Here is a 229,183-nt window from a genome sequence, read left to right on the forward strand (position 1 = left end):
ACAGTGCAAGTATTTGGCTTGGCCAGACACTTACACCTATCGGTTATTCGTTTTGTTAAAGAGCAGTGCTGCGTCGCGTTTCGTTTGCGGCGTCAGCTGAGGAGACGAACTATAGCGAAGCCGGCTACCGGCGTCAACATCCCGCCACGCACTTTATCGCACAAAATCGGCAAGTCGTTGATTTCACAACCAGTACACCGCCAAGAAAAATGAAAAAGGTTGGCCGCAACGATTCTTTGGTGTGGTGCAGCACGCGACTGGCGATTCTGCTAATCTTGCTTTTTTGTTTCAGCGCGTGCTTTCACCACGGTTTCAGAGCGATTCGACAATGACAACACTGAAGTTTGATGTCCTGATTATTGGTAGCGGCCTGGCCGGCATGACCCTGGCGCTGCATCTGGCCGAGCATTACGAGGTCGGCCTCATCACCAAGCGGGATTTGCTGGAGGGCAGTTCTTCTTATGCACAAGGTGGTATAGCCGCAGTGCTGGATACCGGCGATTCGGTCGCCAAGCATATCGATGACACGCTGATCGCCGGCGCCGGGCTATGCAACGAAGAAACCACCCGCTTCATCGTCGAGAATTCGAAGGATGCCATTGACTGGCTGGTGGACCTCGGCGTACCGTTCACCCGGGATGCCAGTCACCAGACCGGCTTTCACCTGACCCGTGAGGGTGGCCACAGTCATCGCCGCATCATCCACGCCGCCGATGCCACCGGCGCGGCGGTGACGTCCACCCTTGGCCAAAAGATCAAGGCTCACCCGCGTATCCGCGTGCTGGAAAACCATATTGCGGTCGACCTGATTACCGGCAAGAAGCTGGGGCGCAGCGAGAACCGCTGCTATGGTGCCTACGCACTGGACAAGGATCTGGACGAGGTGGTGACCATTGCGGCCAACCATACCATCCTCGCCTCCGGCGGCGCCGGCAAGGTCTACCTCTATACCACCAATCCGGACACCGCCACCGGCGACGGCATCGCCATGGGCTGGCGTGCCGGCTGCCGGGTCGGCAATATGGAGTTCATCCAGTTCCACCCGACCTGCCTGTATCACCCGCACACCAAGTCGTTCCTGGTCTCGGAGGCGGTACGCGGCGAAGGCGGCATCCTGCGCCTGCCGGACGGCACCCGCTTCATGCCGCAGCACGACGAGCGCGCCGAGCTGGCGCCGCGCGACGTGGTAGCGCGCGCCATCGACTTCGAGATGAAGAAGCACGGCCTCGACTGCGTGTATCTGGACATTTCCTACAAGCCGGCCAGCTTCATCCAGGAGCACTTCCCCAATATCTACGCCCACTGCCTGGAGCTGGGCATCGACATCACCCAGCAGCCGATTCCGGTGGTACCGGCGGCGCACTATACCTGCGGCGGCCTGGTCACCGACCTGGAAGGTCGCACCGATGTGGAGGGCCTGTACGCGGTCGGCGAGGTCGCCTGCACCGGCTTGCACGGCGCCAACCGTCTGGCCAGCAACTCGCTGCTGGAGTGCATGGTGATCGGCAAGGCGGCCGCGGCCAACATCCTGGCGTCGAAGACGGTGCCGCTGCCGGCGATTCCGGACTGGGACGACAGCCGCGTCACCGACCCGGACGAAGAGGTGGTGATCTCGCACAACTGGGACGAGCTGCGCCGCGCGATGTGGGACTACGTCGGCATCGTTCGCACCAACAAGCGGCTGGAGCGGGCGCTGCACCGCATCAACCTGCTGTCGGAAGAGATCAACGAGTACTACAGCCACTTCCACGTCAGCAACGACCTGATCGAGCTGCGCAACCTGGTGCAGACCGCCGAACTGATCGTGCGCTCTGCCCTGCTGCGCAAGGAGAGCCGCGGCCTGCACTTCAGCCGCGACTATCCGCAGACCGACGCCACCTGCCACGACACCGTGCTGACGCCGGCAGGCTGAGCGACACAAGGTTGGCCGCAGCCATTGCGGCCAACCTTTGCCCTCGTCCGGCTACTGCGCGCCGTTGTGGCCGGACAGCGGCAGCGTGAACCAGAACACGCAGCCACCGGCCAGCGTGTCGCTGACGCCGAATTCGCCGTGGTGGAATTCGACGATGGAGCGGCAGATGTTGAGGCCGATGCCCATTCCGTCCGGCTTGGTGGAATAGAACGGCGTAAACAGGTTGTCCTTCACTTCCTGCGCCAGCCCCGGCCCGCTGTCGCTGACCTCCACCCGCCAGAAGCGCTCGCCGGCCTCGGTGCGGATCGCCACCAGCGGCCGCCGCACGTCGGCCTCACGCATCGCCTCCACCGCGTTCTTGATCAGGTTGAGCAACACCTGCTCGATCAGCACCGGATCCATCTGCACCGTCACCGGCTTGTTGCCCGGCTCCCACAACAACTGGGCGCCGTACTTTTCCGCCAGCGGCAGCGCCAGCGCATGGGCGCGCGACACCGACAGGTCGGGATCGGCACTCTCCAGCTGCGGCGCGTGTTTCTTGACGAAGGCGCGGATGCTGTTGACGATCTGCCCGGCGCGGCGCGCCTGCTGCACGATGGCCTGGATTGCCTCCAGCACGCCATACTGCTGCTGTACCGCCTCCGGCAGCCGCCGCGACACCCCGGCGGCGTAGGTGGAGATGGCGGTCAGCGGCTGGTTCAACTCGTGCGCGAGACTGGACGCCATCTCGCCCATCGCGATCAGGCGCGAGGTGGTCTGGAAGCGCTCGTCCTGCGTTCGCGCCCGTTCGTCGCGCTGACGCTGCTCGGTAACGTCGACCAGCATCGCCAGCCACGCCTCCTCCTCGTTGACCCAGCTGATCTTGCGGTACTGCAGCTGGAACCAGTGCTCGTCGTGATCCGGCGAGAACTCCAGCGACATGCGTTCCGCCGGCGTCGTACTGGCCAGCCCCGGCAGCATCGGGCAGTACGCCCCCGTCGGCTCGAACTGAGCCCACATCTCGGCAAAGGCCGGATTGGCGTACAACAGCTGCAAGCTGGCACCATCGACCACGCACAGGCCGACGTCGAGACCGTTGAGCACCGTCAGGAAGCGCTGGTGCGAATAGTTGAGCGCCAACCGCTTCTTCTTCAGCTCGGTGATGTCGTACAGCGACGCCACCCAGCCGCTATGACGCCCGTCATTGCCGCGCAGCGGCGTGGCGTAAAAGCGCACCTCGAAGCGCTCGCCGTCGCGATGGCAGAACGGCAGCTCGAAGCCGTGCTCTGGCAATTCGCCACTTAGCACCGCCTGCATTGCCGCCTGCAACAACGCCTCCTCTTCCTGTGGCCAGAAGGAATACGGCGGCGACTGGCCGACCAGCTCGGCCGCCTCCAGCCCAGTCAGCTCGCAGAAGGCGCGGTTGACGTGCACGATCCGGCCACGCAAATCCAGCGCCAGCAGCCCGCTCTTCATGCTGCTCTCGATCGCCTGGCGCAGCATCATCTCGTGCTGCAACGCCTTTTCTGCCTGCGCCCGCTCGCGCACATGGCCACGGATGCGCCACAGCGAATACAGCAACGCCAGCGTCAGCAGTCCGATGAAACTGGACAGCACCGGCAGCGCCAGCCCGACACCGGCGCGGTAGCTGACCGCGCGCAGGCTGAGACCGTAGCCCGGCGGATCGAAACTGATCTGGTGGAACAGCGTGTTGCGCGGCGGCGTCTGCTCGAACTTGCTGGCCAGCGCCTTGCCCTCCAGATCCACCACGCTGATGTGGTATTGCGAGGCGATCCACCACGGCACCTGGTGGTTCAGCAGCCCCGCCATGTCGTAGACGATGCGCACCCCGCCCTGATAGCGGCCGTGCACCAGCACCGGCACCGCCAGATCAAAACGGTATTTGCCGTCCGCGGCACGGTACGGCGCGCCGAACACCGGCCGTTTCAGACGCTCGGCGCGCCACAGCGCGTCGTAGCTGCCGCCATCCAGCTGCTGGCCACCGTTGGCCACACCATTGGCATCGAGCAGCACGCGGCCGCGGCCATCCACCCACTGCACTTCCGCGATCTCGCGGCTCTCGCGCCGCAACAGGCTGGCGGCGGCGACAAAACGCTGCTGCCCCGCTTCGCCGCCCTGCAGATCCGGCGTCATGCTCTCCACCGTCTGCTGATGCCCTTCCAGATGCAGACGCAGGCTCTGCTCCAGCCACAGCAACTCCTGCACCAGGCTGTCGCGCTGCTCGTCCACCCAGTCGCGATAGACCACGGAATAAAGCCCGGCCAGCGCGGCCAGCAAGGCAACCAGGGTCAGCGCCACCCCCAGCCACAGCAGGCGGGGCGAGGTTTTCAAGGGGGGAGTATCGATGACACGCATACGGGGGACCTGAGGCAAGCACGATCAATCATTAGGGAAAACCCCAATGCGGAAGTCCCCAATGGCAAGCCCCCATCGCGGGAACTAATGTTGATCGGGTGAACAGTCCGCTTGTCTGACACGGACGATAACACGCACAACACGACAAATAACAGGAGAGTACCGAGATGAAACTGAAATATGCAGCCCTTGTGATTGGCGCCACTTTCGGCCTGGCCGGCGCAGCCCACGCCGCCGATTTCGTGATCAAGTTCAGCCATGTGGTGGCACAGGACACCCCGAAGGGCAAAGCCGCCGAATACTTCAAGAAGCTGGCCGAACAGCGCACCAAGGGTCGCGTTCAGGTGCAGGTATTCCCCAACAGCCAGCTGTACAAGGACAAGGAAGAGCTGGAAGCGCTGCAGCTGGGCGCAGTGCAGATGCTGGCCCCGTCCCTGGCCAAGTTCGGCCCGCTGGGCGCCAAGGAATTCGAGGTGTTCGATCTGCCGTACATCTTTGACAACTACGACGAACTGCACAAGGTCACCCAGGGGCCGATCGGCATGCAGCTGCTGGCCAAGCTCGAAAACAAGGGCATCAAGGGCCTGGCCTACTGGGACAACGGCTTCAAGATTTTCTCCGCCAACAAGCCGCTGAAGTCACCTGCCGACTTCAAGGGCCTGAAGATGCGCATCCAGTCGTCCAAGGTGCTGGAAGAAGAAATGCGCGCGCTGGGCGCCATGCCGCAGGTGATGGCCTTCTCCGAGACCTATCAGGCGCTGCAGACCGGCGTGGTGGACGGCACCGAGAATCCGCCGTCCAACATGCTGACGCAGAAAATGCACGAAGTGCAGAAGTACGCCACCGTGACCAATCACGGCTACCTGGGCTACGCGGTGATCGTGAACAAGAAGTTCTGGGACGGCCTGCCGGCCGACATCCGCACCACACTGGATGGCGCGATGAAGGAGGCCACCGTCTACGCCAACAAGATCGCCCAGCAGGAAAACGAAAGCGATCTGGCCAAGATCAAGGCCTCCGGCAAGACCCAGGTCTATGTGCCGACCGCCGCGGAACGCGCTGCCTTCAAGAAGGCACTGGTGCCCGTGCACACCAAGATGGATGACCGCATCGGCGAAGGCCTGGTTCAGCTGATCTACAAACAGACCGGCTACACCCCGAACTGAACCATCCCTGACTGACTGAAGGTTGGCCGCATTTCCTGCCTGGCATGCGGCCAACCTTTGTCTTAACCGGAGTCACTATCATGAAATTCCTCGACCATCTCGAGGAGTGGCTGATTGCAACCCTGATGGCGGCGGCAACACTGATCACGTTCTTTGCAGTGGTGCACCGTTACGGCAGCGGCATCGAGTCACTTCAACCCTATCTCGCGCACATTCACACCAGCTGGGCGCAGGAACTCACCATCTACCTGTTCGTGTGGATGGCCAAATTCGGCGCCGCTTACGGCGTGCGCACCGGCATCCACGTCGGCGTCGACGTGCTGATCAACAAGCTGTCCGACAAGAACCGCGCCAAGTTCATCGTGATCGGCCTGCTGGCCGGCGCGCTGTTCACCGGCATCGTCGGCACCCTGGGCGCCACCTTTGTCTGGGAAATCGGCCACACCGAACAGACCTCGGCCGACCTGGAACTGCCGATGTGGCTGGTCTACCTCGCCGTGCCTTGCGGCTCCTACCTGATGTGCTTCCGCTTCCTGCAGGTGATGGTCAATTTCCTCAAGACCGGCGAGCTGCCCAAGCACGACCACAGCCATGTCGAAGGCATGGACGACGTCACCGAAGACAGCAACTGGTTCTCCATGGACGACAACCTGCATCCGCACGACGTAAGCAATAAAGGAGGCAAGCCATGAGCGCCCTCATCATTTTCGGCCTGCTGCTGGTGCTGATGCTGACCGGTATGCCGATCTCCATCTCGCTCGGCCTGACGGTACTGACCTTCCTGTTCACCATGACCGAAGTGCCGATCGAGGCGGTGGCACTCAAGCTGTTCACCGGCATTGAGAAGTTCGAGATCATGGCGATTCCGTTCTTCATCCTCGCCGGTAACTTCCTCACCCACGGCGGCGTGGCGCGGCGGATGATCAACTTCGCCTCGTCCATGGTCGGCCACTGGCATGGCGGCCTCGGGCTTGCCGGCGTGGTGGCCTGCGCGCTGTTTGCCGCGGTATCGGGCTCCAGCCCGGCCACCGTGGTGGCCATCGGCTCCATCCTGCTGCCGGCGATGGTGAAGCAGGGATTCCCCAACAGCTTCGGCGCGGGCGTCATTACCACCTCCGGCGCGCTGGGCATCCTGATCCCGCCGTCCATCGTGATGGTGATGTACTCGGTGGCCACCAACACCTCGGTGGGCCAGCTGTTCATGGCCGGCGTGATTCCGGGCCTGATGCTGGCGGGCTTCCTGGGCCTCACCACCTGGTACCGGGCGCGCAAGTTCAACTACCCGCGCCTGCCCAAGGCGACCTTCAAGCAACGCATCAAGGCACTGCGCGAGTCGATGTGGGGCCTGTTCCTGATCGTGGTGGTGATCGGCGGTATCTACACTGGCATCTTCACCCCGACCGAAGCCGCCGCGATGTCCGCCGTGTACGCCTTCATTGTCGCCGTGTTCATCTACAAGGATCTGACGCTGAAGCAGGTGCCCAAGGTGCTGCTCGATTCGGCCAGCATGTCTGCCATGCTGCTGTACATCATCACCAACGCGGTGCTGTTCTCCTTCCTGATGACCAGCGAAGGCATCCCGCAGGCGATGGCCAGCTGGCTGATCGACGCCGGTCTCGGCCCGATCGCCTTCCTGCTGGCGGTGAACGTGATCCTGCTCTTGGCCGGCAACGTGATGGAGCCGTCGTCCATCGTGCTGATCTTCGCGCCCATCCTGTTCCCGGTGGCAATGCAGCTGGGTATCGACCCGGTGCACTTCGGCATCCTGATCGTAGTCAATATGGAAGTCGGCATGTGCCATCCGCCGGTCGGTCTGAACCTGTACGTGGCCTCCGGCATCACCAAGATGGGCATCACCGAGCTGACGGTGGCAGTCTGGCCGTGGCTGCTGACCATGCTGGTTTTCCTCGGTCTGGTGACCTATGTGCCGATGATCTCGCTGTGGCTGCCCAAGACCCTGGGCATGATGTAACAAGCCTGTTGGCCGCAAAACGCGACGGAACCTCCCCGTCGCGTTTTTTGTCCGACATGGCATAGCCTGCACCCGAGGGTTGGCCCTATAATGTCAGCCCTCTCCACACCCTCATGAAATAATAATCAGGAGCCAACAGAATGGACGAGCAACTGCGCCAAGCCGCACTCGATTTCCACCAGTTCCCACAGCCGGGCAAGATCCAGGTCGCCCCTACCAAGCCGCTGGCCACCCAGCGCGACCTGGCCCTTGCCTACTCGCCAGGTGTGGCAGCACCATGCGACGCGATCGTTGAAGATCCGCTGAACGCCTACAAGTACACCGCCCGTGGCAACCTGGTTGCCGTGGTCACCAACGGTACCGCCGTGCTGGGTCTGGGCAATATCGGCCCGCTGGCCGGCAAGCCGGTGATGGAAGGCAAGGGTGTGCTGTTCAAGAAATTTGCCGGCGTCGACGTGTTCGACATTGAGCTGAACGAGAACGACCCGGACAAACTGGTCGACATCATCTGTGCGATGGAGCCGACCTTCGGCGGCATCAACCTGGAAGACATCAAGGCTCCGGAATGCTTCTACATCGAGAAGAAGTGCCGCGAGCGCATGAACATTCCGGTGTTCCACGATGACCAGCACGGCACCGCCATCGTGGCCGCCGCCGCAGTGCTGAACTCGCTGCGCCTGGTGGACAAGGACATCGGCAGCGTACGCGTGGTGGCCTCCGGCGCCGGCGCCGCCGCCATCGCCTGCCTGGAGCTGCTGGTAGCGCTGGGCGTGAAACGCGAAAACATCACCGTCTGCGACTCCAAGGGTGTGATCTACCAGGACCGCGACGACAAGATGGACGAATCGAAGAAACGCTTCGCCATCCCGGACAACGGCCAGCGCAAGCTGGCGGACGCCATGGTCGGCGCCGACATCTTCATGGGTCTGTCCGGCCCGAAACTGGTTTCCCAGGACATGGTGAAGTCCATGGCCGCCAACCCGGTGATCCTGGCCATGGCCAACCCGGAACCCGAAATCCTGCCGCCGCTGGTGAAGGAAGTTCGCCCGGACGCCATCATCGGTACCGGCCGTTCCGACTTCCCGAACCAGGTGAACAACGTACTGTGCTTCCCGTTCATCTTCCGTGGTGCGCTGGACGTGGGCGCCACCACCATCAACGAAGAGATGAAGCTGGCCACCGTGCGCGCCATCGCCGATCTGGCCATGGCCGAGCAGAACGACGTAGTGGCTACCGCCTACGGTGACCAGGAGCTGTCCTTCGGCCCGGAATACGTGATTCCGAAGCCGTTCGACCCGCGCCTGATCGTGAAGATCGCCCCGGCCGTGGCCCAGGCCGCGATGGACTCCGGCGTTGCCACCCGCCCGATCGCCGACATGGATGCCTATGTCGAGCAACTGGCACAGTTCGTGTACAAAACCAACCTGTTCATGAAGCCGGTATTCACCCAGGCGAAGAAAGCCAAGGCACGCGTGGTACTGGCCGAAGGTGAAGACGAGCGCGTGCTGCACGCGACCCAGGAAATCATCTCGCAAGGTCTGGCCTACCCGATCCTGATCGGCCGTCCGAGCGTGATCGAGAAGCGTATCGAGCGCCTCGGTCTGAAGATGAGCGCCGGCGTCGACTTCGATCTGGTCAACAACGAGTCCGATCCTCGCTTTGCCGAATACTGGAAAGAGTACTACGAGCTGAGCAAGCGTAAGGGCGTGTCGCAGGAACAGGCGCGTCGCCGCGTGATCGGCAACACCACCCTGATCGCCGCGCTGATGGTGCGTCGCGGTGAAGCGGATGCCATGATCTGCGGCACCTACGGCCCGTATCGCCAGCACTTCGACATCATCGAGAACGTGATCGGCTATGCCCGCCAGGACAAGGTGGCCGGTGCGATGAACGCGCTGATCCTGCCGACCGGCAACATCTTCATCGCCGACACCTACGTGAACCCGAACCCGGACGCCGAGCAGCTGGCAGCGATCACCGAGATGGCGGCACAGTCGGTACGCCGCTTCGGCATCAACCCGAAAGTGGCCCTGCTGTCCAACTCCAGCTTCGGTACCTGGAACTCGGAAGGCGCCTGCAAAATGCGCGACGCGCTGGCTCTGGTACAGGAAGCGCATCCGGAACTGGAAATCGACGGCGAAATGCAGGGCGATGCCGCGCTGATCGAAAGCATCCGCCAACAGGCGATGCCGGACAGCACGCTGAAGGGCGCGGCCAACCTGCTGGTGATGCCGAACGTGGAAGCGGCCAACATCAGCTACAACCTGCTGCGTGTTTCGGCGTCCGATGGCGTGACCATCGGCCCGATCCTGATGGGCATGGCCAAGCCGGTGCACATCCTGACTCCGATCTCCTCGGTACGCCGCATTGTCAACATGGTGGCCCTGGCCGCGGTGGATGTACAAGCAAATGGCTAAACGCCGATAGTGGTTATACTGAACGGGTGAACGTCATGTTCACCCGTTTTTTTATGTTGCGGCCAACCTTGTGGAGATTCCGATGAGCGCCGATTTCAATCCTGCCGATCCGTTCGCCCTGTTCCGCCAGATGATGCAAAGCGCAACCCCGCCGGGGGCGCAGCCCTTCCTGCCGCCGATGAGCGAAGAGGAAATCGACCGCCGCATGGCCGAGCTGCGCGTGGTGGAAACCTGGCTCACCATGAACCTCGGTGCGCTGTCGATGCAGCTGCGCACCCTGGAAATGCAAAAGGCGGCCCTCGCCGCCCTGCGCCCGAAAAGCGAATAAAAAAACGTTGGCCGCAACAGCTTGCGGCCAACGTTTGCTTCACGACGCGACCGGTTCAGCCCGCCAGTGCCGCGATGTCGAAACGGCAGGGATTGAGCGGCGTTTCCCCGTGCGGGATGCGGCTGGCGCGGCGTTCGTACTGCAGCCACAGCTGGCGCCGCGCCGGGGTATCGAACATCCGCGCATGCAGCTGGTCGAGGAAGTGCAGCATGGTCTGGGCATCGACGCGGGCCTTGCCCAGCGTCTGCTCGCCCAGCACACAGGACATCGCGTAACGCACCTGCGTCACCTCCGGCCCCAGCCTCGCCGGATCGGTCTGCCGCACCGCGCGCTGCCACGCCCGCGCCAGCTGACTGCTGGCGGCAAACGCTGCTGCATTGCCGGCAAAGCGCGCGGCAATCATGTCGCCGACGTCGTCACGCAGCAGGTCGCCATTGCGATCCGGCGGAAACACGGACTCCGCCACCGGCAGGCGCGGCTGCGCCAGAAACAGTAACAGCGCACCGCCACTGGCTGCGGCAACGGCACTGATCAGCAATCGGCCCGCCATCCTCTTCTCCCGCTCCCGCGTGTCCTGTTGGTTAGATCGCCGACACGGCCGCGCATGCCCCGCCGTATTACAGCAGCCCCAGCCCCTTCAGCATCACCAGCAGGATCAGCAGCGGGGTCACGTATTTCAGCAAGCCATACAGCAGCTGCACCACGACACGGTTGTGCAGCACACCCTCGTTCGACAGCGCCGCCATCATCTTGTCCTTGCCCCACACCCAGGACACGAACAGGCAGATGAAGATGCCGCCTATCGGTAACAGGATGGACGACGACACGAAATCGAACAAGTCGAAGAAGGTCATGCCGAACAGTTTGACGTCGGCCAGCACGCTATTGGACAGCGCGCAGCTAGAACCGATCACGCCCAGCAGCAACAGGTTGATCAACGTCGCCTTGGCACGGCTGATGCCGAAACGGCCCACCATCACCGACACCGGCACCTCAAGCAGCGACAGCATCGCACCGGTGGCCGCTACCGCCGACAGCACGAAGAATAGCACCATGAACAGGTGCCCCATCGGCATGCTGGCGAACACCGCCGGAATGGTGATGAACAGCAGCGACGGCCCGGCTTCCGGCTTGAAGCCGAAGGTGAACACCGCCGGGAACACCACGATGCCGGCCAGCATCGACACGAACAGGTCGGCGCTCATCACCCGCACCGTGGTGGCCGGAATATTCTGGTCGTCACGGAAATAGCTGCCGTAGGTCATCATGGTGCCCATGCCGATCGACAGCTTGAAGAACGCCAGGCCCATCGCGATCAGCGCCACTTCGGCGGTGATCTTGGAGAAATCGGGGGCGAACAGGAAGGCCAGCCCCTGCGCCGCGCCCGGCAGCATCAGGCTGCGCACGCCCAGCACCAGCAACAGGATGAACAGCACCGGCATCAGCTTCTTGGTGACCGCCTCGATACCCTTGGCCACGCCCAGCAACAGGATGCCGCCGATGAACAGCAGCACGCCCCACTGCCACAGCAGCGACTGCAGCGGATCGGACACCAGCGCACCGAACGCGGCCGAGGTCTGCGCCGGATCCTTGCTCAGGATATCGCCGCCGATGGCCTTGAACACGTAGGCGAACACCCAGCCCGCCACTTCGGAATAGAACGACAGGATCAGAAACGCCGCCAGCACGCCGGAGGCGCCGATCAGCCACCAGTACTGTCCGGCCGGTGCCAGCACCCGCAGGGTGGTGACCGCATCGGCCTTGGCTTTGCGGCCGAGCATGATCTCGGCAATCATCACCGGCAGGCCGACCAGCAGCGTGGCCAGCAGGTAGACCAGCAGGAAACCGGCGCCGCCGTTGGCACCGGTGACATAAGGAAACTTCCAGATATTGCCCAGCCCGACCGCGGAGCCGAGCGTCGCCGCCAGCACGCCGAAGCTGCTGGTAAAGGCATCCCGAGCCTGACCCGCGGGTGTCACGGGTTGCGTAGTTTGTTTCATGGTTTGTCCCACCTTGAAATGACAACAAGCCCGCCGCCGTGGATAACGGCGCGGGCATCACTCTCCACCGCAATGGAGGGTCGGGATTTTGAAGGGGGAACGAAAGACAGTAAAGAAGATTCTTAGAGCGTGTTCATGATCTAGCGAGCTAGAGCGAGACAAGGCGAAAACGGCTGAGGAAGCGGAGTTGACATGGGGTCAATGAGCATTCCGAAGCCGTTTTCAACGCAGTATCGCCGAAGCGCAGCAGATCGTGAACAGGCGCTTACAGCCCCGCCGGACACACAAGGCGCCCGGTCAGCCGCAACAGCCAGTCGCGGCACAGCGCCAGCTGCCCGAGTTCGACATACTCGTCGGGACGGTGCGCCTGCTCGATCGAACCGGGGCCGCACACCACCGCGGCAATGCCGGCCTCGGCAAAGCGGCCGGCCTCGGTGGTGTAGGCCACCGCCTCGCCACGGCAGCCGTGGCACAGCGCGTCGACATGCTGGCGCACGCTGCTGTCGGCGTCCGATTCGAACGGCGGGCAGTTGACCAGCGGCTCGAAGCTGATCGCCGCCTCCGGCGCCACCTGCTGCATCTCCGCGCTCAGCAGTGCCGCGTAGTCGCGCACCGAGTCGACGAAGCGCTGGTGATTATCACCCGGCAACCAGCGGCACTCGAACACGAACTCGCAATCCTTGGGCACGATGTTGGCCGCGGTGCCGCCGTGAATGACGCCGGTCTGCAAGGTGGTGAACGGCACGTCATACAGCGCCTGGCGCATACCGAAACTCTGCTCGGCATCGGCCAGCTTGCGGATGTGCACGATCAGCTTGGCGGCATACTCGATGGCATTGACGCCCTTGGGCGTCAGCGAGGAGTGCGCAGCGCGACCGAGCACGCGGCAACGGTAGTGTGCAATGCCCTTGTGCGCGATCACCGGCCGCATCATGGTCGGCTCGCCGATGATGCAACCCTCGATTGGCAGCTGGCGCTGCTGCAGGTCGGCAATCAGGCGCCCGACGCCCAGGCAGCCGACCTCCTCGTCATAAGACAGAGCGATACCGATGGCGCGCTGCAGCTGGCCGGCTGCGGCCAACCTTGTCCACTCTTCGACCAGGGACAGCACGCAGGCGATGAAGCCTTTCATGTCGCAGCTGCCGCGACCGTAGAGACGGCCCTCGCGCTCGCTCATGACAAAAGGGTCACTCTGCCAAACCTGGCCGTCGACCGGCACCACATCGGTGTGCCCGGACAGCACCACGATCGGCAACGCCGGACCCCCGATCACCGCGAACAGGTTGGCCTTGTCGCCGGCATCGGAAAAGGTCAGCGTGCTGTCCACGCCAAACTGCGCCAGATAGTCCTTCACCCACCGGATCAGGGCCAGGTTGGACTCACGACTGGTGGTATCAAAAGCGATCAGTTGGGCGAGGATGGTTTGCATGGTGCGATCAGAGGTAGTTGAACAGGGACAGGTTCTTCACTTGGGCAAAGGTTTTCTGCGTCACTTCCAGCGCTGTCCTGGCTATCTCGAAATCGGACACCGCCTTGGCCAGATCCAGGTCTTCCAGGTTGCTGATCTGCGACGCGTACTGCACGTTCAGCGCATCCCCCATCTCGATCAGCGAGTCAGTCTCCTGCATGCGCGATCCGAGCGAGGCACGACTGGCCAATACCTGTGACAGACCGTCATCCAGCCCCTGAATCACCGCAGCCATATTGGCGACGTAGTTGGGATCCACCGGGCCGACCGACAGCGCACCATCGAACACCGACAACGATTGCCACAGCTCGTTGCCGGCCGAGGTCGGCGGGGCCGACAAGGCCGGAGGAATCGGGACTGGAGGTGTAGAAGTGCGGCCGAAGACCAAGGAGCCGGGCTCGGTCACCGCAATCTCACGGCTGGACGAGATCGCCATATATTGGCGCTGGTCATTGCCCTGGTAGTTGATGTCCAGCTGCGGCGCGGTCGCCTGGATGGTCAGCGTAAACGGCGGTTGGCTCTTGTCGGTACCGCCAAAGATGTAGTTGGACGCGCCGTCAGTGCTGTTAGCCAACGCTATTAGCTCTTTCGCTTTCTCGCGCATCTCATTCTGAATCGCCCGCCGGTCCTCGTTGGTCAGCAACGTATTGCCAGCCTGCACCGCCAGGGTCTTGATCGATATGACGGTGTCGGTGACATTACCGAGGATGGCATCGGTAATCGCCAGTTGGGAGGCAGCCGCCTTGGCATTGCTGGACTGCTGCGTAGTCATCGACTTGGACTGGCTGACATCGACCAGCGCTGCTGCCGACACCGGATCGTCTGACGCCCGGTTGATGCGTTTCAGCGTTGACAGCTGCTCGTTGAGGCGATTGAGCTGGGAACCCTTGCTCTGCAGGTTGTAGGTGCCCATGATGTACTGGGTGTTGCTGCTGACTCTCATTACCTTACCCTCTGAAAACTATCAGCGCAGATCCAGCAGCGACTGGAACATTTCCTGTGCCACCTGAATGACCTTGCTCGATGCCTGGTAGGCCTGTTGATAGCGTATAAGATTCGCTGCTTCCTCGTCGAGATTGACGCCGGAGAACGATTCCCTCTTCAATTTTACTTCCTGCAACGCCGCTTCCTGCGCCTTCTGGCTCACCTGTACCACATTGGTGCGGCTACCGACGTAGCTGACGGTCTGACCATAGAAAGACTGCAGGCTGCCAGTGCGCGCGGCGCCCACGGCCGGCAGAAAGGTGGAAGTAGAGTTGGGTGTAGCCGCCATCAGTGGCCGGGTTTGCAAGCGCGCCATTTCCAGCAGGTTGGCGTTGTCCAGCTGCGCCGATTCGCCGGCGGCGCCGGTGCGCGGCGTCACCGCGATGGTCTGGTTGCTTGCCGCCTGCCCCTCGAACTTGAAGGCGATATGCTGGCCGCTGGCGAGGGTGAATTCGTAAACGCCGGTCTGGCTTGCCGACTGGGTCACCGGCACGATGGTGCCGCCGAAGTCCGCCTCAAACGGCGGTGTGCTACCCGGGATATAGTTCAATGCCAGCGCCGGCGCCGCTGGCAAAAGCGGGTTGGCCGCCGGCGACAGATTGGATACCTGCCAGATCGCCGAAATGGACGGCTTGCCGCCCGGCACCTCGGCCGGGTTGACCGGCACGGCGGCACCAGCCTGGATACCGGAGGCGACCGCCAGCTGTGATGGCTCCTGCATCGCAACGGCAAAACGGCGCAGCGCGTCACGCATCGCCTTGGCCTCGCCGGCCGGCGTAGTCGCATTCTCCGCATCCGTCCGGAACGACGTCAGGTCGGCAAACATCGGGGTACTGGCCGGCTGGCCGCTCAGGTCGACCCCCAGCGCCTGCTGCCGGTTCATCGCGTCGGAAAACTCGACCGCCATGCGGCCAAGGTCGGTCTGCACCCGGGTAACGTCGTAATTCAGCGTCGTCATGGCACCGGCGATACTACCACCGGCGATCAGCTGCGAATTGAGCACCACCGTGTTGTTGGTGCCCGGCAGTTTGATCGCCAGTGACGGCGCTTCAGGATCTTCCGGCTGCGCCGGTGCGCCGCGCGTCATGGTCATTTCGTAACTGGTCTCACCGATTACCAGCGGGTGGCCCTGACCGACATAGACACTGTACATGCCGTCAGATTGCTGGACTACGTCGGTCTTGATCAGCTTGTTCAGGTCGCGCACCAGCGTATCGCGCTGATCCAGCAGGTCGTTGGGCGCGCGTCCCTCTCCCTGATCCAGGGAAATGATCTGCTCGTTGAGGGCGGCAATCTGCTTGGCGTAGGAGTTGACCCCGTCCACCGAGGTATTGATCTGGTTGATCAGGCCGTTGCGCACCTCTTCCATGCGCGTGTTCATCGACTGGAAACGGCCGGACAACGACTCGGCCTGGCTGATCACCGATTGCCGCGCAGCGATGGAGGTCGGCTGCTGGCTCAGGGTCTGCAGGCTGGTGTAGAAACCCTGCATCACATTGGAAAGGCCTGCATTGCCGTCTGTAATCAGGTTGTCGATATCAACGAGGGCGGTGGCTTGGGTCTGGAAGCCACTACTGGACGCGGTGACATTCTGCAGCTGCTCTTCCATGAAGCCGTCGTACAGCCGCGACACCGCGTACAGGTCGACACCGCGGCCGGCGTAACCGTAGCCAACAAACTGCGGCGTCGCCGCACTCTGGGAAAGACGCTGGCGGTTGTAGCCATCGGTATTGACGTTGCTGATGTTGTGGCTGGTCACGTCCAATGCCGCGCGTGCCGCATTGAGGCCACTGATGCCAATACTGAAAATCCCGCTCATGAATCACTCTCCCTTGTTCTTTATCGGCAGCCAGGTGTCCGAACTTTAGCGCGACAGCAGGGACTGGGCGACGCCGGCCAGTTTGCGCGCATACGCTGGATCGGTGGCGTAGCCGCCCTGCTGTAGCGCTACGGCAAAGCCCTGCGCGTCATCACCCTGATTCAGTGCGCGCTGGTAGCGGCTGCTGCCTTCCAGCAACTTGGCGTAATCGTCGAATGCCGCCTGCAGGCTCGGGTAGGAGCGGAACGACTCCACCTGCTTGCGTGCCTTGCCGTCGACGTACTCGGTGGTCAGGGTCGCCACCGACTCGCCGCGCCACGAACCGCCGGCCTTGATGCCGAACAGGTTGTAGCTCTCGCGGCCATCCGGATGGCGGATGCTGCGGCTGCCCCAGCCGCTTTCCAGCGCGGCGTGGCCAACGAGCAACTCCGGCGCCACGCCGAGCCGCTCTGCCGCCGCCGCCGCATGCGGCAACAGGGTGCTGACAAATGCCTGCCGCTCAGTCGGGATCGCCACCGGAGCCGGAGCCGGAGCCGGCGCGGCGGTGCCGGCGGCTTCCGCGTACTGGCGGATGGCTTTTGCCGCCGTGGCGGGCAGCGCCGGCAGAGGCAGCATGCCGCTGCTGGCGGCCGGCGTCGCCGTCCGGTCTATCCGCGCCACGCCCTCGATCTGGCGCGCCAGCATCTCGGCCAGCCCGGTCCCACCGCCCTGCACCATCGCGTTGACCATCTGCTGGTCGAGCATGCCGCGATAGGTGCCCAGCTCCGAGGAATCCTCTTCACCGTCGAAACCGTTGCTGCGCATCGACGCCATCATCTGGTTGAGCAGAATGGCCTCGAACTGGCTGGCAACCTGCCGGATCGCTTCCTTCGGATTGCTGCGTGCAAGGGAAGACAGGCGCTCGGTCGCATTGGGATCGATCGCTAACTGATTGCTGGCATCACGGGAAACTTGCATGGCAGGAACGCTAAACAGACACAGATGCGGGAATTACAGCAAGAATCAGGCCAGCAAAAAAGGCGATGCCCGTCGGGACATCGCCTTGTCTGTGGCTTGCGGCCAACCTTGCTGATCAGATGATCTGCAATTCCGCCTTCAGTGAGCCGGAAGCCTTCATCGCCTGCAGGATGGAAATCAGATCCTGCGGCGTGGCACCGACCGAATTCAGGGCGCCGACCACCTCCGACAACGAAGCACCGCCGGGAATATTCACCACTTTGCTGCCGTCGGCACTGACGCTGACGTCGGCCTTGCGGGTGATTGCCGTCTGGCCGCCGCTCAGCGGTGGCGGTTGGCTCACCGTCGAGGTGCTGTTGACCGTCACCGACAGGTTGCCGTGGGCAATCGCGCACGGGTCGATGCGCACCGCCTTGTTCATCACGATGGAGCCGGTGCGGGCGTTGATGATCACCAGGGGGGAAACTTCTGCCGCCTCGACGGCAATATTTTCCAGCCGCGACAGAAACTGGATGCGTGCATTGCTATCCTGCGGCGCCCGCACCTCGATCTGGCGGCCGTCCAACGCGCGCGCCGTCTGGCCGCCCAGCTCGCGGTTGATTGCCTGCACCACACGGTTGGCGGTGGTGAAGTCCGACTCCAGCAGTTGTAGCGCCACCATGTCGCCCATGCCCAGCGAGGCTGGCAGCTCGCGCTCGACCGTCGCCCCCGACGGAATGAGGCCAACGCTGAGGTGATTGATCTGCGTCTTGCTGCCACCGGCGGCAGCACCGGCACCGCCGACCACCACATTACCCTGTGCCAGCGCGTAGATCTGGCCGTCGATACCCTTCAGCGGCGACAGCAGCAAGGTGCCGCCGCGCAGGCTCTTGGCGTCACCGATCGACGACACCGTGATGTCCAGCGACTGACCGCGCCGTGCAAACGGCGGCAGGGTTGCGGTCAGGCTCACCGCGGCCACGTTTTTCGGGTCGACCTTCATGCCCGACGGGATCTGTACTCCGAGCTGGTTCAGCATATTGCCCAGCGACTGGCCGGTGAACGGCGAGGCACTGGCCTTGTCGCCACTGCCGTCGAGGCCGACCACCAGGCCATAGCCGATCAGCGGGTTGGAGCGCACGCCGGCCACGCTGGCCAGCTCCTTGATTTTCTGTGCGGCAAACAGCGGGCTGGCAAACAACGCCAGGCAAACCACCACGACAAAACGCGACATCGCTTATCCCTTAAAACGGCAGCAGTGACAGAAAGACTTTCTGCAGCCAGCCGGTGTCATTATACGCACGGCTGCGACCCTGGTTGATCTGCTCGATGCGGGCATCGGCCAGCCGCGTCGATTCGACGTTGTTGCCCTGCTTGATGTCGCGCGGATTGACCACGCCGGACAGGCGGATGAACTCGTGCTCGCCGTTGATCTTCATCTGCTTCTCGCCGCTGACCAGCAAGTTGCCGTTGGGATAAACGTCGATCACGGTGACGGTGATGGAGGCATTGAAGGAGCTGCTGTTGGTATTGCTGCTGGAGCCTTTCTCGCTGGCGGTGCCACTACCGCTCAGGCTGGCTCCGCCCAGTTTCTTCTCGATGGCACCAGGGAAGAACGGCAGCGACACGCCGGCATTGATGCCGCCATTGATCGCCGAATCGCGCTTGCCATCGCTCTCTTCCTTACTGCTGGAGCTGTTGTTTTCGCGAATGGTAACGGTCAGGATGTCGCCGACGCGCACCGGCACCTTGTCCTCGAACAGTGGCTGGTAACTGGCAGCCTGGAAAATGGAGCCGTCGGCCGGCAGCTGTGCCGGCTGCGGCTGCGGCCGCACCGCCATCGGCTGATGCGTGATCGGTGCCGTCTGTACCGCGCAAGCGGCCAGCAGCAATGCCGAACACAGCGGCAACACGAGATTCGGCAGGCGCTTCATGGACTACTCCTTAGACTTAGAGCTGGGTCAGCTTCTGCAGCATTTCGTCTGCGGTCTTGATCGCACGCGAGTTGATCTCGTAGGAACGTTGCGCGGTGATCATGTTGATCAGCTCTTCGGTCACGTTGACGTTGGAGCCCTCGACAAAACCCTGCGAAATGGTGCCGCGACCATCGAGGCCGGGCTGGCCCTCGATCGGATCGCCGGAGGCGCCGGTCGCCAGATACAGGTTGCCGCCGATGCTCTCCAGCCCTTGCGGATTGATGAAGGTGGCGGTGTTGATCTGGAACGAACCGGTAGCGGTCGTCGCCCCGGCATCGAAATACTCCAGCAGACCTTCCGGCGACAGCGTGATCTTGGTAGCGGTCGCCGGGATGGTGATCGCCGGGTCCAGTGCGAGGCCCGCGGCATTGACCACCAGGCCTTCGTTGTTGCGCTTGAACTCGCCGTTGCGGGTGTAGGCGATGGTGCCGTCGGTCTGCTGGATACGGAAGAAACCGTCGCCGGAGATCGCCATGTCCAGCGACTGCTCGGTGCGGATCATCTCGCCCTGGGTGTGCACCCGCGCGGTGGCCACCGGCGCGGCACCGGTGCCGGCGTGCAGGCCGGTCGGCAGCACGTTGCCGTTCGACAGCTGGGCACCGGGCTGGCGCAGGGTCTGGTAGTACAGGTCTTCAAAAATGGCATTGGAGCGCTTGAAGCCCTTGGTGTTCACGTTGGCAAGGTTGTTGGAGACCACGTCCAGCTTGAACTGGCTGGCATCCATACCGGTCTTGGCCACATACAAGGCACGAATCATATTGTTATCCTGTTATCGCTTCGTTAGCCGTTAATCGACAGCAATTCTGTCGCCTGGCGGGCATTCTGCTCCGCCGTCTGCATCAGCTTGATATTGAGATCGTAATGGCGGGAGTGGCTGATCATTTGCACCAGACTCTCGACCGCATTGACGTTGCTGGCCTCCAGGAAGCCGCTTTTCAGCTGCACGTTGGCCGCAGCCGGCGCGTCCTGGCCGTCGTGCTGGCGGAACAGGCCGTCATCGCCCTTGTACACAGCCCGATCGCCCGGATTGACCAGCTTGATGCGGCCCAGCACCTGAACGGTACGGTCGGCGCCTGCACTGGGAGTGGCAGACACGGTGCCGTCGATGCCAAGGGTGATCCGCGAGCCCGGCGGTACCACGATCTGGCCGCCCTCACCCTGGATCGCCAAGCCGGAACGGGTACGCATCACGCCTTCGGTATCGACGATGTAGCCACCGTCGCGAGTGTAGGCCTCGCCGCCACCCGGCGCCTCTACCGCAAAGAAGCCCGGCGTCGCCAGCGCAAAATCGCTTTCGTTGCCGGTCTGCTGCAGCGAACCCTGACTCATGTCGTGACCGACGGTATTGTCGACCTGGTAGGTGCGCGTCGGTGCACCGTCGCCAACCACGCGCAGCGCCCGGAAAGACGCCAGATCGGCCTTGAAGCCGTTGGTATGGATGTTGGCAAGGTTGTTGGACGTGGTCGCCTGCTGCCATGCGACCTGCTTCGCCCCGTTCATTGCCAGATACAGCACCTTATCCATGAATCCGTCTCTCCGCGCTTAGCATTTCAACCCGCATTAACGCAGGTTGAGCAGGGTCTGCATGATAGTGTCTTGGGTCTTGATTGTCTGCGCGTTGGCCTGATAAAAACGTTGCGCCACAATCATGTTCACCAGCTCGGCAGTGGTATCGACGTTGGACTCCTCCAGTGCCGACGACTTGATAGAGCCCATGCCGCCAGCGTTGGGATCAGCCATGCTGCGGGCACCGGCGTCGCTGGTATACAGCCAGCGGTTACCGCCATTTGGCGTCAGGCCCTGGATGTTGGCGAAGTTGTACAGTGTGAGCTGACCGATCGGCTCGGTAATGCCGTTGGTGTATTTGGCATAGATCACCCCGGTAGAGTCGGCACTAACACCGGTAAACTTGCCAGCCGCATAGCCACCAACCACTTGACTGGCGACGCTGAAGTCACCGCTGAACTGGGTGCTGCCGGTAAAGTCGATATCGAACTGTGGATGGGCGCTGGCGGCACTGGTATCGGCGGCAATTGTAATGGTGTTGTCCGACCACGCAGTCAGCTGACCGGCTTGGTCAAACTTGACCTGGGTCGGCGCGCCAGCCACCAGGGTGCCGTCTACGGCGTGATACACGTCCCAGTTGTTCACATCCAGAGTCGACGGCGGCACGGTGGCCGGGACCACTGGATCGATGGTCGGGGCACGACGGGCAAAGTACACCGACACGGTATGCACGTTGCCGTAGTTATCGTAGAACTTGGCGCCGCTGGTATAGGAGTAGGTCGTCGCGTCCAGCGAGTCGAACGGCTTGACCGCCGGATCTATTACCTTGGCACTGCCATCCAGGTTGAAGCTCCAGTCGATGCCGCGCTCGCCCACTGCACCAGTTGCCTTGGCAATGCCGCTGTTGATGGTGGACACCTGCAGCGGCTGTTCGGCACCGGTCTTCACGCCGTTGACCATGCGATAGCCGTTCAGGTAGTAGCCGTTGTTGACGATATAGCCTTCCTTGTCCAGCTTGAATTCGCCGTTGCGGGAAAACGCCTCGATGCCGCCATTAGGCGTATTGTCGCTGGTTACCCGGAAAAAGCCGTTGCCGGAAATCGCCATGTCCAACGGATTATTTGTGCTGGTGATATTGCCTTGCTGAAACTGCTGCGAGACGGCTACGGTCTGTACGCCTATGCCAGACTGGGTATTTACAGTCGCAGCCAGTGTACTGGCATACAAATCACTAAATTCCGTGCGCGAGCTTTTAAAGCCAATGGTGCTGCTATTGGCAATGTTATTACCGATGACATCCAATTGCTTGGACGCCGCATTCAAACCACTCAAACCTTGCTGGAAACCCATGTTCTATCCCCCGAATGCCTAACCGGAATGTCTTAGATAAGTTGCGTCACGTCGCTCATCGACATCCGCTTGCCGTTTTCCAGCACCAATGAAGAAACGCCCTTGTCGATCGCCACACTGCTGATCTTGACAGGGTTCAGGATCTTGGCGTCCACCGCCACCGAACCGTTTACCGCCTTGATCGAGACCGAGTACTGGCCGTCCGGCTGCTGCACACCGGCCTCGTTCTTGCCGTCCCAGCCGAACGTCATTTGGCCGGCCGTCTGCGCGCCAAGCTTGATCTCGTTGACCACCACGCCGGCGGCGTTCTTGATGGTGAGCACCGCGTCGCTGGCCGACTGCGGGAAATCCACCACCGCCTTGGCCGCGCCGCCACTGAGGTTGACTTCGTTGCCCGGGATCAGCGCGTAGCGGCCGATCATCAGCGTTGCCAGCAGCGACTGGCTGGCGGACTGGTTGTCCGACAGCGCCTTGATCGACTGGTTGACGCTTTCCAGACCGCTGACGGTGCTGATCTGCGCCATCTGGCTGGTCATCTGCGCGTTGTCCATCGGGTTCGACGGGTCCTGGGTTTTCAACTGCGTGGTCAGCAGCTTCAGGAAGCGGTTCTGGATGTCTTCGGCATTACTGGCCGCCTTGTTGCTGGCGACGTTGAACGACTCGTAGTCGATGCCGGTGGCGCTATTTACGGTTGCCATGCGAGACCTCTAACGGTTACTGGCCAAGCTGCAAGGTTTTTTGCAGCAGGGTCTTTGCGGTATTCATTACTTCGACGCTGGTCTGGTAGGAGCGCGAAGCGGAAATCATGTCGGCCATTTCTTCCACCGGATTGACGTTGGGCATCTTGATGTAGCCGCGCTCGTCGGCCAGCGGGTGGCCCGGTTCGTACTTGAGGCGGAACGGCGAGGTATCCTCGACGATGGAGGTCACCCGCACCCCGGCCACCTGCGGCATGTCGACGGTCACCGGCGTGGCGGTGAACACGGCGTGACGGCCGCGGAACGGCTCGCCGGTGGAACTGGTCGCGCTTTCCGCGTTGGCGATATTGCTGGCCACCAGGTTCAGACGCATCGACTGTGCCGTCAGCGCCGAGCCGGCAATATTGAAGACATTAGACAGCGACATGGTTATTGCCCACCCTTGATTGCGTCCATCAGCCCGCTGATTCTCCGGTTGAGGAAGGTCAGCGTGGACTGGTATTTCATCGCGTTGTCGGTAAACGCGGCGCGCTCGACATCCATGTCGACGGTGTTACCGTCAAGGCTGGGCTGTACCGCGCTGCGATACTGCAGACCGCCATCAGTAGCGCTGGCGTGGCCCTGGGCCGCCAGATGGCGCTCGTTGCTGGTAGTCAGCGCCAGGCCACTTTGCGATGCGCGCAGCTGGCCTTGCAACGCCTTGCCGAAATCGAAATCCACCGCCTTGTAGCCAGGCGTGTCCGCGTTGGCGATGTTGCTGGCAATCACTTCCGCCTTCTTGGCTCGCAGGCCCAGAGACTGCTGGAAGAAATTGAGGTGATCGGAAATCTTGTCGAGCATGGTCGGTCGTCCATTAAGTTGGCATTACCCAAGCATGAACTGTGCCAAGCAAAAAAACCCCGCCAGCGCTCAAGTTTTGCCGGCATCAGCCGAAATTCCCAGCCAGGCAGGGCCTGCCGGCAACGGCAAGGCGGCAAGATTTGCCGCCGCACAGCGGAAACGGCAACGCCACCGGCAAGGGTGGCGTTGGCACTGGCAAGGCGGCCAGGGTTGGCCGCAATCGGTCAGCAGGCTCAGTCGTCGCTGCGGATCTCGAAATCGTGCGTGATGTCGGCGGTCTTGCCGAGCATGATCGAGGCGGAGCAGTATTTCTCCGCCGACAGCTTGATGGCGCGCTCCACCACGTCCGCCTTCAGCTCGCGGCCGACCACCACGAAGTGGAAGTGGATCTTGGTGAACACTTTCGGATCGCTGTCGGCGCGCTCGGCGTCCATCTCCACCCAGCAGTCGCGCACGTCCTGGCGCGACTTCTTCAGGATGTTCAGCACGTCATAGCTGGTGCAGCCGGCGGTGCCCAGCAGCAGCAATTCCATCGGTCGCGGGCCGAGGTTGCGGCCGCCGCCTTCCGGCGCGCCGTCCATCACCACCGCATGGCCGCTGCCGGTTTCGCCCATGAAACACACGCCGTCCACCCACTTCAGTCTTGCTTTCATCTTGCTTCCCCCAGGATTCGGACCGCAAGCGTATCACTGCCGATTTGGGCGAACAAAGAATCACCGGTAAAATGGAAAGATTGTTTAGTTTTGAAGCCACTCACATGCTCGTATTGGGAATTGAATCGTCTTGCGACGAAACCGGCGTCGCGCTGTACGACACCGAACGCGGCCTGATTGCCGACCAGCTGCACTCGCAGATGGCGATGCACGCCGAATACGGCGGCGTGGTGCCGGAGCTGGCCAGCCGCGACCACATCCGCCGCGTCACGCCGCTGACCCGCGCCTGCCTTGCCGAAGCCGGCAAGACGCTGCAGGACATCGACGCCATCGCCTACACCGAAGGCCCGGGTCTCGGCGGCGCGCTGCTGGTCGGCGCGAGCTTTGCCAACGCGCTGGCGGTGGGGCTGAACATCCCGGTGATCGGCGTGCACCATCTCGAAGGCCACCTGCTGTCGCCGCTACTGGCCGAGCCGCGCCCGGCATTCCCGTTCCTGGCGCTGCTGGTCTCCGGCGGCCACACGCAGATCATGGCGGTGCGTGGCGTCGGCGATTACGAGATCCTCGGCGAAACTGTGGACGATGCCGCTGGCGAAGCCTTCGACAAGACCGCCAAGCTGCTCGGCCTGCCCTATCCCGGCGGCCCGCTGCTGTCGAAACTGGCGGGAGAAGGCGACCCGGAACGCTTCACCCTGCCGCGACCGATGCTGCACAGCGACAACCTCGACATGAGCTTCTCCGGCCTGAAAACCGCCGTGCTGATGCTGAAGAAACAGGTCGAAGCCGAATACGGCAGCATCGACGAACAAACCCGCAAGGACATCTGCCGCGCCTTCCAGGAGGCCATCGTCGACGTACTAGTCAGCAAGTGCGTGAAGGCGCTGAAACAGTACGGCCTGCAGCGCATCGTGGTCGCCGGCGGCGTCGGCGCCAACAAGCAGCTGCGCGCGGCGCTGGATGCCGCCGCGGCCAAACGCCGCTTCGGCGTGTTCTACCCGCCGCTGAAGCTGTGCACCGACAACGGTGCGATGATCGCCTTCGCCGGTGCCATGCGCCTGCAGTACGCGCGCAGCGCCGGCAGTTTTACCGTGAAGCCGCGCTGGGACCTGTCCACCCTGCCCAAGGCCTGACCCTCATCCGCCGGCCGCCATGCGGCGGCCGGCCAAACCGAATCGCCATGATCCAGCTAAAAAACCTCACCCTGCGCCGCGGCCTGAAAGAACTGCTCGTTGCGGCCAACCTCACCATCAACCCCGGAAACAAGGTCGGCATGACCGGCGCCAACGGCGCCGGCAAATCCAGCGTGTTCGCGCTGCTGAAGGGCGAACTGCACGCCGAAAGCGGCGAAGTGCTGCTGCCGCCGCACTGGACCATGGCGCACGTGGCGCAGGAAACCCCGGCGCTGGCGCAATCGGCACTCGATTTCGTGCTCGACGGCGACGCCGAGCTGCGCCGCCTGCAGCAAGACTTGGCCGCAGCCGAAGCCAGCGGCGACGGCAACGCCATCGGCAGCCTGCACGCCGAGCTGGACCGCATCGATGGCTACTCCGCCGCCGCCCGCGCCGGCAAGCTGCTGGCCGGCCTCGGCTTCCCCGTCGAACACCAGGGCCGTGCGGTGTCCACCTTCTCCGGCGGCTGGCGCATGCGTCTGAACCTCGCGCAGGCGCTGATGTGCCGCTCCGACCTGCTACTCTTGGACGAACCGACCAACCACCTGGACCTGGAAACGGTGCTGTGGCTGGAAGACTGGCTGAAGGCCTACGAGGGCACGCTGATCGTGATCTCGCACGACCGCGACTTCCTCGACAGTGTGGTGACGCACATCGTCGACGTGTCGCAGCAGAAGCTCACCCTCTACACCGGCAACTACAGCCAGTTCGAGGTGATGCGCGCCGAGAAGCTCGCGCTACAGCAGGGCAACTACGAGAAGCAGCAGCGCCAGGTCGCCCACCTGGAATCGTTCATCACCCGTTTCAAGGCCAAGGCCAGCAAGGCACGCCAGGCGCAAAGCCGTATCAAGGCGCTGGAAAAGCTGGAGCGCATCGCGCCGGCACACGTCGATTCGCCGTTCGATTTCCACTTCGACACCCCGGACAACCTGCCCAACCCGCTACTGAAGCTGGAGCGCGCCGATGTCGGCTACGGCGACACCCCCATCCTGCGCCAGCTGTCGCTGTCGGTAGAGTCCGGCAGCCGCATCGGCCTGCTCGGCGTCAACGGCGCCGGCAAGTCGACGCTGGTGAAGCTGCTGGCAGGCGAGCTCAAGCCGCTGGCCGGCGAGGTGATCGGCGCCAAGATGCTGCGCATCGGCTACTTCACCCAGCACCAGCTCGACACCCTGCGCTCCGACGAAACACCGCTGTGGCACATGCAGAAGCTGGCGCCGCAGGCGCGCGAGCTGGAGCTGCGCAGCTTCCTCGGCGGCTTCAACTTCCGCGGCGACACCGTCAACAACCTGGTCGGGCCGATGTCCGGTGGCGAAAAGGCGCGTCTGGCGCTGGCGCTGCTGGTGTGGCAAAAACCGAACCTGCTGCTGCTGGACGAACCGACCAACCACCTCGACCTCGACATGCGCCACGCGCTGATGCTGGCGCTGCAGGACTTCGGTGGCGCGCTGATCGTGGTGTCGCACGACCGCTCGCTGCTGGAATCGACCACCGACGCGTTCTGGCTGGTGGCCGGCGGCAAGGTGCAGCCCTTTGACGGCGACCTGGAGGACTACCGCCAGTGGCGGCTGCAACAGCAGGCCGACAACGGAAAGGCGCCGGGCAGCGCCGCCAGCGACGGCGTCAACCGTAAGGAACAGAAGCGGCTGGAGGCCGACGCCCGCAACAAGCTGGCCGCGCAGCGCAAGCCACTGCAGAACAAGCAGAACAAGCTGGACAAGGACATGGCCACGCTTAACGCCGAAAAGGCCGAGCTGGACGCCTTCCTGCTGCTGGAAGATGCCTACCAGGAGCACAACAAGGCACGGCTGGCCGCTTCGCTGAAACGCCAGGGCGAACTCACCGCCCAGCTGGACGAGATGGAAATGGCGTGGCTGGAACTGCAGGAGGCGATGGAGGCACTGGAGGGCTGAACCGCCGGCGCTGCTTTGCGACGCCGGTCAGGCCACCGGCGCAAAACGGCTTGCCGCCGGCGCGAAGCAGCCCCTACTATCATTGCCAGTTATCGAAACCCGCGGTCATGTCCGAGATGCGTCTTTTCACTGCCCGCCTGCCGGCGTTGGCGTTCCTGCTCGCCGGCAGCCTGCCGCTACAGGCCGCCACCCTCAGTGCAGCCGAAGCCCGCTACCTGCAAGCGCATCCGGTGGCCACGTTCTGTGTCGATCCGGACTGGGCGCCATTCGAGCGCATCAACGAACAGGGCCGCCACGAGGGTATCGGCGCCGACCTGCTGCAACTGGCCGCCCGCCGCGTCGGCCTGCGCCTGCAACTGGTGCCCACCCGCAGCTGGGACGAAAGCCTGGCGGCATCGCAGCAGGGCCGCTGCCAGCTCTTGAGCTTCCTCAACCAGTCGCCCAAGCGCGATGCCTGGCTGCTGTTCACCACCCCGCTGTTTACCGACGCCAATGTGTTCATCACCCGCGAAGAACACCCGTTCATCGTCGATCCGGCATCGCTGGTCGATGCCAGCATCGTCTTCCCGCGCGGCACGGCGATGGAAGAACACTTCCGCCACGACTACCCCAATGTGCGCGTCCTGAACACCGGCAGCGAGGCGGAAGCGCTGGCGCTGGTCAGCCAGCGCAAGGCCGACATGACCCTGCGTTCGCTGGTCATGGCGGCCGACACCATCCGCAACCAGGGCTGGTTCAACCTGAAAATATCTGGCGAGCTGCCCGCCTACGCCAACCACTTGCGCATCGGCGTGCGCAGGCAGGACGCGCTACTGCGCGACATCCTGGACAAGGGCGTGCAGTCGATCAGCGCGCAGGAACGCAGCGAGATCGTCAACCGCCATGTGGCGGTGAAGATGGAGCGCGGTATCGACTACTGGCTGATCGGCAAGATCGTGGCCGCCTGCGCCGCGCTGCTGCTGCTCGCCGCCGCGTGGAACCTGAAGCTGAACAAGCTCAACCGCGAGCTGGAGCGTCGCTCGCTGACCGACCCGCTGACCGGGCTGGCCAACCGCAGCCTGATCAACCTGCAGCTGCCGCGCGAGCTGGCCCGCGTCGCACGCAGCGGCCAGCCGCTGTCGCTGCTGCTGCTCGACATCGACCACTTCAAGCGCGTCAACGACCAATTCGGCCACCAGCTTGGCGACCGCTGCCTGCAACACGTCGCCGCCTGCCTGCGCGACAGCATACGCAGCAGCGACTACCTGGCACGCTGGGGCGGCGAGGAATTCCTGATCCTGTGCCCCGGCAGCGACAGCCAGCAGGCCCTGTTGCTGGCCGAGCGCATCCGCCACACCCTGCAGCAACAGCCCGCCCCCACCGGCCAGCAGCAGACGGTCAGCATCGGCATCGCCAGCCATCTGCCCGGCGACGATGCCGACAGCCTGCTGCGCCGCGCCGACGAGGCGATGTATCGTGCCAAGCACAATGGCCGTGACGGCGTGGTGCTGCACCAGCAACACCGCCTCGCCAGCAGTCCGCACTGAACGCGTGCCCCAAAAAAATATTGCGGCCAACCTTGTCACCAAGGTTGGCCGCAATGTTTTGTGCCCGCCGTCTCAGCGCTGGCTGAACAGCGCCTTGCTGATGAAGTGGCGCGATACTCGCGTGCGCGGCACCTTGCTGTCGAACCACTCGCGCACGTCCGCCTCCAGCCCGATGCCGTGCATGTAGTTGTACAGCGCCTTGTTCAGCGCGCGGCCCATCGCGTCGTGGTCGGTGCCGGTCGGGTCGATGAAGCCGATGTCGTTCTTGGCGAAGGTCACCTCCGGCAGCGGGATCAGCTTGACGCCGTACTCCTCCGGGTTCTGCCCCACCGGCGAATGCACGGTGCAGGCGAAGCGGTGGAAGAAGCCGCTCTGGATGCAGCCGTTCTCGAACAGCTGGCGCACGTACTCCAGCGCGTCCACCGTGTCCTGCACCGTCTGCGTCGGGAAGCCGTACATCAGGTAGGCATGCACCAGCACCCCGGCCTCGGTAAAGCCCTGCGTCACCCGCGCCACCTGGTCGACCGACACGCCCTTCTTCATCAGCTTCAGCAGGCGGTCGGAGGCCACCTCCAGCCCGCCGGAGATGGCGATACAGCCGGATTCGGCCAGCAGCTGGCACAGCTCGGGGGTGAACGACTTTTCGAAGCGGATATTGCCCCACCACGAGATGCTGACATTGCGCCGCAGCAGCTCCTCCGCCAGCGCGCGCAGCATCTTCGGCGGCGCCGCCTCGTCCACGAAGTGGAAGCCGGTCTGGCCGGTCTCGGCGATGATGGCCTCGATGCGGTCGACCAGCGTGGCGGCGGACGCCGTCTCGTAGCGCGAGATGTAATCCAGCGTCACGTCGCAGAAGCTGCACTTCTTCCAGTAGCAGCCGTGCGCGACGGTCAGCTTGTTCCAGCGCCCGTCGCTCCACAGCCGGTGCATCGGGTTGAGCATGTCCAGGAGCGACAGATAACGATCGATCGGCAGCCCGTCCCAGGTCGGCGCGCCAACGTCCTCGAAGGCGATGTCGCCTTCCATCATGTTCACGTAGCGCACGGCATCGCCGTCTCGCACATAGGTGCGCACCAGCCGGCTGACGCCACGCTGCCCCTGCAGGTGCTCCAGCAGCGCCAGGATCGGCTTCTCGCCATCGTCCAGCGTCACGAAATCGAAGTAGTCGAACACACGCGACTCGCGCAGTTCGCGCAGCTCGGTGTTGACGAAGCCACCGCCGAGCGCGGTCTTGATATGCGGCCAACGTTGCTTGATGGTCTGCGCGATGCGGAACGCCGCATACACAGAACCGGGGAAGGGCACCGACAGCAGCACGAGGTCAGGCTGGTGCTTTTCGATGGCGGCAATAGTCAGCGCCTGCAGCGTGTCGTCCACCAGCGTCGGCGGTGCCGCCAGCGCAGCAGCCAGCGGCTCGAAGGTCGGCTGGCTCATCGCCAGCGATTCGGCGTAACGCACAAATTCAAAACGCTCGTCCACCGCGTCGCGCAGCACGTCGGACAGGTCGTTCAGGTACAGCGTGGCCAGATGCCGCGCCCTGTCCTGCGCCCCCAGCGCGCCGAACGCCCACGCCAGCGGGTCGCCGCCGTCCGGATCATCCGGGTCAACATAGTTGTCCAGCGCGGCAAAGCGCGCGCCCTCCGGCAAAAAGCCGCGACTGCAGATGCGGTGGCTGACGGTGGAATCGCCGCCCTGCAGGAAGCGGATCACCGGGCCGATGGTGGCGAGGTAACGCTCGAAGAATTCGACGAAGTGGCGCACCTGATGGCTGCGCTTTTTCGGCGCGATGGCGTCGATGCGCTCGCGCACAGCCTTCAGACCGGCCACCGAGAACAGCTGCAACACCAGCGCCAGCGCCAGATCCTCCTGCACCGCGTCGATCCCGCGCGAGCGCAGAAAGCCGGTGATGTAGGCGGTGGACGGGTAAGGCGTGTTCAGCTGCGTCATCGGCGGGATGACGGACAGCACGCGGGGGGTAGCGTGGTGGGACATGGCAAGGTTCCGGCGGCAAAACAAGGCGGGCAGCATAGGCTGCCCGTGACGCCGGGGATTTTCTCATGAAACGGCGGGCGTGGGCAGCCTTGCGGCCAACCTTGCCCCCGCCGCTAGCGCACGACCAGCCCCACGCTCTGGCTGTGGCTCAGGCTGCCGCTGCTGCCTGTCACCTGCAGCTGATAGCTGCCGGCCGAGGTCGTCTTGGCGGTCTTGACGGTCAGCGTGGACGAACCGGCGCCGGCCACCGGATTGGGGCTGAAGCCGAAGGTGACGCCGGACGGCAGGTTGGAGACGCCGAGCGTGACGGCGCCGTTAAAGCCGTTCAGCGCGCTGACGGTGACGGTATAGCTGGTGCGGCTGCCGCGCTTCACCGTGCGGCTGGAGGGCGACACCGCCAGCGCGAAGTCCGCGCTCGGCGCCGTCACCAGCAGTGTGGCCGCGCTGCTGCGGCTCAGCCCGCCGCCGACGCCGCTGATCAGCAGCGGGTAGCTGCCGGCCGAGGTGGCGCTGCTGGTGCTCACGCTGAGGGTGGAAGAGCCGCTCCCGCCACTGAGCGGATCGGGACTGAAGCTGCCGCTGGCACCGGCCGGCAGGCCGCTGACGCCGAGATCGACACTGCTGCCGAAGCCGCCCGTGGCGGTGACGGTGGTGGTGTAGCTGGTGCTGCCACCGCTGACCACGCTGCGGCTGGCCGGGGTGGTGCTCAGCGAGAAGTCCGGGCTCGCCACCGTGGCGGCCAGCGGGCCGCGCGACAGGTCGAGTGCGAAGCTGCCACCCTTGCCCTTGTTGACGCCGTTCGGATCCTGGTCGCCCCACACCTCGATACGGTAGGTGCCGGCGACGGTCGGCATCGCGTGCAGCGTTTCCTGGCGGCCGAGTGCCACCAGCGGTGCGCGCGGTGCAGCGCAGTCCGTGCCTGCGCCCATGCAACCGCTGAACGACAGCTGCGTGCCGTCCGGCGCCAGCAGCCGGGCATCGAGATCCGGGTCCCACTGGTAGGCAAAACAGAAACCGAACAGGTACTGGGTACACAACGGCTGGCCGACGATGGTCACCGTGGCCGCCAGCGGCTGGCCCAGATCGCTCTCGGCAAGGCTGAAGCTGTGGCTCCACACCTGGTTGTTGCCGACACTGGCGTCCAGATGCACGGCGGTGGGCATCGCGGTGCGGACGCTGGCGGCGGCATTCTGCGCGCGGGCGACAAAGGCGTAGCCGTCGAGCAGGCCGGCGCCCCACTCGTTGTCCTTGCCGCTGGCGCCGCGATCCTGCGCGCTGCCCTCCAGCAGGCTGCGCACCTGCGCCGGATTGCCCTTCAGCGCCGGATTGGCCTCCAGCGCCAGCGCCACGGCACCGGCGACAAACGGCGTCGCCATCGAGGTGCCGCTGTAGGCGACGTAGTCCGCAACACTACCGGCCGCCGCCGCGGCAATACTGTGCCCCGGGCCGCAGATATCGGGCTTGATGTAGCTGGTGCTGGCATTTACCGTGATCGGGCCGCGGCTGGAGAACGCCGTCAGATACACGCCATCCGAATGGTTGACCGCAGCCGGCGATGCAGACCACTCGGCACAGGCGCCGACGGTGATCGCCCCTACCGCCGCGCCGGGCGAGCCGACGGTGCCGGGCTCGTCGCCATCATTGCCGGCGGCCACCACCAGTACCTTGCCTGCCGCCACCGCGGCATCCACCGCCTGGCTCATCGCGTCCTTGCCGTCAGCCGGCGGCAACGCTGCCAGGCTCATGGAAATGACGTGCACCCCGGCCTGCGCGGCGCACCACTGGATGCCGGCGACCACGTCGCTTTCCGCCCCGCTGCCCTGCGCGTCGAGCACCTTGGCGGCGTACAGCGCGGCGCCGCTGGCGACACCCCGGAACGCCGCGGCGGCCGACCCACCGCTGCCGTCTCCGGCGGCGATGGCGGCAACATGGGTGCCGTGGCCGTTATCGTCGTAGGCCACGCTGCGACCGGCGATATAGTCGATAAAGGCCGCCACCTTGCCGTTGTCCAGCTGCTCATGCTGCGGATCGACACCGGTGTCGACGGTACAGATACCAACATTGCGCCCGATCAGGCCACCCTCTGCCAGACCACGCGCCGCCTCGATGCCGAAGTCGGCGCGCGCGGCATTGAGCTGGGTGCGCACCGTGGCATCTTCCTCGATGCGCAGCAGACCCGGCGCGTGTAACAGCCCGCGGATCTGCGCCGCGCTGAGGCGGCCGGCAAAACCGGGGATGAGCCTGAATTCATGACGCGGCACGAAATTGCCCAGCGTCTGGCGTGCAGCCGCCGCCTGCGCCGGCTGCAAGAAGGTGAGCACCACGTCGAAGCGCGCGTCCGGCGCCGCCGTGGCGAGCTGCTGTTGCAGGCTGTCACCGAGGCCGTCGCCGTCGCGGTCTGCCAGCACCGCCACGCGGGCTGGCACTGGCGCATCGGCTGGCGGCGCGGCCAGCTTGACGGCAGAGGAGAAGGACGGCAATAGCAGGGCCAGACAGCAAAGCAGAATGGAATGACGCATGGCAGTACTCCCATGCCGGCGCACGGCCGAACCACGACGGCGACCCCACGCCTGCTTCCGGCCACCTCGCGCCTGGCCGCCCACACCCGAGGCGGAGGCATGCACACGCAGCGACCGGCTTTCTTGCAACGGCGCGGTTTGCTGTCACGCGCCAACCCAGCGCCTCCGGCGATCGCACCGCCGGCAACGTCATCTCACCGTTATAGAAGGCCACCGCTGAAAAGCCCACACCCGTCGCCGGCAGCGCGCCGCGCGGCATGGTAACCATGACGGCGGATGGCAGCGATGGCGGCGGCTTTGCCGGCAACCTTCACGCCCCGCCGTCGTCACCGCGCCGGAAGCGGCTCAGCAGCGCCTGCCATTGCGCGGCGGCACTGCCTTCCGGCTGCTGCAGGCGCAGCAGTTGCAGGTGCAGCAGCAGGTTTTCCAGCACCAGATGCGCGGTGGACAGCAGGTAGATCAGCTGGCACTCCTCTGCCGAGGCGCTGGCCTGCAGTTGCTCGTCGCGCTGCAGCAGATCGCTCAGCACCAGCCGCCGCAGCCGCTCCTCGTCCATCGGCAGGTCGGCAAAATCCAGCGGATCGCCCTGCTCCACCTCCTGCAGCAGCTGCAGCATTTCCTCCAGCCCCAGCTTCATCGCTTGTCCTCCCGGCTCCCCGACTTTGAGTGTAGCCAGTAAACACCGGCACGGTGGCACGGCCGACGGGCGGCCATGGCTGGCGCGCCATGCCGTGCAGACAGCCGCGGCCGGTACGTCAGCAGATCTTGCGGCCAACCTTGGCCGACACACGAGCCGGCAAGCCCCTGCGCCCCGCCCGGCCGGCAACACAGACAGCGACAGGTGGCGCGCGCGCCGGCTCAGGCCAGATCGAACAGCAGCGCCTGCAGCGGCTCGCTGCCGGTGTTGCGCAGGCTATAGGCCGGCAACTCGCTGACCCTGGCGCCATCGCCCGGCGCCAGTTGCACATCCGCCAGCTGCAGACTGCCGCGGATCAGGTGCACGTAGCTGCGGCGGCCGCTGGCCTGTGCGAAATCCAGCACCGCGCCCGGCGCCAGCAGCAGCTGGTACAACCGCGCGTCCTGACGGATGGCGAGGCTGCCGTCGGCGCCGTCCGGCGAGACCACCAGCGTCAGCCCCGGCTGCAGGCCGAAGTCCTTCTGCTGGTAGGCCGGCTCGCCGCCGGTCTCGCGCGGCTCAATCCAGATCTGCAGGAAGTGCAGCGGCGCGTCGTTGCTGGCGTTGAACTCGCTGTGCAGGATGCCGCGCCCGGCGCTCATCACCTGGAATTCACCGGCGCGCAGCACCGCCTCGTTGCCGGCGGAGTCGCGGTGGCGGATGGCGCCGTCGAGCACGTAGCTGATGATTTCCATGTCGCGGTGGCCGTGGGTGTCGAAGCCGGCGCGCGGCGCGACACGGTCGTCGTTGATCACGCGCAGGTCGGAAAATCCCATGTGTGCCGGATCGTAGTAGTGGCCGAAGGAAAAACTGTGACGGCTCTGCAGCCAGCCGAAATCGGCCTTGCCACGGGCGTGGGCGGGACGGATAGCAATCATGATCTGGTTCCTTGAGTGTGTGCTGACTGGCATGTGCGCTGACTGGCGGAGGCCAATCCCGATGCCGGCACTGTAGCGCCCGCGCCGCGCGCACCATAGCGGAAAAAACCGACGGCCCGTTCAGGAAAACCGAACAAGCCCGGGGCGCCATCCGCCAGCAGACAGGGCCAGTCGCCACCGGGCACCCCGCTTCACGATACAGCGGCTATAAAGCACTACAGGGTGTGGCAGCGGTGCACCCGTAACCGATACGGAGGCAGAGACCATGGGTGACAAGATCAATGAGCTGGTGGCCGGCTGGTGCAGCGGGACCGCCAGTGCCTATAGCTGCGACCTGCGCAGCTCTTCGGTGCGCAATGTGTCCGGCCCGGTGCCGGCGACGCTGGTGCGCGAGCTGGAAGCACTGGCCCACCTGCGGCAGCGCGATCCGGCGTGCATGGTCGGCGACCTGCTCGCCGCCGCCATCAGCGACGCGCTGGCTGCGCTGCCGGACAATGTACGCGCCCAGCTGAAGGAAGACCTCATCGCCACCGAGCGCGCCGAGGCGGAGGAAAAGCGCGAGGTGCTGAGCTGGCACGTGGGCGGGACCTAGGCGCTGGCGGTTGCCGGCAACCCGCCGGTGAGCGCCTGGCCGCAGGCCAACTCGCCACCGGCCGCAGCGTTTGCCATCGGCCCCAAGGCAAACCGGGCACGGACCAATATTCGCCGCCATGCTGCGCGCCGGCCGGCAGCGGTTGAGTGCGGCCGGCCGGTAGCCCTTGCGGCCAACGTTGGCCGCCCACCTCCCCAAAAAACAACCGTGGCGGTGGCGACACCGCGCACGGTTGCTGTTGACGGGGTAAACCGCAAGGCGCCGGCGCGTCAGGCGGTCCTGGCTTCGTCCAGCCCCAGTTTGTCCTTCATCTGCTGGCGCATCATGAATTTCTGGATCTTGCCGGTGATGGTCATCGGGAAGGCGTCGACGAACTCGATGTAGCGCGGGATCTTGTAGTGCGCGATCTGGCCGTCGCAGAAGGCGCGGATCTCCTCCGCGGTGCAGCTTTCGCCGTCGCGCAGCCGTATCCACGCGCACAGCTCCTCTCCGTACTTGGCGTCCGGCACGCCGACCACCTGCACGTCCTGCACCTTGGGATGGCGGTACAGGAATTCCTCGATCTCGCGCGGGTAGATGTTCTCGCCGCCGCGGATCACCATGTCCTTCACGCGGCCGACAATATTGCAGTAGCCGTCATCGTCCAGCACCGCCAAGTCGCCGGTGTGCATCCAGCCGGCGGCGTCGATCGCCTCGCGCGTCTTCTCCTCGTCGCCCCAGTAACCCAGCATCACCGAGTAGCCGCGGGTGAGCAGCTCGCCGGTTTCGCCGCGCGGCACGATGCGGCCCTCGACGTCGACAATCTTGACCTCGACATGCGGGTGGATGCGGCCAACGGTGGACACCTTCTTTTCCACCGGGGTGTCGGTATGGCTCTGGAAGCTGACCGGGCTGGTCTCGGTCATGCCGTAGGCAATGGTGACCTCGGCCATGTGCATCTGCGCCACCACCCGCTCCATCACCGAGATCGGGCACGGGCTGCCGGCCATGATGCCGGTGCGCAGCGTGGACAGGTCGAACTCGGCGAAGCGCGGGTGATCCAGCACCGCGATGAACATCGTCGGCACGCCGTGCAGCGCGGTGCATTTTTCTTCCGCCACCGCTTGCAGCACCGCCAGCGGCTCGAAGGCCTCGGACGGAAACACCATCGCCGCGCCGTGGGTCACGCAGGCCAGCACGCCCAGCACCATGCCGAAGCAGTGGTATAGCGGCACCGGAATGCACAGCCGGTCGTGCTCGGTGAGCCGCATCGCCTCGCCGACGAAAAAGCCGTTGTTGAGGATGTTGTGATGGGTGAGCGTGGCGCCCTTGGGGCTGCCGGTGGTGCCGGAGGTGAACTGGATATTGATGGCGTCGTCGAACTGCAGCGTGGTGCCGATTGCGGCCAACGTTTGCCGCTCTTCCGCCGTCGGTTCGGCCAGCAGCGCCGGGAAGTTGAGCATGCCCGCCGTCGCCTCCTCGCCCAGGCGGATCACCCAGCGCAGCGCCGGCAGCTTCGCCGCCTGCAATTCGCCAGCTTGGCTTGCGCCCAGCTCCGGCGCGAGGTCGTTCACCATCGCCAGGTAGTCGCTGCTCTTGAAGCTGGGCGCCAGCACCAGCGCGCGGCAATCGACCTTGTTCAGCGCGTACTCCAGCTCGCTGCGGCGGTAGGCCGGATTGATGTTGACCAGCACCAGCCCGGCCTTGGCGGTGGCGAACTGCATCAGCAGCCACTCGCTGTTGTTCTGTGACCAGATGCCGATGCGCTCGCCCGTCTGCAGCCCCAGCCGGCGCAGGCCGCAGGCGAGGCGCGTCACCTGTTCCTGTAGCTCGGCATACGTCCAGCGTATGCCCTGATGACGCACGATCAGCGCGTCACGTTCGGCAAAACGGCGGCAGGCGTCGTCAAAAAACCGGCCGATGGTCTGGCCGATCAGCGGCTTGTCACCGGTGCCGTGCACATAACTGGGTAGAGCGGACATCGACGTCATGGTGTGTTCTCCGTTGCATTGTGCTGTTATCGCTTTGCCATAAACTTACTATTACGTTAACGTAAACTCAAGCCTTGTCGCGGCAAGGCCGGCAAAAAACGCTACAATCGCGCCAGACCAACAGGAACCATCATGAGCGAAGAACGCCTTTTCACCATTTCCGACCTGGCACGCGATTTCGACATCACGTTGCGCACCATCCGCTTCTACGAGGAACAAGGCCTGATCGAGCCGCAGCGCGAAGGCCGCCAGCGCCTGTTCACCCACCGCGACCGCGCGCGGCTGAAGCTGATCCTGCGCGGCAAGCGCATTGGCCTCGCCCTGTCGGAGATCCGAGAGATCCTGGACCTGTACGAACTGGCGCGCGACGAGGCCAGCCAGTCGCTGAAGCTGCTGCAGCTGTTGTCCGAGCGCAAGAAGCAGCTGGAAGAACAACGCAACGACATCGACGCGGTGCTGTCCGAGATCGTGGTGCTGGAAGGCCACTGCCGCCAGGTAATCGACACCATGACCGGCAAGGACGCCACAAACTGAGGCTTTCACGCCATCCCGACGGATGGTTTCGTCATTTCGTATTGACGTTAACGTAAGCGTAATTCAAAATTAAGCCATGCATCAGCGCAGATGGCGCAATCGCCGCCATCCGCTACAACACAGAGATAGCCGCCACGAGATGCCAAGGGCACCGGGCAGTTCGCATAAAGGAGAGAGACATGTACAGCAGCTTGCGCTTTGCCCACGGTGACACCTACGACATGCTGCGCGAAACGGTGCGCGACTTCGCCCAGAGCGAGATCGCGCCGCGCGCCGCCGACATCGACCGCGACAACCTGTTCCCGGCCGACCTGTGGCAGAAGTTCGGCGATCTCGGCCTCTTGGGCATCACCGTCAGCGAGGAATACGGCGGCGCCAACATGGGCTATCTCGCGCACATGATAGCGATGGAGGAAATCAGCCGCGCCAGCGCCTCGGTCGCCCTCTCCTACGGCGCGCACTCCAACCTGTGCGTGAACCAGATCTACAAGAATGGCAATGAAGAACAGAAACGCAAGTACCTGCCCAAGCTGATCTCCGGCGAACATATCGGCGCACTGGCAATGTCCGAGCCGAACGCCGGCTCCGACGTGGTGAGCATGAAGCTGCGCGCCGACAAGGTCGACGGCGGCTACAAGCTTAACGGCAGCAAGATGTGGATCACCAACGGCGGCGACGCCGACACCCTGGTGGTGTACGCCAAGACCGACGTCAACGCCGGCCCGAAAGGCATCACCGCCTTCATCATCGAGAAGGGCTTTGCCGGCTTCAGCCACGGCAGCAAGCTGGACAAGCTGGGCATGCGCGGCTCCAACACCTACCCGATCTTCTTTGACGACTGCTTCGTGCCGGAAGAAAACGTGCTGGGCGGCGAAGGCAACGGCGTCAAGGTGCTGATGAGCGGCCTGGACTTCGAACGCGCGGTGCTGTCCGCCGGCCCGCTGGGCATCATGCAGGCGTGCATGGACGTGACCGTGCCCTACCTCAACGACCGCAAGCAGTTCGGCCAGGCCATCGGCGACTTCCAGCTGATGCAGGGCAAGCTGGCCGACATGTACGTGAAACTGTCCGCCAGCCGCGCCTACGTCTACGCCGTCGGCCAGGCGCTGGACCGCGGCGAATCCGGCCGCCAGACGCGCAAGGACGCCGCCGGCGCCATCCTCTACGCCGCCGAAGCGGCAACCCAGATGGCGCTGGACGCCATCCAGTGCCTGGGCGGCAACGGCTATATCAACGAATACCCGACCGGCCGCCTGCTGCGCGACGCCAAGCTGTACGAGATCGGCGCCGGCACCAGCGAAATCCGCCGCTGGCTGATCGGCCGCGAACTGATGGCCGAGACCCGCTAAGCGCGGCTCGCCAAGCCCAAGCGGTGCGGCCAACCTTGCCGCACCTTGTTCCGTACCGATAGAGGCGCAACCATGCCCATCATCGAATCCAAGCTCTCCCCCCGCGCCGCCGATTTCCAGGCCAACGCCGAGAAAATGCGCAGCATCGTGGCCGACCTGAAAGAAAAAGTCGCCAAGGCCGCGAACGGCGGCGGCGACAAGGCGCGCGCCAAGCACGTGGCCCGTGGCAAACTGCTGCCGCGCGAGCGCATCGACCTGCTGCTGGATGCCGGCTCGCCGTTCCTGGAGCTGTCGCAGTTGGCCGCATACGGCATGTATGGCGACGACGCGCCGGGCGCCGGCGTGATTACCGGCATCGGCCGCATCGGCGGCATCGAATGCCTGATCGTGGCCAACGACGCCACCGTCAAGGGCGGCACCTACTACCCGATGACGGTCAAGAAACACCTGCGCGCGCAGGAAGTCGCCCGCGAAAACCGCCTGCCCTGCGTCTATCTGGTCGACTCCGGCGGCGCCTTCCTGCCGCTGCAGGATGAGGTGTTCCCCGACCGCGACCACTTCGGCCGCATCTTCTACAACCAGGCCAATCTGTCCGCCGCCGGCATTCCGCAAATTGCGGTGGTGATGGGCAGCTGCACCGCCGGCGGTGCCTATGTGCCGGCAATGAGCGACGAGACGGTGATTGTCAAGGAACAAGGCACCATCTTCCTCGGCGGACCGCCGCTGGTGAAGGCCGCCACCGGCGAGGTGGTATCGGCGGAAGAACTGGGCGGCGGCGACGTGCATACCCGCGTGTCCGGCGTGGCCGACCACCTGGCGCAGAACGATGCGCACGCACTGGCCATCGCCCGCCGCATCGTGTCCGACCTCAACTGGCGCAAGCAGGGCGAACTGGACCGTGCCGAGCCGAAGCCGCCGCGCTACGCCGCCGAAGAAATCTACGGCGTGATTCCGGCCGACCCGAAAAAACCGTTCGACGTGCGCGAGATCATCGCCCGCCTGGTGGACGACTCCGACTTCGACGAATTCAAGCAGAACTACGGGACTACTTTAGTAACAGGCTTCGCCCGATTAAACGGGTACCGCGTCGGCATCATCGCCAACAACGGCATCCTGTTTTCGGAGTCGGCCCTCAAAGGCGCCCACTTTGTGGAGCTGTGCTGCCAGCGCGGCATCCCGCTGATCTTCCTGCAGAACATCACCGGCTTCATGGTGGGCAAGAAGTACGAAAACGGCGGCATCGCCAAGGACGGCGCCAAGCTGGTCACCGCGGTCGCCTGCGCCAGCGTGCCCAAGTTCACCGTGCTGATCGGCGGCAGCTTCGGCGCCGGCAACTACGGCATGTGCGGCCGCGCCTACTCGCCGCGCTTCCTGTGGATGTGGCCGAACAGCCGCATCTCGGTAATGGGTGGCGAACAGGCTGCCGGCGTGCTGGCCCAGGTGAAGAAAGAACAACTGGGCGACGCGTTCACCCCGGAGCAGGAAGAAGCGCTGAAAGCCCCGGTGCGCGAACAGTACGAACACCAGGGCCACCCCTACTACGCCAGCGCACGGCTATGGGACGACGGCGTGATCGACCCGGCACAAACCCGCGACGTGCTGAGCCTGGCGCTGGAAGCCAGCCTGTCGGCGCCGGTGGACAAGACGCGCTTTGGCGTGTTCCGGATGTAACCTTTGTGAATTAGCCACGGAAGAACACGGACAAACCCTCAATGCAGCACTGCTTTTTCCGTGTCTTTCCGTGTGCTCCCGTGGCTAACTAGAAAAGAAAGGTTTTCAAATGACCTACAGCACTTTGGAAATCGAACGCGCCGGACAGGTCGCCACCGTGTGGATGAACCGCCCCGAGCTGCACAACGCGATGAACGAGCACCTGATCGCCGACCTCACCGCCGCCTTCCGCACCCTGAACGAGGATGCCGGCGTGCGCGTGATCGTGCTGGCCGGCCGCGGCAAGAGCTTCTCCGCTGGCGCCGATCTGGACTGGATGCGCCGCGCCGCCGGTTACGGCGAGGCGCAGAACCTCGACGACGCGCGCAAGCTGGCGGCGATGCTCAAGGGCATCTACCGCAGCAAGAAGCCGGTGATCGCCCGTATCCACGGCGCAGCGATGGCCGGCGGTACCGGACTGACTGCGGTGTGCGACATCGCCATCGCCACCGACGCCGCCAAGTTCGCGCTGACCGAGGTACGCCTGGGGCTGATCCCGGCCACCATCGGCCCTTATGTCGCCGATGCCATCGGCTGGCGCCAGGCGCGACGCTACTTCCTGACCGCCGAGCGCATCGACGCCGCCACCGCCGAACGCATCGGCCTGGTGCACGAGATCGTGACTGCGGACGCGCTGGACGCGCGCGTGGCCGAGGTGGCCGCCGAGCTGGTCCGTGGCGGCCCGCACGCGCTGACCGCCGCCAAGGAACTGCTGGGTGATCTGCGCCAGGACTCGCCGCTGGACGACACGCTGCTGGACGATACCGCACACGCCATCGCCGCCATCCGCGTCACCGACGAGGCACGCGAAGGCCTGGCCGCCTTCTTCGACAAGCGCCCGCCACAGTGGGTCAAGGATTGAGCACCCTGCTCTTGCGGCCAAGCTTTGACGTTGGCCGCAAGTAGCCCAAGACCAAGTACCAGCAAACCCGAACTGGCGGACTCCACCGGATGCTCCTCCCTTCAAGCGAACAGACAAGAAAAGGGAAAACTCCCAATGTTCACCAAGATTCTGATTGCCAACCGTGGCGACCAGCAGCCGCAAGGCTGCGCAGCTGCGCAGCAAAATTGCCTGGCGGCACGCAAGTGCCGCGGCGAATTCGCCACGGGAGATCACTATGTTTACTAAGATCCTCATCGCCAACCGTGGCGAAATCGCCTGCCGCGTCATCAAGACCGCCCGTGCTATGGGCGTGACCACCGTGGCGGTGTATTCCGATGCCGACGCCAATGCCCGCTTCGTGAAGCTGGCGGATGAAGCCTACCGGCTGGGGCCGGCGCCGGCAGCCGAGTCCTACCTCAAGGCTGATCTCATCCTCGACATCGCCCGCAGCAGCGGCGCACAGGCGGTGCATCCGGGTTACGGCTTTCTGTCGGAGAACGAGGACTTCGCCGCCGCCTGCGAGGCCGCCGGCATCGCCTTCATCGGCCCACCGGCCAGCGCCATTGCCGCCATGGGCAGCAAGTCCGCCGCCAAGGCACTGATGGAGCGCGCCAATGTGCCGCTGGTGCCGGGCTACCACGGTGACGATCAGGATGAGCAATTGCTGAAGAACCAGGCCGACGCCATCGGCTACCCGGTGCTGATCAAGGCCAGCGCCGGCGGTGGTGGCAAGGGCATGCGCATCGTGGAACGCGGCGACGACTTCCTCGCCGCGCTGGCCAGCTGCCAGCGCGAGGCGCGCGCCAGCTTTGGCGACGACAAAGTGCTGGTAGAGAAATACCTGACTCGCCCGCGGCATGTAGAAATTCAAGTCTTCGCCGACAGCCTCGGCGGTTGTGTCTACCTGTTCGAGCGCGACTGCTCGGTGCAGCGCCGCCACCAGAAAGTGCTGGAAGAAGCCCCTGCCCCGCACCTGCCGGCAGAAACCCGCCAGGCCATGGGCGAAGCGGCAGTCGCTGCCGCCCGCGCCGTGGGCTATGTGGGCGCCGGCACGGTGGAATTCATCATGGACGTGGACAGCGGCAAGTTCTACTTCATGGAAATGAACACCCGCCTGCAAGTGGAACACCCGGTAACCGAGATGATCACCGGCCAGGACCTGGTGGCCTGGCAGCTGAAGGTGGCCAGCGGCCAGCCGCTGCCGTTGCAGCAGCATGAGCTTGCTATCCACGGCCACAGCATCGAGGCGCGCATCTACGCCGAGGACCCGGACAAGGGCTTCCTGCCGGCCACCGGCACCCTGCTGCACCTGGTGCCGCCAGTAGAAAATGCCCACGTGCGGGTGGATACCGGCGTACTGCAGGGCGATACCATCTCGCCGTTCTACGACCCGATGATCGCCAAGCTGATCGTGTGGGGCGAAACCCGCGAAGCGGCGCTGCAGCAGCTGGACGCGGCTCTGGCTGCATATCAGGTGGTGGGCGTCACCACCAATATCCGCTTCCTGCGCCGCATTGCGGCCAACCCGGCGTTTGCCAACGGCGACGTGGATACCGGCCTGATTGCCCGCTACCACGACAGCCTGCTGCCCACACCGGCCGCCCCCGACAGCGAACAGCTGGCGCTGCTGGCGCTGGGCGAGGTGCTGGCCAGCGCCAGCAGCGACAACCATGCCTTCGGCGCGCTGCAGGGCTGGCGCCTGAACGGCACACAGCAACGCCGCATCGGCTTTGCCCACGGCGAGCAGCGCTGCGAAGTCGTGCTGCAGCATGACGGCCAGGGCTTTGTGCTTGCCATCGGCGACGACACCTTCCACGCCAGCGCCAGCCTGCACGGCAGCCGGCTTGCGGCCAACCTTGGCGGCAAACAGCTGCAGGCCACGCTGGTGCGCCACGGGCTGCAGCGCGTGCTGTTTGCCGACGGCGAACGCATTGCCGTGGACTACCTCGACCCTTACGCCTATGAAGAAGCAGGCGTGCACGGCGAGACCCATCTCAAGGCACCGATGCCGGGCCGCGTGGTGGCGCTGCTGGCCGAAAGCGGCCAGACCGTGGCCAAGGGCGAACCGCTGCTGATCCTGGAAGCGATGAAGATGGAACACACCATTGCCGCCCCGGCCGACGGCAAGGTGCTGGCCTTCTACTTTGCCGCCGGCGAGCAGGTGAACGACGGCGACGAGCTGGTGGATTTCGAGGCGGACTGATTGTTTATTTGCCACGGAAGCACACGGAAAACACAGACAAAGCCAAAGGCCCCTCGCACGCGGCAAGGGCTGACAACGGTTTACCCTTAGAGCCCGTTTTTCTTCCGTGCCTTCGGTATACTTCCGTGACGAAAAAGGAACTCAGCATGACGCACGTAAAGATCGTCGAAGTCGGCCCGCGCGACGGGCTGCAGAATGAAAAGCACAGCATCGGCCTGGACACCAAGCTGGAGCTGATCCGTCGTCTGGGCGACAGCGGCCTGAAATGCATCGAGGCCGGTGCCTTCGTATCGCCCAAGTGGGTGCCGCAGATGGCAGACAGCCTGCAGGTGCTGCAGGCACTGGACATGAATGCCGGCATCGACTACCCGGTGCTGGTGCCCAATGACAAGGGCCTGGATGCGGCGCTGGAAGCCGGCGTGCGCGAGATCGCGGTGTTCGGCGCCGCGAGCGAAGCGTTCAGCCAGAAGAACATCAACGCCAGCATTGCCGAAAGCCTGCAGCGCTTCGAATCGGTGATGAAGCGAGCACAGGCAGCCGGCATCAAGGTGCGTGGCTACGTGTCCTGCGTGGTGGGCTGCCCGTACGAGGGAGAAGTCGCGCCATACAAGGTGGCCGAAGTGGCACGCGCACTGTACGACATGGGCTGCTACGAGATTTCGCTGGGCGACACCATCGGCGTGGGCACACCCAACAAGGTAACGGCAATGCTGGATACGGTATGCGAAGTGGTGCCGGTGCAGAAACTGGCCGGCCACTTCCACGATACTTACGGCATGGCCATCGCCAACATCCACACCGCACTACAGGCCGGGGTGCGTACCTTCGACAGCTCGGTATCCGGCCTGGGCGGCTGCCCGTATGCGCGCGGCGCCTCCGGCAACGTGGCCACCGAGGACGTGGTGTACCTGCTGCACGGCCTGGGCTACCACACCGGCGTGGATCTGGACAAACTGGCGGCAACGTCGTGGTTCATTGCCGAGGCTCTGGTGCGCGACCCGGGCTCGCGCTATGCCAAGGCCCGCGGCCTGAGCAACTGAGCCCTTGCCGTCCACGCGGCCAGCCGGCGACCAGGGTCGCCGGCTGGCCGTTGTCTTTGCCGCTGCCGGTGGCTCGTGTTGCGCTGCCAAGGCAAGTACAATCCGGCAGCAAGCAGCGCCGTGGGGGCGCTGCCACGTGGCACCTTCCCGAGCGACTTCGCGAGCAAAGAGCAACATGACCATTCTGGTAACCGGCGGTGCCGGCTTCATCGGCGGCAATTTCGTGCTGGACTGGCTGGCCGGCAGTGACGAGCCGGTCGTCAACCTGGACAAGCTGACCTACGCCGGCAACCTTCAGACGCTGGCCGGCCTGCAAGGCGATACGCGGCACCGCTTCGTGCACGGCGACATCGGCGACCGCGCGCTGCTGGGCCGCCTGCTGGCAGAACACCAGCCGCGTGCGGTGATCAACTTCGCAGCAGAGAGCCACGTCGACCGCTCGCTGCACGGCCCCGGCGACTTCATCGACACCAATGTCGTCGGCACCTTCAATCTGCTGGAAGCGGTACGTGCCTACTGGAACGAGCTACCTGCCGCAGACAAAAGCGCCTTCCGCCTGCTGCACGTGTCCACCGACGAGGTCTACGGCACCTTGGCCGCAGAGGATGCACCGTTTACCGAAGCACACCGCTACCAGCCGAACAGCCCGTACTCCGCCAGCAAGGCCGCGTCCGACCATCTGGTGCGCGCCTGGCACCACAGCTACGGTCTGCCGGTACTGACTACTAATTGCAGCAACAACTACGGCCCCTACCACTTCCCGGAAAAACTGATCCCGCTGGTCATTCTCAACGCGCTGGCCGGCAAGCCGCTGCCGATCTACGGCGACGGCCAGCAGATCCGCGACTGGCTGTACGTAAAGGACCACTGCGCCGCCCTCCGCCGCGTGCTGGACGCCGGCACGCCGGGCGAGACCTACAACGTCGGAGGCTGGAACGAGAAGACCAACCTCGACGTGGTGCGCACCATCTGCGCGCTGCTGGACGAATTGCGCCCGCGCGCCGACGGCAAAGGCTACGCCGAACAGATCAGCTATGTGCAGGACCGCCCCGGCCACGACCGCCGCTACGCGATCGATGCGCGCAAGCTGGAACGCGAGCTGGGCTGGAAACCGGCGGAAACCTTCAATTCCGGCATCCGCAAGACTGTCCAGTGGTATCTGGACAACCAGGACTGGGTTACAGGCGTCACCAGCGGCCACTACCGCGACTGGCTGGAGCGGCAATACGGTGAGCAGGCATGAGCCGGCCAGCCACCATCCTCATCACCGGCAGCAGCGGCCAGGTCGGCTTCGAGCTCCAGCGCGCGCTGGTGCTGCACGGCAGGCTGATCTGCCCCGACCGCAGCCAGTTCGACCTGTCGCAGCCGGCCACGCTGACGGCGGCACTGGATGCCTGGCAGCCCGACATCATCGTCAACCCGGCCGCCTACACCGCCGTTGACCGCGCCGAAGACGAGCCGGCGCTGGCCCACGCCATCAACGCAGAATCCGTGGCGGCGATGGCCCGCTGGGCGGCGGCCAACAAGGCGCTGCTGGTGCACTACTCCACCGACTACGTGTTCGACGGCAGCAAGGATGACGCCTGGCGCGAGGACGATGCCGCCAACCCGCAGTCGGTCTACGGCCTGAGCAAGTGGTTGGGCGAACAGGCGATCCGCGATAGCGGCTGCCGCCATTTCATCCTGCGCAGCTCGTGGGTGGCCGGCGTCTACGGCCAGAACTTCCTGAAGACCATGCTGCGCCTGGCCGCCAGCCGCGACAGGCTGGCCGTAGTCGCCGACCAGTTCGGCGCACCGACCCCGGCCAGCCTGCTGGCCGACGTATCGGCCAACCTTGTCGCACGCTGCCAGGCCGATGCCGGGCAGCCCTACGGCACCTATCATGTTGTCGCCCAGGGACGCACCAGCTGGCACGAATATGCCTGCTTCGTCATCGCGCTGGCTCGCGACGCCGGCTGGCCGCTGGCCCTGGCCGGGGCGCCGCGCGCCATCGCCAGCCGCGACTACCCGCAAAAAGCCGTCCGCCCGGCCAATTCACAACTGGATTGCAGCAAGTTGATGCACACCTTCGACCTGAACCTGCCACCGTGGCAGGACGCGGTACGCCAGCTGTTCCAGACCATAGACGATGCGAGAAAACCATGAAGCGCAAAGGCATCATCCTGGCCGGCGGTTCCGGCACCCGCCTCTACCCGGCCACCCTCGCCGTCAGCAAGCAATTGCTGCCGATCTACGACAAACCGATGATCTATTACCCGCTGAGCACGCTGATGCTGGCCGGTATTCGCGAGATCCTGATCATCTCCACACCGCAGGACACCCCCCGCTTCAGGCAATTGCTGGGCGACGGCAGCCAGTGGGGCATCCGGCTGGAGTACACGGTGCAGCCCAGCCCGGACGGGCTCGCGCAAGCCTTCATCCTCGGCGAATCCTTCCTCGCCGGCGCGCCGTCGGCGCTGGTACTGGGCGACAACATCTTCTACGGCAACGACTTCCAGAAGCTGCTGCAGCGGGCCAACAGAAAAGATAGCGGCGCCTCGGTGTTTGCCTATCACGTCAACGATCCGGAGCGCTACGGCGTGGTGGAGTTCGATGCCGCCGGCCGCGCCGTCAGCATCGAAGAAAAACCGCAGCAGCCCAAGTCCAACTACGCCGTCACCGGCCTGTACTTCTACGACGAACAGGTGGTCGACATCGCCAAGTCGCTCAAGCCGTCGCCGCGTGGTGAGCTGGAAATCACCGACGTCAATGCCGCCTACCTGCGACAGGGCACGCTGGAGGTGCAGACCATGGGCCGCGGCTATGCCTGGCTGGATACCGGCACCCACGAATCGATGCTGGAGGCCGGCCAGTTCATCGCCACGCTAGAAAAGCGCCAAGGCCTGAAGGTGGCCTGTCCGGAAGAAATCGCCTACTGTGCCGGCTGGATCGACGCAGCCCAGGTGGAAAAGCTGGCCGCGCCGCTGAAGAAGAATGCCTACGGCCAGTATCTGCTGGCCATGCTCCGTTAATCCTGCCAGGGTTGGCCGCACGCCGTGTTGCGGCCAACCTTGTTCCATCCCGGCCATCCGCATGAACATCACCGCTACCGCCATTCCCGACGTCAAAATCATCGAACCCAAGGTCTTCGGTGACGAGCGCGGCTTCTTCTACGAGAGCTTCCACCAGCAACGCTTCGATGATGCCATCGGCCGTCATGTCGAGTTCGTGCAGGACAACCACTCCCGCTCCAGCCGCGGCGTGCTGCGCGGCCTGCACTACCAGCTGCCGCCGCAGGCACAAGGCAAGCTGGTGCGCTGTGTGGCCGGCGAAGTGTTCGATGTCGCCGTCGACCTGCGCCGCGGCGCCGCCACCTTCGGGCAATGGGTCGGTGTACTGCTGTCGGCGGCCAACCATCGCCAGCTGTGGATTCCGGAAGGCTTCGCCCACGGCTTCGTCACGCTCAGCGATCACGCCGAATTCCTGTACAAGACCACCGCCTACTGGAGCCCACAGCACGAGCGCGCGCTACGCTGGGACGACCCGCAGCTGGCGATCGCCTGGCCGCTGCGCGACGGGGTGCAGCTGTCGGCCAAGGACCTCGCCGCCCCCCTGCTGGCGGACGCCGAATACTGAGCGACCGGCCGCCGTGCCGATGCTTATTTTGCCTCAAGGAAAGCGGCGCGGCGGCTGCGTAAGCTGGGCACTGTTACAGACAGGAGTCCATCCATGCACACCCACACCTCTGACTTGTCGGTTTTCCCTTTTGATGCGCGCGGCGTGGCCAAGCGTTTCCGTCATGCAGCCATCTTTGGCGCGCTGGAATCGCTGAACCATGGCGAGCGCATGCGCTTCGTCAACGACCACGACCCGCTGCCCCTGCTCGGCCAGATCGAGCAGCGCTACGGTGGCCAGGTGCTGATCAACTACGTGGAGCGCTCGCCGCAACAGGTCGTCATCGACTTCACCATCCACGTCGCCGACAGCGAGCCGGCTCCGGCCCAGGCACCGGCGCAACAGCAAGGCGGTTGTGGCGGTGGCGGTGGTTGCGGCTGCTCCGGCGGCTAAGAACGTGTTCACGATCTCGCGAGCTAGAGCGAGACAAGGCGAAAACGGCTGAGGAAGCGGAGTTTACAAGTAGTAAACGAGCATTCCGAAGGCGTTTTTAACGCGTATCGCCGACGCGCAGCAGATCATGAACAGGTTCTAAGCGATACGGCAACGGGCCGGCATATTGCCGGTCCGTTTTGCTTTGTGTGAACGGCACACCAGCACTGCCACTCAACCGCGATAGCCGATCTGCGCGGAGATGTCGGCCGCCGCGCTGCGCAGCCGCTGCGCGATCACCCCGTTCCAGTCCGAGGAAAACGTCGCCGCCGGCCCCAGCGTGGTCATCACCAGCGCCAGCTGGCCGGCGTGATCGAACACCGGCGCACTGAAGGCGTTGATGCCGGGCAAGGGATAGCCCACCGCGCGCGCCATGCCGCGCTCGCGCACCCGCTGCAGCGCCGACTGGAACGCGGCCTGCTCCTCGATACCGGCCTGCCGCGCCGCCATTTCGCTGGCGATCATCTCCTCGGTCAGCCGCGGCGGCAGGTAGGCGGCAAACACCTTGCCGGTGGCCGAATCCAGCAGCGACATCACCGTGCCGGTCCGCATATTGATGTGCACCACGCGATTGCACTCCTGGATGCGCACCACGGTCGGGCCGTGGTTGCCCCACACCGCCAGCGCCACGTTCTGCTGGATGTCCAGCGACAGCGCCGCCGCCCGTTCGGTGGCGATCTTGACCGCGTCCAGCTCGTGCAGTGCCACCAGCCCCATCTGCAGCGCGAACGGCCCCAGTTTGTACAGGCCGCTGCCCGCGTCCTGCTCGATCAGCCCCAGCTTGCCGAAACTCACCAGATAAGGGTGCGCCTTCGCCGCCGGCATGCCGGCCTCGCCGGCCAGGTCCTTCAGCATCATCGGCGCTCCATGGCGCACCAGCGTCTGCAGCAGGCTGCCGCCCACCTCGATTGATTGGATTCCGCGCCGGTCTTTTTCCATCGTTACCCCGTCTTGCCCGCTGGCATGGTCAGTGTTGTTGAAACGGCGGCAATTCTAGCATTTTCACCACGCCAGCAACGGCGATAATATTTGTTATTATCGAACAAATTGACCAATAACGAATTAATGGTTAACTTGCCAGCATCGCCACTGGCCGCCACCGCGATCAGTGCCAGACTGAAATCAGCGCCGCACCACGGCCACCGCTCACGGAGACAAGCATCATGCTGATCAAGAAAATCCACCACGTCGCCTATCGCTGCAAAGACGCCAAGGAAACGGTGGAGTGGTACGTGAAACACCTCGACATGAAGTTCGTGCTGGCGATCGCCGAGAACGAAGTGCCGTCCACCAAGGCGCCGGACCCGTACATGCACGTGTTCCTCGACGCGGGCCAGGGCAACATCCTCGCCTTCTTCGAGCTGCCGACGCGACCGCCGATGGACCGCGATCCGAACACGCCCAACTGGGTGCAGCATCTGGCGATGGAGGTGGATTCACTGGACACCCTGCTCGCCACCAAGGCCCGGCTGCAGGCGGCCGGCATCGACGTGATCGGCCCCACCGACCACACCATCTTCAAGTCCATCTACTTCTTCGACCCCAACGGCCACCGCCTGGAGCTGGCCTGCAATACCGGCACGCCGAAGATGATGCAGATGCTGGACGAGGTGAAGTGGGACATGCTCAACGAATGGGCGGAAACGCGGAAGGCGCCGCAGCACGCGCGCTGGATGCACGACGGCAGCTACTCCGAAGACTGAGCCTGCGCTTGCGGCCAAGCTTGCCCAAGGTTGGCCGCAACACCCTGCCAGTAGCGGCACGGATCGCGAGGTCGGCGACCTATACCGCAGGCATGGCTGTGCAGTAAACTTGCCGGCAAACAGCTTTCATAATAACGAACGACACCCTTGAGCGACCCCACACGCTACCCGAGGAGAGACTTGATATGCACGCAGCAGACCATCCGATCTGGCAGCCGTCGCCGGCCCGCCTGAGCGCGACCCACCTGACCGCCTTTACCCGGCTGGCGGAAACGCTGGACAACCAGCGCTACCCCGACTATTCCAGCCTGTGGCAGGCCAGCATAGAACACCCGGAGCGCTTCTGGAGCCAGCTGTGGGATTACGCCGGCGTGATCGGTGACAAGGGCAGCGTGGCGCTGGAAGACAAGGACGGCATGCGCGCCGCGCGTTTCTTCCCGCAGGCCGCGCTGAACTACGCGGAAAACCTGTTGCGCCGCCGCGATGACACGCTGGCGATGGTGTTCTGGGGCGAGGACAAGGTCAAACGCGAGCTGACCTGGTGGGAGCTGTCCGATCTGGTATCGCGCCTGCAGCAGGCAATGCTGGCGCACGGCATTGCCGAAGGCGACCGCGTTGCCGGCTACATGCCGAACATGCCGGAGACGGTGGCCGCGATGCTGGCCGCCAGCAGCATCGGCGCGGTGTGGACCAGCTGTTCGCCGGACTTCGGCACTGACGGCGCGCTGGACCGCTTCGGCCAGACCGCACCGCGCCTGCTGTTCTGCCCGGACGGCTACTGGTACAACGGCAAGCAGGTCGATATCAGCGACAAGATGCAGATCATCGCCAGCGGCCTGCCGTCGGTGGAAAAGGTGATCGTGGTGCCCTACCTGGAGCGCGCCGACGCCTTCGCGGAAACGGTACCCAAGGCCGTCACGCTGGAACGCTTCGTCGACAGCTTCGTCGCCAGCGAGTTGCTGTTCCGCCGCGTCGGCTTCAACCACCCGCTGTTCATCCTTTACTCCAGCGGCACCACCGGCAAGCCTAAGTGCATCGTGCACGGCCACGGCGGCACCCTGCTGCAGCACCTGAAGGAACACCAGCTGCATGCCGACGTGCACGCCGGCGACCGCCTGTTCTACTTCACCACCTGCGGCTGGATGATGTGGAACTGGCTGGTGTCCGGCCTCGCCAGCGGCGCCACGCTGATGCTGTTCGACGGCTCGCCGTTCGCCAAGGGCGGCCACATCCTGTGGCAGTACGCCGAAGCCTATCGCTGCTCGCACTTCGGCACCTCGGCCAAGTACATCGACGGCCTGAAGAAAATCGACCTGCAGCCGAAGCGCGACTACGACCTCAGCTGCCTGCGCGCGGTGTTCTCCACCGGCTCGCCGCTGGTGGCGGAAAGCTTCGACTGGGTCTACGACGCGATCAAGGACGACATCAACCTCGCCTCCATCTCCGGCGGCACCGACATCGTGTCCTGCTTCGCGCTGGGCTGCGCCAGCCTGCCGGTATACCGCGGCGAGCTGCAGTGCCGCGGCCTCGGTATGGCGGTGGAAATCTGGAACGACGCTGGCCAGCCGGTGGTCGGCGAAAAGGGCGAGCTGGTATGCACCAGGCCCTTCCCGTCGATGCCGGTCGGTTTCTGGGGCGATGACAGCGGCGAGAAGTACCGCAAGGCCTACTTCGAACGCTTCGACAACGTGTGGTGCCACGGTGACTACGCCGAGCTGACCGAGCACGGCGGCATGATCATCTACGGCCGCTCCGACGCGGTGCTCAACCCCGGCGGCGTGCGCATCGGCACCGCCGAGATCTATCGCCAGGTGGAAACCTTCGACGCGGTGCTGGACAGCATCGTCGTCGGCCAGCGCTGGCAGGACGACGAGCGCGTGGTGCTGTTCGTCAAGCTGCGCGACGGCTGCGAGCTGGACAAGACACTGCAGGCCGCCATCCGCGACAAGATCAAGAACGGAGCCAGCCCGCGCCACGTGCCGGCCAAAATCATCGCCGTCGCCGACATTCCGAAGACCATCAGCGGCAAGATCGTCGAGCTGGCGGTGAAGAACGTGATCCACGGCCTGCCGGTAACCAACCTCACCGCACTGGCCAACCCGGAGGCACTGCAGCTGTTTGTCGACCTGCCCGAGCTGCAGAGCTAGCATCTGCGGCCAACGTTAGCCGCAAGCGCATGCAAAACGCCACCGTCTCCGGTGGCGTTTTTTGTGGGTGGCGGCCGCTTACGGCAGGCGCTGCCACAGCACGAACTGCTCGCGCTTGTCGCGCGCGCGGTTGCCGCGCCAGCGCTCCTGCCAGCCCGGCAACGGCGCCTCGGCGTGGCGGTCGCGCACCATCAGCAACAGATTGCACGCCGGTGCGGCACCATCGGCGACCGGTTGCAGGCGCAGGCCGGCGTAGTACGCCCAGCTGATGCGCGCCAGCTGCTGACTGGCCGACACCGACACGCAGTGCTCGCCAGTCGGCATCGCACGCATCATGCCCTGCACCACCGGCTGGTAGCTCTTGGCGGCATCGAGAAAAGGCAGCCACAGCGTCATCAGCAGCCCCCACAGCAACGCGAGACCGGCGGCCCAGTTGGTCACCGCCTGGCGGCCGCGCAGATGGCGCCGCGTCACCGCCCAGCCCCATAGCGCGGTGGCGACCAGCGCCAGCAGCAGCGCCAGCCACGACACCTGCGGCTCGTAGTAAGGGCTGAAATAGCGGGCGCGCTCCGCCAGCTTGACCGGCCAGCCGAAGTTCATCGCCGCCCAGCCCAGCCACACCAGCAGCGAGAACAGGCCGAAGGCCATCAGGCCGAACCAGTTGAGGAAGGCGGCCGCGCCACGGCGCAGGCTGTCCAGCTCCACCGCTGCCAGCACCGCCAGCGGCAGCAGCAGCGGCATCGCGTCCTCGGTATTACTGCGGTTGGAGAAGGTCAGCAGCAGCAGGATCACCGCAAAGAACAGCAGCGGCAGCTGCAGCATCGGCAGCTCGTAGCGGCGGTTCTTCCATAGCGTCCATGCCGCCAGCGGCCACGCCGGCCAGCCGTACCACAACACCAGCTTCGGGTAGTAGCCGAACTCGTGGAACAGGCCCAGGCTACCGAAGCCGTCCAGCGGCCCTAGCGCGTGGAACTGCCACCAGGCATGGAACACCTCCGGCGCACCGCGATACAGTGCCAACGGCCACAGCGCCGCCAGCGGCAACGCGAACAGCAGCGCCATCAAGAGCGTGATGGCGTAGCCCTTGTTGCGCCAGCTGGCGAAGGCCGGCAGCATCAGCGCCACGCTCCATACCAGCAGCACCGGCAACAGGCTGGTGGACAGGAACAGCACCACCGTCGCCGCGCCGAGGATGGCGCCGGAGAGCGCCGGCGCCCGCCGCGTCAGCACCAGCGCGTACAAGGCCGCGGCATAACCGGCAAAGCCCGCCACCACCGGGTTCATCTCGTGGCCGGTGACGATCAGCCCCAGGCAACCGATCAGGATCAGCACCACGCTGCGGCCATGGCGTCCCCCAATCAGCTCGCGGCCAACCCCGCCGGCAAAGGCGAGGCCGATGGCCATGAACAGTGGCGTCGCCAGCCGCGCGGCGTCGTGCAGCGGCAGCAGCCACGGCGACAGCAGCCGCGCGAACAGCGTGGCCACCCAGTAGTACAGCGGCGCGCTGTCGAGATAGGCCTGGCCGTCGATCGCCGGCAACCACCACGGCCCGCCGGCCAGCATGTGCTGTACCACGGCGGTAACGTAGGGTTCGTCCGGCTTCCACGGCGTGTGCCCCAGAATGCCGGGCCACAGCCAGGCAAAGGTCAGCAATAACAAGAGCCACGGTTTTTCGGTGGCGGCAGGCAGGCGGGACTGGGAAGAGTCGCTATAGGTCAGCATGGGACAGCCGTACTCGGACAATGGGCTTCAGGATAAACCGGAACAACAAAAAAGGCAGCCGTGGCTGCCTTTTTGCGGACTGCTGCAAGCGTGATTAGCGCTTGAAGAAGCTGCCGAACTTCTGGTTGAAGCGGTCAACACGGCCAGCGGTGTCAACGATCTTCTGCTTGCCAGTGTAGAACGGGTGGCACTCGGAGCACACTTCGATATGGAAGGCGTCTTTAGCCATGGTGGACTTGGTCACGAAAGTGTTGCCGCAGGAGCAAGTCACGTTCACTTCTTTGTAGTTCGGCTGGATGTCAGCTTGCATGGTCTTTTCCTTTTCAATCGGGCGCAGGGGTTTTGCCTGCGCTTCATCTAAAACGCAGCATTATCCGCACTTGGTAATGGTTTGGCAAGGGTTTGGCAAGCAAATGCTGGCCGCGCCCTTCGTGCTCAGGCACGGCGCCAGGTGGTGGTGCCGGCGCTGTCTTCCAGCACGATGCCGGCAGCGGTCAGCTCGTCGCGAATGCGGTCGGACTCGGCCCAGTTCTTGGCGGCGCGTGCATTCTTGCGCGCCTGGATCAGCGCCTCGATCTGTTCTGCCGACAGGCCGTCGCCGGCCTCGCCCTGCAGGAAGGCTTCCGGATCGCGCTGCAACAGGCCCAGCACACCGGCCAGGTCCTTCAGCAGGCGTGCCTGCTGCACGTCGCGGCTCTTGTTGACTTCGCCGGCCAGCTCGAACAGCACGGAAATCGCCTCGGAGGTGCCGAAGTCGTCGTCCATCGCCGCCTTGAAACGCGCCGCGTAGGCGTTGTTCCAGTCGATGCCGCCGGAAGCCGGCAGCTCCAGACCGCGCAAGGCGGTGTAGAGACGGGTCAGGCCTTGCTTGGCGTCGTTCAGGATGCCGTCGGTGAAGTTGACCGGGCTGCGGTAGTGGCTACGCACGATAAAGAAGCGGATCACCTCGCCATCGAAATGGCCGAGCACGTCGCGGATGGTGAAGAAGTTGCCCAGGCTCTTGGACATTTTCTCGCCGTCGACGTTGATGAAGCCGTTGTGCATCCAATAGTTCACGTACTGCTGGCCGTGCGCGCCTTCGCTCTGCGCGATTTCGTTCTCGTGGTGCGGGAACTGCAGGTCCTCGCCGCCGCCGTGGATGTCGAAATGCTCGCCCAGGTGGTGGCAGCTCATCGCCGAGCACTCGATATGCCAGCCCGGACGGCCGGCGCCCCAAGGGCTTTGCCACTGCGGCTCGCCCGGCTTGGCCGCTTTCCACAGCACGAAGTCGTGCGCGTCGCGCTTGTTCGGGTCCACCTCGACGCGCTCGCCGGCGCGCAGGTTGTCCAGCGTCTTGCCGGACAGCTTGCCGTAGCCGTCGAACTCGCGCACCGCGTAGTACACGTCGCCGTTGGCCGCCGGATAAGCCTTGCCGCGGGAGATCAGCTTGCTGATGATGTCCTGCATGCCGCCGATGTGGGCGGTGGCGCGCGGCTCGAAGGTTGGCCGCAACAGGCCCAGCGCCTCGGTGTCGGCGTGCATGTCGGCGATGGTTTCTTCCACCAGCGCCTCGGCGCTGATGCCGCGCTCGGCGGCGCGCTTGATGATCTTGTCGTCGATGTCGGTGATGTTGCGCACGTAGGTGACGTCGTAACCGGAGGCGGCGAACCAGCGGTAGATCACGTCGAACGCGGTCAGCATGCGCGCATGGCCGATGTGGCACAGATCGTAGACAGTCATGCCACACACATACATCTTTACCTTGCCGGGTTCGATCGGGTTGAATGCTTCTTTTTGGCGGGTCAGTGTGTTGTAAAGATTAAGCATGACTGGATGAGCCTGTGCAGTTGGTTATTGGTGAACCGCTATTGTAGCAAAGCTGTCAATCACCCCGCAGCGGAGTTTGCCGCTGCCCCGCCCGCGCAAAAAACGCTATGCTGGCGGCCATATCCAAACGGATTTTGCATTACCGCACCATAAGGAGAACCGATGAACTGGAGTCAGGAACTGCTGCAAAGCGCCATCTGGCTGGGCGAGGCCACCGCCATCACGCTCGTGGCATCACTGTTGCTGGGGATCGCGCTGGCGCGCACCACGGTGTGGGGACGCCAGTTCTGGCGGCTGGCGGCACCGTTTTTCACCCCGCGCGTCAGCGGCTGGCGACCGTTGCTGAGCCTGGGCTCCATCCTGCTGATCACGCTGGCCGGGGTACGCGTCAACGTGCTGTTCTCGCGCTGGTACAACGATATGTACAGCGCGCTGCAACAGCTGAACGTGAAGCTGTTCTGGGCCTCGATGCTGATCTTCGGGGTGCTGGCGGCGGTACACGTCGGCCGCTCGCTGCTGGAGTACTACCTGCGCCAGGTCTTTGCCATTCACTGGCGGGAGTCGCTCAACGAGTACTTCCTCGGCAAGTGGCTGGACAAGCAGGGCTACTACCGCAGCCAGCATCTGGCCAAGCCGGCGGATAACCCGGACCAGCGTATCCAGCAGGACATCAGCAGCTTTGTCGGCTCCTCGCTGTCGCTGGCGATGGGGGTGATCGACGCGCTGGTGTCCACCTTCGAATTCACGCTGATCCTGTGGGGGCTGTCCGGCATGTTCGCGCTGTTCGGCGTCGAGATCCCGCGCGGGCTGGTGTTCATGGTCTACATCTACGTGATCGTCGCCACGGTGCTCGCGTTCCGCATCGGCAAGCCGCTGATCCGGCTCAACTTCCTCAACGAAAAATTCGGTGCCGACTACCGTTACGCACTGGTGCGGCTGCGCGAGTACGGCGAGAACATCGCCTTCTACCGCGGTGAGAAGGTCGAAGGCACCACCCTGCGCCTGCGCTTCCGCCAGGTGATCGGCAACGCCTGGGACATCGTGCACCGGACGCTGAAGCTGTCCGGCTTCAACCTGATCGTCAGCCAGACCGGGGTGATTTTCCCTTTCATCCTGCAGGCGCCGCGCTTCTTCTCCAAGCAGATCACGCTCGGCGACATGGTGCAGACCTCGCAGGCCTTCGGCCAGCTGCAGAGCAACCTGTCCTTCTTCCGCAGCGCCTACGACGAGTTCGCCGGCTTCAAGGCGGTGCTGGATCGTCTGACCGGCTTCATCGACGCCATCCACAGCGCCGACCAGCTGCCAACACCGCAGCTGACACCGCAGAACGAGGGCCTCAGCGTGTGGCAGCTGACGATCCGCACCCCGGACGGCAAGCCGCTGCTGGCCGAGCTCGGCTTCAGCCTTGGCGCCGGCCAGGCGCTGCTGATCCGCGGCCCGTCAGGCAGCGGCAAGACCACGCTGCTGCGCGCCATCGCCGGGCTGTGGCCGCACTGTGACGGCCACATCCAGCGCCCGCCGCAAAGCGAGGTACTGTTCCTGTCGCAGCGCCCCTACCTGCCGCTGGGCAGCCTGCGCGCGGCGCTGCACTACCCGCATCCGGCCTCGGCCAATACCGAGCGCGCGGCGGAAGTGCTGCGCTCGGTGCAGCTGGGCCACCTGATCGACAAGCTGGACGAGGAAGCCGACTGGGGCCGCATCCTGTCGCTGGGCGAGCAGCAGCGCCTGGGCTTCGGCCGCCTGCTGCTGGCGGCGCCGAAGGTAATCTTCCTCGACGAGGCGACCTCGGCGATGGACGAAGGGCTGGAGGAGGCGCTGTACCACCTGCTGCGCACTCGCCTGCCGCACGCCACGCTGGTCAGCGTCGGCCACCGCAGTACGCTGCTGATCCACCACCAGTTCACGCTGACGCTGCGCAGCGGCGGCGAGTGGAAGCTGGAGTCGCTGAGCGAATAAGCCGGCACCAGGGTTGGCCGCAACGCGTTGCGGCCAACCTTGCCCTGTTCCAGCCGTGTACGGATAGCGGAAAAGTCCGACCCGACAGAATGCAAAAGGCCGCCGGCACCCATGGTGCGGCGGCCTTTTTGCGCGGCGATCAGACTGCCGGCGCCATGCCGGTCTTAGCGGCTGGCGACGATGCGGATCTCGATCTTCCAGTCCGGATGGGCCAGTTTCGCCTGTACCGTGCAGCGCACCGGCGCATTGCCTTCCGCCACCCAGGCGTCCCACGCCTCGTTCATGGCGTCGAAATCGGCGAGATCGGTCAGGAAGATGGTGGCTTCCACGATCTTGCTCTTGTCGCTGTCCAGCTCGGCCAGCACGGTGTCGATCAGGCCCAGGGTCTCGGCGGTCTGCGCGCGGGCATCGCCCTGCCCGCTTTCCGGTACCTGCACGGTGTAGATCAGGCCGTTGACGACCACGGCCTCCGACATGCGCTTGCCTGGTTTGTGACGATACAGACTCATTGCGACTCCCGAATAAACAGATAATGGACACTGGCGCCGTTCGGCGGCACCAAACAAAACGCCGGAGACTCGCTCCGGCGTCGGGTCAGACAATAGCGGGTTCAGGCTACCGAGGCGCGGCGCAGGCTCAGCGAGAAACGCTGCAGCGATTCGATACCGCTGGCCTCGGCGCGGGCGCACCAGTCCTGCAGTTCCTTCAGCAGCTCGTCACGAGTCAGCGACGAGCGCTCCCACAGGCGCGACAGCTCCTGGCGCATCGAGTACACGGTATGCAGCACCTGGCTCTTTTCCAGCACCACAGCCAGCTGCTCGCGTTCCTGCGCCGGGGTGTCCTTGGCGTCCTGCTTCAGCCACACCTTCATCTTGCGTACCAGCTGCGGCGCCTTCAGTTCCGGCAGGTGCAGCTTTTCCACCTCGCTGCGGTACACGTCCTTCAGCTCGCGGGCGTAGCGCGCGGCCACCGCGTAGCGGTTGGCGATGATCGCCTGCAGGTGTTCCAGATCCAGCTGCTGGGCACGCTGCTCTTCCACCAGCCGCGGCGCGACCTTGCGCACCTTGGCGAGGCCGCAGATTTCCAGAATGCGGATGTACATCCAGCCGATGTCGAACTCGAACCACTTGTACGACAGCTTGGCCGAGGTACCGAAGGTGTGGTGGTTGTTGTGCAGCTCTTCGCCACCGATCAGGATGCCCCACGGCAGCACGTTGGTGGACGCGTCTTCGTTCTCGAAGTTGCGATAGCCCCAGAAGTGGCCGATGCCGTTGATCACGCCGGCGGCGAAGAACGGAATCCACGCCATCTGCACCGCCCAGATCGACAGGCCGGCCGCGCCGAACAGCAGCACGTCGATGGCCAGCATCAGCAGGATGCCCTTGCCGGTGTGCTTGGTATACAGATTGTGTTCCAGCCAGTCGTCAGGCGTGCCGTGGCCGAATTTTTCCATGATGCTGCGGTCCTTGCAGGCGGCGCGGTACAGTTCGGCGCCTTCCCACATGACTTTCTTGATGCCCAGCACTTGCGGGCTGTGCGGGTCTTCCGCCGTTTCGCAGCGTGCGTGGTGCTTGCGGTGAATCGCCGCCCATTCCTTGGTCACCTGGCCGGTAGTCAGCCACAGCCAGAAACGGAAAAAGTGGCTAGGAATCGGGTGCAGGTCCAGGGCGCGGTGCGCTTGATGACGATGCAGGAAGATGGTCACCGACGCGATGGTGATGTGGGTCAGAACCAGCGCCACCACGATATAACCCCACCAGGGCAGGTCGATCAGACCGTTAAGCCATTCCATTCGTAGTCAAACCTCATTGTTTTAACAGAGATAACGCACCATTTTACACAATTCGCCGGCGTAAACGGCAAAAGAATCGACAGTCGCCAGCGTACCGATTCGTCACACCGGCGCGGCTATTGTAAGATACGCAGTCATTTCGTCACTCAGGCCGGATCGTGAACGTCAACAAGCACGCTATCAAACTCACCGCCGCCGCTGTCGCCGGCACTTTTGCTTTCTATGGCGCTTTTTCCTACTGGGCCGGCATCAAGGCCGAGGAAACGCTGACAGAGCAACACCAGATGATTGCGGCGATGTCGGTGTTCAAGGTCAAGTCGCACCAGTACCAGCGCGGCTGGTTCTCGTCGCAGGAAACCACCGAGCTGGAATTCAACCAGGAACTGCTCGGACCCTATATCGGCCTGCTGCCGGAGAACGTGCGCCCGCTGTTCCAGGGCATCATCCGCTACCACCACGACGTGGCACACGGCCCGCTGCCAGGCCTGCTCAGCGGCCACTTCAGCCCCGGGCGCGCCCGCGTCGAAACCACCTTCGACATGAGCGAGGGCACGCGCAAGACACTGCAACGCTTCTTTGGCGACGCCGAGCCGATCACCGTGGTCAACCACCTCGGCCTCGCCGGCGGCGGCGAGCTGAGCGTGTCGGTGCCGAAATTCGACTACGAGGAAACCCTGGCCGGCGTGAAGATGACCTGGCGCGGTTTCGACCTGCGCCTGAACTACGCCGACGGCTACAAGGAATACCAGGCCGAGTCGGTGTCACCCGGCTTCGTGCTGGAGGCCGGCCCCAAGGGCCGCTTCAGCTTTGACAACATCCGCTACCTGTCCGACGTGCGCCCGGGCAACACCGGCGTCAAGCTCGGCACCGGTGAGCTGTCGGTGGCCAATGTCCACCTGAAGTGGAACGAAAGCATTCCGTACAGCATCAAGCTCAACGAGCTGATCCACCTGGTCAGCCGCGTACGTGTCGGCGAGTTCATCAACCCGAGCGGCGAATTCCGCCCGTCGAACGTCGAACTGAAGAACCTGAAATACCAGATCGTCACCAGCGAGCAGGAAGAATTCATCAACACCCGCGGCAAGCTGGATTTCGACACCTTCAGCTACAACGACAGCGTGTACGGCCCGCTGAAGCTGGACATCTCCGCCAATCACCTGCACGGCCCGACGCTGGTGAAGCTGGACCAGGCCTTCACGCGCATCCCGTTCGAGGAGAAGGACCCGACGCAGCTGCGCAAGCGCTACATCGAGGCGATCACCAAGCAGGGCCTGCCGCTGCTGATCAACGATCCGAAGATCATGATCAACACCTTCTCGCTGCGCATGCCGACCGGCGAGGCCAAGCTTGACGGCCAGATCGCGCTGCAGGGGTTGCAGGAAAGCGACCTGAAGACGCCGCTGGAATTCATCAAGCGCTTCATCGCGCTGCTCAACATCGAGCTGCCGCGCCAGACGCTGGAAAACCTGGTGGTGGCGCAAGCGCGCAACCTGTTCACCGTCGACGCCAGCGCCGAAGAGCAGCCGGATCTCGGCGAAATCGACAACCTGGCCAAGAGCCTGCTCGACGCCCAGCTCAGCGAGTGGAAAAGCCAGAAGCTGATCTCGGAGCAAAACGGCCAGCTGGCCACCAAGATCGATTTCAAGAACGGCGCGCTGCTGGTCAACAGCACCCGCGTCGCCCTGCCGTGGGAAGAAGAGGAAGATCCGGCGCCGCCGGCCGCCTCGGCCGCCCAGTAAGAGCCTGTTCAAAGTCTCGCGAGCAAGAGCGAGACAAGGCGAAAGCGCCTGAGGAAGCGGCGTTTAGCTGGATATAACCAGCATGCAGAAGGCGCTTTTAACGCCGTATCGCCCCATTGAGATCAGTCGCAGCAGACATTGAACAGGTTCTAAGGCCTGCGGCCCCGTATCACGACACGGGGCTTTTTCTTGCCCGCCGCCCCGTCATGCCATGCCCTTAAAACGGCAGCAAGCACGCAATGAATCCCGCCGGCAGCCCCCCTTGAACTAGGCTGAAAGCAGAAACCCACCGGAAGACCGTACACCATGAGCCTGCCCCTGAATGTCGCCCTGATCGGTTACGGCTACGCCGGCCGCACCATCCACGCCCCGTTGCTGCGCGCCTGTCCGCAGCTGTGCCTGCATACCATCGTCAGCAGCAAGGGCGAACAACTACTGCACGAACATCCGGACAGCCGCGTACTCAGCGACGTGGCGCTGGTGCTGGCCGATCCGGACATCGACCTGGTGGTGATCGCCAGCCCCAACGACAGCCACTTTCCGCTGGCGGCGGCGGCGCTGGCGGCCGGCAAACACGTGGTGGTCGACAAGCCATTCACGCTGACCTCGGCCGAGGCACAGGAGCTGCAGGTGCTGGCCGGCGTGTACCGGCGCCAGCTGTCGGCCTTTCACAACCGGCGCTGGGATGCCGACTTCCTCACCGTGCGCCAGCTGCTGCAGGACGGCACGCTGGGCGACATCGCGCTGTTCGAGTCGCGCTTCGAGCGCTACCGGCCGCAAGTGCAGGCGCGCTGGCGCGAATCCGCCGGCGCCGGCGGCGGGCTGTGGTTCGATCTGGGCCCGCACCTGCTGGACCAGACGCTGCAGCTGTTCGGCCGGCCGCGCACCATCCACGCCGACTTCGCCGCGCAACGCTGCGGCGCCGTCGCCACCGACTACTTCCACGTTCAGCTGCACTACGGCCGGCTGCGGGTGCGGCTGTCGGCCAGCAGCCTGATCAGCGGCGGCGTGCCGCGTTTCGCGGTGCACGGCACGCTGGGCAGCTACGTGAAGTACGGGCTGGACACCCAGGAAGCGGCGCTGAAGCGCGGCGAGGCGCCGGGCTGCGCCGGCTGGGGCGAGGACCCGCTGCACGGCCTGCACTACTGGCAACAGGATGGCGAGGAGCACGGCGACGTGGTGCCGACCGTAAACGGCGACTACCGCCACTACTACAGTGCAGTGGCGGCGGCGATCCGCGGTGAAGGCGCCAACCCGGTGCCGGCGGACGACGCGATCACGGTGATGCAGCTGATCGAGCTGGGACTGGACAGCGCCCGCAACGGCCGCGAGCTGCTGGTATAAGACCACGCTGCAAAACGCTTGCGGCCAACCTTGATACCAAGGTTGGCCGCAGGCGTTTTGTCCTGACGCAGACGCGCTATTCCCACACCACGCTGCTGACGAACAGGTAGCCGGCGCCGTACACGGTCTTGATCAGGCGCGGATTGTAGGAGTCGTCCTCCAGCTTGCGCCGCAGCCGCGAGATGCGCACGTCGATGCTGCGGTCGAACGGCGAGATGTCGTTCTGCCCCAGCAGCTGCTCGCGCGGCAGCACACGGTTGGGCCGCTCCAAAAAGCGCAGCAGCATCAGCCCCTCGCCGGCGCTGAGCGGGCGCTCGCTGCCGTCCGGCGCGTACAGCGACAGCCGCGCCACGTCGAAACGCCAGCCGGAGAAATGCGCGACCCGCTGTCCAGCCGCGTCGCCGGTTTCGCCCGGCGCCTCGCAGCGGCGCAGGATGCTGCGCACCCGCGCCACCAGCTCGCGCGGCTCGAACGGCTTCATGATGTAGTCGTCGGCGCCGCTTTCCAGCCCCATCACCCGGTCACCGACGTGACCTCGGCCGGTGAGGATGACCACGCCGCATCGGTGGCGCTCGCGGATCTGCCGCAGCAGCGCCATGCCGTCCATGTCCGGCAGGCCGAGGTCGACGATGCACAGGTCCGGCGTCTGCTGCCGCAGCCGTTGCAGGAAGGCCTGACCGGTGCGGAACGACTCGTGACGAAACTGGTATTCCGCCAGCACGCCGCTGATCAGCCGCGCCACCGTCAGATCGTCCTCCACCACGTAGATCAGTTTTTCGGGCGGCACCGCCGTCGTCAGTTCGTTCTGGGACACAACATCACCTCGTCAAGCATCCGGCCCAGCTGGGCCTCGGTAAAGGGTTTGGCCAACAGCGGAATGTCGCGGGTTTGGTCATCCGCCCCCTCCGCCGGCGCAGCGTAGCCGCTCATCAGCAGGATGCGGATCTCCGGCCGCTGCTGCCGCGCCAGCGCCGCCAGCTGGCGGCCGCCGAGCCGGCCCGGCATCACGATATCGCTCAGCAGCAGGCCGATGTCGGCGATGCTGGCCAGCAGTGTCGCCGCCTCGTCGCCGTTTTCCGCCTCCACCACCGGGTAGCCGAGTGCACTCAGCTGCCGCTGCACCACGCGCCGCACCTCCGGGTCGTCTTCCACCAAAAGCACCAGCGGCCGCTCGCGGCCACCGGCCCGGCCGCTGAAATCGAGCAGGCCGTGTGGCTGCGCCGTCGGCGTGGTGCGCGGCAGGCGCAGGCTGAACACGCTGCCGCCCCCCGGCTGGCTGCTGACGCTGACCTGGCCGCCGGACTGGCGCGCAAAGCCGTACACCATCGCAAGCCCCAGGCCGCTGCCGCTGCCGAAGCGCTTGGTGGTGAAGAACGGTTCGAACACGCGCAACTGCACCTCCGGCGTCATGCCACAGCCATTGTCGGTCACGTCGATGCGGATATAGTCGCCGGCAGCCAGCTGCCACTCGGCGGCGGCGCGTGCATCCAGCGTCTCAACGTTGGCCGCAATCTGCAGCCTGCCGCCGTCCGGCATCGCGTCGCGCGCGTTCAGCACCAGGTTGAGGATGGCGCTTTCCAGCTGGTTGGCATCGGCCATCACGTAGTCGTGCTCCGCCGCCAGATGGCAATCCAGCACGATGTTTTCCGGCAGCGAGCGCTGCAGCAGCTGCATCATGCCGCCGATCAGCTCGCCGATCTGCACCGGCTGCGCCATGAGCGGCTGCTGGCGGGCAAAGCCAAGCAGCCGCCGCACCAGCTCCACCCCGCGTCCGGCGGCGTGCAGCGCCGGGTCGAGATAGTCCAGCAGCGCCGGCTGCGGCGACAGGCGGCGACGCAATTCGCCGAGGTTGCCCAGCACCACGGTCAGCATGTTGTTGAAGTCGTGCGCCATGCCGCCGGACAGCTGGCCGATGGCCTCCATCTTCTGCGCCTGCACCAGCGCCGCCTGGGTCTGCTTCTGCTCGGTGATATCGAAGGACAGCACGAAGCAGCCCAGCACTTCGCCGTCGGCGGCGATCTCCGGCACCAGCGTGCTGCGCGCGAAGATGGTGCTGCCGTCGTCCTTCTCCATCGAGTATTCGTAGCTGACCTGCTGGCCGGTCAGCGCCGCCTCGACATAGCGCTGCACCGCGGCGTAGAACTTGCTGCCCAGCGCCTGCGAAATGTGGCGCCCGCTCATCTGCGCGCTGTCGCGGCCGAACCAGTCGGCGTAGCCCTTGTTGGCGTAACGGTAGATCTGGCCGTGGTCGAAATAGGCGATCAGCGCCGGAATGGTGTCGGTGATCAGCCGCAGCCGCTGTTCGCTGCGCTGCAAGGCGGCGGCAAGCTGCTCGTTGGCCAGCTGCGCGGCACACAGCTGCTGCCGCGCCCGCTCCAGCTCGCGCCCCGCAGGGTCCGACGGCGGCGGTGCCTGACGGGCCGCAGCCTGCTCCGCGCTCAGCGCGCTGTAGAGCGTGATGAAACCGCCCTGCGGCAAGGGCGCGCCGCGCACGTGCAGCAGCGAGCCGTCCGGGCGCCGGCGCTCAAGCTCATGGCGCTCGAAACGCTGCGCGCGCACTACCCGCTCCGCCACCTGCAATTCCGCGTCGCCGGGGCCGTACTCACCGCGGCAGGCGTTATAACGGATAAAGGCCTCGAACGGCGTGCCGAGCGCCGCCAGCTCAGGCGGGAAATCCAGCAGCGTCAGGAAGCGCTGGTTGCAGGCCACCAGCCTCAGCCCGGCATCGAACACGGTGACGCCCTGCTCCAGCAGGTCCAGCCCGGACAGCAGCGTGGCGCCGAGTGCGGTCTCTGGCGACGGGTGTTGCATCATCACGACGTTCCTTGGCCAGAAAACACTGGCATAGCGGGTAAAAGCCCCATTTTAGAGCAGCGGCACCACAAAATGCCCTGTGGCAACGATTCGTTACATTTGACACAAAGTTGCGCAAGGTTTTGCCGCAACCATCGTCCAGATAACAGTCGGCGCCGCCCTGCCCCGGGCCGGACGGCACGACACAAAGCCGCAACACAGGAGAGCCGGATGTCAGAAGCACGCAAACCGTACCAGATCGGTCTTTGCAAGACCGCCGCCAATTTTACCGCGCTGTCGCCGCTGGGTTTCATCGAGCGCGCCGCCAGCGTCTACCCGGAACACATCGCCGTCATCCACGGCAGCCTGCAGCGCAACTGGCGCGACACCTACGCCCGCAGCCGGCGCCTCGCGTCGGCGCTGCAACGCCACGGCGTCACCCCCGGCGACACCGTCGCGGTGATGCTGCCCAACATCCCGGCGATGGTGGAGTGCCACTTCGGCGTGCCGATGTCCGGCGCGGTGCTGAACACCCTCAACACCCGGCTGGACCCGGAGGCGATCGCCTTCATGCTGCAGCACGGCGAGGCGCGGGCGCTGATCACCGACCGCGAGTTCAGCTTCACCATCGCGCCGGCGCTGGCACTGCTGGAGACGCCGCCGCTGGTGATCGATGTCGACGACGCGGAATACGACGGCCCCGGCGAGCGCCTGGGACAGATGGAGTACGAGGACTTCCTCGCCGGCGGCGACCCGGACTTCGCCTGGCAGCTACCGGCCGACGAGTGGGACGCCATCGCGCTGAACTACACCTCCGGCACCACCGGCAATCCGAAGGGCGTGGTCTACCACCATCGCGGCGCCTACCTCAACGCCATCAGCAACATCGTCGACTGGGGCATGCCGCACCACGCCATCTACCTGTGGACGCTGCCGATGTTCCACTGCAACGGCTGGTGCTTCCCGTGGACGGTTGCGGCCAACGTTGGCACCAACGTCTGCCTGCGCCGCGTCGATCCGCGGCTGATTTTCGAGCTGATCAAGCAGCACAAGGTCAGCCACTATTGCGGCGCGCCCATCGTGCATACCATGCTGATCAACGCGCCGGCCGAGTGCAAACAGGGCATCGACCACCCGGTCAGCTGCCTGGTGGCCGGCGCCGCGCCACCATCGGCGGTGATCGAGGGCATGGAGAAGCTCGGCTTCAACATCACCCACGTCTACGGCCTGACCGAAACCTACGGCCCGGCCGCGGTCTGCGCCAAGCAGCCGGCATGGCAAGCACTCGACCTGTCCAGCCGCACCGAGCGCAACGGCCGCCAGGGCGTGCGCTACACCATGCAGCACGGCATGACGGTGCTGGACCCGGAGACGATGCAGGAAGTGCCGCACGACGGCGAGACCATGGGCGAGATCATGTTCCGCGGCAACCTGGTGATGAAGGGTTACCTGAAGAACGAGGCCGCCACCGCCGAGGCACTGGCCGGCGACTGGTTCCACACCGGCGACCTGGCGGTGATCCAGCCCGACGGCTATGTGAAGATCAAGGATCGCTCCAAGGACGTGATCATCTCCGGCGGCGAGAACATCTCGTCGCTGGAAGTGGAAGACGTGCTGTGCCGCTTCCCGGACGTGATCGCGGCGGCGGTGGTGGCACTGCCGGATCCGAAATGGGGCGAGGTGCCGTGCGCCTTCATCGAACTGCGCGAAGGCGTCAGCGGCGACGAGGCGGCGGTGATCAAACACTGCCGCGCCCACCTCGCCCGCTTCAAGGTACCCAAGCGCATCATCTTCGGCCCGATCGCTCGTACCTCGACCGGCAAGATCCAGAAATTCCTGCTACGGCAGCAGACCAACGCCATCGCTGCCATCGAGTAAGGCACAAGGTTGGCCGCACGCTGCGGCCAACCTTGTCGCGCTTCCCCATGCCGCACGACCGTGTCAGCCACGCCGGTCAGGTCATATAAACCAACGCCGTGCCCCTGCCTGTGGGGCGCGGCGTTATTGCACGAGCGGATGCCGGACGGTATTGGCGGCGCGAGACGTGCGACCGGGTACGGCCGGGTCCAGGCCCGCCGTCAGCGCGCCTTGCGGAAGGTGAGGTTGATGCGCTGCGCCCCCAACTGAGGATGGCTGCCCGGCTGCAGCGGCAGCACGCCGTGGTAGCGCAGCCGCGCCGGCCCGCCCCACACCACCACGTCGCCGTGCGCCAGCGGCACCCGTTGCGCGCGGTCGCTGCGCTGCATGCCGCCAAACAGGAACATCACCGGCAGGCCCAGCGACACCGACACGATGGGCTGGCCGAAGTCGCGCTCGTCACAGTCCTGGTGCAGCGCCATGCGCGCGCCCGGCTGGTAGCAGTTGATCAGGCAGGCATCCGGCACAAAGCCGGCAAAACCGGCGGCCGCCGCCGCGCTAGCAGCCAGGCGCAACCAGTCCGCCGGCAGCGGCGGCCACGGCAGGTTGCTGGCCGGGTCCTGCGCCGCGTAACGGTAGCCGCGGCGATCGCTGACCCAGCCGTAGTCGCCGCAACTGCTCATCGCCACCGACATCGGCTGGCCGCCGGGGGTGAGCATGTGGCGCAACGGCGCCTGCGCCAGCAGCACCGGCAAGGCCTGCAGCAGCGCCGTCGCGTACGGCAGCGCAAAGCCGCGCAGCACCAGCGCGCCATCGCCGAGCACCTCCTGCCAGTCCGGCGCCGGGTCGGCAAACAGGTCGGCCGTCATCGTCCGCATGCCTGTTTGCAAACGTCAGCGCTCACGGCTTGGCCTCGCGCGCCAGCAGCGCCTGCTTGCGCGCCACGCCCCAGCGGTAGCCGGACAGGCTGCCGTCGGTGCGCACCACGCGGTGGCAGGGGATCGCCACCGCCAGCACGTTGGCCGCACAGGCACCGGCCACCGCGCGCACCGCCTGTGGCGCGCCGATACGCCGCGCGATATCGCGGTAGCTGGCGGTCTCGCCGGGCGGAATCTCGCGCAGCGCCTGCCACACCCGCTGCTGGAAGGCGGTGCCGCGCACGTCCAGTGGCAGGTCCAGCCCCAGCGCCGGCGCCTCGACGAAGCCGACCACCGTCGCCACCAGCCGCTCGAAATCGGCGTCGCCTCCGATCAGCTCGGCGCGCGGGAAGCGGTCCTGCAGCTCGTGCAGCAGCGGCTCGGCGTCGTCGCCCAGCGAGATCGCGCACACGCCGCGTTCGCTCTGCGCCACCAGAATCGCGCCCAGCGTGCACTGCCCAATGGCGAAGCGGATCACCGTGCGTGCGCCGCCGGCACGGTAGTCACCGGGCGTCATGCCCAGCACCGCGTCCGCCTGCGCATAGAAGCGGCTGTTGGCGTTGAAACCGGCGTCGAAGATCGCCGCCGTCACCGTGTCGTGCTGCTGCAGGCCGTTGCGCACCCGCTCGGCGCGGCGCGCGGCGGCGTAGGCCTTGGGCGTCAGCCCGGTGTGCAGCTTGAATAGCCGATGGAAGTAATAGCGGCTGAGGCCGACCGCTGCGGCCAACGTGGCCAGGTCCGGTAGCGTGTCCGCACTGTCGATCAGGCGGCAGGCGGCGACGACCTTCTGCGCGTGCTGCTGTGCCAGCGGCGGCTGGTCCGGCTTGCAGCGCCGGCACGGACGGAAACCGGCGCGTTCGGCGTCGGCGCAGCTGTCGTGAAAGCGCACGTTCTCGGGGCGCGCCTGCCGGGCCGCGCACGACGGCCGGCAGTAGACGCCGGTGCTCTGCACCGAGTAGCAGAAGCGGCCGTCGGCGCCCGCATCGCGTGCCAGCACCGCCGCCCAGCGCGGGTCGCTTTCCGTTGCCGCCGCCAAGGCGCGGCGTTTTGCTGTCGCGGTCATGATCATTTCCTTTTGCACTCGTCAGCCACCGTATGAGCCTACTGTAGCCAACGCGGCGGCGCCCGGCATCCCGCCGCTTGCTGCCGAATTCGCCTATTTTGCGACAGCGGCGTCCCTTGCGACAGAGCGGCGCAAGAAACAGGATGCGGCCGGTGCGGCACGGGGTTAGCGTGTCCTGTCTGCCACCCTTCACCCTGCCAGCCATGTCTAGCCTGCCGCAAGATCCCTATCCCGATCCCTACCACGCCGCCAGCCGGCATCTGGCCGCCATCGACGCCGACTGGGCGCAGCTGGTGGCCACGGTCGGCCACTGCCGGCTGCAGCCCAAGCCGGCGCGCGAGCCGTACGAGGCGCTGCTGCGCGCCGTCGCCTACCAGCAACTGCACGTGCGCGCCGGCGATGCCATGCTGGCGCGGCTGCTGGCCTGCCAGCCGCAGCAGGCTTTCCCGACGCCGGCGCAACTGCTGGCGCTGGACGCCGGGCAATTGCGCGGCTGCGGCTTTTCGGGGCGCAAGGCCGCCACCATCCACGCCATCGCTGCCGCCACACTGGACGGCCGCGTGCCATCGCGGCAGGAGGCGGCGCAGCTATCCGACGACGCGCTGATCGAACGGCTGGTGACCCTGCCGGGTATCGGCCGCTGGACGGTGGAGATGCTGCTACTCTACACGCTGGCACGGCCGGACATCCTGCCGGTCGATGACTTCGGCGTGCGCGAGGGCTACCGTTTCCTGAAAGCGCTGCCGGCGCTGCCCGGCCGCCGCGAACTGCTGGCCGCCACCGCCGCCTGCAGCCCCTACCGCAGCGTCGCGACCTGGTATCTGTGGCAGGTGCCGAGCCTCGCCGACTACCAGCCGCGACCGGGCAAGCGCCGCGCAGCGGCGGCCGGCACCGGCTGACGCAAAGGTTGGCCGCAATAAAAAACCGCCTGTCCGGCAAGCCGGACAGGCGGTTTGTTCATGCGCTAGCGAACGGGATCAGGCGCCGGTTTTCAGGCCGAAAGCCGCGTCGCCGCTGGGAGCCGCCGCCGGATTGTCCAGCAGTGCCTTGATCGACAGACGCACGCGACCGCGGTCGTCCATCTCGATCGCTTTCACTTTCACGATCTGGCCTTCCTGCAGGTAGTCGGCCACGTTCTTGATGCGCTCGTGGGCGATCTGGGAGATGTGCACCAGACCATCCTTGCCCGGCATGATGGACACGATGGCGCCGACGTTGTTGTCGAGGATCTTCACTACCGGACCTTCGTACACCTTGCCCACTTCCACTTCGGCAGTGATCTCTTCGATGCGCTGCTTGGCGGCTTCCGCGCTCTCGGTCGAAACCGAAGCGATGGTGATGGTGCCGTCTTCGCCGATGTTGATCTCGCAACCGGTGTCCTTGGTGATGGCGCGGATGGTTTCGCCGCCCTTGCCGATCACTTCGCGGATTTTCTCCGGGTTGATCTTCATCACGTACAGGCGTGGCGCGTGGTTCGACAGCTCTTGCGGGCCTTCGATCGCCTCTTTCATGTGACCGAGAATGTGAACGCGACCTTCCTTGGCCTGTTCCAGCGCGATCTGCATGATTTCCTTGGTGATGCCCTGGATCTTGATGTCCATCTGCAGCGCGGTGATGCCTGCGGCAGTACCGGCCACCTTGAAGTCCATGTCGCCCAGGTGATCTTCGTCACCCAGAATGTCGGTCAGCACCGCGAAGCGGTTGCCTTCCAGGATCAGACCCATGGCGATACCGGCCACGTGCGCCTTCAACGGTACACCGGCGGACAGCAGCGACAGGCAGCCGCCGCACACGGAAGCCATCGACGAGGAGCCGTTGGATTCGGTGATTTCCGACACGATACGCATGGTGTAGCCGAAGTCGGCTTCCGATGGCAGCACCTGTGCCAGTGCGCGCTTGGCCAGACGGCCGTGGCCGATTTCGCGGCGCTTCGGCGGGCCCATGCGGCCGGCTTCACCGGTGGAGTACGGCGGGAAGTTGTAGTGCAGCATGAAGCGGTCGGTGTACTCACCGGCCAGCGCGTCGATGATCTGCTCGTCACGCTTGGTGCCCAGCGTGGTGGTCACGATAGCCTGGGTTTCACCACGGGTGAACAGCGCGGAGCCGTGTACACGCGGCAGCACGCCGGTGCGGATGGCGATCGGACGCACGGTGCGGGTGTCGCGACCGTCGATACGCGGCTCGCCGGCCAGGATCTGGCCACGCACGATTTCGGCTTCCAGCGACTTGAAGATGCCCTTGATCTCGTTGGCCACCAGGGTGTCGGTGTCTTCGGTGATCAGCGCGCTCTTCACCGCGCTCCAGGCCGCGCCCAGTGCTTCGGAGCGGGCGCCCTTCTGGCGGATGCGGAAGGCGTTGGCGATCATTTCGCCGGAGATGTCGCGGATCTTGGCGATCAGCTCGTCGTTCTGGGCCGGGGCTTCCCAGTCCCACATTACCGGATTCACTTCATCGGCGAATTCGTTGATGGCGTTGATCGCGGCCTGCATCTGCTCGTGGCCGAACACCACGCCGCCCAGCATCACGGCTTCGGACAGCTCGCGGGCTTCGGATTCCACCATCAGTACCGCGCGCTGGGTACCAGCCACCACCAGATCCATTTCCGAGGTTTCCAGCTCGGTCTTGGTCGGGTTCAGGATGTACTCGCCGTTGGCGTAACCGACGCGGGCGGCACCGATCGGGCCGTTGAACGGCAGGCCGGAGATGGCCAGCGCAGCGGAGGCACCGATCATCGCCGGAATGTCGGAATCCACTTCCGGGTTCAGCGACATCACGGTGGCCACGATCTGCACGTCGTGGTAGAAGCCATCCGGGAACAGCGGACGGATCGGACGGTCGATCAGGCGGCTGGTCAGGATTTCCTTCTCGGACTGCTTGCCTTCACGCTTGAAGAAGCCGCCCGGGATCTTGCCGGCAGCGTAGGTACGCTCCAGGTAGTCCACGGTCAGCGGGAAGAAGTCCTGACCCGGCTTGACGTTCTTGGAGCCGACAACCGATACCAGTACCACGGTATCTTCAACGGTAACGACTACGGCGCCGGAGGCCTGACGGGCCACTTCGCCGGTTTCCAGGGTCACGGTGTGGCGACCGAACTGGAACGATTTGCTAACTTTATTAAACACGTGAGGTTTCCTTTGACTTAAGGAATAGAACTTGCAACGGGAACCCCTAGCAATCAACACCGTAACCGATACCGATTCCTAGAGGCTCCCCCCGTTGACTCAATAAGATACTGCAGAAACGAAAAAGTCGCAGACAGGCTGCGACTTTTCCGAATTTAAACCGATTACTTACGCAGACCCAGACGAGCGATCAGAGCGCGGTAGCCAGCGACGTCGGTGCGCTTGAGGTAGTCAAGCAGGCGACGACGGGAGCTAACCAGTTTCAGCAGGCCGCGACGGCTGTGATGATCCTTGGTGTTCGCTTTGAAGTGCGGGGTCAGATCGTTGATACGAGCGGTCAGCAGGGCTACCTGAACTTCGGTAGAACCGGTGTCGCCTTCCTGGCGCTGGTAGTCTTTAACGATCTGTGCTTTTTGAGCGGCGGTCATTGCCATAATAATAAACTCCGATATCGGTTTAGGGTGTTGCCACCCGACAAGTGTTGCGAGCCGAAACCCATCCACACTTCACTATTCGGTTGCCGGAGCAACCATCACCCGTACCGGTTGAAGCAAACCGTCTTCCGTTGCCTCCGCCAGTCCGAGAAACTCGCGTGTTTGCGCGTGGTAAACACGAAAGCGCTGCATTGTCGCACAGTTTTCGGCCCCGCGCACGGCTTGGCCGTGACAAAAGCGGCGCGCGTCTTCTGCGGCCAACGTTTGCTCGGGGAAATGCGACACCAGGATATCCACCGGCAGCAGCAGGCCGTCGCGCGCCTCGCGCGGCAAGGCTTCGATCGCTTCCAGCGTATGCGCCTCCTCCAGCCGGAAGCCGCCGGTGGTGGTGCGGCGCAGGCCGGTGAGGTGCGCGCCGCAGCCGAGGCGCTCGCCCACGTCCTGTGCCAGGGTGCGGATATAGGTACCCTTGCTGCACAGCACCTCGATCACCGCGGTATCGACGCCGTCAAAGGACAGCAGCTTGATCTCATGGATGGTGACCTCGCGCCCGGCCCGCTCGATCTCGATGCCCTCGCGCGCATACTCGTACAGCGGCCGCCCCTGGAATTTCAGCGCCGAATACATCGGCGGCACCTGGGTGATCACGCCGCAGAATGCGGCCAACGTTTGCTCCAGCGCTGCGCGGTCAAACGCCACCGGCCGCTCGACGACCACCTCGCCCTCGATATCACCGGTGGTGGTGACCTGGCCGAACTTGACGGTGGCGCGGTAGCCCTTGTCGGCATCCAGCAGATAGGACGAGAACTTGGTCGCCTCCCCGAAGCACACCGGCAGCAGGCCGGTCGCCAGCGGATCGAGCACGCCGGTATGGCCGGCCTTGGCCGCGCTGTACAGCCAGCGCGCCTTTTGCAGGGCACCGTTGGAGCTGACGTCGTAAGGCTTGTCCAGCAGCAGCACGCCGTTGATCGGCAGTTTCACCCGACGTGGTGCGCTCATGCCTTGTCGCCAGCCTCGTCGTCCGCATCATCCGCGTCGTCAAGCGGCTCGTCGCCCTCGGCTTCGTCCGCGTCGCTGTCGGTGCCCTGGGCCACCGTCACCGCCGTGCCGTTGACCTCATCGATCAGGCGGCTCATGTACACACCACGCTCGATGGAGTCGTCGTAGATGAAGTGCAGCTGCGGCGTGGTGAAAATCTGCAGCACCTTGCCGATGCCGTTGCGCAGGTAACCGGCGGCGCTTTCCAGCGCTTCCTGGGTGATCTCGCGCTTGCCCTCTTCCATCACCGTGTAGAACACCTTGGCGTGGGAGTAGTCGCGGGTCACGTCCACCGCAGTGATGGTGACCCAGCCGACGCGCGGGTCCTTCAGACCCTTGCGGATCAGTTCGGCCAGCTCGCGCTGGATTTGCTCGGCGATGCGGTCCGAGCGGGAGAAACCTTTTTTGGCTTTGGCCATGATTGCAAACACCTATTGGGCCACGAACACCACGAAAGAACACGAAGCCGCTGCACCCTTGCGGACAAAGCACAGCAAGCTGTTCGTGTGTTTTCGTGGGTTTCGTGGCAGATAAAACTCAAAAAGGCGGGGCAAGGCCGGCCTTGCGGCCAACCTTGCTCCCGCCCCTAACCACCGTCTTACAGTGTACGAGCCACTTCGACGATTTCGAATACTTCCAGCTGATCGCCTTCCTGGATGTCGTTGAAGTTTTTCAGCATCAGGCCACACTCGTAACCCTGACGCACTTCCTTGACGTCGTCCTTGAAGCGCTTGAGCGAGTCGAGTTCGCCGGTGTGCACCACCACGTTGTGACGGATGAGACGCACGTTGGCCGAACGCTTGATGATACCGTCGGTAACCATACAACCGGCGATATTGCCCACCTTGGACACCGAGATAACCTGACGAATCTCGACGGTACCCAGTATCTGCTCCTTCTTCTCCGGAGCGAGCATGCCGGACATGGCCGCCTTCACGTCGTCCACCACATCGTAAATGATGTTGTAGTAACGGATCTCGACGCCTTCGCTCTCCGCCAGCTTGCGGGCGGCGGCATCGGCACGGGCGTTAAAGCCCACCACGATGGCCTTGGACGCGATCGCCAGGTTGATGTCGGATTCGGAAATGCCGCCCACACCGGAGTGCAGGATGTTGACGCGCACTTCGTCGGTCGACAGTTTCTGCAGACTGTGTGCCAGCGCTTCGTAGGAACCCTGCACGTCGGCCTTGATGATCAGCGACATGCTCTGCACTTCGCCTTCCGCCATCTGGGCAAACATGTTTTCCAGCTTGGCCGCCTGCTGCTTGGCCAGACGCACGTCACGGTACTTGCCGGCACGGAACAGCGCGATTTCGCGCGCCTTGCGCTCGTCGGTCAGTACCATCGCATCTTCACCAGCGGACGGCACGTCGGACAGACCCAGGATTTCCACCGGAATCGATGGACCGGCTTCGTCGATCTGCTTGCCGTTCTCGTCGATCATGGCGCGAACGCGACCGAAGGCGGTACCGGCCAGAATCACGTCGCCCTTCTTCAGGGTACCGGACTGCACCAGCAGCGTGGACACCGGGCCGCGGCCCTTGTCCAGACGCGCTTCGACGATCACACCCTTGGCTGGCGCATTGACCGGCGAGGTCAGTTCCAGCACTTCGGCTTGCAGCAGGATGCTTTCCAGCAGCGAGTCGATGCCCTGACCGGTTTTTGCCGACACTTCGACAAACATGGTGTCGCCACCCCAGTCTTCCGGCACCACTTCGTGGGCAACCAGTTCCTGACGCAGACGCTCGACGTTGGCCTCTGGCTTATCGATCTTGTTCACGGCCACCACGATCGGCACGCCGGCCGCTTTGGCGTGGTGAATCGCTTCGATCGTTTGCGGCATCACGCCGTCGTCGGCAGCAACCACCAGAATCACGATGTCGGTCGCCTTGGCACCACGAGCACGCATCGCGGTAAACGCTTCGTGACCCGGGGTATCGAGGAAGGTCACCACACCGCGCGGCGTTTCCACGTGGTAGGCACCGATGTGCTGGGTAATGCCGCCGGCTTCGCCGGAGGCTACCTTGGCGCGACGGATGTAGTCGAGCAAGGAGGTCTTACCGTGGTCGACGTGACCCATCACGGTCACTACCGGCGGACGCGGCAGCGCCTCGGCGGCTTCGGCCACTTCATCCTTGTCCAGGTACGCTTCCGGATCGTCCGCCTGGGCGGCCTTGCCGACGTGGCCCATTTCTTCCACGATGATCAGCGCGGTTTCCTGGTCCAGCACCTGGTTGATGGTCACCATCATGCCCATCTTCATCAGCACCTTGATCACCTCAGCAGCCTTGACTGCCATCTTGTGAGCGAGGTCGCCAACGGTGATGGTTTCCGGCACCAGCACTTCGTGCACGATAGGCTCGGTCGGCGCCTGGAACGCGTGGGCGTTGTTGCTGTTCTTGTGCTTGCCACCCTTGCGGCTCTTCCAGTCATTGCTGGCATCACCACCGCGGGTCTTCAGGCCTTTGCCTTTTTTGCCGTCATTCCAGTCACGGCCACCGGCACCACCTTTTTTCGCCGGACCACGACGGGCATCACCGGCCGGCGCCGGAGCGGCGGCAGGAGCACCAGCCGGCGCCGGACGTGCAGGCGCCGCACCAGCTGCCGGGCGGGCACCCGCACCGGCAGGACGGCCTGCGCCACCCTGACCCGGACGCTGACCTGCAGCACCGGCAGGACGCTGACCACCTTGCGGACGGGCACCGTCGGTACGGGCGCCGTCACGACCGCCAGCAGCAGGCTGCATGCGCGGCTGGGTTGGCTTGGCAGAGCGTGGCATGTCTTCGGTACGTGCAGCAGGTTTGGCTTCCACCGGAGCCGGCTTGGCGACCGGTGCCGGCGCTGCGGCTTCCAGACGGGCGGCGGTACGGCGGGCTTCACGCTCCTGCTTTTCACGCATCAGCGCTTGCTGACGGGCGCGGAATTCGGCCTGACGAGCTTCTTCCGCTGCGCGGGAGGCCAGTTCGGCCTCGGACAGGATCGATGCCGGACGGCTGAGCGTCGGCTGTTTCACCGGTGCTGCCGGCGTTTCCGCTGCGGCAGGCTTGGCTTCCGCCTTGGTTTCCGGCGCTTTTTCGGCTGGCTTGTCGGCCTTGACGGCAACCGGCTTGGCTTCCGCCGGTTTGGCTTCGACCGGCTTCGCCGCTTCCACCTTGACCGGCTCGGCAACGACTACCGGCTCCGGCTTGGCTTCTACCACCGGTGCGGCAACGGCTACCGGCTCGGCTACCACAGGGGCAGCAACGGCTTTCGGCGCCTCGTCTTCCGGACGCACGAACACGCGCTTCTTACGGGTTTCCACCTTCACCGTGCTACCCGTTGCGCTCTGCACTTCGGAAGTCTGCTTGCGGGTCAGGGTGACCTGATTCGCATCGCGGGCACCGTGCGACGTTTTCAGGAAGTCCAGCAAACGCTTCTTGTCACCCTCGGTCAGGGTTTCTTCCAGGCCGCGCTTGGCGACACCAGCCTTGTTCAACTGCTCAACGAGCCTTTCAGGAGAAAGGCCAAGCTCACTGGCAAACTGCTTAATATTTGTCAAAACCATGCGTATTCCTAATTCCTCTAGCAATCGTTCCGGGCCTTACTGGTCAAACCAGTGCTCACGAGCCTTCATAATCAAGGCGCGGGCAGCCTCGGACTCCATGCCGGTCATGTCGACCAGATCGTCAACGGCGAGATCGGCCAGGTCGTCACGGTTAGTCACGCCGTTTTCGGCCAGCTTGCGCAAGAGCTCGGCATCCAGACCTTCCAGATCCTTGAGCTCGTCGGCCACTTCTTCCACTTTTTCTTCCGAGGCAATGGCCAGGGTCAGGATGGCATCGCGGGCCCGGCTGCGCAGTTCATTCACCAGCGCATCGTCGAAACCTTCGATTTCCAGCATTTCCGCCACTGGCACATACGCCACTTCTTCCAGCGTAGCAAAACCTTCCTGCACCAGCAGGTTGGCCATGTCTTCATCGACACCAAGATGCTGAATGAAGTGCTCACGCAGCTTGGCATCTTCTTCCAGATGCTTTTCTTCCGCTTCGGTCACGGTCAGGATGTTCAGTCCCCAGCCGGTCAGTTCGGCAGCCAGCTTCACGTTCTGGCCGCTGCGGCCGATGGCCAGTGCCAGCTGTTCTTCCTCGACCACCACGTCCATATTGTGGTTGTCTTCGTCGATCATGATGCGGTTGACTTCGGCAGGCGACAGCGCGTTGATGACGAACTGGGCAGGGTCCGGCGACCACAGCACGATGTCGATGCGCTCGCCGGCCAGCTCCTGGGTCACCGCCTGCACGCGCGAACCGCGCATGCCGATGCAGGTGCCTTGCGGATCCAGACGCGGATCGTTGGACTTCACCGCCATCTTGGCGCGCAGGCCAGGATCACGTGCAGCTTCCTTGATCTCCAGTGTGCCTTCCTCGATTTCCGGCACTTCCAGCTCGAACAGCTGCACCAGGAATTCGCGGGCGGTACGCGACAGGATCAGCTGCGGACCACGGCCCTGACGGTCGACACGCATCAGGTAGGCCTTGACGCGGTCACCGACACGCAGGTTTTCCTTGGGGATCATCTGGTCACGCGGCAGCACCGCTTCCAGACGACCGCACTCGACGATGGCATTGCCGCGTTCGATACGCTTGATGGTACCGACCACGATGCTCTCGCGACGCTGCAGGAATTCGTTCAGCAGCTGTTCACGCTCGGCGTCGCGGATTTTCTGCAGGATGACCTGTTTGGCGGCCTGGGCACCGATACGGCCGAACTCGACCGCTTCCATCGGTTCTTCGATCACGCCGTGCAGCTCGATGGACGGATCACGCTCGCGCGCCTCTTCCAGGCTCAGCTCGCGGTCTTCGAATTCCAGCGCTTCGGCATCGACCACGGTCCAGCGGCGGAAAGTATGGTACTGGCCGGTGTGGCGATCGATCTCGACACGGATATCCAGCTCGTCTTCATTGAACTTCTTTTTGGTCGCCGAGGCCAGGGCCAGTTCCAGCGCACCGAACACCACTTCACGGCTGACGTTCTTTTCACTTGCCAGTGCATCCACCAGCAACAAGATTTCACGACTCATCCAACCCTCCGAATTTTTTCTTTACCTTATATATGCGGCCAACATCCTGCCCGATCAGAACTCAGGCTCCAGCCTGGCTTTGTCGATATTGGACAGGGGAATGGCCACAATGCGACCATCTTCGAGCTGAAGCTGCAAAACGCTGTCCTGGATGCCCGCGATACGGCCCATGAAGCGTTTCTGCTGCTCGACCGGCAAACGGGTTCTTACCTTGGCCAGGCTCCCCTGGAAGCGCACATAGTCCGCCTCCTTCTTCAAGGGGCGATCAAGGCCCGGCGAGGACACTTCCAGTCGGTCATAGTCGATGTTTTCAACCATGAACAGGCGTGTCAGGTGATTACTGGTGCTGACACAATCCTCGACCGTAATACCGCCTGGTTTGTCGATGAATACGCGGAAACCACCACCGGGGGTCAATTCAAAATCAACCAGTTCATACCCCAGACCGGGCAGCGTATTCTCAAGCAGCAAACGTACATCCATGGGCATTCGATTCCAGAAATGAAAAATGGGCGAACCGCCCATCCCTTAAAATGGCGCGATTATACCTGATTTCACGATAGATGAAAACCAATGCGCCAAGTACATGCCGGTGCCCTCGCTTTGCACTGGCGGCGACATCCTGTACATTTGTATCGATTCCAAACAACTGTTTGGAATGCAGCTTTGGATAATGCTAAAAAATACAGATACAACACACCGCACCGAGGGGCTCGGCCGCGGCATCAAATAAACAGCACGATGGAGAAGCCACACGTTATGGAAAAGATCTGGCTAAAAAACTACCAAGCCGGCGTTGCCCATGAGATAGACATCGACGAATTCCAGTCGGTGGTCGAGGTTTTCGAACGCAGCGTCAACAAGTTCCGCGACCGACCCGCCATGGCCTGCATGGACAAGATGCTGAGCTACGGCGAGCTGGACACCCTGTCGGCCAATTTCGCCTCCTACCTGCAGAATACCCTGCAGCTGACCAAGGGCGCGCGCGTTGCCATCATGATGCCCAACCTGCTGCAGTATCCGGTGGCGGTGTTCGGCATCCTGCGTGCCGGCTGCACCGTGGTCAACGTCAACCCGCTGTACACCCCGCGCGAGCTGGAACACCAGCTGAAGGACGCCGGTGCCGAGACCATCGTCATTCTGGAGAACTTTGCCGGCGTTCTGGAGGACGTGATTGCGCGCACCCCGGTAAAAAACGTGGTGGTAGCCGCCATCGGCGACCTGCTTGGCTTCCCCAAGTCGCTGATCGTCAATTTCGTGGTGCGCAAGATCAAGAAGATGGTACCGCCATGGCAGCTGCCCGCCCACACCCGTTTCAACGATGCGCTGGCACTGGGCAGCAAGCAGCCACTGCGCAAGGTCGCCCTCGGCCACGACGACATCGCCTTCCTGCAGTACACCGGCGGCACTACCGGTGTCGCCAAGGGCGCGATGCTGCTGCACAAGAACATCGTCGCCAACATGCTGCAGGCCGGCGAATGGGTCAAACCAGCGGTACGCGAAGGCCAGGAAATCATCATCACCGCCTTGCCGCTGTACCACATCTTCTCGCTGACCGCGAACCTGATGGTGTTTACCGAGCTGGGCGCCCTCAACGTGCTGATCACCAATCCGCGCGACATTCCCGGCTTCATCAAGGAGCTGAAGAAGTACAAGGTCACCGCGATGACCGGCGTCAACACCCTGTTCAACGCGCTGCTCAACCATCCGGAGTTCAAGACCGTCGACTTCTCCACCTGGCGCCTGGCGCTGGGCGGCGGCATGGCCGTGCAGAAGGCGGTAGCGGACAAGTGGAAGCAGGTCACCGGCACGCCGCTGATCGAAGCCTACGGCCTGACCGAAACCAGCCCCGCCGCCTGCATCAACCCGCTGGACCTGAAGGAATACAACGGCACCATCGGCGTGCCGGTGCCCTCCACCGAGATCGAGCTGCGTGACAACGACGGCAAGCCGGTGGCGCGTGGCGAGGCTGGCGAGCTGTGCATCCGCGGCCCGCAGGTGATGAAAGGCTACTGGAACCGCCCGGACGAAACTGCCAAGGTCCTCGACAGCCAGGGCTTCCTCGCCACCGGCGACATTGCAGTGATCACCGACGACGGCTTCGTGAAGCTGGTCGACCGCAAGAAGGACATGATCCTGGTATCGGGCTTCAATGTTTATCCGAACGAGATCGAGGACGTGGTGGCCATGCACCCTGGAGTGCTGGAAGTGGCCTGCGTCGGCGTTCCCGACGACAAGTCCGGCGAGGTGGTCAAGGTCTTCGTGGTGCGCAAGGACATGGGCCTGAGCGAGAAGGACATCATCGAGTACTGCAAGACCAACCTGACCGGCTACAAGGTGCCCAAGGCGGTCGAGTTCCGCAACGAGCTGCCGAAAACCAACGTCGGCAAGATCCTGCGCCGCGCACTGCGCGCCTGACGTCCCCACGCCCGTCACCGACAAACCCGCCGCCTGGCGGGTTTTTTCATGGCCGGACTCTCTACAGCCGGCTACCATTCGGGCTAGACTAGCGCCACCCGAGGCGACCAAGAAGGCAACCTGCAACCATGCTCATGCTTCCGTTCCTGAAACTGATGGCCGACAAGAAGGCCAGCGACCTGTTTTTCAGCTGCGGCGCCCCACCGCAGATCAAGATCGACGGCCACACCCTGCCGGTCAACGACAAGCCGCTGAGCGCGGACAACGTGCAGCGCCTCGCCCACAGCCTGATGAGTCCGGAGCAGATCGACGAATTCGAACGCGAGCTGGAGATGAACTTCGGCACCGCGGTGGACGAGCTGGGCAACTACCGCGTCAACATCTTCCGCCAGCGCGGCAGCATCGGCATCGTCATCCGCTACATCGCACCGAAGATCCCGTCGCTGGGTCAGCTCAACCTGCCGGAAACGCTGAAGGAGCTGACCTCGCTCAAGCGCGGCCTGATCTTTGTCGTCGGCGCCACCGGCTCCGGCAAGAGCTCGACGGTGGCGGCGATGATCGAACAGCGCAACCAGACGCAGACCGGTCACATCCTGACGGTGGAAGACCCGATCGAGTTCATCTTCGAACACAAGCGCTCACTGGTAAACCAGCGCGAAATCGGCGTCGACACCCACAGCTACCACAACGCGCTGAAGAGCGCGATGCGCGAGGCGCCGGACGTGCTGATGATCGGCGAGATCCGCGACGCCGAAACGCTGACCCACGCCATCAACTACGCGCAATCCGGCCACCTGTGCATCTCCACCCTGCACGGCAACAACAGCTATCACGCGCTGAACCGCATCATCAGCTTCTTCCCGCTGGAAAACCGCAACGCGCTGCTGATGGACCTGTCGGCCGCGCTGAAGGCCGTGGTCTCGCAGCGCCTGATCCCCGCCAAGGACGGCAAACGCCGACCGGCGCTGGAAGTCCTGATCAACACCACCCACATTGCCGACCTGATCCGCAACGGCGAGATCGACAAGATCAAGGAGGCGATCGAGGCCAGCATGACCGAGGGCGCGCAGACCTTCGAGCAGTCGCTGTTCCGCCTGTACAAGGACGGTCTGATCTCGCTGGAAGAAGCGCTGCACAACGCCGACTCGCCGACCAACCTGTACTGGCTGATCAACCACGACAACAGCAAGCCGGAAGACAGCAAGCCGGACGACGGCGAAAGCTTTGCCGGCTTTACCCTATCCCACTGAACCACAGCCGACGATTACACCCACCATGATTACCCTTTACGGCATTCCCAACTGCGACACCGTCAAAAAAGCCCGCCAATGGCTCAGCGCGCAGGGCATCGACTACGCCTTCCACGACTTCAAGAAACAGGGCATCGCCGCCGACAAGCTGGCGCAATGGATAGACAGCCTCGGCCTCGAACACGTGATCAACCGCAAGGGCACCACTTGGCGCGCGCTCAGCGACGCCGAGAAAGCACTAGCGACCATCCCGGCCAGCGCCATCGACCTGCTGATCTGCAAGCCGTCGCTGATCAAACGCCCGGTGCTGGAGCATGACGGCAAGCTGCGCCTCGGCTTCAAGGAAGCCGACTACCAGGAGGCATTCGGCAAATGAGTACAACCCTGGAACTGACCCAAACCCTGATCGCCCTGGACTCGATCACCCCGCGCGACGAAGGCTGTCAGGAGCTGATGATTGCGCGCCTGGAAGACCTCGGCTTCACCATCGAGCGCATGCCCTTCGGCGACGTCAGCAACTTCTGGGCGCATCGCGGCCACGGCGCGCCGCTACTGTGCTTTGCCGGCCACACCGACGTGGTGCCCACCGGCCCGGTCGACCAGTGGGACAGCCACCCGTTCCAGCCGGTAATCCGCAACGGCCACCTGTTCGGGCGCGGCGCGGCCGACATGAAGGCGTCGCTGGCCGCCTTCATCACCGCCAGTGAGCGCTTTGTCGCGGCCAACCCGCAGCACAAGGGCACCATCGCCTTCCTGATCACCTCCGACGAGGAAGGCATCGCCACCGACGGCACCGTGCGCGTGGTGGATGCGCTGGAGGCACGCGGCGACACGATCGACTACTGCATCGTCGGCGAGCCGACCTCGTCGCAGCGTTTCGGCGACACCATCAAGAACGGCCGCCGCGGCTCGCTGTCCGGCCACCTGATCGTGCACGGCATCCAGGGCCACATCGCCTACCCGCAGCTGGCCAAGAACCCGGTACACCTGGCGGCGCCGGCACTGGCGGCGCTGGCGGCCGAGGTGTGGGATCACGGCAACGAGTACTTCCCGCCGACCAGCTGGCAGATTTCCAACATCCACGCCGGCACCGGCGCCACCAACATCATCCCCGGCAGCTGCGACATCAAGTTCAACTTCCGCTTCTCCACCGAACACACCGCCGAGACGCTGAAGGACCGCGTGCACCAGATCCTGGACCAGCACGGCCTGGCCTACGAGCTACACTGGCTGCTGTCCGGCAACCCGTTCCTGACCGCGCCCGGCGCGCTGACCGACGCCATCAGCAGCGCGATCCACGAGGTTGCCGGCGTGGAGCCGGAGCTGAACACCACAGGCGGCACCTCGGACGGCCGCTTCATCAAGCGCATCGCGCGCGAGCTGGTGGAGTTCGGCCCGATCAACGCCAGCATCCACAAGCTGAACGAGTGCGTCAGCGTCGACGACATCGAGCCGCTGTCCCAGGTGTACGAGAAAACCCTGCACAAGCTGCTGGGCTGAGTACAAGGTTGGCCGCAAAAAAAGCCGCCCGGATCGGGCGGCTTTTTCATGGCCGACAGGCGCTCAACTCAACGTGCGCCGCTCGTACATCGCCTGCGCCAGCGTCCCCGGGTCGACATACTCCAGCTCGCCGCCAACCGGCATGCCGCGCGCGATGCGCGTCACCTTCAGCCCCTGCGCCTTCAGCATTTCCGCGATCAGGTGTGCGGTGACCTCGCCTTCGGCAGTGAAGTTGGTGGCCACGATCACCTCCTCCACCACGCCGTCGCAGGCGCGCGCGATCAGCCGTTCCAGGTCGATATCCCTGGGGCCGACCCCGTCCATCGGCGACAGCCGCCCCATCAGCACGAAATAGAGACCGTCGTAGCAGCGGGTCTGCTCCAGCATCAGCAAATCGGCCGGCATCTCCACCACGCACAGCACCTCCTGGCGGCGCTTGTCGTCGGCGCAGACATTGCACAACGGCGTCTCGCTGAAGGTGTGGCAGCGCTCGCAGTGGCGCAGATTGAGCAGCGCCCGATCCAGCGCCCGCGCCAGCTTGTCGGCGCCGGCCTTGTCGCGTTGCAGCAGATGAAAGGCCATGCGCTGTGCCGACTTGGGGCCGACGCCGGGCAGCACCTTCAGCGCGGCGATCAGTTGATCGAGGGACGGGGGATTTTTCATGACGTAACCTGTGGATCACAAAAAAGGTTGGCCGCAAGCGCACGCGGCTTGCGGCCAACCTTGGTCAGACCTGAATCAGAACGGCAGCTTCATGCCGGCCGGCAGGTTCATGCCGGCGGTGAAACCGGACATGCGCTCCTGCGACAGTGCGTCGGCCTTGCGGCTGGCGTCGTTAAACGCCGCAGCGATCAGGTCTTCCAGCATTTCCTTGTCTTCCTTGGCATCGTCCAGCAGGCTGTCGTCGATGCTGACGCGCTTCACGTCGTGGTTGCAGGTCATCACCACCTTGACCAGACCGGCGCCGGACTGGCCCTCGATCTCGACCTTGGCCAGTTCTTCCTGCGCCTTTTTCATGTTTTCCTGCATTTGCTGGGCCTGTTTCATCAGACCCGCGATTCCGGCTTTACCAAACATCGTCTTACTCCTGAACGGGTTGTATCGTCTCGGCCAGCAAGGTCGCGCCCATTTCCTGCACGAGTTGCTGTACCACCTTATCGTTTTGCATGATCAGCCTGGCCTCGGCCAGCTGCTCGCGCTTGAAGCGGGCGTCCCGCATCGCCGGGGTTTCCACATCCAGCGTCTCGATCGACACGCTGATCTGCACCGCACGGCCCAGGTGCTCGCCCAGCACCGTGCGCAGTTTTTCCTGAAAATCGCGGCCCGCCATATTGCGGAAGGCCTCCGGCACCGCGAGGTGGAACACCTCGCCATCCCACAGCTTCAGCGCCGCGTTCTGCGCCAGCATGCGCGCGGCGCCCATCCGGGCACCCAACTGGCCGATCAGCGCCGACCAGTCGCCATCGAAGGCGACGACCGCCGGCGGTGCCGGCGCGGCATCGGCCTCCGCCTGCAGCAGCGCGTACTCAGCCAGCTCGCCGTCGGCGTCGCCGGCTGCCGGCAGCTCGACCATCTCGTCGTCGGTCGTATCGGCCGCGTCAACCTCGTCGACCACCGTCACCGTTGGCGCAGTCGTAACGACTGCTACCGCAGGCGCTGCCACCGGTGCATCGTGCCACGGCGCGAGATCGGCCGGAGCCACGGGCGCGATGTCAGCCGCCGGTGCGACGGCAAGCGCCGCCGCGGGGGCGGGCTCGGGTTCCGTTTCTGCCGCCGGCAGCGGCTCCGCGGCGGCGGCGGGCGTCGCCACCGGCTTGCCGCCGATATTGGCCAGCAGCGCGCGCGCCGGCGACACCGCCGCCGTTGCCGGTGCAAGGTTGGCCGCAAGCTGTGGCGCGCCCGGCATCGGGCGGTTATGTACAGCGGCACGCGGCACCACCTCGGAGCCACCTTGCGCCGGATGGAAGGCCAACATGCGCAACATGGTCATGCTGAAGCCGGCGTGTTCGTCCGGTGCCAGCGCCAGGTCGCGACGGCCATGCAGTGCGATCTGGTAGTAAAGCTGTACGTCCTCGGCACCGATGCGCGGTGCCAGCGCGAACAGCGCGTCGCGCTCCGGCTCGTCGGCAGCGATGGCAGCCGGAACCGTCTGCGCCAGCGCCAGCTGATGCAACAGCATTGCCAGCTCCGCCAGCGCGCTGTCGAAACCGATGCCGCGTGCGGCCAACGTTTCCACTTCCTGCATCAGGCGCGCGCCGTCGGCGTCGGCCAGCGCCTCCAGCAGGGCAAACAGGTAGCGCTGGTCGACCGCACCCAGCATCGCACGCACGCCGTCTTCGCGCACGTCGCCGACACCGTAGGCGATGGCCTGATCCAGCAGCGACAGCGCGTCGCGCATCGAGCCGGCGGCGGCACGGCCGAGCAGCGCCAGCGCCGGTGCCTCGAAGCTCACGCCCTCGGTCTCCAGCACGTGCGCCAGATGGCCGGCCACCTGCTGCGGCGTCATGTTGCGCAGGCTGAACTGCAGGCAGCGCGACAGCACCGTGACCGGCACCTTCTGCGGATCGGTGGTGGCGAGGATGAACTTGACGTGCGCCGGTGGCTCTTCCAGCGTCTTCAGCATCGCGTTGAAGGCACTCTTGGACAGCATGTGCACTTCGTCGATGATGTAGACCTTGAAGCGGCCCATGGTCGGCGTGTACTGCGCGTTTTCCAGTACTTCGCGAATGTTGTCGATGCCGGTATTGGACGCGGCGTCGATCTCCAGCAGGTCGACAAAGCGGCCGGCGTCAATCTGGGTGCAGGCCTGGCACACGCCGCACGGCTCGGCGGTGGTGCCGGTCTCGCAGTTCAGGCTCTTGGCCAGGATACGGGCGATGGTGGTCTTGCCCACGCCGCGGGTACCGGTCAGCAGGTAGGCGTGGTGCAGGCGCGATTCTTTCAGCGCATTGCTGAGCGCACGCACCACGTGCTCCTGGCCGACCAGATCGGCGAAGCGTTTGGGGCGCCATTTGCGGGCGAGAACTTGATAGGTCATGGCGGGCGATTCTAGCAGTTTGCGCCCGGTTCAGGGAGCAGGCGTCACGGCAAAACGCGCCGCCAGGTAGCGGTTGCGGATTTCCTGCGCCAGCTCGTGCGCCACCATCGCGTACAACGTGCTCTTGTTGTAGCGGGTGATGGTGTAGAAATTGTTGAGCCCCAGCCAGTAGCGCATCTCGCCCGGCGCCACTTCCAGCGCGAACAGCACCGCCCTGGCATCGTCACGCACCGGCGCCAGCGGCGTCACCCCCATCGCGCGCAGCTCGGCCACGCTGTAGTGCAGGTTGAATTTGTCGGCCAGCAGCTTGTCCAGCGCCTCGCCCGGCGCCACCTCGGCCGGCACCACCACGTCGTCGCCGCCCAGCCAGCCGTGCAGCCGGAAGTAGTGGCCGACGCTGCCGATGGCGTCAACGCGGTTGTTCCAGATGTCGCGATGGCCGTCGCCGTCGAAATCCACCGCCCACTTGCGGAAGCTGGACGGCATGAACTGCGGCAGGCCCATCGCCCCGGCGTAGCTGCCCTTCAGTGACAAGGCGTTGACGTTCTCGCTGCGCGCCAGCAGTAGCAGCTCGGTCAGCTCGTCGCGGAAAAACGCGGCGCGGCGCGGGTAGTCGAAGGCCAGCGTGGACAGCGCATCGGCGAGGCGGAAGCTGCCGGTGTTGGCGCCGTAGCGGGTCTCGATGCCGATGATGGCGACGATCATTTCCGGCGCGACGTGGTATTGCTGCTCGGCGCGGCGCAGCGCGTCCTCGTTGGCCTGCCAGAACGCCACGCCCTCGCCCATCAGCCGCTCGCTGTAGAAACTGGGGCGGAACTGGTACCACGGCCGCGCGGTGGACGGCCGGTCCATGATGCTGATGATGTTGGGTTTGAGTTCGACATTGGCGAACACCGCCTCCAGCTCCGGTCGCGTCAGCGCACCGGCGGCGACCTGTTCGTCGATGTAGCGCTGCACGTCCGGGCGCGCCAGAAAGGCGGCATCGGCACGGGCCAGCGCGGCGCACAGCGCCAGCAGGGACAACAGCATCTTGGGCAGAAAAGACATGGCGGATCCGTCAAAAGGTTGGCCGCACCGCGGCCGGTGAGTGAATTCTAGTCGTTGAGATTGAGCGCGCTGGAGACCAGCCGTGCGGTGATGTCGACGATGGGGATCACCCGCTCGTAGGCCATGCGCGTCGGGCCGACCACGCCGAGGGTGCCGACCACCTGGCTGCCCAGCCGGTACGGCGCGATCACCACGCTGCAGTCGTCCAGCGTCACCACGCCGGACTCGTCGCCGATGAACAGGTTCACGCCCGGCGCCTGCCGGCTCTGCTCCAAGAGCTGCAACAGCTCGGTCTTGCGCTGGAAGGTGTCGAACAGCTCGCGCAGACGCTGCAGGTCGCCGCCGAAGTCGTTGACGCACAGCAGCTGCCCCTCGCCGGACACCATCACCTCGTCGCCGCCGAGGCTTTCGCGGCCGAAACGGATCGCCGCCGTCATCAGACCGGAGATATCGCCCTGCAGGCAGTTCAGCTCCTGCTCCATGCGCTCGACCACGCCGGCCAGCGCCTGGCCGGCGTAGTGCTGGTTGAGGAAATTGGCGGCCTCGTTCAGCTCGCTGCCGCTGTAGTCGCGCGGGGTATTGAACAGGTGGTTGCGCACATCGCCTTCCTGCGTCACCAGGATCATCAGCACCCGCCGCTCGGACAGGCGCAAGAACTCGATCTGGCGGAAGGCGCCATCCGGGCGCTGCGGCGTCATCACCACGCCGGCAAACTGGGTCAGCTGCGACAGCATCTGCGACGCCGCCTGCAGCACACGCTGCGGGCTGTCCGGCTGCAGGTTGTGGCGCAGCTCCTGCACCATCGGCTCTTCCAGCGGCTGGATGGTGATCAGGCGGTCGACGAACAGGCGGTAGCCGCGCTGCGTCGGCACCCGTCCGGCCGAGGTGTGCGGCGACGCAATCAGGCCCATCGCCTCCAGGTCCGCCAGCATGTTGCGGATGGAGGCCGGCGACAGCTCCAGTCCGGAGACTGCGGCCAAGGTTTTCGAGGCGACCGGCTGGCCGTCGGCGATATAGCGCTCGACCAGCACCTTGAGCAGGCGTTGCGTACGTTCATTCAACATGCAGCCATTCTGGCACAGCTTGGCTTGCCGCCAAAAGCATTACTTGCGCCGCCGGCTATGCCATAAGCAAGCTTGGCCGCCGGGGGTTTTGTGCGATAATCCTGCGCTTGATATCCCGCGCGCCCCTGCCCTTGTGGCGCGCACGCATCGTTGCCTGTCGCTTTTATTTGGCACGCCAGATGAAAACGTACATAATCAAACTCAATCCCTTACACCACACCGTTGAATGAATGGAGCAAGCATGGCGGAGCGTTCCGAAGACAAGAGCAAGGCCCTGAGCGCAGCACTGGCCCAGATCGAAAAGCAGTTCGGCAAAGGCTCGATCATGCGCATGAGCGACAACCAGGTGCACGAAAACCTGCAGGTGATCAGCACCGGTTCGCTCGGCCTTGACCTCGCCTTGGGCGTTGGCGGCTTGCCGCGCGGCCGCGTGGTGGAAATCTATGGTCCGGAATCGTCCGGCAAGACCACGCTGTGCCTGCAGGTGGTCGCCGAGGCACAGAAGCTGGGCGGCACCTGCGCCTATATCGACGCGGAAAACGCGCTCGACCCGTCCTACGCGCAAAAGCTGGGCGTCAAGGTCGACGAGATGCTGATCTCGCAGCCGGATACCGGCGAACAGGCGCTGGAAATCTGCGACATGCTGGTGCGCTCCGGCGGCGTCGACGTCATCGTGGTCGACTCGGTGGCGGCGCTGGTGCCGAAGGCCGAAATCGAAGGCGAGATGGGCGACAGCCACGTCGGCCTGCAGGCGCGCCTGATGTCGCAGGCACTGCGCAAGCTGACCGGCAACATCAAGCGCACCAACACGCTGGTAATCTTCATCAACCAGATCCGCATGAAGATCGGCGTGATGTTCGGCAGCCCGGAAACCACCACCGGCGGCAACGCGCTGAAATTCTACGCCTCGGTGCGCATGGACATCCGCCGCATCGGCGGCATCAAGAAGGGCGAAGAGGTCATCGGCAACGAGACCCGCGTCAAGGTAGTGAAGAACAAGGTGTCGCCACCGTTCAAGCAGGCAGTGTTCGACATCTTCTACGGCGAAGGCATCTCGCGCGAAGGCGAAATCATCGACATGGGCGTCGAGCACGACTTCATCAGCAAGTCCGGCGCCTGGTACGCCTACAACGGCCAGAAGATCGGCCAGGGCAAGGACAACACCCGCCAGTGGCTGAAGGACAATCCGGAAATCGCCCAGGAAATCGAGCGCAAGATCCGCGACACCGTCGGCGTGCAGATCGTGGCCAACAAGGATGACGCGGCCGACGAAGAAGAACTGCTCGACGATACCTTCGATGTCTAATGGCGATGCCTGATGGCCGGCACTGAAAAAAGCCTGAAGGCGCGAGCCGTCGATCTTCTGTCCCGCCGCGAATACTCGCGGCTGGAGCTGAAGCGGCGGCTCGCGCCATTTGCCGACAGCGAGGAAGAAGTCGACGCGCTGCTGGACGAGCTGGCGGCCAAACACTGGCAATCGGACAGCCGCTTTGCCGAAGCCTTCGCCAACAGCCGCGGCCAACGTTACGGCAGCCGCCGCCTGGCGCAGGAAATGCGCGAACGCGGCATCGACCGCGATACCATCCACGCCGCACTGGCGCAGCAGGACGATCTGGCCACCGCGCGCGCCATCTGGCAGCGCAAGTTCGGCCGGCCGCCGGCCGACCAGCAGGAGCGGCTGAAGCAGATGCGCTTCCTCGCCAGCCGCGGCTTCGGCATGGACATCATCCAGCGCGTCCTGCGCGGCCAGCGCGACGACGAATAGGCCGCGCCGCACTTGCCAGCACCGGCCACGCTTGCCACAATCGGGCATCGCTTTTTGTACCGCGCCACCGCAAGGTTGGCCGCAACCCGAATTCACAGAAGATACTGACAAAATCACGATGAAAACAGCTGAAATCCGCCAGAAGTTCCTCGACTTCTTTGCCTCGAAAAACCATCAGGTGGTTGCCTCCAGCAGCCTGATCCCAGGCAACGACCCGACCCTGATGTTCACCGTGGCCGGCATGGTGCAGTTCAAGGACGTGTTCCTCGGCTTCGAAAAGCGCGACTACACCCGCGCCACCACCAGCCAGAAGTGCCTGCGCGCCGGCGGCAAACACAACGACCTGGAAAACGTCGGCTATACCGCGCGCCACCATACCTTCTTCGAAATGCTGGGCAACTTCAGCTTCGGCGACTACTTCAAGCAGGACGCCATCACCTACGCCTGGGAATTCCTCACCGGCGAAGCGTGGCTGAACCTGCCCAAAGACAAGCTGATGGTCACCGTCTACGCCAGCGACGACGAAGCCTACGACATCTGGCACAAGACCGTCGGCCTGCCGGCCGAGAAGATCATCCGCATCGGCGACAACAAGGGCGCGCCGTACGCGTCCGACAACTTCTGGACCATGGGCGACACCGGCCCGTGCGGCCCTTGTACCGAGATCTTCTATGACCACGGCGAAGAAGTCGCCGGCGGCCCGCCGGGCAGCCCGGACGAAGACGGCGACCGCTTCATGGAAATCTGGAACAACGTGTTCATGCAGTTCAACCGCGACGAGACCGGCACCCTGCACCCGCTGCCGAAACCGTCGGTGGATACCGGCATGGGCCTGGAGCGCCTGTCCACCGTGCTGCAGCACGTGAAATCCAACTACGAAACCGACGCCCTCGCCTGCCTGGTGCGCGCCGCTGCTCGCGAAACCGGCGTCGAGTACAGCCAGAGCGTGCCGTCGCTGAAGGTGATCGCCGACCACATCCGCGCCTGCTCGTTCATGATCGCCGACGGCATCCTGCCGTCCAGCGACGGCCGCGGCTACGTGCTGCGCCGCATCGCCCGCCGCGCCATCCGCCACGGCTACAAGCTGGGCCAGAAGGGTCTGTTCTTCCACAAGATCGTTGCCGACCTGGTGGCCGAGATGGGCGACGCCTACCCCGAGCTGCGCCAGAAACAGGCAGTGATCGAGGACACGCTGCGCCAGGAAGAAATCAAGTTCGCCGAGACACTGGAAACCGGCATGGCGCTGGTTGACGCCGCGCTTGCCGGCGGCAAGACCGCGATGGACGGCGACACCGTGTTCAAGCTGTACGACACCTTCGGTTTCCCGGTCGACCTCACCGCCGACATCTGCCGTGAGCGCAACATCGCGGTCGACATGGACGGCTTCGAGCGTGCGATGGAAGAACAACGCAGCCGCGCCCGTGCCGCGTCCGCGTTCAAGGTTGCCGGCAACGTCAGCTACGATGGTGCCGATACCAGCTTCCACGGCTACAGCGCGCACAGCGTCGATGCCAAGGTGATCGCGCTGTACAAGGGCACTGAACCGGTGCAGACCTTGGCCGCAGGCGAAGAAGGCATCGTGGTGCTGGACAACACCGCGTTCTACGCCGAGGGCGGCGGCCAGGTCGGCGACGTCGGCGAGATCTCCGCTGCCGGCGGCGTGGGCGCCCTGTTCGACGTCAATGACACCCAGAAGATCAAGTCGGCGGTATTCGGCCACACCGGCCGCCTGGCCAAGGGCAGCCTCACCATCGGCGATACCGTGCAGGCCACCATCGACCTGCACAAGCGTCTGGCCACCGCGCGCAACCACTCGGCCACGCACCTGCTGCACGCCGCGCTGCGCAAGGTACTGGGCAGCCACGTCGCACAGAAAGGCTCGCTGGTCAACGCCGAACGCACCCGCTTCGACTTCGCCCACGGCCAACCGCTGAGCGCCGAAGAGATCGCCGAGATCGAACGCGTGGTCAATCACGTGGTCGCGGCCAACCACGAAGTCAAGGCCAGCCTGATGGGCTACGACGACGCGATCCGTGCCGGCGCCATGGCGCTGTTCGGCGAGAAGTACGGCGACGAGGTGCGCGTGCTGCAGATGGGCGACTTCTCCGCCGAACTGTGCGGCGGCACCCACGTTGGTCGCACCGGCGACATCGGCTTCTTCAAGATCGTGGCCGAAGGCGGCGTTGCCGCCGGCGTGCGCCGTATCGAAGCGGTGACCGGCGAAGCCGCACTGGCCTACGTGCAGGCCCAGGACAGCCTGCTGAAGGCCGCTGCGGCCAACCTCAAGGCGCAGACCAGCGACGAGGTGCTCAACAAGATCGGCGCGCTGCAAAGCGAACTGAAGGCACTGGAGAAGGAGCTGGCCGCCGCCAAGGGCAAGCTGGCCGCCTCTGCCGGCGACAGCCTGGCGGAGCAAGCCATCGAGGTGAACGGCGTCAAGCTGCTGGCTGCCGAGCTGGAAGGCGCCGACAGCGCCGCGCTGCGCGACCTGCTCGACAAGCTGAAGGACAAGCTCGGCTCCGCCGTGATTGCGCTGGGCAGCAAGTCCGACGGCAAGGTGGCACTGATTGCCGGCGTCACCAAGGATCTGACCGGCCGCTTCAAGGCCGGCGAGCTGGTCAACCATCTGGCACAGCAGGTCGGCGGTAAGGGCGGCGGCCGCCCGGACATGGCCCAGGCCGGCGGCACCCAGCCGGAAAACCTGAGCGCGGCCATCGCCAGCGCCAGGGACTGGCTGGCCGCCAAGTAAGCGACGCCAGCGGCAAGCAAAAAGCCCACCTTCGAGGTGGGCTTTTTCATGCGCAATCAACCTCGGCCTGCCCTGAGCCAGCCAGCGCATGACGGCGGAGACACCGACAGACAGCGCACCGCAGAACACCACGACGCAGCAAGGGCACAGAACATGGCCAGCACGCCAGAAAAGCAGACCGGGAGCCACAGCCGCCATTGTGGCAGCGAGCGTCATGGATCGCAGGCACCCCGCCCCACCGGCAAGCCTTCCGGCCGATGACAGAGGGTCGAGTCGCAGCGCCAAGCACCAGAGCAGCAAAGCTGCCCGGCACCGTGCAGGAGGCCGTCGCCGCCGCCGGTCATGCAAGACCCCGCACCAGCGGCGCGAAACAAACAAAAAACCCGCCAAAAGGCGGGTTCATTTAATTACTGGCTCCCCGACCTGGACTCGAACCAGGGACCTGCGGATTAACAGTCCGTCGCTCTACCGACTGAGCTATCAGGGAACATCAAACTTGTTACTGCTGGCATCAAACCGGCTCGGCTTCGAGCCGCTTGCTGCGCTGGGTGTTGCTGGCTCCCCGACCTGGACTCGAACCAGGGACCTGCGGATTAACAGTCCGTCGCTCTACCGACTGAGCTATCAGGGAACATCAAACTTGTTACTGCTGGCATCAACCGGTTTCAGCTTCGAACCACTTGCTGCGCTGGGTATTGGTGGCTCCCCGACCTGGACTCGAACCAGGGACCTGCGGATTAACAGTCCGTCGCTCTACCGACTGAGCTATCAGGGAACATCAAACTTGTTACTGCTGGCATCAACCCGGCTCGGCTTCGAACCGCTTGCTGCGCTAGGTGTTGGTGGCTCCCCGACCTGGACTCGAACCAGGGACCTGCGGATTAACAGTCCGTCGCTCTACCGACTGAGCTATCAGGGAACATCAAACTTGTTACTGCTGTCATCAACCGGTTTCAGCTTCGAACCGCTTGCTGCGCTGGGTATTGGTGGCTCCCCGACCTGGACTCGAACCAGGGACCTGCGGATTAACAGTCCGTCGCTCTACCGACTGAGCTATCAGGGAATTGCCTAAAGAGGTGCGCAGTTTAGACAGCGATTGCCGATTCGTCAAGCCCGAAAAATGAATTTTCCGGGCTTGACGTCCGCATCGACTTAAGCGTCCGGGTTAGCCGAGGCTTGAGTCTGCACTTGCACCAGTTCAACAGGCGCCGCGTCCTCTTCCGCCGAACGCACCACTTCGCGACGACGCTTGCCCTTCAGCTCCGGCTCAGGCTGCACCACTTCCGGCAGCTCGCTGGCGGCACGGGTGGTCACCATGACCAGGCCGGCCGACGCAACCGCCTCGACCACCGCCACAGGCGCTTGCGGAGCAACCTCTACCGCGACCGGGGCCGGCTCTTCTGCAGCCACTGGCGCGGCCACAACAGGCTCGGCAGACACGGCTTCAACCGGCGCGGATGCCACTTCAAGCGTTTCAACCACCTCAGCCACTTCCGCAGCGTTGGCCGCAACCTCCTCCGGCTGGACCTCGGCAACGGCCACCACCTCTTCAGGTGCAGGCTCTGCCGCGGCGACGGCAACCAACTCCGGAGCAACCGGTTCGGCAGCAACGACTTCGACGGCTTCGGCTTCTACCACTTCAGCCGCAACAACCGGTTGTGCCACTTCTGTGGCAACGGGCGCCACCTCGGCCACCACAGCGGCATCGGCGACCACTTCGGTTGCCTGCTGCTCGGCAGACTCTTCGGCACCGGCTTCAGCGGTCACGGCCGTGTCATCGCGACGGTCACGACGGCTGCGACGACGACGACGCTCGCGTGGCTCGCGCGCTTCGCGCTCGCCCTGCTCCGGCGCAACCGCAGCCTCTGCCACCACCGCATCCGCGGCCGCGGCATCGACCACAGGCTGCTCGGCTTCCAGCTCCGGCGCCTGCACCACTTGCTGTTCCTTGGCGATACGCTGCTGCTCGCGTTCGCGGCGACGCTCATTGCGCTGGTTGTCGCGCTGCTCTTTCACCGCACCATCGGCTGCGGCATCGCTGCGCGCCACCATTGCATTCGCGTTATCGCGTGGCTCACGCGGTTCGCGTTCGCGGCGCGGCGCACGCTCGGCACGGGCCTGCGCCTGACCTTCTTCGCGCACTTCATTGCGACGATTGTCGTTGCGCGGCTGGCGCTCCTGACGTTCGGCACGGCCTTCACCCGGTGCACGCTCTTCCCGCTCGCGGCGGCCGTTGCTGCGGCGCTCGCCGTTACGCTGGCGCGGATTACGCGCTTCACGCTGCGGACGCTTCTCTTCGACCACCGGCTTGGTTTCAACTACTTGCGGCTCCGGCGACAGCACCGACTTGAACCAGCCGACCACACGGGCCAGCAGACCCTGCTCGGCAACGACAACCGGGGCGGCGGCGACCGGTGCTGCCACCGGCTCGGCAGCCTGCGGCGCCGGCTGCGCCGGGGTCACGCCCTTGACTGCAGCTTCCTGGCGCTCCAGCTTCGGCTTTTCCTGGCCGAACGGGTGCGAGGCGTCCTCTTCCGGCATTTCGACGCGCTGATAGCTCGGCGCATCACCGACCTCTGCCAGATCGTCGTGGCGTACGCGCACGATCTTGTAGTGCGGGGTTTCCAGATGCAGGTTAGGAATCAGCACCACTGCCACGTCCAGGCGCGCTTCAATGGAGTAGATCTCGGCGCGCTTCTCGTTGAGCAGGAAGGTGGCCACGTCGACCGGCACCTGCGCGTGAACCGCGCCGGTGTTTTCCTTCATCGCCTCTTCCTGGATGATGCGCAGGATGTGCAGTGCCGAGGATTCGATGCCGCGGATGAAGCCGATACCGTGGCAGCGCGGGCAGGCTTCGTGACTGGTTTCACCCAGGCTAGGCTGCAGACGCTGACGCGACAGTTCCAGCAGGCCGAAACGCGACAGCTTGCCCATCTGCACGCGGGCACGGTCGTGCTTCAGCACGTCGCGCAGGCGGTTTTCCACGTCACGCTGGTTTTTCTGGCTTTCCATGTCGATGAAATCAATCACGATCAGGCCACCCAGGTCGCGCAGGCGCAGCTGGCGGGCGATTTCTTCCGCCGCCTCCAGGTTGGTGCGGAACGCGGTGTCCTCGATGTCGGAGCCCTTGGTGGCACGCGCCGAGTTGACGTCGACCGACACCAGTGCTTCGGTATGGTCGATGACGATGGCGCCGCCGGACGGCAGGGTCACGGCGCGCGAGAATGCGGTTTCGATCTGGTGTTCGATCTGGAAGCGCGAGAACAGCGGCACCGGATCCTTGTACAGCTTCACGCGGCCAACGTTGTTGGGCATCACGTGACTCATGAACTGACGGGCCTGCTCGTAGATTTCTTCGGTGTCGATCAGGATTTCGCCGATGTCAGGCTGGTAGTAGTCGCGGATGGCGCGAATCACCAGACTGCCTTCCTGCAGGATCAGGAACGGCGCGGACTGGGCACCGGCGGCGCTGTCAACGGCACGCCACAGTTGCAGCAGGTAGTTCAGATCCCACTGCAGCTCTTCCAGCGAACGGCCGATACCGGCGGTGCGCGCGATCAGGCTCATGCCGCCCGGCACCTCCAGCTGCGACAGCAGGTCTTTCAGCTCCTGACGCTCTTCACCTTCGATGCGGCGCGACACGCCACCGCCACGCGGGTTGTTCGGCATCAGCACCACGTAGCGACCGGCGAGGCTCACGTAAGTGGTCAGCGCGGCACCCTTGTTGCCACGCTCGTCCTTTTCGACTTGCACGACAACCTGCATGCCTTCACGCAGTACGTCCTGGATACGCGGACGGCCGCCTTCGTGCTGCTGGAAATAGCTGCGGGAAACTTCCTTGAACGGCAGGAAACCGTGACGGTCGGTGCCGTAGTCGACAAAACACGCCTCCAGCGATGGCTCGATCCGGGTGATGGTGCCCTTGTAGATGTTGCCCTTGCGCTGTTCTTTACCGACGGTTTCGATATCGAGGTCGATGAGCTTTTGCCCGTCGACGATGGCGACACGCAGTTCTTCTGCCTGTGTCGCATTAAAAAGCATGCGTTTCATTAATATGTCCCTACGCGTGCACTCACGCTAGGGGTACAGCAAGTATTTGACGGCTCAATGAGTGTAATGAGCGCATGCCGTTAAGAAGTGTCGGAGTAAAGAGCAACAGAACTGCGATCGGGTCAAGCCAACTTCTTGTTCTACACGCGGCCCCTGCTGCGCCATGCTTCGGCGCTTACCAAACCCGCCCTGCCTTGGCGGCAGGATAGGCAAAATCGGGTGGCCACGTCGGGTCAAATTTTGCTGCGAAGCTTCGGGGCGGGCCTTATCGCCCCTAAAGCGGGAAACTGGCGTGAGTGCGTCATGCATCCAAATGCATTAACATCGCTACTTCGGGGTGAGCGAGATAACCATGGCTGCGCCCGGTAGAACCGGCGTCAGGTCAGGACCAATGTCCTGCCGGCCGGTTTTTGTTGCGCAGCAGCGCCACAGGCAGTATTGTCTGCGACCCATTTCCGGTGTGCTACACATCGCATTATTTCAGGCGAAGGAGCCAACGGAGTATAAGCAATATGACTGACATTCGCAAAGATTCCGTTACATTCATCACCGTCGACGAAAACGGTGCCGATCAGCGCCTGGACAACTACCTGACCCGCCTGCTCAAGGGCGTGCCGAAAAGCCATATCTACCGCATCATCCGCTCCGGCGAGATCCGCGTGAACAAGGGTCGCGCCGATGCGATGCAGCGCCTGCAGCAGGGTGACGAGCTGCGCATTCCGCCGATCCGCCTCGCCGCCAAGGCGACCGACGGCCAGGTGGTGCCCGGCGCCAGCTTCCCCATCGTGTACGAGGATGAGGCGCTGCTGGTGATCAACAAGCCGGCCGGCGTCGCCGTGCACGGCGGCAGCGGCGTGTCCTTCGGCGTCATCGAACAATTGCGCAAGGCGCGCCCGAACGCACGCTACCTGGAACTGGTGCATCGCCTCGACCGCGAGACGTCCGGCCTGCTGATGATCGCCAAGAAGCGCTCGGCGCTGGTCAAGCTGCACGAGATGATCCGCAACGACGTGCCGCAGAAGCGCTACTTCGCGCTGGCGCTGGGCCAGTGGCCGGACAAGATCCGCCACGTGAAGCTGCCGCTGCACCGCTTCCACACCCCGAGTGGCGAGCGCATGGTGCGGGTCGATGAAGACCAGGGCATCTACGCGCACACCATCTTCACGGTGCAGCAGCGCTATCGCGACTTCACGCTGGTAGAGGCGCTGCTGCGTACCGGCCGCACCCACCAGATCCGCGTGCACATGCAGGCCAATGGCTGCCCGATTGCCGGCGACGAGAAATACGGCGACTTCGCCGCCAACCGCGAGTTGCAGCGCCACGGCCTGAAGCGCATGTTCCTGCATGCGGCCAACCTGGTGCTGCCACACCCGCTCACCGGCGAGGAGCTGCAACTGCAGGCACCGCTGCCGCCCGAACTGACCCGCTTTCTGGATACCCTGCCCCTATCATGACTAGCCGCTTCGATCTGATCGTGTTCGACTGGGATGGAACCCTGATGGATTCCACCGCCCACATCACCCGCTCCATCCAGGCCGCCTGCCAAGACCTCGGCCTGCCGATCCCGCCGCGCGAGCGCGCCAGCCACGTGATCGGCCTCGGCCTGATCGACGCCATGCGCGTGGTGTGCCCGGGCCTGCCGGAGCCGCGCTACCAGGACATGGTGCAGGCCTACCGTCACCACTATCTGGCCGGCGACGAGACCATCGAGCTGTTCGATGGCGTGGCCGAAGGGTTGGCCGCACTGGAAGATGCCGGCTACCTGCTGGCGGTCGCCACCGGCAAGAGCCGCATCGGCCTGGACCGCGCGCTGAAGGTGACCGGCCTGACGCCACACTTCCTCGCCACCCGCACCGTCGACGAGTGCCACTCCAAGCCGCATCCGCAGATGCTGCTGGACATCACCGACCAGCTGGGCGTGGCACCCGGACGCACGCTGATGGTCGGCGACACCACCCACGACCTGCAGATGGCACTCAATGCCGCCACCCTCAGCGTCGGCGTCAGCTACGGCGCGCATCCGGTGGAAGACCTGCTCGACTGCGAACCACTGGCGATTTTCGATGTCTTTGACGACCTGCAACAATGGCTGATCCGGCAGCGCAGCTGATCTGCGACGCCGACGCCCTGCAGAATGGCGGCAAGGGCGTGCGCTTCGAGATCCGGCAGTACGGCGAGACGGCCGCCGCATTTGTCATTCGTCATGGCGGCGTGGTATACGGCTATCTCAACCGCTGCCGTCACGTACCGGTGGAGCTGGACTGGCAGGAAGGCCGCTTCTTCGACGGCGACGGCGACTACCTGATCTGCAGCATGCACGGCGCGCTGTACCTGCCGGACAGCGGCCTCTGCGTCGCCGGCCCCTGCCGCGGCCAGTCACTGCAATCGCTCGCGGTCAGCGAGCACGAGGGTCGGATATACTATTTACCTCACGCCGACGGCGCCTGACGCGCCTTGCGGCCAACGTTGCGCAAGATTGAGGCAAGCATGGAGCAAGAACCCAAATGGGAGCGCCAGCTGATTGAAAAGCTGGCTGGCGCGGCACTGCTGGAACAGAAGCGCACCCGCCAGTGGAAGACCTTCTTCCGGCTGGCGTGGCTGTTGCTGATCGGCACGCTGCTGGCGATGTTTTTCTGGCAGGGCGAAAAGGACAGCGGCACGCTGGGCGGCAAGCATACCGCCGTGGTCTCGCTGGAAGGCGTCATCGACAGCGAGAACAATGCCAGCGGCCGGCTACTGGAAGGTCTGGAGCACGCCTACAACGACCGCAACACCAAGGGCATCATCATCCGCGCCAACAGCCCCGGCGGCAGCCCGGTACTGTCCGGCATCGCCAATGACGAGATCCGGCGCCTGAAAAAACTGCACCCGGCCATTCCGCTACACGTGGTAGTGGAAGAAGTGTGCGCCTCCGGCTGCTACTACATCGCCGCCGCCGCCGACAAGATTCACGTCGACAAGGCCAGCATCATCGGCTCCATCGGCGTGGTATCGGACGGCTTCGGCTTCGACAAGGCAATCGAGAAACTCGGCATCGAGCGCCGGCTGACCACCGCCGGCAGCAACAAGGCGATGAACGACCCGTTCTCGCCGCGCAACCCGCAGCAGCAGGCCATCCACCAGTCGCTACTCGACGAGATCCACCAGCAGTTCATCGCGGTAGTGAAGCAGGGACGCGGCAGCCGGCTGAAGAGCGACGCCGAGATTTTCAGCGGCCTGGTGTGGCTGGGCAGCAGCAGCATCGCGCTGGGGCTGGCCGACGATCTGGGCTCGGTCGGTTCGGTGGCCCGTGAGCAGATCCAGGCCGAAGAGTTGGTCGACTTCACCCCGAGCGACGACTTCGGCAACTTCTTTGCCAAGCGCATCGGTGTCAGCTTCGCCGGCGGCATCCGCTCGCTGCTTGACACCCGCTTTTTCTGACCGCCGACACGGAGCACTCATGGCACGACGCCGCAAACAGGAAGAGGTCCACGAAAATCACGAACGCTGGCTGGTTTCCTACGCCGACTTCATCACCCTGCTGTTTGCCTTCTTCGTCGTGATGTACGCCATTTCGCAGGTCAACGAGGGCAAGTACCGGGTGCTGTCGACCTCGATGATCGACGCCTTCCGCAGCGGCAACCTGGCGATCCAGGCCACGCCGCCGTCCGGCAGCGCCAACACCATGATCGAGATTCCCAACACCAAGCCGATCGCCACCGCGGTCGAGGGCCAGCAGCGCCTGCAGGAACGCGCGCGCCTGAAACAGCTGGCCGACGACATCGGCAAGAGCCTGGCCCCGCTGATGCAGGGCGGCCAGGTCAGCATGCGCCAGGACGACGAAGGCATCCATATCGAGATCAAGGACACCGCGCTGTTCCCGGTCGGCCAGGCATTGCCGACCGGCAACTCGCCACAGATCCTGTCGGCGGTAGCGCAGCAGCTGGCACAGGTACCGAACGAGGTGCGGGTGGAAGGCTTCACCGACAACATCCCGATCCGCAACGCCTTCTTCCCGTCCAACTGGGAGCTGTCCGCCGCCCGCGCCGGCAGCATCGTGCGCCTGTTCATGGAAAACGGCATCGCGCCGGAGCGGCTGGTGGCCGTTGGTCGCGCCGAGACCATGCCGGTGGCCAACAATGCCTCCGCCGACGGCCGCGCCCGCAACCGCCGCGTGGCGATCACCATCATCGCCAAGACCAGCGGCAAGAGCGAGGACATCGGTGCCGCCACAGCAGCGCCAGCAAATAACCTGCTGCCGACCTCCGCCACCGCGCCCTGAATTACCGCCAAAGAGAGAGATCCTCCGCATGAGCACACCTGTCAGCCACGCCGCTCTGGAACAACTGTTCCTCAATGCCCGTACGCATAGCCACTGGCAAGACCGCCCGGTCAGCAAGGAAACCCTGCACCAGCTGTTCGAGCTGATGAAAATGGCGCCGACCAGCGCCAACTGCTCGCCGGCACGCCTGGTGTTCGTGCAGTCGCCGGAAGCCAAGGCCAGACTCAAGCCCTGCCTGTCGGAAGGCAACCGCGACAAGACCATGGCGGCGCCGGTCACCGTGATCGTCGCCATGGACCTGCAATTCTACGAACAGCTGCCGCGCCTGTTCCCGCACACCGACGCCCGCAGCTGGTTCGCCGGCAACGACGCCGCAATCCAGAGCACTGCCATGCGCAACAGCTCGCTGCAGGGTGCCTACCTGATCATGGCCGCCCGCGCGCTGGGGTTGGACTGCGGTCCGATGTCCGGCTTCGACAACGCCGCCGTGGACGCCGCCTTCTTCCCGCAAGGCAATATCAAGAGCAACTTCCTGATCAATCTCGGCTACGGCGACGCCAGCAAGCTGTTCCCGCGCGCGCCGCGCCTCGGCTTCGACGACGCCTGCCAGATCCTTTAACCCTGTTGTGGCGCGGGCCGCGCCCGCGCCTTACGGAGACACCCATGCTTTACCCGCTGTTACGCCCCTTGCTGTTCCGCACCGATGCCGAATCCGCGCACGAAACCACCCTGTCGCTGCTGGATACCGCGTATCGCCTGCAATTGACCGGCTTGCTTAGCCGCAAGGTTGGCCGCAATCCGGTAAAAACCATGGGCCTGACCTTCCCCAATCCGGTCGGCCTCGCCGCCGGCCTGGACAAGAACGGCGACCACATCGACGCCCTCGCCGCGCTCGGCTTCGGCTTCATCGAGATCGGCACCGTGACGCCGCGCCCGCAGGACGGCAACCCCAAGCCGCGCCTGTTCCGCGTACCGGAGTACGAAGGCATCATCAACCGCATGGGCTTCAACAACAAGGGCGTCGACGCGCTGCTGGAAAACGTGCGCAACAGCCACTTCCAGGGCATTCTCGGCATCAATATCGGCAAGAACGCCAGCACGCCGATCGAGAACGCCAAGGACGACTACCTGACCTGCCTCGACAAGGTGTACGAGTGCGCTAGCTACGTCACCGTCAACATCTCCTCGCCCAACACCAAGAACTTGCGTCAGCTGCAGCAGTCCGACGAACTGGGCGAGCTGCTCGCCGCACTGAAAAACCGCCAGTCGCGCCTAGCCGACCAGCACGGCCGCTATGTGCCGCTGGCGGTGAAGATCGCGCCGGACCTGGACGCGGAACAGACGCAGGAAATCGCCCGCCTGCTGACCGAACACCAGCTGGACGCGGTGATCGCCACCAACACCACGCTGTCGCGCAGCGAGATCGCCGGCCATCCGCTGCAAAACGAGGCCGGCGGCCTGTCCGGCGCGCCGGTACGCGAGCGCTCCACGCAGCTGATCCGCAACCTGGCGCAGGCACTGGACGGCGCGCTGCCGATCATCGGTGTCGGCGGCATCCTGTCCGGCGCCGACGCGCAGGAGAAGATCGACGCCGGCGCCACGCTGGTGCAGCTGTACTCCGGCCTGATCTACCGCGGCCCGGGCCTGATCAACGAATGCGCCGAAGCGCTGCGCCGCAAGCGTCGCGACTGACATCCTGCCCACGAAAGGGAGCATCATGAACCGCAAACTACTGCAACTGGGCGGCACCGCCCTGCTGGCTGCCGCTCTTGCCACCGGCTGCGCCAACACCTCCGACTCCGGCCAGGTCTACAGCAAGGACCAGATGCGCCAGGCGCACGTGGTCGAATTCGGTCAGGTGATCGCCGTCAAAAACGTGCTGATGGAAGGCAACCGCAACGAACTCCTGACCATGGGCGGCACCGCGCTGGGCGGCCTGGCCGGCAGCAATGTCGGCAAGGGGAGCGGCGCCGTTGCCGGCGCCATCGTCGGTGCCATCGCCGGCGGGATGGCGGCACAGTCGGCGCAGCAGTCGCTGAATACCAAACCGGCACTGGAAATCACGGTGAAGCTGGATAATGGCGGCAAGATGCTGTCCATCGTGCAGGAAGCCGATGTGCCGTTCAGCCTGGGCCAGCGCGTGCGGGTACTGAGCGGCGGCGGCACCACCCGCGTCAGCCCGCTGTAAACCGGCGGCATCCGCAAAATAAAACAGGCACCGCGAGGTGCCTGTTTTCATTACAAGGTTGGCCGCAATCAGGGCTCGAACGCGTGCCAGCGGCCATCGTCCAGCCGTTCCAGCGGCCGGTAGCGCGTCTTGTACGCCATCTTCGGCGATTCGGCGATCCAGTAGCCGAGGTAGAGATAGGACAGCTGCAGGCGGCGCGCGAGGTCCACCTGCCACAGCACGTTGTAGACGCCGTAGGCGGTGCGCGGCTGGTCCGGATCGAAAAAGGTGTACACCGCCGACAGGCCGTCATCCAACCGGTCGATCAGGCTGACCATGCGCAGCACGCCCTGCTCGCGAAACTCTACCAGCCAGCTCTCGACCCGGCTTTTCAGGATGAACTCCGCGTACTGCGCCGGATCGTCCTCCGACATGCCGCCACCGTCGTGGCGCGCCTGCTGGTAGCGGCGGTACAGCTGGAAATGCTCGTCGACAAAGCTGAGCGGCAGGATCTGCGCGCTCAGGTTGCCGTGGCGGCGCAGCGTGCGGCGCTGGCTGCGATCCGGCACGAAACGCGCCACCGGGATGCGCACCGGCACACAGGCGCGGCAGCCGTCGCAATACGGCCGGTAGGTGAAGTGGCCGCTGCGACGGAAGCCCAGCCCCACCAGCTGGCTGTAGACCGTGCTGTCGATCGCCTCCGCCGGCACCGCAACCTGGGAGCGGGCCTGACGCTCGTCCAGATAGCTGCAGGCATACGGAGCCGTGGCGTAGAAATGGATGATGGCAATGGCGTCGTTATCGCGATGGCTCATGATCGTAGACGTAATCCCACACGGTATCCGGTAAAGGGGAACGCAGCAGCTGCTGCACCCGGGCGACAAACGGCTCCCGCCCGATCAGGCGTGCACCGAGGCTGGCAAGGTGCGCGGTCGGCATCTGGCAGTCGATCAGCCCGACACCACGGGCAAACAGGTGTTGCGCCATGTGGACGAAAGCGATCTTGGAGGCGTCACGCTGGCGATGGAACATCGACTCGCCGTAAAACATCCCGCCGATGGCGACGCCGTACAGCCCGCCGGCCAGCTCGTCGTCCATCCACACTTCAAAGGAATGGGCGTAGCCCTGCCGATGCAATTCAGTATAGGCGGCGATCATCTCTGCGGTGATCCAGGTACCGCCCTGCTCGTCGCGCGGCGCGGCGCACTCCAGCATCACCGCGCCGAAGGCACGGTCAATGGTGACGCGGTAGCGGCGGTTGCGCAGCACCTTGGCCATCGAGCGGGAGACTTTCAGCGCACCCGGCTCCACCACCATGCGCTGAGACGGCGACCACCACAGGATGGGATCGTCCGGGGAAAACCAGGGGAAAATGCCGTGGGCGTAGCCGGCAAGCAGACGGGCAACGGACAGGTCGCCGCCGGCGGCCAGCAGGCCGTCCGGCTCGGCCAATGCCAGCGATACGGGCGGGAATTGCAGACTCCGCCCCAGCCAGGGAATCATCGACGGAAAGGCTTGCGCTCGCTCTTGCTGCAGTCTTCGCATTCACCGTACAGATAGAGCGAGTGGTCCTGGATGCTGAAGCCATGCTGCGCGGCGATCTGGTTCTGCAGCTCCTCGATTTTCGGATCGAAGAACTCGGTCACCTTGCCGCAGCGGCAACACACCATGTGGTCGTGATGACCGCCCTCGTTCAGCTCGTAGACCGCCTTGCCGGATTCGAAGTGATGACGGATCAGGATACCGGCCTGCTCGAACTGGGTCAGCACGCGATAGATGGTGGCCAGACCGATATCGGCATCTTCGGCGATCAGCTTCTTGTACACGTCCTCGGCCGACAGGTGGCGATCCTGGCTGTTCTCGAACAGCTCCATGATACGCAGGCGCGGGCCGGTTGCTTTCAGGCCGATGTCTTTGAGATGGCTGGCTTTGTTCATCATTGGGGGGTGGGTATCTTTGGTGAGTAGTCTTACAGTATGATAAAACCTTTTCCCGGATTCCCCAACCCGTACGGTGGTGTGGTCACGATGTTCAAGACAATTTCTACGCTTTTCATAACCAGTCTGCTGTTGTCCGCCTGCTCCTCGGTTAATCCGATGAACTGGTTCTCGCCTCACCGCATGGTGATCCAGCAAGGCAATTACGTGACAGAAGACGCGGTCAGCCGTGTCAAGCCGGGCATGACCCGCTCGCAAGTCCGCTTCCTGCTGGGCACCCCGCTGCTGAACGACATCTTCCACGCCGACCGCTGGGATTACCCGTACCGCATCGAGCGTCAGGGCCAGCCGACGGAAGAAAAACGCCTGACCGTGTTTTTTGACAAGGACACCGTCACCCGCGTGGAAGGCAACGCCTTCCCGGCGACCCGCCCCGCTATCGACAACCCACCACCTGCCGGACAGAATTGATGAGCCTGAATATTGTCATCGTCGGCGCCGCTGGCCGCATGGGCCGCACGCTGATCGAATCCGTACTCGACACCCCTGAAACCCGTCTGCACGCGGCGCTGGAACGCGAAGGATCGCCGTTTGTCGGCCAGGATGCCGGCCTGTTCATGGGCCGCGACACCGGTGTCAAGATCAGCACCGACTTCAACGCGGCGCTGGATGGCGCGCACGTGGTGATCGACTTCACCCGCCCGGAAGGCACGCTGGCGCATCTGGCCGCCTGCGTCGAGAAAAAGGTACAGATGATCATCGGCACCACCGGTTTTGACGACGCCGGCAAGGCCTCCATCGCCGCCGCCGGCGAGCAGATCGGCATCGTGTTTGCGGCCAACTTCAGCGTGGGGGTGAACCTTACCTTCAAGCTGCTGGACATGGCCGCCCGCGTGCTGAACGAAGGCTACGATATCGAGATCACCGAGGCACACCACCGTTTCAAGGTGGATGCGCCGTCCGGCACCGCGCTGCGCATGGGCGAAGTGGTGGCCGAAGCCCTCGGCCGCGACCTGAAACAGTGCGCCGTCTACGGCCGCGAAGGCGTCACCGGCGAACGAGATCCGGGCACCATCGGTTTTGCCACCGTGCGCGCCGGCGACGTGGTCGGCGACCATACCGTGCTGTTCGCCGCGCTGGGCGAGCGCGTGGAGATCACCCACAAGGCTTCCAGCCGCGCCACCTTTGCCAACGGTGCGGTGCGCGCTGCCAAGTGGCTGGCCGCCAAGCCGTACGGCGTCTTCGACATGCAGGATGTGTTGGGCCTGCATTGATGCCCGCTCCGCACTGAGATGTCGGCACGTACGCTGCTGATCCTGCTGGCCAGCCTCACCGGGCTGGCCTTCTTTATTTCCCTACTTGCCGGCGAACACGCCGCAGCCAGGTTGGCCGCACTGTTCGCGCTGCCCGGCCACGATGCGCTGGAGCGCGAGCTGCTGCTGGCGCTGCGCCTGCCGCGCGTGGTCAGTGCTGCCGCCGCCGGCGCGCTGCTGGCCACCGCCGGCCTCGCCATCCAGGCCCGCTTTCACAACGACCTGGCCGAACCGGGCCTGATCGGGATCTCCGGCGGTGCGGCACTGGCCGCCGCGCTGGCGCTGGCCGCCCGCTGGCCGACGCTGGCGGTCTCCATCGCCGCCTTTGGCGGGGCGCTGGCAGCTCTGCTGCTGGTCAGCCATCTGGCCCGCGACCGCGCCACCGCCACGCTGATTCTGGCCGGCGTCGCCGTCAACGCGCTGTGCGGCAGCCTGCTGACGCTGCTGATCAGCACCCTGCCCGATGGCGCGCTGCGCAGCGTCACCTTCTGGCTGATGGGCAGCTTTGCCGGCAGCGACGGCCGCCAGGCATGGCTGCTGGCGCTGCTGGCCATCGCCGTCACCGTGGCACTGCAGCGCCAGGGGCGCTTCCTGCAGGCGCTGCAACTGGGCGACCGTGCCGCGTTCTACAGCGGCTTCAACGTTGGCCGCAACGGTGCCGTCACCATCGCGCTGGCAGCGCTGGCCGCCGGCGTGGTGGTGTCGCAATGCGGCATGGTCGGCTTTGTCGGGCTGATGGCGCCACACATCCTGCGCCGCCTGACCGGGCTGCACCTGCCGACGCTGCTGAAACTGGCGCCACTGGCCGGCGCCCTGCTCACGCTGCTGGCCGATCTGGCTGCGCGCGAACTGTTGTACCCGGCCGAACTGCCGGTGGGGGTGATCACCAGCCTCGCCGGTGCACCGTTCTTTCTGTACCTGCTGACCCGCAAGCGGCCGAGCCATGCTTGAAATCCGCCGGCTGTCGCTGCGCCACCCCGCCCCGCTGCACGACATCAGCTTTGCCTGCGCCGCAGGCGAAGTCACCGTCATCCTCGGCCCCAACGGTGCCGGCAAAAGCACGCTGCTGCACGCCATCGGCGGCTACTACCCGGCAGCGGCGGGCGAAATCCTGCTTGCCGGCGAACCCCTCGCCGGCATCGACGCCGCCCGCCTCGCCAGCTGCCGCGCGCTGATCGAACAGCATCCGGCACGCCCGGCGGGCATGCGCGTGGCCGATCTGCTCCACATCGGCGTGGCGCAAGCGGATCCCGCGATGCTGGCGCAGGCACTGGACCTGTGCGGCTGCCAGACGCTGCTGGCACGCGACTGCGCCAGCCTGTCGGGCGGCGAACTGCAGCGCGTGCACCTGGCGCGGGCGCTGCACCAGCTGCTGACCAGCAAGGCCGCGCAGCGCTACCTGCTGCTGGACGAGCCCACCGCCGCACTGGATATCGGCGCCGCCAACCAGCAGCTGGCAACCCTGCGGCAACTGGCGCAGCGTTGTCAGCTGGGCATGATCGCGGTGCTGCACGACGTCAACCTGGCGCTGCGCCATGCCGACAAGGTGCTGCTGCTCAAGGATGGCAGGCAGGTCGCCTACGGCGATACGGCACAGGTAATGACGCAGCGGCGGCTGGAACAGGTCTACGACATCTGCCTCACCGAGCTGGGCGACGGCCACGGCCAGCGCGCCTTCATCGCCAGCTAACGCACGGCGTGCGACGGCCAGAAGTAGTCCGCCAACTACCACAAGAAAAGTCTATCGAAGCCAGGCGGCATTGAGCGTGCCACATTATAAATGTCATAAAATACTGCCGGAGCGTCGCTACGACAGGCTACAATCGGCAAACCACCAGCGTTACCGGCAATATCTCCGTGCGCCGCAGCGTTCAGCCTTTATCGCGTCGTCCGTTCCGAGTTACCGCATGCAAAACAGTTTCTCCGCCACCCCCAGCCGCCCGGCCATGATCCTGGCCGGTGTGCTGATGCTGCTGATGACGGCAGCGGCCGCGTTATTGCTGCCCTACGCCAACCAGCCCACCACAGGCAGCAATCTGCGGCCGGTGCTGATCACCGCGCTGGCGGTCAACAACAGCATCATCGCCTACCTGATCCTGCTTCACTTCTACGTCAAGCGCCGTCCCGCCACCGGCCTGCTCGGTACCGCGTTCGCCTACTCGGCGCTGATGTCCAGCTACCAGCTGCTGATGCTGCCCGAAGTGTTTCCCGGGCAACACGAGATGCAGCTTGGCTCGCACCTGAGCATCTGGCTGTGGTTCGCGCGTCTTGCCGGCTTTGCCATGCTGATCATGCTGGCGATGCTGTGCCTCGCCTGGCAGCCGAAACCGCCGCTGTCGCCACGCCAGAGCAGCGGTTTCCTGCTCGGCTGTCTGCTGCTCGCGGTATCGCTGATATGGCTGGTGACGCAGCGGCTGCCTCCTTATCTCCCCGACCTGGGACGGCTGGTCAGCGATCAGGGCGACTATAAGGCGCTGCGCGACAGCGGTCTGCTCATTGCCCTGCTGCTGTGCTGGGGCGGCGCGCTGCTCAGCGTACTGCTGGTAACGCGGCTGCGCAGTGCCTTTCACTGCTGGCTGGCACTATGTTGCTATGGCTATCTGCTGTACCTGATGCTGGTGTTCTCCTCCAGCCACCGGCTGACCGTCGGCTGGTATGCCTCGCGCTTTTTCGAGCAGTTAGCCGCCACCTTCATGCTGGGAGCGCTGTTGTTCGAAGTATTCCGCCTGCAGAAGCGTTTGCAAAGCTCCTACAGCCAGGCGTACGAAACCTCGATCCGCGACAGTCTGACCGGTCTGTTTTCGCGCCGCCACTTCGACAGCACGCTGGACGCCATCCGCCATCGTCCGCCGGAGCTGGCGCGTCCGTTTACCGTGCTGATGGCCGATATCGACCACTTCAAGCGTTACAACGACAGCTTCGGCCACGTGCAGGGCGACGACTGCCTGCGCCGGATTGCCGCCTGCATGGCACAACAGCTGCGCGATGGCGATACCCTGGCCCGCTACGGCGGCGAGGAATTCATTGCGATTCTGGATGGCTGCGACGAGCTGCATGCGGCACAGATTGCCGAACGCATTCGCAGTGCGGTGGAACAGCTGGCCATTCCGGCGGCCAGCGACAATCCGGCGCCGCGCCCGGTGGTCACCGTCAGCATCGGGCTTTACTGCCAGCCGGCAAGCCCCCTGGCTGAGGAGGAACACCAGCAGGTCGAGCTGGCGGACAAGGCGCTATACCTTGCCAAGCACCAGGGACGCAACCGGGTGTGCCTGCTGCCGGCCACCGCACCGACAGGCTGACATCCGTAATGCCCGTATCCGTGCGACAGACAACACAAAAGACTTGCGGCCAACGTTGGCCGCAAGTCTTTCATCGGTAACCGGCAGAAACCGGCAGCTCAGAGACTGGCCTGAGCCGCCTCCGGATGGCAGTCGAAACGCTGTTGCACCGTACCGTCGCTGTCGACACTTTCCAGCTTGACCCCGAAGCCCCACAGCCGGGCGACATGCTTCAGCACCTCCTGCGCGCTGGCCTCATCCAGCGGCTTGCGATTATGGCGGGTATGGCGCAGCGTCAGGCTACGGTCGCCACGCACATTCACCGACCACACCTGGATGTTCGGCTCGCGCGAGCCGAGGTTGTACTGTTCCGACAGTTTGCTCCGTATCATCTGGTAGCCCTGCTCGTCGTGGATGGCGGACACCTCCAGCTTGTCGTCGTGGTCGTCGTCGCGGATGGCGAAGAAGCGGAAATCGCGGATCAGCTTGGGCGACAGATATTGCGAGATGAAGCTTTCATCCTTGAAGTTCTTCATCGCGAACTCCAGCACCGGCCGCCACGGCGTACCTGCGATGTCCGGAAACCACTCGCGGTCCTCGTCGGTCGGGGCCTCGCAGATGCGCTTGATGTCCTGATACATGGCAAAGCCCAGCGCGTATGGATTGATGCCGTTGTACCAGCGCGCGGTCACCGGCGGCTGGTACACCACGTTGGTGTGGCTCTGCAAAAATTCCATCATCGCACCATCGGTCAGCATTTCCTTGTCGTACAGCCGGTTCATCAGCGTGTAGTGCCAGAACGTGGCCCAGCCCTCGTTCATCACCTGGGTCTGGCGTTGCGGATAGAAATACTGCGCCACCTTGCGCACGATGCGCACGATCTCGCGCTGCCACGGCTCCAGCAGCGGTGCCGATTTCTCGATGAAGTACAGGATATTTTCCTGCGGCTCCGGAGGAAAACGCGGTGCGGCTTGGCTTGCGCCGTCCTTTTCCCGGCGCGGAATGGTTCGCCACAAATCGTTGACCTGCAGTTGCAGATAGTTTTCGCGCTCGACCTGCCGTGCCTGCTCCTCGGCCAGCGAGAGTTTCTGCGGCCGCTTGTAGCGGTCGACACCGTAGTTCATCAGCGCATGACAGGAATCCAGCAGCTCTTCCACCGCGTCGATGCCGTAACGCTCCTCGCAGCGGCTGATGTACTGCTTGGCGAAGACCAGATAGTCGATGATGGCCGACGCGTCGGTCCAGGTACGGAACAGGTAGTTGCCCTTGAAGAAACTGTTGTGGCCATAAGCCGCATGCGCGATCACCAGCGCCTGCATGGTCATGGTGTTCTCTTCCATCAGGTAGGCGATGCAGGGGTTGGAGTTGATCACGATTTCGTAGGCCAGCCCCATCTGGCCGCGCTTGTAGCCCTTCTCGGTCTGCACGAAGTGCTTGCCGAAGCTCCAGTGCTGGTAGTTCACCGGCATGCCGACCGAGGAGTAGGCGTCCATCATCTGCTCGGCGGTGATGATCTCCAGCTGCACCGGGTAGGTGTCGAGATGAAACTCGCCGTGCGCAATCTCGCGGATGGCGGCGTCGTAACGTTCAATCAGGTCAAAGGTCCATTCGGAGCCGGTAGAGATCGGTTTCATGATGCCTCGCTCTCCATATCGTGTGCTGCCGGGGCCGGCTAGCGGGTGGCAGGCTGGCGCTTGAACAGCTCGCGAAACACCGGGTAGATGTCCGCCGGCGAGCCGATCTTCTGCATCGCGAAGTGCTTGTAGTGCTCCGCCACTTTCAGGTACTCGTACCACAGGTTCTGCGGCTCGCCCTGGGTGATCTCGATATAGGCGAAGTACTGGCACCACGGCAGCAGGCTTTCCTGCATGATGCGGCCACAATTGGCAGAGTCGCTATCCCAGTTGTCGCCGTCGGAAGCCTGCGCCGCGTAGATGTTCCAGTCGCGGTTGGCGTAGCGCTTCTGCACGATGTCGTGCATCAGGTTCAGTGCCGACGACACCACGGTACCGCCGGATTCGCGGGAGTGGAAGAAATCCTGCTCGCTGACCTCGACCGCGCTGGTGTGGTGGCGGATGAACACCACCTCGATCTTCTCGTAATTGCGCTGCAGAAACAGGTACAGCAGGATGAAAAAGCGCTTGGCCATGTCCTTTTTCGATTCGTCCATCGAGCCGGACACGTCCATGATGCAGAACATCACCGCCTGACTGGTCGGCTTGGGCTGCTTGACGCGGTTGTTGTAGCGCAGGTCGTAGGGATCGATAAACGGGATGCGGTTGATCTTGTCGCGCAGCGCGTGGATGCGCTTGCGCCGCTCGCGCACTTCCGGGCCGTTGTCGGCGTCGGACTCCAGCAGAGTGTCGAGGTCCTCTTCCGCCTCGCGCAGCTGGCGCAGCGTCGGTGCCGCCATCGCCACCCGCCTTGCCAGCGCACCGCGCAGCGAACGTACGATGCTGATGTTGGCCGGCGTGCCGTCATTGGTATAGCCGGCGCGCACCGACTTCATTTCCTCGATACCCATCAACTGGGTCTTGATCAGGTTGGGCAGCGCCAGATCCTCGAAAAAAACGTTCATGAATTCTTCGCGCGACAACTGGAAGGCAAAGTCGTCCTCGCCCTCGCCCTCGTTGCTGGCCTTGCCGCCGCCACCGCCGGCGCCCCCGCCCTGCGGACGATTGATGCGGTCACCGCGGATGAACTCCTCGTTGCCGGGGTGGACCTGGTCGCTGCGGCCACCGCGGCCATGGTGAAAGGTCGGCTCCGAGATATCCTTTACCGGGATGGATACGCTCTCGCCGCTGTCGATATCGGTGATGCTGCGCCCCTTGATGGCCTTGCCGACAGCCTCCTTGATCTGGGCCTTGAAACGGCGCAAAAAACGCTCGCGGTTGACCGCCGACTTGTTCTTGCCGTTGAGTCTTCTGTCGATGATGTTCGACATGATTGTCTCCTAGCCTTGTGTGCGGTGCGCACGTTGGCCGCAGGCCCCGCGGCCAACGTTGGCGCCGCTATTGCTCAGGACGACTTGCGCACCCGCAGATACCATTCGCACAGCAAACGGACCTGTTTCGGGGTATAGCCCTTGGTCACCATGCGGTTGACGAAGTCTTCGTGCTTCTTGGCCTCATCCGCACTGGCCTTGGCATTGAAGCTGATGACCGGCAACAGCTCCTCGGTGTTGGAGAACATTTTCTTCTCGATGACCGTGCGCAGTTTCTCGTAACTGGTCCAGGCCGGGTTCTTGCCAGCGTTGTTGGCCCGTGCCCGCAACACGAAGTTGACGATCTCGTTGCGGAAGTCTTTCGGGTTGGAAATGCCGGCCGGTTTCTCGATCTTTTCCAGTTCGGCGTTGAGCGCGTTGCGGTCAAAGCTTTCACCGGTATCCTGATCACGATACTCCTGATCCTGAATCCAGTAGTCGGCAAACGTCACGTAACGGTCAAAGATGTTCTGGCCGTACTCCGAGTAACTTTCCAGATAGGCAGTCTGGATTTCCTTGCCGATAAATTCGACATACTTCGGCGCCAGAAACTCCTTGATAAAGGTGAGATATTTCTGTTCCAGCTCCGGCGGGAACTGCTCGCGTTCGACCTGCTGCTCCAGCACGTAGAGCAGGTGTACCGGGTTGGCCGCGACCTCGGTGTGGTCGAAGTTGAACACCTTGGACAGGATCTTGTAGGCGAAACGGGTCGACAGCCCGCTCATGCCCTCGTCGACACCGGCGAAGTCGCGGTACTCCTGCTGCGACTTAGCCTTCGGATCGGTGTCCTTCAGGTTTTCACCGTCGTAGACCTGCATCTTGCTGAACAGGCTGGAGTTTTCCGGATCCTTCAGCCGCGACAGCACCGAGAACTGCGCCATCATCTTCAGGGTTCCCGGTGCGCACGGCGCACCACCCAGCGACGAGTTGCGGATCAGCTTGTCGTAGATGCGGGTTTCGTCGGTGACGCGCAGGCAGTACGGCACCTTGACGATGTAGATACGGTCGAGGAAAGCCTCGTTGTTCTTGTTGTTGCGGAACTGCTTCCATTCGCTCTCGTTGGAGTGGGCCAGGATGATGCCGTCAAACGGAATGGCGCCGAAGCCTTCGGTACCCTTGAAGTTGCCCTCCTGGGTGGCGGTCAGCAGCGGGTGCAGCACCTTGATTGGCGCCTTGAACATTTCCACGAACTCCAGCAGCCCCTGGTTGGCCAGGCACAGACCGCCGGAGTAGCTGTAGGCATCCGGGTCGTCCTGCGCGTAGCTCTCCAGCTTGCGGATGTCGACCTTGCCCACCAGCGAGCTGATGTCCTGGTTGTTTTCGTCGCCCGGCTCGGTCTTGGCCACCGCGATCTGTTTCAGTACCGAGGGATAGCGTCGCACCACGCGGAACTGGCTGATGTCGCCGTTGAACTCGTGCAGGCGTTTCACCGCCCACGGGCTAGGAATGCCACGCAGGTAGCGACGCGGAATACCGTACTGTTCTTCCAGGATCGGGCCGTCCTCGTCGTAGTTGAACAACCCCAGTGGCGACTCGTTAACCGGGCTGCCCTTGATGGCGTAGAACGGCACCCGTTCCATCAGCTCTTTCAGCTTTTCGGCGATGGAAGACTTGCCGCCACCTACCGGCCCCAGCAGGTAGAGAATCTGTTTCTTCTCTTCCAGGCCCTGCGCGGCATGGCGGAAATAGGACACCACCTGTTCCACCACCTCTTCCATACCGTAGAAGTCACGGAATGCCGGGTAGACACGGATGATCTTGTTGCTGAAGATGCGCGACAGGCGCGGGTCGTGGCGGGTATCGACCACTTCCGGCTCGCCCACCGCCATCAGCATGCGCTCGGCGGCAGACGCGTAGGCTGTGCGGTCCTGCTTGCACAGCTCCAGATACTCCTGAATGGTCAATTCTTCTTCGCGAGTGCGATCGAAACGGGAAGCGAAACTGCTGAAGATGTCGGGGCTCATGGCTTAACCCTCCTGCTGGAGGCAAGCGGAGCGGGAACGGTGCCGATCGCACCGCTCTTCCCCCTTGCCAAGTTATCAGTGGACTAACAAGCTGCATCTGTTTTTTTGGGTATAGCACAGCCACGCTGCTGCAAATAAAAAAAGCCGACATTACGTCGACTTTTTTATTTAAAAGTACTGGGACAAATGAATTAATTAGCGCTTTATAATTTTTGCCCCGATTTCATACAGCTTGCCGCGCTCCACCTCGTTGCACCGTCGCACCTCCACCACCGCCTCGAACGGCTTGCTGTACACCTCGCCGACCGGCGGCACGATGATGGTGACTTCCAGGATTTCACCGAATTGCGGCACGAACGCGGAGCGGATGGCAAGGCCATCCACCGACAGATCCACGCATTCGCCATAGTGGGTTTCGCCGGTATGGTGCGACTTCATCTTGGCACGGCAGCCCATGCGCAGGCGCTTGCCACCACGACGCTCGTGGTGTGCGTCAAAGGGCTTCACAGTGCAGCTCCCCGCGTTGCCATGCGGCCAACCAGTGCAGGCCGACCAGGCTCTTGCTGTCGCAGATGCGGCCATCCAGTGTCATCGCCATGACCTCGTCCAGTGGCACAGTCAGCACCTCCAGAAACTCACCCTCGTCCAGCTGCCGCTCGCCGGCGGTCAGCGCAGTCGCCAGATAATAGTGGATCACCTCGTCAGAATAGCCGATGCACGGGTACGCCTTGCCCAGATAAAACCAGTTGGCCGCCCGGTAGCCGGTTTCTTCCAGCAGTTCGCGCCTGGCGGTCTCCAGTGGTGCCTCCTGCGGATCGATCTTGCCGGCCGGGATCTCCAGAAAAGTGCGTGCCAGCGGATAGCGGAACTGGCGCTCCAACAGCAGTTTGCCGTCGTCGGACAGCGCGAGCACCGCCACCGCGCCGGGGTGGCGGATGTACTCGCGCCACGCCGGGCTGCCGTCCGGCAGGGCCACGCTGTCTCGCTGCACCTTGATGAAGCCGCCGCTGAATACCTGCTCGCCGGCCAGTTTCTTTTCAGTCAGATCCACGCACTTCCTTTCGCTTGCGCCACTGTCGCAACACGGCACATTGCCATAACAGCATCACGATAACATATCCGCAGAGAGCGAAGGTCAGCCCCAACGCCGGCACGCCCACCAGCAGCGGCCACCCCATGTGCATGGCCCAGGCCACCACCGCGTGCTGCCATTGCCACAGGTGCGCGCCGTCAAATGCCGGGAATGGCGGCATCACCAGTTGACCATTCATGCCCAGCAGCAGCTTGCCCAGCTCGAAGGCGAGGAAATACAGCGGCAGATAGGTCAGCGGATTGGTATACAGGGTACAGGCCAGTGCTACCGGCAGGTTGATGCGAAAAAGCAACGCCAGCAGCGCAGCCGTCAGCATCTGCGTCGGTCCCGGCATCAGCCCGGAAAACAGGCCGACCGCCACCGCCAGCGCCACCTTGCGCCGCTGCAGGCTCCACAACGCAGGATGACCCAGATACGGGGCCAGCGGCCGCAACAGGGCCGAACTGGCCAGCCACTCCCCCGGATGCGGCATACGGCGCAATAACCAGCGTTTGACACTCATCGCTTATCCGCACCCTTTCCGTGACCGGTAGCGCCGCGCCGGTCAAAAAATAAAACAAGCGTTTGACTTAAACGGACATCGCTGTGCACACTACGCCCCAGCACACGGTTTTGTGCCGCCACCCCAACACGACACGAGAGACGACCCGTTGCACCCGGGCCGTGCATTAATACGGAGACCATCATGCCCGCTTATCAAGCACCGCTGCGCGATTTCGACTTTGTCCTGAACGAGCTGATCAAAGTTCAGGATACCCTGCCCTCGCTGCCGGGATATGAAGAAGCCACGCAGGACATTTTCTCGTCCTATCTGGAGGCGGCCGCACAATTCTGCGAGAACGAACTGGCACCGCTGAACCGTCCGGCCGACGAGGAAGGCTGCACCTTCGATGCGGCCACCAAGTCGGTGACCACCCCGGTCGGCTTCAAGGAAGCATACAAGCAGTTCTGCGAACTGGGCTTCACCGCGCTGGACTGCGACCCGGCCTACGGTGGTCAGGGCATGCCGAAGACGCTGTCGTTCCCGATCATCGAGATGCAGTGCTCGGCCAACGTCGCCTGGTCGATGTACCCCGGCCTGAGCCACGGCGCCTACTCCGCCATCCACGCCCACGGCACCGACGAACAAAAACAAACCTACCTGCCGCATCTGGTTGACGGCAGCTGGACCGGCACCATGTGCCTGACCGAGCCGCACTGCGGCACCGACCTGGGCCTGCTGAAAACCCGCGCCGAACCCAACGGTGACGGCAGCTACAGCATCAGCGGCACCAAGATCTTCATCTCCGCCGGCGAACACGACCTGTCCGACAACATCATCCACCTGGTGCTGGCACGCCTGCCGGATGCGCCCAAGGACGTGAAGGGCATCTCGCTGTTCATCGTGCCGAAATTCCACGCCGACGGCAGCCGCAACAGCGTGTACTGCGGCAGCCTGGAACACAAGATGGGCATCAAGGCCAACGCCACCGCGGTGATCAACCTCGACGGCGCCAAGGGTTACCTGATCGGCGAGGCGAACAAGGGCCTGGCCTGCATGTTCACGATGATGAACGCCGCGCGCCTCGGCTGCGGCATGCAGGGGCTGGGCCTCGGTGAAGCCGCGTTCCAGGGCGCGCTGACGTATGCCAAAGACCGGCTGCAGATGCGTGCGATGGCCGGTGCCAAGTTCCCGGAAAAGGCCGCCGACCCGATCATCGTGCACCCGGACGTGCGCCGCATGCTGCTGACGCAGAAGGCCTACACCGAGGCCGGTCGTGCACTGGCCGCGCTGCTGGCGCTGCAGCTGGACATCGAAGAGAAACATCCGGACGCCGACGCGCGCGCCGATGCCGCCGACCTGGTGGCGCTGCTGACCCCGGTGGCCAAGGCCTTCATGACCGACAACGGCTACACCGCGGCCAACCTTGGCATGCAGGTATTCGGCGGCCACGGCTTCATCCGCGAGTGGGGCATGGAGCAGCTGGTGCGCGACTGCCGCATCTCGCAGATTTACGAAGGCACCAATGGCATCCAGGCCATCGACCTGCTCGGCCGCAAGGTGCTGCTGGATCAGGGCCAGAAGCTGCGCAAGTTCACCAAGCAGATCCACAAGTTCTGCCAAGCCAACGAAGGCAACGCGCAGCTGGCCGAGTTCGTGGCCCCGCTGGCCAGGCTGCTGAAGGATATCGGCGACATCACCATGGGCATCGGCATGGCGTCGATGAAGGACCGCGACGAAGCCGGCGCCGCCGCCAGCGACTACCTGCGCCTGCTCGGCCACCTGACCTACGGCTGGCTGTGGGCACGCATGGCAGAAGTAGCCTACGCCAAGCTGGAAACCGGCGGCGATGACTTTTACAAGGCCAAGATCGCCACCGCCCGCTTCTACTTCGCCAAGCTGCTGCCGGAAGTGGAAGCACTGAAAGCCACCATCAAGGGCGGTGCCCAGCCGCTAATGACGCTGGCGGACGAGCACTTCGCCTTCTGATCGCACAACGCGCGGTCACGACAAAAGGCAGCCTGCGGGCTGCCTTTTTTGCGCCCCGCTCACGGCGAATGGCGGCAGTCACGCGAAAAAGCACTATAACGCCAAGGAGATAGCCACGCCGTGCCAACCTGCGGGAGTTTGCCATGTCCTTGTTTCCCACCCCGGGGATGTCGTCGCTGACACCCGCCGCCCAGAACAGCCAAGCCAGCAGCGCGCCCGGCCGCCTCAACAAGCCGTCGGCGCTGGAGCGCAGCGCGCGTGACGAGATGAACGCCCAAGTGATCGACAGCCTCAACGTCTCGATCGGCGCCGGCAACAAGTCGCAGCAACTGCTGTACCGCAGCGCCATCGACAAGATCAACGAGCTGCTGGCACCGGATTTCGGCCCCGATGCGCTGCAGGCCACCGCCGCCAAGCAGGACAACAGCGCAGAGGCGACCGCCGAGCGCATCCTGTCGCTGTCGCTAGGCTTTTACGACAGCTATGCGCAGCAGCATCCGGAAATGAGCGAGGAAGAGCGGGCCACGAGTTTCGTCGAACTGGTGCGTGGCGGCTTCGAACAGGGTTTCAACGAGGCGAAGGACATTCTGGACGGGCTGAAGGTGTTGGACGGCGACATCGCCAGCGGCATCCAGCAGACCTTTGAACTGGTGCAGAAGGGCTACGACGACTTCCTCGCCGGCAAGCTGCAACCCAAGAGCGACAGCAGCGGCTGATCAGCCACTCCTGCCCCACCAAAACATTGCGGCCAACCTTGCAAGGTTGGCCGCAATGCTTTTTAACGATCCGTCGCCGTCACACGCCGTGGCGGCGGAACCACTGCAGCATGCGGCGCCAGCCGTCCTTGGCCGACGCGGCATGGTAGCTCGGGCGATAGTCGGCATTGAAGGCGTGGCCGGCATCGGGATAGACCACGATTTCGCTGCCGCTACGCCCCTGCTGCAGCGCCGCCTTCATCGCCGCCACGCTGTCCAGCGGGATACCGCCATCCTTGCCGCCATACAGCCCCAGTACCGGCACGGTCAGCAGCGGCGCCACCGCCAGCGGATGGCGCGGCGTCAGCGCCGTCTCCTGTCCCTGCAGCCGGCCATACCAGGCGGCACCGGCCCTGATTTTGGGGTTGTGCGCGGCGTAGAGCCAGGTGATGCGGCCGCCCCAGCAGAAGCCGGTGATCGCCGCGCGCGTGTTGTCGCCACCCAGCACCCGCGCGTAGTCGAGGGTGGCGTCCAGATCGGCCAGCACCTGCGCATCCGGCACCTTGCTGACCACATTGGCGATCAGCGCGGCGGTGTCGGGATAACCGCGGGCATCGCCCTGGCGCAGGAACAATTCCGGCGCGAGCGCGAGATAGCCCTGCTTGGCCAGACGGCGGCAGACATCCTGGATGTGCTCGTGCACGCCGAAGATTTCCTGCACCACCAGCACCACCGGCCACTGGCTGCCCTGCGCCGGACGCGCGGCGTACAGCAGCAGGTCGGGGCCGGCCTTGTGCCAGCCGGCGACCAGGCCGTCGCTGTCGGTGTGGAGGGTGGCGGCGCTCACCGGCTGCACCGCGAGGGCAAAGCCGCCGGCCAGCACGGCGGAAATCAACAGGCGGCGCTGCGGATCGACCTCATCCGGCAGCGGCAAGAAATCGGCTTGTTCCTGAGACATGGGCGGCTCCTTGGGATCGGTGGCGGCGATGTCACGCGTCGCCGTCTGCTACAGAGCCAAGCATAGCGGGTAAAGTTCAGTGCCGCGGCCGGATCAGGCACCGCCCTTCTGCTGGCGGTAGGCGACCACGGTCTGCACCAGATCGGCGATCGAGCGCACGCCCATCTTGTCCATCATCCGGCCGCGGTGCGCCTCGACGGTCTTGATGCTGATGCCGAGGTCGTCGGCGATCACCTTGTTCATCTTGCCCTCGATCACCCGCTCCAGCACCTCGCGCTCGCGCACGGTCAGCGTCTGCAGCCGCGCCTCGCACTGCTGCGCCAGTGTGCTGCTCTGCTGCAGGCTGGCGGCCGTCTCCAGCGCGCTGTTCACCGCCAGCAGCAGCGCCTCCTGGTTGAACGGTTTTTCCAGGAAATCGTGGGCGCCACGCTTCACCGCCTGTACCGCCATCGGCACATCGCCGTGGCCGGTAATGAAGATCACCGGCCAGTGATTGCCGCGCGCCTGCAGCTCTTCGTACAGCTCCAGCCCGCTCATGCCCGGCATGCGGATGTCGAGGATCAGGCAGCCGACGCTCTGCTCCACCCGGAAGCCGGCGAGAAAAGCCTCGGCATGGTCGTGGCAGATCACGCGGTAGTCGTGGCTTTCCAGCAGCCAGACCAGCGAGTCGCGAAACGCCTCGTCGTCGTCAACGATATGGATGGTGATGGATTTGCTCGCAGTCATGGCTCGTATACCGGCAAAGTGAATCGGAAAATGGTACCACCCAGCGGATGGTCTTCCACCGAGAGTTGACCCTGATGGAATTCGACGATCGAGCGGCAGATGTTCAGCCCCATGCCCATGCCTTCGCTCTTGGTGGTGAAGAAGGCATCGAACAGCTGCGACTTGATGTCGTCCGGCACGCCGTGGCCGCAATCGACGATCGCCACTTCCACCCGCTTGCTGCTGCTGCGCTGCACGCTGACCTGCAGCTCGCGCTGCTCCGGCGGCAGCTGCTGCATCGCCTCCATGCCGTTCTTGATCAGGTTGAGCAGCACCTGTTCGATCAGGATCGGGTCGACGTTGACGGCGGGAAGGTTGGCCGCAAGGTGCACGTTGATCACCGAGCCCAGGCGGCGCGCCTCGATCTCGGCGATCGCCAGCGCGGCGTCGATGATGTCGGACAGCTGGCACGGCTTGCGCACCGGCTCGCTCTGCTTCACGAATTCGCGCACCCGGCGCACGATCTTGCCGGCACGCTCCGCCTGTGCGGTGATCTTTTCCATCACCGGGATCAGCGACTCCGGCGTGGCGCGGCCCTGGCGCAGGCGCTCAACGCAGCCGGCCTGGTAGTTGGCGATAGCCGACAGCGGCTGGTTCAGCTCATGCGCCAGCGTCGACGCCATCTCGCCCATGGTGATCAGGCGCGAGGTGGCCTGCAGCTTGGCTACCTGCTCCTGGTAGCGCTGCTCGGCATCGTGCTGCTCGGTGATGTCGGTGAGGATCAGCATCTGCGCCATGTCGCTGTCGACCCAGCGCACCGGGCGCACCCGCAGCAGGAACCAGCGTTGCAGGTCGTCCAGCCAGATTTCCTGGTCGGTACTGGCCTGCTGCAGCAGGCGGTACAGGCGCAGGTCGCAGCACTCCGAGCTGTCCTCCGTCGCCGGTGCGGCCAACCATTCGCGGTAGCGATGGTTGCAGAACAGCAGCTGCTGGCTTTCGCCGCGCACCACCGCCACCGCCGCGTCCAGCCCCTCGATCACCGCGATGAAGCGTTCGTTGGCCGCCTCCAGCATCTGCTGCGCGTGGCGCTTCTCGGTCATGTCGGTCAGCGCCGCCATCCAGCCGGTCTGGTGGCCGTCGGCATCGATCAGCGGCGAGATCAGCAACTGCGCGTAGAAACGCTCGCCGTTCTTGCGCTGCATCACCGACTCGAACAGCTGCTGCGACTGCTCGCCGGACAGCGTCTGGCGCAGGGCATCGTAGTTGTGGTGGGCGATATCCGGCGACCAGTATGGATACGGCGGCAGCAATCCGATCAGCTCCGCCTCGTCGAAACCGGTGATGCGGCAGAACGCCGGGTTGACGTAGGTGATGCGGCCGTCCAGCGCGATGGCGCGGATGCCGACCACCAGCGAGTCCTCCATCGCCTTGCGGAACATGTACTCGTGACGCAGCGCCTGCTCCGCCTGTTTTTCGGCGGTGATGTCGCGGCCGGACAGGTAGACCACGCCGGCGTCCGGCAGCGGGCTCATCGCCCAGGCGATGGCGCGCACCTCCTGCGCGCGGTTGATCACCCGCGTCTCGACGTAGCGGTCGACGCTGCCCGCCTCGATCACCTGCCGCAGCAGCTGCTGCGTCGATTCGCGCTCGTCCGGGTGCAGGTAATTGAGAATGGAAGTGCCCAGCAGCTGCTCAGCCGGATAGCCGAGGCCGCCGACAAAGGCCGGGTTGACGTGCAGCAGGTAGCCGTCCTCGCGCATCACGCCCAGCCATTCGCGCGACAGGCCGTAGACGCGGTCGCGCTCGCGCTCGGCGTCGACGCGGCGGCGGATGTGGCGCGACAGGCTCATCAGGCTGAGCAGGGTCAGCAGCGACAGGCCGACGATCAGCCCGAGCTGGATTAGGCGCCCCTTGTCGTGGTCGCCGCGCACCGGCCGCGCCACCAGCCGCAGCGGCGTGCCGCCCAGCACGATGGTCTGCGACAGGCGCGACGACGGGGCGCCGTGACTGTTGCTCACCAGCGGCTGCTCGCCGTTGTTCAGCTCCAGATAGTATTTTTCAGCAAACCAGCTCGGCGGCACGCGACGGATGAAGACACTGGCCTTGTAGATGCCGATTACCATGCCGCGGAACTGGGTGTCGCGGAACACCGGCACCATCAGGTCGAAGCGCCATTCGCCGGATTCCAGCTGGTAGGGCTGGCTCATCACCGAGCGCCCATCGGTGCGCGCCTGCAGGTAGGCCGAGGCGGAGGCGCCGCTTAGGCCGGAGCCGACGGTGAGCCGGCTTTCCTCGTACGGCGCGATCCAGCGCAGGGTAAAGCTGTTGTCCGCCCACACAACCGCCGCCATCTCCGGCGTATTGGCGAGAAACTCCGAGGCCTGCACCAGGAACTGGTCTTCGTCGATCGCCTCGCGGCCGATGTCGCGCGCCAGCCGCGACAGCTCATCCTTGTGCTCGTCCAGGCGCAGGCGCAGCGTCTGCTCCGCCCACAGCGTGTCCTTGGCCAGATCGAGGCGCAGCTGCTCGGTCTCGCGTGCGTCCAGCGTCCACAGCATCACCGCCATGGTCAGGAAGAACAGTACGATGGTGCTGTTGGGCATCAGCCGGTAAAAACGGCTGCGCTTGAGGGACTGGTAAAAACGCTGGGTTCGCATGGCGGCTACGGGCAAAGGTTGGCCGCAAGCGGGGCCAAAATGTGATAATAACGGGGATTGTCACCGCCTAGCCATCAGGAATCCCCCGTGTATCGCACCCTTTGCCTGCTGTTGCTGTGCCTGCCGCTTGCCGCCACCGCGGCCGATGCCTTGCGTATCGGCGTCTCCGGTCCGTTCACCGGCGGCTCGGCGCCGATGGGCATCAGCATGCGTAACGGCATCCGCCTGGCGGCGGAGGAGATCAACCGCCAGGGCGGCATCCGTGGCCGGCCGCTGCTGCTGGTCGAACGCGACGACATGGGCCGCTCCGATATCGGCATCCGCGTCGCCCGCGAGCTGACGCTGCACCAGCGCGTAATCGCCAGCGTCGGCTTCGTCAACAGCGGCGTGGCGCTGGCGTCGCAGGGACTCTACCAGCAGGCAGGCATCCCGGCGATCACCGCGGTCGCCACCGCGCCCAAGGTCACCGAACAATTCGCACCGCCGAAATATCCGCTCAACTACGTGTTCCGCGTCGCCGCCTCCGACGCGCAGCAGGCGCCGCTGATCGTGCGCGAGGCGAAGCGCAGCGGTCTCACCCGGCTGGCGATTTTTCACGACAAGACCAACTACGGCCGCATCGGCGAGGAAGAACTGATCAAGGCGCTGCGCCAGCAGGGGCTGAGCCCGGTCTATATCGGCCAGTTCCGCCTCGGCGAGCGCGACATGATCGCGCAGCTGAGCCGGGCGCGCGATCTCGGGGCGCAGGCAATCCTGACCTACGCCATCGGCCCCGAGCTGGCGCAGATCGCCAACTCGCTGGCGCAGATGGACTGGCGGCCGCAGCTGATCGGCAGCTGGACACTGTCGATGTCCAACTTCATCGACGACGCCGGCCCCAATGCCGAAGGCGCGCGCATGGTGCAGACCTTCATCAGCGACAGCGCCGACCCGCTGCGGCAGGACTTTGTCGCGCGCTACCTGGGCACTTTCGGTGGCCGCCGCATTCCGTCGGCGGTGTCGGCGGCACAAGGCTACGACAGCATGCTGCTGCTGGCGGCGGCGCTGCGCCACAGCGCCAGCACCGACGGCAAGGCCATCGTCCGCGCGCTGGAAAACCTGCCCGCGCCGGTCAAGGGCGTGATCACCACCTACCAGCGGCCCTTCTCCGCCACCGACCACGACGCCATCGACCTGGCGGTGCCGGTGATCGGCAAACTGCAGCACGGCGAGGTGGTGCACGCCTACAGCAGCGAGCGCACGCAAAAACGCCGTCCCTAGCCGAAAGCCGGGAACGGCGTTTTGTATACAAAAATGACGGTTAGCGGCGCTCGGCAGAGTTCATGTACGACTCCAGCGCGTGGCCGGCGGACTGGATGTGGAAGCGGATGAACTCCGCCGCCTCGTCCGCCTTGCCCTCGCGGCACAGCTGCAGCAGCTTGCTGTGCTCCTGGTGCGCCAGCTCCATGGTGCGGGTGAACAAGATCTGCATCCGCGTGTAGCGGTCGGTCTTGTTGTGCAGCTGCTCGATCAGCGCCAGCGTGTTCGGGCGCTTGGCGGCCCGATACAGCGCCAGGTGGAAGCGCGAATTCAGCTCGCCCCAGTGGCGGATGTCGTTGCTGACCAGCGCCTGCTCGAATTCCTTCAGCGTGGCCTCGGCGGCGGCGTGATCCGCCTCGTTCTGACAGGGAATGGCCGCCCGCAGCAGCTCGCTCTCCAGTGTCGCGCGGATGTCCAGCAGCTCCAGCACGTCGTCCAGCGACAGCTTGGATACCAGCGCACCCTTGTGGTCGATGATCTGGATCAGCCCCTCGGCCTCCAGCTGACGCAGCGCCTCGCGCACCGGTACGCGACTGACGCCGTACTCATTGGAAAGGGCCTCCTGGCGCAGCTGCTGTCCGTCGGCAAATTCGCCGGACAGGATGCGCTGGCGCAAGGATTCTGTAACCGCACTGGTCAGGGTCTGGCGTTTGATCGGCTGCAAGGTGGTCATGGTCACGCTCTGGCTATCGGATACATGCAAATGTATTCGATTATACGGTGAATTTCACCGGCCACAAGCGGAAAACAGGGAATAAATGGAAAAACCCGGCGCGAGGCCGGGTTTTTAACTGGGGTGGATGATGGGGCTCGAACCCACGACAACAGGAATCACAATCCTGGACTCTACCAACTGAGCTACATCCACCGCTGAGCGGTGCGTCTTGCCGCATTGCTGCAACAAGTCAAATAAGGTGGGGTGGATGATGGGGCTCGAACCCACGACAACAGGAATCACAATCCTGGACTCTACCAACTGAGCTACATCCACCACAGATAAAACTGAAACATGCTTGGCGCACCCGACAGGGTTCGAACCTGTAACCCCCAACTTAGAAGGTTGGTGCTCTATCCAATTGAGCTACGGGCACGTTATGCCGGGTTGTCTGTGGTCGGGGCGGTGGGATTCGAACTCACGACCCTCTGCTCCCAAAGCAGATGCGCTACCAGACTGCGCTACGCCCCGACGACAGGAGACGAAATATACGTGACAGGAATCCTCCTGTCAACACCTGCAGTGCAATAAAATCGAAATGGATGACTCCCGCCAGCCGGCACTGCCGCGCAGCTGCCGCGGTCACCGATGCCGCACCGCACAAAAATACGCGCGCCACACACTGATAAAGATTGAGCACCACCCCGGAAAAATGAGAAAATCCGGCTTTCGTTTACATCAAACCTTAATGGTGGATAGCAGCATGGCGGCACAACTTATCGACGGCAAAGCCGTCGCCGAAACCCTGATCAACCGCGTACGCGAAGGCGTGGACGCCCGCGTGGCCGCAGGCAAGCGCGCTCCGGCGCTGGCCGTGATTCTGGTGGGCGACGATCCGGCCTCCGGCATCTACGTCAAGAACAAGAAACGTTCCTGCGAAAAGGCCGGCGTGCGTTCGGTAGCCTACGACCTGCCCGGCAGCACCTCGCAGGAAGAACTGCTGTCCATCATCGACAAGCTGAACGCCGACGACAGCGTGGACGGCATTCTGGTGCAGCTGCCGCTGCCCAAGCAGATCGACCCGCAGCAAGTGATCGAGCGCATCGACCCGAAGAAGGATGTCGACGGCTTCCACCCTTACAACGTTGGCCGCCTGGCCACCAAGATGCCGCTGCTGCGCCCGTGCACCCCGCGCGGTGTGATGACGCTGCTGGAAGAGTACGGCATCGACCCGAAGGGCAAGAACGTGGTGATCGTCGGCGCCTCCAACATCGTCGGCCGCCCGCAGGCGCTGGAAATGCTGCTGGCGCGCGCCACGGTAACCGTGTGCCATAGCGCCACCGCCGATCTGGCAGCCGAGGTTGGCCGCGCCGACATCGTGGTCGCCGGCGTCGGCATCCCGAAATTCGTGAAAGGTGAATGGCTGAAGCCGGGCGCGGTGGTGATCGACGTCGGCATCAACCGCCTGGACGACGGCAGCATCTGCGGTGACGTCGATTTCGCCGTGGCACGCGACGTGGCCAGCTTCATCACCCCGGTACCGGGCGGCGTCGGCCCGATGACCGTGGCCACCCTGTTGCAAAACACGCTGGATGCGGCCAACCTCAACGCCTGATCGCAGACCGCGCCCCGTCCGACGCCACAGTCCACCTGCCGACTGTGGCGTTTGTTTTCCGCAAACCAATAACAAAGAGCGAACCATGAGCAACAAGCATTCGGCTACCCTGCTGGTCAGCTGCCCCGACAGCCAGGGGCTGGTGGCGGCCATCGCCAATTTCCTGCTGACCTACAACGCCAACATCCTGCACGCCGACCAGCACCAGGACGCGGTGGAGAACCTGTTCCTGATGCGGATCCAGTGGGACCTGCACGGCTTCAGCCTGCCGATGGAAAGCTTCGCCGCCGCCTTTGCCCCGATCGCGGAAAAGCACAATATGAGCTGGGAAGTGTCGCTATCGTCGCGCAAGCCGCGCATGGCGATCTTCGTATCGAAGTACGAGCACTGCCTGGTCGACCTGCTGCACCGCTGGCGCATCGGCGAGCTGGACTGCGACATCCCGCTGATCGTGTCCAACCACGAGGACTGCCGCGGCCTGGCCGAGTACCACGGCATCCCCTACCACGTGATCAGCGTGAACAAGGACAACAAGGAACAGGCCGAAGCCGAGCAGTGGGCGCTGCTGGAAGCCGCCGAGGTGGACCTGATCGTGCTCGCGCGCTACATGCAGGTGCTGTCGCACAAGTTCGTCGAGCGTTACCCGCACCGCGTGATCAACATCCATCACAGCTTCCTGCCGGCCTTCGACGGTGCCAAGCCCTACCACCGCGCCTTCGCCCGCGGCGTGAAGCTGATCGGCGCCACCAGCCACTACGTGACCGAGATCCTGGACGACGGCCCGATCATCGAGCAGGAAGTGATGCGCATCTCGCACCGCGACGATGTCGACGACCTGATCCAGAAGGGCCGCGACCTGGAGCGCGTGGTGCTGTCGCGCGCGGTGCGCTGGCACCTGGAGAACCGCATCCTGGCCTACAACAACAAAACCGTCATTTTTGACTGAGCCATGAACCTGCCCCTCATCAACGACGCGCTGGCCATGCTGCGCCTGCAGTTCCAGCCGCTGGCGCACTACCAGTACCCGACCCGGCACCTGGCGATGGCCTTGCTGCTGCTGGGCGTGGTGGCCGCCGCCAGCGCGCCGGCCGGCATGGGCGAACCGCTGAACGTGATCCTGTTCTTCACCGCCTACGTCACGCTGGAGACCCTGCTCTACGGCCGCTTCATGCAATGGTGGCTGCGCCGCGCCACCGGTGCCGTCGTGCCGTCGCTGACCGGCACCATCGTCGCCGCCAGCGCCATCCAGCTGCTGGATCCGCTCAGCAGCTGGCTGCCGGACGACGTCGCCAGCGTGGCCAGCATGACCATCGGCATGATCGGGCTGTGGCTGCTGGTATCGGCGCTGTCCTTCGGCAGCGGCATTGGCAAGCTGCGCATCCTGCTGGGCACCTTCTTGTTCGCACCGGTAGCGCTGTTCCTGTCCTTCGTGCTGATGAACGGCGCCACCGGCCTTGGTCTGGTGACGATGCCGGAAGAGCTGCAGCGCGCGCTGCAGCAGGCAGAACAGCAGGCCGACACCAAGCCGGCCACCGCCGACAACGTGCAAGCGCCGTAAAACGCCAGCGGGTCTGGCTCACGGCTCTTCCTCGGCCGGGGCCAGCAGCGCGGCCGCCAGCGCCGCGCGTACCGCGTCCGCCTGGAATGGCGCGGCAAAGCGGCAGTGGAATTCACCGTGCCGGTACAGCGCGAAGGCCGGCAGCTGGAACAGCTCGAAACGGTTGGCCAGCGCCTGCGAGCGGGCAACATCGACATAAAACAGCCCCGCCTCGCCCTGCTCCAGCCACTGCGGCAGCAGCCGGTACCAGCCGCGACAGGCGCCGCACGCGGGCTGGCCGAACATCACCAGCGCCGTGCCGGCCGTATCCGCCAGCACGTGGTCGAAGCCGAACTCGTCCAGCGTCTGCCAGCCGTCCATCACTCCACCTTGGCGATATAGCGCGCCAGCTTCAGCATGGCGCGCACCGCCTCGCTCTTGGCACCCTCCTCACCGCGCAGCTTGGCGTAGCGGCGCAGGATGGCGCGCGATTCGATGTGGATGTCCATGTCGGCATCCGGCGACGTCACCAGCGTCAGGCGGCTGCCGCCCTCCTGCAACCGTGGCTGCCCCTGCGCGATCACCAGGTACACCTTGTGCGCGTTGTGCTGGGTGATGTGATCGAACAGGTAGAGCATGGAATTGATGCGCAAGCCGGTCTGGTCGCGGATCTGGCGGATCAGCGCCTGCGAGCGCAGCTCGCCGCGTTGCGATACACCGCCGGGCAGACAGAAGCGGCTGTTGACCGAGGCCGTCATCAGCACGCCATCGGGCAGCTCGATGATGGCGGTGGCGCGGCGCGGCAAGGTGGGGCACAGGCGGGTGTCGCGTGCATGGCGTTCCGAAACAATCTGCATATTATTGGAATTCGATTCTCGAAAATTCGACAAAACAATTAAAAATCAATACTTTCGCCGGCGTGGCGAGCAATCGGTGATTTTAAACAGCCACTTGGAATATCTGCAAACGCCGTATGCATGAAATGACCAGAAAGACCGTGCCGGTCACAAACCCGGCCGCCAGGGTTGGCCGCAACGGCCGGCACGCCCCGCTGAAACGCGGCTGCTGCGGTAGCCGCCATTTCGGTACAATGCCGCTCTTTCCTTGCGGCCAACCTTTGCACACGTCCCGACCATGCCCGACTTCTCCCCTTCCCGCCCGCGCGTTGCCATCATCGGCGGCGGCCCGGCCGGCCTGATCGCCGCCGAAACCCTGCTTGCGCACGGCGCCGACGTCGAACTGTTCGACGCCATGCCTTCGGTCGGGCGCAAGTTCCTGCTCGCCGGCGTCGGCGGCATGAACATCACCCACAGCGAACCGCGCACGCCGTTCCTGGCGCGCTACGGCCAGCGCGAGGCTGCACTAACCCCGATCATTGACGCCTTCGACGCCGCCGCGCTGCGTGACTGGGTGCACGGCCTCGGCATCGATACCTTCGTCGGCAGCTCCGGCAAGGTGTTCCCCACCGGGATGAAGGCGGCGCCGCTGCTGCGCGCGTGGCTGACGCGGCTGCGCGACGCCGGGTTGCGCATCCACGTGCGCCACCGCTGGCTGGGCTGGGATGCCGACGGCGGGCTGCGCTTTGCCACCCCGGACGGCGAGTGCGTGCGGCACGCCGACGCGGTGCTGCTGGCGCTGGGCGGCGGCAGCTGGACCAAGCTGGGTTCGGACGGCAAGTGGCTGCCGCTGCTGCAGGAGCGCGGCGTGGCGGTGGCTGAGCTGCAACCGTCCAACTGCGGCTTCGACGCGCAGTGGAGCGTCCATTTCCAGGAAAAATTTGCCGGCAGCGCGCTGAAAAACGTCGCCCTCACCTTCCGCGACGCCTGCGGCCAACCCTTGACCCGCCGCGGCGAGTGCGTGGTGTCCGCCCACGGCATCGAGGGCAACCTGGTGTACGCGTTCAGCGCCGCCATCCGCGACGAGATCAACGCCCGCGGCAGCGCCACCGTCCTGCTCGACCTGGCGCCGGACCGCGACCCGGCACGCCTGCTGGCCGAACTGCAACGCGGCCGCGGCGCGGCGTCTCTGTCCAACCACCTGCGCAAGCAGTGCGGCATCGACGGCGTACGCGCCGGCCTGCTGCGCGAGCTGCTGGACAAGGAAGGTTTCAACGACATGGCGCGCCTCGCCGCCGCGATCAAGGCGCTGCCGCTGACGCTGCACGCGGCGCGGCCGCTGGACGAAGCGATCAGCAGCGCCGGCGGTGTGCGCTTCGATGCCGTCGGCAGCCAGCTGATGCTGCGTGCGCTGCCCGGCGTGTTTGTCGCCGGCGAGATGCTGGACTGGGAGGCGCCGACCGGCGGCTACCTGCTCACCGCCTGCTTCGCCAGCGGCCGCGCCGCCGCGCAGGGCATGCTGCAGTGGCTGGCGACGCCGCGCTGAACGCGCTTCGCACCGACACCCGCGCATGAAAGCACTGCGGCCAACCTTGGTGACAAGGTTGGCCGCAGCGTCGTTCAGTGCCAGTTAAAGGCTCAGGCAGCCGCCTGCAAGGCCTGCTGGATGTCGGCGAGAATGTCGTCGACGTGCTCGATGCCGATCGACAGCCGGATCATCTCCGGGCGCACGCCGGCGCGCAGCTGTTCTTCCGGCGACAGCTGGCGGTGGGTGGTGGACGCCGGGTGGCAGGCCAGCGACTTGGCGTCGCCGATGTTCACCAGCCGCGTCACCAGCTGCAGCGCGTCGATGAAGCGGCCGCCGGCCTCGACCCCGCCCTTGATGCCGAAGGACAGGATGCCGGAGGCGCGGCCGCCCATGTACTTGTCCACCAGCGCTTTTTGCGGATGCTCGGCGCGGCCGGCGTACTCCACCCACGCCACCGCCGGATGCGCGGCCAGTGCGTTCGCCACCTTCAGCGCGTTGTCGCAGATGCGGTCCATGCGCAGCGCCAGCGTCTCGATACCGAGCAGGATCTGGTGCGCGTTGAACGGCGAGATGGCGGCGCCCATATTGCGCAGCGGCACCACGCGGGCGCGGGCGATATAGGCGGCGGCGCCGAGCACCTCGACGTAGTTGACGCCGTGGTAGCTGACGTCCGGCGTGTTCAGGCGCACGAAGCGCTCGGCGTGCTCGCCCCACGGGAACTTGCCGGAGTCGACGATGATGCCGCCGATGCTGCCGCCGTGGCCGCCGAGGTATTTGGTCAGGCTGTGCACCACGATGTCGGCGCCATGCTCGAACGGACGGCACAGGTAGGGCGAGGGCACGGTGTTGTCGACGATCAGCGGCAGGCCGTGGCGGTGCGCCTCGGCGGCGAAGGCGCCGAAATCGACCACGTTGCCCAGCGGGTTGCCGATGGATTCGCAGAACACGGCCTTGGTCTTGTCGTCAACGTTGGCCGCAATGTCCTGCGGTCGCGCCGGGTCGATGAAGCGCACGGTGATGCCCAGCTGCGGGAAGGTGTGCGCGAACAGGTTGTAGGTGCCACCGTACAGGGTGCTGGTGGCGATGATGTTGTCGCCGGCCTCGGCAATGGTCTGGATCGCGTAGCTGATCGCCGCCATGCCGGAGGCCACCGCCAGCGCGCCGATGCCGCCTTCCAGCGCCGCCACGCGTTTCTCCAGCACGTCGGTGGTCGGGTTCATGATGCGGGTATAGATATTGCCCTGCACCTTGAGATCGAACAGGTCGGCGCCGTGCTGGGTGCTGTCGAAGGCGTAGCTGGTGGTCTGGTACAGCGGCACCGCCACCGCCTTGGTGGTCGGGTCCGGGCTGTAGCCGGCGTGTACGGCGAGGGTTTCCAGTTTCATTGCTCTCTATCCTGTGTTTATGGTTGCAAAACCGCTTAACTTTATCGTCATTTTTTGCCGCCGCAAAGCAGGATTGCCGATAAGCAATGCCGCAAAACAAGACCCCGCACAAGGCGGGGTAGTTTTCGACAGGTCAGGCGTCCGGCGTGACTTCCGGCGGCGGCGCCGTCACCAGCAGCTTGTCGACACGGGTGCGGTCCATGTCTACCACTTCGAAGGTGAAGCCGCCCCACTCCACGCGGTCAGCGGTGACCGGCACGCGGCCGAGCATGAAGATGACGAAGCCGGCCACGGTCTGGAAATCGCCGGTTTCCTCGCCCTCGATCATGTCCAGGTCGAAGTGTTCCTTGAAGTCGTCCAGCGACATCATGCCGTCCACCAGCCAGCTGCCGTCGTCGCGCTGCACGATTTCCTCGTCGCTGTCGGAGGCCTCGGTCGGCAGATCGCCGACAATCGCCTCCATCACGTCGTTGATGCTGACCAGACCCTCGATCTCGCCGTACTCGTCCACCACCAGCGCGGTGTGGTTGCGCGTGCGCTTGAACTGCTCCAGCAGCTGCATCGGGCTGATCGCCTCCGGCACGTACAGTGGCGGGCGCACCAGCCCTTCCAGCGTCACCGACTTGTCGTCCAGCAGGCGGTGCAGCAGGTCCTTGGCCTGGATCATGCCCAGCACGTTCTCGAAGCCGCCCTTGCACACCGGATAGCGGGTGAACACGCTCTCCTTGATGATGCGCAGGTTGTCTTCCAGCGGGTCGTCGATGTCCAGCGCCACGATGTCCTTGCGCTGGGTCATGATCGAGACCACCTTCTTCTCGTCCAGGCTGAAGATGTTTTCCACCAGCTCCTGCTCGGCGCGCTCGAAGATGCCCTCTTCCGCGCCCTGCTCCATCAGCACCTTGATCTCTTCCTCGGTGATCGACGGCTCTTTCGGCTTCTTGATGCCCAGCACGCGCAGTACCGTCTCGGTGGACAGGCTGAGGAAGCGCACCAGCGGTCGCGTCACCCGGGCCAGCAGCAGCATAGGCGGCGCCAGGACCGTGGCCAGCACTTCCGGGTTCTGCATGCCGATGCGCTTGGGCACCAGCTCGCCGATGATCAGCGAAAAGTAGGTAATCAGCAGTACGGTGATGCCCAGCGACAGCGGGCGGGCAAATTCGGCCAGCAGCGGGATCGCCGCGAAGTAAGGCATCAGGCGGTCAGCGATGGCGGCCTCGCCGAAGGCACCGGACAGGATACCGATCAGGGTGATACCGATCTGGATGGTGGACAGGAAACGGGTCGGTTCGTCGGCCAGCTTGAGCGCGGCAATGGCACCGCGGTGTCCTTCTTCGGCCCACTGCTGCAGGCGTACTTTGCGCGAGGAAACGATGGCAATTTCAGCCATCGCAAAAATGCCGTTCAGGAAAAACAGCACGAGAATTATGAATATGTCCATCGGACTGTGGGGTGACCCCGGTAATAAGGAAGCCCCGATTCTACATCAGGGCGTGCCGGATTCAACTTTTTCGCCGCCGGGCGCGGGACGGCGAGCGCCCCGCCCCCGATTACGACAAGCGCTTAGCCGCGCAGCAGGCGCCAGCCGCGCTGCCCCACGGTCACCAGCAACAGCACCAGCGCACCGGCAACGATGCCGGTCAGCGCGTCCAGCGCCGTCGGCGTCAACAGTGCCAACGTGCGCCCCACCAACGGCAGGTTACCGGCGATGGCGGTGGTCTCCTCGATGGCGTGATGCAGGAAGGACAGGCCGTGGGTCAGGATGCCGCCACCGACCATGAACATCGCGGCGGTGCCGACCACGGCCAGCGTTTTCATCAGGTAGGGGGCGGCATTGAGCATCAACGCGCCCAGCCATTGCAGCGCGGCGCTATCCTTGCGGCTGAGGTGCAGGCCGCCGTCGTCGAGCTTGACGATGCCGGCCACCAGGCCGTAGACGCCGACGGTCATGATCAGCGCGATGCCGGACAGCACCGTCAGCTGCGACAGGAACGGCGCCGCCGCCACTGTACCCAGCGTGATGGCGATGATCTCCGCCGACAGGATGAAGTCGGTGCGGATCGCGCCCTTGATCTTGTCGCGCTCGAAGGCCAGCATGTCGGTGGCAGGGTCGCTCAGTGCCGCGGTCAGAGCCTCGTGGTGTGCCTCGTCTTCCGCCGCGCTGTGCAGCAGCGGGTGCGCCAGTTTCTCGAAGCCCTCGAAGCAGAGATAGGCGCCGCCCAGCATCAGCAGCGGTGTGATCAGCCACGGCGCCACCAGGCTGATCAGCAGCGCCGCCGGCACCAGGATCAGCTTGTTGCGCAGCGAGCCCAGCGCCACCGCCCACACAACCGGCAGTTCGCGCTCGGCGTGGACGCCGGCTACCTGTTGCGCGTTGAGCGCCAGGTCGTCGCCCAGTACGCCGGCGGTCTTCTTGGCGGCGACCTTGGTCATCACCGCCACGTCATCCAGCACGGTGGCGATATCGTCAATCAGGGTTAACAGGCTTGCTCCTGCCATCATCGGCTCCTGCCGCCTCGCACAGGCGGTCGTCAGTAAGTGGGAAAAATCGGCTGGCATGGTAGCAGCTTTCCGTGACCGGCCCCATCACCAATCGGCGCGCCGCGCGCCCCGGCATGCGGAGCCGGTGTGACGCGCATGAAAAAACCCCGCCGTCTCCGGCGGGGTTTTGCCTGCACGGCGGCCAGGGTTGGCCGCAGGCACGCTTACTGGTAGCTGTCGATGGACGGGCAGCTGCAGATCAGGTTGCGGTCGCCGTATACGTCGTCGATACGGTTCACGCTCGGCCAGAACTTGTTTTCCAGCACGTACGGCAGCGGGAAGAAGGCTTCCTCGCGGCTGTACGGGCGGGTCCACTCACCGGCGATATCGGCCTTGCTGTGCGGCGCGTTCACCAGCGGGTTGTTGTCCGCCGGCCATACACCGTTCTGCACCTTGTCGATTTCCTGACGGATGGCAACCATGGCAGCGATGAAGTGATCCAGCTCGGCCTTGGATTCGGATTCGGTCGGCTCGATCATCAGCGTGCCCGCTACCGGGAAGCTCATGGTCGGGGCGTGGAAGCCGTAGTCCATCAGGCGCTTGGCCACGTCCACTTCGGTCACGCCGGAGGCGGCCTTCAGTGGGCGCAGGTCGATGATGCACTCGTGCGCCACGCGGCCATTGCGGCCGGTGTACAGCACCGGGAAGTGCCCCGACAGGTGCTTCATCAGGTAGTTGGCGTTCAGCAGCGCCATTTCGGTAGCGTGCTTCATGCCTTCCGTACCCATCATGCGGATGTACATGTAGGAGATCGGCAGGATGGAAGCGGAGCCGAACGGCGCAGCGGATACCGCGCCCTGGCCGGCCACGGCGCCCGGTACGGCGGACACCACGTGGTTGGCCATGAACGGCGCCAGGTGCGACTTCATGCCGATCGGGCCCATGCCCGGGCCGCCGCCGCCGTGCGGGATGCAGAAGGTCTTGTGCAGGTTCATGTGCAGCACGTCGGCACCGATGTCGGCCGGGCGGGTCAGACCCACCTGGGCGTTCATGTTGGCGCCGTCCATGTACACCTGGCCACCGGCCGCGTGCACGATCTCACAGATTTCCTTGATGCCTTCCTCGAACACACCGTGGGTGGACGGGTAGGTGATCATCAGCGCGCCGAGGTTGGCCGCATGCTGCTCGGCCTTGGCACGCATGTCGGCCATGTCCACGTTACCGTTGTCGTCGGTCTTCACCACCACTACCTGCATGCCCAGCATCTGCGCGGTAGCCGGGTTGGTACCGTGCGCGGATTGCGGGATCAGGCAGATGGTGCGGTGCGCTTCGCCACGGCTGGCGTGGTAGCGGCGGATCGCCAGCAGGCCGGCGTATTCGCCCTGCGCACCGGAGTTCGGCTGGATCGAGATGGCGTCAAAACCAGTGATGGCCATCAGCTGCTGCTGCAGGCCTTCGATCATTTCCAGATAGCCGGCAGTCTGTTCGCGCGGAGCGAACGGGTGCATGTTGGCGAACTCCGGCCAGGTGATCGGAATCATCTCGCTGGTGGCGTTCAGCTTCATGGTGCAGCTACCGAGGCTGATCATGGAGTGGTTCATCGCCAGGTCGCGGTTTTCCAGCTTCTTGAGATAGCGCAGCATCTCGTGTTCGCTGTGGTGGGTGTTGAACACCGGGTGCGACAGGATGGCGGACTCACGCTTCAGCGCGGCCGGAATGGCATCGGCGGCTGCGGCGTCCAGCGCGGCGATGTCGGCCGGCTTGCCGGTGAAGATCTCGATCAGCTGCTTCAGGTCGGCTTCGGTGGCGGCTTCGTGGAAGGCCACGCCCAGCACGCCGTTGCCGGCATCGCGCAGGTTGATGCCGGCAGCCAGCGCAGCAGCGTAGACGTTGGCCGCATTGGCGCCCAGTTCAACCTGTACGGTGTCGTAGAAGCGGTCGAACACCAGCTTGCCACCGGCAGCCTTCACCGCGTGGGCGAAGATGGCAGCCATGCGATGGATACGCGCGGCGATGCGCTTCACGCCCTCGGCGCCGTGGTACACGGCGTACATGCCGGCGATGTTGGCCAACAAAACCTGACTGGTGCAGATGTTGGAGTTGGCTTTCTCGCGACGGATGTGCTGCTCGCGGGTCTGCAGCGCCATGCGCAGCGCGGTCTTGCCCTTGGCATCCACCGATACGCCGATGATGCGGCCCGGGGCGGAACGCTTCATGTCGTCCTTGAAGGCGAAGAAGGCAGCGTGCGGGCCACCGAAGCCCATCGGCACGCCAAAGCGCTGGGTGTTGCCCACCGCTACGTCGGCGCCCATTTCGGCCGGCGACTTCAGCGCCACCAGTGCCATCACGTCGGCAGCAACCACTGCCAGCGCGCCCTTGGCCTTGGCAGCAGCGATGTACGGGGTCAGGTCCAGCAGCTCGCCGGATTCGCCCGGGTACTGGAACAGCACGCCGAAGTATTCGCCGTTGCCGGCTTCTTCCGGGTGGCCCTGCACCAGCTCGAAGCCGAAGTATTCGGCGCGGGTGCGCATCACATCCAGGGTCTGCGGCAGCACGCGGCTGTCCACGAAGAACTGGTTGGACTTGGACTTGGACACGCGGCGCGCCATGGCCATGGCTTCGGCGGCAGCGGTTGCTTCGTCCAGCAGCGAGGCGTTGGCGACTTCCAGACCGGTCAGGTCGATGATCATCTGCTGGAAGTTCAGCAGCGCTTCCAGGCGGCCCTGGGCGATTTCAGCCTGGTACGGGGTGTAGGCGGTGTACCAGCCCGGGTTTTCCAGCACGTTGCGCAGGATCACGCCCGGGGTCAGCACCGGGTAGTAACCCAGGCCGATGAAGGACTTGTTCACCACGTTCTTGCTGGCCACGGCCTTCAGGTCGGCCAGGGCATCGGCTTCACGCTGTGCCGGCGGGATGTCCAGTGCGCGGTTGAAGCGGATATTGGCCGGCACGGTCTGCGCCACCAGGTCTTCCAGCGAGGAAGCACCTACATAGGCCAGCATCTCGGCCTTCTCGGCCTCGCACGGGCCGATGTGGCGTTCGATGAATTCTTGATGATTGAAGAGTTGCGAGAGCGACATGTCTTCGATTCCGTTTGCTGAGTAAGCCACGAAACACACGGCAACACACGGTGCCCCGGAGGACGGGCGGCATGCCTTCCCGTGTGGTTCGTGGCTAGAAAACAAAAAGCCCTACTGTCTGACGACAGCAGGGCTCGTTCATCAGGCGCCGATTTCGGCTGCGTAGGCAGCGGCGTCCAGCAGACCGTCCAGATCAGCGGCGTTGGCCGGCTTGATCTTGAAGAACCAGCCAGCGGCATACGGCTCGCTGTTGGCCAGCTCGGGATTGGCTTCCAGTTCGGCGTTCACTTCCAGGATTTCGCCGGCGATCGGTGCGTACACGTCGGACGCGGCCTTCACCGACTCCACCACACCGGCCTGCTCGTCGGCAGCCAGGTTGGCGCCAACGGCTGGCAGCTCGACAAATACGATGTCGCCCAGCAGTTCTTGTGCGTGTTCGGTGATGCCCACGGTCACGGAACCGTCGGCTTCCAGGCGCAGCCACTCGTGGCTGGATACGTATTTCAGTTCGGCAGGAATGTTGCTCATGTTTTCTCTCCAGAAAAATGCGTTGTCTTGGTGTGAATCGGGACAGTCTCGGCTCGCCCCGTCGTTATACACCAGCTTATTCAAAAACTTTCTTGCCGTTGCGCACGAACGGCATTTTCACCACACGCACCTCGGTCAGCGTGCCGCGCAGGTCTACCTGGGCGGTGGCACCGGTGGCAGCCGGAACGCGGGCGATGGCGATGGAGTGTTTCAGGGTTGGCGAGAAGGTGCCGCTGGTGATGATGCCTTCGGCACCGTCGACCACGACCTTCTGGCCTTCGCGCAGCACGCCGCGGCCTTCCAGCACCAGGCCGACCTGTTTCATCGCCACGCCGGCAGCCTTCTGCGCTTCCAGTGCGGCACGGCCGATGAAGTCACGGCCTTCGGTCCAGGCGATGGTCCAGCCCATGCCGGCTTCCAGCGGCGACACGGTCTCGTCCATGTCGTGGCCGTACAGGTTCATGCCGGCTTCCAGACGCAGGGTGTCGCGTGCGCCGAGGCCGATCGGGGCCACGCCAGCGGCTTTCAGTTCATCGAAGAAGGTGATGGCCTGATCGGCCGGGATCATGATTTCGAGGCCGTCTTCACCGGTGTAGCCGGTGCGGGCGAAGAACCAGTCGCCGGATGGCAGACCCTGGAATACTTTCAGTGCCTGGATGGCGTCGGCCAGTTCCGGCTTCACGCTGCATACCTTGGCGATCGCGGTCGGGCCCTGCACTGCCAGCATCGCCAGGTCGCGGCGCACTTGCAATTTCACATCGAAGCCGGCGGACTGCTTGTCCATCCACGCCAGGTCCTTTTCGGTGGTGCCGGCGTTGATCACCATGCGGTAGCCGGTGGCGGTCAGGTACACGATCAGATCATCGACCACGCCGCCCTGCTCGTTGAGCATGCCGGAGTACAGCGCCTTGCCTTCGAAGCCGAGCTTGGCCACGTCGTTGGCGATCAGCTTCTGCAGCCAGACCTTGGCGTCGCTGCCGGTGATATCGACCACGGTCATGTGCGACACGTCGAACATGCCGGCATCGCTACGCACGATCTCGTGCTCTTTCAGCTGCGAGCCATAGTGGATCGGCATTTCCCAGCCGGCGAAATCAACCATCTTCGCGCCGGAAGCGACGTGGGCATCAAATAAAGGGGTACGTTTCGGGGCCGTCATTGCAAGTCCTTAGGAGTGAGATTTGTCCCTGCCTCACACCCCTCTGTCCCTGCACCTGAGATTTTCCGGCATTGCGCCGTTAGCCCCTTCGGTGGGCGCTGTACGCGCCGCTCTCCAGATTCTGCGGGCCACTAAACGGCCCGATTCTTGCAGTCCTTTTGCCTGAGCGATTGCGGGTGCACTTGCGCCTTCGGCGGCGGCGTCCGGTTTTATCCGGCGCGGCTCTCTCCTGCGGAATGGGCGCATTATCAGCGCAGCCATGGCGCTTGGCAAGTCGGGTTTTGCAACCGGATCAGGCACTTGGCGCAAAAAAGCTTGGCCGCAACAGCGGAAGGGCTTTGCGGCCAACCTTTTAGCGGCGATTTATGCCTTCACGATATTTTCACGCAACTGCCACAAATACACCGGCAGCCCCGCCAACAGCAGCAGCACGCCCCACATCACCACCTCGGCACCGGAGCCGAAAATGGTCCACAGCGCGAACACGAAACCGCCGCCGGAGAATGCCAGCGGCGACAGCCAGTCGCGGGGACGGAACTGGCGGTGGCGCTGCAGCATCACCGCCAGCAGTGCCATGGCGCAGAACGCGTACGGCAGCAAGGTGGTGGCGGTGGCGAGCAGGATCACGAACTCGAAGATCTGCACCCCGCTGTCGCCGCCGGCGTACTTGCACGCCAGCAGGATGGTGACCAGCAGCGTGGACAGCAGCAGGCCGACGATGGGCACGCCGGCCGCGTTCTCGCGCTTGAAGAAGGCCGGGAACAGCTTGTCGCGGGCGGCGGCGGCCGGGATGTGGCCCTGCATCAGGCACCAGCCGTTGAGCGCACCGAAGCAGGAAATCACCGCGCCGAGGCCGACGGCGTAGTACGCCCACTCGCCCCACAGGCTGCGCGCGGCATCGGCAAACGGCGCCGCCGATGCGGCCAACGTTGCCGCCGGCATCAGCCCCTGCAAGGCGACGGTGCTGGCGATGTACAGCGCGGCGGCGATCAGGGTACCCAGCACCGTGGCGCGCGGGATGGTGCGCTCCGGTCGCTCCACGTCACCGGCCGGCACCGACGCCGACTCCAACCCGAGGAAGGCCCACAGCGTCAGCGCCATGGTGGCGGGGATCGCCTCGGCCAGCGGCTTGTGCTGCGGGTTGAACTGCACAAAATCGGGATTCAGGTACAGCAGGCCGGCGACGGTGACCCCCGCCAGCGGCAGCAACTTGATCAGGGTGGTGACGATGGCGACGCGGCCGGAGCTTTGCGCGCCGCGGCTGTTGATCCACGTCACCAGCCAGATCAGGCCGATGGCGGTGGCGCCGGCGGCGAGGTTGCTGTCGTTCAGCCGCGGGAAGAACACCCCCAGATAGCTGACGCCGGCCACGGTCAGCGCGGCATTGCCGGCCCACAGCGCGATCCAGTAGCCCCAGGCAATGAGGAAGCCGGCGAAATCGCCGAAGCCTTCGTGGATATAGGCATACGGGCCGCCGGCCTTGTGCGGCAGCAGCGTCGCCAGCCGCGCGAACACCAGCGCCAGGCAGATCGCGCCCAGCGAGGTGATCACCCAGCCGATCAGCGAGGCGCCGCCGTACTGCGCCAGCGATGCCGGCAGCAGGAACACGCCGGAGCCGATCATGTTGCCCACCACCAGCGCGGTGCACATCCAGATGCCAAGTTTGCCCTTGGCGGCTTGCGGAGCGTGATTCATGCGGCCCTCCCGGCGGAAGGGCGCTGCGGTAAACGGAGAAACGGACACGGCGCGGCGGCCGTGCAAGAGATGAAAGCCTGCATGTGGTTCGAAGGTCCTGAATGGGCGGCGCGGCCGCTTTGCTCTGTTTGCATGTCACGGCTGGCGCGACACGCTGGCAACCTGTCCCGGTTGCTCTGCCATGACAAACGGGCCTCGAAAGAGGCCCGTTTGGCGAAAGGGTGGCGATTGTATACCAAGTTCACTATGCAATGACGATAGGTCCCGCCGGCACCCGTGCCAGTTGCCAGTTGTGCCGCGCCCATTGCCACAGCTCGGCCACCTCGCCTGCCTCCGGCGGCGGCGCATGCCCCAGTCGCGTCAGCGCCTGCCGCAGTTCGGCGGCGGCCGATCTCGCGTCGATCGCCGGCGCCAGCGTCTGTTTCGACAGCTTTTCACCGGCGGCGTTGACCATCAGCGGCAGGTGGCAGTGCGTCACCGCCGGCCCGCCCAGCTTCTGCCGCAGCCACAGCTGGCGCGGCGTGGAGACCAGCAGGTCGGCCCCGCGCACGATGTCGGTCATGCCCTGCGCGATGTCGTCCACCACCACCGCCAGCTGGTAGGCCCAGAAGCCGTCGGCGCGCAGCAGCACGAAATCGCCGATCTCGCTCTGCAGACGCTGGCCGTACTCGCCCTGCAGCCGGTCGTGAAACGCGGTCAGGCTGTCGTCCACCCGCAGCCGCCACGCGCGCGCGCTGCGCCCCGGCGCCACGCCGTGACGGCAGGTGCCGGGATAGACCATGCCGTCGGCGCCGTGACGGCCGGCGGCGGCGATCTCCTTGCGCGTGCAGGCACAGCCGTAGGCGTCGCCCTGCGCCACCAGCTGCGCCAGCGCCGCGCGGTACAGCTCGTGACGGTCGTGCTGGTACACCAGCTCGCCGTCCCACTCGAAGCCGAAGGCCTGCAGCGTGCGCAGGATGGCGTCGGCGGCGCCGGGCATCTCGCGCGGCGGATCGAGGTCTTCCATGCGCAGCCACCACTCGCCGCCGTGGCGCTTGGCTTCCAGATAGCTGCCGACCGCGGTGGTCAGCGAGCCGGCGTGCAAGAGCCCGGTGGGACTGGGCGCAAAGCGGCCGCGGTAGGGCAAAACGGGAACGGGAGCAGTGACGGACATGGCAGGAGCAGCGAAAATAGGGAGAGACGGCTAAAATGTTGACTAAACGACTCAAGCATTACCCCGGACACCCACCATCAATTAAGGAGCGCGCCCAGATGACGCACGTTGTAACCGAAGCCTGCATCAAATGTAAATACACCGACTGCGTCGATGTCTGTCCGGTGGACTGCTTCCACGCCGGTCCCAATTTCCTGGTGATCGACCCCGACGAGTGCATCGACTGCACGCTGTGCGTGGCGGAGTGCCCGGCGGAGGCGATCTTCGCCGAGGAAGACCTGCCGGCCGACCAGCAGGACTTCGTCGCCATCAACGCCGAGCTGGCTCCGCTGTGGCCGGTGCTGTCCGACAAGATCGACCCGCCGGCCGACCACGCCGACTGGCTGAAGGTGAAGGACAAGCGCCACCTGCTGGAGCGCTGAGCCGCGCCGGATCGCCGTTGCGGCCAACGTTGGCCGCAGCCGGCCGCGCCATGCGACAATGGCCGGCCATTTTTCTATCCGCATACCGTCATGTCCGATCTTCCTGCCGCCATCCTGTTGATGGGTCCCACCGCCTCCGGCAAGACCGGCCTCGCGCTGGCGCTGGCCGAGCGTTTCCCGGTCGAAATCGTCAGCGTCGATTCCGCGCTGGTCTACCGCGACATGGACATCGGCACCGCGAAGCCGACGGCGGAAGAGATGGCGCAGTGCCCGCACCACCTGATCGACATCATCGACCCCACGGACGCCTACTCCGCCGCGCAGTTTCACGCCGACGCCAACCGCCTGATCGCCGACATCCACGCGCGCGGCAAGCTGCCGCTGCTGGTCGGCGGCACCATGCTCTACTTCAAGGCGCTGACCGACGGTCTGTCCGACCTGCCGCAGGCCGATCCGGCGCTGCGCCAGCAGCTGGAAGCCGACGCCGCCCGCCTCGGCTGGCCGGCCATGCACGCGCGCCTCGCCGCCCTCGACGCCGTCACCGCCGCCCGCCTCGCCCCCAACGACTCGCAACGCATCCAGCGCGCGCTGGAAGTCTGCCTGCTCAGCGGCGAGACCATGTCGGCGCTGCTGGCGCGCGGCCGCGACGACGCCGCGCGCGGCAATCTGCTGCGGCTGGCGCTGAACCCGGACGAGCGCAGCTGGCTGCACCAGCGCATCGCGCTACGCTTCAACATCATGCTGGAGCAGGGCTTCCTCGACGAGGTCAGCCGCATCCGCGAACGTTGGCCACAGCTGTCGCTGGAGCTGCCGTCGATGCGCTGCGTCGGCTACCGCCAGGCGTGGGAATACCAGGACGGCCTGTACAGCCACGCCGAATTCGTCGAGCGCGGTATCGCCGCCACCCGCCAGCTGGCCAAGCGCCAGATCACTTGGCTGCGCAGCATGGCGCCGGACAACCTGAACCTGGCCGCCGACCACGGCGACATCCTGAGCCCGGCCTGCCGTGCCATCGAACACTGGCAGGCGCAGTTGCACGATTAAGGGCGATAGCACGGCCGCGACCGCCCTCTGTGCAAAGCATTGCGGCCAACGTTGGCCGCAGGCTGTTGCCGATTACCGATTCGGCACTACGCCGCCCGCCTATTCCGGCGCCTTGCTGTCCAGCCAGATCGTCACCGGGCCGTCGTTCACCAGCGCCACCTGCATGTCGGCGCCGAACACCCCGGTCGGCACCGGCTTGCCCAGCGCCGCGCTCATCAGCTCAACGAACTCGTCGAACATCGGCGACGACTGCTCCGGCCGTGCCGCACGGCTGTAGCCGGGGCGGTTGCCCTTTTTGGTGGTGGCGAACAGGGTGAACTGGCTGACCGCCAGCACCTCGCCGCCGCAGTCGAGCAGCGAACGGTTCATCACGCCGTCGTCGTCGTTGAAAATGCGCAGCTGGCTGATCTTCTTCACCAGCCACTCGCTATCGGCGCGGCTGTCCGGCGCCTCGATGCCGACCAGCAACAACAGCCCGGCCCCGATCGCGCCGGTGACCTGGCCATCGACGCTGACCGACGCCTCGCGCACTCTTTGTACCAATACTCGCATCATCCCTCCTGAAAAGCGTTTCGGCTCTGCGTTACAATCCCTGCCATTGCGCGCGACAAGGACCCGCTATGTTAATGGTTATTTCTCCGGCGAAAACGCTGGATTTCGACACCCCGCAGCGGACGGTTCCGTACACGCAGCCGGATTTTCTCGATCACAGCATGGCGCTGATCCGCGTGCTGCGCGACAAGTCGCCGGCCGATATCGCCCAGCTGATGGGCGTCAGCGACGCGCTGGCGCAGCTCAACGTCGGCCGCTACCACGACTGGCAGCCGGATTTCACCCCGGACAACGCCAAGCAGGCGGTGCTGGCGTTCATGGGCGACGTGTACGAGGGGCTGGATGCGGTGTCGCTGAGTGCAGCCGAGCACGACTACCTGCAGCGCCACCTGCGCATCCTGTCCGGGCTGTACGGCCTGCTGCGACCGCTGGACCTGATGCAGCCGTACCGGCTGGAGATGGGCTCCCGCCTCGCCAACCCGCGCGGCAAGAACCTGTACGAGTTCTGGGGCACCCTGATCACCGAGGCGCTGAATCGCGAACTGGAGAACGAGGCGGTGCCGGTGCTGGTCAACCTCGCCTCCGACGAGTACTTCAAGTCGGTGAAGCCGAAGCTGCTTGACGCCAGCATCGTCACCCCGGTGTTCCAGGACCTGAAGAACGGCCAGTACAAGATCATCAGCTTCTACGCCAAACGCGCGCGCGGGCTGATGGCGCGCTGGGCGACGCAGCGGCAGGTGACGGACGCCGAGCAGCTGAAGGCGTTCGACAGCGAGGGCTACGCCTTCGTACCGGAGCTGTCCGATGCCAAAACCTGGCTGTTCCGCCGCGACCCGGCGGCGCAGTAAACCATCCCGCCTTGCGGCCAACGTTGGCCGCAACGCGAAAGGAATCCCCGATGCAAGGCAGCTGTCTGTGCGGCACCGTCCGCTATGAAATCGACCGGCTCGACGGGCCGATCGGCCATTGCCACTGTCTGACCTGCCAGAAGGCGCACGCGGCGGCATTCGCCAGCACCGCTGGCGTGCTGCGCCAGCACTTCCGCTGGCTGGCCGGACAACAGACGCTAGGCAGCTATGAGTCGTCTCCCGGCAAGCTGCGCCACTTCTGCACCCGCTGCGGCAGCCAGCTGGTGGCGGAGCGCACCGCCCAGCCGCACGTCATCGTGCGCGTGGCGACGCTGGACGACGACCCCGGCGTCCGTCCGCAGCAGCACATCTGGTGCAGTCACGACCGGCCGTGGCTGGCAAGCGACGATCAGCCGCACTACGCGGCGTGGCAACCGGGCCGCGAATGACGCTTGCGGCCAACGTTGGCCGCAAGCGCGGACGGCGTCAGCCGTGCACCGCGTTGTCCAGCACCGTGCCGCGGGCGAAGGCCTGCACATTGTCCAGCGTGGTGCGGGCGATATTGTCCAGCGCCTCGCGGGTGAGGAAGCCCTGGTGCGAGGTGACCAGCACGTTGGGGAAGGTTAGCAACCGTGCCAGCTGGTCGTCCTGCAGCCCGGCCTCGGACAGGTTTTCAAAGAACACGCCCTCCTCCATCTCGTAGACATCCAGCCCCACCCCGCCGAGGCGGCCGTCCTTCAGCGCCTCGATCAGTGCCGGAGTATCGATCAGCCCGCCGCGGCTGGTATTGATCAGCAGCGCGCCGCGCTTCATCTGTGCCAGGGTGTCGGCGTCGATCAGGTGCCGCGTCTCCGGCAGCAGCGGCAGGTGCAGGCTGACGACGTCGGACTCGGCCAGCAACGTGGCGCGGTCGACATAGCTGAAGCCGAGCTGATTGGCCAGCAGCCGGTCCTGCGCCACGTCGTGGGCCAGCACGCGCATGCCGAAACCGCGGGCGATGCCGATCGCCGCATCGCCGATGCGACCGGTGCCGATCACGCCGAAGGTCTTGCCGTGCAGGTCGAAGCCGACCAGCCCGTCCAGCGAGAAATCCATCTCGCGCACCCGCACATAGGCCTTGTGGATGCGGCGGTTGACCGCCAGCAGCAGCGCGAACGCGTGCTCGGCCACCGCGTGTGGCGAATAGGCCGGCACCCGCACCACGCGGATGCCGTGCCGGCTACAGGCCGCCAGGTCAACGCCGTTGAAACCGGCGCAGCGGAGCGCCACCAGCCGCGTGCCGCCGGCCGCCAGGCTGGCCACCACCGCCGCGTCCAGCCGGTCGTTCACGAACGGACACACCACCTCGAAGCCGGCCGCCAGCGCCACGGTATCGCTATTGAGGCGCGGCTCGAAAAAGCTCAGTGCAAAACCGTAATCATGATTTGCTAAGGTCAGCGCCTGTCGATCGTATTGCTTGCTATCGAAAACGGCGATTTTCATGCGTGCTCTCCCCTGCTGTATCGGATTCGATACAAAGTTGCCACGACAGATGGCAAGACTCTTTAAAAATCACGGCAATAACCCTGATGATTTTAAACAAAAAAATCGGACCAAGCCGCACTTGATCCATATCAAGTTGATTAAATGCAATGTTTATGACGTAGATATAGGATGTGTGCCTCACAGAACCATTATCTCCACATTTGTCTTGCCGCCTGAACGTCCAGATCATGAAAAAAAACCTGCCCGTCCATGATATTGAAGTGCCGTTTACCAGCGGCCTGATTGTGACCCAAACCGACCTCAAGGGCAGCATCACCTACGCCAACGACAGCTTCGTCCAGCTGTCCGGCTTCAGCCGCGAGGAGTTGCTCGGCCAGAACCATAACATCGTGCGTCATCCGGACATGCCACCGGTGCTGTTCGAGGACCTGTGGCAGACGGTGAAGCGCGGCGACTGCTGGCGCGGCCTGGTCAAGAACCGCTGCAAGAACGGCCACTACTACTGGGTCGATGCCTTCGTGGTGCCGGTCAAGGAACGCGGCACCATCCGCGGCTACATGTCGGTGCGCAGCCCGGCGCGGCCGGAGGCGGTGCGCGAGGCGAAACTGCTGTATCCGCAGCTGATGCAGGGCAAGCCGCTGCCCAGGGCCAAGACACCCGGCCGCACCCTGGCCTGGTTCCGCCGCGCCCATGTCGTGCTGAACACGGCGCTGCTGCTCGGCGCCGGCGTGCTGACCGGCGGCGTTGCCGGCGGCGCGATCATCGGCGCCGGCGCGCTGTCGACGCTGGGCTGGCTGCTGGCGGAAAAACACCGTCGCGAGCACCAGCAGCACCTGCTAGACAGCTGCATGAACATCTCCGAAGGTCGCCTCACCAACGAGCTGGCCATCAACCGCGCCGGCGAACAGGGCAAGCTGGAAACCGCACTCGCCTACATGCAGGTACACCTCAAGGTAATGCTGGACGAGCTGCAGATGACCGCGCGCGCGCAGGCCGAAGAAACCATGCACATGCAGCAGCGCATCGCCGAGCTGTTCAACCGCATGGCCGCCGGCAACGAAAGCGTCAGCCAGATCAGCAGCGCGGTGGAAGAGCTGTCCGCCTCCATCGAACAGGTGGCCGGCCACGCCGAGGAAACCGCCCGCCTCAGCATCGACACCAGCAGCAGCGTGGCGCAGAGCAATGCCGACATGAACACCTCGCAGCAGCGCACGCTGGCGGCGAGCCAGTCGGTGGAGCAGGCGCAGCACATCATCACCGACCTGGCCAGCGCCATCGACAGCATCACCCAGGTGACGCAGACCATCCACGACATCGCCGACCAGACCAACCTGCTGGCGCTGAATGCGGCGATCGAGGCGGCGCGTGCCGGCGAGTCCGGCCGCGGCTTCGCCGTGGTCGCCGACGAGGTACGCAAGCTGGCGGAACGCACCAGCCTCAGCACCGACCAGATCAAGCAGCTGATCCACAATGTGCGCGAGGCGGCCAACAGCACCGTCAGCGCCATCGCCACCATCACCGAGCAGACCCGTGCCGGCGCCGAGGCGCAGCTGCGCACCACCGCCAAGCTGCAAGGGGTGCAGGACAGCTCGCACAGCGTCAACCAGATGATGCAGGCCATCGCCGGTACCAACGCGCAGCAGTCTGCCGCCGCCGCCCACCTCGCCGAGCGCATGGCCCACATCGCCGAGCAGTTTGCCGAGTCACACCAGCACATCCGTTCCGCCAATCACGGCATCGAGAAGCTGGCCGACCAAGCGGCGCGGGTCTCGGCGCTGGCCGCCCACTTCGAGGTGGAAGCGGACACCCAGCCCGCCTGAACCCGGCACGCCCCCCGCTGCCGCGACGGCGGCAGCGGGGGTTTTTGCGTGCAAAAAGCCGTTGCCATTGCCTTTGCCGCTGTCGGATACTAGCTTGTCATTGATATCCGACATTAAACGAAGGGAACAACATGTCCGTACTGAAAGAGTTTCGCGAGTTTGCCATGCGTGGCAACGTCATCGATCTGGCCGTTGGTGTCGTCATCGGCGGTGCTTTTGGTACCATCGTCAAGTCGCTGGTTGATGACGTAATCATGCCGCCGATCGGCCTGCTGATCGGCAACGTCGACTTTGCCAACCTGTTCTTCGTGCTGAAGGAAGGCGCCAAGGCGGCACCGTACGCGTCGGTGGCGGCGGCGAAGGAAGCCGGCGCGGTGACGCTGAACATCGGCCTGTTCATCAACGCGCTGGTCAGCTTCACCATCATCGCCTTTGCCATCTTCATGCTGATCAAGACGCTGAACCGGCTGCAACGTCCGGCGCCGGCGGCACCGGCGGAAGTCACCACCAAGGAGTGCGGCTACTGCCTGTCCAGCATTCCGCTGAAGGCGACGCGCTGCCCGCACTGTACCTCGCAACTGGGCTGATCCGGCCCGGGGTTGGCCGCAACGCTTGCGGCCAACCTTGAAGCGCCTGCCGCCATCGCGTACAATCCGCCTCGTCCTGAGGGAGTAGCCGCTCTGCATTACTGACAGAGGCTTGCGTCAACACACTTGGTTCGCCGGGCAATCCGGCAGCACCATGGCGCAAACAGCCGCAAGGCCTGGCAAGACTCATGATTTTCCGGTGCGTAGCGGGGGCTGCGGCAGCGGAGAATCATGTTGTCCGCGCAGCCCCCCGGATCATTTCATGGAAGCCTTCCTGCTCTCTACCGGCATCGTCGCCCTGGCCGAAATCGGCGACAAGACCCAGCTGCTCGCGCTGCTGCTCGCCGCCCGTTTCAAGAAACCGCTACCCATCATCGCCGGCATTTTCGTCGCCACCGTGCTCAACCATCTTGCCGCGGCCTGGATCGGCCAGATCGCGTCGGCCTACATCACCGACAACATCCTGCGCTGGGTACTGGGCATCTCCTTCATCGCCATGGCACTGTGGATGCTGATTCCGGACAAACTGGACGACGACATGCCGCTGCTGGACCGCGTCGGCGTGTTCGGCGCCACCGTGATCGCCTTCTTCATGGCCGAGATGGGCGACAAGACGCAGATCGCCACCGTGGCGCTGTCGGCCCGCTTCGACGCGCTGCCGGCCGTGGTGATGGGCACCACGATGGGCATGATGATCGCCAACGTACCGGCGGTGCTGCTGGGTGAAGTGGCGGCGCGCAAGCTGCCGGTCGCCACCGTGCACCGCATTGCCGCCTGTATCTTCGCGGTGCTGGGGGTGGTCACCCTGGTTGGTTTCTAAGCCGTTATGCAGTCATGAGAAAAGCCGGATCACATTGTGATCCGGCTTTTTGCCGTTAGCCTCAGCGCTGGCGCCCTTCGCGGATGCCGGCACGCAGCGTCGCCATCTGCTGCCGGAAATGGCGGCAGTTGCGGCACAGCAGCAGGTGGAATTGCAGGCTGAGCTGCTCATGGCGGCTGAGCTTGCGGTCCATCGCGTCGGATATCAGCCGGCTGGCCTCGCGGCAACTGAGCATCATGCGTTTTCCCCCTGCAGCCAGCGCAGCTGCAAACATTCGCGCAGGCTCATCCGTGCGCGATAGAGCATCACCGAACAGTTGGTCGCGCTGATCTCCAGATTCTGACAGATCTCGCTGATATTCATGTCCAGCACCTCGCGCATGGCGAACACCAGCGCGGTGCGCCGCGGCATCGCCTCGGCACAGCGCGCGTACACCTGCCAGAACTGGGCAGCCAGCAGCGACTGCTCCGGCGCTCCCCAGGCGCTGACCTTCTCCTGCCAGTGGCCGTTGGCGCTGAACAGGCCGTCCAGATCGCTGTCGTCCAGGTCCTCGGACAGGTCGGTGGCCACCTCGCGGTGCTGCTTGCGCACCATGTCGATCAGCTTGAAGCGCAGGATGGACGTGAGCCAGGTGCGCAGGCTGGACTTGCCGGCAAAGCGCTCGCGCGCCTCCAGCGCCGCCAGCAGCGCGTCCTGTACCGCGTCCTCCGCCGCGGCACTGTCGCGCAATTGCGCCAGCGCAAAGCGCAGCAGGTAGGGCCGTTCGGCCTCGATCTGTTCAACACTGGGCGGCATGGCGGCTCCCGCAGTCAACGACGGGCACAGTATTCCACGGCTTCGGACAAGCGATCCACCCCGATCACCTCCAGCCCGTCGATGGCCTGGCGCGGCTTGTTGGCCGCCGGCACGATGGCGCGCTCGAAACCGAGCTTGGCCGCCTCTTTCAGCCGCTCCTGGCCGCGCGTCACCGGCCGCACCTCGCCGGACAGGCCGACCTCGCCGAACACCACCAGTTTCTCCGGCAGCGACTTGTTGCGTAGCGAGGACACCATCGCCAGGATGACCGCCAGGTCGGCGGCCGGCTCGTTGATCTTCACACCGCCCACCGCATTCAGGAACACGTCCTGGTCGAAGCAGGCGATGCCGGCGTGGCGGTTGAGCACCGCCATCAGCATCGCCAGCCGGTTCTGCTCCAGGCCGACGGTCAGGCGCTTGGGCTGGAAGCCGTGGGCGTCGTCGACCAGCGCCTGGATTTCCACCAGCAACGGTCGCGTGCCCTCCTGCGTCACCAGCACGCAGGAGCCGGACACGTCGTCGCGGTAGCTGGACAGGAAGATCGCCGACGGGTTGGACACGCCCTTCAGGCCGCGGTCAGTCATCGCGAACACGCCCAGCTCGTTGGCCGCACCGAAACGGTTCTTGATGGCGCGGATCATGCGGTAGCTGGAGTGGCTGTCGCCCTCGAAATAGAGCACGGTATCGACGATGTGTTCCAGCACGCGCGGCCCGGCCAGCGAGCCTTCCTTGGTGACATGGCCGACCAGGATGATGGTGATGCCGCTCTGCTTGGCCATCCGCGTCAGCTGCGCCGCGCACTCGCGCACCTGCGACACCGAGCCGGGGGCAGACGTCACCTGATCGGAATACAGCGTCTGGATCGAGTCGATCACTGCTACTTCCGGCATCTCGGTCTGCAGCGTGGCGAGGATGGACTCAAGCCGGATCTCCGACAGCAGCCGCACCCGCGCCGCGTCCACCGTCAGCCGCGAGGCGCGCAGCGCGATCTGCTGCGGCGACTCCTCGCCGGACACGTACAGCACCTTGCGCGTCGAGCCGATGGCCGACAGCGCCTGCAGCAGCAGCGTGGACTTGCCGATTCCGGGATCGCCGCCCAGCAGCACCACCGCGCCCTTGACGATGCCGCCGCCAAGCACGCGGTCCAGCTCCTCGATGCCGGACGGCTCGCGCGGCACTTCCGCCGCCTGCACCTGCGACAGCTGCTGCACCGGCTGCGTTTGCGCCGTCCAGCTCTGGTAGCGGGCGCTGGCCGCCGGGGCCGGCGCGGCCACGGTTTCGGTCAGCGTGTTCCATTCGCCGCAGTGCGGGCACTGGCCCTGCCACTTGGGCGAGCTGCCGCCGCATTGCGTGCACTGATAGAGGGTCTTGTTGAATTTGGCCATAGGGTCTTCAGAAAATGACAAAACCCGTTAGTGCCGGCACTAGCGGGTTGCAACAGGGGGCACGGGGTGCGCCGATTATTTCTTGACCATGGCGGCCGGCTTGCCGAAGGAATCCTCCTGCCCCGCGGCCGCCGGCGGCGCGCTCTGTTCGTTGATCAGGCTGAGCAGGCGCTGCTCCGAAGGCGACGGGCCGTTGTCCTTGGGCTTGATATCTTCCCGGCCATTCTTGCGGATGGCGGACAGCACCGCCTCGACCTGCGGGTCGTTGCGCGCCAGTTCGTCGGCTTCGGCGCTGGTCAGCGAATGCGGCTTCGCCAGCGGGGCATGCGAGCTTACGGCCGGCTCATTTTTTTTTTGAGCCGCGTGTTCCGCCGCTTTTGCACTGCTGCTGTCGACCGCGGCCAGCGGCGCGGACAGGTCCGGTGCCGGCTCCGGCGGCGGGTCCATGGTATCCAGCTTGTTCTTGGCCATGTATTCGTGCATCTCGCGCCAGCCGGCGTAGATCTGCGCCTTGTCCGCATCCGGATTGCGGGCATAGCACGCCTCCAGCGAACGGCCGGTCTGGCGGCAGGCGGCGCCGATGGCCTTGTTGGCCTCGGCCGCCAGGCCGCTGACATTCATCACCCAGTTACAGCCGCCAAGCAGCAACAGCGCTGGTAATAACAGATAGGCACGCATACTTGTCCTTGTGGTTTACGACGGACGCAGATCCAGCTCGATGATCTCGCCGCTGCGCCCGGCACTGGCCTGACCCAGCCAGTACAGCATATGCGGCATCAGCGCCGCCAGTTCGCCGCGCTCGCTCTTGGCCTCACCCGGATGGGTACGGGTGCGCTGCGGCGAGTTGACCGGCCCCGGCACCAGCAGGTTCACGCGCAAGTTCGGGAACACGTCCCACTCGTTGGCCGCAACCTTGACCAGATAACCCAGCCCGGCCTTGGAGGCGCCGAAGGCACCCCAGAACGCGCCCGGGTGCTGGCCGTGGGTCTCGCCGACGAATACCACGCTGGCGTCGGTCGCCTGCTTCAACAGCGGCAGGCAGGCACGGGTCAGCGCGAACGGCGCCACGGTGTTGATGCGGTACTGGTTTATCCACTCGTCGATGCGCTGGTCTACCAGCGGCGACAAGGCAAAGAAGTGCGCGGCGCAGTGCACGATGCCGTCCAGCCGTCCCACCGCCTGCTTGATCTGGAACGCCAAGGTATTGAATTCGTCGTCGCTGGCCTTGAGCAGGTCCAGCGGGATTGCCAGCGGCTCCGGCAGGCCGGCCGCCACGATCTCGTCGTACACCTTTTCCAGGCCCTTCACGCTGCGCGCCAGCAGTACCACGGTGGCGCCATGGCGCGCGGCGGCCAGCGCCGTCTCGCGGCCGATGCCTTGCGTTGCCCCGGTCACCAGCACCACGCGGCCGGCGAGATAATCTTTGTCAAACGTTTGCATCATGTTCTTTTTTCCAATCCTGCATGAGGGCATGGGCGCTGGCGATGCCGCTACGGACGGCGCCTTCGAGCGTCGCCGGATAGTCGGCACACAACCAGTCACCCGCGAGATAGCCGGATTTTACGCCAAGTCGCGGCGCCGGGCGCGCAAGGCCAACGTTGGCCGCAAAGGTCGCGCGCTGTTCGGTGATCTGCCAGCTGTCCTTAAGCGGCGGCAAGTCCGGCACGTGCTGCTGCAATTCTGCCAGCACCCGCTCCGTCAGCGCCTCGCGCGACAGCGTGTCTTGCTCGCCGGCGGCGCTGATCACCACCGTCACCAGCCCGGCCTCGCCGGTCAGCGCCTCGCGGTCGAACCACCACTGGCCGATGCCGCGCTGCAAGCCGGTCATCGCCTGTGGCAGGCGCACCCTGCCCCCGAAACGCAGGTACAGGGTCGTTATCGGCTGGTATTGCCACGCCTTGAGCAGCTCGCTCAGCTTTTCGTCGGCGGCGAGACCGGCGGCGTGATACGGCGCGGTGGCAATCAGCACCACATCGAATGCTTCGCCGTCCACCAGCGGCCGCGGCGCGTGCCAGTCGATGTGCCGCACCCGCTGCCCGAGGCGCAGCTGCGCGCCGGCGCCGGCCAGCCACTGCAGCGCCGGTTCGGCGAACAGCGCGCTCAGGTCGGTGCGCGGCAGCAGCAGGCGGCTGGCGTTAGCTTGCGCGGCGCCAAGGCTGTCGCGCAGTACATTGGCCAGCAGCTGCATCGACGCCTGCGCCGGCGGCGTATTCAGCGTCGCCAGGATCAGCGGCGTCCAGAAGCCGTCCAGCAGCGCCGGCGACTGGCCACGCTGCCGCAGCCAGTCCAGCGCCGCGACATCCTGCCCGATCCGCCAGCGCCACACCCTGAGCTGGGTCAATAGCCGTGCCAGTGCCAGCTTGTCGCGCCAGCCCAGGCCCCTGGCGCGACACAGCCCGGCCAGCAGATGCCACGGCGCCGGCCAGTCCGGGCAGTGCAGCTGCACGCCGTCGACCTGGTGCCAGCGCAGCGGCTGGCTGGCCAGTGCCTGTGCCGGATCGACGCCCACCTGCCGCATCAGGCGCAGGCTTTCGCGATAGGCGCCGATCAGGATGTGCTGGCCGTTGTCCAGCGCCATGCCGTCCAGCGGTACGCGGCGGGCGCGACCGCCGGCGATCTTGCCGGCCTCGAACAGCACCACGTTGGCCGCAGGCGCCAGCGTGATGGCGGCAGCGAGGCCGGCCCAGCCGGCGCCGATGACGGCAACGCGTGGTTTCAAGGCTTGTAGCCGAAGGTCCAGGTTTTCCACGCCAGCCACAGCTTGCGTCCCGGCGACAGCGACAGCCGCTGGTTGAGCACCTTGCCCGGGCCGTCCAGCGCGATCTCGTCCAGCGTGGCGCGATAGATCGCCGCCATCACCAGACCGATGCGCTGCGCCTTGCGGTCGGCCGCCGGCAGCAGCTCCCACGCCTTGCGGTAGTGCTGGTGCGCGCGCTCGATCTGGAAGCGCATCAGCTCCTCGAACTGCGGCGATTCGCGGTAAGCCAGCACTTCGGACGCCGGCACGCCGAAGCGCTGCAGGTCTTCCACCGGCAGGTACAGCCGGCCGCGGCGCGCGTCCTCGCCGACATCGCGGATGATGTTGGTGAGCTGGAACGCCAGCCCCAGCTCGTGCGCGTATTTCAGCGTGGCGCGGTCGGTATAGCCGAAAATCTGCGCCGACAGCTGGCCGACCACGCCGGCGACGCGGTGGCAGTACAGCTGCAGGTCGGCAAAGCGGTTGTAGCGCGGCACGTCCAGGTCCATCTGCATGCCGTCGATGATCTCCGCCAGCCACGCCTGCGGCAGCTCGAAGCGCGCCACGTGCGGCTTGAGTGCCAGCATCACCGGATGGCTGGGCGTGCCGTGGTACAGCGCCGCCAGCTCGGTGCGCCACCAGGCCAGCGTGGTGCGCGCCACGTTGTCGTCGTGGATCTCGTCCACCACGTCGTCCACCTCGCGGCAGAACGCGTACAGTGCCACCATCGCGTCGCGCTGCGCCGGCGGCAGGTAGCGGAAGCTGGCGTAAAAGCTGGAGCCGCTCTTGGCGGCCTTGTCTTCACAGTATTGCTGCGGGGTCACGCCCGTCTCCTCTTGTTTTTGCCGGAACGCGCGCTCAGCGCCTTCCAGATGATCGCCAGCCAGTCACGGCTGCTCAGCACCGGCCGCTGCGTGAATACGTCACCGCGCGCGTCGTGTATCTTTTTCAGGATGCGCTCGCCGCCGAGCACGATCAGGCGCAGCTCCCAGCCCAGCCGCCCCTTCAGCTTCAGCGCCAGCGGCGAGCCGGCCTCCAGCATGGCGAGCGCCCGCTTCACTTCCTTGTCCATCAGCATCGGCCACACCCCGCCGGCGTCGCCGCGCGCGATCTGATCTTCGCTGACGCGGAATTTTGCCAGATCGTCCTGCGGGATGTAGACGCGGCCCTTCAGCCAGTCGACGGCCACGTCCTGCCAGAAGTTGATCAGCTGCAGCGCGGTGCAGATGCCGTCCGACATCGCCAGGCTGCGCGGATCACGCTCGCCGTACAGCGCCAGCATCAGGCGCCCGACAGGATTAGCGGAGCGGCGGCAGTAGTCGACCAGCTCGGCAAAGTCCTGGTAGCGCGTCTTGGTCACGTCCTGGCTGAACGCCGACAGCAAGTCGTAAAACGGCGCCAGCGGCAGCTGGTAGGCGGCGATCACCCGCGCCAGATCCTGCATCAGCGGCAGCTGCGGCGTGGTGCCGGCCTCGATGCGTGCCAGCTCGTCGCGCAGCGCCTGCAATGCGGCCAACCTTTGCGCCGGCTGGGCATTGCCCTCGTCGGCGATATCGTCGGCATGACGGGCAAAGTGATAGATCACGTGCACCGCGCGGCGCATGCGCCGCGGCAGCAGGAGGGAACCGACCGGGAAATTCTCGTAATGACCAACCGACATCGCCTGCGCACCGCCCGTCAACAAAAGCGGCATTATAAAGCAAGCCGGCGGCGGGCTTGCTTTATTGCGCGGCAGCCGTGCGCCTGCACTGGCGCACCACAAAGCCTGCGCTGGCGTGCTATCCCGCCGGACAGCGCCTTCCTACGATGACTCCAGGCCATCAGGCTAAAACATAAGGAGACAATCGTGGCAACAATGATCAATCAAGCGCAGCGGCACGACGACCCGGACTTCACCCGCAGCGCGGTGCCGGCCGATGCGCGCATGGGGCGGCTGGGGCTGAGCATGGCGTGGTGGTCGGTGTGCAGCGCCATGTTCTGGCTGGTGGTGTCGGCCACGCTGGCGCTGAACTACGGCACCGTCAACACGCTGATCGGCCTCGCGCTGTCGGCGCTGTGCTACAGCGTGATCAATGGCGTCATCACCCGCTACGCGATCCGCAGCGGGCTGTCGGTGGGGCTGTTCTCGCGCATCCTGTTCGGCAATTCCGGCGCCTCGCTGGCGACGCTGATCTTCTTCGCCACCGCCATCTACTACGCGGTGTTCGAGGGCTCGGTGATCGCGGTCGCCATCCAGCACATGTTCCCGGCGCTGTCGATCGAGCACGCCTACCTGCTGGTGGTGGTGTACAGCGTGCCGCTGGTGCTGGGCAGCGTGCAGCGCTGGCTGGACAAGCTCAACGGCGTGCTGCTGCCGTTCTACCTGTCGGGCCTCGCCGCCGCAGTGATCCTGACCATCACCGAATACGGCTACAGCGACGCCTGGTTGCAGCTGGCCCCGGCCGGCGGCGCGCCGGCCGATGGCTGGTGGCACTGTTTCAGCTACTTCATGGGGGTGTGGATCCTGATGATGTACACCTGGGACTACGCCCGCTTCGGCAAGAACGAAGACAGCGACTACCACGCCCGTTTCAACTTCGGCCTGCCGTTCTACCTGTTCACCTTCCTGCTCAACGGCGTGGCCGGCATCTTCCTCGCCGCCAGCATTCCAACCAGCGGCGGCGTCAGCGAGGTGTCGGTGGTGCTGGCGCTGTTGAAGCTGATGGGCTGGGTCGGGCTGGCCTTTGTCTGGGTCAGCCAGACGCGGATCAACACCGCCAACTTCTACCTCGCCACCGTCAACATGCAGACTTTCTTCGACAAGAGCTGCGGCCTGCGCCTGCCCAAGGCGGCGTGGGGCGTGGTGGTCGGCGCCATCGTCTACCTGCTGATGCTGGGCAATGTGTTCAGCGTCATCCTGCAGGCGCTGGCCTACCAGGGCATCTTCGTGGTGGCGTGGGTCGGCATCGCGCTGGCCCATATCCTCAGCCAGCCTGCGGCCAACCTTGCGCCGGAAGACAACAAGGCGGTGCGCCGCGAGGGCATCAGCGCCTGGTTTGTCGCCGCCGGCTGCGGCATCGCGCTGCTGGAGAGCGGCGGCCTGCTGGCCAGCTTCTCGGCGCCGGCCACCGCGCTGGTGTCGTTCGGGCTGTACCGCTACCTGCAGCAGCTGTCGCAAAGCCGCCTGGCCGCGACGCAGGGCGGCTGAGCACGCCGTTCCCGCTTCACATTTACCGTCTTCACTCCTCTTTTCCCCGCACCTGGCTGCGGGGTTCTTTTTTGTCGCCGCGCACTGCACTGGCAGACCAGTTTTCCTGCGCGCTGGTGCAAGCCGCTGGCCGGACAAGTTCTTACCGTAGCAGTCAGGCAACAGGCATTGCTGCCCCCCAGAAAACGGAGACACACCATGACACAAGCGCATCAAGTCCCAGCCGCGATCGACCCGATCACGCTGGCAGTGGTCCGCGGCGCGCTGGAAACCGCGCAACGCGAAATGACGCTGACGCTGGAGAAAACCGGCCGCTCCAGCGTGTTCAACCTGGCACACGACTACAGCAACGCGCTGTTCGATAACCTGCCGGAAATGATCCTGCAGGGCCAGGACATCCCCATTCACCTCGGCTCGCTGATCCCGGCGATGAAGGCGGTGGCCGACTACTTCGGCGACGACATTCACGAAGGCGACGTGATCTACCACAACGACCCGGTGTACCAGGGCAGCCACATCCTCGACTGCTGCATGTACAAGCCGGTGTTTTACCAGGGCGAGCTGGTGTTCTGGGCGGTGTGCAAGGGCCACCTCACCGACATCGGCGGCCCGGTGCCGGCCGGCTACAACCCGGACGCGAAAGAGATCTACGCCGAAGGCCTGCGCATCCCGCCGGTGAAGCTGTGGGACAAGGGCCGCCGCCGCGATGACGTGGTCAACCTGCTGCTGTGCAATATGCGCGCCCGCCGCGACCAGGAAGGCGATCTCAACGCCCAGTTCGGCGCCTGCCGCGTCGGCGAGCGCAACCTGCTGGCACTGCTGGACAAGTACGGCCTCGCCACCGTGCGCGCCGCCATCGCCGAACTGAAGGACATGGCCGACCGCCACATGCGTTCGCTGATCCGCTCCATCCCTGACGGCACTTACCACGGCGAAGCGGTGCTGGAGGACGCCGGCCACGGCTACGGCGAGCTGACCATCCGCACCCAGGTCACCGTCAGCGGCGACAACGTGCACATCAGCGTGCAAAGCCCGCCCCAGATCCCCTACTTCATCAACTCCTACGCCGGCAACTCGATGTCCGGCGTCTATCTCGGGCTGATGATGTTCGCGCAGGTGCCGCCACCTTACAACGCCGGGCTGTACCGCTGCGTGTCGGTCGATCTCGGCGCCCACGGCACGCTGTGCAACGCCGCCGAGCCGGCGCCGCACGTCAACTGCACCACCACGCCGATGGAAACGCTGACCGACGCGGTGCGCATGGCATTCGAGGCCGCCGCGCCGGAGCGCGTCACCGCCTCCTGGGGCCACGCCAGCGGCATCAACATCGCCGGCATCAACCCGGCCACCGGCGAGCAGTACGTAACCATGGTGCTGGCCTCGATCATCTCCGGCGCCGGCGCCACCCGGCAGATGGACGGCTGGCACGCCTGCGGCCCGCTGTGCTGCTTCGGCGCACTCAGCTCCGGCGACATCGAGCTGCTGGAGTACGCCTACCCGATCATCATCCACCGCTACGGCCTGCTGCAGGACAGCGGCGGCGCCGGCGCGCACCGCGGCGGCAGCGGCACGGTGTGGGAGGTGGAGCCGCGCGGCCACGACATGACGGTGATCGCCTTCGGCGAGGGCCGCCAGATCCCGACCATGGGCGCCGCCGGCGCGCACGACGTGCTGATCGACAAGAAGCTCGGCCGCCTGGAAGTGGAGCACGACGGCGCGCTGACCGTGCACCGCCACAATGTGATCACCACCCTCAAGCCCGGCCAGCGCGCACGCAACATCAACCCCGGAGGCGGCGGCTACGGCCTGCCGTGGCAGCGACCGCCGGCACAGGTGCTGGCCGACCTGAAGAACGGGCTGATCTCAAGGTTGGCCGCACGCGAGGAATACGGCGTGGTCATCGCCGATGACAACCTGCATATCGACGACGCCGCCACTGCAGCGCTGCGTCAGCAACTGAACCTGGGAGCACAAGCATGAAACAGCGATTCCGTTTGGGCGTGGACGCCGGCGGCACCTTTACCGACTTCGTGCTGGCCGAGCACAACGGCCCGCTGCGCCTGTTCAAGAGCCCGTCGACGCCGGACGACGGCACCCGCGCCATCGCCGCCGGCCTGCAGCAGATGGCCGAGGCGCTGGACATGCCGGTCGGCGACATCATCAAGAACTGCGACCTTTGCATCAACGGCACCACCGTGGCGCTGAACGCGCTGATCGAGCTCAAAGGCGTGAAGGTGGGCCTGCTGTGCACCGCCGGCCACGAGGACAGCATCGAGATCCGCCTCGGCCACAAGGAAGAAGGCTACCGCTACGACGCCAGCTACCCGCCGGCACCGCAGCTGGTGCCGCGCCACCTGCGCCGCCCGGTGCGCGGCCGCGTGCTGGCCGACGGCAGCGAGCACGAGGCACTGAACGAGGACGACATCCTCGCCGCCATCGAGCACTTCCGTGCCGAGGGCGTCGAGAGCGTGGCGATCTCCTTCGTGTGGTCGGTGCGCAACCCGGCACACGAGCAGCGCGCCCGCGAGCTGGTGGCAGAGCACCTGCCCGGCGTGTTCGTGTGCAGCGGCAGCGAGGTCTACCCGCAGGTGCGCGAGTACACCCGCACCTCCACCACCATCGTCAACGCCTACCTCAGCCCGGTGATGGGCCGCTACGTGCAGCGCATCGACCAGTTCTTCGCCGAGCTGGGCGCCCATAGCCCGGTGCGCTACTTCCAGTCCAACGGCGGGCTGGCGGTCGGCAACATCATGCGCGAACGGGCGGTGAACGCCATCAACTCCGGGCCGGCGTCGGCGCCGCAGGCCGGGCTGTACATCGCCCGCCCGTTCGGCATCGACAACGTGATCACCGTCGACATGGGTGGCACCTCGTTCGACATCACGCTGGCCAAGGACGGCCAGACCAACCTCAACCGCAACATCGACTTCCTGCGCCACCGCATCGGCGTGCCGATGATCCATGTCGAGACGCTGGGCGCCGGCGGCGGCTCCATCGCGCACATCAACACCTTCGGCATGCTGGAAGTCGGCCCGCACAGCGCCGGCGCCAGCCCCGGTCCGGCCTGCTACGGCAAGGGCGGCGAGCGCGCCACCGTCACCGACGCCAACCTGGCGCTGGGCTACCTGCGCCCGGACGCGGTACTGGGCGGCAGCATCCGCCTCGACCAGCCGAAGGCACGCGCCGCGATTGCGGCCAACGTGGCCGAGCCGCTGGGCATCAGCGTCGAGCGCGCCGCCTACGGCATCAGCACGCTGGTGAACATGAACATGGCCAACGGCATCCGCCGCATCTCCATCGAACAGGGCTACGACCCGCGCGACTTCGCGCTGATCTGCGCCGGCGGCGCCACCGGCATGCACATCACCGCGCTGGCGGAGGAGCTGGGCATCCACACCGTGCTGGTGCCGAAATTCGCCTCCTGCCTGTGCGCGTTCGGCCAGGTAATCTCGGACGTGAAGTACAACTTCCTCGCCAGCGCGCCGATGCGCCTGCACCGCGAGGCCGACCTTGCCACGCTGAACCGGCTGTTCGACGACATGGAGGCCAAGGGCCGCAGCCACCTGCGCGCCGACGGTTTTGACGATGGCAAGATCCGCGTGCACCGCAGCCTGGAGATGCGCTACCAGGGCCAGATCCACGAGTGCACGGTGGAGATCGCCAACGGCGAGATCACGCCAGACGGCGCCGAGCAGATTCTGCAGGCCTTCCACGCGCGCCACGAAGCGCTGTTCACCTACAGCGAACCGCACAACCCGGTCGAGCTGGTCAACCTGGAGTGCACCGTCAGCGGCCTGGTCGACAAGCCGGCGCTGCCGAACCTGGCCGCTGGCGAGGATGGCGTGGCGCAGGCGCACGACGGCTTCCGGGCGATGCTTTTTGACGACAGTGGCCGCTGGGTGGAAACGCCGGTCTATCGCGGCGAACAACTGAAGGCCGGCAACCGTATCGTCGGCCCCGCCGCCATCGAGGAGCCGACCACCACCGTCATCATCCGCCCCGGCTGGCAGGCGGTGCTGCACGAGTCCGGCAGTTATCAACTGACACGCTGGGCAGAATAGGCAATGATGCAATGTCGACTGCGGCCAACGTTGCAGTCGGCCCATGTGATGAGCGCCGGCAGCCTGCCGGCCGCCACACCCGCGCATCCTGTCGCAACGACGACGGGCGGACTCGATCCCGGGGTGGCACCAGAGGAGACGACACATGATGCAGCACTACTCGACTTCCGCCGCCGCGCCGGCGGAACGCCATCGCCGCTGGCAGGAAATCATCGGCCAGACCTATTTCAACCTGCAGCTGGATTTTCTCGATCCGGCGCGCTTCGAGGGCGACCTCAGCTGCTGGCAGCTGGGGCAGCAGTCGCTGTCGCGGCTCAGCAGCGGCCCGCTCAGCTACCGCCGCGTGCGCGGCGAGATGCACGACACCGCCGAGGAGCAGTTCCTGGTGTCGCTGCCGCGGCAGAGCGCCATCTTTTTCAGCCAGATGGGACGCGAGGCGCACTGCGGCGCCGGCCATTTCATCCTCGAACGCAGCAACGATCCCTACGAATTCCACCACACCCGCGCCAACAACCTGTGGGTGCTGAAAATCCCCGGCCACCTGCTGCGCGCGCGGCTGCGCAATCCGGAGCGCTACTGCGCGGTGACCTTTGACGGCAGCCACAGCATCGGCGCGCTGTTTGCCGACTACCTCGGCGCGGTCGGGCGGCGGCTGGAACAGGGCGACGACTGTCTGCACCCGCTGGTCGGCCAGCAGCTGCTGGAACTGTTCGTCGCCGCCACCGAGGGCAACCCGGCGGTGCTCGATTCGCAAACCTCCTGCGTGCGTGCCGCGCACCTGAGCCGCATCGAGCGCTACGTGCGCGCCAATCTGGCCGACACCCGGCTCGATCCGGAGCGGATCGCCGGCGCCTGCCGCATCTCGGTGCGTTACCTGCACGACCTGTTCCGCGACACCGGCCAGACCTTCGGCCTGTGGCTGCGCGAACAGCGGTTGGCGGGCGCCCGCCAGGCGCTGGGCAGCCCGCAGCCGCAAACGCTGGCGCAGCTGGCCTACCAGTGGGGTTTTACCGACCAGTCACATTTTTCACGGGTGTTCAAGCAGCGCTACGGCTGTACCCCGCGCGAGGAGCGCGAGCGGCTGCAGGCGGCGCGCCTGGGCAAGGCGCACTAGCGGCCGGCGCCACGGGAAAGCAGCATTGACAGACCCGGACCGGACGACGGCACTCAGCCGCCGTCCTCACTGCCGTCATCGGCGGTGTTGCCCGCCGGTGTGTCGAACGGCTGCACGTTCTCGCCGTCCTCGTTGGCCGCATCGCCCTTCAGCGCGCCGCCACCAACGATCTGGTAGCTGAACTGCCAGCGCGCGTAGCTGCGCGCATCCTTGAACGCGGCGTCGCGCTGCTCGAACTGGTCGGTCTTGAACGGCACGCCGCCGCCCAGGCTGTAGACGCCGGCAATGCCGCCGTCGGGCGCGCGCAGCAGCCCCCACTGCGGTTTGCCGGTCATCGGGTCGGGATAGAGCTTGCGCAGATAGCGCTGGACATTGGGATAGCGCTTGTCCAGCAGCAGGTCGGCCAGCGTCGGCGGGTAGCGTTTGGCCGCCGCCGGCGAGCGCTCGTAGTACTGGCGGATCGCCTCGCGGTACTGGTTGCCGACGAACAGCAGCTCCTGCTCGCGCTGGCGCTGCTGCACCGTGGACCACACTTCGCCGGTTGCGGCCAACATCCAGCCCATCACCGCGATCAGCACCAGCACGCCGAGATAGGTGAAGCCACGCTCGCGCGCCGGCAGCGGCCGGGCACGGCGGCGCGCGCTACCACTCCTGATAGCGGCTGCCATCCTGTGCCTCGCCTTCGGCGCCGCTCTTGACGTCGAACACTCCGCCCTTGGCCGGGTCGTCCGGCGGCACCACCACCCAGGTCGTACTGCTCTCGGTAAACGGGTCCTGCGGCAGGCTGCGCAGGTACTTGTCGGTCACCAGCTGCTCCAGCGCGTCCGGATAGCGGGCGCGGTCGCCGTAGTACTTGTCGATGGCCTCGCGCATGATGAACAGGTCGCTGTGCAACACGGCCTCCTTGGAACGCTCGACACTGCTGAGATAGCGCGGCACGGCGATGGTCAGCAACAGGGCGATGATGCTCATCACCACCATCAGCTCGATCAGCGTAAAGCCACGCGCTTGCTGCGTTTTCATAGCCCGATCTTCCCTGCCGCCCGCGGCCCGCCGCGGCGGCTGCATGGTCACCATTGCCGGTACGGGATGCCGTTCAGCCCGTTGCCATCCGCTTTGGAGTAGACATCAAACACGTCGTCGCCCTCTTCCGGGGCATCGGCCTCGCTGTCGTAGCTGCGCAGCCCCCAGGTCTCGGCGGCATCCAGCTGCGGGTCGGCCACCATAGGATCGTGCGGCAGGCGGCGCAGGAAGTAGATCTTCCTCTGCTTGTCCGGGTCCTTGGGATCGAGCACGCCCTCCACCAGCACCGCCAGTGTCTTCGGATAGCCGCTCTCGTCGGCTGCCTTCAGGATGCGGCCTTCGTCGACCGCCTTCTTGTAGGCGTCGATGCCGTCGCGGATCTGGCGCAGCGCCACGCGCAGCTCCTGCTCCTTGCCGCGCTGCACCGTCAGCTCCGCCAGCGGCAGCGCGATGCTGGCCAGCAGGGCCACGATCGCCACGGTGACCACCAGCTCGATGAGGGTGAAGCCGCGCGGGCGGTGGCCGCCGGTTTGCGCTGGCGCCTTCATGTCCCCTCCCGTCCGGCTACTGCGCCGGTGCCGGTGCCACCGGCGGTGGTACCGGCACCGGAGCCGGAGCGGTGATCGGCGCCGGTGTCGGCTGGAACGGCACGATGCCCGGCAAGGGGATCATGCCCGGCACGGCGGCTGGCGCCGGTACGCTACCGCGGCTGCTCGGCGCCGAGGACGGAATCGGCGACGGTGCGCCGCCAAGCGCGCCCAGGCCGCCGATGCTGCCCTCGGTACCGGCGCGGAATTCGGAAATATTGCGTGCCGGCAGCGCCAGGTTGTGCACGATGTGTGGTGTGATCAGCAGCACGATTTCCGACTTGGAGCGGTTGTCGTTATTGGTGGAGAACAGGCGGCCGAGCAGCGGCAGGTCACCCAGACCCGGGATCTTGGTCACCGAGCTTCTGTCCTCGTCCTGAATCAGGCCGGCCAGCACCTGGGTTTCGCCGTTGCGCAGGCGCAGCATGGTGTCCACCGCGCGCGAGCCGATCTGGTAGGCGATGCTGTCGCCGAAGTTCACCTGCTTGACGATGCTGCTGACCTCCAGCCCGACGTCGATGGTGACGTCCTCGTCGAGGCCGATGGTGGGCTGCACCTCCAGCTTGACGCCGACGTCGAGGTAGGACACCGACTGCGCGATGCCGGCGTTGACCACCGCGGTACTGGTGAACACCGGCACCTTGTCGCCGATGTGGATCTTGGCCTTCTCGTGGTTCTTCACGCGGATGCGCGGGTTGGCCAGCACGTTGGCGTTGGTGTCCTGCGCACGCAGGTTGACCAGCAGCGCCGGGTTGGCGATGAAGGTGGTCAGCCGGCTGGGGTTGGCGCGCAGGTCGATCACGCCCTGGGCCACGGTATTGCCCGGGGTGGTAACCTCGGAGATGGTGTTGCCGCCGGTACCCAGCACCGCGGTGGTGGTGCCGCCCTGCAGCAGGCCGTAACCGACCTGACCCGGCCACTCGATGCCCAGGTTCTGCAGCCGGGCGCGGTTGACCTCCAGCACTTCCACTTCCAGGATCGCCTCGGGCTCGGCCAGATCCTGCGACGCGATCAGTTTCTCCGCCAGCCGCACCGCCTCGGGGGTGTCACGCATCACCACCAGATTGCGCTTGTCGTCGACGTAGATGTCGCGCGTCTTGATCAGGGTGCGGATCAGGTTGGCCGCATCCTTGGCCTCGGCATTGGCCAGGTAGAAGCTTTTCACCACCAGCTCCTGGTAGTCCTTCTGCTTCGCCGGGTTGTTGGGGTAGATCATGATGGTGCGGTCGTTGAGCACGCGGCGGTCGAGCTGGTTGGACACCAGCAGCAGCTGCACCGCCTCCTCGATGGTGGTGTTGCGCACGAAGATGGTGGCCTTCAGGTCGGCGCGCACGTCCTTGTCGTAGACGAAGTTGACGCCGGCGGTACGCGAGATGATCTCGAACACCGCTTTCAGCGGCGCGTCGCGGAATTCCAGCGTGATCGGGCGCGCCAGCGCCGATTTCAGCTCCGGGCTGACCAGGACGTCGTTACCGCCCAGCTCTTCCAGCCGTCGCAGCATGATCCTGGCGTCGCGGTGGCGCGGGTTGTCGGCCAGCACCTGCCGTACCGTGGCCAGTGCCGGCGCCACCTCGCCTTTTTGCTGCTGCGCCTGCGCCGCGTCCAGCATCAGCCGGTGGCGCCGGTCCTGCACCAGGCTCTCCAGCCCGGCCTGCGCACGCTGGTTCTGCGGATCGAGGTTCAGCACGCGGCGGTACAGCAGCTCCGCCTCGTCGAACTGGTTGTTGAGCTGCACGCTGTTGGCCTGCGCCAGCCACTGGTTGATGAAACGCTCGCGCTGGTTGTACAGGTAGCTCTTGTACTCGACGTTGTCCGGAGACTGCTTGACCACCTCTTCCAGGCGGGCAAAGCCCTCTTCCGCCCGGCCGTCCAGCAGCAGCTGTTTGCCTTCCATGAAAGCCTTGTTGCTGGCACACCCCGCGAGCACGGACAGGATGAGCAGCCGTAAGAGTAAGCGTTTCAATTTGCCACTCCGATCTCTAAGGTCTGTTGCATTTGCAGCGGCAAGTAGGTGAAGGTCATCACCGGCGGCAGGATGCTGTCTGCCCGGTACACCCCGTCGATGACATCGCCCGTTTTCACCACCAGATTACGTTCGCCCTGCGCCACGAACACGCTCACCAGCCCGTCGTCGATCGCCTTGCCCAGATAGGTGAACGGCAAGGGCGGCGGCTTCGGTGGCGCCGGTTTCGGCGGCGGGGGCGGCACATACCAGCTCTGCACCGGGAACAGGTCGCGAACCTTGCCCGCCGCCATGTCGCGCGACAGGCTGGCCAGGCTGCCGATCTGCAGCTCGGCCGGCGGTGCGACGCGACTGCCGCGCGGACGCGCCGTCGCAGGCTCGACCACCGCTGCCCCGTTCCCGCCCTCCGGCTGTCCGATGCCGGCCGCCAGCAGCAGGGTCAGCAGCAGCGCGCCGCCCAGCAGCAGCCAGCGTTGTCGTTTTGCAAGCATGGTCAGCCCTCCCTCAGCAGCAGCACCAGGTGGATGGCGGCATCCAGCTGCGGCTGGCCGATGCTGTCACGCTTGAAGCGCAGGTTGGCCAGCAACAGCGTCGGGTTCTCGGCCAGCAGCTGCGCGACAAAGGCACGCAGCTGCGGATAGCTGCCGCGCACCGGCAGCTGCACCTCGTAGCGCAAGAGCTGCCCGCTACGATCCGGCAGCACCTTGTAGTCGCCGCGCGGCAGTTCCAGTTGCTGCGCCTCGGCGGCGGCGTAGATCTTCTCCAGCCACAGCGGCGCGGTCGACTGGTGCGGGAAGGCGCGGTAGAAGTGCTGCAGCCGCAGTTGCGGGCTGGGCAGCGGGTGGCTGCGCTGGTAGCGCAGGTGCACGATGTCGCGCTGCTGTTGCTGCGCCTGCTGTTGCAGCTGCGCCAGCTGGCCCTGCAGCGGCCGCGTCAGCATGGTGTGGAACAGCAGCATGCCGGTTGCCAGCAACGCCAGCAGCAGCAAGGGCCAGCCTGCCTGCTGGCGCAGGTAGCGCAACCGGGGCCATACGGTGTTCATGATCCGGCCCTCCACTGTGCCGACAGCGAAAAGCGGATCGGCAGCTCCTTGTCCTGCTGGTTGACGTGGTGCTCCAGCAGGGTGATGTCGCCGAGCGCCGGCTGCTGGCCGAGGCGTTCGATATAGGCCAGCATCGCCGGGCGCCGTTTCACTTCCGCGGTGATGCGCACCGTCCGCCGCAGGCTGTCCGGTTCCACCTCCAGCAGGGCGACGTCCTTGTTCCTGGCCGCCTCCAGCGCGTCGAACAGCTGCGGCCACGACTGGTTCAGCCGCGCCCACACCTCGTTGGCACGTGCGATCTCGCGCTGCAGCCCCGGCGCCTGTGCGGGGGTGGCGCGTGGTTGCAGCCGCTGCAGCGCCGTCTCGTTGCGCGCGACCATCTGCTGCTGGCCGGCGACCTCCTGCTGCAGGCTCGCGTAGTAGCCGCCCTGCAGCAGCAAGGCCGCCAGCGCGAGCAGCAACAGCAGGCCGCGACCGTAGTGGTGGCGGGTCTTGACGTAGTCCAGATCGATCGCGCGCATGGTCAGTCTCCCAGCAGCGCCATGCTGCAGGCGGCCCGGTCCGGCACGGACAGGGCCGCCAGTGCCGACGGCAGCGCCAGCGTGCGCAGGCGCAGCGTCTGCGGCTCGGGCCACGCCACCTCGCTGCCGTCGCCGGCAAAGGCGTACACGTCCAGCGGCAGCGGGCTGCGCTGCAGGCGCAACAGCATGCGCGGCAATACCGCCGGCAAGGCGCTGGCGATGTCGCCGTCCAGCGGCTCGAACACGAGGTCGCTCCAGCCCTGCTCGTCAAAGCAGGCCAGCCCCGCCCGGCCCGGCTCCGCCAGCAGGAAGGCCCCGCGGCCAACCTTGACCTGGTTGCGCCAGTGGTTGCAGGCCGCCATCAGATAGGGCTGTACCGAGGCGAGCCGCAGGCCGGCTTCCTGCGCCAGCGCGCCGGCATCCTGCAGCAGCTCGCTGTCGATGGCGCTGGCCAGCAGCGGCCCGCCGTAGCCGCTGCCGCTCCAGCGGTACAGCCACTGCGCGGCGGCATCGCCGTACACCTGCCGGAACGCGTGCAGCACCAGTGCCTGCCACTCTTCCGGCGTGTCCAGCCCGTCGCGCCACGGAATCAGCTGGTAGCGCACAAAATGGTTGGACAGCACCAGCGTGGCCGCACGCGGCGGCAGCGGCTTGTCCTGCAGCAGGCCGCGCAGGGCGGCCAGCGCCGGGCGCCACGCCGGCCCCTGCTCCGCCGGCGGACAGGCGGCTACCGCGCGCTCGACCAGCCGTGGCCGCAGGCCGCGCGACAGCCGCAGGCAGACCGCGCGTTCCGGCGCCAGCGACAAACCGATACGCTCATGCAACGAAAGTGACACGATTGATTTCCTGTAGTGTGGTTTCGCCGCGCTTGACCATGTCGACCGCGGCCTCGCGCAGAAAACGGGTGCCGTTGCGGCGCGCGGCTTCCTTGATGTGGCGGATCGGCTCGCGCGCCACGATCAGCTCGCGGATCTCGTCGGTCAGGCGCAGCATCTCGCCGATCGCCTTGCGTCCCTTGTAGCCGGTGCCGCGACAGTGGCCGCAGCCGCGCCCGCTGCGAAAACCGTCGTGCGCCGCCAGTTCGGCCGGCAGGCCGGCGGCCTGCAGTTGCGCCGCGCTCAGCCGCTCCGGCTGCGAGCAGAACGGGCAGTTCAGCCGCACCAGGCGCTGCGCGAAGATGCAGTTCAGCGCCGAGACGAAGCTGTACGGCTCGATGTCCATGTGAATGAAGCGGCCGATGACGTCGAACACGTTGTTGGCGTGCACGGTGGTGAATACCAGGTGCCCGGTCAGCGCCGCCTGCACCGCGATCTGCGCCGTCTCGGGGTCGCGGATTTCGCCGACCAGGATCTTGTCCGGGTCGTGGCGCAGGATGGAGCGCAGACCGCGCACGAAAGTCAGCCCTTTCTTCTCGTTGACCTGGATCTGCAGTACCCCCGGCAGCTGGTACTCGACCGGGTCCTCGATAGTGATGATCTTGTCGCTGCCGGAGTTGATCTCGGTCACCGCCGCATACAGGGTGGTGGTCTTGCCGCTGCCGGTAGGGCCGGTGACCAGCACCATGCCGTACGGCTCGCTGATGTAGCGGCGGATCTCGCCGATCAGCTGGTGGTCGAAGCCCAGGCTGTCCAGGCGCAGCTCCTGCTGGCTGTCGGTCAGCGTTCGCCGGTCGAGGATGCGCAGCACCGCGTCCTCGCCGAGGATGTTGGGCATGATGGAGACGCGGAAATCGACCTCGCGCCCCTGCATCGCGATCTTGAAGCGCCCGTCCTGCGGGATGCGCCGCTCGGCGATGTCCAGCTCCGACATCACCTTCACCCGCGACACCATCTGCTCGGCCAGGTCGGCGCCGTTGAGACTGCCCACGCTCAGCAGCACGCCGTCGATGCGGTACTTCATCGCCAGCCCGTTGCCCACCGATTCCAGGTGGATGTCGCTGGCGCCCATCTTCAGCGCGTCGTAGATCACCGAGTGCACCAGCTTCACCACCTGGCTGGTGTCTTCGCTGATCGACTTGTAGGAAATGTCTTCCACCGCCTGCGCGGCCTCGGCAGGGTTGGCCGCAGAGCCCAGCAGCACGTCGATGGCGCGCCAGGATTCCTCATAGCGGGCGAGGAAGGCAGCCAGGTCGCCGCGGTGCACCAGATACCAGCTGGCCGCCGGCTGCACCGCGCAGTGCACCCACTCCTGCAACGCCGCATCGAACGGGTTGCTGAACAGGATGCGCAGCCCTCCGTCGGCGTCGCGGCAGGCCATGCACTCCTTGCGCACCGCGTCGGGATAGGCGATCACGTCGAAGGCCGGCTGCAGCTGCTCGATGTCGGCCATCGTAAGCGACGGGTAGTGCGCAGTGGCGGCGAGGTGGCGCACGAAGGCGTCCGGCGCGAGGCCGCTGCCCTCTTCCAGCACCGCCAGCAGCGGCCGCTGGTAGCGCTGCGCGTCGTCGCGCGCCTGCTGCACTTGCCGGGCGCTGAACGCCTCCGGCTCGGGAAGGGAAAGATCGCGGCTCATTGGATGCTCCCGGCCAGCTCGAAGATGGGGAGGTACATCAGCACCACCACGATGCCGATGACCAGCCCGATAAACACCATCAGCACCGGCTCGAACATGCGCATGAAACGCTCCACCGCCAGGGCCATTTCTTCCTCGTAAAAGCCGGCGATGCGGCCCATCATGCTGCCCATCTGCCCGCTGCGTTCGCCGACGCGCAGCATGCGCAGCGCCACCGGCGTGGTCAGTCCGTGGCTGTGCAGCGCACCGGAAATCGGCTTGCCGTCGCTGATGTCGCGCGCCGCCTGCTGCAGCCGCTGTCGCAGCGAGGCCTGCAGCACGCCGGATACCATCGCCAGCGCCGGCACCACCGGCGTGCCGCCGACCAGCAGCATGCCCAGCATCCGGTACAGGCGCGCCAGCTGGTACAGCCGCATGCGCTCGCCCAGTGCCGGGATCTTCCACAGCCATTCGCCCAGCCGGCGGATGACCTCGGGGCGGGTCAGCAGGTAGCCGGCCGCGATCAGCAGTAGCAACAGCGCCGGCAGCAGGAACACGGCATAGGCCTGGAACAGCCGGCCCCAGGCCAGCAGCAGCCGCGAGAACAGCGGCAGGTCGCTTCCCATCGTTTCGTAGACCTGCGCGAAGCGCGGCACCACGTAGCCGATCAGGAACAAGAGCACCGCGCCGCCGGCCAGGATCAGCAGCGCCGGGTAGATGGAGGCGCTGATCACCTTCTTGCGCACCGCGTCGACCTGGGTCTGGTAGGCGAGGTAGCGGCCAAGCGCATTCTGCAGGTCGCCGGTTTTTTCGCTGGCGCGCACGGTGGCGACATACAGCGAGGGAAAGGTCTGCGGGAACTGCTGCAGCGCCGCCGACAGCGACAGGCCCTCCTGCAGGCGCAGGATGATCTGGCCCAGGATGCGGCGCGACTCCGGGCGCGTTTCCTTCTCGTTCAGCGCCTCGATGGCCTCCACCAGCGCAAGCCCCGCTTCCAGCAATGCGAGCAGCTCCTGGGTGAACAACGCCAGCTGGAAGCCGGAACGCGACCATGTCCACGAGAGGCTGCGCGGCTTGACCGCCAGCACGGCATAGCCCTGGTCCTGCGCCTGGCTGACGGCGTCGCCATCGCTGAGGGCTTCCAGCACCAGTTGCGCTACCTCGCCATCGGGATTGATGGTCTTGACCTCGAAATACATGATCTGCCTGACCTAGCTGCCGATATCGGCATCCTCACCCGAGCCACCGGCCTGACCGTCCTTGCCGTAGCTGTACAAGTCATACTCGCCGCGCTCTCCCGGCTGGCGATACTGGTAAGGCCGTCCCCACGGATCCGGCGGCGGCGCCTTTTTCAGGTACGGCCCCTGCCACTTCGGCTCGTCGGCCGGGCGTGTGTACAGTGCGGCCAACCCTTGTTCGGTGGTGGGATAGCGGCCGGTATCCAGCCGGTACTGGTCGAGCGATTTCTCCAGCGCGTCCACCTGCGCCTGTGCCGTCTTCACCTCGGCCTTGCCGACCTGCGCGAAGTAGCGCGGCGCCACGTAGCCGGCCAGCAGGCCGATGATCACCAGCACCACCAGCAATTCCAGCAGGGTGAACCCCGCCGCGCCGCATCGCTTCCGAGAAAGGCTATACATAGATTCACGCCTCGATCCGCCTGCCAGCCCCGCCCCGGCCTGCCAAACAGTAAGCTACTTGACCCAGTTGTTAATTGTGCTTACAACAGAATTCAGACAAATACTTTTATAGAAGGCCAAGCCGGCTTTCGCCATCCATTCTTAGGTGCTAGACGCAATGCAAAGACAACGCATATGGCTTTCGCTAGCAAAAACGGATGGGATGCCGGCAGCGGCAGGCAGAGCGCAGCAGGGAACCGCCTGAAAGACAGGGGACGAACGACAGCCGCGCCACCGGCAGCTGTAACCGGAAACACCGCGGCGACAGCGGTGTCGTTTAAGAAAGGGGCGCCGGCAAATGCCGGGCGGCAAACTATACTTTTTTTCAACCGCACTTGATTGGGTAGCCCATCACAGCAGGTCGTGCCATGTACACCAGCCACTATGGCCTTGCCGACTCTCCGTTCTCGATCGCGCCCGATCCGCGCTATCTGTTCATGAGCCAGCAGCACCGCGAAGCGCTTGCCCACCTGATGTACAGCATCAGGGGCGAAGGCGGCTTCGTGCTGCTGACAGGCGAGGTCGGCGCCGGCAAGACCACGCTGTGCCGCTGCTTTCTGGAGCAGCTGCCCCCACACTGCGACGTCGCCTTCGTCATCAATCCCAAGCTCACGGTGCCGGAGCTGCTGGCCACCCTCTGCGAAGAGCTGCAGATCGCGCTGCCCGCCGAGCACGGCAACAAGGCCTGCATCGACCTCATCAACAAGCACCTGCTGGCCGCCCACGCGCAGGGACGCACCACGCTGCTGATCATCGACGAAGCGCAGAACCTGAGCGACGAGGTGCTGGAGCAGGTGCGGCTGCTGACGAATCTGGAAACGCACGAGTGCAAGCTGCTGCACATCATCCTCTTGGGGCAGCCGGAACTGCGCGACAAGCTGACACGGCCGGAATTGCGGCAACTGTCGCAACGCATCGTCGCCCGCTACCACCTCGGCCCCTTGCAACGCGACGAGATCGCCCCCTACATCCAGCACCGGCTGAGCGTAGCCGGCAGCCATCTCGACCTGTTCCCGCCGGCGGTGATGCGGCAGCTGTTTGCCTGTACCGGCGGTGTGCCGCGCAAGCTGAACGTGCTGTGCGACCGCGCCCTGCTCGGCAGCTATGCCCAGGGCAAACCCCGCGTCGACCGCGCCACGGTGCGGCAGGCGGCGCGGGAGGTGTTCAACAGCAGCCCGATCCGCCCGTGGCACAAGCTGGCCCTCGCCAGCGGCGCCCTGCTCAGCACCGTCGCGGTCGCCGCCGTACTGTTCTATGGCGCGCAACCGGCCGGCCAGCGCTCGCCCCCGCCGGCCGCCGCCGGCCGCACCACGGCACCCCTTACCCCAGCACCGGCACAGCCCGCCACAACCGCCACCGCGCCCCGCCCCGCCGCCGTACTGACGCGCCTGCCGGCGCCGTTGCCGGCCGCCGACCTCGCGCAGGCAGCGGCGTACCGCACGCTGCTGGGGCAATGGCGGATTCCGGCACCGGTCAGCGACGAGGCCGGCGCCTGCCAGCAGGCCGAACTGTTCGGCGCCCGCTGCCTGAACGGCAGCGGCGACCTCGACACCCTGCGCCGCCTCAACCTGCCGTCGGTACTGCAACTGCAGCAGCCCGATGGCCAGCCGCAATACCTGGCCCTGCTGGCGTGGGAAGGCGAGCACGCGCGGGTGCTCATCGGCGAGCAACCGCACCTGCTGACGCGACAGGCGCTGGCTCAGGCCTGGAACGGACGCTACACCGCGCTGTGGCAGCCGCCGCCGCACTACCAGCAGCCGCTGGCGCCAGGCAGCCGCAGCCTGGCGGTCGCCTGGCTGCGGCAACAGCTCGGCCAGCTGCCGGAGGCCGGCGGCAAAACGTTGGCCGCAAGCTACGATGTGGGGCTTTCGACACTGGTACGCCAATTCCAGCTGCAGCATGAGCTGCCCGGCGACGGCATCGCCGGACCGCTGACCCTGATCCGGCTGGCGCAGGCCGGCAATTCCGACTCGCCGCGCCTGAGCGCCACCACGCCCATCCGTAAGGAGTGACCATGTCCTACATACTCGATGCCTTGCTCAAGGCCGATCAGGAACGGCAACGCCACAGCACGCCGACCGTGCACTCCATCCACGCTGCGCAGAGCCCCCAGCCGTTGCCGGGTAAACCGCGCTGGCGCTACCTGCTGCTGACCCTGCTGCTGGGCAGCGGCATCGCCGCGGCCGGCATGCTGTTCGGCTGGCAGGCACTGGCCTCGATCCAGCCGGCCACGCCCCATGCGGCCGACAGCCATCCCCACGCCCTGCGCGGCGATACCGCGCCGCCGGCCGAGACGAAGGCGGTGTCGCTACCCCCCGTGGAAAGAGCGCCGCTTGCCATACCAGGTCCTGCCGAAGCCGTGGCAATGCGGCCAACGTTGCCCGATCCGACGGCATCCGCGCACAAGGAACACCGAGTCGCGGCGGCAAGCAAGCCGACCGCAAAAACGGTCGCGCCCCCGGCAGCGGCAAGCGACGCCACCCCTGCCGTCAGCCGCATCGACAACAAGGTGTTCAACCTGCACGAGCTGCCGGCGGCCCTGCAAAAAGAGATTGGTGACACGGTCGTGATTTCCGGGTTTTCCTCGTCTGGGGAAGGTACGGAGCGACTGGTAATCATCAACGACCGGGTACGCCGCGCCGGTGACGACGTGGTGGCCGGCATGAAACTGGAGACCATCCAGGCCGATGGCGTGATCCTGAACTACAAGGGCTACCGCTTCCGTACCGGAAGCTACTGACCGACCACCTCGCCGAGGAAACCATCATGGCAACCCTTGCTTGTCTGCCCCGGGACGGACCGGCTTGCTGCCGGCACGGACCGGTGCTACTGACCGTCTTGCTGCTGGCTCTGCCAGCCGTGACCGATGCCAACATCTACACCTTTACCGATGCCGACGGCACCACCCACTTCAGCAACGTGCCGCAGGACAAGCGTTACCGGCTGGCGCTGACCACGCCGCGCGACAGCGGCGAAGTCACGACCGGCAAGCGCGTGGACGGCGCACAGTACCGCGCCAGCCAGCGCGCCCGCTGGAGCCGGCTGATCGACAGCACCGCGCAGAACCTGAACATGGATGCAGCCCTGCTGCACGCGGTCATCGCCACCGAATCCGGTTACAACTGGCGCGCGGTGTCGCCCAAGGGCGCGATTGGCCTCATGCAGTTGATGCCGGCCACCGCCGGACGTTACGGCGTGACCGACCCGTACGACCCGGGGCAGAACGTCCGCGCCGGCGCACAATACCTGCGCGAGCTGATGGGCCGCTTCGGCAACGACCTCAGGCTGGTACTGGCGGCCTACAATGCCGGCGAACAGGCGGTGGCGCGTTACGGCAACCGCGTCCCCCCCTACCAGGAGACCATGCAGTATGTACCGCGCGTGCTGGGTCACTACGCACGCAATCAACAACAATCCCGAGCCGTTCCCGAGTACTGATAACTTCCCGGAAATGCAGATGGCGGCAGGAATTTCTTGCCATTTTGCTGTCGCCATATTTTTAATATTTCGTTGAATCTATTATCACAATATTCTACGATACAGCGTACCAATCCCGCCGTAAAAGAAAGGAGGCAAACACGTTTGGCGTGTTCTGTAATCGCATCGGCCACTCGCGGCAGGCATTGCCGGAGGGGGCCGCGTCTGGCTTGCAGGCTGGAGCCACCGCTACCGAACAAAAGCGGCAGAACAGTACTGGCGGTATTTTCGATTTGAATGCAGGAGGGGATCTCGCGCGATTCCTAGGCAAGGAACCGCCTTTGATAGCTTCAAAGGAGGTGTAACATGAGTCCCAACGGCCTCGGGAAGCTGCTCCAGGCTTCCGCAATACACATACCCGCTACCCGTATTACGGCGGGCTTCAAACAACCCCTGTTCAGGTTTTTCGCCCTGCTGTTCAGCACGCTGTTCATGCTGCTGATCTCCAACCCGGCCGCCGCCGTGGCGCCCGACAGCATCCAAAACACGCTGGAAGGCTGCCGCAACAACGGCGACATCACACTGCCTAATGGCAGCGGCCAGTTTGTCTGCCCCGATGCTGCCTACACAACCGGTAACCTCGGCAAGGGCTGGAACGAGCTGGACCTGGTGCCCTACCGGCTGACCGTCAGTGCCGGCAACTCCGCACCGTCAACCCAGCAATACACCATCGCGGTAGTGGTTGATCGTGAAGATGCCGGCAAACCCGGCTACGACGTGCTGTCGACCCTGACCAAGAATGTGGCCCTCTCCAGCGGTACCTGCTCGATTGCCAGCGTTGGCGCCCAGGCGGTACTTGATCCCGGCATCGGCGGTACCGACAAGTCGATCTACCGGCTGGTCACCATTAACCAGAGCAAGAACAGCACCTGCGTGTTTGACTACTACGCGCGGCTGGCACTGGGTTCACACCTGTATCCGGGATCGTCGCTGCACGCCAACCTGACCAACGAAAGCTTCGGCACAGCCGGCATCGGCGCGCGTGACGTGTCCATCCCGGTAAAAGAAATCCTGCCGCAGGAACTGCGCAAGGACATGACCGCCACCCAGGATACCGACTACACCTGGAACATCACCAAACAGGCCAAACCGACCAGTGTTTCCTTCGGCAATGTCTGCGCCAAGGACTTCGATGACCAGCTACCGGTGGAAATCACCATCCAGTGGACCCGCTCGGCAGCCATCGGCGGCAAGATCACCGTCACCACCAACGTGTACGCCAAGAACCCTGCATCGCGCACTATCACCGTCAGTGTCTCTGACAAGATCTACAAGGGTCTGAATCAGCAGACAACCCAGGTCGGCAGCACCGCGACAGCGAATAATGTCGATGTGGCCGCCAAGACCGAAGTCAAAGTGCTGACCAATACGCAGATTCTGGATGCGGCAGATGGTAGCGAAGGCGCCTTCAACGATGTCGCCACCGCGACCTACACCGACAAGGTGACCGGCATAGCGGTACCCGGTAATACCACCGCCAAAGCCAGTGCCAGCATCAGCAGCGGCAGCAGTACCAACGCCACCGCGGTCATCACCGATACCGAGTCGATTTCCGGCAGCTTCCTGCAGTTCTCGGTCGATAGCCTGGGCGGCAGCGTCGCCGGCAGCTTCAATCCGGCCTATGTACTGGGTACCAAAACCGCAGGTCCGGTGAACTGGACATCCGGCGAACAAAGCGGCAACGGTTCGGTCGTGTTCAACAAGACCATTCACCTGAATGGCCAGAAAATCACCTCCGGCACCCTTACCGACACTGCGACACTGACACCGAAAGATGGCAGCCCGCAGGTTTCCGGTCCGGTGGAAGTAGCGATCGTGTCGAGTTCGGCTGCAGAGCTGAAGATCGACAAGAGCATCGACGCGGACTCAATGTCCTTCCTGGCTAGCGGCGAGAAATACGTGATCCGCTTCACCATTACCCGTACGGGCGATGCCACCTACCAGAGCAAGAAAGAGCTGGTCTTCAACTACGGCGATAGTGGCGCCACCAAATCGGTCACCCTGACCGGGCTGGTGCCGGACACCTATCAAGTGGCAGAGGAAACCGTGTTCGTCAATGCGGCCAACGTTGAAACCACCGGGGTGCTTGCCGATACAACCAGCAACTCGCGCACGGTCAACCTGAACGTCACCGACAGCACACCGATCTGCCTGGGTACAGCCACGTTCGCCAACAAGCGGGCATTTGGTCCGGCCACCGCCGAAGTGCAAAAAGTCACCGATCCGGTGCTGCAAGCGGGTGATGCCGACTTCAAGTGGAGCTTTACCCTGACTGGTCCTGGCACCGGGACGGGCGTCCTCGCCGAAGCTGATGCCGGTGGTAGTGCAGTAGCGTTCGTAACCGGTGGCGGAGAGCCATTCTCGCTTTCCGAAGGTGTCTACACCGTGACCGAAACACTGAAGAGTGGCTGGGACCTGAACAGTGTCAACAGCAACCCTGCTGCCACGACCTGCTCCTTTACCGTCAATTACCCGGTCGATGCCGGCAAAGTGTTCTCCTGCCTGTTCAAGAACACCAAGCGGGCCGAGGTGCAGGTAATCAAGACCTTCAAGGGCGCACCGATCACTGGCAGTGAAGTGTTCGCCTTCAGCCTGCGTACCGGTGCATCGGCCGCGGCAGACGGCACCATCCTGCAAACCCTGCAGGCCAATGCCGGCAACGGTGGCACCATTACCTTCAACAAGGTGGTTCCCGGCAGCTACCAGCTGTGCGAACAGGGGATTCCGGTCGGCTGGACAACCACATTGTCCTCCATGGCTGGCGCCTTCTCGCCACCTAATGGCGGTGACAACAGCACCACTTGTGTCGGCTTTACCGCCGCTGCCGGTCAGTCTGTGAGCTTCACCATCGACAACGTACCACCGCCGGAAGGCCAGGCCCGCACCATCGGTTACTGGAAAAACTGGGCTTCCTGCAAACAAAGTGGCGGCAAGCAAGCGCCTGTCCTCGACCGCACCATGGCCCTGGCTGAGCCTACCGGTATCCAGGTAGACAGCTTCTACCTGCACGGTAGCGTGGCCAACCCTGACGTGGCACCGGATTGCGGCAAGGCAGTCAACTTGCTCAACAAGTCCACCTTTAGCGGTACCAAGAAAGCCAGCGACCCGCTGTTCAACATGGCGGCACAACTGGTAGCGGCTGAACTGAACTACACCGCAGGAGCAGCAGGCTGCGCCAAAGTCAGCGATGCCATCGTGGCAGCCAATGCGCTGCTGACCAAGTACGCATTCAACGGGTATACCCATACCACCATGACTGCGGCTGACATCAGCCTAGCTCGTAGCTTGGCCACCCGACTGGACAACTACAACAACAACCTGCCTAGCGCCTGCCTGTAAACCAGAACGGCGTATCGAAAAAAGCCCGGCGCAAGCCGGGCTTTCTGTTGCTGGCAATACGATCAGCCTTACTTGGCGACCTGCACCGACACCACCGCACTGGCCGTCGCGGCCCCATCGCTGATGCTGTAGCTGAAGCTGTCGCTGCCCTTGAACTTGCCGTTCGGGGTGTAGGTGACACTGCCGTCGCTATTGAGCACCGCCTTGCCACGCGCCGGCACGCCCACGGTCTTGACCTGCAACGGCTTGCCTTCCGGATCGTAGTCATTGCCCAGCACCACCACCTTGACAGCGGTGCCGATCCTGGTTGCCGCCCCATCATTGACCGCCACTGGCGGCTTGTTGCTGGTGCTGGTCGTGCTGCTGGCCACCACGTAGCTTGCCGCGGCCGTGGCGCGGTAGGTCGCGCTGCCAACGTTGGCCGCAACGACGCTAAAGCCGTAGGAGCCGCCAGCCGCGGTCGTTGCCGACGTCACACTCAGCGTGGTGCTGCTGCTGGCACCCGGCGCCAGGGTCAGTGTCGACAGCGGCAGGCTGCTGCTCCAGCCAGTCGGCACCGTGGCCGCCAGGCTGAACTGCGAACTGCTGCAGGCGCTGGAATCGTTATTGGTCACGCTCAGGCTGAAGCTCACTGCCGTGCCGGCGGCCACCGACGGGCTTTGTCCCGGCGTCAACACCACACTCGGATTGCCGTGGGTACACACCGGCTGCGCCGGGGTTTGCCCGCCGGTCGCCACGCTCACCGTGGCGCCGCTGCTGCTTGCCGACAGCAGGGAAATGCTCACCCCACTGCTGCTATCGGTAAAGGTCTTGCCCACCGCCAGCGGCGAATCGCTGATGTCGTCGGTGGCCGAGCTGTTTGGCGTCAGGTCCAGCAAATCGCTGGTGTCGCCGCTGGTGTCGCTACCGCTATGCACCAGCACGCCATTGACCGCCCACGGGAAACGCGAGATGTCGCTGTCGAAGCCCAGCGGCTGGCGGAACTCGACGTAGTACCAGCTCTTCTGCCCGGTGGTGGCATCCACGCCTTTCAGCACCTTCAGCGCCTTGATGCCATTATCGGCCGCCGCGTACGGCGCCAGCGTGACGGTGGTGCTACCGCTTTCCACGGTGGCGATGGCCGGCGACTGGTTGTAGTTCAGCCAGCCCAGGCGCTCCTTCTGGAACGCGTTGTAGTGCACGCTGCCATTGCCCATGGTATCGAAGGCATCACCGTACTCGCTGCGACTGCAGCTGCTGCCCAGCGTGGTCGCGCCGCAATCCAGCGAGTGCGAGTGCCACAGACCGAAGTTGTGCCCCATCTCGTGCGTGACCACCCCGCGATACAGCGCACCGTTCAGCCACGATGACGACGGCGCACCACCGACGGTCCCCATGCCGGACCAGGTGCAGGCACTGTTTTTCGGCATTACGTAGATGCGGCGTGGATACTGCGTCAGGTCGATGCCGGCGGCCTGGGCGGCCTGGTTGGCGTAGGCAGCCACGTTGTCCGGGCTGCAGGTCTGGTTGATCGGCAGCGTCAGCCAGCCGAAGACGTTACCGCTCAGCCAGGTCTGCTGCGACGAGTTTTCTTTTAAAAAGTTGTTACTGTCACCAAACACGGTGGTGTTGGCCTGGCTCACGGTATACGGCTGCGTCTGGTTGTCCTGGAAGTTGACCAGCAGCACCGCGGTTTTCTGGTCGCCAAAGGTATTCGACGTCGCCAGTGCCAGCACCTGGTAGCTGGTACTGCCGGTGCTGTCCAGCGCCAGCACATTGTTGCTGAGCGAGCCCTTCACCCGCACCTTGGTGCCGCTAGGCTGGCGCGGGCCCTTGCCCTTGAACTTCAGCTCGACACGACCCTCTTCCGTCTTCAGGTAGTAGCGGTTGCCGGTGGTCTTGTCGAAGTAGTGAACGTGGATCACCTCCAGCTCGCCCTCGCGCTCCACTGCCACCGCTGCCGTCGCGGTGCCCTGGTTCTGCGGCAGGGCCCTGCTGCTCTGGGCCATGCCGGGGGCGGCAAACAGGGTCAAGACAAGTGACAACATGGTGCCGCTGCGCACCATCAGGCGCGGCCAGGCTGGCGCTGCTGCAATAGACATACGTTCCTTTCGTGTAACCTGGGCGGCCGACAGACGGCGCCCAGCGCCCTGCCCGATCCGGCCATCCCCTTATCCTGCGTGGCGGCGGCAGCCGGAAGCGGTACCGCATCGCGTCCGCTCCCGGCTGCGGGCAACACGCCACAACCAAGCCTTGCTTCGTCTGTTCCGATAGCGCTGCCGTGCTGCCTCGATGGCTCCCGCCACCCGCCCGACAGGAACGCGCCCCCTTTTTGGCATCCCGTCGGCAGGCGCTGGCGCCGGCCATTCATCTTGCTGACACTTGTTGTTTTACTTGCAACGGTTGCTTTTAAAATCAATAACCGGAAGATGTCAGTTACAAACAGTCAAGTCAGTTCACATAGTCTGGCCAGAAGACCGACGCCGTGATTCCACGTCAGGACCTATCGGATGACGCCGCAACTATACATAGTTGCTGAGGAGTTTCCGCCTCGTTTTCCGGTCGATGCGAAAATTAGCACGCAAGATATATGTCTTTGTTTTAATTAAACAAATATCATTTTATTAATCAGATAAATGACAGCTTTACCGGCGATATCATTGGAAATTCTGCAACGGGCTGTTCTGTCCAGCTTTATCCCGTACGAACGGCAGCGTCCTGCCAGTAGCGGGTGCAATAATGCCGCCGGAACAACGGGATGCCACAGGCTGGCCTCGGGCAAAAACGCCGCAGCAAGCACAACGCAGACGAAGGAAGGGAACGTGAAACAGGAGCAGCGGAAGGAGACGTGACCGGCAGCAGGTCCTGCCAGTACCAAGCCAGGGCGATGACAGGCGGCGGCTACGCGATGTGGCCGGTCAAGGAAAACATCGGAGCCGCCGGCAAAGCGGGCACAATTTAATAATCCATCCCGATTTGCACACTTTCGACACAGGCAACCGCGCGCAAAGCCAGATGGCACGGTCATTACAATCTGCCTGCCACCATGCAATAAAATAATTAACCAATAAAAATCAGTGGCTTGTCATTTAAAACATGTCAGAACGGCAAAAAATTTAAATGACAGGCTTGACGAAGGAAAAATCAGACGTTAAAGTGCACACCAATTCGTAACGCAGCACAGCGATACGAAGCCAGTGGGGGTATAGCTCAGCTGGGAGAGCGCTTGCATGGCATGCAAGAGGTCAGCGGTTCGATCCCGCTTATCTCCACCACTTAAGTCCCTATAGTTTAGCGGTTAGAACACTGCCCTTTCACGGCGGCGGCCGGGGTTCGATTCCCCGTGGGGACGCCAGAACAGAAAAAGCCCGTTACCTCGGTAACGGGCTTTTTGCATTGCGGCCAACGTTGGCCGCAGCCTGCCGCGACACCGCGAAAACCGCATCCGCGACGGCGATGGTTTGCCCGCCATTTTGCCGGCAGCGTACAATAGCCGCTTTTCCGTATTCGCTGGCCAGCCAACATGATCCGCACTCGCTTTGCCCCCAGCCCGACCGGCTTCCTGCACATCGGCGGTGTCCGCACCGCGCTGTTCTCCTGGGCGTTCGCCCGCAAACACGGCGGCACCTTCGTGCTGCGCATCGAAGATACCGACTTGGAGCGCTCGACGCCGGAATCGGTCAAAGCCATCCTCGACGGCATGCACTGGGTCGGCCTCGACTACGACGAAGGCCCGTTCTACCAGACGCAGCGCTTTGACCGCTACAAGGAAGTGATCCAGCAGCTGGTCGCCGCCGGCCACGCCTACCCGTGCTACTGCAGCAAGGAAGAGCTGGAAGCACTGCGCGCGCAGCAGGAAGCCAACGGCGAGAAGCCGCGCTACGACCGCCGCTGGCGCCCGGAAGCCGGCAAGACCCTGCCGCCTCCACCGGCCGGCGTGCAACCGGTAATCCGCTTCAAGAACCCGCTGGATGGCGTGGTGGCGTGGGATGATGCGGTCAAGGGTCGTATCGAATTCGCCAACACCGAACTGGACGACCTGATCATCGCCCGTCCGGACGGCAGCCCGACCTACAACTTCTGCGTGGTGGTGGACGACTGGGACATGAACATCACCCACGTCATCCGCGGCGACGATCACGTCAACAACACCCCGCGCCAGATCAACATCCTGAAGGCGCTGAACGCGCCGCTGCCGGTGTACGGCCACCTGCCGATGATCCTCAACGAGGACGGCCAGAAGATGTCCAAGCGCCGCGATGCGGTCAGCGTGGTGGATTACGCCGACAAGGGCATCCTGCCGGAAGCGCTGCTGAACTATCTGGCGCGCCTGGGCTGGGGCCACGGCGACGACGAGCTGTTCGACATGCAGCAGTTCGTGGAATGGTTCACGCTGGAAGCGGTCAGCGGTTCGCCAAGCCGCTTCAACCACGAGAAATTCCTGTGGCTGAACGCGCAATACATCAAGGCCGCCGACAACGCGCGCCTGGCCGGGCTGATCGCCGGCCGCCTGGCTGCGGCCAATGTTGACACCACCACCGGCCCGGCACTGTCGGACGTGATCGCGCTGGTGAAGGAGCGCGTGCAGGATCTCAACGCGCTGGCACTGGAAGTGGACTACTTCTACGCCAAGCGGGAGCCTGCCGCCGCCGACGTGGAAAAACACCTGTCCGCCGACAGCCACGCGCGCATGCTGCGCTTTGCCGAGCGCCTGGCCGCGCTGGACAGCTGGACCGCCGAGAGCATCCACGAGCTGTTCAAGCCGTTCTGCGCCGACGAAGGCATCAAGATGGGCCAGTTGGGCATGCCGCTGCGCGTACTGGTGTGCGGCACCGCGCAGACGCCGTCGGTCGACGCGGTGCTGGCGCTGATCGGCAAGGACGAGGTGCTGCGCCGCATGCGCGGCTAAGCCCTGCCCCGCCGCTCACGCGCAACACAAAGCCCCGCCAGTACGGGGCTTTTTTGCGACTGCGGCCAAGGTTGGCCGCAACAAGTTCAGGGCGCCTCGAAAAGCCCGGATTTCCAGGCGAGACCAGGTGCGAGCGCAAAATTCCGACGCTGCACCTGCTTGATAGGCAAGGCAGAATTTTTCGTGAGCAAGGCCGTATCGCAACGAAAGCAGGGATTTTGCGAGGTGCCCTTTATTCCTCCACAGTCACCACCGCATCGTGATTCATGCGCACCAGCATCGCCCGCGCCGCCGCCAGCTCGCCGGCGCCGACGTGGGACACGTCCAGCACGTACTCCTTGTGACTGCTGAGCAGCACCACGCTGGTCTTGCCCCACATCACCGACAGCAGGCGCTCGTTGGGATCGTCGTCATCGCTGGTCATCATGATGCCGCGCTCGTCCACCGGCAGGGCATCGTCGGCATGGCGCGTCAACACCAGACTGTTGCTGGCATACAAACCGAGGGAAAAATCAAGGCTGAGGCCGTCGCTGTCATCGGCGGCAATGGAAGAAACAAACTGGCTCATGGCGGGATACCGCGGGGTTGACGATGACGCATCATAGCGCGGGCCGCACCGCGCTGCAGCAGCGTGCTCTGCGGCCAACGTTGACCCTCGTCACTGGGACATAGCCAAAAAAATGGCGGATCGCAGGATCCGCCGAGCAGCCTTGAATGCCAGGAGTGTTTCAAGGAAAACCGCCGCGCCGCATGGCCCGCAGGCCGCCACGGCACGGATAAAACGCTTACTTCCAGTTGGCCGGGAACTTGTAGCCGGCAAACTTCTGTTTCGCCCAGGCGCGGAACGCCGGCGAGTTGTAGGCGGCGATCACGTCCTTGGCCCACGGCTTGTTCACGTCGGCCGCGCGCACCACGCCCCAGTTCACGTAGGCGTAGCTCTTTTCCTGATACACGGCTTCGGTCAGCTTGATGCCGGAGCTGACGGCGTAGTTGCCGTTCACCACCGCGAAGTCAACATCGGCGCGGGAACGCGGCAGTTGCGCGGCTTCCAGCGGCACGATCTTGATCTTCTTGACGTTGACTTCGATGTCCTTTTCCGACGCGGTCAGCGGGTTGATGCCCTTCTTCAGCTTGACCCAGCCCAGGTCGTTCAGCATCACCAGCGCGCGGGCGAAGTTGGACGGATCGTTCGGTGCCGCCAGGGTGCTGCCGACTTTCACGTCCTTCAGCGACTTCAGCTTGCCGGCGTAGATGCCCAGCGGTGCGGTCGGCACCTGGAAGACTTCTTTCAGCTGCAGCTTGTTTTCACGGGCGAAGTTGTCGAGATAAGGCTTGTGCTGGAACACGTTGACGTCCAGCGAGCCTTCCTGTAGTGCCAGGTTAGGACGCACGTAGTCGGTGAATTCCACCAGCTTCACGCTGTAGCCCTGCTTTTCCAGCAGAGGCTTGATCTGCTGCTTTACCTGGTCGCCGAAGTCGCCAACGGTGGTGCCGATGACGATTTCCTTTTTCGCCGGGTCGGCAGCGTAAACGTTGGCCGCAGCGGTCAGGCCGATGGCGGCAACAGCGATGGATTTCAGTACGAGTCTGCGCATGGTGTTCTCCTTGTGAGAGTCTTTGTCCAATGGCGTGGCGTCTGCGTGAACGCCCGCCGCTTTAAATTGAGTGCTTAACGCTTGTCGAGGCGGGCCGCCAGATGGTTGCCGGCAAACTGGATGATCTGCACGATCACCACCAGCAGCAGCACCATCGCCACCATCACTTCGGTCTGGAAGCGGTAGTAGCCGTAACGGATGGCCAGGTCACCGATGCCGCCGCCGCCGACCACGCCGGCCACCGCCGAGTAGCTGAGGAAGCTGATGGTGAGGATGGTCAGGCTGGAGATCAGTCCGGCGCGGGCCTCGCCCAGCAACACCTTCCAGATGATCTGCGCCGGGCTGGCGCCCATCGCCTCGGCCGCCTCGATCACGCCGCGCGGGATCTCGCGCAGCGTCTGCTCCACCAGCCGCGCAAAGTACGGGATGGCGGCGAACGACAGCGGCACTGCGGCGGCGATCGGGCCGATGGTGGAGCCGACCAGCAAACGCGTCAGCGGCACCAGCGACACCATCAGGATGATGAACGGGAAGGAACGCACCAGGTTGACGAACCAGCCGACCACGCCGTTGACGGCACGGTTGGCGAACAGCTGGCCCGGCTGCGTCAGGTACAGCAGGATGCCGAGCGGGCCGCCGACCACGATGGCGACGGAGAGGCCGATGGCCAGCATCAGCCCGGTTTCCACGCTGGCCTGCCAGATTTCCGGCGCCAGATCGGACAGGTTGGCCAGCGCCTGGGCAAGAGTCAGTTGTTCGTCCATTTATGCGACCTCCAGCAGCGATTTGGCCAGCGCCGAACGCGCCGCGACCTGTTTGTCGGTGACTTGCAGCAGCTCGACCACTTCACCGGCGTCGAGCAAGGCTGCGCGGTGGCAGATGGAGCGGATGACGTGCATTTCGTGGGTGACGATCACCACGGTGACGCCGAAACGGGCGTTGATGTCCTGCAGGCAATCGAGGATGGACTGCGTGGTTTTCGGGTCCAGCGCCGAGGTCGGCTCGTCGGCCAGGATCACGTGCGGGCGCGGCGCCAGCGCACGGGCGATGCCGACACGCTGCTTCTGGCCGCCGGACAGCTGCGACGGGTAGTGGCCGGCACGGTCGGCGAGGCCGACGATGTCCAGGCACTCCGCCACGCGCTGATCAATATCCGCGCGGCTCCAGCCGGCGATCTCCAGCGGAAAGGCAATGTTGGCCGCCACGGTGCGGTTAGCCATCAGGTTGAACTGCTGGAACACCATGCCGATATTCTGGCGCGCGCGGCGCAGCTCGGCGGCGGACAGGCCGGTCAGGTCACGTCCGTCGACATTGACGCTGCCGTGGTCGGGACGTTCCAGCAGGTTGATCAGTCGCAGCAGCGTGGATTTGCCGGCGCCGGAAAACCCGATCAGGCCGAAAATCTCGCCCGCCTTGATGTGGAGGGTGGTGTCGCGCACGGCGTCAAACCAGCCGCCTTCGGGGCGACGGAAGCGCTTGTGTACGTTTTTGAGGTGAATCATCCTGGACTCCAAAGCAATAAAGCCCGCCGGGTTTGCGCTGGCGGGCTTTATCACGTGGAATCTTCGGTATCGAAAATTGGGAGAATCGTTTGGTAAAACAATCCCCACGCTTTAGCTGTTTTACGCCCGCAAGCTGTGTTCAAATCGGCGTTAATCAAGTTGTTGTACACAATTGAACAATATACATTCGTTTGTGTCAATCGCTGCGATGCACCATCTTACCCTTATGTCGCAAAATTACAAACATTTGTTTTTATATAACTTTTTGCAATTTAAATATTGTATCCAGCAACAGCGACTGGCAGCGCCCGCTGGCACGCGATCGCGCTGCCATCTGCCCTTATCGCCCGCTAAAACAGGCGCTTAGCTGGCCTAGCTCGCCGTAGCGCAGGGTCGCCTCGCTGTTCGGCGCCAGTGTCAGCACGCCGGCATAGGAACCGGTGATCACCACCTGCCCCGGCAGGATCGCCTCGCCGCGCGCGGCGAGGAAGCCCTGCAGCCAGTACAACGGCGCCAGCGGATCGCCGGCCGGGTGCACGCCGGCCAGTGTTTCCTCGCGCTCGCCCTGACTCAGCGTAAGCGGCAAGACCTTGGCCGCAAAGGCGGCGTCACGATCGACCTGCGGCCCCAGCAGCAGGCCCTGGTTGACCAGGCCATCGGCCAGCGACTGCAGAAACGACGGCTTCGGCGCCGGCAGGTAGCGGCTGTCGATCAGCTCCAGCGCCAGGTGCACGCGGGTGATGGCGGCGCGGATCTCGGCCTCGGTATAAGGCTCGGCGCGCAGCGGCAGGCCGCCGTCGAAGACGAAGGCCAGTTCCGGCTCGACACGCACCGCGCCGTCGCGCAGCCACACCGGGCACGGCGCGGCGGTGTGACTGCCATGAATGCTAGTCGCGTAGATCGGCGCGACGACGGTCTTGTCGTCGGCAGGCAGGCCGCACTTCCAGCCGCCGATGGCGTCGTTGAGCAGGCCGGAGACGGCCTGCTGGATCGCCAGCGCGTCGTCCGGCGTTTGCGGGGCCTGGGCGTCGGCCAAGAGCGGGCCCTGGGCACCGCTGAGGCGGCGCGCCGCGAGGGTGATGGCGGCGGCGCGGATATCGGATGGATTCATGAGGGAATGAAAACGGGTGGCAAAGCGCCGTTGTACCCGTCCGCGCGGGCGGCGGCAAGCCCGCGGCCGCGCAGCGCGTGCTCAGTCGCGATAGCGCACGCAGTTCCGGCCGGCGGCCTTGGCCTGGTACAGCGCGGCATCGGCCTCGCGCAGCAGTGCTTCCTCGTCGCAGCCGTGCTGCGGATAACAGGCGATGCCGGCGGAGAAGCGCAGGTCCTGCAGCGCACCGTTGTCGCCGGCCACGCGACAGGCCGCGTAGGCCTGCTGCAACTCGGCAACGCAGGCGGCGGCACCGGCGATGTCGCAGCCGGGCAGCACCAGACAGAATTCCTCGCCACCGTAGCGCACCGCGAAGTCGGCGCTACGCAGGCGACCGGCAAACAGCGCCGCCAGCGACTTCAACACCGCGTCGCCCATCGCGTGACCGTACTGGTCGTTGACCGCCTTGAAGTGGTCGAGATCGATCAGCACCAGACACAGCGACTGCCCGAGATGACCGGCGTGCTGCAGCTCGACCGGCAGCCGTTCGTGCAGGTAGCGGCGGTTGTACAGCCGGGTCAGCGGATCGCGCTGCGCCTGTTCCTGCAGCTGTTGCTGCAGCTGCTCCACCTCCGCCATGCGCACCGCCAGCTCGCGGTTCAGCGTCTGCAGCGCATGGTGCGCCTGCTCGGCCTCCTGTTGCCGTTGCAGCGCCCAGTCGCGCTCGAAGGCCACGCTTTGTGCCGCCTGCTGCAGCTGCAGCGTGCGCTGGCGGAAGAAGCGGTAGCCGAGGAACACCAGCGCGAACAGCAGCACCGACAGCACCCAGTACACCGCCATCGCCGAGTCGCGATACAGCATCGCGCGCTGCTGCCACGCCTGCGCCGTATCGCCAACCTGCGCCGCCACGCTGCGATCCGCCAGCCAGAACGACAGCCACAGGAAGCCCAGCACGCCGCACAACGCGAATACCGCCACCAGCCCCACCCAGCGCTGCGCCGGTGCCGCCGCGGCACGCTGCGGCCAACGTTGTTCGCGCCAGCGCAGCACCGCGGGCGTAGCCAGCAGCAGCAGCGGCCCGCAGGTCAGCACCGTCTGCAGGAAATTGCCCGACCACCAGCCCTGCCACACCGCAAAGGCGCCCATCGCCGACAGCTTGTTGCTGTAGCTCCAGATGAAGGAACCGGTGGCGCTGGACACGGCGGAAATGAAGCAGATGGTGACGAAGAACAGCGCCGCCGGCAGCGACGACGGCACATAGCGCACCTTGACATGGCGGTACACCAGCGACAGCACCAGCAGCCCCAGCGGATTGGAGCAGGCAAACAGCAAGGCCCAGCCCAGCGGCAGCCCGGACAGGTAGGCGACCAGCAAGGTGGAGAGATAGGCGAGGCTGGCGCCCCAGGCGTAGCCGAACCACAACACCCACAGGGTGGCGATGGTCAGCGGCGGATAAATGCTGATCACGAAATCCAGCTCGCCGAAGCGGACGCTGTAGCCGTACCAGCCGGCGTACAGCTCGACCGCCGCCAGCCACAGGCCGGCCGCCAGCGACAGCAGCCAGGCCAGCAGCAGCTGCCAGCGTGCCGGCGAGCGCTGCAACAGCACGGCCAGCGGCAAGGCGCGCTCACTGCTGGCCATCAGCTCGGCCGGCACGACAAGGTTGGCCGCAAAGGGTGAAGCATGCATGGCATAGCCGCTATCCGTATAAGGTAAACAGCAGCATAAGATCATGCCCAAAACGTTTCAAGCATTGTTACCCGGGCATGAATGCACATGCTTAGTGCATAGCGCACCACCATGACCCATGGCTTGAAAACCATGCCATGTACGCATCATTTCAGTGCAAAAACATATTGCGATTGGCATTTAAACAGGTAAAAACACTGGCACGGGCCTTGCTGAACGGTTCATGACGATGAACAGCCGGAGAACGCGCCATGCATGCCCTCACCTTGCCCGAAGCGCACCACTACGACGAAATGCTGCTCGCCAGCGGGGGAATCCGCCCGCACTACCGCGATTTTGCCCACTGGCTGCATTCGCAGTCGCCGCAGACCCTGGCGCGCAAACGTGCCGAAGCCGACCTGATGTTCCACCGTGTCGGCATCACCTTCGCCGTGTACGGCGATGATTCCGGCGCCGAGCGGCTGATCCCGTTCGACAGCGTGCCGCGCATCATCCCGGCCAGCGACTGGCGCACGCTGGAAGCCGGCATGCGCCAGCGCGTCACCGCGCTGAACGCCTTCCTGCACGACATCTACCACGAGCAGCACATCGTGAAGGCCGGCATCATCCCCGCCGAGCAGGTGTTCTCCAACAGCCAGTACCAGCCAGCCATGCAGGGGCTGGACCTGCCGCACCGCATCTATGCGCACATCACCGGCGTGGATGTGATCCGCCACAACGACGGCAACTTCTACGTGCTGGAAGACAATCTGCGCGTGCCCTCCGGCGTGTCCTACATGCTGGAAAACCGCAAGATGATGATGCGGCTGTTCCCCGAGCTGTTCGCCAGCCACGCGGTGGCCCCGGTGCAGCACTACCCCACCCTGCTGCTGAACACCCTGCGCCACGCCAGCCTGGCGGAAAACCCCACCGTGGTGGTGCTCACCCCCGGCCACCACAACAGCGCCTATTTCGAGCATGCTTTCCTCGCGCAGCAGATGGGCGTGGAGCTGGTGGAAGGCCAGGACCTGTTCGTGAAGCACAACCGCGTGTACATGCGCACCACCGCCGGCCACAAGCAGGTAGACGTGATCTACCGCCGCATCGACGACGCCTTCCTCGACCCGCTGGCCTTCCGCGCCGACAGCATGCTGGGCGTGCCCGGGCTGCTGTCGGTGTACCGCAGCGGCGGGGTGATTCTGGCCAATGCCATCGGCACCGGCGTGGCGGACGACAAATCCATCTACCCCTACGTGCCGGACATGATCCGCTTCTACCTGAGCGAGGAGCCGCTGCTGCAGAACGTGCCCACCTGGATGTGCCGCCGCCCGGCCGAGCTGGACCACGTGCTGAACAACCTGGCCGAGCTGGTGGTGAAGGAGGTCCACGGCGCCGGCGGCTACGGCATGTTGATCGGCCCCGCCGCCAGCAGCGCCGAGATCGAGGACTTCCGCCAGCGCATCCTCGCCGACCCGGCCAACTACATCGCGCAGCCTACGCTGTGCCTGTCGTCCTGCCCCACCTTCGTGGAGGCCGGCATCGCCCCGCGCCATATCGACCTGCGCCCCTTCGTGCTGTCCGGCCGCGAAATCAGCATGGTGGCTGGCGGGCTGACGCGGGTAGCGCTCAAGCAAGGCTCGCTGGTGGTGAATTCGTCGCAGGGCGGCGGCACCAAGGACACCTGGATACTGGAGGAATGATCATGATGCTCTCGCGCACCGCTTCCCAGCTGTACTGGATGAGCCGTTACATGGAGCGCGCCGAAAACCTGGCGCGCCTCTTGGACGTGACCCACAGCCTGTCGCTGCTGCCGCAATCCCGCGGCGGTGCCGACATTGCCGCCGCGCTAGCCACCACCGGCGCGCTGGACGCCTGCCGCGCCCGCCACCCGCAGCTTGCCGCCGCCGACGTGCTGCACTTCATGACCTTCGATGCGGCCAACCCTGCCAGCATCATCAGCTGCCTGAAATACGCCCGCGAAAACGCCCACGCCGTGCGCGGCAAGATCACCGGCGAGATGTGGGAAAACATCAACGCCAGCTGGCTGGAAGCGCGGCAGATGGCCGCCGAGGGCCGCCCGCTGGCCGGCTTCTTCGACTGGGTGAAGGAGCGCTCGCACCTGTTCCGCGGCACCACCTACGGCACCATCCAGCGCAACGACGCGTTTTCCTTCATCCGCCTTGGCACCTTCCTGGAGCGCGCCGACAACACCGCGCGGCTGATCGACGTGAAATCGCACCTGGTGGGCCACGAGCTGGACGACAGCGCGGCGGATTTCTACCTGTGGGGCGCGCTGCTACGCTCGCTGGGCGCCTTCGAGGCCTACCACGAGCTGTACCGCGACAGCCTGAGCGCACGGCGGGTGGCCGAGCTGCTGATCCTGCGCCCGGACGTACCGCGCTCGCTGCGCGCCTGCGTGGACGAGATTGCCGAGCTGCTGCCGCGCATCCAGGGCGACACCGGCCACCGTGCCAAAAGGTTGGCCGCCACCCTGCACGCCGAGCTGAGCTACGACCAGATCGACAGCATTCTTGCCGGCGGGCTGCACGCCTACCTGGCGCAGTTCCTCAGCCAGATTCACGCGCTGGGCGATGCCGTGCACGACGCCTACCTGGAGGCAGCATGAGCGAGCTGATCATCCGCGAGGCCACCCCGCACGACGCGGCCGCCATCTGCGCCATCTACAACCCCTACATCGAGTACACCACCATCTCTTTCGAAGAGCAGCCGGTAAGCGTAGCCGACATGGCCGAGCGCATTGCCGGCACCCAGGCGCAAGGCCTGCCGTGGCTGGTGGCCGAGGCCGAGGACGGCGAACTGTTCGGCTACGCCTATGCCAGCCGCTGGCGCGCGCGCCCGGCCTACCGCCACAGCGCGGAAGCCAGCATCTACCTGCGCCAGGCCACCGTGGGTCAGGGCCTGGGCAAGCTGCTGTACCGCGAGCTGCTGCAACGGCTCACCGCCCTAGGGCTGCGCACCGTGATCGGCGGCGTGGCGCAACCCAACCCGGCCAGCGACGCACTGCACCGCGCGCTGGGCTTCAGGCAGGTAGCCAGCTTCGAACAGGTTGGCCGCAAGTTCGGCCGCTGGCTCGACGTTGCCTACTGGCAACTGGCCCTTGCCGACTGACGCCCGCACCGCAATCCATACATGTAAGAACTACGCTTTCCAGGAGGCAGCATGCAACTGACCATCGACCACGAAACCGTGTACCGCTACGACGATATCGTCAGCCACAGCACCCAGTACCTGCGCCTGACCCCACCGGACAGCGGCCACCAGCGCATCCTGTCATGGCAGCTGGAGCTGCCGGTAGCCGCCAGCGAAAGCACCGATGCCTACGGCAACATCCTGCACGTGCTCACCCTGGACACGCCGCACAGCGAGATTCGCCTGCGCGCCCACGGCGTGGTGGAAACCAGCGACGACTGGGCGGACGAGGACGAGGCGCTGCCGCCGCCGGTGTTCCTGCGCGGCAGCGCGCTGACCGAGCCGGACGACGCCATCCGCGCACTGGCAGCCGGTCACGCCAATGCCATTGCGGCCAACCCTGAAGCCGGCCTCGCCGCGCTGATGCTGGCGATAGCCGATGCCATGCCCTACACCAGCGGCGTCACCGTGGCGGAAACCACTGCCGCGCAGGCCTTGGCACTGGGCGCCGGCGTATGCCAGGACCACAGCCACGTGTTCATCGCCGCCTGCCGCAGCCTGGGGCTGCCGGCACGCTATGTCAGCGGCTACCTGCTGAGCGACCGCGACACCCACGTCGCCAGCCACGCCTGGGCCGAGGTGCATGCCGCGGGCTGCTGGCTGGGCTTCGACATCAGCAACCGCATGCGGCCGGACCGCCACCACCTGAAGCTGGCGGTGGGCCTGGACTACAGCGATGCCAGCCCGGTGCGCGGCGTGCGCCGGGGCGGCGGCAGCGAGGCGCTGCAGGCGCATGCACGGGTAACGGAGGCAGACCAGCAATGACTTACTGTGTCGGCATGGTGCTGGATGAGGGGCTGATCTTCGCATCGGATTCGCGCACCAACGCGGGGGTGGACCACGTGGCCACCTTCCGCAAGATGAACGTGATCGCGGTGCCGGGCGAGCGGCAGATTGTGCTGCTGAACGCCGGCAACCTGGCCACCACCCAGAGCGTGGTGAGCCTGCTGAAAAGCCGGCTCAGCCACGATGCGGCCAACCTGCACACGGTCAGCAGCCTGTACCAGGCGGCGGAGCTGGTTGGCAGCACGGTGCGCGAGGTGATCGCCCGCGACGGCGACGGCCAGACCCAGTCGCAGGGCGTGGACTACGGCTGCAGCTTCCTGGTGGGTGGGCAGATCCAGGGCGAGCCGCCGCGGCTGTTCCAGGTCTACCCACAGGGCAATTTCATCGAGGCCACGCCGGACACCCCCTACTTGCAGATCGGCGAGGCCAAGTACGGCAAGCCCATCCTCGACCGGGTGATCCGCCACGACACGCCGCTGGCGCAGGCCATCAAGTGCACGCTGATCTCGTTCGACTCCACCATCCGCTCCAACCTGTCGGTGGGGCTGCCGATTGATCTCTTGTGGCAGCAGCGTGACGATTTCGACTTCGCGCCGCGCCACCGCGTCACCGAGGACGACCCGTATTTCCTGCAATTGCGCCAGGGCTGGGGCGAAGGGCTGCGCCAGGTGTTCGGCCAGCTGCCGGACGCGTTGTGGTTCAGGGACGGCGACGGCGAGACGTAGAACCGTGCCACCGGCTCAAGACGCCAGCGACAGGCTGGCAAACAGCGGCAGGTGATCGGACAGGTGCGACCAGGGTTGGCCGCGACACACCGCCACCTGGTGGACGCGCAGGCCGCGCACGTAGATGCGGTCCAGCGGCAGCAGCGGCAGCCGCGCCGGGAAGCTACGCGCGTGCTGGCCCTGCTGCTGCACGAACACCTCCTGCAGGCCGCAGCCGCGCCCCAGCCAGCTGTCGGCCTCGCCGCGCCAGTCGTTGAAATCGCCGGCCAGGATCAGCGGCATGCCGGCCGGAATGTGCTGCTGGATGTAGTGCTGCAGCGTCAGGTACTGGCGGCGGCGGTCGCGCGCCAGCAAGTTAAGGTGGGCGCAGAGGCAGGCTACCGCTTGCGGCCAACCTTGCGGCCGGATCACGGTGTGCAGGATACCGCGCCGCTCCAGCCGGTTGACCGAGATATCCTGATTGGCGGCCAGCTGCTGCGGAAAACGTGACAACACCGCATTGCCGTGGTGGCCGTGGTCGTAGCGCGCGTTCATGCCGTAACTGGCGGAATGGGATAGCGCCGAGGCCAGGAAGTCGTGCTGCGGCCAGCCGGCATGGTGCTGCTCGCGCCCGACATGACGCCCCTGTACCTCCTGCAGGAACAGCACGTCGGCGGACAGCTGCTGCAACGCGCTGGCGATCTCCTGCATGTGGGAACGGCGGTTGAGCGGCGACATCCCCTTGTGCAGATTGAAGGTCACCACGCTTAGACGCTTGCTTGACACGAGGCCTGCTCCTCCAGCCAGGCGGCGACCGCCGCACGTGCTGTATCGAACTGCTGCCACAGGGCCGGGATCGCCGCCAACTCGGCGGCGCGTCCCGCTTTTTCCAGTGCTTCGGCCGCATCGCCGAGCGCCATGGCGCCGACCATGCGGCTGGCGCCCTTGATCCTATGCGCCGACCAGGCGATCTGCGCGGCGTCGCCGACGGCCACCGCCCGCTCCAGGGCGGCGACATCCTCGTCGTTGCCCTGCATGTACTCGTCCAAGATCGCCTGCTCCACCGACCAGTCTCCGCCGCTGTACACCGCCAGCGCCTGGCGGTCTATCGCCTCCGGCGCGGCCGCGACCACCACCTCTGCCACCGGTACGGGTACGGTCGGCAGGGCAACGTCGCCCAGCCACTTGTGCAGCATGTCCTTCAGCGCCGCCAGCCCCAGCGGTTTGCTGAGGAAATCGTCCATGCCGGCGGCACGGGTCTTGTCCAGCTCTTCCTTCGCCACGTTGGCGGTGCAGGCGACGATCGGCACCGGCACGCGCCCCTGGGCCATCTCCTGGCTGCGGATCGCCTGCGCCAGCGCGTAACCGTCCATCTGCGGCATGTGGCAATCGGTCAGCACCAGCGAGAAGGCCTGCTGCTGCCACAGGCTCAGCGCCATCAGCCCGTCCACGGCGGCCACCACCGGGTAGCCGAGCAGCTCGAACTGCTTGACGGTCAGCTTGCGGTTGATTGAATTGTCTTCCACAAACAGCACCGGCGCCATGTCGCGCATCAAACCCGCGCCCGCAGCCACGATGGCGGCGTGATCCAGCTCGCTCGCCTGCGGCAGTTCGGCGGCGTCACACAAGGGGAAACGGATCTCCAGCGAGGCGACGGTGCCGCGCCCCGGCTCGCTCTCCATCGCCACCACCCCGCCCATCAGCCCGGACAGGCGCCGGCAGATGGCCAGCCCGAGGCCGGTGCCGCCGAAGCGGCGCGCGGTGCTGCTTTCCGCCTGGGTGAACGGCTCGAACAGCCGTGCCAGCTGCTGGCGGTCGATGCCGATGCCGGTGTCGGCCACCTCGAAGCGCAGCCACTGCTCGCCGGCGCTCGTCTCCAGACAGCGCACGCGCAGCGTCACCTGCCCCTGCTGCGTGAACTTGAGCGCATTGCTGCAGAAGTTCTGCAGGATCTGGCGCAGGCGCAGCGGATCGAAGCGCAGCGCCGGTGCCACCCGCTCGTCGATGTCCAGCAGGAACCACAGCTGCTTGCGCTGCGCCAGCTCCGCGTACAGGTGGTGCACGCGCTGCATCAGCACGCGCACCGACGCCGGCTCGGGGAGGATCTCCAGCCTGCCGGCCTCGATCTTGGAAAAATCCAGGATGTCGTCGATCAGGCGCAGCAGGGTGTGCGCCGATTCCTGCACCGTGTCCACCGCGTCGCGCTGCGCCTCGTCCAGCGTCGTCAGCGACAGCAGCTCCAGCATGCCCAGCACACCGTTCATCGGCGTACGGATCTCGTGGCTCATCGCGGCCAGGAAGGCGCTCTTGGCGCGGCTGGCGGCGTTGGCCGCATCGCGTGCACGTAGCACGGTCTCCTCCGCCTCGCGCCGGGCGGTGATATCGAAGCAGGCGAGGATCACGCCGTCCGCGGCCATGCCGGGAAACAGCAGCTGGCCGGCGAACAGCACCCAGATCGGCTTGCCGCTGGCCTGCATGCATTCGATTTCGAGGCTGAGGTGATGGTCGTCGCGGCGCACCTGCTCCAGCCCGTCATGCAGCTGCCGCCACGCCTCGTCGCTGCCAAGCAGCTCGCGCAGCGGCACGCCCTGCAGCCCGCTCTCGCGGGTGCCGAACAGCGCCTCGCCGGCACGGTTGACGCGTACGATGCGGTCGTGATTGTCCAGCCGCATCAGCCCGACCGGCGACGCACTGTAGATCGCCTCTTCCAGCTGCAGCACTTCGCGCAGCTCGCGCTCGCTGGCTCGGCGGCGGTCTTCCTCGGCGTAAAAGCTGACGATGCTGCCGCAGGCACCGAGCAGCGGCTGCAGCGCCTGGTAGTGCGCGTCGGCAATCGATTCGATGGCGATGCCGGCCACCATCACCGTGCGGCTGTCGATCTGGATCGGCAGGAAGGTCCAGCCGTCTTCGGCAATGATCTGCTGCCGCTGCCCCTGCTGTATCGCCTCCGCCAGCGGCAGCTGGCGGAAGCGTGCCACCCATGGCGGCTCTTGGCCGTTGCCCAGCCGCGCCTGGATGCGGAACGACGCCAACTTGTCGTGCGCTGTTTCCAGCGACAACACCAGGCCCGCGGCGACGCCGAAGTAGTCCAGCAGGATGCGCAGCACCTCGCGGAATACCGTCTGCCGCGGGCTGCGGGCGAACAGCAGGCTCTCCACGCGCTGGATCGCCGACAACAGCTGCATGCTGCGCGCCAGCGACTGCTCGGCGATGGTGCGCTGGTGCTCGTCGCGGATGATCAGCAGCCGGCGGCTGTGGCGGCCGTCGCGGCCGTCCACCAGCGGGCTGACGGTAATCGCGGCAAAGAAACGGCTGCCATCGTGCCGACGGCCGCTGCCGGCACGCGACACGTCGAAGCGGGCCTCATCGTCCAGCCAGTCGGCGTCGGCGCCGTCGACGCGGATGATGTCGTCCAGCGCCAGGTCCTGCAACGCCACCAGCGGCAGACCGAACATTCTCTCGGCGCCGTAGTTGGCGACCTCGATGCGGTGGCTGGCGTTGACGGTCAGGATCGCGTCCGCCGCTGCGTCCAGCACCCGCTGCATGCGCTGCAGCGGGCGCAGGATGCGGTAGCGCATGCGCAGCAGCAGGTAGGCATACAGCAAGAGCGCCAGCACGGCGAAGGAGATGTTCAGCGCCAGACTTTGCGCGTAGCGCTGCTGCTGCTCGTCGACACGGTTGGCCGCGGCGCGGGTCAGCTCGGCAAAAAAGATGCCCAGATTGCGATCGACCTGCTGCGCGGCCTTCTTGTACTCGTGCGCCGTGACCGGCACGGCGCGCTCCTGCTCCAGCGCCAGCAACTGGCGGTCGGTGCGCTGGTGCAGCTGCCAGGTCTGGGTCGCCAGCGCCGCCAGCTGCCGGCGCAGCACGGCATCGCCGAGATAGGCTGCGTTGTAGCGCAAGGACTCCAGCAGCAGCAAGGCGCGCTCACGACTGCGCACCAGCTCGTACTCGTCGGTGGAATTGAGCTTGCGCGCCAGCTGCGCACGGAGGATCAGCGCATTGCTTTCCTGTTCCAGCGAACGGCTCAGCTGCCACAGCTGGTACTTGGTTTCCGCCAGCCGGTTGAGACGGTCGTCGGCACCGTCGGACAGCAGGAAGGCGTCCAGCCGCAGCACCCTGTCGATGGCGTCCTGCCAGGTGCCCATCGACAGCTTCCAGCCGAAGATCGCGTTCTCGTCGAACAGCACCGGCCGCCGCGCCAGCACCGTGTCCACTTCCTGCCGCCGCTGGCGCAGATGCGGCAACCGCTGCTGCAATTGCAGCAGCGCGGCATTGCTGTCCTCGGCCAGCGGCTGTGTCAGCCGCCGCAGCGCGATCTGCAGGCGCTGGTCGGTGGCACTGCGCGCCTGCTGCAGCTCGGCGCTTTCGCGGTGGCTGGCCGGCCGTGTTAGCGCCAGCAGGCCGAGCTGCAGCCGGTTCTCGCGGTTGATGGCCGAGGCCAGCAGGAAGATGTCAAGGTTGGCCGCATTGAGCGTGGCGTGCTGGCTGGCCTGGCGGTAGTTGAACACGCCGGAGCGGATCAGCAGGCCGGAGGCCACCAGCTGCAGCGAGCCGAGTATCACCACGATCAGGATCACCGCCTGGCCGATGCCGGCGGTTTGCTGCTGCAGCTGGCCTTGCTTGCTCATGGCGGACCTCGCGTGGCTCAGGCGGTCGGAGATGGTGGAGGAAGGTCGCTGTCCGGCTCGCAGCTGATCTCGATCGCCTCGACGCCGAAGCGCTCCGGAAACTGCCGCAACACGCGTAGCTGCGTCCTGGTGATCTCGCTGCCGCGTAGCAACAGCAGTTGCCCGGTCTTGTTGTATAGATCACGCGCCAGCCGGCTTCCCGGCTTCACCGCGTCCAGGCCGAGGCGTTGCATCGGCCTCTCGTCCTCGTCCAGCAGCAAGGACGCCTGCGTCACCAGTTCGCCAAACACGTGGCGGTCGAAGGCGGTGCCGGTGGCGACCTTGTAGTAGGAGAACGGGTCGATGTCCGGGCGCGGCCGCGTCAGCGCCAGGCACAGGGTTTTTTCCATGTCGACCGGCTTGGGCGGCTTGATGATGAAGCCGTCGGCGTGCAGCTGCGCGGCGATGACGATATTGCTCTTTTCCGGATGGCCGGACAGGAACACGAACGGCAGATTGGGCGGATTGCTGGTCCGGCCGCAGCGCAGGTCTTTCAGCACGTCGAGGCCGTTCATCGGCTCCATCTGCACGTCGCACAGCACGATGTCGATCGGCTTGGCTTCCAGCGTGCGCTTGGCGAAGGAACCGTCCACCGCCTGCGACAGGTTTTCCGGTGCAAAGCCCATGGTGCGCAGCGCCTGCGCCACCAGGGTGCGCACCAGCATCTGGTCATCGACGATCAGTGCGCGCAGCCGGGAGAAGTCAAAAGTCATGACTCGGCCCTGCCTTTATCTTGAATGGGTACACTTCATGATGGCGAGTCGCGGCAAAAGCGGCAAGGTTTTAATGAAAATCACTTGAAAATAGCATGGTTATTTTCAGCTTTCCCCAGCCGGCGCCAGCCTTTGCCCCAGCGTGCGGATCGCCGCGGCATTGGACGGCGAGAACACCTTGTCGGCCGCCTGCTGCCACGGTAGCCAGCACCAGGCCAGATGCTCGGCGGCGGCCAGCTGCACCGCACACGGTGCCGGCAGCTGCAGGCTGAACACGTGCTCGGTGTTGTGCGTGACCCCCGGCGCGTAGCGATGGCGCCAGTGCGGGTAGATCTCGTACACGTTCTGCTGTTGCCAGTCGCTCAGCACAAGGTTGGCCGCATCGATGCCGGTTTCCTCGAACACCTCGCGCACGGCGGTGTCGCGCAGGCACTCGTCGCCTTCGCGGCTGCCGGTCACCGATTGCCAGAAGCCGGGACGGTCGGCGCGTTCGATCAGCAATACCTGGCCGTCGGCGCTGTGGATCACCACCAGCACCGAAACCGGCTGTTTCGGCGCCTTGCTCATGGCTTGCCCGCCGTGCCGGCGAGGCTAGCGATCAGCCCGGCCAGCTCCACCGCCGACTTGACGCCCATCTTGTCGAATACCCGCGCGCGGTGCACTTCCACCGTCTTCATGCTGATGTGTAGCGCCTCGGCGATCTGCTTGTTGAGCAGGCCGGCCAGCACCAGCTGCATCACTTCCTTTTCGCGTTCGGTCAGTGTCGCCAGCGTCTGGTGCAGCCGCGATTCGCGCTGGTGCTGCTCGCGCGCGACGCGGTCCTGCTGCAGGCAGTGCTCGACCTGCGCCAGCAGACGCTGGTCGTCGAACGGTTTTTCCAGGAAGTCGACCACCCCCAGCTTGAACGCCGCCACCGCGTGCGGCACGTCGCCATGGCCGGTCAGCATCACCACCGGCGGGCAGTACGGCCATGCGGCCAAGGTTTGCAGCAGCACGATGCCGCTCATGCCGGACAGGCGCAAATCGACAATCAGGCAGTTGAACGCGGCATTGTCCGGCGCGGCGAGAAAAGCCTCGGCACTGTCGAAACCGGTGACGCGCAGGGTGTCGCTTTCCAGCAGCCACAGCAACGACTGCCGTACGGCGGCATCATCATCAATGACGGCAAGGGACTGACTGATCATGCACTGGCCTCGACCGGTGGCGTGGCCACCGCCTGGTTGACGACCCGCAGCTCGCGCTGCGGATACGGGATCTGGATATGGTGCTGCTTGAACAGGTGCCAGATGCGCAGGTTGATCTCGGAGCGCAGGCCGGCGATGCCGTTTTCTGGATCCTTCACCCACAGCCCGATTTCCATATTGACGCCGGAATCGGCAAAGGCGGTGACAAAGGCGTTGGGCGCCGGATCGCTCATCACCCGCGGGTGGGTCGCGGCCTCGCGCAGCAGGCGCTGCGCCAGCTCCAGATCGGTATCGTAGGCGACCTGGATCGGCATGCTGATCCAGATCTGCTTGTCGGTATAGGACTGGTTGATCACAGTGTTGGCGATCAGCGCCTCGTTCGGCACCAGCACCTCGCTACCGTCCAGCCCCTTCAGCACCACGTAGCGCGCGGTGATCTTGCTGACGTAGCCGACGCGGCCGTCGACCATCAGCCGGTCGCCGATGCGGATGGAGCGGTCGAGCAGGATGATGAAGCCGGACACGTAGTTGCTGGCGATCTTCTGTAGGCCGAAGCCGAGGCCGACACCCAGCGCGCCGCCGAACACAGACAGCACGGTGAGGTCGATGCCGACGATGGGGAGCGCCACCAGCACCGCACCGATGATCAGCAGCGTGCGCGCCAGCTTGCTGATCACGAAGCGCAGGTTCATGTCGATGTCGCCGAGCTTCATCACCCGCTTCTCGATCAGCTTGCTGACCCACAGCGCACCGACCAGAATCACCGACACCCACAGCAGCGCCGACAGGATCATCAGCAGGTTCAGCTCGTTCTTGCCGACGCGGAAGTGCACCGACTCCAGCCACTGCAGCAGCAGCTGGTCGATGCCGGTCACCCACGCGGCAAAAGTCAGCCACAGCAGCATCGCCAGCAGGTGTTCGGAGTGGCGCTCCACCTTGCCCTCCGGCAGCGCGTGACGCACGATGGCGGTCAGCACCCGGATCAGCGACAGCCAGAACAGCAGCGTCGCCGACAACAGCAGGATCACCGACGACTGTCCCTGCAGCAGCTGCCAGACCAGCGCCAGCGCCTGGGTCAGCAGCTGCGCCGACAGCGGATACACCAGCCGGTACAGCAGGTACTTGCCGAACGACCACTCCTGCGCCGGTGCGGCCTGGAAGTAGCGGCGGTACAGCTGCCGCGCCCACAGCCAGGCGCACAGCAGCGCGGCGACGCCGACCAGCAGCTCCTGCCAGCCGGTTTCGCCCTGGATCACCTGGCCCAGCCGGTGCAGGGTCACCCCCGGCGTCCAGCCGTCCAGCATGTCGCTCACGGTATTGATCATGTTTCGTGCTCAAGGTTGGCCGCAACGCTCAGGCCCTGCGGCGTCAGGGTCAGCACCTTGCCGACGCGCTGTGCCAGTTCGTGGTCGTGGGTGACGATGATCAGGCTGGTGCCCAGCGTGCGGTTCAGCTCCAGCATCAGCTCGAACACCGCCTCGGCATTGGCGCGGTCCAGGTTGCCGGTCGGCTCGTCGGCCAGCAGGCAGGCCGGATTGGTCACCAGCGCGCGCGCCATCGCCGCGCGCTGCCGCTCGCCGCCGGACAGCTCGCCCGGCTTGTGCTGCAGCCGCGCGCCGAGCCCGACCCGCTCCAGCATCGCCTGCGCCGCCTGCGCCGCCTCGTGGCGCGGCGTGCGCCGGATCAGGAGCGGCATCATCACGTTTTCCAGCGCGCTGAATTCCGGCAGCAGGTGATGGAACTGGTAGACAAAGCCGAGGCTGCGGTTGCGCAGCTCGCCCAGCTTCTGCTCGGACAGGCTGCCGATCGCCTGCCCCATCAGCAGCACCTCGCCGCTGGTCGGGCGATCCAGCCCGCCCAGCAGGTGCAGCAGCGTGCTCTTGCCGGAGCCGGAGGCGCCGACGATGGCCAGGCGCTCGCCCCGCTGTACCGACAGGTTGATACCGGCGAGCACGCTGACGTCGAGCTCGCCTTCACGGTAGACACGCCCCAGATCGCGGCAGGACAGGACTTCACTCATAACGCAGCGCCTCCGCCGGGCGGGTACGCGCCGCGCGCCAGCTTGGATACAGCGTTGCCAGCAACGACAACACCAGGGAAATGACGGCGATGGTGACCACGTCCGACGGCTGCACCTGCGACGGCAGGTAGTCGATCAGGTACACCTCGCTGGACAGCAGGCGCATGCCGAGCACGCGCTCGATCGCCGGCAGGATCACGTCCAGGTTGAAGGCAATCAGCAGGCCGCCGGCGACGCCGCTGAGAGTGCCGAGCACGCCGGCCACCGAGCCCTGGATCATGAAGATCTGCATGATGCTGGCCGGGCTCGCGCCCAGCGTGCGCAGGATGGCGATGTCGGCCTGCTTGTCGGTGACCACCATCACCAGCGTCGACACCAGATTGAACGCCGCCACCGCCACGATCAGCGTCAGGATGATGAACATCATGCGTTTCTCGATCTGCACCGCGCGGAAGTAGTTGCTGTTCATGTCGGTCCAGTCGCTGGCCACCTGGTTGGCCGCCAGCTGCCCGTTCAGCAGCGCCTTGACCTGCGGCGCCTGCAGCGGATCGTCCAGTTTCAGCCGCACGCCGGACACGTCCTGCCCCATGCGGAACAGCACCTGCGCGTCGCGCAGGTGGATCATCGCCAGCGACGAGTCGTACTCGAACATGCCGATCTTGAACACGCCGGTCACGGTGAACTGCTTCAGGCGCGGCATCATGCCGGCGGGGGTGACATTGCCTTGCGGCGTGATCAGCGTCACCTTGTCGCCCACCTCCACGCCCAGCGCCCGTGCCAGCTCGAAACCGAGCAGGATGCCGAACTGGCCCGGCTGCAGGTCGGCCAGCTTGCCGCGCTGCATCTGCCGGCCGAGGTCAATAACCTTGTCTTCCTGCTGCGGCAGGATGCCGCGCACCATGGCACCGCGCACCGAGCCGCCACTGGACAACAGGCCCTGGGCATTGACGTAGGGCGCAGCGGCCAGTACGTGCGGCTGGCGCGCAAGCGTTGCGGCCAACGTTGGCCAGCCGGCGACGCGGCCGTCGTAGCTACCGACTTCGACGTGCGACACCACCGACAGCATGCGGCCGCGGATCTCCTGCTGGAAGCCGTTCATCACCGACAGCACCACGATCAGCGCGGCCACGCCCAGCGCGATGCCCAGCACCGACATCAGCGAGATGAAGGAGATAAAACCGTTACGACGCCGCGCGCGCAGGTAGCGCAGCCCGACAAACATCTCGAAAGGAAAAGACATCGATACCTTGCTCAGGATTGGGGGCTCAGGATTGGTAGGGATTTTCCAGACGCTGCATCATCTCGACCAGGAACGCACGCACCTGCCGTTCGTCGCAGCCCATCAGGATGGCGTCCTCGAACGCGTCCTGCGCCATCTGGCTCAGTTCCTGGAGATTCTCCGTCATCACCTTGATCTTCTCGGTGCAGGACACCACGCTGCCGTCCGGGGCATACCAGGTGGGAAGTTGCAAACTCATGACCGTTTTACCTTGCTGAAAAAGCCTGCAGCCCGCAATCCGGGCTGCAAGATAGAAAGGGAATGGATAGTCGCCATCCCGAAATGTTCCGTGCGCTCAGTCCGGTTTTTTCTTTTTGCGCGTGGTCTGTTCGCTTTTCTTGCGGCTGCTGCTCTTGCGCTCCGTCGTCTGCTTGCGCGCTTCCTGCTCGCGTGCCGCCTTGCGGCGCTCGGCGCGGGTACTGCTCTTGCCCTTCTTCTCCGTGACCGGCTTGTCGGCCACCTTCTTGCTGGCCGATTTTTTCTCGACAACCGTCTTCCCGGCCAATTTCTTCTCGGCTGGACTTCTGTCCGCTGACGACCTGTCGTTCGTCGCGCGCGCCGTTACCGGCTCTTTCCACTCGCTGCCGCCACGGTTTACCCGCCTGGCACCGTTGAAGCGCTGCGACCAGTAGCTGTTGGACATATTGGCCACCTCCACCGACTTGCCGGTGCGGGGCGAATGGATGAACTTGTTGCCGCCCAGATAGAGGCCGACGTGGGAATACTGGAAACCGCGCGTGTTATAAAACACCAGATCACCCGGTGCCAGCTCGTCGCGATCGATGACACGGCCGACGCGCGCCATCTCGGCCGAGGTGCGCGGCAGGTTGACGCGCAGGGACTTGCGGAACACGTACTGGATGAAACCGGAACAATCGAGGCCGGTTTCCGGGCTGCTGCCGCCAAAACGGTAGGCCACCCCCATCAGGCTCATCGCCTGCAGCAGCAGGTCACCCACGGCCTCTTCGCCTGGCGCGGCAAACTGGGCAATCGGATCGGCAAAAATACCCAGATTCGGCTTGTTGCCGGTGCCGGATTCCGGTTCGGCATGGGCAAACGACATAAATCCGGCCAAAATGATGGCAAACAGGTGAAGATGCAATTTCATAGGCTTGCACTGTAACGAAGCGATGCGGCACTGTAAAGCCGCCATAACGGGTCATAAAAGATGCTCAGAGAAACATTGATCGCCATGCGCGACCTGCCCCGCCTGCGCGAGATCAGCGCGGTGCTGTTCAAGCACGGACTGGGGGAATTCGTGCAGCGCTTGCGCCTGCCGGCAGCGGTGGAGAAGGCCGGCGAGTGGTTCAACCTGCGCCTGCCGGACAGCGCCGACGCCATTCCCGCGCCGATCCGCGTCCGCCTCGCCTTCGAGGAGCTGGGCCCCACCTTCATCAAGCTGGGCCAGATCCTGTCCACCCGCGTCGACATGTTCGCGCCGGAATGGATCAATGAATTCGAAAAGCTGCAAAATACCGTGCCGCCGATACCGGAGGCACAACTGGCGCCCTATCTGCAACAGGTACTGGGCCAGGCGCCGGAGACGCTGTTCGCCCGCTTCGACATGGCACCGATCGGCTCGGCCTCCATCGCGCAGGTGCACCGCGCCGCTCTGCACGACGGCAGCGAGGTGGTGGTCAAGCTGCGCCGCCCCGGCATCGTGCAGAAAGTCGATGCCGACTTGCGCATCCTGGAGCATCTGGCCCACCTGATCGAGCTGGAGTTCCCCGATGCACGCCGCTTTATGCCGTCCGACATCGTGGCCCAGTTTTCCCGCTCGCTGAAACGCGAGCTGGATCTGGCCGCCGAAGCCCGCAATATGGAGCGCTTTGCCCGCGATTTTGCCGAGGACCCCTATATCCGCATCCCCAGGGTGTACTGGGAATACACCCGCGCCGACGTCAATGTGCAGGACTTCATCGACGGTTTCAGCGCCTCGCCGGTCGGTGCGCTGCCGGCGGCAGGGCTGGATCCGTCTCTGCTGGCGCGCCGCGGCGCCGATGCGGTGCTGAAGATGATCCTGCTCAACGGCTACTTCCACGCCGACCCGCACCCCGGCAACGTCATCTTCCTGCCGGAAGACCGCATCGCCTTCATCGACTTCGGCATGGTTGGCCGCCTGTCGCACCGGCGCCGCGACGAGATCGTCGATCTGCTGGCGGCGATGGCGCAGCGCGACGAACACGCGATGATGGGGGTGCTGATAGGCTGGACCGGCAGCGTGCCGGTGGACGAGGAACAGTTTGCCGAGGACATCGGCGAAATCTTCTTCCAGTACGACCACGTGATGCTGAAAGACCTCAACATGTCGCAGCTGATCAACGACGTGATGGCGCTGATCCGCAACCACGGCATCCTGCTGCCGGCGGACATGGCGATGCTGTTCAAGGCGCTGATCACGCTGGAGGGCCTGGGCCGGCAACTGGAGCCGCAATTCCAGCTGGTGGAACACCTCACCCCTTTCGTGCGCAAGCTGATTATCGAGCGCTACCGTCCGGAAGCGCTGCTCAAGCGCGGCCGCGAAACGCTGAACGACGGTTTCGCCATGCTGGCCAGCCTGCCGCGCGACATCATCCGCATCGGTCGCGACATCAAGCACGGCAAGTTCCGCATCAATCTCGACCTGAAGCGGTTGGAGCAGTTCGGCTACCAGCTGGACAAGAGTGTCAACCGGCTGACGATGGGCATCGTCACCGGCTGCCTGATCATCGGCTCCTCGATCGTGATGACGGTGGATGGCGGCCCGACGCTGTTCGGCCTGCCGCTGTTCGGCTTTCTCGGCTTCATGGTGGCCTTCTTCAACAGCATGTGGCTGATCTGGTCGATCTGGCTGGCCGGCAAGCAGCTCTAGCTCACCGCTTTGACATAAATGCAACGCCGGCGCCGGCCATGCAACTTTGAGTTGCATTTGCAAATGAGAATAAATATCATTGTTAAAAATACAGTGAAAGGTCTCATCATGAATGCAATGCTGGTCGGTGCCGATACGCTGGGCAATATCCCCGGCGTACTGGACAACTTCGGTATTTCCATCAACAAGCACCTCAGCGGGCGCAACAGCTCGCACCAGCGCAAGGTGGACCGCCTGCCGGCAGGCACCGACCTGCTGATCCTGTTCACCGACTTCCTCGGCCACAACGTGATGAAGCACTTCCGTCAGCTGGCCAACGAGGAAAACATCCGTTTCATCGCCTGCCGCCGCTCGGTGTGCTCGCTGAAGCAGTCGCTGCAGTGCGTCGGCCTGTCCGAGCGCTGCGCCAGCTGTCCCAACGCCTGCCACCGCAAGCACTGAGTCTGCCGCACACGCCAAACAAAACGCCCGGATCATGACGATCCGGGCGTTTTGCCATGGGAGGGAGCGTATCAGTCCGCTTTCAGCAAGGCCGACGGGTCGAAACCGACCCGGATTGCGCCCCAGTGCCGGCCACCGAGGCGGATCGGCAGGGCGATCTCGGACAGGATCTCGCCGGTATCGCGCATATAGGTCTGCAGCAGGAAGGGCTGGGTGTTCTTCGCCGACTTGATGCCGGTCGGGTCGTTGAAGATGCGCTTGTCGCGGCTGCCGACCAGATCCTTCTGCAGATCGCCGGTCGGCGGCTTGGAATAGAAGCTGTTGTGCGTCGGCGCATAGCCGTTGGTGTCGACCAGCAGGCAGAAACGGCCGCCGTTGGTCTTCTGCACCACCTGGTCGTAGACCTTCTGCACCGCCGGCGCCAGCTTGTCGTCGTAGGCGGTATGGTATTTCGCCGGATTGGAACCGGGAATCGGCTGGTAGCGCTGGTCAAAGACGTTGAGTCCTTCCGCCTGCGCCCGTTCCAGCATGCCCGCCAGTTCATCGCGGGCATGGCGGGCAACGGCAATTACCGCGTCCAGCTCGCCCTCGCCGATCACGAAGCGCGACACCAGCTCCTGCACCTGTTCGGCCGCCACCGACAGCTTCACCGACACGTCTTCCGACTGCGCCAGGTGCGTGGAGACCACCGTACTCAGGCCGTGGATTTCCGAGACATTGCGGTTGACCTGCAGATTGGTGCCGGCAAACAGCTCCATGGTGCCGGCGATTTCGGTCAGCCCGCTGGCCATGTTTTCAAAATCGCCCATCATGCGGCCGAAGTGCTGCGAGGACCGATTGACCACGTCCAGCGCCTGCGCGGTATCGCTATTGATGCGTGCGGTTGCTTCCTGCGTATGCGATACCAGATTGAGCATGCCGTCGATATTGCCGGAGATCTCGTCGGTCGCCACCCGCACCCGCTCCGCCAGCTTGCGCACCTCGTCGGCCACCACCGCAAAACCGCGACCGGATTCGCCGGCGCGTGCCGCCTCGATCGCCGCATTCAGCGCCAGCAGATTGGTCTGTTCCGAGATGTCCTTGATCAGGTCGACGATGGTCTTGATGCTGGCCGAGCGGTTGTTCAGCTCCACCACGGTGGTGTTGAAGGCGCCGACGCGGCCGCTGATCTCGTCGATCCGCGTCGCGGCGTCCTGCAGCTCGGCGTAGGACTCGCGCGCCATCGCGAGGTTGCCGACCGTAGTGGCCGAAATCGACTGCGTTTCGGCCGATACCTGGTTGATGCCGGCGGTAGTCTGATCGCTGGAGTCACGCACCTGGCTGGCCAGCTCCGCCTGCTGCTTGGCGCTGCTCAGCGACTCGCCGATGTTCTTGCGCGTGCGGGTGGAGTCCATGGCGATGCGGATGGTCATGATGCGCACATTGCTGATGATCTCGCGCATCTTCTTCAGGAATTCGTTATAGGACAGCGACAGGTCGCGGATCTCGTCGTAGGTGATGGTCGGGATCTCGCGCGACAGGTCGCCCTCGCCGGCGCCGATCTCGCGGAAGATGCCGATGATCATCTGCAATGGCCGCACGATCAGGAAGCGCAGATACCAGACCATGAAGGCGATAAACACCAGCGACACGCACCAGATGGCGAACGACCAGATCATGGTCTTGTCCAGCAGCGAGAAGATCTGCTGGCGGATCGGTTCGGTCAGCTCCTGGCCACCGACCAGTTGGCGGATGTCGTCCAGCGCCAGATAAACGTAGGCAATCAGGATCAACTGGAACAGGCTGATGAAGAAAAAGCTGCACAATTTCTTGGTCAGCGAATTCCAGAACGATTTTTCCATCAGGTAATAAGTCCGCCAGAACCAATTCATCCTTCGTCTCTCCTGTTGCTAGCTTGTGTGCTTGTCTGTGCTTGTTATCGGTCGTTTTTACACTGTTTCTATGAAAAAAAATAGCGGTTATCTTAAATCAAATGACCGGCATCAACTTTTCTGATCGCTGCCAGCAGAGCCAATATTCGTCCGGCGCGAACACCGGCAAGGAGCCGCTCACCGGGGTTTGCTGGCTCAGGCTGAACCAGGGCTGGAACAGTTCCTGCAGCCGGGCAAGCTCGGTGCCGAAGGGGGGCCCTTTCAGGGTTGGCCGCAAGAAGAAGTAACCGGCGAGATAGCCGCCCGGCTTCACCAGGCGCGCCATTTTTTCGGCATAGGCCGGCCAGCGCGACGGTGGCAACGCGCACAGGAAAGCGCGTTCGTACACCCAGTCCCAGCTGCCGTCGACCTCGTCACTGAAGAAATCAGCCTGCCGCACCAGCTCCGCCAACGGGCCGAGTTGCTCCCGCGCCCGCGCCACCGCCTCGGCGCTGAAGTCGATCGCGGCCACCTGCAAGCCCTGCCGCTGCAGATAGGCGACCTCGTAGCCGCTGCCACAACCGGGCAGCAATACCGAACGCACCAGTGGCGGCAGCGTCTGCACCAGCGCGGCGAAGCCGGCCGGCAACTGACCGCTCTCCCACGGCGTGACCTGCTGCTGGTAACGGCTGTCCCAGAATGAACTCAAGCTGCTGTCCTGCGCCATGCGACACCTCCTTGCTCCCGATAGAACCGCTATCTTGCCGCCGACAGACAGGCGAAGACAAGGAACGCTCAGTTCAGCAGGACGCAGTCGGCGTCGAACAGGCAATCCCAGAACAGGCGCAGCCAGTCGTCGCGGTACACCGGCAGCAAGTAGCTGCGGCCATCGTGGGTCAAGAGCGGCACGTAGCCGCGACCTTGCCGCTGCTGCGGCCAACCCAGGGTGACCAGCAGCGACGGTGTCAACGCCAGTGTGGCCTGCTGCCCTGCCGGTTGGATCGCCAGCAGGCGGCCGCCGGTCTGCATCGCCATCTGCAGCCAGACCTTGCGTCGCGACAGCTGCGCCTGGATCGCGGCGCGCAGGGCATCGTCAAGCGCCAGCCAGGCAGAGACCTCGGCAAAGCTGCGGCCGCAGCCGAAGCAGACCTCGTCGCCGACAGCGGTGGAGCAGACTCCGATACACGGCGTGGCGATCATATTGGCGGCTCCTGGAGGCGACTACGGAGAAATCGGAAGACGGACAAATGATAAAGGCCACTTGCAAGCAAGTGGCCTTCGAATGATTTTTGGTCGGAGTGAAAGGATTCGAACCTTCGACCCCTTGCACCCCATGCAAGTGCGCTACCGGGCTGCGCCACACTCCGACTCAAGGAAAAAATTATAAACAGTTATTCAGTCTTTGCCAAGACCAAGATCCAGCCAGTCGAGGATGGCCTGCAGCTCCTTGCGCACTTCGCCGGCGGTGGCCGGTGCCGGCTGATCGCCTTCCAGGCGCTGGCGGGCACCATGCAGCGTGAAACCGTCGTCGTAGAGCAGGGAACGGATGCGACGCACCAGCAAGACCTCGCGGTGCTGGTAATAGCGACGGTTGCCGCGGCGCTTGACGTTGCGCAGCTCGGAGAACTCCTGCTCCCAATAGCGCAGTACATGCTGCTTGACGCCGGTCAGCTCGCTGACTTCACCGATGGTGAAATAGCGTTTGGCCGGAATGGCAGGAAGTTCAGCCTTGGGTGTTTGCATGATGTTGTTCAACCATTCCCTTGAGTTTCTGACTTGCGTGGAAAGTTACCACGCGTCGGGCGGTGATGGGAATCTCTTCGCCGGTTTTCGGGTTACGCCCCGGGCGCTGCGGCTTGTCGCGCAACTGGAAATTACCGAAACCGGACAGTTTGACGCTGGTGCCCGTTTCCAGGGTGGAGCGGATTTCTTCAAAGAACGACTCCACCATGTCCTTGGCTTCGCGCTTGTTCAGGCCCACCTTGTCGAACAACAGATCGGCCAACTCGGCTTTGGTCAAAGTCATGACAATTCCTCACTACAACATCGGATAAAACGCCACCCGCCCGGCGGGTGGCCAACAGGAATGAATCAGGCGCGCAGTACGGCACCGGCGGCTTCGGCAGCGGCCAGCATCGCAGCCACCGCCTGCTCGACCTCGTCGTCGACCAGAGTGCGGTCGGCCGCCTGCAGCACGATGCGGAACGCCAGGCTCTTCTTGCCCTCGTCCACGCCCTTGCCGCGATAGAGGTCGAACAGCGCCAGCTCGCGCACGAATTCGGGCGCAACTACCAGCATCGCCTGCTGCAGCGTAGCGGCGCTCACCTCTTCCCCCACCACCAGCGCGAGGTCACGGCGTACCGGCTGGAACTTGCTGACTGGCGCCAGCTTGACGCGGCCAACCTGCTCGGCCGCTTCGACCGCCAGCTCGAACAGGACCGGCGCGTTGCTCAGGCCGTAGGCCTGTACCCACTGCGGGTGCAGCTCGCCCAGCACGCCGACCACGGCGCCGTCCAGCAGTACCTCGGCGCAGCGGCCTGGGTGGAAAGCAGGATGGGCGGCCTTGCGGTATTCGGCGACACGCGGATACAGCAGCGCCTCGACGTCGGCCTTGATGTCGTAGAAATCGACGCGCTCGGCCTTGCTGCCCCACTGCTCGTCGACACGGCTGCCGTGCGCCAGACCGGCAATGACTTCCGGCTGCTGCACGCTGCCGTCAGCTTGCTTGTGGAACACGCGGGCGATCTCGAACACGCGCACGCGGCTGTGCTTGCGGTTCAGGTTGGCCGCAAGCGTGTCCACCAGACCACCGATCAGGCTGGAGCGCATCACGCTCATCTGGCTGGCGATCGGGTTGATCAGGCGCACCGGGTTGGCATTGCCGGCGAAATCGCGCTCCCACTTTTCGTCCACGAAGGCGTAGCTGACGATTTCCTGGAAATCGCGGCCGGCCAGCAGACGGCGCACTTCGCTGCGCACGCGCAGGCCTTCCGGCTGCGGCAGCATGGTCTGTGCGGCAACCGGAGCATTGGCCGGGATATTGTCGTAGCCGTAGACGCGCGCGATTTCTTCGATCAGGTCTTCCTCGATCGCGATATCGAAGCGGAAGCTCGGCGCGGAAACCACGAAACCGTCAACGTTCTGCTCGAACGGCAGGCCGAGGCGGGTGAAGATGGCGGCGATCTCGTCTGCGGCCAACGTTACGCCCAGCACCCGGGCGACGCGGGAGGTACGCACCGCCACGCTGGCGCGCGCCGGCAGCGCCGACACGGTTTCGGTCAGCGGGCCCGGTTCGCCGCCGCAGATTTCCAGCACCAGCGCGGTGGCGCGCTCGATGGCCTCGGTCTGCAGCGCAAAATCCACGCCGCGCTCGTAGCGGTAGCTGGAATCGGAGCCGAAGCCCAGTGCGCGTGCCTTGCCGGCGATGGCTTCCGGCTGGAAGAAGGCGCTTTCCAGGAAAATGTCGTGGCTGGCGGTGGTCACGCCACTGTCCAGGCCGCCCATGATGCCGGCGATGGCCAGCGGCTTGGCGGCATCGGCGATCACCATCAGGTCCGGCGTCAGCTCGATTTCTTTTTCGTTCAGGCACACCAGCTTCTCGCCGGCGGCGGCCATGCGCACGGTGATGCCGCCGTCGATCTTGTCCAGATCAAACGCGTGCATCGGCTGGCCCTGCTCCAGCAGGATGTAGTTGGTGATGTCGACGATGGCGGAGATGGAACGCAGGCCGGAACGCTCCAGACGGCGCTTCATCCAGTCCGGCGTCGGCGCGGCGGCGTTGACGTTCTTCACCACGCGGCCAACGTAGCGGCCGCACGGCGCGCCATCAGCGATGCCGACCGCCAGCTTGCTGTCAGTCTGCGGCGCCACGGCGGCGATGTCCCAGGCCGCCAGCGGGCTGCCGGTCAGCGCGGCCACTTCGCGGGCGATACCGCGGATAGACAGGCAGTCGGCGCGGTTGGGGGTGATCTTCAGCGTGAACAGGCTGTCGTCCAGGCCCAGGTAGTCGCGGATGTTCTGGCCGACCGGGGCATCGGCCGGCAGCAGCATCAGGCCGTCGACCTCGTCCGGCACGCCCAGCTCCTTGCCGGAGCACAGCATGCCGCCGGATTCGACGCCGCGCATCTTGGTCGGTTTGATCTTGAAATCGCCCGGCAGGATGGCGCCCGGCAGCGCGCACGGCACCTTGACGCCCACGGCCACGTTCGGCGCGCCGCACACGATCTGCACCAGCTCGCCGGTACCAACGTCGACCTTGGTCACGCGCAGGCGGTCGGCGTTCTCGTGCTTTTCACACTCTTTCACTTCACCGATCACCACACCGCTGAAGGCGGGGGCGGCGGCGTTGACTTCTTCCACTTCCAGGCCTGCCATGGTCAGCAGGTAGGACAGCTCATCGGTGCTCAGCGACGGATTGACGCGGCTGCGCAGCCATTGTTCGGAAAATTGCATGATGGGTCTCCGTCGCGATCAGTTGAATTGTTTCAGGAAGGTCAGATCGTTCTCGAAGAACAGGCGCAGGTCATTGACGCCGTAACGCAGCATGGCGAAGCGGTCGAGGCCGATACCGAAGGCGAAGCCGGTGTATTTTTCCGGGTCGATGCCGACGTTGCGCAGCACGTTCGGGTGCACCATGCCGCTACCGCCGACTTCCAGCCAGCGGCCCTGCTCGTCCAGTACGTCGATCTCGGCCGAGGTCTCGGTGAACGGGAAGAAGGACGGACGGAAACGCACCTGCATGTCGTCACGCTCGAAGAAGCGGCGCAGGAACTCGGTGATGGTGGCTTTGAGGTCGGCGAAGCTCACGTTCTGGTCGATCCACAGGCCTTCCATCTGGTGGAACATCGGCGAGTGGGTGGCGTCGGAATCCACACGGTAGACGCGGCCGGGGGCCACGATCTTGATCGGCGGCTGGTTGTCCAGCATGTAGCGCACCTGGATCGGGCTGGTATGGGTACGCAGTACGTCGCCGCCTTCCACGTAGAAGGTGTCCTGCATCGCGCGGGCAGGATGGTTTTCCGGAATGTTCAGCGCCTGGAAGTTGTGGAAATCGCTCTCGATTTCCGGGCCGTCGGCCACCTCGAAACCCATGGTGGCGAACAGGCCGGTGATACGCTCCAGCGTCAGCGTCACCGGGTGCAGGCCGGCAGGCAGGCTGCCACGGCCCGGCAGGGTCACGTCCAGCGACTCTGCGGCCAACTGTGCAGCCAACTTGGCGGCATTGAAGCCGTCGCGGACCTCGTTGTGACGGGTCTCGAACGCCTGCTTGGCGGCGTTGATGGTGGCGCCGGCACTCTTGCGCTCGTCAGGGGACAGTTTGCCCAGCTGCTTCAGCAGCTCGGTCAGTGCACCGCTTTTACCTAGATAGCGGGCCTTGACCTGTTCCAGTTCAACGAGATCGGCGGCAGCATCGAGTGCCGCCAGACCTTCCTTGAGAATCACGTCAACATTGCTCATGGGTCGCACCAGTATGCGTAAGAAAACTGACCGGAACGGGGCGCGCTCGAGTCAGCCATCTTGGAGAAAATCGAAAAAAAAGGGAGGCATCAGCCTCCCTTTTTAGTATCCAGCGCTTAAGCGAGGGCGGCTTTTGCTTGTGCAACGATTTGAGCAAATGCCGGCTTATCGAACACGGCCAGATCGGCCAGGACCTTACGGTCGATTTCGATCAGCGCTTTCTTCAGGCCGTTCATGAACTTGCTGTATGGCAGGCCGTTTTCACGCGAAGCGGCGTTGATACGAGCAATCCACAGTTGACGGAACTGACGCTTTTTCTGACGACGGTCGCGGTAGGCGTACTGACCGGCTTTCATCACCGCCTGTTTGGCGATGCGATAGACGTTCTTCCGGCGGCCGCGATAGCCTTTCGCCAGAGCTAAGATTTTCTTGTGACGAGCACGTGCGGTTACACCGCGTTTTACGCGTGGCATGAATTATCTCCTTAAGCGTAGGGCATCATTTTGCGAACGGAAGCCATGTTGGTGCTATCTACCATGGCAGTACCGCGCAATTGACGTTTGGTTTTGGTGGTTTTCTTGGTCAGGATATGACGCTTGAACGCCATAGAGCGCTTGACACCACCGTTGCCCAATACTTTGAGACGCTTCTTCGCGCTCGACTTGGTTTTCATTTTCGGCATGGAATGCTCCTGCTGAATTTTCGTTAGATTAGACCCAGGGTGGCCCGAAGGCACTTGAAACCACTGCGTCACGCTTTTGCTGCAGGCCGTTGCCGGCCTACAAAATCAACACGGCAGGCGAGCCTGCCGTGAAGAAGTCGATGATTATACCCGATTATTTCTTTTTCGGGGCAATCATCATGACCATTTGGCGGCCTTCCAGTCGCGGGAACTGCTCGACCGTACCCACTTCCGCCAAATCGGCTTCCACGCGCTTGAGCAGCGCGAGACCGATATCCTGGTGAGCCATCTCACGACCACGGAAACGCAGGGTTACCTTGGCTTTGTCACCTTCGGTGAGGAAGCGGATCAGGTTACGCAGCTTGACGTTGTAGTCGCCGTCGTCGGTACCAGGACGGAACTTGATTTCCTTGATCTGGATCTGCTTCTGCTTCTGCTTCGCTTCGTGGCGCTTCTTGGACTGCTCGTACTTGTACTTGCCGTAGTCCATCAGCTTGACCACCGGCGGCTGGGCCGTCGGCGAAATTTCCACCAGATCAACGTCGCGCTCTTCCGCCAGCGCCAGACCTTCACGCAGACTGACGATACCGAGCTGCTCGCCTTCTTCTCCTACCAGACGGATCTCGCGGGCGGTGATTTCGCCATTGATCCGTGGTTCGCGTTCCTGAGCTATAGCCAATACTCCTGTAGTTTAGTGATCGTACCCGTAGGCACTCAGACCTGCGCCATCGCGGCTTGCAGGTGTTCGGCAAAGGCTTGCAGGGTCATCTGACCCAGATCCTCGCCACGAGCGCGTACGGCCACCAGCCCGCCCTCTTTTTCCTTGTCGCCGATAACGACCTGGTAAGGGAGCTTCTGCAGGCTGTGCTCGCGGATTTTATAGCCGATCTTTTCGTTTCTCAAGTCAAGATCGACTTTGTAGCCCAGTTTACGCAAACTGGTTGCCACTTCCGCAGCATAATCGGCCTGCGCACTGGTGATATTCATCACCACCATCTGCACCGGCGCCAGCCACAGCGGGAACACCCCGGCGTGGTTTTCTATCAGGATGCCGATGAAACGCTCCAGCGACCCCAGGATCGCGCGGTGCAGCATCACCGGACGGGCACGGCCATTGTCTTCGGTGACATACTCGGCGCCCAGACGCTCCGGCAGCACGTAGTCCAGCTGCAGGGTACCGCACTGCCAGGAACGGCCCAGCGCATCCTTGATGTGATACTCGATCTTCGGACCGTAGAACGCACCCTCGCCCGGCAGCTCTTCCCACTCCACGCCGCAGGCGCGCAGCGCCTCGCGCAAGCCTTCTTCGGCACGATCCCAGGTTTCCAGCGTGCCGGCGTACTTTTCCGGACGCAGCGACAGCTTGATCGCCACCTTGTCGAAGCCGAAGCGCTTGTACACCGCCATGGTCAGCTCGTTGAAAGCCTTGGCCTCGGCGATGATCTGGTCATCGGTACAGAAGATGTGCGCATCGTCCTGTACGAAGCCGCGCACGCGCATGATGCCGTGCAACGCGCCGGACGGCTCGTTGCGATGGCAGGCACCGAACTCGGCCAGACGCATCGGCAGGTCGCGATAGGAGCGCAACCCCTGATTGAATACCTGCACGTGGCCCGGGCAGTTCATCGGCTTCACCGCGTAGTCGCGCTTTTCCGACTCGGTGGTGAACATGCCTTCACGGTAGTTTTCCCAGTGACCGGATTTCTCCCACAGCACGCGATCCATCACCATCGGGGTGCGGATTTCCTGGTAGCCGGCTTCGGTCAGCGTCTTGCGCATGTACTGCTCGATGCTCTGCCACAGCTGCCAGCCCTTCGGGTGCCAGAACACCATGCCCGGCGCTTCATCCTGCAGGTGGAACAGGTCCAGCTGGCGACCCAGCTTGCGGTGGTCGCGCTTTTCCGCCTCTTCCAGCATGAACAGGTACTGCTCCAGGTCTTCCTTCTTCTGCCAGGCGGTGCCGTAGATACGCTGCAGCATCTCGTTGTTGCTGTCGCCGCGCCAGTAGGCACCGGCCACCTTCATCAGCTTGAATACCTTCAGCTTGCCGGTCGACGGTACGTGCGGGCCGCGGCACAGGTCGGTGAAGCCGCCTTCGCGGTACAGGCTCAGCACCTCGCCCTGCGGAATGGACTCGATGATCTCGGCCTTGTACGCCTCGCCGATGCTCTTGAAGTAGGCGATCGCCTCGTCACGCGGCAGTTCGTAGCGCTCGACCGGAATGTCCTTCTTCGCCAGCTCGGTCATCTTCTTCTCGATCGCCACCAGGTCTTCCGGCGTGAACGGACGCTTGTAGGCGAAATCGTAGTAGAAACCGTTTTCGATCTCCGGCCCGATGGTGACCTGCGCCTCCGGGAACAGCTCCTTCACCGCATAGGCCAGCAGGTGGGCGGCGGAGTGACGGATGATGGACAGGCCGTCCGCGTCTTTCTCGGTGATGATGGCCAGATCAACGTTGGCCGCAATCAGAAAAGAAGTGTCAACCAGTTGGCCATCCACGCGACCAGCCAGCGCCGCACGCGCAAGACCGGTACCGATGGACGCAGCCACTTCGTGCACCGTTACCGGCTTGTCGAAGGAACGGATGGAACCGTCGGGCAGGCGAATGTCAGGCATAGCAACTCCAGCTTTAAAGTGAAGGTGGACGACAAAAATCCAAAAAAAAAGTGCGGCTTGAGCCGCACTTTTTGGTTTGCTTGGAGTATTCCTTTAATTTTAAAGGCACCCCGTATGGCTCGGTTTTATCGCGAGATACGGGTGGTGGTAGTTCGCTTGAACATTTAATACTCCAAACTGAATTTGGTAGGCACGATCGGATTCGAACCAACGACCCCCACCATGTCAAGGTGGTGCTCTAACCAACTGAGCTACGTGCCTGCAATCAAGGCTGACAATATTACCAACTGCTGCCGGCAAACGCAAGCCATTTGCGTGCAAAGCTCACCCCCTGGCCGCACGCGGGGTGTATACTGCGCGGCTAAATTTCCGATTCCAGCCATTATTATCAAGCACATGCTGAAGTTTACCCTGCACAAGACATCGGGTGGCGCCCGCCGCGGCACCCTGGAACTGAACCACGGCACCGTGGAGACCCCGGTGTTCCAGCCGGTGGGCACCTACGGCTCGGTGAAGGCGATGAGCCCGCACGAGCTGCACGACATCAAGGCCCAGATCATTCTGGGCAACACTTTCCACCTGTGGCTGCGCCCCGGCCTCGACATCATCGAGAAGTTCGGCGGCCTGCACGAGTTCATCGGCTGGGACAAGCCCATCCTCACCGACTCCGGCGGCTTCCAGGTATTCAGCCTCGGCGCGCTGAACAAGATCACCGAGGAAGGCGTCACCTTCCAGAGCCCGGTCAACGGCGACAAGCTGTTCCTGTCGCCGGAAAAGTCGATGGAAATCCAGAAGGTACTCAACTCCGACATCGTGATGATCTTCGACGAGTGCACCCCGGGCCAGGTCGACCACGCCACCGCCGCCAAATCCATGCGCATGAGCCTGCGCTGGGCCGAACGCTCGCGCCGCGCCTTCGACGACCTGAAGAACCCCAACGCGCTGTTCGGCATCGTGCAGGGCAACCTGTACACCGACCTGCGCCGCGAATCGCTGGACGGCCTGATGCAGATCGGTTTCGACGGCATCGCCATCGGCGGCCTGTCGGTGGGCGAGCCGAAGCCGGAAATGTACCGCATGCTGACCGAACTCAAGGACATGCTGCCGCCGGAGAAGCCGCACTACCTGATGGGCGTCGGCACACCGGAAGACCTGGTGCACGGCGTCGCCAACGGCATCGACATGTTCGACTGCGTGATGCCGACCCGCAACGCACGCAACGGCTGGCTGTTCACGCAATGGGGCGACCTGAAGATCAAGAATGCGCGCTACAAGGACGACAAGAAGCCGCTGGACGAACAGTGCGAGTGCTACGCCTGCCGCCACTTCAGCCGTGCCTACTTGCACCACCTGCACCGCACGGGCGAGATTCTCGGCGCACGACTAAACACCATCCATAACCTGCACTACTATCAGGTGCTGATGCAGGAGATGCGCGACGCCATCGACGCCGACCGTTTCGAGGACTGGAAAGCGAGCTTCCACGAACGCCGTGCCCGCGGCGTGAACTGACGCGGCCAACGGCTGTCAGTGTACTGCCGCGCCACGCACCGCCATGCCGCTTGCAAAAGCGGCGCGGCGGCACAATGGTTGGAAATCAGCCGCAGCGTGGCTACAATCGGCCACTTGCACACGTAATACCCGCATTCAACTTAAAAACAGGGAGTCTCACCCGATGTTCATCCCCCCCGCATTTGCCAATACTTCCGCCGCCGGCGGCTTCGACCTGATGGGCTTCCTGCCCATGATCGTGATTTTCGTTTTGTTCTGGTTCCTGCTGATCCGTCCGCAACAGAAGAAAATGAAAGAACACCAGAAGATGCTGTCCGAAATCAACAAGGGCGACGAAGTGGCAACCCAAGGTGGCATCGTTGGCCGCGTGACCAAGGCCGGTGACCAGTACCTCGCCATCGAAATCGCCAACGGCGTGGAAATCAATGTCCAGCGTGGCGCCGTTTCCGCCAAGCTGGAAAAAGGCACCATCAAGTCCCTGTAATCCCAATGGGCCGCCCTGGCGGCCCTTTTTCCTGTCATCGCCTCCATGAACCGCTTCCCGATCTGGAAATACCTCGTCATTGCGGTAGTGCTGATTGTCTCGACAATCTACACCCTGCCCAATTTCTTTGGCGAAACCCCTGCCGTGCAAATCTCCAGCACCCGCCAATCGGCCACCGTCGATACGGCGCTGATGGCACGGGTGGAGACCGTACTGCAGCAGCAGGGCATCAAGCCTGCCGGCCTGTTCCTTGACGGCAACAGCCTGAAAGTGCGCTTCAACGACCCCGACACGCAGATCAAGGCGCGCGACATCATCCAGCAAGCACTGGGCGACACCTACATCATCGCGTTGAACCTGCTGGCCGCCTCGCCGGAATGGCTGAGCAAGCTGCACGCCAACCCGATGTTCCTCGGCCTCGACCTGCGCGGCGGCGTGCACTTCCTGCTGGAAGTCGACATGCAGGCCGCCGTGGACAAGACCATGGAACGCTACGCCGGCGACATCCGCCGCGAGCTGAAATCCGCCAAGATCCGTTACGGCACCATCAAGCGCACCGGCAACACCGCGCTGGAAGTGCAGCTGCGTGACCGGGAAACGCTGAACGCCGCCGCCGACAAGCTGGCGCGCAGCCTGCCGTCGCTGACCTTCAGCAGCGACGACCAGCTGTTCCGCCTCAGCCTCGCGCTGAAGCCGGAAGAGATCACCCGCATCCAGAGCGATGCCGTGTCGCAGAACATCACCACCCTGCACAATCGTGTCAACGAGCTGGGCGTCGCCGAACCGGTGATCCAGCAAGCCGGTCCGAGCCGCATCGTGGTGCAGCTGCCGGGGGTGCAGGACACCGCCAAGGCCAAGGACATCCTCGGCCGTACCGCCACGCTGCAGGTCCGCATGGTGGAAGACGATCCGTCGCGCGTGGCCGAAGCGATGGCCGGCAACGTGCCTGTCGGCTACGAGCTGCTGGACGAGGCCACCTCGCGCGGCGTCCAGAAGATCCTGCTGAAGAAGGATGTCGAGCTGACCGGCGACAACATCAACTCCGCCCAGCCCGGCTTTGACCAGAATGGCGGCGCTTCGGTGGATATCGGCCTGGACAGCACCGGCGCCGAGATTTTCCGCAGCCTGACCGCGGAAAACATCGGCAAGCGCATGGCGATGGTACTGGTCGAGAAGAACAAGAGCGAAGTGGTGACCGCACCGGTGATCCGCAGTGAAATCGGCGGCGGCCGCGTGCAGATCTCCGGCAGCATGAACCCGGCCGAAGCCAACGACGTGGCCCTGCTGCTGCGTGCCGGCTCGCTGGCCGCGCCGATGAACATCATCGAGGAACGCACCATCGGCCCGAGCCTGGGCAAGGAAAACATCGAGAAGGGCTTCAGCGCCACGCTGTGGGGCTTTGCCGCCATCGCCGTGTTCATGGTGCTGTACTACCGCGTGTTCGGCCTGATCTCGGTGGCCTCGCTCGGCGTCAACCTGTTCATGCTGATCGCGCTGCTGTCCATGCTGCAGGCGACGCTGACGCTGCCGGGCATCGCCGCGATCGCGCTGACGCTGGGTATGGCCATCGACGCCAACGTGCTGATCAACGAGCGCATCCGCGAGGAGCTGCGCAACGGCGTGCCGCCGCAGTCGGCGATCCAGGCCGGTTACGGCCACGCCTGGGCGACGATTCTGGACTCGAACGTGACCACGCTGATCGCCGGTATCGCACTGCTGGTGTTCGGCTCCGGCCCGGTACGCGGCTTTGCCGTGGTGCACTGCCTCGGCATCCTGACCTCGATGTTCTCCGCGGTACTGGTATCGCGCGGCATCGTCAACCTGTGGTACGGCCGTCGCCGCCGCCTGACTACCGTGTCCATCGGTCAGGTGTGGAAGCCGGAAACCAAGTAAGGATCAAGAAACATGGAGTTTTTCCGCATCAAACGGGATATCCCGTTCATGAGCTACGGCAAGCTCACCACCGCGATCTCGCTGGTGACCTTCATCCTGGCCGTGTTCTTCCTGTTCAGCAAAGGGCTGAACCTGTCGGTGGAATTCACCGGCGGTACGGTGATGGAAGTGCAGTACCAGCAAGCAGCCAACCTCGCCGACATCCGCCATCGCGTGGAAACGCTGAAGGTGGGCGAAGTACAGGTACAGAGCTTGGGCACCAGCCGCGACGTGCTGATCCGCCTGCCGAACAAGGAAGGCACCAGCTCGGCCAAGCTGTCTGAACAGGTGATGAGCCTGCTCAAGGCCGGGGACGCCGGCGTGCAGCTGCGCAAGGTCGAGTTCGTCGGCCCAAGCGTGGGCGAGGAGCTGGTCAGCCACGGCCTGACCGCGATCCTGCTGGTCTGCCTCGGCATCGTGATCTACCTCGCGCTGCGCTTCGAGTGGCGTCTGGCGGTGTCGGCGATCATCGCCAACATGCACGACGTGGTGATCATCATCGGCTGCTTCGCGCTGTTCCAGTGGGAGTTCAGCCTGACGGTACTGGCCGGCGTGCTGGCGGTGCTGGGCTACTCGGTCAACGAATCGGTGGTGGTGTTCGACCGTATCCGCGAGAACTTCCGCAAGCCGGGCATGCGCGGCAAGGGCACCGCGGAAGTGATCGACAACGCGATCACCTCCACCATCAGCCGCACCATGATCACCCACGGCTCCACCGAGACGGTGGTGCTGGCGATGCTGGTGTTCGGTGGCCCGGCACTGCACGGCTTTGCCATGGCGCTGACCATCGGCATCGTGTTCGGCATCTACTCCTCGGTACTGGTCGCCAGCCCGCTGGCACTGGCGCTGGGCGTCAAGCGAGAGCACATGATCAAGGTCGTGAAGCCGAAAGAAGAAGCGGTGGTCTGACGCGCCCGCGCAACAGACCCGAGCAAGGTTGGCCGCAGGCAATGCGGCCAACCTTTTTGACTTTTACCCACCCCGAGTCGCCATGGAACTGATCGCTTTTCTGCTCGATTTCATCCTGCACATCGACGTGCATCTGACCCAGCTGGTCGCCAGCTACGGGCCGTGGATCTACCTGATCCTGTTCCTGATCGTGTTCTGCGAAACCGGGCTGGTGGTGACACCGTTCCTGCCCGGCGATTCGCTGCTGTTCGTCGCCGGCGCCCTCGCCGCGATGGGCGAGATGAACGTGCAAGTGCTGGTTGGCCTGCTGATCGTGGCCGCCATCCTCGGCGACGGCGTCAACTACACCATCGGCAAACATGTCGGCATGCGGCTGTTCACCCGCTTTCCGCGGCTGCTGAAACCGCAATACCTGGACAAGACCCACGCCTTCTACGAGCGCCACGGCGGCAAGACCATCATCTTCGCCCGCTTCGTGCCCATCGTGCGCACCTTCGCCCCCTTTGTCGCCGGCATCGGGCGCATGGACTACCGCCACTTCCTCGGCTACAACGTGGTCGGCGCCGTGCTGTGGGTGGCCGGGTTCTGCTACGCCGGCTACTTCTTCGGCAACCTGCCCTTCGTGCGCAAGAACCTGGAGTTCATGATCTTCGGCATCATCATCGTGTCGATGCTGCCGGGCATCATCGAAGTGATCCGCCACCGCCGCGCGGCGGGGAAGGTTTGATTTGTTTTTGCCACGGAAGCACACGGAAGACACGGACAAGGCCACGACAGGCCGGAGAACGGACGTGGCACGTCACACCGCCACGGTGATCCTTCCGTGTTTTCCGTGTCTTTCCGTGGCCAACTAAAGATTTTTCAATGAAACGCATCCAGAAACTGCCCGACCACCTCGTCAACCAGATCGCCGCCGGCGAGGTGGTGGAACGGCCGGCGTCGGCGCTGAAGGAAATCCTGGAAAACAGCCTCGACGCCGGCGCCGATCGCATCGGCGTCGACCTGGCGCAGGGCGGCATCAAGCTGATCCGCGTCAGCGACAACGGGGGCGGCATCGCCGCCGACGACCTGCCGCTGGCGCTGGACCGCCACGCCACCAGCAAGATCGGCAGCCTCGACGACCTGGAAAACGTCGCTACCCTCGGCTTTCGCGGCGAGGGGCTGGCCAGCGTCGCCTCGGTGTCGCGGCTGACGCTGACCAGCCGCCCGCACGACGCCGAGCACGCGCACCAGATCGTCGCCATCGACGGCACGCTGCACCCGGTGGAGCCGGCCGCGCACGCCCCCGGCACCAGCGTCGAGATCGTCGACCTCTATTTCAACACCCCGGCGCGACGCAAGTTCCTGAAGAGCGAGAACACCGAGTACGCGCACTGCGAGGCCACCTTCGAGCGTATCGCGCTGGCGCATCCGCAGGTCGAATTCATCCTGCGCCACAACGGCAAGGTGGTGTGGCGCCTGCCGCAGCAGAGCCTGGCCGAACGCGTCGGCGCGCTCTTGGGCAAGGACTTCGTCGAGGCCTCGCTGCCGATCGATACCGGCGCCGCCGGCCTGACGCTCACCGGCTTCGTCGCCAGCCCGACCTACTCCAAGGCCAGCCGCGACGCGCAGTACTTCTACGTCAACGGCCGCTTCGTGCGCGACAAGATCGCGCAGCACGCGCTGCGCCAGGCCTACCGCGACGTGCTGCACCACGACCGCCACCCGGCCTACGCGCTGTTCTTCACGCTGGATCCGGCCAACGTCGACGTCAACGTGCACCCGACCAAGATCGAGGTGCGCTTTCGCGAGAGCCAGGGCATCCACCAGTTCCTGTTCCACAGCGTGCACAAGGCGCTGGCCAGCACCACCGCCGGCGCCAGTCCGGCGGTGACGCTGGACGATGGCCAGCCGGCAGGAGACGACGCCACCGTTGCGGCCAACGTTGGCCGCAACGAAGACACGCTCGCCGCCTTCAGCACGGCGGCCGCTGCCGCGCGTGCCGGCGACAGCCCGCAGCGGATGCCGTTCCAGCAGCCGCGCTACGAGCAGCAGGCGATGCCGCTGCACGTGGCACGCGAGGCGATCGGCGGCTACCAGCGCCAGTTCGCCGGCCTGCGCGAGGAAGAGCGCGGCCCGACACCGGCCGTCACCGACACGCCGGCCGGTAGCACGATGATCGGCAACCCGACGGCCGGCAGCTCAATAGCCGGCAGCACCTTGGCCACGCCGCTGTCTGCAGCCAAACTTGCCGCCCTGCCCGACGCCAGCGACGGCATCCCGCCGCTGGGTTTCGCGCTGGCGCAGCTGCACGGCGTCTACATCCTCAGCCAGTGCGAGGACGGCCTGATCGTGGTCGACATGCACGCCGCGCACGAGCGCATCGTCTACGAACGGCTGAAAAATGCACTGGAAGAAGACACGATCCCGATGCAGCCCCTGCTGCTGCCGGTATCGTTCGCCGCCGACCGCTTCGAGGTCGCCACCGCACACGAGCACGGCGAAGCGATGCAGCGCCTGGGCATCGAACTGGCGCCGCTGTCGCCGACGCAGATCGCAGTGCGCGGCGTACCGGTGTGGCTGCAGGATGGCAACCCGGTGGAGCTGGCGCGCGCGGTGCTGAAGGACGTGCGCGAGATCGGCCTCAGCCAGGTGCTGACCGAACGCCGCAACGAGCTGCTGGCGACCATGGCCTGCCACGGCGCGGTGCGCGCCAACCGCCAGCTGACGCTGACCGAGATGAACGCGCTGCTGCGCGACATGGAGGCCACCGAACGCTCCGGCCAGTGCAATCACGGTCGGCCAACGTGGTCGCGCTTGTCGATGCGCGATCTGGACAATCTTTTCATGCGCGGCCGCTAAGGCGCGCGCTCACGGAGTCCCCATGCTGCAACGTCGCGATCTGCCCGCCCTCAGCGCCGGCTTTGTCACCGTCCTCGTCGGCTACACCAGCTCGGCGGCCATCATCTTCGAGGCGGCGCGTAGCGCCGGCGCCAGCCAGGCGATGATCGCCTCGTGGCTGATGGCGCTGGGCATCGCGATGGGCATCACCTGCATCGGGTTGTCGCTGCGCTACAGGGTGCCGGTGGTGACCGCGTGGTCGACGCCGGGTGCCGCGCTCCTGATCACCTCGCTCTCCGGCGTCAGCATGCCGGAGGCCATCGGCGCCTTCGTGTTCTCGGCGGCGCTGATTGTGCTCGCCGGGGTGACCGGCTGGTTCGAGAAGGCGCTCAACCGCATCCCGCTGCCGATGGCGGCGGCGATGCTGGCCGGCATTCTGGTCAAGTTCGGCATCAACGTGTTCACCGCGATGCAGACCCAGCTCGCGCTGGTGCTGGCGATGTTCGTCACCTACCTGCTGGCCAAGCGCCTGCTGCCGCGCTACGCCATCGTGCTGGTGCTGCTGCTCGGCTGCGTGATTGCAGCCAAGCTTGGCCTGCTGCAGCTGGGCGAGGTCACGCTGACGCTGGCCACCCCGCTGTGGACCACGCCGCAGTTCACCCCCGGCGTGCTGCTGGGCGTCGGCCTGCCGCTGTTCGTGGTAACCATGGCGTCGCAGAACATTCCCGGTGTCGCCACCCTGCACGCCAACGGCTACCGGCCACCGATCTCGGCGCTGATGACCGGTACCGGCGTGGTCAACCTGCTGCTGGCGCCGTTCGGCTGCTTCGCGGTGAACCTGGCGGCGATCACCGCCGCGCTGTGCATGGGCCGCGACGCGCACGAAGACCCGGCGCGACGCTATCTGGCCAGCGTGGCGGCGGGCGCGTTCTACCTGCTGCTGGGGCTGTTCGGCGCCACCGTCGGCGCGCTGTTCGCGGCGTTTCCCAAGGCACTGGTGCTGGCCATCGCCGGGCTGGCGCTGTTCGGCACCATCGCCGGCGGCCTCGCCACCGCGATGAAGGACGACACGATGCGCGAACCGGCGCTGATCACCTTCCTGATCACCGCCTCCGGCGTATCGCTGG

At 64.7% G+C, this 229,183-nt stretch carries 204 protein-coding genes, 13 tRNA genes, 1 pseudogene and 3 riboswitches (1 of these 221 cut by a window edge); of the genes and pseudogenes, 90 read left to right on the forward strand and 128 right to left on the reverse strand.

Annotated features, from left to right (window positions below):
- Together PQU96_RS06355 and nadB are read left to right on the forward strand one after the other, a co-directional pair.
- On the forward strand, positions 1-213 hold a 213-nt coding region (locus PQU96_RS06355; RefSeq protein ID WP_272771421.1), incomplete at its 5' end, for a hypothetical protein.
- Positions 214-328: 115 nt separating this feature from the next.
- Positions 329-1,912: an L-aspartate oxidase gene (nadB, locus tag PQU96_RS06360; protein WP_272771422.1), complete on the forward strand. Its 1,584-nt coding sequence runs from the start codon at positions 329-331 to the stop codon at positions 1,910-1,912.
- A 51-nt stretch (positions 1,913-1,963) separates the two neighbouring features.
- On the opposite strand, the gene PQU96_RS06365 is transcribed toward nadB, so the two are convergent.
- Positions 1,964-4,243, reverse strand: a complete 2,280-nt coding sequence (locus PQU96_RS06365) for a PAS domain S-box protein (protein WP_272771423.1) — start codon at positions 4,241-4,243, stop codon at positions 1,964-1,966.
- 191 nt (positions 4,244-4,434) lie between these two features.
- Between PQU96_RS06365 and PQU96_RS06370 the strand changes: the two genes are divergently transcribed.
- The 5 genes from PQU96_RS06370 to PQU96_RS06390 all read left to right on the forward strand — a co-directional run bounded on the left by PQU96_RS06370 (position 4,435) and on the right by PQU96_RS06390 (position 10,150).
- Positions 4,435-5,433, forward strand: coding sequence for a TRAP transporter substrate-binding protein (locus PQU96_RS06370; protein ID WP_272771424.1), 999 nt, complete (start codon positions 4,435-4,437; stop codon positions 5,431-5,433).
- A gap of 80 nt (positions 5,434-5,513) precedes the next feature.
- Positions 5,514-6,125, forward strand: coding sequence for a TRAP transporter small permease (locus PQU96_RS06375; RefSeq protein ID WP_272771425.1), 612 nt, complete (start codon positions 5,514-5,516; stop codon positions 6,123-6,125).
- Positions 6,122-7,405 carry a TRAP transporter large permease gene (locus PQU96_RS06380; protein WP_272771427.1) on the forward strand — a complete coding sequence of 428 codons (1,284 nt, stop codon included), beginning with the start codon at positions 6,122-6,124 and terminating at the stop codon, positions 7,403-7,405. The genes PQU96_RS06375 and PQU96_RS06380 overlap by 4 nt, the downstream gene beginning before the upstream one ends.
- Before the next feature lie 140 nt (positions 7,406-7,545).
- A complete protein-coding gene (locus tag PQU96_RS06385) occupies positions 7,546-9,822 on the forward strand; it encodes an NADP-dependent malic enzyme (RefSeq protein ID WP_272771429.1) in 2,277 nt (758 codons plus the stop codon).
- Positions 9,823-9,904: 82 nt separating this feature from the next.
- On the forward strand, positions 9,905-10,150 hold the full coding sequence (locus tag PQU96_RS06390; protein WP_272771431.1) for a PhaM family polyhydroxyalkanoate granule multifunctional regulatory protein: 246 nt from the start codon (positions 9,905-9,907) through the stop codon (positions 10,148-10,150).
- 55 nt (positions 10,151-10,205) lie between these two features.
- On the opposite strand, the gene PQU96_RS06395 is transcribed toward PQU96_RS06390, so the two are convergent.
- From PQU96_RS06395 to PQU96_RS06465, 15 genes are all read right to left on the reverse strand, one after another.
- Positions 10,206-10,700 carry a hypothetical protein gene (locus PQU96_RS06395; RefSeq protein WP_272771432.1) on the reverse strand — a complete coding sequence of 165 codons (495 nt, stop codon included), beginning with the start codon at positions 10,698-10,700 and terminating at the stop codon, positions 10,206-10,208.
- A 67-nt stretch (positions 10,701-10,767) separates the two neighbouring features.
- The gene (locus PQU96_RS06400) at positions 10,768-12,150 is read right to left on the reverse strand and encodes a sodium-dependent transporter (protein WP_272771433.1); all 1,383 of its coding nucleotides are present in this window, start codon (positions 12,148-12,150) and stop codon (positions 10,768-10,770) included.
- 265 nt (positions 12,151-12,415) lie between these two features.
- Positions 12,416-13,579, reverse strand: a complete 1,164-nt coding sequence (gene argE, locus PQU96_RS06405) for an acetylornithine deacetylase (RefSeq protein WP_272771434.1) — start codon at positions 13,577-13,579, stop codon at positions 12,416-12,418.
- A 7-nt stretch (positions 13,580-13,586) separates the two neighbouring features.
- Positions 13,587-14,561: a flagellar hook-associated protein FlgL gene (gene flgL / locus PQU96_RS06410; protein WP_272771436.1), complete on the reverse strand. Its 975-nt coding sequence runs from the start codon at positions 14,559-14,561 to the stop codon at positions 13,587-13,589.
- Positions 14,562-14,582: 21 nt separating this feature from the next.
- Positions 14,583-16,421 (reverse strand): flagellar hook-associated protein FlgK, encoded by a 1,839-nt coding sequence (flgK, locus tag PQU96_RS06415; RefSeq protein WP_272771438.1) that lies wholly within the window; start codon positions 16,419-16,421, stop codon positions 14,583-14,585.
- Between the two features lie 45 nt (positions 16,422-16,466).
- On the reverse strand, positions 16,467-17,378 hold the full coding sequence (gene flgJ / locus PQU96_RS06420; RefSeq protein ID WP_272771440.1) for a flagellar assembly peptidoglycan hydrolase FlgJ: 912 nt from the start codon (positions 17,376-17,378) through the stop codon (positions 16,467-16,469).
- A 115-nt stretch (positions 17,379-17,493) separates the two neighbouring features.
- On the reverse strand, positions 17,494-18,591 hold the full coding sequence (locus PQU96_RS06425; protein WP_272771441.1) for a flagellar basal body P-ring protein FlgI: 1,098 nt from the start codon (positions 18,589-18,591) through the stop codon (positions 17,494-17,496).
- Positions 18,592-18,601: 10 nt separating this feature from the next.
- Positions 18,602-19,291 (reverse strand): flagellar basal body L-ring protein FlgH, encoded by a 690-nt coding sequence (locus PQU96_RS06430; RefSeq protein ID WP_272771442.1) that lies wholly within the window; start codon positions 19,289-19,291, stop codon positions 18,602-18,604.
- A gap of 16 nt (positions 19,292-19,307) precedes the next feature.
- On the reverse strand, positions 19,308-20,090 hold the full coding sequence (gene flgG, locus PQU96_RS06435) for a flagellar basal-body rod protein FlgG (RefSeq protein ID WP_272771443.1): 783 nt from the start codon (positions 20,088-20,090) through the stop codon (positions 19,308-19,310).
- A gap of 23 nt (positions 20,091-20,113) precedes the next feature.
- On the reverse strand, positions 20,114-20,857 hold the full coding sequence (locus PQU96_RS06440) for a flagellar basal body rod protein FlgF (RefSeq protein ID WP_272771445.1): 744 nt from the start codon (positions 20,855-20,857) through the stop codon (positions 20,114-20,116).
- Between the two features lie 36 nt (positions 20,858-20,893).
- Positions 20,894-22,189, reverse strand: coding sequence for a flagellar hook protein FlgE (gene flgE / locus PQU96_RS06445; RefSeq protein ID WP_272771446.1), 1,296 nt, complete (start codon positions 22,187-22,189; stop codon positions 20,894-20,896).
- 32 nt (positions 22,190-22,221) lie between these two features.
- The gene (locus PQU96_RS06450) at positions 22,222-22,887 is read right to left on the reverse strand and encodes a flagellar hook assembly protein FlgD (protein WP_272771447.1); all 666 of its coding nucleotides are present in this window, start codon (positions 22,885-22,887) and stop codon (positions 22,222-22,224) included.
- A 16-nt stretch (positions 22,888-22,903) separates the two neighbouring features.
- Positions 22,904-23,314 carry a flagellar basal body rod protein FlgC gene (flgC, locus tag PQU96_RS06455; RefSeq protein ID WP_272771448.1) on the reverse strand — a complete coding sequence of 137 codons (411 nt, stop codon included), beginning with the start codon at positions 23,312-23,314 and terminating at the stop codon, positions 22,904-22,906.
- 2 nt (positions 23,315-23,316) lie between these two features.
- A complete protein-coding gene (gene flgB, locus PQU96_RS06460; protein ID WP_272771449.1) occupies positions 23,317-23,727 on the reverse strand; it encodes a flagellar basal body rod protein FlgB in 411 nt (136 codons plus the stop codon).
- 233 nt (positions 23,728-23,960) lie between these two features.
- Positions 23,961-24,380 carry an OsmC family protein gene (locus tag PQU96_RS06465; protein WP_120811852.1) on the reverse strand — a complete coding sequence of 140 codons (420 nt, stop codon included), beginning with the start codon at positions 24,378-24,380 and terminating at the stop codon, positions 23,961-23,963.
- Between the two features lie 104 nt (positions 24,381-24,484).
- On the opposite strand from PQU96_RS06465, the gene tsaD reads away from it, so the two are divergent.
- From tsaD to PQU96_RS06480, 3 genes are all read left to right on the forward strand, one after another.
- Complete coding sequence (gene tsaD / locus PQU96_RS06470) at positions 24,485-25,510, forward strand: tRNA (adenosine(37)-N6)-threonylcarbamoyltransferase complex transferase subunit TsaD (RefSeq protein ID WP_272771453.1); 1,026 nt, start codon at positions 24,485-24,487, stop codon at positions 25,508-25,510.
- A 47-nt stretch (positions 25,511-25,557) separates the two neighbouring features.
- Positions 25,558-27,459, forward strand: a complete 1,902-nt coding sequence (locus PQU96_RS06475; RefSeq protein WP_272771454.1) for an ATP-binding cassette domain-containing protein — start codon at positions 25,558-25,560, stop codon at positions 27,457-27,459.
- 116 nt (positions 27,460-27,575) lie between these two features.
- Complete coding sequence (locus tag PQU96_RS06480) at positions 27,576-28,985, forward strand: diguanylate cyclase (protein ID WP_272771455.1); 1,410 nt, start codon at positions 27,576-27,578, stop codon at positions 28,983-28,985.
- 72 nt (positions 28,986-29,057) lie between these two features.
- On the opposite strand, the gene PQU96_RS06485 is transcribed toward PQU96_RS06480, so the two are convergent.
- The 4 genes from PQU96_RS06485 to PQU96_RS06500 all read right to left on the reverse strand — a co-directional run bounded on the left by PQU96_RS06485 (position 29,058) and on the right by PQU96_RS06500 (position 35,050).
- Entirely contained in the window at positions 29,058-30,977 is a 1,920-nt protein-coding gene (locus PQU96_RS06485) for a B12-binding domain-containing radical SAM protein (protein ID WP_272771457.1), read from the reverse strand.
- A 113-nt stretch (positions 30,978-31,090) separates the two neighbouring features.
- Positions 31,091-33,496 (reverse strand): S8 family serine peptidase, encoded by a 2,406-nt coding sequence (locus tag PQU96_RS06490; protein WP_272771458.1) that lies wholly within the window; start codon positions 33,494-33,496, stop codon positions 31,091-31,093.
- A 310-nt stretch (positions 33,497-33,806) separates the two neighbouring features.
- Complete coding sequence (locus PQU96_RS06495) at positions 33,807-34,133, reverse strand: hypothetical protein (RefSeq protein ID WP_272771459.1); 327 nt, start codon at positions 34,131-34,133, stop codon at positions 33,807-33,809.
- A 221-nt stretch (positions 34,134-34,354) separates the two neighbouring features.
- Positions 34,355-35,050 (reverse strand): pirin family protein, encoded by a 696-nt coding sequence (locus PQU96_RS06500; protein ID WP_272771460.1) that lies wholly within the window; start codon positions 35,048-35,050, stop codon positions 34,355-34,357.
- Between the two features lie 265 nt (positions 35,051-35,315).
- Here PQU96_RS06500 and PQU96_RS06505 point away from each other — a divergent pair, with 265 nt between their 5' ends.
- The gene (locus PQU96_RS06505; protein WP_272771461.1) at positions 35,316-35,642 is read left to right on the forward strand and encodes a hypothetical protein; all 327 of its coding nucleotides are present in this window, start codon (positions 35,316-35,318) and stop codon (positions 35,640-35,642) included.
- A gap of 269 nt (positions 35,643-35,911) precedes the next feature.
- Here the strand turns inward: PQU96_RS06505 and PQU96_RS06510 are convergent, their stop codons facing one another.
- Positions 35,912-37,612 carry an AMP-binding protein gene (locus tag PQU96_RS06510; protein ID WP_272771462.1) on the reverse strand — a complete coding sequence of 567 codons (1,701 nt, stop codon included), beginning with the start codon at positions 37,610-37,612 and terminating at the stop codon, positions 35,912-35,914.
- Between the two features lie 132 nt (positions 37,613-37,744).
- On the opposite strand from PQU96_RS06510, the gene PQU96_RS06515 reads away from it, so the two are divergent.
- From PQU96_RS06515 to PQU96_RS06570, 13 genes and pseudogenes are all read left to right on the forward strand, one after another.
- Complete coding sequence (locus PQU96_RS06515; RefSeq protein WP_189353048.1) at positions 37,745-38,146, forward strand: MerR family transcriptional regulator; 402 nt, start codon at positions 37,745-37,747, stop codon at positions 38,144-38,146.
- Between the two features lie 179 nt (positions 38,147-38,325).
- Positions 38,326-39,495, forward strand: a complete 1,170-nt coding sequence (locus PQU96_RS06520; RefSeq protein WP_272771463.1) for an isovaleryl-CoA dehydrogenase — start codon at positions 38,326-38,328, stop codon at positions 39,493-39,495.
- A gap of 72 nt (positions 39,496-39,567) precedes the next feature.
- A complete protein-coding gene (locus tag PQU96_RS06525; RefSeq protein ID WP_272771464.1) occupies positions 39,568-41,166 on the forward strand; it encodes a carboxyl transferase domain-containing protein in 1,599 nt (532 codons plus the stop codon).
- 109 nt (positions 41,167-41,275) lie between these two features.
- Complete coding sequence (locus PQU96_RS06530; protein ID WP_272771465.1) at positions 41,276-42,067, forward strand: enoyl-CoA hydratase/isomerase family protein; 792 nt, start codon at positions 41,276-41,278, stop codon at positions 42,065-42,067.
- 135 nt (positions 42,068-42,202) lie between these two features.
- Positions 42,203-42,334 carry a hypothetical protein gene (locus tag PQU96_RS06535; RefSeq protein ID WP_272771466.1) on the forward strand — a complete coding sequence of 44 codons (132 nt, stop codon included), beginning with the start codon at positions 42,203-42,205 and terminating at the stop codon, positions 42,332-42,334.
- Positions 42,324-43,661: pseudogene (locus PQU96_RS06540) on the forward strand (acetyl-CoA carboxylase biotin carboxylase subunit); the annotation flags it as partial. The gene PQU96_RS06535 and the pseudogene PQU96_RS06540, both read left to right, overlap by 11 nt.
- The gene (locus PQU96_RS15985; protein ID WP_444546106.1) at positions 43,635-44,291 is read left to right on the forward strand and encodes a biotin/lipoyl-containing protein; all 657 of its coding nucleotides are present in this window, start codon (positions 43,635-43,637) and stop codon (positions 44,289-44,291) included. The pseudogene PQU96_RS06540 and the gene PQU96_RS15985, both read left to right, overlap by 27 nt.
- 146 nt (positions 44,292-44,437) lie before the next feature.
- A complete protein-coding gene (locus PQU96_RS06545) occupies positions 44,438-45,331 on the forward strand; it encodes a hydroxymethylglutaryl-CoA lyase (RefSeq protein WP_272771468.1) in 894 nt (297 codons plus the stop codon).
- Positions 45,332-45,506: 175 nt separating this feature from the next.
- The gene (rfbB, locus tag PQU96_RS06550; RefSeq protein WP_272771469.1) at positions 45,507-46,574 is read left to right on the forward strand and encodes a dTDP-glucose 4,6-dehydratase; all 1,068 of its coding nucleotides are present in this window, start codon (positions 45,507-45,509) and stop codon (positions 46,572-46,574) included.
- A complete protein-coding gene (gene rfbD / locus PQU96_RS06555) occupies positions 46,571-47,476 on the forward strand; it encodes a dTDP-4-dehydrorhamnose reductase (RefSeq protein WP_272771470.1) in 906 nt (301 codons plus the stop codon). The genes rfbB and rfbD overlap by 4 nt, the downstream gene beginning before the upstream one ends.
- A complete protein-coding gene (rfbA, locus tag PQU96_RS06560; protein ID WP_272771472.1) occupies positions 47,473-48,342 on the forward strand; it encodes a glucose-1-phosphate thymidylyltransferase RfbA in 870 nt (289 codons plus the stop codon). Before rfbD ends, rfbA begins: the two co-directional genes overlap by 4 nt.
- A 61-nt stretch (positions 48,343-48,403) precedes the next feature.
- Positions 48,404-48,946, forward strand: a complete 543-nt coding sequence (rfbC, locus tag PQU96_RS06565; protein WP_272771473.1) for a dTDP-4-dehydrorhamnose 3,5-epimerase — start codon at positions 48,404-48,406, stop codon at positions 48,944-48,946.
- 93 nt (positions 48,947-49,039) lie between these two features.
- Complete coding sequence (locus tag PQU96_RS06570; RefSeq protein WP_272771474.1) at positions 49,040-49,378, forward strand: DUF2249 domain-containing protein; 339 nt, start codon at positions 49,040-49,042, stop codon at positions 49,376-49,378.
- Positions 49,379-49,591: 213 nt separating this feature from the next.
- Here PQU96_RS06570 and PQU96_RS06575 read toward each other — a convergent pair whose 3' ends face one another.
- Positions 49,592-50,356 (reverse strand): IclR family transcriptional regulator, encoded by a 765-nt coding sequence (locus PQU96_RS06575; protein WP_272771475.1) that lies wholly within the window; start codon positions 50,354-50,356, stop codon positions 49,592-49,594.
- Positions 50,357-50,358: 2 nt separating this feature from the next.
- Positions 50,359-50,601 carry a hypothetical protein gene (locus tag PQU96_RS06580; protein ID WP_272771476.1) on the reverse strand — a complete coding sequence of 81 codons (243 nt, stop codon included), beginning with the start codon at positions 50,599-50,601 and terminating at the stop codon, positions 50,359-50,361.
- Between PQU96_RS06580 and PQU96_RS06585 the strand changes: the two genes are divergently transcribed.
- Both PQU96_RS06585 and PQU96_RS06590 read left to right on the forward strand, forming a co-directional pair.
- Positions 50,581-51,120, forward strand: a complete 540-nt coding sequence (locus tag PQU96_RS06585) for a VOC family protein (protein WP_272758362.1) — start codon at positions 50,581-50,583, stop codon at positions 51,118-51,120. The genes PQU96_RS06580 and PQU96_RS06585 overlap by 21 nt on opposite strands.
- Positions 51,121-51,305: 185 nt before the next feature.
- Positions 51,306-53,267, forward strand: a complete 1,962-nt coding sequence (locus tag PQU96_RS06590; RefSeq protein WP_272771478.1) for an acetoacetate--CoA ligase — start codon at positions 51,306-51,308, stop codon at positions 53,265-53,267.
- A 78-nt stretch (positions 53,268-53,345) separates the two neighbouring features.
- Here the strand turns inward: PQU96_RS06590 and PQU96_RS06595 are convergent, their stop codons facing one another.
- From PQU96_RS06595 to cysS, 3 genes are all read right to left on the reverse strand, one after another.
- A complete protein-coding gene (locus tag PQU96_RS06595) occupies positions 53,346-54,989 on the reverse strand; it encodes an ArnT family glycosyltransferase (RefSeq protein ID WP_272771480.1) in 1,644 nt (547 codons plus the stop codon).
- A gap of 94 nt (positions 54,990-55,083) precedes the next feature.
- The gene (rpmE, locus tag PQU96_RS06600; protein ID WP_189373886.1) at positions 55,084-55,299 is read right to left on the reverse strand and encodes a 50S ribosomal protein L31; all 216 of its coding nucleotides are present in this window, start codon (positions 55,297-55,299) and stop codon (positions 55,084-55,086) included.
- A 125-nt stretch (positions 55,300-55,424) separates the two neighbouring features.
- A complete protein-coding gene (gene cysS / locus PQU96_RS06605; protein ID WP_272771481.1) occupies positions 55,425-56,795 on the reverse strand; it encodes a cysteine--tRNA ligase in 1,371 nt (456 codons plus the stop codon).
- 162 nt (positions 56,796-56,957) lie between these two features.
- Between cysS and PQU96_RS06610 the strand changes: the two genes are divergently transcribed.
- Positions 56,958-58,751, forward strand: coding sequence for an ABC transporter ATP-binding protein/permease (locus PQU96_RS06610; RefSeq protein ID WP_272771482.1), 1,794 nt, complete (start codon positions 56,958-56,960; stop codon positions 58,749-58,751).
- A gap of 164 nt (positions 58,752-58,915) precedes the next feature.
- Here PQU96_RS06610 and PQU96_RS06615 read toward each other — a convergent pair whose 3' ends face one another.
- Together PQU96_RS06615 and PQU96_RS06620 are read right to left on the reverse strand one after the other, a co-directional pair.
- Positions 58,916-59,260, reverse strand: a complete 345-nt coding sequence (locus PQU96_RS06615; protein WP_189352195.1) for a RidA family protein — start codon at positions 59,258-59,260, stop codon at positions 58,916-58,918.
- A gap of 101 nt (positions 59,261-59,361) precedes the next feature.
- Positions 59,362-60,543, reverse strand: a complete 1,182-nt coding sequence (locus PQU96_RS06620) for a DesA family fatty acid desaturase (protein ID WP_272771483.1) — start codon at positions 60,541-60,543, stop codon at positions 59,362-59,364.
- A gap of 158 nt (positions 60,544-60,701) precedes the next feature.
- Here PQU96_RS06620 and PQU96_RS06625 point away from each other — a divergent pair, with 158 nt between their 5' ends.
- Together PQU96_RS06625 and PQU96_RS06630 are read left to right on the forward strand one after the other, a co-directional pair.
- On the forward strand, positions 60,702-62,282 hold the full coding sequence (locus PQU96_RS06625; protein ID WP_272771484.1) for a YdgA family protein: 1,581 nt from the start codon (positions 60,702-60,704) through the stop codon (positions 62,280-62,282).
- A gap of 306 nt (positions 62,283-62,588) precedes the next feature.
- Positions 62,589-63,626 carry an oxidoreductase gene (locus PQU96_RS06630; RefSeq protein WP_272771485.1) on the forward strand — a complete coding sequence of 346 codons (1,038 nt, stop codon included), beginning with the start codon at positions 62,589-62,591 and terminating at the stop codon, positions 63,624-63,626.
- 76 nt (positions 63,627-63,702) lie between these two features.
- Here the strand turns inward: PQU96_RS06630 and PQU96_RS06635 are convergent, their stop codons facing one another.
- Positions 63,703-64,440, reverse strand: coding sequence for a response regulator transcription factor (locus PQU96_RS06635; protein WP_272771486.1), 738 nt, complete (start codon positions 64,438-64,440; stop codon positions 63,703-63,705).
- Positions 64,422-66,440, reverse strand: a complete 2,019-nt coding sequence (locus PQU96_RS06640) for a PAS-domain containing protein (protein WP_272771487.1) — start codon at positions 66,438-66,440, stop codon at positions 64,422-64,424. Before PQU96_RS06640 ends, PQU96_RS06635 begins: the two co-directional genes overlap by 19 nt.
- 210 nt (positions 66,441-66,650) lie before the next feature.
- Between PQU96_RS06640 and PQU96_RS06645 the strand changes: the two genes are divergently transcribed.
- The gene (locus PQU96_RS06645) at positions 66,651-68,297 is read left to right on the forward strand and encodes an acyl-CoA synthetase (RefSeq protein WP_272771489.1); all 1,647 of its coding nucleotides are present in this window, start codon (positions 66,651-66,653) and stop codon (positions 68,295-68,297) included.
- 200 nt (positions 68,298-68,497) lie between these two features.
- Here the strand turns inward: PQU96_RS06645 and alkB are convergent, their stop codons facing one another.
- Complete coding sequence (alkB, locus tag PQU96_RS06650) at positions 68,498-69,145, reverse strand: DNA oxidative demethylase AlkB (RefSeq protein ID WP_272771490.1); 648 nt, start codon at positions 69,143-69,145, stop codon at positions 68,498-68,500.
- A gap of 31 nt (positions 69,146-69,176) precedes the next feature.
- Positions 69,177-70,256, reverse strand: coding sequence for a bifunctional DNA-binding transcriptional regulator/O6-methylguanine-DNA methyltransferase Ada (gene ada, locus PQU96_RS06655; protein ID WP_272771491.1), 1,080 nt, complete (start codon positions 70,254-70,256; stop codon positions 69,177-69,179).
- Positions 70,257-70,408: 152 nt separating this feature from the next.
- On the opposite strand from ada, the gene PQU96_RS06660 reads away from it, so the two are divergent.
- Positions 70,409-71,155, forward strand: a complete 747-nt coding sequence (locus tag PQU96_RS06660; RefSeq protein WP_272771492.1) for a DNA-3-methyladenine glycosylase family protein — start codon at positions 70,409-70,411, stop codon at positions 71,153-71,155.
- Positions 71,156-71,233: 78 nt separating this feature from the next.
- Here PQU96_RS06660 and pnp read toward each other — a convergent pair whose 3' ends face one another.
- The 7 genes from pnp to rimP all read right to left on the reverse strand — a co-directional run bounded on the left by pnp (position 71,234) and on the right by rimP (position 80,392).
- A complete protein-coding gene (gene pnp, locus PQU96_RS06665) occupies positions 71,234-73,378 on the reverse strand; it encodes a polyribonucleotide nucleotidyltransferase (RefSeq protein WP_272771493.1) in 2,145 nt (714 codons plus the stop codon).
- A 164-nt stretch (positions 73,379-73,542) separates the two neighbouring features.
- Positions 73,543-73,812, reverse strand: a complete 270-nt coding sequence (gene rpsO / locus PQU96_RS06670; protein ID WP_047967077.1) for a 30S ribosomal protein S15 — start codon at positions 73,810-73,812, stop codon at positions 73,543-73,545.
- Between the two features lie 75 nt (positions 73,813-73,887).
- The gene (truB, locus tag PQU96_RS06675; protein WP_272771494.1) at positions 73,888-74,811 is read right to left on the reverse strand and encodes a tRNA pseudouridine(55) synthase TruB; all 924 of its coding nucleotides are present in this window, start codon (positions 74,809-74,811) and stop codon (positions 73,888-73,890) included.
- A complete protein-coding gene (gene rbfA / locus PQU96_RS06680; protein WP_272771495.1) occupies positions 74,808-75,269 on the reverse strand; it encodes a 30S ribosome-binding factor RbfA in 462 nt (153 codons plus the stop codon). Before rbfA ends, truB begins: the two co-directional genes overlap by 4 nt.
- Positions 75,270-75,448: 179 nt before the next feature.
- Positions 75,449-78,394 (reverse strand): translation initiation factor IF-2, encoded by a 2,946-nt coding sequence (gene infB / locus PQU96_RS06685; RefSeq protein ID WP_272771496.1) that lies wholly within the window; start codon positions 78,392-78,394, stop codon positions 75,449-75,451.
- A 36-nt stretch (positions 78,395-78,430) separates the two neighbouring features.
- Complete coding sequence (nusA, locus tag PQU96_RS06690) at positions 78,431-79,909, reverse strand: transcription termination factor NusA (RefSeq protein ID WP_272771497.1); 1,479 nt, start codon at positions 79,907-79,909, stop codon at positions 78,431-78,433.
- A gap of 54 nt (positions 79,910-79,963) precedes the next feature.
- A complete protein-coding gene (rimP, locus tag PQU96_RS06695) occupies positions 79,964-80,392 on the reverse strand; it encodes a ribosome maturation factor RimP (protein ID WP_047967078.1) in 429 nt (142 codons plus the stop codon).
- Positions 80,393-80,668: 276 nt separating this feature from the next.
- On the opposite strand from rimP, the gene PQU96_RS06700 reads away from it, so the two are divergent.
- The 4 genes from PQU96_RS06700 (at position 80,669) to dapE (ending at position 85,077) form a co-directional block, all read left to right on the forward strand.
- Positions 80,669-82,327, forward strand: coding sequence for a long-chain-fatty-acid--CoA ligase (locus tag PQU96_RS06700; RefSeq protein ID WP_272771499.1), 1,659 nt, complete (start codon positions 80,669-80,671; stop codon positions 82,325-82,327).
- Between the two features lie 128 nt (positions 82,328-82,455).
- Positions 82,456-83,577, forward strand: coding sequence for a PilT/PilU family type 4a pilus ATPase (locus PQU96_RS06705; RefSeq protein WP_272771500.1), 1,122 nt, complete (start codon positions 82,456-82,458; stop codon positions 83,575-83,577).
- Positions 83,578-83,602: 25 nt separating this feature from the next.
- Positions 83,603-83,953: an ArsC family reductase gene (locus PQU96_RS06710; protein ID WP_272771501.1), complete on the forward strand. Its 351-nt coding sequence runs from the start codon at positions 83,603-83,605 to the stop codon at positions 83,951-83,953.
- Positions 83,950-85,077, forward strand: coding sequence for a succinyl-diaminopimelate desuccinylase (gene dapE, locus PQU96_RS06715; protein WP_272771502.1), 1,128 nt, complete (start codon positions 83,950-83,952; stop codon positions 85,075-85,077). Before PQU96_RS06710 ends, dapE begins: the two co-directional genes overlap by 4 nt.
- A 63-nt stretch (positions 85,078-85,140) precedes the next feature.
- Here the strand turns inward: dapE and recR are convergent, their stop codons facing one another.
- The 5 genes from recR to hrcA form a co-directional block, all read right to left on the reverse strand.
- Entirely contained in the window at positions 85,141-85,740 is a 600-nt protein-coding gene (recR, locus tag PQU96_RS06720) for a recombination mediator RecR (RefSeq protein ID WP_272771503.1), read from the reverse strand.
- Positions 85,741-85,815: 75 nt separating this feature from the next.
- Positions 85,816-86,154, reverse strand: a complete 339-nt coding sequence (locus PQU96_RS06725; protein ID WP_047967065.1) for a YbaB/EbfC family nucleoid-associated protein — start codon at positions 86,152-86,154, stop codon at positions 85,816-85,818.
- 4 nt (positions 86,155-86,158) lie between these two features.
- Entirely contained in the window at positions 86,159-88,114 is a 1,956-nt protein-coding gene (gene dnaX, locus PQU96_RS06730; protein ID WP_272771504.1) for a DNA polymerase III subunit gamma/tau, read from the reverse strand.
- Between the two features lie 30 nt (positions 88,115-88,144).
- Complete coding sequence (gene mltB, locus PQU96_RS06735; RefSeq protein ID WP_272771506.1) at positions 88,145-89,161, reverse strand: lytic murein transglycosylase B; 1,017 nt, start codon at positions 89,159-89,161, stop codon at positions 88,145-88,147.
- A gap of 47 nt (positions 89,162-89,208) precedes the next feature.
- Positions 89,209-90,225 (reverse strand): heat-inducible transcriptional repressor HrcA, encoded by a 1,017-nt coding sequence (hrcA, locus tag PQU96_RS06740; protein WP_272771508.1) that lies wholly within the window; start codon positions 90,223-90,225, stop codon positions 89,209-89,211.
- Between the two features lie 241 nt (positions 90,226-90,466).
- On the opposite strand from hrcA, the gene recA reads away from it, so the two are divergent.
- From recA to alaS, 3 genes are all read left to right on the forward strand, one after another.
- Entirely contained in the window at positions 90,467-91,531 is a 1,065-nt protein-coding gene (gene recA / locus PQU96_RS06745) for a recombinase RecA (RefSeq protein ID WP_272771509.1), read from the forward strand.
- Positions 91,532-91,543: 12 nt separating this feature from the next.
- A complete protein-coding gene (gene recX / locus PQU96_RS06750; protein WP_272771510.1) occupies positions 91,544-91,990 on the forward strand; it encodes a recombination regulator RecX in 447 nt (148 codons plus the stop codon).
- A 118-nt stretch (positions 91,991-92,108) separates the two neighbouring features.
- On the forward strand, positions 92,109-94,739 hold the full coding sequence (alaS, locus tag PQU96_RS06755) for an alanine--tRNA ligase (protein ID WP_272771511.1): 2,631 nt from the start codon (positions 92,109-92,111) through the stop codon (positions 94,737-94,739).
- Positions 94,740-95,150: 411 nt separating this feature from the next.
- Here the strand turns inward: alaS and PQU96_RS06760 are convergent.
- From PQU96_RS06760 to PQU96_RS06785, 6 genes are all read right to left on the reverse strand, one after another.
- Positions 95,151-95,226, reverse strand: a tRNA-Asn gene (locus tag PQU96_RS06760).
- A 68-nt stretch (positions 95,227-95,294) separates the two neighbouring features.
- Positions 95,295-95,370: transfer RNA gene (locus PQU96_RS06765), tRNA-Asn, on the reverse strand.
- Between the two features lie 68 nt (positions 95,371-95,438).
- A tRNA-Asn gene (locus PQU96_RS06770) sits at positions 95,439-95,514 on the reverse strand.
- Positions 95,515-95,582: 68 nt separating this feature from the next.
- A tRNA-Asn gene (locus PQU96_RS06775) sits at positions 95,583-95,658 on the reverse strand.
- A 68-nt stretch (positions 95,659-95,726) separates the two neighbouring features.
- A tRNA-Asn gene (locus PQU96_RS06780) sits at positions 95,727-95,802 on the reverse strand.
- 89 nt (positions 95,803-95,891) lie between these two features.
- Positions 95,892-98,789, reverse strand: coding sequence for an Rne/Rng family ribonuclease (locus tag PQU96_RS06785; protein WP_272771512.1), 2,898 nt, complete (start codon positions 98,787-98,789; stop codon positions 95,892-95,894).
- 512 nt (positions 98,790-99,301) lie between these two features.
- Between PQU96_RS06785 and PQU96_RS06790 the strand changes: the two genes are divergently transcribed.
- The 8 genes from PQU96_RS06790 to PQU96_RS06825 are packed head-to-tail and all read left to right on the forward strand — an operon-like array spanning position 99,302 to position 105,238.
- Complete coding sequence (locus PQU96_RS06790) at positions 99,302-100,243, forward strand: RluA family pseudouridine synthase (protein WP_272771513.1); 942 nt, start codon at positions 99,302-99,304, stop codon at positions 100,241-100,243.
- Positions 100,240-100,899, forward strand: a complete 660-nt coding sequence (locus PQU96_RS06795; protein WP_272771514.1) for an HAD-IA family hydrolase — start codon at positions 100,240-100,242, stop codon at positions 100,897-100,899. Before PQU96_RS06790 ends, PQU96_RS06795 begins: the two co-directional genes overlap by 4 nt.
- Complete coding sequence (locus tag PQU96_RS06800) at positions 100,875-101,237, forward strand: Rieske (2Fe-2S) protein (RefSeq protein ID WP_272771515.1); 363 nt, start codon at positions 100,875-100,877, stop codon at positions 101,235-101,237. Before PQU96_RS06795 ends, PQU96_RS06800 begins: the two co-directional genes overlap by 25 nt.
- 39 nt (positions 101,238-101,276) lie before the next feature.
- Entirely contained in the window at positions 101,277-102,209 is a 933-nt protein-coding gene (locus tag PQU96_RS06805; protein WP_272771517.1) for a S49 family peptidase, read from the forward strand.
- Positions 102,210-102,228: 19 nt separating this feature from the next.
- A complete protein-coding gene (gene motD, locus PQU96_RS06810) occupies positions 102,229-103,050 on the forward strand; it encodes a flagellar motor protein MotD (protein WP_272771518.1) in 822 nt (273 codons plus the stop codon).
- A gap of 28 nt (positions 103,051-103,078) precedes the next feature.
- The gene (locus PQU96_RS06815) at positions 103,079-103,669 is read left to right on the forward strand and encodes a malonic semialdehyde reductase (RefSeq protein ID WP_272771519.1); all 591 of its coding nucleotides are present in this window, start codon (positions 103,079-103,081) and stop codon (positions 103,667-103,669) included.
- A gap of 44 nt (positions 103,670-103,713) precedes the next feature.
- Positions 103,714-104,742: a quinone-dependent dihydroorotate dehydrogenase gene (locus tag PQU96_RS06820; protein WP_272771520.1), complete on the forward strand. Its 1,029-nt coding sequence runs from the start codon at positions 103,714-103,716 to the stop codon at positions 104,740-104,742.
- A 25-nt stretch (positions 104,743-104,767) separates the two neighbouring features.
- Positions 104,768-105,238: an outer membrane lipoprotein gene (locus PQU96_RS06825; RefSeq protein ID WP_272771521.1), complete on the forward strand. Its 471-nt coding sequence runs from the start codon at positions 104,768-104,770 to the stop codon at positions 105,236-105,238.
- 68 nt (positions 105,239-105,306) lie between these two features.
- Here PQU96_RS06825 and PQU96_RS06830 read toward each other — a convergent pair whose 3' ends face one another.
- The 3 genes from PQU96_RS06830 to fur are packed head-to-tail and all read right to left on the reverse strand — an operon-like array spanning position 105,307 to position 107,154.
- On the reverse strand, positions 105,307-106,032 hold the full coding sequence (locus PQU96_RS06830; protein ID WP_272771522.1) for an arginyltransferase: 726 nt from the start codon (positions 106,030-106,032) through the stop codon (positions 105,307-105,309).
- On the reverse strand, positions 106,016-106,720 hold the full coding sequence (gene aat, locus PQU96_RS06835) for a leucyl/phenylalanyl-tRNA--protein transferase (protein ID WP_272771524.1): 705 nt from the start codon (positions 106,718-106,720) through the stop codon (positions 106,016-106,018). Before aat ends, PQU96_RS06830 begins: the two co-directional genes overlap by 17 nt.
- Entirely contained in the window at positions 106,717-107,154 is a 438-nt protein-coding gene (gene fur / locus PQU96_RS06840; protein WP_272771660.1) for a ferric iron uptake transcriptional regulator, read from the reverse strand. The genes aat and fur overlap by 4 nt, the downstream gene beginning before the upstream one ends.
- A gap of 159 nt (positions 107,155-107,313) precedes the next feature.
- Here fur and PQU96_RS06845 point away from each other — a divergent pair, with 159 nt between their 5' ends.
- The 5 genes from PQU96_RS06845 to PQU96_RS06865 all read left to right on the forward strand — a co-directional run bounded on the left by PQU96_RS06845 (position 107,314) and on the right by PQU96_RS06865 (position 111,766).
- Positions 107,314-107,625 carry an outer membrane protein assembly factor BamE gene (locus PQU96_RS06845; protein ID WP_272771527.1) on the forward strand — a complete coding sequence of 104 codons (312 nt, stop codon included), beginning with the start codon at positions 107,314-107,316 and terminating at the stop codon, positions 107,623-107,625.
- Positions 107,625-108,428 (forward strand): 4-hydroxy-tetrahydrodipicolinate reductase, encoded by an 804-nt coding sequence (dapB, locus tag PQU96_RS06850; RefSeq protein ID WP_373316274.1) that lies wholly within the window; start codon positions 107,625-107,627, stop codon positions 108,426-108,428. The genes PQU96_RS06845 and dapB overlap by 1 nt, the downstream gene beginning before the upstream one ends.
- Positions 108,429-108,446: 18 nt before the next feature.
- Positions 108,447-109,418, forward strand: a complete 972-nt coding sequence (locus tag PQU96_RS06855; RefSeq protein WP_272771529.1) for a FecCD family ABC transporter permease — start codon at positions 108,447-108,449, stop codon at positions 109,416-109,418.
- Positions 109,411-110,157 carry an ABC transporter ATP-binding protein gene (locus tag PQU96_RS06860; RefSeq protein WP_272771530.1) on the forward strand — a complete coding sequence of 249 codons (747 nt, stop codon included), beginning with the start codon at positions 109,411-109,413 and terminating at the stop codon, positions 110,155-110,157. Before PQU96_RS06855 ends, PQU96_RS06860 begins: the two co-directional genes overlap by 8 nt.
- Positions 110,158-110,374: 217 nt before the next feature.
- The gene (locus PQU96_RS06865; protein WP_272771531.1) at positions 110,375-111,766 is read left to right on the forward strand and encodes a sensor domain-containing diguanylate cyclase; all 1,392 of its coding nucleotides are present in this window, start codon (positions 110,375-110,377) and stop codon (positions 111,764-111,766) included.
- A 98-nt stretch (positions 111,767-111,864) separates the two neighbouring features.
- Here the strand turns inward: PQU96_RS06865 and PQU96_RS06870 are convergent, their stop codons facing one another.
- The 6 genes from PQU96_RS06870 to PQU96_RS06895 all read right to left on the reverse strand — a co-directional run bounded on the left by PQU96_RS06870 (position 111,865) and on the right by PQU96_RS06895 (position 118,287).
- Positions 111,865-113,379, reverse strand: a complete 1,515-nt coding sequence (locus PQU96_RS06870; protein WP_272771532.1) for a SpoVR family protein — start codon at positions 113,377-113,379, stop codon at positions 111,865-111,867.
- A gap of 38 nt (positions 113,380-113,417) precedes the next feature.
- Positions 113,418-114,689, reverse strand: coding sequence for a YeaH/YhbH family protein (locus PQU96_RS06875; RefSeq protein WP_272771533.1), 1,272 nt, complete (start codon positions 114,687-114,689; stop codon positions 113,418-113,420).
- Positions 114,690-114,763: 74 nt separating this feature from the next.
- The gene (locus PQU96_RS06880) at positions 114,764-116,692 is read right to left on the reverse strand and encodes a PrkA family serine protein kinase (RefSeq protein ID WP_272771534.1); all 1,929 of its coding nucleotides are present in this window, start codon (positions 116,690-116,692) and stop codon (positions 114,764-114,766) included.
- Between the two features lie 195 nt (positions 116,693-116,887).
- Positions 116,888-117,199, reverse strand: coding sequence for a PilZ domain-containing protein (locus tag PQU96_RS06885; RefSeq protein ID WP_272771535.1), 312 nt, complete (start codon positions 117,197-117,199; stop codon positions 116,888-116,890).
- Positions 117,186-117,743 carry an NUDIX domain-containing protein gene (locus PQU96_RS06890; RefSeq protein WP_272771536.1) on the reverse strand — a complete coding sequence of 186 codons (558 nt, stop codon included), beginning with the start codon at positions 117,741-117,743 and terminating at the stop codon, positions 117,186-117,188. Before PQU96_RS06890 ends, PQU96_RS06885 begins: the two co-directional genes overlap by 14 nt.
- On the reverse strand, positions 117,730-118,287 hold the full coding sequence (locus tag PQU96_RS06895; protein WP_272771537.1) for a DUF2062 domain-containing protein: 558 nt from the start codon (positions 118,285-118,287) through the stop codon (positions 117,730-117,732). The genes PQU96_RS06890 and PQU96_RS06895 overlap by 14 nt, the downstream gene beginning before the upstream one ends.
- 183 nt (positions 118,288-118,470) lie before the next feature.
- On the opposite strand from PQU96_RS06895, the gene PQU96_RS06900 reads away from it, so the two are divergent.
- Both PQU96_RS06900 and PQU96_RS06905 read left to right on the forward strand, forming a co-directional pair.
- A complete protein-coding gene (locus PQU96_RS06900; protein ID WP_272771538.1) occupies positions 118,471-120,255 on the forward strand; it encodes an acyl-CoA dehydrogenase C-terminal domain-containing protein in 1,785 nt (594 codons plus the stop codon).
- Positions 120,256-120,398: 143 nt separating this feature from the next.
- Entirely contained in the window at positions 120,399-120,971 is a 573-nt protein-coding gene (locus PQU96_RS06905; RefSeq protein WP_272771540.1) for a DUF5610 domain-containing protein, read from the forward strand.
- Positions 120,972-121,050: 79 nt separating this feature from the next.
- On the opposite strand, the gene PQU96_RS06910 is transcribed toward PQU96_RS06905, so the two are convergent.
- From PQU96_RS06910 to PQU96_RS06920, 3 genes are all read right to left on the reverse strand, one after another.
- Positions 121,051-121,908: a dienelactone hydrolase family protein gene (locus PQU96_RS06910; protein ID WP_272771541.1), complete on the reverse strand. Its 858-nt coding sequence runs from the start codon at positions 121,906-121,908 to the stop codon at positions 121,051-121,053.
- A 93-nt stretch (positions 121,909-122,001) separates the two neighbouring features.
- Positions 122,002-122,634: a response regulator transcription factor gene (locus PQU96_RS06915; RefSeq protein ID WP_272771542.1), complete on the reverse strand. Its 633-nt coding sequence runs from the start codon at positions 122,632-122,634 to the stop codon at positions 122,002-122,004.
- Positions 122,631-125,270 carry a PAS domain-containing sensor histidine kinase gene (locus PQU96_RS06920; protein WP_272771544.1) on the reverse strand — a complete coding sequence of 880 codons (2,640 nt, stop codon included), beginning with the start codon at positions 125,268-125,270 and terminating at the stop codon, positions 122,631-122,633. Before PQU96_RS06920 ends, PQU96_RS06915 begins: the two co-directional genes overlap by 4 nt.
- 87 nt (positions 125,271-125,357) lie before the next feature.
- Here PQU96_RS06920 and PQU96_RS06925 point away from each other — a divergent pair, with 87 nt between their 5' ends.
- Entirely contained in the window at positions 125,358-126,530 is a 1,173-nt protein-coding gene (locus PQU96_RS06925; protein WP_272771545.1) for an ABC transporter substrate-binding protein, read from the forward strand.
- A gap of 40 nt (positions 126,531-126,570) precedes the next feature.
- Here PQU96_RS06925 and PQU96_RS06930 read toward each other — a convergent pair whose 3' ends face one another.
- From PQU96_RS06930 to PQU96_RS06950, 5 genes are all read right to left on the reverse strand, one after another.
- Positions 126,571-127,242, reverse strand: coding sequence for a GntR family transcriptional regulator (locus tag PQU96_RS06930; RefSeq protein WP_272771546.1), 672 nt, complete (start codon positions 127,240-127,242; stop codon positions 126,571-126,573).
- A 119-nt stretch (positions 127,243-127,361) separates the two neighbouring features.
- Positions 127,362-127,437 (reverse strand) — tRNA-His (locus PQU96_RS06935).
- A gap of 47 nt (positions 127,438-127,484) precedes the next feature.
- Positions 127,485-127,560 (reverse strand) — tRNA-His (locus PQU96_RS06940).
- Between the two features lie 23 nt (positions 127,561-127,583).
- Positions 127,584-127,660: transfer RNA gene (locus PQU96_RS06945), tRNA-Arg, on the reverse strand.
- An 18-nt stretch (positions 127,661-127,678) separates the two neighbouring features.
- Positions 127,679-127,755: transfer RNA gene (locus PQU96_RS06950), tRNA-Pro, on the reverse strand.
- A 232-nt stretch (positions 127,756-127,987) separates the two neighbouring features.
- Between PQU96_RS06950 and folD the strand changes: the two genes are divergently transcribed.
- The 3 genes from folD (at position 127,988) to PQU96_RS06965 (ending at position 130,397) form a co-directional block, all read left to right on the forward strand.
- Complete coding sequence (folD, locus tag PQU96_RS06955) at positions 127,988-128,839, forward strand: bifunctional methylenetetrahydrofolate dehydrogenase/methenyltetrahydrofolate cyclohydrolase FolD (protein ID WP_272771547.1); 852 nt, start codon at positions 127,988-127,990, stop codon at positions 128,837-128,839.
- Between the two features lie 85 nt (positions 128,840-128,924).
- The gene (purU, locus tag PQU96_RS06960; protein ID WP_272771548.1) at positions 128,925-129,785 is read left to right on the forward strand and encodes a formyltetrahydrofolate deformylase; all 861 of its coding nucleotides are present in this window, start codon (positions 128,925-128,927) and stop codon (positions 129,783-129,785) included.
- Positions 129,786-129,788: 3 nt separating this feature from the next.
- Positions 129,789-130,397, forward strand: coding sequence for a hypothetical protein (locus PQU96_RS06965; RefSeq protein ID WP_272771550.1), 609 nt, complete (start codon positions 129,789-129,791; stop codon positions 130,395-130,397).
- Between the two features lie 18 nt (positions 130,398-130,415).
- Here PQU96_RS06965 and PQU96_RS06970 read toward each other — a convergent pair whose 3' ends face one another.
- Positions 130,416-130,757: a thioredoxin family protein gene (locus PQU96_RS06970; RefSeq protein ID WP_272771551.1), complete on the reverse strand. Its 342-nt coding sequence runs from the start codon at positions 130,755-130,757 to the stop codon at positions 130,416-130,418.
- On the reverse strand, positions 130,757-131,233 hold the full coding sequence (locus PQU96_RS06975) for an NUDIX hydrolase (RefSeq protein WP_272771553.1): 477 nt from the start codon (positions 131,231-131,233) through the stop codon (positions 130,757-130,759). Before PQU96_RS06975 ends, PQU96_RS06970 begins: the two co-directional genes overlap by 1 nt.
- 277 nt (positions 131,234-131,510) lie before the next feature.
- On the opposite strand from PQU96_RS06975, the gene PQU96_RS06980 reads away from it, so the two are divergent.
- Positions 131,511-132,758, forward strand: coding sequence for a TIGR03862 family flavoprotein (locus PQU96_RS06980; protein WP_272771554.1), 1,248 nt, complete (start codon positions 131,511-131,513; stop codon positions 132,756-132,758).
- Positions 132,759-132,850: 92 nt separating this feature from the next.
- Here the strand turns inward: PQU96_RS06980 and PQU96_RS06985 are convergent, their stop codons facing one another.
- The 8 genes from PQU96_RS06985 to gluQRS form a co-directional block, all read right to left on the reverse strand.
- The gene (locus tag PQU96_RS06985) at positions 132,851-134,125 is read right to left on the reverse strand and encodes an O-acetylhomoserine aminocarboxypropyltransferase/cysteine synthase family protein (RefSeq protein ID WP_272771555.1); all 1,275 of its coding nucleotides are present in this window, start codon (positions 134,123-134,125) and stop codon (positions 132,851-132,853) included.
- 133 nt (positions 134,126-134,258) lie between these two features.
- Positions 134,259-135,563, reverse strand: a complete 1,305-nt coding sequence (locus tag PQU96_RS06990) for a hemolysin family protein (protein WP_272771556.1) — start codon at positions 135,561-135,563, stop codon at positions 134,259-134,261.
- Between the two features lie 122 nt (positions 135,564-135,685).
- Positions 135,686-136,621: a DUF808 domain-containing protein gene (locus PQU96_RS06995; RefSeq protein WP_272771661.1), complete on the reverse strand. Its 936-nt coding sequence runs from the start codon at positions 136,619-136,621 to the stop codon at positions 135,686-135,688.
- Between the two features lie 206 nt (positions 136,622-136,827).
- Positions 136,828-139,683, reverse strand: a complete 2,856-nt coding sequence (gcvP, locus tag PQU96_RS07000; RefSeq protein WP_272771557.1) for an aminomethyl-transferring glycine dehydrogenase — start codon at positions 139,681-139,683, stop codon at positions 136,828-136,830.
- A 141-nt stretch (positions 139,684-139,824) separates the two neighbouring features.
- Positions 139,825-140,211 carry a glycine cleavage system protein GcvH gene (gene gcvH, locus PQU96_RS07005; protein ID WP_272771558.1) on the reverse strand — a complete coding sequence of 129 codons (387 nt, stop codon included), beginning with the start codon at positions 140,209-140,211 and terminating at the stop codon, positions 139,825-139,827.
- Between the two features lie 76 nt (positions 140,212-140,287).
- A complete protein-coding gene (gene gcvT / locus PQU96_RS07010) occupies positions 140,288-141,370 on the reverse strand; it encodes a glycine cleavage system aminomethyltransferase GcvT (protein ID WP_272771559.1) in 1,083 nt (360 codons plus the stop codon).
- A gap of 33 nt (positions 141,371-141,403) precedes the next feature.
- Positions 141,404-141,498, reverse strand: a riboswitch (glycine riboswitch).
- Positions 141,499-141,510: 12 nt separating this feature from the next.
- A riboswitch (glycine riboswitch) is annotated at positions 141,511-141,612 on the reverse strand.
- A 121-nt stretch (positions 141,613-141,733) separates the two neighbouring features.
- On the reverse strand, positions 141,734-143,065 hold the full coding sequence (locus tag PQU96_RS07015) for an amino acid permease (RefSeq protein ID WP_272771560.1): 1,332 nt from the start codon (positions 143,063-143,065) through the stop codon (positions 141,734-141,736).
- Positions 143,066-143,309: 244 nt separating this feature from the next.
- Positions 143,310-144,218 carry a tRNA glutamyl-Q(34) synthetase GluQRS gene (gene gluQRS, locus PQU96_RS07020; protein WP_272771561.1) on the reverse strand — a complete coding sequence of 303 codons (909 nt, stop codon included), beginning with the start codon at positions 144,216-144,218 and terminating at the stop codon, positions 143,310-143,312.
- Positions 144,219-144,316: 98 nt separating this feature from the next.
- On the opposite strand from gluQRS, the gene fdxA reads away from it, so the two are divergent.
- Positions 144,317-144,640, forward strand: coding sequence for a ferredoxin FdxA (fdxA, locus tag PQU96_RS07025; protein WP_272771562.1), 324 nt, complete (start codon positions 144,317-144,319; stop codon positions 144,638-144,640).
- A gap of 90 nt (positions 144,641-144,730) precedes the next feature.
- Positions 144,731-145,684: a tRNA (adenosine(37)-N6)-dimethylallyltransferase MiaA gene (gene miaA / locus PQU96_RS07030; protein WP_272771563.1), complete on the forward strand. Its 954-nt coding sequence runs from the start codon at positions 144,731-144,733 to the stop codon at positions 145,682-145,684.
- A gap of 99 nt (positions 145,685-145,783) precedes the next feature.
- Here miaA and dtd read toward each other — a convergent pair whose 3' ends face one another.
- A complete protein-coding gene (dtd, locus tag PQU96_RS07035) occupies positions 145,784-146,236 on the reverse strand; it encodes a D-aminoacyl-tRNA deacylase (RefSeq protein WP_272771565.1) in 453 nt (150 codons plus the stop codon).
- A gap of 68 nt (positions 146,237-146,304) precedes the next feature.
- Between dtd and yaaA the strand changes: the two genes are divergently transcribed.
- Positions 146,305-147,084: a peroxide stress protein YaaA gene (gene yaaA, locus PQU96_RS07040; protein ID WP_272771566.1), complete on the forward strand. Its 780-nt coding sequence runs from the start codon at positions 146,305-146,307 to the stop codon at positions 147,082-147,084.
- Between the two features lie 50 nt (positions 147,085-147,134).
- Positions 147,135-147,533 (forward strand): GFA family protein, encoded by a 399-nt coding sequence (locus PQU96_RS07045; RefSeq protein ID WP_272771567.1) that lies wholly within the window; start codon positions 147,135-147,137, stop codon positions 147,531-147,533.
- Between the two features lie 37 nt (positions 147,534-147,570).
- Here PQU96_RS07045 and PQU96_RS07050 read toward each other — a convergent pair whose 3' ends face one another.
- Positions 147,571-148,566 carry a 2-hydroxyacid dehydrogenase gene (locus tag PQU96_RS07050; RefSeq protein ID WP_272771568.1) on the reverse strand — a complete coding sequence of 332 codons (996 nt, stop codon included), beginning with the start codon at positions 148,564-148,566 and terminating at the stop codon, positions 147,571-147,573.
- 230 nt (positions 148,567-148,796) lie between these two features.
- Between PQU96_RS07050 and PQU96_RS07055 the strand changes: the two genes are divergently transcribed.
- The 3 genes from PQU96_RS07055 to PQU96_RS07065 all read left to right on the forward strand — a co-directional run bounded on the left by PQU96_RS07055 (position 148,797) and on the right by PQU96_RS07065 (position 151,796).
- Positions 148,797-150,389: a methyl-accepting chemotaxis protein gene (locus PQU96_RS07055; protein ID WP_272771569.1), complete on the forward strand. Its 1,593-nt coding sequence runs from the start codon at positions 148,797-148,799 to the stop codon at positions 150,387-150,389.
- Between the two features lie 131 nt (positions 150,390-150,520).
- Positions 150,521-150,976, forward strand: coding sequence for a large-conductance mechanosensitive channel protein MscL (mscL, locus tag PQU96_RS07060; RefSeq protein ID WP_272766193.1), 456 nt, complete (start codon positions 150,521-150,523; stop codon positions 150,974-150,976).
- 75 nt (positions 150,977-151,051) lie between these two features.
- Positions 151,052-151,233: riboswitch (yybP-ykoY riboswitch) on the forward strand.
- Between the two features lie 5 nt (positions 151,234-151,238).
- Positions 151,239-151,796 (forward strand): TMEM165/GDT1 family protein, encoded by a 558-nt coding sequence (locus PQU96_RS07065; RefSeq protein WP_272771570.1) that lies wholly within the window; start codon positions 151,239-151,241, stop codon positions 151,794-151,796.
- A 61-nt stretch (positions 151,797-151,857) separates the two neighbouring features.
- Here PQU96_RS07065 and PQU96_RS07070 read toward each other — a convergent pair whose 3' ends face one another.
- The 8 genes from PQU96_RS07070 to hpnC form a co-directional block, all read right to left on the reverse strand.
- On the reverse strand, positions 151,858-152,034 hold the full coding sequence (locus tag PQU96_RS07070; RefSeq protein ID WP_272771571.1) for a zf-HC2 domain-containing protein: 177 nt from the start codon (positions 152,032-152,034) through the stop codon (positions 151,858-151,860).
- On the reverse strand, positions 152,031-152,591 hold the full coding sequence (locus PQU96_RS07075; RefSeq protein WP_272771572.1) for a sigma-70 family RNA polymerase sigma factor: 561 nt from the start codon (positions 152,589-152,591) through the stop codon (positions 152,031-152,033). The genes PQU96_RS07070 and PQU96_RS07075 overlap by 4 nt, the downstream gene beginning before the upstream one ends.
- Positions 152,592-152,605: 14 nt before the next feature.
- Positions 152,606-153,976, reverse strand: a complete 1,371-nt coding sequence (gene radA / locus PQU96_RS07080; protein WP_272771573.1) for a DNA repair protein RadA — start codon at positions 153,974-153,976, stop codon at positions 152,606-152,608.
- Between the two features lie 75 nt (positions 153,977-154,051).
- Positions 154,052-154,654: a hypothetical protein gene (locus tag PQU96_RS07085; protein WP_272771574.1), complete on the reverse strand. Its 603-nt coding sequence runs from the start codon at positions 154,652-154,654 to the stop codon at positions 154,052-154,054.
- Between the two features lie 15 nt (positions 154,655-154,669).
- On the reverse strand, positions 154,670-155,419 hold the full coding sequence (locus PQU96_RS07090) for an SDR family oxidoreductase (RefSeq protein WP_272771575.1): 750 nt from the start codon (positions 155,417-155,419) through the stop codon (positions 154,670-154,672).
- Positions 155,403-156,695, reverse strand: a complete 1,293-nt coding sequence (gene hpnE / locus PQU96_RS07095) for a hydroxysqualene dehydroxylase HpnE (RefSeq protein WP_272771576.1) — start codon at positions 156,693-156,695, stop codon at positions 155,403-155,405. Before hpnE ends, PQU96_RS07090 begins: the two co-directional genes overlap by 17 nt.
- Positions 156,692-157,537, reverse strand: a complete 846-nt coding sequence (gene hpnD / locus PQU96_RS07100; RefSeq protein WP_272771577.1) for a presqualene diphosphate synthase HpnD — start codon at positions 157,535-157,537, stop codon at positions 156,692-156,694. The genes hpnE and hpnD overlap by 4 nt, the downstream gene beginning before the upstream one ends.
- On the reverse strand, positions 157,534-158,373 hold the full coding sequence (hpnC, locus tag PQU96_RS07105) for a squalene synthase HpnC (RefSeq protein WP_272771578.1): 840 nt from the start codon (positions 158,371-158,373) through the stop codon (positions 157,534-157,536). The genes hpnD and hpnC overlap by 4 nt, the downstream gene beginning before the upstream one ends.
- Positions 158,374-158,568: 195 nt before the next feature.
- Here hpnC and PQU96_RS07110 point away from each other — a divergent pair, with 195 nt between their 5' ends.
- From PQU96_RS07110 to PQU96_RS07125, 4 genes are all read left to right on the forward strand, one after another.
- Positions 158,569-159,900 carry a purine-cytosine permease family protein gene (locus tag PQU96_RS07110; RefSeq protein ID WP_272771662.1) on the forward strand — a complete coding sequence of 444 codons (1,332 nt, stop codon included), beginning with the start codon at positions 158,569-158,571 and terminating at the stop codon, positions 159,898-159,900.
- Between the two features lie 198 nt (positions 159,901-160,098).
- Positions 160,099-161,880 (forward strand): caprolactamase subunit beta, encoded by a 1,782-nt coding sequence (gene capB / locus PQU96_RS07115; protein ID WP_272771579.1) that lies wholly within the window; start codon positions 160,099-160,101, stop codon positions 161,878-161,880.
- Complete coding sequence (gene capA, locus PQU96_RS07120) at positions 161,877-163,961, forward strand: caprolactamase subunit alpha (protein ID WP_272771580.1); 2,085 nt, start codon at positions 161,877-161,879, stop codon at positions 163,959-163,961. The genes capB and capA overlap by 4 nt, the downstream gene beginning before the upstream one ends.
- Positions 163,962-164,106: 145 nt before the next feature.
- Positions 164,107-165,075, forward strand: coding sequence for an AraC-like ligand-binding domain-containing protein (locus PQU96_RS07125; protein ID WP_272771582.1), 969 nt, complete (start codon positions 164,107-164,109; stop codon positions 165,073-165,075).
- Positions 165,076-165,128: 53 nt separating this feature from the next.
- Here the strand turns inward: PQU96_RS07125 and PQU96_RS07130 are convergent, their stop codons facing one another.
- The 11 genes from PQU96_RS07130 to gspG all read right to left on the reverse strand — a co-directional run bounded on the left by PQU96_RS07130 (position 165,129) and on the right by gspG (position 174,338).
- Positions 165,129-165,743 (reverse strand): type II secretion system protein, encoded by a 615-nt coding sequence (locus PQU96_RS07130; protein WP_272771583.1) that lies wholly within the window; start codon positions 165,741-165,743, stop codon positions 165,129-165,131.
- Positions 165,718-166,098 (reverse strand): type II secretion system protein, encoded by a 381-nt coding sequence (locus PQU96_RS07135; protein WP_272771584.1) that lies wholly within the window; start codon positions 166,096-166,098, stop codon positions 165,718-165,720. Before PQU96_RS07135 ends, PQU96_RS07130 begins: the two co-directional genes overlap by 26 nt.
- Before the next feature lie 47 nt (positions 166,099-166,145).
- Positions 166,146-166,646, reverse strand: coding sequence for a type II secretion system protein (locus tag PQU96_RS07140; RefSeq protein ID WP_272771585.1), 501 nt, complete (start codon positions 166,644-166,646; stop codon positions 166,146-166,148).
- A 16-nt stretch (positions 166,647-166,662) separates the two neighbouring features.
- Positions 166,663-168,579: a secretin GspD/PilQ domain-containing protein gene (locus PQU96_RS07145; RefSeq protein ID WP_272771586.1), complete on the reverse strand. Its 1,917-nt coding sequence runs from the start codon at positions 168,577-168,579 to the stop codon at positions 166,663-166,665.
- A gap of 65 nt (positions 168,580-168,644) precedes the next feature.
- Entirely contained in the window at positions 168,645-169,139 is a 495-nt protein-coding gene (locus PQU96_RS07150) for a hypothetical protein (protein ID WP_272771587.1), read from the reverse strand.
- Between the two features lie 2 nt (positions 169,140-169,141).
- Positions 169,142-169,690: a hypothetical protein gene (locus PQU96_RS07155; protein WP_272771588.1), complete on the reverse strand. Its 549-nt coding sequence runs from the start codon at positions 169,688-169,690 to the stop codon at positions 169,142-169,144.
- Entirely contained in the window at positions 169,687-170,211 is a 525-nt protein-coding gene (locus PQU96_RS07160) for a hypothetical protein (protein WP_272771589.1), read from the reverse strand. The genes PQU96_RS07155 and PQU96_RS07160 overlap by 4 nt, the downstream gene beginning before the upstream one ends.
- Positions 170,212-170,213: 2 nt before the next feature.
- A complete protein-coding gene (locus PQU96_RS07165; protein ID WP_272771591.1) occupies positions 170,214-171,047 on the reverse strand; it encodes a hypothetical protein in 834 nt (277 codons plus the stop codon).
- The gene (locus tag PQU96_RS07170; RefSeq protein WP_272771592.1) at positions 171,028-172,722 is read right to left on the reverse strand and encodes a GspE/PulE family protein; all 1,695 of its coding nucleotides are present in this window, start codon (positions 172,720-172,722) and stop codon (positions 171,028-171,030) included. The genes PQU96_RS07165 and PQU96_RS07170 overlap by 20 nt, the downstream gene beginning before the upstream one ends.
- Positions 172,719-173,900: a type II secretion system F family protein gene (locus PQU96_RS07175; protein WP_272771594.1), complete on the reverse strand. Its 1,182-nt coding sequence runs from the start codon at positions 173,898-173,900 to the stop codon at positions 172,719-172,721. Before PQU96_RS07175 ends, PQU96_RS07170 begins: the two co-directional genes overlap by 4 nt.
- Before the next feature lie 12 nt (positions 173,901-173,912).
- Positions 173,913-174,338, reverse strand: a complete 426-nt coding sequence (gene gspG / locus PQU96_RS07180; protein ID WP_272771595.1) for a type II secretion system major pseudopilin GspG — start codon at positions 174,336-174,338, stop codon at positions 173,913-173,915.
- 407 nt (positions 174,339-174,745) lie between these two features.
- Between gspG and PQU96_RS07185 the strand changes: the two genes are divergently transcribed.
- The 4 genes from PQU96_RS07185 to PQU96_RS07200 all read left to right on the forward strand — a co-directional run bounded on the left by PQU96_RS07185 (position 174,746) and on the right by PQU96_RS07200 (position 181,193).
- Positions 174,746-176,389: an AAA family ATPase gene (locus PQU96_RS07185; protein WP_272771596.1), complete on the forward strand. Its 1,644-nt coding sequence runs from the start codon at positions 174,746-174,748 to the stop codon at positions 176,387-176,389.
- A 2-nt stretch (positions 176,390-176,391) separates the two neighbouring features.
- The gene (locus tag PQU96_RS07190; RefSeq protein ID WP_272771597.1) at positions 176,392-177,117 is read left to right on the forward strand and encodes a general secretion pathway protein GspB; all 726 of its coding nucleotides are present in this window, start codon (positions 176,392-176,394) and stop codon (positions 177,115-177,117) included.
- A gap of 83 nt (positions 177,118-177,200) precedes the next feature.
- A complete protein-coding gene (locus tag PQU96_RS07195) occupies positions 177,201-177,815 on the forward strand; it encodes a transglycosylase SLT domain-containing protein (protein WP_272771598.1) in 615 nt (204 codons plus the stop codon).
- A 471-nt stretch (positions 177,816-178,286) separates the two neighbouring features.
- On the forward strand, positions 178,287-181,193 hold the full coding sequence (locus PQU96_RS07200) for a hypothetical protein (protein ID WP_272771599.1): 2,907 nt from the start codon (positions 178,287-178,289) through the stop codon (positions 181,191-181,193).
- A gap of 68 nt (positions 181,194-181,261) precedes the next feature.
- On the opposite strand, the gene PQU96_RS07205 is transcribed toward PQU96_RS07200, so the two are convergent.
- Positions 181,262-183,274, reverse strand: coding sequence for an Ig-like domain-containing protein (locus PQU96_RS07205; RefSeq protein ID WP_272771600.1), 2,013 nt, complete (start codon positions 183,272-183,274; stop codon positions 181,262-181,264).
- Between the two features lie 1,097 nt (positions 183,275-184,371).
- Between PQU96_RS07205 and PQU96_RS07210 the strand changes: the two genes are divergently transcribed.
- From PQU96_RS07210 to gltX, 3 genes are all read left to right on the forward strand, one after another.
- Positions 184,372-184,447, forward strand: a tRNA-Ala gene (locus PQU96_RS07210).
- A gap of 5 nt (positions 184,448-184,452) precedes the next feature.
- Positions 184,453-184,527: transfer RNA gene (locus PQU96_RS07215), tRNA-Glu, on the forward strand.
- Between the two features lie 168 nt (positions 184,528-184,695).
- Positions 184,696-186,081 (forward strand): glutamate--tRNA ligase, encoded by a 1,386-nt coding sequence (gene gltX, locus PQU96_RS07220; protein ID WP_272771601.1) that lies wholly within the window; start codon positions 184,696-184,698, stop codon positions 186,079-186,081.
- Positions 186,082-186,313: 232 nt separating this feature from the next.
- Here gltX and PQU96_RS07225 read toward each other — a convergent pair whose 3' ends face one another.
- The 6 genes from PQU96_RS07225 to PQU96_RS07250 form a co-directional block, all read right to left on the reverse strand.
- Positions 186,314-186,649 carry a hypothetical protein gene (locus tag PQU96_RS07225; protein WP_272771602.1) on the reverse strand — a complete coding sequence of 112 codons (336 nt, stop codon included), beginning with the start codon at positions 186,647-186,649 and terminating at the stop codon, positions 186,314-186,316.
- A gap of 217 nt (positions 186,650-186,866) precedes the next feature.
- On the reverse strand, positions 186,867-187,676 hold the full coding sequence (locus tag PQU96_RS07230) for a MetQ/NlpA family ABC transporter substrate-binding protein (RefSeq protein WP_272766223.1): 810 nt from the start codon (positions 187,674-187,676) through the stop codon (positions 186,867-186,869).
- Positions 187,677-187,750: 74 nt separating this feature from the next.
- Positions 187,751-188,440 carry a methionine ABC transporter permease gene (locus tag PQU96_RS07235; RefSeq protein ID WP_047968061.1) on the reverse strand — a complete coding sequence of 230 codons (690 nt, stop codon included), beginning with the start codon at positions 188,438-188,440 and terminating at the stop codon, positions 187,751-187,753.
- Complete coding sequence (locus PQU96_RS07240; protein WP_272771603.1) at positions 188,441-189,178, reverse strand: methionine ABC transporter ATP-binding protein; 738 nt, start codon at positions 189,176-189,178, stop codon at positions 188,441-188,443.
- A gap of 340 nt (positions 189,179-189,518) precedes the next feature.
- On the reverse strand, positions 189,519-190,289 hold the full coding sequence (locus PQU96_RS07245) for a 2-keto-4-pentenoate hydratase (RefSeq protein WP_272771604.1): 771 nt from the start codon (positions 190,287-190,289) through the stop codon (positions 189,519-189,521).
- A gap of 81 nt (positions 190,290-190,370) precedes the next feature.
- Positions 190,371-191,957, reverse strand: a complete 1,587-nt coding sequence (locus PQU96_RS07250; RefSeq protein ID WP_272771605.1) for a sensor domain-containing diguanylate cyclase — start codon at positions 191,955-191,957, stop codon at positions 190,371-190,373.
- 251 nt (positions 191,958-192,208) lie between these two features.
- Between PQU96_RS07250 and PQU96_RS07255 the strand changes: the two genes are divergently transcribed.
- The 5 genes from PQU96_RS07255 to PQU96_RS07275 are packed head-to-tail and all read left to right on the forward strand — an operon-like array spanning position 192,209 to position 196,657.
- Positions 192,209-193,636: a circularly permuted type 2 ATP-grasp protein gene (locus tag PQU96_RS07255; RefSeq protein WP_272771607.1), complete on the forward strand. Its 1,428-nt coding sequence runs from the start codon at positions 192,209-192,211 to the stop codon at positions 193,634-193,636.
- A 2-nt stretch (positions 193,637-193,638) separates the two neighbouring features.
- Positions 193,639-194,562 (forward strand): alpha-E domain-containing protein, encoded by a 924-nt coding sequence (locus PQU96_RS07260; RefSeq protein WP_272771609.1) that lies wholly within the window; start codon positions 193,639-193,641, stop codon positions 194,560-194,562.
- On the forward strand, positions 194,559-195,065 hold the full coding sequence (locus PQU96_RS07265; RefSeq protein WP_272771610.1) for an arsinothricin resistance N-acetyltransferase ArsN1 family B: 507 nt from the start codon (positions 194,559-194,561) through the stop codon (positions 195,063-195,065). The genes PQU96_RS07260 and PQU96_RS07265 overlap by 4 nt, the downstream gene beginning before the upstream one ends.
- Before the next feature lie 51 nt (positions 195,066-195,116).
- Positions 195,117-195,911 (forward strand): transglutaminase family protein, encoded by a 795-nt coding sequence (locus PQU96_RS07270; RefSeq protein ID WP_272771612.1) that lies wholly within the window; start codon positions 195,117-195,119, stop codon positions 195,909-195,911.
- A complete protein-coding gene (locus PQU96_RS07275) occupies positions 195,908-196,657 on the forward strand; it encodes a proteasome-type protease (RefSeq protein ID WP_272771613.1) in 750 nt (249 codons plus the stop codon). Before PQU96_RS07270 ends, PQU96_RS07275 begins: the two co-directional genes overlap by 4 nt.
- A gap of 15 nt (positions 196,658-196,672) precedes the next feature.
- On the opposite strand, the gene PQU96_RS07280 is transcribed toward PQU96_RS07275, so the two are convergent.
- From PQU96_RS07280 to PQU96_RS07325, 10 genes are all read right to left on the reverse strand, one after another.
- Positions 196,673-197,422: an endonuclease/exonuclease/phosphatase family protein gene (locus PQU96_RS07280; RefSeq protein ID WP_272771614.1), complete on the reverse strand. Its 750-nt coding sequence runs from the start codon at positions 197,420-197,422 to the stop codon at positions 196,673-196,675.
- Positions 197,404-201,267: a PAS domain-containing hybrid sensor histidine kinase/response regulator gene (locus PQU96_RS07285; protein WP_272771616.1), complete on the reverse strand. Its 3,864-nt coding sequence runs from the start codon at positions 201,265-201,267 to the stop codon at positions 197,404-197,406. The genes PQU96_RS07280 and PQU96_RS07285 overlap by 19 nt, the downstream gene beginning before the upstream one ends.
- A 17-nt stretch (positions 201,268-201,284) precedes the next feature.
- Positions 201,285-202,019 carry a response regulator gene (locus PQU96_RS07290; RefSeq protein WP_272771617.1) on the reverse strand — a complete coding sequence of 245 codons (735 nt, stop codon included), beginning with the start codon at positions 202,017-202,019 and terminating at the stop codon, positions 201,285-201,287.
- Positions 202,020-202,124: 105 nt separating this feature from the next.
- Positions 202,125-202,586: a dihydroneopterin triphosphate diphosphatase gene (nudB, locus tag PQU96_RS07295; RefSeq protein ID WP_272771618.1), complete on the reverse strand. Its 462-nt coding sequence runs from the start codon at positions 202,584-202,586 to the stop codon at positions 202,125-202,127.
- Positions 202,583-203,203, reverse strand: coding sequence for a response regulator transcription factor (locus tag PQU96_RS07300; protein ID WP_272771619.1), 621 nt, complete (start codon positions 203,201-203,203; stop codon positions 202,583-202,585). Before PQU96_RS07300 ends, nudB begins: the two co-directional genes overlap by 4 nt.
- Positions 203,200-204,528, reverse strand: a complete 1,329-nt coding sequence (locus PQU96_RS07305; RefSeq protein WP_272771620.1) for a mechanosensitive ion channel family protein — start codon at positions 204,526-204,528, stop codon at positions 203,200-203,202. The genes PQU96_RS07300 and PQU96_RS07305 overlap by 4 nt, the downstream gene beginning before the upstream one ends.
- Entirely contained in the window at positions 204,525-205,223 is a 699-nt protein-coding gene (lolD, locus tag PQU96_RS07310) for a lipoprotein-releasing ABC transporter ATP-binding protein LolD (protein WP_272771622.1), read from the reverse strand. The genes PQU96_RS07305 and lolD overlap by 4 nt, the downstream gene beginning before the upstream one ends.
- The gene (locus tag PQU96_RS07315) at positions 205,216-206,463 is read right to left on the reverse strand and encodes a lipoprotein-releasing ABC transporter permease subunit (RefSeq protein WP_272771623.1); all 1,248 of its coding nucleotides are present in this window, start codon (positions 206,461-206,463) and stop codon (positions 205,216-205,218) included. Before PQU96_RS07315 ends, lolD begins: the two co-directional genes overlap by 8 nt.
- Positions 206,464-206,488: 25 nt before the next feature.
- The gene (locus PQU96_RS07320) at positions 206,489-206,701 is read right to left on the reverse strand and encodes a hypothetical protein (protein WP_272771624.1); all 213 of its coding nucleotides are present in this window, start codon (positions 206,699-206,701) and stop codon (positions 206,489-206,491) included.
- A 96-nt stretch (positions 206,702-206,797) separates the two neighbouring features.
- Positions 206,798-207,610 carry a C40 family peptidase gene (locus PQU96_RS07325; protein ID WP_272771625.1) on the reverse strand — a complete coding sequence of 271 codons (813 nt, stop codon included), beginning with the start codon at positions 207,608-207,610 and terminating at the stop codon, positions 206,798-206,800.
- Positions 207,611-207,694: 84 nt separating this feature from the next.
- Here PQU96_RS07325 and PQU96_RS07330 point away from each other — a divergent pair, with 84 nt between their 5' ends.
- Together PQU96_RS07330 and PQU96_RS07335 are read left to right on the forward strand one after the other, a co-directional pair.
- Complete coding sequence (locus PQU96_RS07330; RefSeq protein ID WP_272771626.1) at positions 207,695-209,353, forward strand: ABC1 kinase family protein; 1,659 nt, start codon at positions 207,695-207,697, stop codon at positions 209,351-209,353.
- A gap of 108 nt (positions 209,354-209,461) precedes the next feature.
- Positions 209,462-209,794, forward strand: coding sequence for a DUF2325 domain-containing protein (locus PQU96_RS07335; protein ID WP_272771627.1), 333 nt, complete (start codon positions 209,462-209,464; stop codon positions 209,792-209,794).
- A gap of 71 nt (positions 209,795-209,865) precedes the next feature.
- Here PQU96_RS07335 and PQU96_RS07340 read toward each other — a convergent pair whose 3' ends face one another.
- From PQU96_RS07340 to PQU96_RS07400, 13 genes are all read right to left on the reverse strand, one after another.
- Positions 209,866-211,665, reverse strand: a complete 1,800-nt coding sequence (locus PQU96_RS07340) for a methyl-accepting chemotaxis protein (RefSeq protein ID WP_272771628.1) — start codon at positions 211,663-211,665, stop codon at positions 209,866-209,868.
- Positions 211,666-211,762: 97 nt separating this feature from the next.
- On the reverse strand, positions 211,763-212,371 hold the full coding sequence (locus PQU96_RS07345) for a methyltransferase domain-containing protein (RefSeq protein WP_272771629.1): 609 nt from the start codon (positions 212,369-212,371) through the stop codon (positions 211,763-211,765).
- 68 nt (positions 212,372-212,439) lie between these two features.
- Positions 212,440-212,844 carry a DUF1289 domain-containing protein gene (locus PQU96_RS07350; protein WP_272771630.1) on the reverse strand — a complete coding sequence of 135 codons (405 nt, stop codon included), beginning with the start codon at positions 212,842-212,844 and terminating at the stop codon, positions 212,440-212,442.
- A 90-nt stretch (positions 212,845-212,934) separates the two neighbouring features.
- Positions 212,935-213,011 (reverse strand) — tRNA-Pro (locus tag PQU96_RS07355).
- 28 nt (positions 213,012-213,039) lie between these two features.
- Positions 213,040-213,387 (reverse strand): MerR family transcriptional regulator, encoded by a 348-nt coding sequence (locus tag PQU96_RS07360; protein ID WP_272771631.1) that lies wholly within the window; start codon positions 213,385-213,387, stop codon positions 213,040-213,042.
- The gene (locus PQU96_RS07365; RefSeq protein ID WP_047967888.1) at positions 213,368-213,670 is read right to left on the reverse strand and encodes an integration host factor subunit alpha; all 303 of its coding nucleotides are present in this window, start codon (positions 213,668-213,670) and stop codon (positions 213,368-213,370) included. Before PQU96_RS07365 ends, PQU96_RS07360 begins: the two co-directional genes overlap by 20 nt.
- A gap of 65 nt (positions 213,671-213,735) precedes the next feature.
- A complete protein-coding gene (gene pheT, locus PQU96_RS07370) occupies positions 213,736-216,096 on the reverse strand; it encodes a phenylalanine--tRNA ligase subunit beta (RefSeq protein WP_272771632.1) in 2,361 nt (786 codons plus the stop codon).
- Positions 216,097-216,114: 18 nt separating this feature from the next.
- The gene (pheS, locus tag PQU96_RS07375; RefSeq protein WP_272771633.1) at positions 216,115-217,101 is read right to left on the reverse strand and encodes a phenylalanine--tRNA ligase subunit alpha; all 987 of its coding nucleotides are present in this window, start codon (positions 217,099-217,101) and stop codon (positions 216,115-216,117) included.
- 116 nt (positions 217,102-217,217) lie between these two features.
- The gene (rplT, locus tag PQU96_RS07380) at positions 217,218-217,574 is read right to left on the reverse strand and encodes a 50S ribosomal protein L20 (protein WP_189373747.1); all 357 of its coding nucleotides are present in this window, start codon (positions 217,572-217,574) and stop codon (positions 217,218-217,220) included.
- 11 nt (positions 217,575-217,585) lie between these two features.
- Complete coding sequence (gene rpmI, locus PQU96_RS07385; RefSeq protein WP_047967884.1) at positions 217,586-217,783, reverse strand: 50S ribosomal protein L35; 198 nt, start codon at positions 217,781-217,783, stop codon at positions 217,586-217,588.
- Between the two features lie 154 nt (positions 217,784-217,937).
- Positions 217,938-218,462 carry a translation initiation factor IF-3 gene (infC, locus tag PQU96_RS07390; RefSeq protein WP_082133798.1) on the reverse strand — a complete coding sequence of 175 codons (525 nt, stop codon included), beginning with the start codon at positions 218,460-218,462 and terminating at the stop codon, positions 217,938-217,940.
- A 35-nt stretch (positions 218,463-218,497) separates the two neighbouring features.
- Positions 218,498-220,399, reverse strand: coding sequence for a threonine--tRNA ligase (gene thrS / locus PQU96_RS07395; RefSeq protein WP_272771634.1), 1,902 nt, complete (start codon positions 220,397-220,399; stop codon positions 218,498-218,500).
- A gap of 184 nt (positions 220,400-220,583) precedes the next feature.
- Positions 220,584-220,660 (reverse strand) — tRNA-Val (locus PQU96_RS07400).
- 135 nt (positions 220,661-220,795) lie between these two features.
- Between PQU96_RS07400 and tgt the strand changes: the two genes are divergently transcribed.
- The 7 genes from tgt to PQU96_RS07435 all read left to right on the forward strand — a co-directional run.
- Complete coding sequence (gene tgt / locus PQU96_RS07405; protein ID WP_272771636.1) at positions 220,796-221,911, forward strand: tRNA guanosine(34) transglycosylase Tgt; 1,116 nt, start codon at positions 220,796-220,798, stop codon at positions 221,909-221,911.
- Between the two features lie 163 nt (positions 221,912-222,074).
- Positions 222,075-222,395: a preprotein translocase subunit YajC gene (yajC, locus tag PQU96_RS07410; RefSeq protein WP_272771637.1), complete on the forward strand. Its 321-nt coding sequence runs from the start codon at positions 222,075-222,077 to the stop codon at positions 222,393-222,395.
- A gap of 45 nt (positions 222,396-222,440) precedes the next feature.
- Complete coding sequence (gene secD / locus PQU96_RS07415) at positions 222,441-224,288, forward strand: protein translocase subunit SecD (protein ID WP_272771639.1); 1,848 nt, start codon at positions 222,441-222,443, stop codon at positions 224,286-224,288.
- A 12-nt stretch (positions 224,289-224,300) separates the two neighbouring features.
- On the forward strand, positions 224,301-225,236 hold the full coding sequence (secF, locus tag PQU96_RS07420) for a protein translocase subunit SecF (RefSeq protein ID WP_272771640.1): 936 nt from the start codon (positions 224,301-224,303) through the stop codon (positions 225,234-225,236).
- An 88-nt stretch (positions 225,237-225,324) separates the two neighbouring features.
- Positions 225,325-225,963: a DedA family protein gene (locus PQU96_RS07425; protein WP_272771663.1), complete on the forward strand. Its 639-nt coding sequence runs from the start codon at positions 225,325-225,327 to the stop codon at positions 225,961-225,963.
- Between the two features lie 137 nt (positions 225,964-226,100).
- Positions 226,101-228,077 (forward strand): DNA mismatch repair endonuclease MutL, encoded by a 1,977-nt coding sequence (gene mutL / locus PQU96_RS07430; RefSeq protein ID WP_272771642.1) that lies wholly within the window; start codon positions 226,101-226,103, stop codon positions 228,075-228,077.
- Positions 228,078-228,099: 22 nt separating this feature from the next.
- Positions 228,100-229,183, forward strand: partial view of a benzoate/H(+) symporter BenE family transporter gene (locus tag PQU96_RS07435; protein WP_272771643.1) — the 5' portion only. The gene runs 80 nt beyond the window's last position; only the first 1,084 of its 1,164 coding nucleotides appear in the window; the start codon lies at positions 228,100-228,102; the stop codon falls past the right edge of the window.

The sequence above is a fragment of the Vogesella margarita genome (assembly GCF_028548475.1).
GTDB lineage: Bacteria > Pseudomonadota > Gammaproteobacteria > Burkholderiales > Chromobacteriaceae > Vogesella > Vogesella margarita.

Bases quoted from the DNA above. Each gene is read 5' to 3' on its own strand.
- nadB (WP_272771422.1), top strand. From the start codon at position 329: ATGACAACACTGAAGTTTGATGTCCTGATTATTGGTAGCGGCCTGGCC.
- PQU96_RS06370 (WP_272771424.1), top strand. From the start codon at position 4,435: ATGAAACTGAAATATGCAGCCCTTGTGATTGGCGCCACTTTCGGCCTG.
- PQU96_RS06375 (WP_272771425.1), top strand. From the start codon at position 5,514: ATGAAATTCCTCGACCATCTCGAGGAGTGGCTGATTGCAACCCTGATG.
- PQU96_RS06380 (WP_272771427.1), top strand. From the start codon at position 6,122: ATGAGCGCCCTCATCATTTTCGGCCTGCTGCTGGTGCTGATGCTGACC.
- PQU96_RS06385 (WP_272771429.1), top strand. From the start codon at position 7,546: ATGGACGAGCAACTGCGCCAAGCCGCACTCGATTTCCACCAGTTCCCA.
- PQU96_RS06390 (WP_272771431.1), top strand. From the start codon at position 9,905: ATGAGCGCCGATTTCAATCCTGCCGATCCGTTCGCCCTGTTCCGCCAG.
- PQU96_RS06395 (WP_272771432.1), bottom strand. From the start codon at position 10,700: ATGGCGGGCCGATTGCTGATCAGTGCCGTTGCCGCAGCCAGTGGCGGT.
- PQU96_RS06400 (WP_272771433.1), bottom strand. From the start codon at position 12,150: ATGAAACAAACTACGCAACCCGTGACACCCGCGGGTCAGGCTCGGGAT.
- argE (WP_272771434.1), bottom strand. From the start codon at position 13,579: ATGCAAACCATCCTCGCCCAACTGATCGCTTTTGATACCACCAGTCGT.
- flgL (WP_272771436.1), bottom strand. From the start codon at position 14,561: ATGAGAGTCAGCAGCAACACCCAGTACATCATGGGCACCTACAACCTG.
- flgK (WP_272771438.1), bottom strand. From the start codon at position 16,421: ATGAGCGGGATTTTCAGTATTGGCATCAGTGGCCTCAATGCGGCACGC.
- flgJ (WP_272771440.1), bottom strand. From the start codon at position 17,378: ATGCAAGTTTCCCGTGATGCCAGCAATCAGTTAGCGATCGATCCCAAT.
- PQU96_RS06425 (WP_272771441.1), bottom strand. From the start codon at position 18,591: ATGTCGCGTTTTGTCGTGGTGGTTTGCCTGGCGTTGTTTGCCAGCCCG.
- PQU96_RS06430 (WP_272771442.1), bottom strand. From the start codon at position 19,291: ATGAAGCGCCTGCCGAATCTCGTGTTGCCGCTGTGTTCGGCATTGCTG.
- flgG (WP_272771443.1), bottom strand. From the start codon at position 20,090: ATGATTCGTGCCTTGTATGTGGCCAAGACCGGTATGGATGCCAGCCAG.
- PQU96_RS06440 (WP_272771445.1), bottom strand. From the start codon at position 20,857: ATGGATAAGGTGCTGTATCTGGCAATGAACGGGGCGAAGCAGGTCGCA.
- flgE (WP_272771446.1), bottom strand. From the start codon at position 22,189: ATGGGTTTCCAGCAAGGTTTGAGTGGTTTGAATGCGGCGTCCAAGCAA.
- PQU96_RS06450 (WP_272771447.1), bottom strand. From the start codon at position 22,887: ATGGCAACCGTAAATAGCGCCACCGGCATCGACTACGAGTCGTTCAAC.
- flgC (WP_272771448.1), bottom strand. From the start codon at position 23,314: ATGTCGCTGTCTAATGTCTTCAATATTGCCGGCTCGGCGCTGACGGCA.
- flgB (WP_272771449.1), bottom strand. From the start codon at position 23,727: ATGCTCGACAAGATTTCCGATCACCTCAATTTCTTCCAGCAGTCTCTG.
- PQU96_RS06465 (WP_120811852.1), bottom strand. From the start codon at position 24,380: ATGAAAGCAAGACTGAAGTGGGTGGACGGCGTGTGTTTCATGGGCGAA.
- tsaD (WP_272771453.1), top strand. From the start codon at position 24,485: ATGCTCGTATTGGGAATTGAATCGTCTTGCGACGAAACCGGCGTCGCG.
- PQU96_RS06475 (WP_272771454.1), top strand. From the start codon at position 25,558: ATGATCCAGCTAAAAAACCTCACCCTGCGCCGCGGCCTGAAAGAACTG.
- PQU96_RS06480 (WP_272771455.1), top strand. From the start codon at position 27,576: ATGCGTCTTTTCACTGCCCGCCTGCCGGCGTTGGCGTTCCTGCTCGCC.
- PQU96_RS06485 (WP_272771457.1), bottom strand. From the start codon at position 30,977: ATGTCCCACCACGCTACCCCCCGCGTGCTGTCCGTCATCCCGCCGATG.
- PQU96_RS06490 (WP_272771458.1), bottom strand. From the start codon at position 33,496: ATGCGTCATTCCATTCTGCTTTGCTGTCTGGCCCTGCTATTGCCGTCC.
- PQU96_RS06495 (WP_272771459.1), bottom strand. From the start codon at position 34,133: ATGAAGCTGGGGCTGGAGGAAATGCTGCAGCTGCTGCAGGAGGTGGAG.
- PQU96_RS06500 (WP_272771460.1), bottom strand. From the start codon at position 35,050: ATGATTGCTATCCGTCCCGCCCACGCCCGTGGCAAGGCCGATTTCGGC.
- PQU96_RS06505 (WP_272771461.1), top strand. From the start codon at position 35,316: ATGGGTGACAAGATCAATGAGCTGGTGGCCGGCTGGTGCAGCGGGACC.
- PQU96_RS06510 (WP_272771462.1), bottom strand. From the start codon at position 37,612: ATGACGTCGATGTCCGCTCTACCCAGTTATGTGCACGGCACCGGTGAC.
- PQU96_RS06515 (WP_189353048.1), top strand. From the start codon at position 37,745: ATGAGCGAAGAACGCCTTTTCACCATTTCCGACCTGGCACGCGATTTC.
- PQU96_RS06520 (WP_272771463.1), top strand. From the start codon at position 38,326: ATGTACAGCAGCTTGCGCTTTGCCCACGGTGACACCTACGACATGCTG.
- PQU96_RS06525 (WP_272771464.1), top strand. From the start codon at position 39,568: ATGCCCATCATCGAATCCAAGCTCTCCCCCCGCGCCGCCGATTTCCAG.
- PQU96_RS06530 (WP_272771465.1), top strand. From the start codon at position 41,276: ATGACCTACAGCACTTTGGAAATCGAACGCGCCGGACAGGTCGCCACC.
- PQU96_RS06535 (WP_272771466.1), top strand. From the start codon at position 42,203: ATGTTCACCAAGATTCTGATTGCCAACCGTGGCGACCAGCAGCCGCAA.
- PQU96_RS06545 (WP_272771468.1), top strand. From the start codon at position 44,438: ATGACGCACGTAAAGATCGTCGAAGTCGGCCCGCGCGACGGGCTGCAG.
- rfbB (WP_272771469.1), top strand. From the start codon at position 45,507: ATGACCATTCTGGTAACCGGCGGTGCCGGCTTCATCGGCGGCAATTTC.
- rfbD (WP_272771470.1), top strand. From the start codon at position 46,571: ATGAGCCGGCCAGCCACCATCCTCATCACCGGCAGCAGCGGCCAGGTC.
- rfbA (WP_272771472.1), top strand. From the start codon at position 47,473: ATGAAGCGCAAAGGCATCATCCTGGCCGGCGGTTCCGGCACCCGCCTC.
- rfbC (WP_272771473.1), top strand. From the start codon at position 48,404: ATGAACATCACCGCTACCGCCATTCCCGACGTCAAAATCATCGAACCC.
- PQU96_RS06570 (WP_272771474.1), top strand. From the start codon at position 49,040: ATGCACACCCACACCTCTGACTTGTCGGTTTTCCCTTTTGATGCGCGC.
- PQU96_RS06575 (WP_272771475.1), bottom strand. From the start codon at position 50,356: ATGGAAAAAGACCGGCGCGGAATCCAATCAATCGAGGTGGGCGGCAGC.
- PQU96_RS06585 (WP_272758362.1), top strand. From the start codon at position 50,581: ATGCTGATCAAGAAAATCCACCACGTCGCCTATCGCTGCAAAGACGCC.
- PQU96_RS06590 (WP_272771478.1), top strand. From the start codon at position 51,306: ATGCACGCAGCAGACCATCCGATCTGGCAGCCGTCGCCGGCCCGCCTG.
- PQU96_RS06595 (WP_272771480.1), bottom strand. From the start codon at position 54,989: ATGCTGACCTATAGCGACTCTTCCCAGTCCCGCCTGCCTGCCGCCACC.
- rpmE (WP_189373886.1), bottom strand. From the start codon at position 55,299: ATGCAAGCTGACATCCAGCCGAACTACAAAGAAGTGAACGTGACTTGC.
- cysS (WP_272771481.1), bottom strand. From the start codon at position 56,795: ATGCTTAATCTTTACAACACACTGACCCGCCAAAAAGAAGCATTCAAC.
- PQU96_RS06610 (WP_272771482.1), top strand. From the start codon at position 56,958: ATGAACTGGAGTCAGGAACTGCTGCAAAGCGCCATCTGGCTGGGCGAG.
- PQU96_RS06615 (WP_189352195.1), bottom strand. From the start codon at position 59,260: ATGAGTCTGTATCGTCACAAACCAGGCAAGCGCATGTCGGAGGCCGTG.
- PQU96_RS06620 (WP_272771483.1), bottom strand. From the start codon at position 60,543: ATGGAATGGCTTAACGGTCTGATCGACCTGCCCTGGTGGGGTTATATC.
- PQU96_RS06630 (WP_272771485.1), top strand. From the start codon at position 62,589: ATGAGCCTGCCCCTGAATGTCGCCCTGATCGGTTACGGCTACGCCGGC.
- PQU96_RS06640 (WP_272771487.1), bottom strand. From the start codon at position 66,440: ATGATGCAACACCCGTCGCCAGAGACCGCACTCGGCGCCACGCTGCTG.
- PQU96_RS06645 (WP_272771489.1), top strand. From the start codon at position 66,651: ATGTCAGAAGCACGCAAACCGTACCAGATCGGTCTTTGCAAGACCGCC.
- alkB (WP_272771490.1), bottom strand. From the start codon at position 69,145: ATGACGGCCGACCTGTTTGCCGACCCGGCGCCGGACTGGCAGGAGGTG.
- ada (WP_272771491.1), bottom strand. From the start codon at position 70,256: ATGACCGCGACAGCAAAACGCCGCGCCTTGGCGGCGGCAACGGAAAGC.
- rpsO (WP_047967077.1), bottom strand. From the start codon at position 73,812: ATGGCAATGACCGCCGCTCAAAAAGCACAGATCGTTAAAGACTACCAG.
- truB (WP_272771494.1), bottom strand. From the start codon at position 74,811: ATGAGCGCACCACGTCGGGTGAAACTGCCGATCAACGGCGTGCTGCTG.
- rbfA (WP_272771495.1), bottom strand. From the start codon at position 75,269: ATGGCCAAAGCCAAAAAAGGTTTCTCCCGCTCGGACCGCATCGCCGAG.
- infB (WP_272771496.1), bottom strand. From the start codon at position 78,394: ATGGTTTTGACAAATATTAAGCAGTTTGCCAGTGAGCTTGGCCTTTCT.
- nusA (WP_272771497.1), bottom strand. From the start codon at position 79,909: ATGAGTCGTGAAATCTTGTTGCTGGTGGATGCACTGGCAAGTGAAAAG.
- rimP (WP_047967078.1), bottom strand. From the start codon at position 80,392: ATGGATGTACGTTTGCTGCTTGAGAATACGCTGCCCGGTCTGGGGTAT.
- PQU96_RS06700 (WP_272771499.1), top strand. From the start codon at position 80,669: ATGGAAAAGATCTGGCTAAAAAACTACCAAGCCGGCGTTGCCCATGAG.
- PQU96_RS06705 (WP_272771500.1), top strand. From the start codon at position 82,456: ATGCTCATGCTTCCGTTCCTGAAACTGATGGCCGACAAGAAGGCCAGC.
- PQU96_RS06710 (WP_272771501.1), top strand. From the start codon at position 83,603: ATGATTACCCTTTACGGCATTCCCAACTGCGACACCGTCAAAAAAGCC.
- dapE (WP_272771502.1), top strand. From the start codon at position 83,950: ATGAGTACAACCCTGGAACTGACCCAAACCCTGATCGCCCTGGACTCG.
- recR (WP_272771503.1), bottom strand. From the start codon at position 85,740: ATGAAAAATCCCCCGTCCCTCGATCAACTGATCGCCGCGCTGAAGGTG.
- PQU96_RS06725 (WP_047967065.1), bottom strand. From the start codon at position 86,154: ATGTTTGGTAAAGCCGGAATCGCGGGTCTGATGAAACAGGCCCAGCAA.
- dnaX (WP_272771504.1), bottom strand. From the start codon at position 88,114: ATGACCTATCAAGTTCTCGCCCGCAAATGGCGCCCCAAACGCTTCGCC.
- mltB (WP_272771506.1), bottom strand. From the start codon at position 89,161: ATGTCTTTTCTGCCCAAGATGCTGTTGTCCCTGCTGGCGCTGTGCGCC.
- hrcA (WP_272771508.1), bottom strand. From the start codon at position 90,225: ATGTTGAATGAACGTACGCAACGCCTGCTCAAGGTGCTGGTCGAGCGC.
- recA (WP_272771509.1), top strand. From the start codon at position 90,467: ATGGCGGAGCGTTCCGAAGACAAGAGCAAGGCCCTGAGCGCAGCACTG.
- recX (WP_272771510.1), top strand. From the start codon at position 91,544: ATGGCCGGCACTGAAAAAAGCCTGAAGGCGCGAGCCGTCGATCTTCTG.
- alaS (WP_272771511.1), top strand. From the start codon at position 92,109: ATGAAAACAGCTGAAATCCGCCAGAAGTTCCTCGACTTCTTTGCCTCG.
- PQU96_RS06785 (WP_272771512.1), bottom strand. From the start codon at position 98,789: ATGAAACGCATGCTTTTTAATGCGACACAGGCAGAAGAACTGCGTGTC.
- PQU96_RS06790 (WP_272771513.1), top strand. From the start codon at position 99,302: ATGACTGACATTCGCAAAGATTCCGTTACATTCATCACCGTCGACGAA.
- PQU96_RS06795 (WP_272771514.1), top strand. From the start codon at position 100,240: ATGACTAGCCGCTTCGATCTGATCGTGTTCGACTGGGATGGAACCCTG.
- PQU96_RS06800 (WP_272771515.1), top strand. From the start codon at position 100,875: ATGGCTGATCCGGCAGCGCAGCTGATCTGCGACGCCGACGCCCTGCAG.
- PQU96_RS06805 (WP_272771517.1), top strand. From the start codon at position 101,277: ATGGAGCAAGAACCCAAATGGGAGCGCCAGCTGATTGAAAAGCTGGCT.
- motD (WP_272771518.1), top strand. From the start codon at position 102,229: ATGGCACGACGCCGCAAACAGGAAGAGGTCCACGAAAATCACGAACGC.
- PQU96_RS06815 (WP_272771519.1), top strand. From the start codon at position 103,079: ATGAGCACACCTGTCAGCCACGCCGCTCTGGAACAACTGTTCCTCAAT.
- PQU96_RS06820 (WP_272771520.1), top strand. From the start codon at position 103,714: ATGCTTTACCCGCTGTTACGCCCCTTGCTGTTCCGCACCGATGCCGAA.
- PQU96_RS06825 (WP_272771521.1), top strand. From the start codon at position 104,768: ATGAACCGCAAACTACTGCAACTGGGCGGCACCGCCCTGCTGGCTGCC.
- PQU96_RS06830 (WP_272771522.1), bottom strand. From the start codon at position 106,032: ATGAGCCATCGCGATAACGACGCCATTGCCATCATCCATTTCTACGCC.
- aat (WP_272771524.1), bottom strand. From the start codon at position 106,720: ATGATTCCCTGGCTGGGGCGGAGTCTGCAATTCCCGCCCGTATCGCTG.
- fur (WP_272771660.1), bottom strand. From the start codon at position 107,154: ATGAACAAAGCCAGCCATCTCAAAGACATCGGCCTGAAAGCAACCGGC.
- PQU96_RS06845 (WP_272771527.1), top strand. From the start codon at position 107,314: ATGAACTGGTTCTCGCCTCACCGCATGGTGATCCAGCAAGGCAATTAC.
- dapB (WP_373316274.1), top strand. From the start codon at position 107,625: ATGAGCCTGAATATTGTCATCGTCGGCGCCGCTGGCCGCATGGGCCGC.
- PQU96_RS06855 (WP_272771529.1), top strand. From the start codon at position 108,447: ATGTCGGCACGTACGCTGCTGATCCTGCTGGCCAGCCTCACCGGGCTG.
- PQU96_RS06860 (WP_272771530.1), top strand. From the start codon at position 109,411: ATGCTTGAAATCCGCCGGCTGTCGCTGCGCCACCCCGCCCCGCTGCAC.
- PQU96_RS06865 (WP_272771531.1), top strand. From the start codon at position 110,375: ATGCAAAACAGTTTCTCCGCCACCCCCAGCCGCCCGGCCATGATCCTG.
- PQU96_RS06870 (WP_272771532.1), bottom strand. From the start codon at position 113,379: ATGAAACCGATCTCTACCGGCTCCGAATGGACCTTTGACCTGATTGAA.
- PQU96_RS06875 (WP_272771533.1), bottom strand. From the start codon at position 114,689: ATGTCGAACATCATCGACAGAAGACTCAACGGCAAGAACAAGTCGGCG.
- PQU96_RS06880 (WP_272771534.1), bottom strand. From the start codon at position 116,692: ATGAGCCCCGACATCTTCAGCAGTTTCGCTTCCCGTTTCGATCGCACT.
- PQU96_RS06895 (WP_272771537.1), bottom strand. From the start codon at position 118,287: ATGAGTGTCAAACGCTGGTTATTGCGCCGTATGCCGCATCCGGGGGAG.
- PQU96_RS06900 (WP_272771538.1), top strand. From the start codon at position 118,471: ATGCCCGCTTATCAAGCACCGCTGCGCGATTTCGACTTTGTCCTGAAC.
- PQU96_RS06905 (WP_272771540.1), top strand. From the start codon at position 120,399: ATGTCCTTGTTTCCCACCCCGGGGATGTCGTCGCTGACACCCGCCGCC.
- PQU96_RS06910 (WP_272771541.1), bottom strand. From the start codon at position 121,908: ATGTCTCAGGAACAAGCCGATTTCTTGCCGCTGCCGGATGAGGTCGAT.
- PQU96_RS06915 (WP_272771542.1), bottom strand. From the start codon at position 122,634: ATGACTGCGAGCAAATCCATCACCATCCATATCGTTGACGACGACGAG.
- PQU96_RS06920 (WP_272771544.1), bottom strand. From the start codon at position 125,270: ATGCGAACCCAGCGTTTTTACCAGTCCCTCAAGCGCAGCCGTTTTTAC.
- PQU96_RS06930 (WP_272771546.1), bottom strand. From the start codon at position 127,242: ATGACCACCTTGCAGCCGATCAAACGCCAGACCCTGACCAGTGCGGTT.
- folD (WP_272771547.1), top strand. From the start codon at position 127,988: ATGGCGGCACAACTTATCGACGGCAAAGCCGTCGCCGAAACCCTGATC.
- purU (WP_272771548.1), top strand. From the start codon at position 128,925: ATGAGCAACAAGCATTCGGCTACCCTGCTGGTCAGCTGCCCCGACAGC.
- PQU96_RS06965 (WP_272771550.1), top strand. From the start codon at position 129,789: ATGAACCTGCCCCTCATCAACGACGCGCTGGCCATGCTGCGCCTGCAG.
- PQU96_RS06970 (WP_272771551.1), bottom strand. From the start codon at position 130,757: ATGGACGGCTGGCAGACGCTGGACGAGTTCGGCTTCGACCACGTGCTG.
- PQU96_RS06975 (WP_272771553.1), bottom strand. From the start codon at position 131,233: ATGCAGATTGTTTCGGAACGCCATGCACGCGACACCCGCCTGTGCCCC.
- PQU96_RS06980 (WP_272771554.1), top strand. From the start codon at position 131,511: ATGCCCGACTTCTCCCCTTCCCGCCCGCGCGTTGCCATCATCGGCGGC.
- PQU96_RS06985 (WP_272771555.1), bottom strand. From the start codon at position 134,125: ATGAAACTGGAAACCCTCGCCGTACACGCCGGCTACAGCCCGGACCCG.
- PQU96_RS06990 (WP_272771556.1), bottom strand. From the start codon at position 135,563: ATGGACATATTCATAATTCTCGTGCTGTTTTTCCTGAACGGCATTTTT.
- PQU96_RS06995 (WP_272771661.1), bottom strand. From the start codon at position 136,621: ATGGCAGGAGCAAGCCTGTTAACCCTGATTGACGATATCGCCACCGTG.
- gcvP (WP_272771557.1), bottom strand. From the start codon at position 139,683: ATGTCGCTCTCGCAACTCTTCAATCATCAAGAATTCATCGAACGCCAC.
- gcvH (WP_272771558.1), bottom strand. From the start codon at position 140,211: ATGAGCAACATTCCTGCCGAACTGAAATACGTATCCAGCCACGAGTGG.
- gcvT (WP_272771559.1), bottom strand. From the start codon at position 141,370: ATGACGGCCCCGAAACGTACCCCTTTATTTGATGCCCACGTCGCTTCC.
- PQU96_RS07015 (WP_272771560.1), bottom strand. From the start codon at position 143,065: ATGAATCACGCTCCGCAAGCCGCCAAGGGCAAACTTGGCATCTGGATG.
- gluQRS (WP_272771561.1), bottom strand. From the start codon at position 144,218: ATGTCCGTCACTGCTCCCGTTCCCGTTTTGCCCTACCGCGGCCGCTTT.
- fdxA (WP_272771562.1), top strand. From the start codon at position 144,317: ATGACGCACGTTGTAACCGAAGCCTGCATCAAATGTAAATACACCGAC.
- miaA (WP_272771563.1), top strand. From the start codon at position 144,731: ATGTCCGATCTTCCTGCCGCCATCCTGTTGATGGGTCCCACCGCCTCC.
- dtd (WP_272771565.1), bottom strand. From the start codon at position 146,236: ATGCGAGTATTGGTACAAAGAGTGCGCGAGGCGTCGGTCAGCGTCGAT.
- yaaA (WP_272771566.1), top strand. From the start codon at position 146,305: ATGTTAATGGTTATTTCTCCGGCGAAAACGCTGGATTTCGACACCCCG.
- PQU96_RS07045 (WP_272771567.1), top strand. From the start codon at position 147,135: ATGCAAGGCAGCTGTCTGTGCGGCACCGTCCGCTATGAAATCGACCGG.
- PQU96_RS07050 (WP_272771568.1), bottom strand. From the start codon at position 148,566: ATGAAAATCGCCGTTTTCGATAGCAAGCAATACGATCGACAGGCGCTG.
- PQU96_RS07055 (WP_272771569.1), top strand. From the start codon at position 148,797: ATGAAAAAAAACCTGCCCGTCCATGATATTGAAGTGCCGTTTACCAGC.
- mscL (WP_272766193.1), top strand. From the start codon at position 150,521: ATGTCCGTACTGAAAGAGTTTCGCGAGTTTGCCATGCGTGGCAACGTC.
- PQU96_RS07065 (WP_272771570.1), top strand. From the start codon at position 151,239: ATGGAAGCCTTCCTGCTCTCTACCGGCATCGTCGCCCTGGCCGAAATC.
- PQU96_RS07070 (WP_272771571.1), bottom strand. From the start codon at position 152,034: ATGATGCTCAGTTGCCGCGAGGCCAGCCGGCTGATATCCGACGCGATG.
- PQU96_RS07075 (WP_272771572.1), bottom strand. From the start codon at position 152,591: ATGCCGCCCAGTGTTGAACAGATCGAGGCCGAACGGCCCTACCTGCTG.
- radA (WP_272771573.1), bottom strand. From the start codon at position 153,976: ATGGCCAAATTCAACAAGACCCTCTATCAGTGCACGCAATGCGGCGGC.
- PQU96_RS07085 (WP_272771574.1), bottom strand. From the start codon at position 154,654: ATGCGTGCCTATCTGTTATTACCAGCGCTGTTGCTGCTTGGCGGCTGT.
- PQU96_RS07090 (WP_272771575.1), bottom strand. From the start codon at position 155,419: ATGATGCAAACGTTTGACAAAGATTATCTCGCCGGCCGCGTGGTGCTG.
- hpnC (WP_272771578.1), bottom strand. From the start codon at position 158,373: ATGTCGGTTGGTCATTACGAGAATTTCCCGGTCGGTTCCCTCCTGCTG.
- PQU96_RS07110 (WP_272771662.1), top strand. From the start codon at position 158,569: ATGATCAATCAAGCGCAGCGGCACGACGACCCGGACTTCACCCGCAGC.
- capB (WP_272771579.1), top strand. From the start codon at position 160,099: ATGACACAAGCGCATCAAGTCCCAGCCGCGATCGACCCGATCACGCTG.
- capA (WP_272771580.1), top strand. From the start codon at position 161,877: ATGAAACAGCGATTCCGTTTGGGCGTGGACGCCGGCGGCACCTTTACC.
- PQU96_RS07125 (WP_272771582.1), top strand. From the start codon at position 164,107: ATGATGCAGCACTACTCGACTTCCGCCGCCGCGCCGGCGGAACGCCAT.
- PQU96_RS07130 (WP_272771583.1), bottom strand. From the start codon at position 165,743: ATGGCAGCCGCTATCAGGAGTGGTAGCGCGCGCCGCCGTGCCCGGCCG.
- PQU96_RS07135 (WP_272771584.1), bottom strand. From the start codon at position 166,098: ATGAAAACGCAGCAAGCGCGTGGCTTTACGCTGATCGAGCTGATGGTG.
- PQU96_RS07140 (WP_272771585.1), bottom strand. From the start codon at position 166,646: ATGAAGGCGCCAGCGCAAACCGGCGGCCACCGCCCGCGCGGCTTCACC.
- PQU96_RS07145 (WP_272771586.1), bottom strand. From the start codon at position 168,579: ATGGAAGGCAAACAGCTGCTGCTGGACGGCCGGGCGGAAGAGGGCTTT.
- PQU96_RS07150 (WP_272771587.1), bottom strand. From the start codon at position 169,139: ATGCTTGCAAAACGACAACGCTGGCTGCTGCTGGGCGGCGCGCTGCTG.
- PQU96_RS07155 (WP_272771588.1), bottom strand. From the start codon at position 169,690: ATGAACACCGTATGGCCCCGGTTGCGCTACCTGCGCCAGCAGGCAGGC.
- PQU96_RS07160 (WP_272771589.1), bottom strand. From the start codon at position 170,211: ATGCGCGCGATCGATCTGGACTACGTCAAGACCCGCCACCACTACGGT.
- PQU96_RS07170 (WP_272771592.1), bottom strand. From the start codon at position 172,722: ATGAGCCGCGATCTTTCCCTTCCCGAGCCGGAGGCGTTCAGCGCCCGG.
- PQU96_RS07175 (WP_272771594.1), bottom strand. From the start codon at position 173,900: ATGTATTTCGAGGTCAAGACCATCAATCCCGATGGCGAGGTAGCGCAA.
- gspG (WP_272771595.1), bottom strand. From the start codon at position 174,338: ATGTATAGCCTTTCTCGGAAGCGATGCGGCGCGGCGGGGTTCACCCTG.
- PQU96_RS07185 (WP_272771596.1), top strand. From the start codon at position 174,746: ATGTACACCAGCCACTATGGCCTTGCCGACTCTCCGTTCTCGATCGCG.
- PQU96_RS07190 (WP_272771597.1), top strand. From the start codon at position 176,392: ATGTCCTACATACTCGATGCCTTGCTCAAGGCCGATCAGGAACGGCAA.
- PQU96_RS07200 (WP_272771599.1), top strand. From the start codon at position 178,287: ATGCTGCTGATCTCCAACCCGGCCGCCGCCGTGGCGCCCGACAGCATC.
- PQU96_RS07205 (WP_272771600.1), bottom strand. From the start codon at position 183,274: ATGTCTATTGCAGCAGCGCCAGCCTGGCCGCGCCTGATGGTGCGCAGC.
- gltX (WP_272771601.1), top strand. From the start codon at position 184,696: ATGATCCGCACTCGCTTTGCCCCCAGCCCGACCGGCTTCCTGCACATC.
- PQU96_RS07225 (WP_272771602.1), bottom strand. From the start codon at position 186,649: ATGAGCCAGTTTGTTTCTTCCATTGCCGCCGATGACAGCGACGGCCTC.
- PQU96_RS07230 (WP_272766223.1), bottom strand. From the start codon at position 187,676: ATGCGCAGACTCGTACTGAAATCCATCGCTGTTGCCGCCATCGGCCTG.
- PQU96_RS07235 (WP_047968061.1), bottom strand. From the start codon at position 188,440: ATGGACGAACAACTGACTCTTGCCCAGGCGCTGGCCAACCTGTCCGAT.
- PQU96_RS07240 (WP_272771603.1), bottom strand. From the start codon at position 189,178: ATGATTCACCTCAAAAACGTACACAAGCGCTTCCGTCGCCCCGAAGGC.
- PQU96_RS07245 (WP_272771604.1), bottom strand. From the start codon at position 190,289: ATGAATCCATCCGATATCCGCGCCGCCGCCATCACCCTCGCGGCGCGC.
- PQU96_RS07250 (WP_272771605.1), bottom strand. From the start codon at position 191,957: ATGCATGCTTCACCCTTTGCGGCCAACCTTGTCGTGCCGGCCGAGCTG.
- PQU96_RS07255 (WP_272771607.1), top strand. From the start codon at position 192,209: ATGCATGCCCTCACCTTGCCCGAAGCGCACCACTACGACGAAATGCTG.
- PQU96_RS07260 (WP_272771609.1), top strand. From the start codon at position 193,639: ATGATGCTCTCGCGCACCGCTTCCCAGCTGTACTGGATGAGCCGTTAC.
- PQU96_RS07265 (WP_272771610.1), top strand. From the start codon at position 194,559: ATGAGCGAGCTGATCATCCGCGAGGCCACCCCGCACGACGCGGCCGCC.
- PQU96_RS07270 (WP_272771612.1), top strand. From the start codon at position 195,117: ATGCAACTGACCATCGACCACGAAACCGTGTACCGCTACGACGATATC.
- PQU96_RS07275 (WP_272771613.1), top strand. From the start codon at position 195,908: ATGACTTACTGTGTCGGCATGGTGCTGGATGAGGGGCTGATCTTCGCA.
- PQU96_RS07285 (WP_272771616.1), bottom strand. From the start codon at position 201,267: ATGAGCAAGCAAGGCCAGCTGCAGCAGCAAACCGCCGGCATCGGCCAG.
- PQU96_RS07290 (WP_272771617.1), bottom strand. From the start codon at position 202,019: ATGACTTTTGACTTCTCCCGGCTGCGCGCACTGATCGTCGATGACCAG.
- nudB (WP_272771618.1), bottom strand. From the start codon at position 202,586: ATGAGCAAGGCGCCGAAACAGCCGGTTTCGGTGCTGGTGGTGATCCAC.
- PQU96_RS07300 (WP_272771619.1), bottom strand. From the start codon at position 203,203: ATGATCAGTCAGTCCCTTGCCGTCATTGATGATGATGCCGCCGTACGG.
- PQU96_RS07305 (WP_272771620.1), bottom strand. From the start codon at position 204,528: ATGATCAATACCGTGAGCGACATGCTGGACGGCTGGACGCCGGGGGTG.
- lolD (WP_272771622.1), bottom strand. From the start codon at position 205,223: ATGAGTGAAGTCCTGTCCTGCCGCGATCTGGGGCGTGTCTACCGTGAA.
- PQU96_RS07315 (WP_272771623.1), bottom strand. From the start codon at position 206,463: ATGTCTTTTCCTTTCGAGATGTTTGTCGGGCTGCGCTACCTGCGCGCG.
- PQU96_RS07320 (WP_272771624.1), bottom strand. From the start codon at position 206,701: ATGAGTTTGCAACTTCCCACCTGGTATGCCCCGGACGGCAGCGTGGTG.
- PQU96_RS07325 (WP_272771625.1), bottom strand. From the start codon at position 207,610: ATGAAATTGCATCTTCACCTGTTTGCCATCATTTTGGCCGGATTTATG.
- PQU96_RS07330 (WP_272771626.1), top strand. From the start codon at position 207,695: ATGCGCGACCTGCCCCGCCTGCGCGAGATCAGCGCGGTGCTGTTCAAG.
- PQU96_RS07335 (WP_272771627.1), top strand. From the start codon at position 209,462: ATGAATGCAATGCTGGTCGGTGCCGATACGCTGGGCAATATCCCCGGC.
- PQU96_RS07340 (WP_272771628.1), bottom strand. From the start codon at position 211,665: ATGAATTGGTTCTGGCGGACTTATTACCTGATGGAAAAATCGTTCTGG.
- PQU96_RS07345 (WP_272771629.1), bottom strand. From the start codon at position 212,371: ATGGCGCAGGACAGCAGCTTGAGTTCATTCTGGGACAGCCGTTACCAG.
- PQU96_RS07350 (WP_272771630.1), bottom strand. From the start codon at position 212,844: ATGATCGCCACGCCGTGTATCGGAGTCTGCTCCACCGCTGTCGGCGAC.
- PQU96_RS07360 (WP_272771631.1), bottom strand. From the start codon at position 213,387: ATGCAAACACCCAAGGCTGAACTTCCTGCCATTCCGGCCAAACGCTAT.
- PQU96_RS07365 (WP_047967888.1), bottom strand. From the start codon at position 213,670: ATGACTTTGACCAAAGCCGAGTTGGCCGATCTGTTGTTCGACAAGGTG.
- pheT (WP_272771632.1), bottom strand. From the start codon at position 216,096: ATGCAATTTTCCGAACAATGGCTGCGCAGCCGCGTCAATCCGTCGCTG.
- pheS (WP_272771633.1), bottom strand. From the start codon at position 217,101: ATGAGCAATGTTGACGTGATTCTCAAGGAAGGTCTGGCGGCACTCGAT.
- rplT (WP_189373747.1), bottom strand. From the start codon at position 217,574: ATGCCACGCGTAAAACGCGGTGTAACCGCACGTGCTCGTCACAAGAAA.
- rpmI (WP_047967884.1), bottom strand. From the start codon at position 217,783: ATGCCGAAAATGAAAACCAAGTCGAGCGCGAAGAAGCGTCTCAAAGTA.
- thrS (WP_272771634.1), bottom strand. From the start codon at position 220,399: ATGCCTGACATTCGCCTGCCCGACGGTTCCATCCGTTCCTTCGACAAG.
- tgt (WP_272771636.1), top strand. From the start codon at position 220,796: ATGCTGAAGTTTACCCTGCACAAGACATCGGGTGGCGCCCGCCGCGGC.
- yajC (WP_272771637.1), top strand. From the start codon at position 222,075: ATGTTCATCCCCCCCGCATTTGCCAATACTTCCGCCGCCGGCGGCTTC.
- secD (WP_272771639.1), top strand. From the start codon at position 222,441: ATGAACCGCTTCCCGATCTGGAAATACCTCGTCATTGCGGTAGTGCTG.
- secF (WP_272771640.1), top strand. From the start codon at position 224,301: ATGGAGTTTTTCCGCATCAAACGGGATATCCCGTTCATGAGCTACGGC.
- mutL (WP_272771642.1), top strand. From the start codon at position 226,101: ATGAAACGCATCCAGAAACTGCCCGACCACCTCGTCAACCAGATCGCC.